A 172,237-nucleotide genomic window follows, 5' to 3' on the forward strand; every position below is an offset into this window, starting at 1 on the left:
AATTGCGGGAGCTGGCTCGCCCCGTGTCCACTCCTGTCGATAACAGCGAAGGAAGGTAGCGATACGGCCGTACGTCTCTTAGTATCCTAACTAGATAAGTTGATATCTTAAGGAGGCGAGATGCTGAAGCGGCTACCCGCGATGGTCCTATCCGAACGGGTCGAGCAGCAATCAGGGGCAGGTGCCGATCTGGTGGCCGTTCGTGGTGTGCCGACAGTTCCGATGCCACCTCACGTGGCAGCCGCTGCCTATCAGGCCGCGGGAAAGGTTTTCCCGCGACGCAGCCGGGGCGCACTGGATCTCCGGGCTGCGATCGCGGAGAAGCTGATGTCGACGTTCGGCTTGGCAGTAGAGCCAGAGACGGATCTGTTGGTCAGCCATGGGGCACAGCACGGTATGAGCATTGCGCTTCGAGCGCTTCTTCGCCCGGGCGACGAAGTCATCGTTCCTGCTCCGACGTATTTCTTCGATGGAATTATCCAGCTGGCCGGTGCTCGGCCGCGTTATGTGATGACTGCGGCTGAGGCTGGCTGGCGGATCGATGTCGAGCAGGTCGAGTCGGCTGTGACCGATCGGACGAGGGCGATCCTGGTCTGCAATCCGAATAATCCGACCGGCGATGTGCCCAGCGCCGAGTGCCTGGCCGGGCTCGCCGCTGTGGCGCGCCGCCACGGTCTATACGTGTTCGCGGACGAGTCTTATGAACGCTATGTGCACGATGGACCTGGCTACATTCCACTCATGTCGCTGGCGGAGCGGGGCGACAAGTTTGTCACGGTCACGAGTTTGAGCAAGAACTATGCGTTCACCGGCTGGCGTATCGGCTATATCCACTCCACACCAGGTCTCATCAATGAGATTCACACGGCGTTCGAATGGGAGGCGATCAACGTCGGTGACGTGCCGCAGGCGGCCGCGGTTGCGGCTATCACTGGTCCGCAGGCATGGCTGGAGAAGGAGTTTTCGACGATGCGGGCGCGCCGAGAGATCCTGCTCGAGGCTCTCGCCCGCGCGGGTGTACCTGCGGTGCGGCCGTCGGCCGGTGTCTTCGTCTTCGCGGACTTCACGGTGACCGGACGGCATGGTGCCGGACTCGAGGAATTCTTGCTCGAAGCGGGTATTCCGGCGCTTGCCGGTGACGGGTTCGCTGGTCCAGGCACTCATGCGCGATTGCTCTACGGTGCTGACATGGACGATGTCCGTGCTCTGGGTGAGCGCATCGGTTCGGTGCTGGCTGGGCTTTCGTCACATCGCTGAACTGGTGCTGGTGTCGGGCAGCGAGATCGGCGTCGAGGTGACCGAATGGCTGCGTGTGAGCGCTTCGATGATCTCGCGCCTGGCCGCCTCCGTGCGAACGTGCATCGCTGCGCGGGCTCCTTCCGGGTCCCGGGCGGCGATGGCATCGAGGATGGCTTTGCGCTGCTCGATTCGACCGGGCGGCATCGATGGTGACAACGTCACCGCGAGGCGAACTATGCGCTCGATCTCGTCGAAGACGCCGAGGACACTGGCTGCGAGGCGATCATTGCCGCTTCCGTTGGCGATGATGGTCTCGAACTCGTAGTTCAGGCGTAACCGTTCGCTCAGATGCGGTCCGGCTAGTTGACCGTATTCGGTGTCGACGCAGAGCTGGTGAAGTCGATCGAGGTCCGCTTGGGGCAGACCCCTGCGTGCGGTGAGGGCAGCGGCCTCACCTTGCAGCAGTGTGCGCATGTCGCACAGGTCCGCGGCGTCTCCGAGCGTGATCGGTGAAACGACATAGCCCGCTCTCGGGAGCGGCTTGACCAGTCCGTCGCGATGCAATCGTGCGAGAGCCTCTCGAACAGGAGTTTTGCTCAAGCCGAGGACTCGTGCGACGTCTTGTTCGGTGAAGTGCTGCCCCGGCGGCCGAGTGAGTTCGATGATTTCGCGCTTCAGCGCCCGGTAGGCGCGTTCCATCATCGTCCCGTCGCCCTCTGCGTCCTGCAGGATCGCTGGCTTGTGGCGCACGCAGCCCCCATTCCTTTTAGTCATCCGATACTAGCAACGACACGTTACAGTCCGGATGCAGACGTAAAATATCTCAACTATCCATTGTTGATATCTCTATAGCCCGCTACAGTTCGGGTGATGCAGGCCACGCCAGTGCTGAGAGCCGACGGCGGTTCCGTAGCCGGGCGCCCTGCATTTGGAGCCGCAACAGCAACCAGGGAGATAGATGACTTCCGCAACGACGGCCAGTCGCACAACCGACAGCCCCAGTAGTTCGCAGTGGCGTATCAGCGCTGACATCGGAGGCACTTTCACCGATGTCATCGCGCTCGGACCCGACGCGCAGGTCGTTCCGATGAAGGTGTTGTCCACACCACCGGACTTCGAGAGCGGTGTCATCGGCGGGGTGACCGGAGCGATGACCGATGCCGGGATCGCCGCTGGTGATGTAGCAACGCTGCTGCATGCAACGACAGTGGCGACGAACGCCATCCTAGAGATGGATGGTGCGCGGACGGCGCTGGTCACGACCAAGGGGTTCCGGGATGTGCTCGAGTTGGGTCGGCTGCGGCGCCCGCTGCTGTACGACCTGTCGTGGAAAAAGCCGACTGCGCTGACTCGTCGACGTTTTCGCTTCGAACTCGATCAGCGCATTCTCGCTGATGGCACTGTTGCCGTCGTCGTAGACGACGATGAGCTCATGGCGCTGGCCGGACGTCTGGAGCGCGCGGGCATCGAGGCGGTGGCGGTGTGCCTGATCAATTCCCATGTGCGTCCCGACGTGGAAAGGGCGGTTGCGGAGAGACTGCGGACACTGATTCCGGGTCTGTATGTGACCGCTTCGGTGGACATCTCGCCCGAGCCCGGAGAGTTCGAGCGCACCAGCACAGCCGTAGTCAACTCCTACGTCGGTCCCGTGGTGTGCGACTACGTCACCGCGCTCGGGCTCGGTCTCGACGAACGTGGAATCCACGCTCCGTTTGCGATCATGCAGTCCTCCGGAGGCCTGCTGGACGCGCAATCGGTGACGGAGCGGCCGGTCAACATCATCGAGTCCGGGCCTGCCGCAGGCGTGATCGCCGTCCAGAAGCTCGCCCAGCTGCTGGGTTTGGACAACGTGGTCGCCTTCGATATGGGCGGGACGACAGCCAAGGCATCGCTGATCGAGAAGGGCCGTCCGTTCGTCGCCGGCGACTACGAGGTCGGTGGCGGCATGAATATTTCGCGCAGCATGAGCAAAGGTGCCGGCTATACCGTGCGGGTTCCCTCGATCGATATCGCCGAGGTTGGAGCGGGAGGCGGCAGCGTCATCGGTGTCGATGCCGCCGGGGCGCTGCATGTCGGCCCGACCAGTGCGGGATCGCGCCCTGGGCCGGCCTGCTACGGGCAGGGGGGAGATCGTCCGACGTTGACCGACGCGAATGTCGTCCTCGGCTACCTGAGTCCGGACGCGATTGCCGGCGGCCGGGTCGAGATCCACGCCGAACTCGCGGACAAGGTCCTGCGGATTGTCGCCGAAGCCATCGACACCGATCCCGCGACCGCCGCTCTGGGTGCTTACCAGGTAGCCGTGTCGAACATGACGAAAGCAGTCAAGGCGGTCACGAGTGAGCGGGGACGCGATCCGCGGGAGGCGGTACTAGTGGCCTTCGGCGGTGCCGGTCCGCTTTACGGGGCGGCTCTCGCCCATGAACTCGGCATCGCCAAGGTGATCGTGCCGGTCCACACCGGCCTGTTCAGCAGCCTTGGCCTCTTGGTTGCCGATAGCGAATACCAGCTTGTGACCCCCTACCGGCCTGAACTGTCTACCGCCGCAGGCATCGGAGCGGAATTCGAATGCCTAACCGCCGCGGTACTGGATCATCTGCATCATTCCGACCAGGTACAGGTCGAGAGGTTTTTCGACATGCGCTACCGCGGTCAGCGCTTCGACCTGCGGATCGCGTTGGCGCCGGGACGGGTCGACGACACGTTGATCGCACAGGCATACAGCGACTTCCACATCGAGCACACCAAAACCTACGGACGTGCCGGCACCGACGATCTGGTGGAGATCGTGAACCTACGAGTGCGCGGATTCGTACCGAACCCGATCGGCATAGATCAGGTCCTGAAACTGCCCGAGCAGCCGATGGCGAAAAGTCGCAGCAGGGTGTGCCGATTCGATTCGACAATGCAAACCCGCGTACTTTCACGCGCCGAACTGACCGCGGCCGAGCAACCCGGCCCGATGGTCATCGAGGACATGGACTCCACCACCTTGGTCCCGCCGGGCGCCACCGCGCGTCTGGATGCGCACAACAACATCGTCATCGAGTGGAATTCCAAGGACTTCGCATGAGCACCAACATCATTCAGGACGCCGCCACGTTCGAGGTGTTCCGCAACGCCGTCTCCGGCCTCGCCGACGAAATGGCCATCACCATCCTGCGCACCGCCCACTCGCAGATCGTCGCCTCGAGCATGGACTTCTCTGCTGCACTGTGCGACGCGAGCGGCCGCATCATCGCTCAAGCCAACACCTGCCCGGTACACCTCGGCTCCATCCCCGACGCGATGGGGGCAGTGTTGGAGGCATTCGGGGACTCGATCGCCGAGGGCGATGTCTACATGCTCAACGACCCGGACTTCGGTGGTATGCACTTGCCGGACATCTTCGTGGTCGCACCAACTTTCACCGGGGGCCGCCTGCTGGGTTTTTCGGTGACCGTGGTCAACCACACCGATGTCGGGGGATGGGCAGCTGGGTCGATGGCAGTGCAATCCACCTCCATCTTCGCCGAAGGCATACAGATTCCCCCCTCTCGGCTCATCGACGCCGGGATCACGAATACGACGTTCTTGGATCTGATCCTGCGCAATGTCCGCGAACCCGAGCTGCTGCGCGGCGACCTCGAATCGCAGCTGGCTGCCTGCTACGCGGGAAACACCGGTTTACGGGCGCTGGCCCACAAACACGACAGGAGCGACTTCGACCGGCTGTGCAACGAGCTTCTGGACTACTCCGAGGCTCTCGTGCGGGACGCGCTGACTCGCGCACCGGACGGCGTCTACAACTTCGTCGACCAGATCGATGACGACGGCCTCGGCTCCGGACCGATCCCTTTCCGGGTGGCAGCCACCGTGTCGGGCAGCGACATCCGGTTCGATTTCACCGGCTCCTCGCCTCAAGTGCCGTCGGCGCTCAACGCCACCGCGTCGTTCACCCGCTCGGCGTGTTACGCCTCCGTGCAAGGCGTCCTCGGCACGGACATCCCTGCCAACAGCGGCTTCTACCGCCCGTTCAGTTTCGACATCCCGGCGGGGTCGGTCCTCAACGGTCAACGCCCGTGCGCCCGCGGTGCCCGGGGCTTGGTGGCCTATCGGATCATCGATACGGTCTTGGGTGCATTGGCGCCGGCGTTTCCCGATCGCGTGCCCGCTGCCGGTGACGGCGGACCCAACTCGGTCGCGGTGGGGGTTACCGAGGCGGATGGCACGTCGACGGTGCTGTGGGACATTCTGTGCGGGTCCTGGGGGGCGACACCGACCGGCGACGGCAACGACGGCATCAGCCCACTCGGCGCGAACCTCGCGAACACCCCGGTCGAAGAGCTCGAACAGTCTGGTCACTTACGCATCGACGGCTACGGCTATCTCCCCGATACCGGCGGCCCCGGAACCTATCGCGGAGGGCTGTCCACTTTCCGCGACATGACCGTGCTGCACGACAACACCACAGTTCAGATCCGCTCGGATCGCCGAACCTCACGTGCCTATGGCCTGCGGGGCGGTGCCCCCGGCGCTGCCTCGGCGAACCTGCTCGACCCGGGCTCCAGCACCGAAGAGTTGCTGCCGTCCAAACCGCACATGATCCTGCACGCAGGCAGGCGGCACCGGCAGGTGACCGCAGGTGGCGGTGGCTACGGTGACCCGCTGCTACGGGACCCACAGCTCGTCCTCGACGACGTTCTCGACGGCAAGGTGACTGTCGAAGCGGCGCTGCGCGACTACGGGGTCGTTCTCGACTCGACCGGCGCACGAATTCTCGAAGCCGAGACTCGCGTCTCCCGCACCGACCGGCACTAACCGGGCACAACGGCCGAAGAAAGCATTACCATGACCGATCACACTCCCGGGGGACCTTCACTCGATCAGGCCCAGCTGTGGCGCAAAGTAGCCGTTCGAATAATTCCCCTCGTCGGCATCGCCTATATCATCAGCTATATCGATCGTGCCAACCTCGGCTACATCGGCAAACCGATGTCAGCCGATCTCGGAATGACCTCGGCGCAGCTCGGCCTCGCCGCCGGGTTGTTCTTCCTCGGCTACATCCTCGTAGAAGTGCCCAGCAACATGATGCTGCGGAAAGTCGGCGCACGCTTGTGGATTAGCAGGATAGTGGTCACCTGGGGGATCGTGACCGCCTTGACCGGAACAGTGCACTCGACCGCGCAGCTTTACCTGGCGCGCGTCGCTCTTGGCTTCGCGGAGGCCGGGCTGGCTGCCGGGATCCTGCTCTACCTGACGCTGTGGTTTCCGAAGAAGCAGCGATCCTGGGCGATGTCGGCGTTCTTTTTGACAATTCCACTATCGGGAATCATCGGCGCACCGATCGCGGCAGCCCTTCTGCAATATGGCACCCGCTTGCTCGGGATCGCCGGCTGGCGTTCGTTATTCGTCGTCGAAGGTGGGCTGACCGTCCTGATCGGGATAGTTATCCTGCTGTTGTTGCCGAATCGGCCCGCCGATGCCAAATGGTTGACCTCCGAGGAAAAAGCTCATATCGAAACGATGCTGGTTGCCGAGGCTGCCGAGAATGAACAACACGGTGCGTTGACCGGCATGCGTCAAGCACTCACCAATTCCCGGGTGTGGGCGTTGGCCGTATCGTTCTTCGCTATTGTCTTCGGGCTCTATCCGCTCGCGTTCTTCCTGCCGACCATGATCGCCGGCCTCTCCCGTGCCGTTGGATCCGGAGTCTCCAGCGTGCTGCTTGCTGCCATTCCGTCGGCTACGGCGATGGTTGCGATGATTGTCTGGGCGCGGATTGCCGGCCGGCACAGTGCGGTACTTTCCACCGCTGTGCCGATGGTGATCGGTGCGATCGGTCTGCTGGCCGCGACTGCCACCACCAACGGGCCGCTGTTCATCCTGGCAGTCTGCGTGAGCGTTTCGGGCATCTACTGCGCGATGCCGCAGTTCTGGAGGATCCCCGCGACCAGCCTGACCGGTGCTGCTGCGGCAGCGGGAATCGCGTTGATCAACTCCGTCAGCAATCTCAGCGGGTTCGTAGGCCCCTACGTCACCGGCGCTATCGAAACAGCTACCGGCAGCTACACGTACGCCCTGTTCACCATCGTCGCGGTGATGATCGCCGGATTCTGCATTCTGCTCACCGTGGGCCGCCGGGTCGAAGCGCTCGCCCACGCCGAGGCCGCCACCGCGCTTGTCCAGGATCCGCAATGAGCACCGACAATGTCACCACCGCGCTGATCGTGTGTGATGTGCAGACCGGCATCATTGACAATTTTGCTTTCGCACGCCCGGTGGTGCCCATACTGGCGGCGGCGATCCCAGCGGCTCGCAGCCTCGGTGTTCGCATCATCTACCTGCGCGCGGCGCTACGTGCCAATGGCAGCGACGTACACCCGAACAACACTCTGTTCCAACAATTCCACGAAATGGGAACAGTCTTCCACGAAAACTCCGACGAAACGCACATCAACGAGCAGTTCGAGATCTACGACACCGACATCATCGTGCTCAAACGGCGCACCAGCGGATTCGCCGCCACCGATCTCGATCTGATCCTGCGCAGCAACGACATCGACCACCTGGTGCTGTGCGGGGTCGCTACCTCAGCCGTGGTCGCGGCCACCGTCTATGCCGCCAGCGATCTCGACTACCGGATCAGCGTGCTGTCGGACGCTTGCGCCGATCAGGACCCCGACGTGCACGAATTCCTCACGCGTGGAGTGTTTCCCGGGCGTGGCGTGCAGGTCCTGACCACAGACGACTGGCTCGCAGCCCTGGCCGGCAACGTCTGAGTTCCGAGTCCGGGTCCACTGCGTCGACGTCAGCTCGAAGCATCGACCCGAATCCATAACCACTTCGGTAGCGGGTTTCACGAATTGCCCTGCGTCGCAGCGAGACCCCAGCACGGACTGACCACATCGATCGGTAAACGAGCGCTCGGTGGCGCGTGCGTTCGGCCGCCGCGTGAACTCCCACGCGGAAAACAAGAAAGAAGAAGGAAAATGATGAGGAAGATAGCGCTCACGACCGCCTTGACGACCCTGTCTCTCGGTCTCACCACCGGTATGGCGACAGCGGCTCCATCAGCAGCGGACCAATCGGTGAATTATTCCGCGAGGACCACGGAACACTCCACGATCATCTCCACCGATGGGGGATCGCTGGCAGTGGAAGACGGGGTGCTCGAGATCAAATCCGCGGATGCCAGTGTCCTGGCGGGTGCCGAATTGGCTTTCCGTGTCGATGATTTCGTCTTTCCCATTGCCGCAGAGATCTCCGGCCGCACCGCGACATTGACACCGCAGTTCGATATCGCCCACGCGCGCTACGCGCCGGTCGCATTGCCGTTCGAAGACAAAGCTCCCTGGAAGAACAATTACGACCGGGAGCAAGCCGCGTGGAATCGGATGACCTCCACCATCTCGACGGGCGCGACGCTCGGCACCCTCGTCGGCGGGCTCGGCGGTGCCGCGGTAGGTTGCGTGCTCGGAGGCATTGTGGGTGCGACGGTTGCTGCGGCATCAATCGTCGGCCTATTCGGTCCCTTCGTCCCTGCCGCGGCAATCGGCTGTATCGGCGGAATAATCGCGATCGGCGCCCTCGGTACTGTCGCGGGTCAACTGCTGATCACTGCGCCGTTCGCCATCATGGCCGCCGTGCAGTACTTCACGACGATCAACGCTCCGGCTCCGGTGAACTGAACCATGTGCGCTGTACACCCCGACACAACAGGCGTGTTCGATCGACTCGACTTCGCCGACGACGCCCCTCACGAACAAGTCGTTTTCTGCCAGGACCTGCGAACCGGCCTCAAAGCGATCATTGCGATCCACTCCACCGCGCTCGGACCGGCTCTCGGCGGAACCAGGTTCTATCCCTATGTCGATGAGCGAGCGGCACTGACCGATGTGCTGCGACTGTCCCGGGGGATGACCTACAAAGCGGCCATCGCGGGCCTGAAACTCGGCGGCGGCAAAGCCGTAATCATCGGCGAACCCGCCAGGCTGAAGACTCCAGCCCTGCTGGAAGCCTACGGACGATTCGTCGAAACCCTCAACGGCCGATACATCACCGCAGGCGATGTCAACACCACCTCCGAAGACATGGACATCGTCGGGCGCACTACAGCACACGTCGTCGCCCGCACTCCACGAAATGGCGGTTCGGGCGACAGTGCACCACTCACAGCTCTCGGTGTATTCCACGCTATGGCCGCCGCCGCCGAAACATACTGGGGAACAGCTGATCTCACCGGCCGCAAGATCGGAGTAGAGGGAGTCGGCAAGGTCGGATACAACCTTGTTGGACTACTCGTCGACGCGGGCGCGATCGTCTCGGCCACCGACACCAACACCGCCGCACTCGGACGCCTTGCCGCAGCACACCCCTCAGTGAGCATCGTCGACAGCGTCATCGACGCGGACATCGACCTCTACGCACCGTGCGCCATGGGTGCCACGCTGACGGACGTCTCCGCAGCCGGCCTCATCGCCAGCGTGGTCTGCGGGGCTGCCAACAATCAACTGGCACATCCTGACGTCGAGCTGGCACTCCACCAGAGAGGAATTCTCTGGGTACCGGACTTCGTCGCCAATAGCGGCGGGCTGATCCAAGTTGCCGGCGAACTCGACAAACGCAGTCGAGAGGAGACAACCGCACAGGTCGAAAAGGTGGGCGACACCGTTGGGCGCATCCTTCAACGGCAACGCGAGCATCAGATCCTGGTCGGCGAAGCTGCCCGGGACATTGTGATCGAACGCCTGCGGAGTGCTCGAACTCCGGGACCGTTATCGCCCGTCTTGCCTCCGAGGAGTGACTCATTCTGAGGACTGGCGTTGCTTTGTTCCGGCACCACACTGTCGCTGACATCGGCTCGACGCATCCAGTTCGGTACGCGACCGGATGGTCACCGCGATCGGTCGCGATCTGATCCAACGTGAACTCGTTTGTGGTTCCGTGCAACCGGGACTACGTCCACGAGGCTATGAACCTGCGTTCGGCGCGTACCCTACCTATTGGGATCGCTCAGCTGGAGCTCATCGGTGCGGCGATGCCATGGCAGGATCAGTGCTTTCGGCGATCGAGGATGAAGGTGTGACGCCGCTCGGTGCGGGTACGACCGAGGTGGTGATGGCGGCGCGAGTGGTTGAGTGATTATGAAGACGAGATCGCCGGAGACGGTGAAATGCCGGGGATGTCGGTGCTGGTGGCCACTGAGCGCGCACAGTGTCTGCCATTGTTCCCAGTGCCATCAGACGTTCACTGGTGACAAGGCTGCGACTCGGCACTTGGTTGTGGATTATCGCCGCAAACCGCACGTCATCTGTCGAACACCGCAGAGCGTCGGCCTTGTTGATGTCGGCCGCGCTTACCCCTGCTGGGGCTTGCCGCACAATTAGGGACCATCCGGCTGGGGACCTTGCTACCGGGGGAGTTCGCTCGCAGCCGGGCACTGCGGATCGTTGACGAGGCTCCCGGCATCGGGCAGGTGATGGGTTGGCCTGCAAGCCAACCCATTTCAGCAAAGATCCGGTGACCGGACAGGCGCGCGCCATCGTTGATGATCGATACCGCAATCATCGAGCCTGCTTGTCGGTGCTGGCGTCCCGCGTGTTTGTGGGGGTGCGGCCCCGACGCGCCAACTGGTCGGCATGCGGTCCATGCGAAACGCTCGGCTGGGATATCCAGCCGAGCGTCTGGCAAGGCTCGTGTCCACCATCGACTGGCGGCGGTGTTGCGCCGACCCCGGAAATCCTCTCGCGGGGACCTATGCGGCGACGGTCGCGAGGCGGAGGTGATCCTCGATATCGGCGGGTGAGCCGGTGTAGTGGAGAGTGTGCAGGCCGAGGCGAGCGGCGGCTTCGCAGTTGTCGGCGCGGTCGTCGACGAACAGGACGCGGCCGGGATCGCGAACTCCGGTCGCGGCGAGTGCTTTTCGGTAGGTGTCGGGGTGGGGTTTGTTCATGCCGAGCCGGGCCGAGTAGAGGGCGTCGGTCATCACAGTGCGCCAGTCGGAGGCGTCGAGGGCATCGCTGACCGGATGGGGTGCGTTGGAGAGCAACACGATCGGGAGATCTGCCCGCCGGGCATGGTGGAGGAGTGCGACGACGCGCTCGTCGGTCCGGGTCCACAGCGCGGTGTCGACGGCACGTAACTGCGTGAGCAGTTCCGGCTCCGGGCGATGGCCGAGCACAGCGGTCCAGAATTCCGCGTCGTCGAATTCACCGGAATCGTAGGGTTCGCGGGCGCTCCAGAAAGCATTAATGAAGAGTCCGAGCTGGTCTGCGTGCCATCCGGCGAGTTCGGCGAGCCTGCTCCACATGGGAACGGTGGGCTGCAGGCCAATGACGCCGTTGTAGTCGAAGATGACCGCGTCGAGTTCCGCGGGCTGGTGAGGTAGTGCGGTTACCACCGGTTCTCCAAGGCTTTGATGGGACAGGGCGGCCACGCCTGCGGCGAGCAGGCGGGCAGGGTGCCGCCGGCGACTTCGCCGTCGAGAATTACCGCGAAATCGGCTGCGTGGGTATGACGATTCCCGCCTTCTTCCATGACGAAAGAGGCGCACAAACTGTGGATCGAAGGAAGGTTCCGCGAGTCAAAGGCTGAAGGTGATGCGCGACGCTGCGCGAACAATCCGAAACCTACCAAGTGGTATGGCGAGCTACCACTCGGAACGGGTCTTGGTGATCCGCCCCACAAAGCGCCGCCCGAAGGTCTCATCGGCGTGGTAGCCGAGATCACCCTCCGGCAGGGGGGTGCCGATCATGCTGGATACGCGTTTCCAGGTCATCGAGGCGATCCCGAACGTCCACCCGGTTCGAGTAAGTTCCCGTTGGCTCCACGGTAGGTATGCGGGCAACTACATCTTGCGCGGGACGCTCGCACCCGGCGGTCTGTTCATCAACAGGGGCCATCGCTGCGAGGGGCGACGGGCCCGCGACTCGACGCATTGGGCAAAGCCATGACCGCCCGCCGGGCTCAATGGATGGGAACCGCGGGGGAGGATCGGGAGGTGTGGTGGGACGCGATCGACCGCGCTCCCGGTCTCGCCGACCTTGTGGGTCTGCGGGACGGGGGATCGGCCCACAATGTTCACGACCGGCCCACTGTCCACGTTTACATCGCTTTCGCAGTGGTCCATCCATTGAATCATGTTGCTGCCCAGGGCTTCCCGGCCGAGGCCCGCTGCCATCGTCGATGTGCCGACGGCGGCTTACCAGCGGCTCGGTCGAGATTTTTCCACTTTCGGACCCGACGACCACCCGCTGCCATGGCTGCTTCCTTATGTTCGCAGCGGCTGACGCCCGCGTGCTCCGGCGGCGAATACGCTCGGCGCGTATCTCTCGAGCGGCTCGCCTCACAGTGAGGGGGCGGGAAGCTGACAATGATCCTGCTGCGCCGCTACATGGGCTGTCGGCGCTCTGTTGTCGGTCACGGCGATATGCCTCTATTTAACGGTACGATATCTAGTGGGATGTTAGGAGGCTCATGCGGTTCAGGGTGGGTGGTTACCACGGTGTTCGTGGTCGTGGTGCTGATGTTCGGTGTGGGCGAGGTGACGCCGAACAACCGAGCAAGTCGGACGAAAGCGCCACCAGCGCGGTGGCGCCGTGGGTGCGGCGGCCGGTGAGGGTGCGTGCGCGGGTGTGGCGGGCCGTTGGCGAGGTTGTGTCGGTGGCGATGGCGTTGATGGTGGTGGCCGGGGCGGCTGCCGCCGCGCCGCCGACGTCTGGTCCGGATCTCGGCCCGCCGGGCGGATACCACGCTCCCGCCGAGGACGCCGGTTTTGCGGTCCGGCCGGTCGTCACTCGGATCGAGCCGATCACCGACCGTTGGCTGCGGGTCTTCGTGCAGTCACCGGCGATGAACCGGGCTGTGCAGGTGCAGGTGCTGGTACCGGCCGACCGCAGCCGGCTGCGACCTACCCTGTACATGCTCGACGGGCGCGGTGCTCCCGAAGACGCCAGCAGTTGGACCGAGCACGGTCGTGCCGTGGAGTTCTTCGCCGACAAGAACATCAACGTCGTGCTGACGACCGGAGGGCCGGCCAACCTCTACACCGACTGGCAACAACAGGACCCTGTCCTGGGCACCAACAAGTGGGAGACCTTCCTCACCCGCGAACTGCCTCCGCTGATCGACGCACAGTTCGAGGGCAACGGACGCAACGCGATCGAGGGTGTCTCCATGGGAGCCGAGGCCGCGATGATGCTCACCGTCCGCAATCCGGGCCTGTTTCGGGCGGTGGCCGCGCACAGCGGCTGCTACACCGTCGCCTCCAACGCAGGCCAGGCCCAAGCCCGCGGGATTGTGAAAACCTATGGCGGCAACCCGGACAACATGTTCGGGCCCCCGGATGATCCGGACTGGCTCGCTCATGACGTCATGGCCCACGCGGCAGCCTTGCGTGGCAGCGCGGTCTATCTGTCGAGCGGCAGCGGGATCCCCGGCGAACACGACACCCCCGACCAGGCCGATCTCGCCGACACTCTCACCATCGGTGGATCACTGGAAGCCGGCGCCTACGCTTGCGCCCTGGCCCTCGCCGACCGGCTCACACGACTGCAGATTCCCGCGACAGTCAACCTGCGGCCCACCGGCACCCATTCTTGGCCGTATTGGGCCGACGAACTGGCCCGGTCCTGGCCGACCATCGCCCACGCACTCGACGTCAACAACTGACTTTCGATCGTCGGCAACGGCAACCCGGTTCCGGTAGAGGGCCGACGAGCCTGACCGCCCGGCGCGGCGGCGGTGAAGCCGCGCCGCACGAGATCCGGTAGTTCGGCGGTGCCCACCGGCGATCGTGGTGATCGGTCGCCACGGGCGCGGCTGGCACCGCACCGGGCCCAACTCACGCATGATCGTGCGGACCGTGCTGGGGTGAAAGGTGTTGGGGCGTGAGCCGAGTCGTCTGTTGAGTGCAGTGTGTGGTGGTGCCGGTCGCCGCAGGTTGCCAGAATATTGATCCAACACTGCGATGATTCTCTTCAACAGTTACCTCGCTCCCAGGAGCGGGATCCACCCTGAGTATCTCCCCTTCCCCAGCGGCAACCTGCTTTAAATGTTCTGCAATCTCGGAACAATCTTCACCCGGATGAATGCCCTCTCGCAGCATTCTTGCCATCTCGACCCGTCGCCGTCCCAACCTTTCGCGTCCCAACACGGTTGATCCCACTGTCAGCACTTTCCCGAGTCGGACGGAGTAGGGACAGCCATGGGAGACATCGGACCGGTTCGTCGGCGCATCGAGGTGATTCCGGAAACCCAACCGGTACTGCCGGTTCCGCACGAACCGGAGACTCCGGAGCGACCTACGGTGCCGGAGCCCGCCGCGTCCCCGCGTGAACCTGCCCACGCGCGGTGAACCCGCGTGATACCCAGTCTTTTTGCGTGCAGAGGTGATTCGTGAACACGGCACAGGACTCGCGGAACCGCGCCGCGGTGGCGCGGATATTGGACTCGTCCGATCGGCCGGTGGGGACCGGGTTTCTCGTCGGTCCACGGACGGTAGCCACGTGCGCGCACAGTGTCACGGCGGCAGTCGGTGGCGATCCACACAGTCTGCGGCGACCCAATGTCCCCGTCGGGGTGGATTTCCCGTGGTGCGCTGATGGCAGTCGGGTAATCGCTCGAGTGCGCGGCTGGGTGCCGGAGTATGCCGATGGCTGTGGCGATATCGCTGTGCTGGAACTCGATGCCGCACCACCGGCAGCAGCGAGTCCACCCTTGATGCGAGGGACCGACGGTATGACGGCCACCAGATTTCGGATGCTGGGAGTAAGGAACAGCGGATTCGGTATCGTTGCCGTGCGCGGCGACTTCCGGACCCCGGCATTGGGTAAGAGTGTGGTAGCGCTGGAAGTCGCGCACCATATGCCACCGATCTCCGACTGTTGCAGTGGTGCCCCCGTTTGGGACGGCGGGGCGAACACAGTGATCGGTATGGCGACGGTCCCGGACCGGCGATCGGTCACCCGCACCGCCTACATGATCCCGATCCAGGATGTGCTTCGCGTTGTCGGATCCCTGCAAGCCCCCGACGGAATCTTTGTCTTGCTGGCCGGTTCAGTGGCAACTGTGCTCGTGGATTGAGGCCTTCCCTACGCGCCGAGGGCCGTTCGGTCCGCGGGGAATTCCGGTCTCCGGTCTCCCGCCCCGTGCTCGGCAACGGTTCCCTTCACACCATCGGCGGATTTGCTACGCTTGCCGAACTTCCCTGGGAGGGTTCGACGTGTGCAAGGGATTGCGGAAACCGGTCGGCTCGGCTGGGCATCAGCGCGGATTCTAACGCCCACCGGCGATGTGGTCGGCGCGGGATTTCTGGTGCGTCCCACTCTGATTGCGACGTGCGCGCACGTCGTATCGGCGGCGCTGGGGCGGGAACCGACGGACGACAAAGTGCCCGAAGAGCCTGTGGCCGTGGACTTTCCGTCGGCGGATGCCGCGGTTCCGATACTCGCCCGGATCCGGCACTGGTCCCGCATCCGCGAGGACGGCCGCGGCGATATCGCCATCCTGGAGCTCCTCGCTCCGCCCCCGGATTCCATTGCGCCGCTGCCGTTCTGGCCCGCCGGCCAGCCCTGGGGTGGGGAGTTCCGGATGTTCGGATTTCCGGCCGAGATGCCCGGCGGCGTCTGGGTGTCCGGCGAGTTTCGGGCCCCGCAGAGCCAGGGCTGGGTACAGCTGCAGGCAGCGACCGGCGGGCAGCCGATCACCGAGGGGTTCAGCGGAGCCGCCGTTTGGGATACCGAGGCGCATGCCGTGACCGGAATGGCGGTCGCCGCCGACCGCCGCCGCTACACCCGCACCGCGTTCATGCTTCCCATCGACGAGGTGCTGCGGCTGAATCCGGCGCTGCTGTCGAGCCCGTATCGCGGTATGGCGCCGTTCGACGAGGAGCACGCAGAGTTCTTCTACGGTAGGGACGACGATATCGCTCGGGTGCAGGAGACCCTGCGGCAGAGCGGTTTCGCCGCGGTGGTCGGACGTTCCGGTACCGGGAAGTCCTCGTTGATCCGAGCCGGGGTGATACCGCGATTGCGGCAGAAGGGGCGGCAGGTCGTCGTATTCCGGCTCAGCGGTGACGCCGCGACGGAATCCGGTGTGCGCGCGATCGGCTCCGGTATCGCCGCGGACGAGCCACTGTCGACCTGGTTGATCGAGCAGGCCGGGCCCGCGCCCGACGACGATGACGCGGCCGAACTGCTGCAACAGCTTCCACCGAGCGGCACGGTGTTGTTCGTCGACCAGTTCGAAGATCTGGCCGTGGCGGCCCCGCGGCAGGCCCGTGCGCTACTGCAGGCGTTGCTCGAGCTCACCCGTGCCGACACCGAGGGCCGCCTGGCGATCGTGCTGACGTTGCGCTGGGACGCGCTGGACGACCTACTCGACGCCGAACTCGCCGAATTCCTCGGCGGCACAACGGTTGCGGTGGCCCCGCTGGGCCGTGCCCAACTGCGCGACGTGATCAGCCGCCCCGCCGCCCGTGCTGGAGTGGTGCTGGACGATGCGGTGGTGCAGCGGCTGATCGACGGTGTTTTCGACCAGCCTGGCGGGTTGCCGTTGCTGGCGTCGGTGCTTTCGGACCTGTGGGCCCGGCACACCGGCGGCCGGATCACCCTCGCCGATTACGAAAACGTCGGTAGCGTGGAGGTTTCCATCGCCCGGCGGGCCGAGCAGGTCATGGCGCAGTTCACCGATCCCGGCGAGCGGGCCGACGCGGAACGGCTACTGAAGCTGCTCGCGGTGCCGACCTCGAGCGGCGCCGGATTCCTCCGAGCGGTGCTGCCGATGCGGGAGTACCCCGAACTCCGCGGTGTGGCCGGGCGGCTGGCGCTCGACCGCCTGGTCGTCGTCGGCCGCGACAAGAACGGCGCGGACACCGTCGAGCTCGCACACCAAGCGCTGATCGACAACTGGGAACGGCTGCACGACCTGCTGCAGTCCGACCGCGACTTCCGCGCGTGGCAGCAACACCTCGCGCAGGACCTGGACAACTGGGAGCGGCGCGGTCGCGAGCACGACGCGCTGCTGCGCGGTACTGCTCTAGAGACCGCGAAGGACCAGCTCGAGGCTCGGAAATCCGATGTGCCGCAAGCACATCGGGAATTCATCACGGCCAGCCGTCGGCTGCGTGGGCGGGAGGTGCGGCGCCTGCGGGTGGTGGCCGCAGCGCTCACCGTTCTGGTGGTCGTGGCCACGTCGATGGCGGTGGTCGCCTACCGGAGCAGTGTGGCTCGCGCGGCGCAGTTGCGGTTGCAGGCGGGGCGCAGCCTCGCGGCGGAATCCATGCGGGTGGCCGACTCCGACCTGGACAAGGCGCTGCAATTCGCGCAGGCCGCAGCGCGGTATGCGCCGGACGACGAGATGGTGCGGACGGCACTGCTGTATCAGCAAGTGCGGTTGTCGTCCGTCACGGATTACCGGACTGGCCTGTGGCGCGATGCGACATTCGGGGCGGCAAGTGGCGACGGGTCCGAGGTCGCGGTCGCCGAGGGCCGCGACGTCACAGTCTGGGTCGGTCTGCTCGGCGATGCGCCGATGCCGTGGCGACTTCCACCGACCGCCGGGAAGGTCGCCTCGCTGAACCTGAGCCGGAACGGCTCCGCACTGGCCGTGGTGACCGACGATGGTGCGGTCGCCGTCTGGGATGTTCGAAACCGCACCGGTCCTGCGTTGGTCCGTCCGCCGGAGCCTGCGCTGCTGCTGCCCAATGGCGTGTCGACCGGCTGGGATCAGACCGGGCGCTGGCTCGCGGTGCGACTCAACCGAGCGCAGGTCCAACGGGCAGAGTTGCAGCAGGCCCAGCACACCGACCTGCTGGAGGTGTATGACATGGCGGGTGCCGGGCCTGTTCTGGTCTCTTCACCGCCTCCGCTGGGAGATTTCGCCCAGTTTCCGGACTATGTCGACCCGACCGGCACCATGATCGTGATGCGCGAGTCGCAAATCGGGATGACGCGCAACGTCGTGCGCGACGCCAGGACTGGACAGCCGATTCGGGAATTACCGGCCGGTAAGATCACCTCGACCGGCCTGGTCGTCGGATGTTCCGACGACCAACTGGTCGTCTCGGACGCGCTGACGGGGGCCGAACGTCTACGGACGCCGCGCGGCTCGGGCTCGACGACCGAGGATTGCAAGTGGGCCGTCGATAGCAGTGGACGGTACGCGTGGTCGACGAATATCCTCGCCGGCGATACGCTCGGTCAGACTCACCTCATCGAACTAGGGACCGGCCAGGCATTCGTTATCCAAACAGCCAGCCCTCGGGATATGTCGGCCACTGTACTGGTCGCCCATGCCGACGGCGGCCCGAGGCTGGCACTGTTCACGCCGAGTGGCCTGCTCCGCTTCGCGCCTGCCGTGGCGATCTCGGACATGAACGTGTTCGCCGGGCCGGTCACCGAACAGCGGATTGTCAAGTGGAGTCCCGACGGCTCGTTCGTTGTGGAAGTCGCATGCGGCCCAGAAGATGTGAACGCAACGGTGCGTGTCATCGAAATGACCCCCGCCATAAGGGAAGTCGCGCGTATCTCGGTGGCTGTTGCCGTGCGTGGTTCGATTCCGCCCGAATCTGCCTACCGGATCACTGGCGACGGGAAGCATTTCGTCGTGGCCGGTGCGACGGGTGGCATCACCATCTACGCGCTGCCCGGACTCGGTGTCGAGCAACGTATTTCGTTACCTGTGCCGCCCGAACTCGGACCTGGACTGCGGCGACCGACATCCATCATGCAGCCCGGCGACGACGAGTTGGCCGTCTTCCATGCGGGCTCGGTCACCCGGTGGCGGATCAGCGATGGGAAACAGCTCGGCCAGACCGTGCGGACTTGGCGCGACACCGACGAACTGGTGTGGATGGTACGGGCTGGCGCGCAGGCGGCCCTCGTCCCGACGCACAACGACCAGTTCTTCACCGAGAACATCGACGGCGACACCGTCCGGGCCCTGGATGACGGACGAGTGCTCCGCACGGTACCCGTCAAACCGATCGATCGCGGCAAGAGGCAGGATGCCTTCGTCAGCCCTACCGCTCCACACATATACATCAGGTACGACTCCGGGGAAGACACCGTGGAGAACTTCGACAGCGGTGTGGAATCTCCTTCCGCACAACCGTTTCCGTCGGGCAATGGGGTTGGCATGACCGACGATGGTCTGCTGGTGGTCGACCACCTCGGGACACTCGAGATCTGGGATTTCGATCGCAGCGCAAAGATCTTCGATGTGACGATCTCGGGTCAGCAGTATGGGGATCTCTCCGGAGATGCCCTGTATGCGCTGAATCCCGGCAGGTACTCCGGCAGCGGAGGTGTCGGACGGTACACGATCAATCTCGACCGCGATGACGTACTGGGACGGCTCTGCGCGATCAGTGACCGCGACTACACCCAGGCGGAACGTGACCAGCTGCCGGTGGGTGCCGACAACACCCCACCCTGCCGAGGGATCTGACGATCAAGCGACCTGCTCTTCGAGGTATTTGCGGACCCGCAACAGCCCATCGTGGACGTATCCCTTGACGGTACCCTCCGCCACGCCCATGACCCGAGCGGTCTCCTTGTAGGTGTTTCCCTCGTAGGTGTAGATGATGACCGCCTGGCGTTCCCGCGGCGGCAGTGCGTCCAAGAGCCGGATCAGCATGTCCCGCAAGGCGATCATGTCGTCGAAGGGCAGGCCGGCATGGTCGGCGAGGACCGAGAGGCGTTCGTGCCCATTGGAATCCAGCCGTTCCCGGTCCTTCGCAGTCCGGACCATGGCATCCTTCACCAGGTTTTCCGCCGTGGTCCACAGGTACTTCCGGAGCCCTTCAACGTCGGTGATGTGATCCGGCCAGCGCGCGTACACCCGCATGAACGCGGTCTGGACTATGTCGTCGGCATCGGCACGGGTGCGCGTCAACTTGGTGATGCGGGCCAGCAGCATCTCGCTCGCCGACTCGTATGCCTCCACCAGCATTTCGGCGAATGCCTGCTCCCGCTGCTCACCACCGCGGGCGATCCGGATGACGGCCGGTTCGGTATCGGCGGTGAGCAGCGTGAGCGGAGCCTGCGCACATTCGTGCAACACCACACGCAGCAGGGCGGCAAAGGAAATATCACGGGCCTGGGCGGGATCGAGTGGCGCGCTCATGTGGTCTGGCTCCCTGTCGTCTCTCGGTATCCTATGCCCGATACTCGAGCCACCGCGTGGTCGATGTCGCCGAGGTCAGGATGATCGTGGCGATCGGGAACATGGCCACGAATATGGCGAACAGCGGGCTGCCGATCACACCGTAGTCATCGGAGGCTCCGGCAACGGCAAGCACGACCACTGCTTCGATGATGCTGTAGGCGATGTCGACCGCACAGCCGATGACGATCAGCCGACGGGCCGAGGCATGCTTGCGAAACATCTGGATGCCGCCGGCCAGCAACAGCGAACCGACGAGCAAGAAGACCGGGATCGAGATCGCGAAAAGCGCTTGCGCCCCATTGGTTTCGCCCTCCGCGTCGAGGTCGCTCAACATCGCTATCCCGACGATGAGCACAAGAATACTCAGCAGCCGGTGCGTACCGCCGAGGCAGGCGAGCACCCCGGCCGTGATGGCGGTCCCGCCGCTGGGCGGCGGCACCGGGTGTGAATGGGCAAAGTCGCCAGGGGCGGCGGGGTTCTGCATCATGGCGGATTCCTCCTTATCGAACTGGGTGTTCGTAGGGATCAACCGCCGTGGGTCACGAAACGTTGGGTCCGCGGGAGCGCAGATTCGGATCCGTTGCCGCGGCGCCGTGGGCGTGGGCGCGAGCAGGGCCGGCCGGCGGCACCACACGCCGCTCCGCCCGCACAGAATCGGCCGACGAGCTGCTGGTCAACAACCGCATCGGATACCGCGTAAACGTTCTCGATGAATACAGGCCCCAAACCGGCCGGGTCAATGTGGCGAACCCGGTGCGCGTTGATGACGGCGACGGCGTAGGGCAGGTCGGTGATGCTCGCCTTCGGGGATGGACGCCGGTTTCGGCGGGCCCGGCAGCGGACCGCGGATCAGCTGTTCCAGTGGTAGGAGCAAACCAGAGGTCAAATAGTGTTGACCGGCTTGCTTTTCTGTAATTGGTTGGTGGTACGCGTGATTCGGCTCGACTGAATTGCGTTTGTAGTCCGCTGTGTTTGGTGTCCGATGGTGTGCAGTACGCGGTGGCCGTGTTCCTCGCCGAGATCGCTCACATCGCAGCGGCAGGCCTCGCTGATCCGCAGACCGAGTATGGCCAGGACCGCGAAGTCCGGCGGGTTGTCCGAATCGCGGGCCGCGCACAGCAACGACTCGAACTGCAGGTGCGAAAGTCCCAGTGTCGGTGATCGTTCGACCGCGCCTCAGGAAGTTCGAGACTCGCCGCGAGCTCCGATGACCCCGTATAACAGCAGATCCTCGAGTGATGCGGCGAAACTGTCGACATCATCGATGTCACGGATGCACATCGCGAACAAGGCCGCACCGGCGATGGTATCGAGCAGGGTGTTCGCGTCGAGGCCGGGACGTGCCGATGCACTGTCGCCGGATAGGTAGTCGCCGAGTTCGACGCGGGTGGGGGTGTCCAGACGGGCAGCGAGTTTCTCGTAGAGTCCGGAGTCCTCGCGCATCTCGGCCATGAGCCCGGGCATGGCGACGCGGGTTTCGGCGGAGCTGAACAGTTGGACGGTCCCGCGGATCACCTTACGAATCTCGCTGATCAGGTCGGGCGCCACCTGGTCGGAGCCGACGTCGGGAAAGACCGCCTTGGCGATGAGGTGAGCCTTGGACGGCCAGCGACGGTAGATGGCCGGGCGGCTGACCCCGGCCCGGGCCGCGATGGCGTCGATGGACGCCGCGGCATAACCCTTTTCGACCAGCAGGGCGCGTGCGGCGTCGAGCACCGCGCGGTCGACCGCGGGATCACGGCGTGGGCCCAGCCGGTGACGTTCGGTCATGAAATTCGTCCCTTGTCCGCGCGAGGTGGAGTCGTTACAGTCTGTCACAGCATTAGTCGTTACATTCTGTAACCGCTGGGGACTCGAGGAGTAAACCGTGTCAGCTGCCCCGCACATCACCGCACTCGCCGAGACATATCGACCGGTTCCACTGCTACAGGACAAAGTCCTGGTGATATCGGGCGTCGGTCCCGGCCTGGGACACTCGCTGAGCATCGAAGCCGCCCGCATGGGCGCGAACTTGGTCCTGGCGAGCCGCACGGAGCGCAAGCTCGACAAGATCGCCGCGCAGGTGCGCGACCACGGCGGCACCGCCCTGGTCGCACCGACCGACATCACCGTCGAAGAGCAGCGACAGTCCCTGGTGGATCGCGCACTCGCCGAGTACGGACGTATCGATTGCCTGATCAACAATGCCTTCGCGATCCCCCCGATGAACCCGATCACCCAGATCGAGATCGACTACCTGCGCACCGCGAACGAGACCAACGTGTTCGCGCCACTGCGCCTTTCGGCATTGTTCGCCGACGCACTGGCGGCCTCGCGCGGTTCGATCATCATGCTCAACTCATGCGTGTCCTACAGCTCGCAACCCGAGTACTCCGGCTACAAGTTGTCCAAAGGCGCACTGCAGCATCTGGCTTCATCCCTGGCCACCGAACTCGGCCCACGCGGCATCCGCGTGAACAGCGTCGCACCGTCTTACGTCTACGAGGACATCAACAAGGCCTACTTCGACTGGCTGGCCAGCCAAGCCGGAGTCACACACGCCGACATCTACCGGGACAAGGCCGCACCAACCGATCTGCAGCGCCTGGCCGAGCCCGAGGAAGTCGCCCGCGCCACGCTGTTCCTGGCCAGTGACCTGGCCACCGCCGTCACCGGGCAGATGCTGACCGTCGACTGTGGCGAGTTCCACCGATGAGCACGGGAGCAATCATGACAAAACGAATCGTCCTGTGGGGCACTGGCGTCGTCGGCTCGATGGTGCTGGCGGAAATCCTGCGCCACCCACGTTTCGAACTGGTCGGCGTCGGCGTCAGTAACCCCGACAAGGTCGGCAGGGATGCCGGAGACCTCTGCGGTGTGCAGGAAACCGGTGTCCTGGCTACGGATTCGGTCGACGACCTGATCGCTCTGCGTCCCGATGCGGTCGTGCACTACGGCCCCACCGCCCAGTTCGCCGACGAGAACATCAGGGTCATCAGCGCATTCCTGCGCGCTGGCATCGATGTGTGCTCGACGGCCATGACACCGTGGGTGTGGCCCGCCATGGACCGGACTCCTGACGTATGGCGTGATCCCATCACCGACGCGTGCACCGAGGGCGGCGCATCGTGCTTCACCACCGGCATCGACCCCGGCTTCGCCAACGACCTGTTCCCCATGACCCTTATGGGCCTGTGCGGTGCGGTGGATTCGGTGCGGGCCTGCGAACTGCTCGACTACACCGACTATGAAGGCGACTACGAATTCGAGATGGGCATCGGCCATCCGCCGGAATTCCAAGCGCTGCTGGAATATCCGGACCTGCTCATCATGGCCTGGGGGCCGACGGTACCCATGATCGCCAGCGCCGCGAGCATCGAACTCGACGCCATCACCACCACCTGGGACAAGTGGGTGACCCCTGAGGATCGCCCGTCGGCCAAGGGCATCGTGAAAGCGGGCACCGTCGCCGCCATCCGATTCACCATCAACGGCGTCTACCAGGGCCGCGAGGTCATCACCCTCGAACACGTCAACCGCATCGGCCGTGACGCCGCCCCGCACTGGCCCGCCGGAACCCGCGACGACGTCTACCGCGTCGATATCATCGGCTCCCCCTCGATATCTCAGGAGACCCAATTCCGGTTCACCGACGGTTCCGGCCGCACACCGGCCGTGGCGGGCTGTCTGGCCACAGGCATGCGTGCGCTCAACGCCGTACCCGCGGTCAACGAACTACCGCCCGGCTGGGTAACCGCACTGGACCTGCCACTGATTCCGGGCGCAGGCACGATCCGCTGAGTGGCTGCCGCGACTGGAAAGCGCGGTTTCTAGACCGAGCCGCCTTTCACAACCGTCCACTGGGACCGGACTCCCTCGCTTTCCCGAATCGCGTCGAATTGGTGATGGTCACTGGTTGGCCTCGAAGCTTTGGAGCTCACCGAACTCCTCGTCCTCGGCCAAGGCCGCGATGTACTTCTCCGTGTAGCCGCCGATTCTGCAACCTGGCGCCACCGCCGAGCAGATCGCGCATCTGGAAGCTGTCCAGGGTTTCGCGCTGCACCCCGACGTCCAGGCACTGCTCGAACATCACAACGGCACCGTGTATGCCGCCGAAGGCGCCGAATTCCTGCCGATGGCATACATGCTCGACCCGATCGACCAGATCCTCGCCGGTCACGAATGGCGAACCACCTTCAGCGCCGAGAATCGAGAATCGAGAATCGAGAATCGAGAATCGAGAATTGGGCGAGGAGACCCTCTACGGCCATGCCCACCAATGGGTTCCGATCGCTCAATCCATCGACGCCGGTATCTTGTTCGTTGAGCACCGCCCCGGACCGACCTACGGTCACGTCATCGAATTGGGTATCGGCTCGGGCGCTTTCGAAGGCACTCTGTGGGCCGACACGCTGCTCGAATTCTTCGACGCCCTCACACACTCCCTCGACACCCGCACCCCCTTTGACGACTGGATCCCCGGAGTGCGGGAGTCGAACCTCACCGGGAAGATCTATATGCACTGGGAGCTGCCAGAGCACACCCTCCCCGAAAACCCTTCGTGCGAGCCTGGGTAAACCCGGATCAAGCCCTACCGCCAGTATTGAGTAGCCGATGGGCGCGCTTGCACTCGGCGCATCCGGAAGCAGGGTGCAATCGATCTTGCCGCCGGTGTAATACACGAGACGAGTGCGGAGACGGCATCGCCGTATCCGGGCCGGTGATCTTCACACGAGTGGTTCACCCGAACAGACCGGATCCCTACCACCCGTGCCCCAGCGCGACCAGGCACGCCGCACCTCTTCTGCCGTCCCGCACACGATCTCGGTCGAACCGCCGCGCGCTCAGCCCAGCGTGAACGTCGCGTGGCCCGCGATGTGCTCCAGATCCACATTCTGCGGATAGACCTGGGAGTACGTGTCGATAGACGCCTCCACCTTCCCGGCGCCCGGCGCCATGCCCATGCCGGTGATCACGTTGTCCGGCATGCCGACCACCGTGGTGCCTTCGATGCGTTGTGACTGTCCGCTGGTCAGGCCGGTGTTGACGTTCCGCCAATGTACGGTGACGTAATAGGCCCCGCAGGAGTCCCCGCTCTGCGTGATCTTCACCCGAACACCGAACACACCGGACTGAGGCTGCGGCACGGTCTCGGCATTGATGATCGCGGCACAGTTGGGACCCGGAACCCGTGTGAGGGTGGGGGTGAACTGGGCAACCGGATCGGTAGAGTTGGCACCGGCAGTCCCGGCGAACCCGCTCCACGCGGCCACCATCGCCGCCGCGACCACACCCGCACGGAACGTGAACTGTTGTAAGGAAACGTTTTTCAGGCTCATGCTAGTCTGTCGTCCTGCGTACGGATGGCGTTATGGCCTCCCGAGCCCCCAATCTCAGGGGCTGGCCAACGCCCGGCGCAAGGTGAGGCCTTGGCGGCTGTGCGACACCACATGCGAACTCCCGGCCCCGCAATCGAGACCTTCGCCATCGAAACAGTCCTGGTGCCGGTCAGGGCGGTCGAGCGGATGGTGTGTGCCATGGCATCGAGCTCAGGTTTGGTGACGTGGTCCAATCTGCGGTCGCCCCATTGCTGTTCGAGGTGGTTGAGATGGGTGCCGTAGGTGCCTCGCGTACCGGCTTCGAGGGTCGCTCGGACCGCCGGGACGATCTCAGCGAATGTCGGCACGGCTGCGGTGGGGGCGACGAGGTCTGCGGGTGACAGGCCCATCTGCGTGAGTAGCAGGCGTGCCGCGGCGATGGTTTCACTCGTAGCGACTGCCGGATTCGGAACGACCACAGGTCACCGGTCCAGCAATGTCAGGCGGGCGGCCAGGAGCCTGCCCAGCGCGGAGGGCGGATGGACCAGGAACTGTTCGCGGCTGCGGCGGCCGGTCAACAGGACGCGCTGGCCGATGAGGAGGCTGACTCGGCGTCGTTGCCGGAACGGGATGCGGAAATAGCCGTCGCCGGTGACGCGTACTGGACCGTCGGGAGACGGGCCGACAAGTAGAACGTCGTCGATAGGCTGGATCTGCAGCTGCGTTCCCGGCGACCAGTCGAGTGCTGCCATGACATACCGGTCGAGGACTCTGCCGGCCTCGCCGAGCGTTGATATGCCGCACAGGATGTCGTCGTCGGGGATGGACGCCGGTTCCGGCGGGCCCGGCAGCGGACCGCGGATCAGCTGTTCCAGTGGTGCCTGCGGGAGAACGAGCGGGGGAATCATCGGCGGCCCCGATCGTTTCCCGTGTCCGGCCCGGCAGGGTCATCGATGGTCGATCCTGGCGGATCTGTCAGAAGTTGTCGCAGGTGGGTGCGCATTTTCCCTGGTCACCTCCGTGTGTTCGAGTGCGCTCGAACACACGGCACGCAAATCCGGCAAATCTGCCGGGAATCTGTGCGCGAGAGGGGACTTGAACCCCTACGTCCGTGGACACCAGAACCTAAATCTGGCGCGTCTGCCAATTTCGCCACTCGCGCTTGATGGTACGACCGTCCAAACTCTACCGGGCTTGACCGCCATCGCGAAGCGCGGCCCGGGCGTGTCGTACTCACCGGTAACCCCACCTGGGATTATAACGATTTCATAACGTCCAACATGAGGAGTACTCATGTTTCGTACGCGTTGGTAACCCGGTAGACCAGCGGCTTTGAACATGAGGGAGAGTCATGTTTCCGAGAATTCTGGTACGTGGGTACTGGAATACTCGGCGGTAAGGCGGGCGCGAGGGGGCAAACGTGAGGATTTCCTCATGATTTTCTGGAATCCTGACAATCATCAGGGCTCATTGGTGAGGAACACCTGCGCACCGAGGGAGCGGCGTGTCTCGACGGCATGTCGCCAGGAGAAGGAAGTCGAAGCGTCTTGACGATCAATGAGAGCACTGCGGCCGGAACCGGACAGAGCCCGAAAGTGGTTGGGGCGCCACAGCAGGGGGGATCTAGGGCCCCGCTGCTGGATCGGCTGTTGGGCGCAACGCCCTATGCGCTTGCCTTCGGCGGGCAGGGTGCCCGCTGGCTCGGTGAGCTGGAGGAAATCGGGCGTGATGCCGCGCTGGAGCCCGAGCTGACCGCATTGGTCAATGAGGCGGCCGCGCTGCTGGAACCCGTTGCGGCACAACTGCTCGTGGTGCGTCCGATGGGCTTCGATCCGATCGGCTGGATGCTCGAGAACGAGCTCGCCGAGGGGGATGAGGCCGAGGTTTCTGGTGCACCATCGGAACAGGTGCTGCGGTCGGCCGCGGTATCGATGCCGGGCGTATTCCTGACCCAGGTGGCCGCCGTGCGCGCGCTGCGACTGCAAGGTCTGGATGCGAACGAGCACGCGCCGGTCGCCATCATCGGGCATTCCCAGGGACGGCTGGCCGCGACCTCGGTGGAGGCCGGCGGGCAGCGCGATGCCGAACTCCTCGCAATTGCCCAAATGATCGGTGCGGCAGCGGGTTTGGTGGCGCGTCGGCGCGGTCTGATGCCGGTGGGCGAGCGCTCGTCGATGGTTGCGGTATCGAATGTCGATCCCGAACACCTGAGCACGGTGGTGGCCGAGGTATCCGCGGGTGTGGATCCGGCCGCGGCCGCGGTGGTTTCGATTCGCAACGGTCGTCGGCGCGTTGTGCTGTCCGGTACGCCGACCCAGCTGGAGCGCGTGCGTCAGCGGTGCGCTCAGATCCATGACGAGCAGACCCGTGAGCGGGATGCGAAGACGCGCGGTGGCGCGGTGTTCGCACCGGTCTTCGAGGATCTGGCTGTCGATGTGGCATTCCATCACCCCGCGCTCGCCGACACCGTCGAGATCGTGACCGGCTGGGCGGACAAGTGCGGTGTGGACGCCGCCCTGGCGGGCACACTGGCCCGGGAGATCCTGGTCGATCCGATCGACTGGGTCGAGACGGTCGATGGCGTCGTCGCCGCGGGCGCGCAGTGGATTCTCGATCTGGGTCCCGGCGATCTGCTCAGCAGACTCACCAGCGGCTCGCTGAAGGGCACCGGCGTCGGCATTGTCGCGGCCGCGACCCGCGCGGGCCAGCGCAGCCTGCTGACCCCCGGCGCCGCGCCCCAGGTGGCCCAGCCGTGGTCGGCCTTCGCGCCGCGCCCGGTGCGCCTGCCCAATGGACGCGTCGTGGTGGAGACCGCGTTCACCAAGCTGACGGGTCGCTCGCCGATCCTGCTCGCGGGCATGACCCCGACCACCGTCGATGCGAAAATCGTTGCGGCGGCGGCGAATGCGGGCCACTGGGCGGAGCTGGCCGGTGGCGGCCAGGTGACCGAGCAGATCTTCGCCGACCGGGTGGCGGAGCTGAAGACGCTGCTGCACCCGGGGCGCGCGGTCCAGTTCAACTCGCTGTTCCTCGACCCGTACCTGTGGAAGCTGCAGCTGGGCGGTAAGCGCCTGGTGCAGAAGGCCCGCGCGGCGGGTGCGCCGTTCGATGGCGTCATCGTCACCGCGGGCATTCCGGAACTGGAAGAGGCTGTCGCGCTGATCGAGGAGCTGACCGAGGTCGGCATTCCCCACGTGGCGTTCAAGCCGGGCACCGTGGCCCAGATCCGCGCGGTGCTGCGCATCGCCGACCAACTGCCGGACTACCCGGTGATCATGCACATCGAGGGCGGCCGGGCCGGTGGCCACCACTCCTGGGAGGACCTCGACGACCTGCTGCTGGAGACCTACGCCGAACTGCGCAACCGCGCCAATGTGGTGGTCTGCGTCGGCGGCGGCATCGGCACCCCGGAACGTGCCACCGAATACCTGACCGGTGAATGGGCGGTGCCGCACGGCTATCCGGTGATGCCGCTGGACGGCGTGCTGGTCGGCACCGCCGCCATGGCCACGCTAGAGGCCACCACCGCACCCGAGGTCAAGCAACTGCTCGTCGCTACCCCCGGCACCCAGGACTGGGTCGGTGCGGGCACCGCGACCGGCGGAATGGCTTCCGGCCGTAGCCAATTGGGTGCCGATATCCATGAGATCGACAATGCCGCCTCGCGCACCGGCCGCCTGCTCGACGAGGTCGCCGGTGACGCCGACGCGGTCGCCGAGCGTCGCGCGGAGATCATCGCCGCGCTGAACGTCACGGCAAAGCCGTATTTCGGCGATGTGGCCAGCATGACCTACCTCGAGTGGCTGGAGCGCTACGTCGAGCTGGCCGTCGGCCTGGATCGCCGCAAGGACTTCGACTGCGGCAGCGATCTCGGTGACGCCTTCCTCGACGCCACCCGCTCGGTGTGGCTCGACATCACCTGGCGCGAGCGGTTCGCGGAAATGATGCGCCGCACCGAATCCCGGCTGCATCCGGCCGACCGCGGCGAGATCCCCACGCTGTTCGAATCCGACGAGGCCTTCGAGAATCCGGTCGACGCGCTGTGCACGCTGAAGCAGCAGTACCCGGCCGCGGAACAGACGCTGCTGCATCCGGCGGATGTGCCGTTCTTCGTCAGCCTGTGCAAGACCCCGGGTAAGCCGGTCAATTTTGTCCCTGTCGTCGACGGCGATGTGCGCCGCTGGTGGCGCTCGGATTCGCTGTGGCAGGCCCATGATCCGCGCTACACGGCGGATCAGGTGTGCGTCATCCCCGGCACGGTGTCGGTCGCTGGCATCACCCGGGTGGACGAGCCGGTTGGCGAACTGCTGGACCGCTTCGAGCAGGACACGGCGTTCTCGCTGGTCCGTGCGGGTGTGACGCCGGTCGCGGTCGATGCGCGGCGCAGCGCGGGCGTTATCTCCGGTCCGATCGACGCGGTGCTGGCCGCGCCGGATGTCGAATGGTCCGGCCGCACCACCATCAACCCGATCCACCGCCTCGGCGATCTGGCCGAGTGGAAGGTCGACGGCGAGGGCGCGATCCATCCGCCGACCGGTGCGACGCTCACCGAAACCACCGGGCCGGACGTCGACCACTCCTATGTCGAGTTCGCCGTTCCGCTGTCCGGCCGCGACGCCGTGCGCATCCGAATTCGCATCACCGTTCCGTCCTCGCTCTACAACGGCGGCGCTCCGGTCATTACCGAAGCCGATGCCGACACCGCGATGTCCGCGCTGCTCGCGGTCGCCGCGGGCCAGTCGCTGCCGGAGGTGAAGGGCAGGGTCGCGCACATCAATCTGGCGTGGACCCCGGATCTCATCGCCGATCATGCGGGCGTCACCAGTTCGGGCCTGCCTGCATCGCTGAGCACGCTCGGCCGTACCGCGCCCGATGTCCTGGTCGGCGCGTGCTGGCCCACCGTCTTCGCGGTGCTCGGTGCCTCGCGCACCGAGAGCGCGGATTCGGTTATCGAGGGCATGCTGGATCTGGTGCATCTCGATCACCAGATCGAGCTGCTGCGCGAATTGCCGAGCAGCACAAGCATTCTCGTTGTCCGCGCGGAGTCGAAGTCGGTGCTCGACACCGATCTGGGCCGCGTGGTCGAGGTCGAGGTCACCGTTGGCGAGATGCGCGATCAGGGCTTGGACGTGGTGCCGCTGGCCCGCCTCACCGAACGCTTCGCCATCCGCGGCCGCAATGGTGCGGGCGAGCTGACCGATCCGCCGCGCGCGGCCGGTGCGGTTTCCGATGCGGCCACCGATACCCCGCGGCGTCGGCGCCGTGACGTCACCATGGTCGCGCCGCGTGCCATGAACGCCTTCGCCGAGGTCTCCGGTGACCACAACCCGATCCACACCAGCGATTCCGCTGCCAAACTGGCCGGGCTCGGCAGCCCGATCGTGCACGGCATGTGGCTCTCGGCCGCCGCGCAGCACGCGGTCTGCGCCGTCGATCCCGAAAGCTCCACTCCGGCACGGACGCTGACCGCGTGGACCACCCGATTCCTGGGAATGGTCCGCCCCGGCGCCGAGATCGACGTGCGGGTCGAGCGGATCGCGGTCGACGCCGGCAGCGAAATCGTCGAGGTCTCCTGCCGGACCGACGGCGAGCTGGTGATGACCGCGACCGGTCGCACCGCCGCGCCGAAGACGGTCTACGCCTTCCCCGGTCAGGGCATTCAGCGCAAGGGCATGGGTCTGGACGCGCGCGCCCGCTCGAAGGCCGCCAAGGAGATCTGGGAGCGCGCCGATAAGCACACCCGCGCCGCGCTCGGCTTCTCCATCCTGGCCGTGGTCCGGGACAACCCGACCTACCTCAAGGCACGCGGTGTCGAGCACCGGCACCCGGACGGCGTACTGCACCTGACCCAGTTCACCCAGGTCGCCATGGCGGTGCTCGGTGTCGCCCAGGTCGCCGAACTGCGTGAGGCCGGTGCCTTCGTCGAGGGCGCCATGCTGGCCGGCCATTCGGTCGGTGAGTACAACGCGCTCGCCGCCGTCGCCGGTGTGCTGCCGCTGGAGGCGGTGCTGGAGGTGGTATTCCAGCGCGGTTCCGCCATGCACGAGCTGGTGCCCCGGGATGCGCAGGGCCGCAGCGACTATCGGATGGCCGCCATCCGGCCGTCGCAGATCGGGCTGCCCGATGACGAGGTCGTCGCCTTCGTCTCCGGTGTCGGCGCGAGCGTCGGGGAATTCCTCCAGGTCGTCAACCTGAACCTGCGCGGTTCGCAGTACGCGATCGCGGGCACGGTCAAGGGTCTCGACGCGCTGGAGGCCGAAATCGACCGCCGCCGTGCCGAATTCGGCGGCAAGCGGGCGTTCATCCTGGTCCCCGGCATCGATGTGCCGTTCCACTCCACCGTGCTGCGCGAGGGTGTTCCGGAGTTCCGGCAGAAGCTCGAACAGCTGCTGCCCGCGGACCTGCACCCGGAAATCCTGGTCGGACGCTACATCCCGAACCTGGTGCCCAAGCCCTTCTCGCTGGAGCGCGCCTTCATCCAGGAGATCGCCGATCTGGTGCCCTCGGAGCCGCTGGCCGCCGTGCTCGCCGACTTCGACAGCTGGGCCGCGCGTCCGACCGACCTGTGCCGGGTGGTGCTGGTCGAACTGCTCGCCTGGCAGTTCGCCAGCCCGGTCCGCTGGATCGAGACCCAGGACCTGCTGTTCACCGCTGCCGCGCACGGTGGACTCGGGGTGGAGCGGTTCGTCGAAATCGGTTTGGGCGCAACCCCGACCGTGGCGAACCTGGCCAGCCAGACACTGAAGCTGCCCGCCTTCGGCACGGTCACCGTCGAGGTGCTGAATATCGAGCGCGAGGCCGCGGTTGTCTACTCGACCGATACCGATCCCGCGTCGGTCGACGAGCCCGTCGACGAGCCGGTCGAAACCGCCGCGGCCGCAGCGCCGGTCGCCGCGGCACCGGTTGCCGCCCCGGTGGCGAGCTCGGGTGGTCCGCGCCCGGACGACATCGCGTTCACCGCCGCCGACGCCACCCGCGTGCTCATCGCGCTGTGGACCAAGCTGCGGCTGGATCAGATCGGCCCGGTCGACACCATCGAAGGGCTCTGCGACGGCGTTTCGTCCCGGCGCAACCAGCTGCTCGTCGACCTCGGCTCCGAGCTGTCGCTCGGCGCCATCGACGGTGCGGCCGACGCCGATATGGGCGCGCTCTCCGCCACGGTCGAGCGACTCGCCCGTACCTACAAGCCCTTCGGTTCGGTGCTCTCCGATGCCATCGGTGACCACCTGCGCAAGATCTTCGGCCCGTCCGGCAAGCGGCCCGCCGCGATCGCTGAGCGCGTCACGAAGGTCTGGGAGCTCGGCGACGGCTGGGCCAACCATGTCACCGCCGAGGTATCCCTCGGCACCCGCGAGGGTGTCAGCGTGCGCGGCGGTGATCTCGGCGGACTTGTCGCGGGTGTGAGCGACGCCGCCTCGGTCGACGCGGCCATCGACGCTGCGGTACAGGCGGTCGCGGCCCGGCGCGGTATCGCGGTGTCGATGCCGAGCGCGGGCGGCGGTGGCGGTGCCACCGTGGACGCGGCGGCACTCGGCGAGTTCACCGAGCAGATCACCGGTCGCGACGGTGTACTCGCCACGGCCGCCCGTGTCGTGCTCGAACAGCTCGGCCTGGCCGAGCAGGCATCCGCGCCGGAGGCCACCGAGGACACCCTGGTCGATCTGGTCTCGGCCGAGTTGGGTTCGGACTGGCCGCGTTTGGTCGCGCCCGCCTTCGACGCCCGCAAGGCGGTGCTGATCGACGACCGCTGGGCGACCGCGCGCGAAGATCTGGCCAAGCTGTGGCTGCTCGACGACATCGGCTCCGGCGAAGATTCGGTGGACGGTTTCCTCGGTGCGGGCGAAGCCGTTGCGGCGCAGGCCAACTGGTGGCGCGAGAAGGCCAAGCACGAGGCCCGCTCGGTGCTCGCCGGACTGTACGAGCGCATTGCCGAGGCCGCGCTCAGCACCGAAGAACCCGGCATGTGGTCCTCGGATATCGCCGTGATCACCGGTGCCAGTAAGGGTTCCATCGCCGCGGCGGCCGCCGGTCGACTGCTCGGTGGCGGCGCCACCGTCGTGGTCACCACCTCGAGCCTGAATGACGAGCGGCTCGGCTACTACCGCAAGCTCTACCGCGAGAATGCACGCCACGGTGCGGCGCTCTGGGTCGTCCCCGCAAATATGGCCTCCTACCAGGATGTCGACGCGCTGATCGACTGGGTCGGCACCGAACAGGTCGACAATGCGGGCGGCGCGAAGGTCAAGACCAAGGACGCGATGACCCCGACCCTGCTGCTGCCGTTCGCGGCGCCGCGGGTCGCGGGTGATCTCGCCGATGCGGGCGCCCGCGCCGAAATGGAGATGCGGGTTCTGCTCTGGTCGGTCGAGCGGCTCATCGGTGGGCTGTCCAAGATCGGCGCCGACCACGACGTCGACGCCAAACTGCATGTGGTGCTTCCGGGTTCGCCCAACCGCGGCATGTTCGGCGGCGACGGCGCCTACGGTGAGTCCAAGGCCGCGCTCGATGCCGTGGTCGCCAAGTGGCGGGCCGAGAAGTCGTGGTCGACTCGAGTCACCCTGGTACACGCCCTGATCGGCTGGGTGCGCGGCACCGGGCTGATGGGCCACAACGATCCGATCGTGGCCGCGGTCGAAAAGGCCGGTGTGCACACCTGGTCCACCGCCGAGATGGCCGATGAACTGCTCAAGTGGTGCACCTCGCGGGCCCGCCAGGTGACCGTCGCCGGACCGCAGCAGATCGACCTCACCGGCGGACTGGCCCGGGTCAAGCTGGACCTGCCCGCGCTGGCCAAGCAGGCCCAGGAGACGGCCGCGGCCGAGACCGAGGAAGCCGCTGCGGCGGCGACGATTTCGGCGCTGCCCGCACCGCCGACCATGAGCTCGGTGCTGCCGGTGCCCGAATGGGGTACGGTCACCGCCGATCTCGCCGATATGGTCGTGATCGTCGGTGCCGGTGAGCTCGGCCCGTACGGATCGGCGCGCACCCGGTTCGAGATGGAGGTCGAAGACCGGCTCTCGGCCGCCGGCGTACTGGAACTCGCCTGGAGCACCGGCCTGGTGACCTGGGAGAACGACCCCAAGCCCGGTTGGTACGACGCCGAATCCGGTGACTTCGTCCCCGAACACGAGCTGGCCGAGAAGTACCACGACGAGGTGGTCGCCCGCTGCGGTGTGCGCCGCTACGAGGACGACGGCGCCATGATCGACAATGCCGCGCCGCTGATGACCTCGGTCTTCCTCGACCAGGATCTGACCTTCACGGTCGGCGGCGAGGCCGAGGCGCGCGCCTTCTACGCCTCGGATCCGGAGCACACGGTGATCACCCCGGTCGCGGATTCGAGCGACTGGCAGGTGATCCGCAAGGCGGGCACCGAGATTCGGGTACCGCGCAAAGCCAAGCTGTCGCGCACCGTCGGCGGTCAGATCCCGACCGGCTGGGATCCCACCATCTGGGGCATCTCCGCCGATATGGCCGCCTCGGTGGACCGGGTGGCGCTGTGGAACATCGTCTGCACCGTGGACGCGTTCATCAGCTCCGGCTTCAGCCCGGCCGAGCTGATGAGCTGGGTACACCCGAGCCTGGTCGCCAACACCCAGGGCACCGGTATGGGCGGCATGTCCTCGATGCGCTCGCTCTACATCGACAACCTGCTCGGTGAGTCGCGCCCGAACGACATCCTGCAGGAGGCACTGCCGAACGTCGCGCTCGCGCATGTGGTGCAGTCCTACGTCGGCAGCTACGGCGCGATGGTGCATCCGGTGGCGGCCTGTGCGACCGCCGCGGTGTCGGTGGAAGAGGGCGTCGACAAGATCCGTTTGGGCAAGGCCGATTTGGTGGTCGCCGGTGGTTTCGACGATCTCGGTATCGAGGGCATCGTCGGCTTCGGTGACATGTCCGCCACGGCGGATTCGGCGGCCATGAGTGCCAAGGGCATCAGCGACCGCTACTTCTCCCGCGCCAACGACCGCCGCCGCGGCGGATTCGTGGAATCGCAGGGTGGTGGCACCGTGCTGCTCGCCCGTGGCGATGTGGCGGTGGAGATGGGCCTGCCGGTGCTCGGTGTGGTCGCCTTCGCGCAGTCGTTCGCCGACGGCGTGCACACCTCCATCCCGGCGCCCGGACTCGGCGCGCTCGGTGCGGGGCGGGGCGGCCGCGAATCCAAGTTCGCCGCCGAACTGCGCAAACTCGGTGTGGCACCGGACGATATCGCGGTCATCTCCAAGCACGACACCTCGACCGCGGCCAACGATCCGAACGAATCCGAACTGCACGAGCGGTTGGCCACGGCCGTCGGACGTTCGGAAGGCGCACCGCTGTTCGTGGTTTCGCAGAAGAGCCTGACCGGACACGCCAAGGGCGGTGCGGCCGCGTTCCAGCTGATCGGCCTGTGCCAGGTGCTGGAAAACGGTGTCGTACCACCGAATCGGAGCCTGGACTGCGTCGATGACAAGATGCGTGGCTACCCGCATCTGGTGTGGGCGCGTGAACCGTTGCGCTTCGGTGAGCGGTTCCCGCTCAAGGCCGGTCTGCTCACCTCACTCGGCTTCGGGCACGTCTCGGGTCTGCTCGCGGTGGTGCATCCGGAGGCGTTCGTCCAGGCGATCGAGCCGGGGCGGCGCGAGGAGTACCAGCGCCGTGCGCAGGAGCGTCAGCTCGCCGGACGGCAGCGGTTCACCGAGGCCATGTGCGGCGGCGCCCCGCTGTACGAGCGGCCAGCCGATCGCCGCCTCGGTGGTGATGGCGCGCCGTCCGCGCAAAAGCGGCAGCTGGAGGCCGACGTATTGCTCTCGCCCGAGGCACGGCTGTCCGGCAACGGCATCTACCGGGCCGACGGCGCCGGTTGCGGCACCGGGGCAGTGATTCTGGGGCAACTGGACGCCAGTGGGTCTATGGGATAGCGGCTGCGGCCACTACCGTGCAGAGTGCGGTCGCTTCGGCGGCCGCACTCTGACTTTCATTGAGCTAGCGGGCTGAGGAGCGGCGACGCATTGACCATCCTGGGGATCGGCTTGGACTTGGTGACCATCTCCGAGTTCGCCGAACAGTTGCAAAGATCCGGAACCACCATGCTCCGGGAGAGTTTCACGGCCGGTGAGCGGCGCTACTGTCAGAGCAAGGGCACCGATCCGGCACGCAGTTATGCTGCGCGCTGGGCGGCGAAGGAAGCGGTGCTGAAGGCTTGGGCGTCATCGCGTTTCGCGCGCCGCCCGCAGATCGGCGACAACCCGTACCCGCTGATCGAGGTCGTCAATGACGCCTGGGGTCGGCCGAGTATCAAACTGCACGGCCTTGCGGCCGAATTCCTGCCGCGCGCAAGGGTTCATCTCTCGCTGACCCACGACGGGGACACAGCTGCCGCCATGGTCGTATTGGAAGACCCAGGCGAACTCGCCGATCTCATCGAGGGCCGCGAAGCGAGCGGCTGATCCTGGCCCGATATCGGTGACTCTCTGCCGTCTCGGCGAAGGCCGGGACGGCAGAGACTAGAACGCCATTTCGGAGCAAGGGATATTGATCAAGAACGGATGGGCGGTCTAGATCGCCTCGTGTGTCTCTGGCCTCCACTCATTGGCGATGATGTAGTGGCGGCGCGGAGTGGGGTGACGCCTTCGGGCAAGTTGACCTCGCTGGTGGTGAGGCCGTACGCGCGCACGGCAGAAATTCTGGCAGGCTCAGCAGGTCCACGGGGTCCACGGGTGAGGGCACCTGTCGTGTCCTTAGTTGCTGATCGAGCTGTGCGTGCCATCCGTGCGCCGGTACCCTGCACCTGTGGTTGTCGTATCCCGTCAAGCTCTCGAACATGCTGTTCAGGCGGTCTGGTCTGCGGTGACGAGCAGTGCGTCGGATTGGACTGAGCGCAATCCGGCCAAGGGACAGTGCGCCGTGACCGCTTGCGTCGTTCAGGACTATTTCGGCGGGAACATCCTCAATTCCATCGCCACTCTGCCGAGCGGAGAAACCGTTTCTCACTATTTCAACATCATCGACAGCGAAACGGTCGATCTCACTCGAGCGCAGTTTCCTCCAGGAACATCCTTTTCCGCCCCAGAGCCGAAGACGAAGGGCTTCCCTTCGACACGAGATTACTGCCTGTCATATGACAGGACTCGGCAGCGCTACGACGTGTTGAGTACTCGCGTTTTCGCATACCTTCAGGCGAAGGAATAGCAGGGTTATCGCTCCGCCCACAGTGCGAAGAATTCCCGCACCTCGGCCATCGACACATATCGCCGCAACTCCTCGGCGATGTCAGTCAGCGCAGTCCGCAGCCTGGTTGACGCAACGGTGCCGATGTAGTCGAAATTGTCGATCAACGCCCCGCAGCTGTCCGCAATCGCCCCGGCTTTCACGAAGTTCTGAGCCAGGCGGATCTGCCAGGCCGCCTGCTCGCGCGGATACTGTGCCGTACCTGCGATGGCAGTCCGCAAGTACACGGCCGCCTCCGGATAGTCGCCCAGACGCATGAAAGCCAAGCCTGTCAGTCCGCTCAGCTGCGCTTCGGGCAAATGGTCAAGGTATGCCGGATCACGGCCCCGGGTTGACTCGTAGGCGCGGTGCGCTCGGTTGATCGCCGCAACCGTCGCGGACCGATCGCCGATGACGCTGTAAGCCTCGGCTTCACGGATAGCGGCCAAAGCCCGCAGTTTCGAGCCGCCAGCTCGCCGGGCCGCGAGCTGCGCGGCTTCGGCCAGTTGAACCCCTCCCGTGGCCGCGAACCTTCCCGGTACGACAGCAAGCAGGCATTGATCCAAGCATGAGCTGCGGCAACACCATCTCCGCAAATCGTGGCAGCCTGGGCCGCGTCCGCGTAGTAGCGTCGTGCCTCCTTCCACTGTCCGGCGTCGTAGTGGACCCAACCTGCCGCCGTCATCATCTCGGCTGCGGCGCCGGTCAGGGCGTTGCCTACCTTGTCGGTGTAGCTGCCGTGGTCCAGCAAGTGCTCGACATACCGTGCTTCGTTGGCTGCCACTTCGCAAAGTCGATCGCCGCCAGCAACCAGCTGCAATTGATGAATCTGGTTGACACTGTGGACAATTCGGTCGACGTCCGTCCGGCCCACATTGACGCGAGCAGATGCTGCCGCGTTGGAGGGGGGTTGCCTTCCATGCAGGACGGCCGCACCAACGCCAACCGCGCCTGCTCTGAAGAATTGGCGACGTTGCACGTCTGCCTCCTCGTCCGACTCCACCACCAGCACAGCAAGCGGCACTTGCAGCGCCTTCGCCACGCGGCGTAGAACGCGGACATCGCAAACAGCCGGGCCGTCGTGCTCCAGTTGTGATACCGCTGGCTGGGTGAGATGGAGGAGCGCACCCAATTCCGCCTGAGTCATGCCGATGGACTTGCGAATCCGCCGGATGGTCTGGCCGGTCGTCATATGCACCTCGGATGCCACCGCCACATCGCTGAGCCGTCATAGGTACTGCCGGATAGTCCGATGCCTGACAGCGGCCTCGCACTCAACCGCACCCTATACCGATTTCCATATCTTTCAGAAGGATTGGCGTATCCGCGGGCGAAACAGAGCGCTTTGCGAGCCTACTGTCGCCGCAGCCCCGCCGCCGGGTCGATGCCGTGCCCCTCATCGGCTCCCCGGCGGCGGGTGCCCACCAACCGAAGGGAAGGGGACCGGCGATGGATCTGCCCGCGCGAATCGATGATGAGAACGAACGAGGCGTGGATGATACTGCCGACGACGAGGGCTATCGCTACCTCCAGCGCACAGACGGATCGTGGTCGCTGGTCGGCGAAGACGGCTGGGAGATCGAGTTCGCCGACCTCGACGCCGATGTGATGGCCACGATCGTCGGCGCGTTGGCGCTCATGTCGATCGATGTGGACCCGATCTCGGTCGTGGACAACGAGATCGGGTGAGTGTCGTGTCGGGGTGGATGGTCGGAATGGTTGCCGCGCTGGCGGTGCCGACAGCGGTGTTCGCAGCGGCGTGGATGTGGCCGATCCGGGTGCCAGAAGGCAGGAGTGTGGCCGAGATTCAGCGGCGAGTACGACAGGAGTGCAGCGAGATGGATGCGAAGGTTTGGCCGGACGGGTACCCGCATGAGGCACCGGACCGGCCGATGGCGGTGCTCGAGGCGCAGCTGACGATGCAGCGGCATCGGGGATGCCGGGTCGGTGAGTGCCCACGCAAGACGGCCGCCTGGCGCGTGTTGGTGGAGGCCGGGAAGATCACTCCGGATGCGGGTCGCCAGTACTGAAATGGGTACTGCCAGTGTCGAATTCGAGACTAGGAGCGCCCGTTTGTGCCCACATTTTGCGCACAATCACTCATGATCCGCTGTCATCGCAGTGAACTGAATGCGACCCCAAACCCGGGATGGTGCAAAGTGACCGCCTCATGCATGCTCTCGGCGGCTGCACGAGGATCCGCGTCAGCGCTGGCTGGCGGTGCGGGATTCCTTCTCGGCGACCATCAGGTAGGCCACCATGAGGCGTTTGAGCTCGGAGACGGCCTCGGTATTGGTCTGATCGTCCTGGACGGAGAAGTTCAGCATCGAATAGACGACGTGGACCAGGACCTCGGCCATCATGGTGCGGCGCGCGCGGGGGGTGCGCGGGGTCAGCGGACGCAGCATCTGCGAGACGACCTCGGCGAACTCCTTTTCGTGGATCGCGCCGGTGGCCCGGGTGGACGGGGTCGACTGCATCGCCAGCCAGACTTCGCGCCGGGACGGGTCGGTCATCCACAGATTCGCCAGATGGTCGACGAACTGATTCATATGCCGCAACCAGTCCAATGACGGGATCTCACCGTGGAAATCGGCGAGTTCCTGCGAAACGGCAACGAGGTCTTGGCGATTCAGCTCACAGACGATGACGTACTTATTGGCGAAGAACTGGTACAGCGTGCCGATCGGCACCTCGGCCCTGGCCGCGACCTCTTCACAGGTGAACGATTCGAACCCGACCTCGACGAGCAATTCCCGGGATGCCTGCAACAGGGCATCGAACTTGCGTTTGCTGCGTTCCTGAGTGGGCCTGCGCCGGGGCATGAGCTCCTGGGGGTCGTCCTGCAGGTCCAACGCAGGGTCCAGACGTCGCTGCTTCGACCTGGCCTCCGTGCGTACATCCACGTATCAAGGCTAGCGGTATCGACACGCGTGCGACACGCGCACAGTGTCTGCGTGTTAAGAACTGTCACATTTCAACACCCATCCAAGTCGGATACGGCCCCGAACACATAACCGAGCGTGCGTGCATCACAAAGCGCGTTCAAGCCGGGGAATCCAAGGGGCTCAGGGGTTTCGGCAAGCTCGTGGGCTCGCAATATGCACTGGGAAGGCGTGATCAGTGGGAGCTCGATCTGTGGTAACACTTGGCGTTTCCACCGAACGCGGCGCCGTTCACGCGGTAGCCCTCGCCGACGGCGGCGAGCAGCTACCCGAGCGTGTGCTGCATCAACGGGTGGTGAAGACTCGGAGCGAATCCAAGGCGGACCTGGCGGTCGCGGTCGAGACGGCGATGAACTCCCTCGCCGCCGAGTTCGGGCCGGATCAGGCGATCAGCGGCACGGCGGTCGCTTACCGCGATGCCGCCGAACGCCGCGCGATCGTCACCAGGTTGGCGTCCGGGCCGTGGCATGCCGCCTCGCTGGTTTCGGCGAAGGCCGCACATCTGAGCGTGGCCGGAGTCATGACCTGGCTCGATGAATTCAACGACCTACTCATCTGCGAAGTCGTCCCGGGGTATCAGGCCTTCACTCTGGTCGACCGTCGGCGCAGCCGGGTGCTGGCCGCGACGAGCCAGTCGGGCCGCACCACCGCCACGGCGCTCGACGCCGCGGTGGCAGTGGCGTGGGATGAGTTCGAGGCGGCCGCTGTTCGTCCGTCCGCGGTCGTGCTGATCGGCTCGGGTGCGGGTGTGGCGATGGTGGCGACGGCGATGGACGGATTCGGTGCGCCGGTTATTCCGTGCAAGATCGCGACATCCGCCACCGCGGTCGGTGCGGCGCTGTTCGCCATGTCCGATGTGGAAGGTCCGGTCGAACCGGTCGAGCCGGTCAGGAGTACGCGAGGCACCGGTGTGCTGGTCGCCGCGGCCGGTGTACTGGCGGGCGGTATGGTCGCGGGCGGGCTGTACGTGGCGAACACCTCGTCGCACGGCGCCGCATCGGCCACCGCGCAAGCACGGGTCGCCGCGGACGCGCGCGTGGTCGACGGCACCGGATCGGCCAGCGGCTCCACTGCGGGCTCGTCGGTTCAGCCGAACCCTTACCCCTTCGACCGACCGGATGCCCGGCAACCCACCGCGGCCGGACCCACCTCCGATGCGACGGCGGCCCAATACGACCTGGGCGGATCCCCGCTGTACTCCGCGCAGCACTGGGGCGGACAATCGCCGCTCGCCCTGGCCCCCTTCGATGTGCACGAGCACGAAAACGAGGCGGCGGTATTGCCGCAGCAGGTCCCCGGGGCGGGCATACCCGGACCGACCATCAAGGTCGGTGCCCCCAACGGTGCCATGCTGTTCCCCGGTGAATCCCCGCCTCCGCCGGACTTCACCCCCGAGTCCTACCGCTGGTGGGACAACCACCTCCGCTTGGTCCTGCAATGGGCGGCCCAGCAGATAATGCCCACCTAGCGGATAACGCAGAAAGGTCCGGTGCCCAAGCGGCACCGGACTTTTCGCTATTGGGGCTCAATTCGCCGCCCAACGCCGGAACAGCGCGCCCGCCGCGATATGCCCGAGCACCGCGATCCCCGCACACCACGCCGCGGCCAGCAGCGCACTATCGCCGATCGGTGTGCCCATCAACAACCCGCGCATGGTCTCGGTCACCGGGGTGATTCTCGGCGAACCAGTGCAGCCAACTCGGCATGGACTGCGGATGGCAAGGGAGATGGCGGCAAGCGCCGAGTACGACGGGTACTCGGCAGCGTGATCGACCCGCGGCGCTACCCGGCATTGGCCCTTGCCATCTCGTAGCAGGCCTTCGACCTGGACGAAACGAACTGGGCCGAGGGCGATCTGCGGTTCGGTTCGGATCGGCTGCTGGATGGCTACGAGCAGTTCGCGCGCTCGTTCGAGACCTAGGTCTACACCGACAGGTCGCGGCGGAGTTTGGCGACGTGGCCGGTGGCGCGGACGTTGTATTGGGCGACCTCGATCTTGCCCTCGTCATCGACCAGGAAGGTGGAGCGGATCACGCCGGTGACGGTTTTGCCGTACATGGTCTTCTCGCCGAATGCGCCCCATGCGGTGAGTACGGACTTATCCGGATCCGACAGCAGTGGGAAGGTGAGCTTCTCGGTATCGCGGAATTTGGCCAGCTTGGCGGGCTTATCCGGGGAGATGCCGATGACCTCGATGCCCGCGCCCTCGAGGTCGGCGAGGTTGTCGCGGAAATCGCAGGCCTGCTTGGTGCAGCCGGGGGTGCTCGCGGCCGGGTAGAAGTAGACGATCACCTTGCGGCCGCGGTAATCGGACAGCGACACGTTCTTGCCGTCGGCGTCGGGCAGGGTGAAATCGGGGGCGGGATCGCCGGGGGAGAGTCGTTGGTTGTCGGTCACGCCTTGCACGGTAATCGAACGTCCCGACAATGGAGCCCGCACCGACTCGGTGCGGCTGGCTAGACTCGTCGGCGAGCGCGTTCGCGGCACATCTGACACAGGAGGACACACGTGGCTAGGGATACCGAGCGGATCGAGCGGGATATCGAGGCCGCGCGGACACGACTCGCGAGCACGCTCGACGAAATTGCCGTGCGGGCCGATCCGCAGCGCATTGCCGATGACACCAAGCACATGGTGGTGGCGAAGCTGAACGAGCCGAAGGTGAAGTACAGCCTGATCGGTGCGGCCGCGGTGGTCGTCGGGTTGGTGCTGCTCAAGATTTTCCGCTGAGCCGAAAACGACAACACCCGGTGTGGCCAGCCACACCGGGTGTTCTGCGTTTTCTGGGCTATCAGACCGTCGGGCAGGCGAAACCGTCGCCGTCCGGATCCAAATGCGGGCCGTAGCCCGGTTCCCCGCGGAACAGCGGCGCCCGACCGGCCGCGCGGGCCTCATCGCAGTTGGCGAATGCGCCACCGGCCGAGCCGGTCTGAGACATGCCTGCCGAGCCGGTCGCGGCCGAACCGGTATCGATTGCGGATGAACCCGTTCCTGCGGAACCGGAGGGGACGTCGGCCAGGGCTGCGGGCGCCGCTAAAAAGGTCAGTCCCGCGGCGGCAACGCTGACGGTGAGCCGGCGAACGTTCATATATTCCTCTGTTTGTTTGCTGCGGTGGATGTGCGTCCAGGGGGAGACGCCGCATCCACTGTTGTGACGGGCCGCTCCGTTGTCAACCGCGCAGCTTGACAATAGGGGGATTAGGGGAAGATCACCGCTACCGCCGTCACTCGCCCATACGCTTGCCCGCCGAGTGTTCGGCCGGAATATTTCCCATTCGCCCGGCCTGGTAGTCCGCCATTGCCTGGATGACTTCGGCGCGGGTGTTCATGACGAACGGACCGTATTGCACGACAGGCTCTTTGATCGGCTGGCCGCCGAGCAGTAGCACCTCCAGGTCGTCGGTTCGGTTGTGCTGCACCGCATCCGCGGTAAGGGTGAGCGAGTCGCCCGGGCCGAAGACGGCGAGTTGTCCTTCGCCGACCGGTCGGCGTTCGGCGCCCACCGTTCCGCTGCCGGACAACACATATGCCATCGCGGTAAACCGTTGCGGCCATGGGGTTTCCAGTTGTCCGCCCGGTGTGATGGAGGCGTGCGCGTAGGCGATGGGGGTGTAGGTCGAGCCGGGGCCTTCGAAACCGCCGATCTCGCCCGCGATGATGCGCACCAGTGCGCCACCATCGTGCGAGCTGACCATCGTCAGTTCGGAGCCGCGCAGATCCTGATAGCGCGGTGTAGCCATCTTCTGCGCGCGCGGCAGATTGACCCACAGCTGGATGCCGTGGAACCAGCCACCCGCGACGACCAGATCCTCGGCGGGCAGTTCGTCGTGCAGGATGCCGGATCCGGCCGTCATCCACTGGGTGTCGCCCTCGCTGATGACGCCACCGCCGCCGTTCGAGTCGTGGTGCACCATGGTGCCGTCCATGACATAGGTGACGGTCTCGAATCCGCGGTGTGGATGCCACGGCGCGCCCTTGGCCTCGTACGGCTCGTAGGCGACCGGGCCCATCTGGTCGAGCAGGATGAATGGATCGGCCGAGCGTAGATCCATGCTCGGGAATGGGCGGCGCACTTCGAAGCCCGCACCTTCGCGCTGCTTATGGGCGGTGGTGATAGTGCCGACCTTGCGCTCGCGCGTGGCATCGATCGGGCGAGGCAGTCGCGGCAGCACCATGATGTCGGGGACGGTAATAGCCGGCATGGGCACCTCCTGATCGGGTTAGTGTCCATGTCAACCAAAGGCTGGCTAGGATCATTCCCGTGGTCCGATGGCTGAACGATGACGAGCAGGAGACCTGGCAGGCCTTTATCCGGCTGCGCCAGCGGCTGGACGCGGCGCTTTCGGCCGGGCTGGCCCAGGACGGCCTGTCCACCGCCGACTATGAACTCCTAGTGCCGCTGTCGGCCGCCCCCAGCGGCTGCCTGCGCGCCAAGGAGTTGGCCGCCGAGGTCTGCTGGGAGAAGAGCAGGCTCTCGAAACACCTGGCGCGCATGGCTTCTCGCGGACTCGTCAACCGCCGCCCGGCCGCCGACGATGCCAGGGGGATTCTGGTCGAACTCACACCGGCCGGGCGCAAGGTGCTCGAAAAGGCGGCGCCGAACCATGTCGAACTGGTGCGCCGGATCTTCGTCGACCCCATGACGCCCGCGGAGGCGCGGGCATTGCGGTCGCTGGCCGATAAGGTGGTCGCCGAGGCGCAGAGCGGTACCGAACTCGGTTACTGAATTACCACGGTGTGATCGGCGGTTTCACCCACAGCAGCTTCTCATCGGTGTGATTGCGTTGTGCCGCAGGATGATCCGGATATCGAGCGGCCCAGGTGTCCTTCTCGTCGAGCAGGTCGGCCACATTCGTCCAGGTTTCGCCGGTGCTCGGCGGATTCGTCTCGGCGGCGCGCGCCAGTTTTCGCAGGATCGCCGCGGGCATGTCCAGCAGTTCGGCCCCGGTGATGCCACGATCCCAGATATAGGCCGCGAGGCGGCGCGCCTTCTCGGCGCGGCTTTTCGACGCGTGGTCGGAATGGGCGTAATCGGTCATGGCGCAGTCCACATCGATGGTGGTTGGTCTGCGTCGACCCTACGACAACGCCTCCCCGCCGTCGGGCGGGGAGGCGTTGTCGAGGCAGTCGCGGATCAGTACGCCGAGTTGACGTTATCCATCGAGCCGTAGCGGTGCGCCGCGTAGTTGCAGGCGGCGGTGATGTTGGCCACCGGGTCCCAGATGTCCCAGGCGGTGCCTTCGACGTGGTAGGCGTTGAAGGTGGGGTCGATCACCTGGAGCAGGCCCTTGGAGGGGATGCCGGCGGCGGCGTTGGAGTCCCAGAGGTTGATGGCCTGGGGGTTGCCACCGGATTCGCGCATGATGTTGCGGTAGATGCCGTTGTAGCTGCCCGGGATGCCCTGTGCGGCCATGACGTCGAGGGCGTGGTGGATCCAGCCGTCGAGGTTGTCCTCGTAGACCGGGGCCGGGGGCGGCGGCGGGGTCAGGCCGGGGACCGGCGGCAGTTCGGGCAGCGGCGGCAGCTCGGGCAGCGCGGGCAGGCCGGCAACGGCCTGGGCGTCGATCGGCTCGGCCGCGGGAGTCACGGCGGGGGCGGCGGGCTGCTGCTCGGCGACCATGGCGATGCGCGACGGAACGCTGTCGTCGGCCAGCGCGACTACGGAGGAGGTGCCGACGGCGATGATGCCGGCTGCGGCGACAGCGAGGGTGACGCTGTCACGGAGCGACATGCGGCGGAAAGCAGAGAGGCGTTTGTCGAGCATTTCGAAATCAGTTCCTTGTCGTGTCCAGAGAGGCGATCCGGCCCGGTAGAGGCAGCGCGGATCTCCGACGGGGCACCCGGTTGGAAGGCCCGCCTGAATCGGTTCGTATGCTGTTTTCGGGTTTTGTTGTGAAGGCCAGGCGAAGCCCTGGCGCCCGACGCGGTAAGAGCCACCCGGGGTCGGTTCCCGGCGGGTGCCGCTGTCGTGCGGGGAGAATGCGATCAGTGCCGCTGATTCTCCGGCGACCGCGGCGGGGAAAACCCATCTGCCGTTGCGGTCGTTTTCCGACTGTGTGTGGATTGCTCCACGGTGTAACCGAACTGTTGGCCTGTTCGTGACCTGATCTCAGCTTGGTCACGATGGGTTAATGCAGGGTGAACGAGCGGTGAACGGTCAGGGTTGCCGATCTTGGAAAGCCCTGGTCGGGCTTCTGAAAACCCTATCTACGCGGGGAGTTTGCTCCTAAACGCGCTGTGGCGCAGGTCACATTTTTTTATCTGTAACGCGGGCCACTTTGTCTCAATTTGGTCACCATGAGGCCGGACGGACCCGTCCGGGGGGCACCACGCGGGTCAAATTGTTACGCAATTCGGCGACTGCGGAATCGCCCAAAACGGACGCCCACTGGTCGGCGAAGTTCGCCGCCGCGGCATCCGCCGCGCGTGTGCAGGCCCATCCCTTTTCGGTGAGGGTGATCAGTCGCGCGCGGGCGTCGTCGGGATGTGCGTTGCGTTCGGCGTAGCCCTTGCGCACGAGTTCGTCCACCAACTGACTGGCGGCCTGTTTGGTCACCCCCAGATGCTCGGCCAACTCGCCGACCGTCGCACCGCTCGGGGCCAGCCGGACGAAGGCGAACCCGTGAGTCGGCCGTATGTCGGCGAATCCGGCGGCGACCACTCCCGCATGAATGGCGTCGGTCGCGGCCGCGCCCGCGGCCAGCAGGAGCAGGGCGAGATCCTGTCCGGGGCGCAGCGTCGAGGCGGGTTTCAGATCCGACATGACTGACATCTTGACACAGATGGGCAAGTTGCTTGACTATATAGTCAAGTTGCTTGACCAAATGAAGGAGTAAGACATGCCTGTGACCCGTGCCGCCGAGGCCGAAACCCACGAAATGCACGGCACCCGATTCACCTCCTATATCCGCCCCGGTATGGGTAGTGCCGAACTGTGCGTCTGGCAGACCCAGGTGCCCGCGGGCTTGAAGGGCATGCCGCACAAGGTTTTACGAGAGGAGGCATTCGTCATCATCGCGGGTGTGGTGACCCTGACCATCGACGGTCAGCCGGAGGAATTGCGAGCGGGCGATGCCGCCCTCGCCCCGGCGGGCTCGACCATCAACATGGAAAACAACGGAACCGAAACCGCCACCCTCGTGGTGACCGTTCCAGTCGGCTTTCAAGGTGAGCTGCTCGACGGAACGGTCATCAATCCGCCATGGGCCAGCTGATCGGGGCCGACGGGCCGCGTGTCCAACGACACACCCGGCGTTATCGCCCCGATGGCGGTGTGTTATCGCACTGATCGAACAAAAATCCCCCCGTCGGCATGTGGCCGACGGGGGGATTTTGCTGATGCCGGTTACGTATCCGTTTGGTTGAGAAGGCCGTTGGCGATGAGCGTGAGGACCTGGTCGACGGCGAAGGCGACGGCCGGCGGGGTATCGGGAAGCGGTCCATCGACGAGTAGGACGGCGAGTCCGTGCACGGCGGACCAGGCGGCGATCTCCGCGCCGGGGCGGCGCTGCGACCTCATGAGACCCGCGTGCACCGCCTCGTCCAGGACCTGGCCGAGAATCGTGAACGGCTCCGGCGCGGCGTCGTCGGTCGAGGGTGCTGCGGGTGGATCGCCGGCAGCCACGGGGTGCGAGACGAACGCGCAACGGAACAGGCCGGGTTCCGACAGCGCGAAGTCGATATAGGCGGCGCCGACCGCGCCCAGACGCAGGAGCACGTCGTCGGTCTGGTCGATGCGGCGTCGCATCTCGGCCCCGAGCTGAGCCCTGGCGTACCGGGACACCTCTGCCAGCAGCGCCTCGCGGTCGGCGAAGTGACGATAGGCGGCCGAATGGGACACGCCCGCCGCCCGGGCGACCTCCCGTAGGACGACCCGGTCCGGCCCGCCCGCGCGGGCGAGCGCGACGCTCGTCTCGATCAGCGTGGACCGCAGCGCACCGTGGTGGTACGACTTGCGCCGGTCGGGCCGGGTGTCACTAGCGGTCATATCCCCAGGATGGTACGCCGAGCCACATGTTGACAACGGTCACATAGAGGCGCACGCTCATATCCGGAAGTGACCGTTGGTCACATTGGTCGATCTCACGGAAGGACATGTGATGAAGCAAACGCGAGTGCTGGTAACCGGAGCGACGGGCAAGGTCGGCTCCGCAGTGGCCACCCAACTGCTGGAACGCGGGGTACCGACCAGGGTTCTGGTGCATCGCGAGGATGTTCGCAGCGCGCGGCTGCGGGCCCTGGGCGCGGAGATCGTGGTCGCGGACATGCTCGACATACCGCAGGTGCAGGCCGCACTGGAGGGTGTCGACCGGCTCTACTTCAATCCGCCCTACCACCCGCACGTGCTCTACAGTGCGGTCGCGTTCGCCGTGGCCGCGCGGCGGGCGGGAGTGGAGGCGGTGGTGGTGCTTGGCCAATGGCTCGCCAGCCCCGAGCATCCGTCGCTGATGACCCGCCACGCCTGGTTGACGGACAAGCTGTTCGAAATGCTGCCCGACACCGCCCACGTGGCCGTAGACCCGGGATTCTTCGCCGATAACTACTTCAACCTGCTACCGACGGCCGCGCAGATGGGAATAATGCCGTTCCCGACCGGGGCGGGGCTGAACGCGCCGCCGTCCAATGAGGACATCGCGAGGGTCGCGGTGGGCGCGCTGCTCGACCCCCATCGGCACGACGGCCGGTCCTATCGCCCGACCGGTCCGACACTGATGTCCGGGGCAGACCTCGCGAATGCGATGGGTGAGGCGCTGGGCCGGCGGGTGCGTCACGTCGACGTCTCTCCGCGCATGTTCATGAAAGCGGTGCGGGTGGGTGCCAAGCGGATGGGCTTCGACGTGTTCCTCGAGTCGAGCCTGCACCACTACATGCCCGAATACGCGCTGGGGACATGGCAGTTCGGCGGACCGACGACGCACGTGCGTGACGTCGCGGGCGTGGAACCTGAAGACTTCGTGACCATCGCCCGCCGATACGCGACCGCGCCGGAATGTCGCCGTACCACCGGGAACTTCCTGCGCGAGACCTGGGACTCATTGCTGATGGCTGTCACACCGATGCGCGATGTGGATCGGTTCGAACGCGCACAGCAGCAGCCCAGACCCGCAATTCCGCGCTTCTCTGGCGAGTCCGACATCTGGCGGAGCGAACACACCCTCACCGCTGACGACGCCGTCCCGGTCAACGCCGCATCCAACTGACTGCATTCACCTCTGGAAAGGAGATTCGTAGATCTGGCGGTCATCGCAGTGGAAGCGGGAATGTCTGCGCTGGCGCTCGTGGCACCCGAGTCCGGTAACTGTGAATCACCCGCAGTTCCGCGGGTATTGCAGTGTTGACATACGCTGCCGAACTGCAATGGGACCGCCGGCTTTTGCCGGTAGCAGGAATACCGGTCCGGGGGAGAGAATAGATGCTTGATGTTATGTGCACCATCAGTAGCGGAGTATGTCCCTGACATGCGCCGTGTCCGTTCAGCGGGGCGCCCGAAGCGGGCAGTGCCGTTGTGAACGAAGCTTTTGCGCCCTTTTTGTTGGAATAACGGGCAGCCTCCCAAAATCTCTGCCTCGATTTCCGATTCGTGACCAGGCGGACTCGATGAAACCCACGGTAACGACCAGCCCGGAATCTGTGGAGCGAGCCGACCTCGGGCCGCCGTCGCGTACTGGAGTGTCCATGACCGATTCCACCGCTTCGGTCACCGAAAAGCCGAGCCAGGCTGAGCCGCATCGCTGGGGCTTCGGCATCGACGTGGGCGGTACCGGCGTGAAGGGCGGCGTCGTCGATCTCGGCACCGGGCAGCTGATCGGCGACCGCTTCAGACTCCCGACCCCGCAGCCAGCTACTCCGGAGGCTCTCGCCGACACGATCCGCGAGGTGGTGCAGCACTTCCAGTGGGACGCGCCGCTCGGCGTCACCTATCCGGGTGTGGTCAGTGGCGGCGTAGCCCGTACCGCCGCGCACCTCGACAAGTCTTGGATCGGAGTGAACGCCCAGGAGGTGATCAGCGCCGAACTCGGCGGACAGCCGGTGACCCTGCTCAATGACGCCGACGCGGCGGGACTGGCCGAAGTCGAGTTCGGCGCCGGCAAGGACAACGACGGCGTCATTGTGCTGCTGACGTTCGGCACCGGCATCGGTTCGGCGGTGATCCATAACGGGGTTTTGTTGCCCAACACTGAATTCGGTCACATCGAGGTCGGCGGAATGGAGGCCGAGCGTCGGGGCGCCGCGTCGGTCAAGGAAAGGCACGCCTGGAGCTACAAGCGTTGGGCCCCGGAGGTGACGAAGGTGCTGGTCGCCATCGAAAACGCGATCTCGCCCGACCTGTTCATCGCCGGTGGCGGGGTCAGCCGCAAAGGCGACAAATGGATTCCGTTGCTGAAGAATCGCACGCCGGTGGTGGCCGCCGTCTTGCAGAACACCGCGGGGATCGTCGGGGCAGCGGTGGCTGCGCGTGCCGATCCAACGCGCGCAACCAGCCCGCCCGGCGGTAGCGGTCGTCTTCACTGGGTTTGATCAGCGGGACCCAGCCGTGGTCCCGGCGGATGTTGAACCCGAGAAAGTCACATCCCTGATTCCCAATGGTGGAGAACCCGATCTACTGACGGAAGAGGTCGCCGGTGGTATCGCCGATTCGGCGCTTGCGGTGGAAGTAGTCGTTGATGATGACCCGGTAGAGGTCTGCGTCGGAGCGGGCCCAGTTGCGCATTAGTTCGCAGCCGAGGGCCAACGAGGTGATGGGGTGGGCGCCGGCCTGGACCATGCGGGTGATTGCGGTCTGGTGCGTGACGGGGGAGACCCCTCCGACGGCGTCGACGACGGGGTAAACCTCGTAGCCTTCATTCAGCATGTCAAGGGCGGGGAATGCCAAGCAGACCTCGGTCCAGAGGCCGGCCATGATCATCTTCTTACGGCCGGTGGCCTCGACGGCGGCGCGGAAGTCGGCGTCCTCCCAGGAATTCACGCCGGTCCGATCGATTTCGATTACGCCCGGCAGCTCGTTCATCAACTCGGGCACAGTGGGCTGGTTGACACCCATCCCGACCGCCACCGTGGATACCACAGTCGGTACCCGGTAGGCGTGGGCCAGCTTGGCCAGTGTGATGGCGCCGAGGTCGATCTCGGCACGGGTAGCGGACCCGACGGTGGCGTATTGGCCGGGTTGGAAATCTATCAACACGATGGCACAGTTCTGCGGTGTCAGAAGGTGATCGGTTTGCGGGTCACGGATCGGCTCAGGATTGAGCTTGGCCATCGTCTTCTCTCTCGAGATCGCCAGGCGGACGATGCCGAGGCGCCCTGGAGTAGGCACTGGTCGGCTGAGTCTCACTGGTTCGGGAGTGCTGTGTCTCGGTGTGCGTACTCGGGCTGCGTTGCGGTGGCGGCCAGGCAGGATGTGGTACCGACGAATGCCTTGCGGGTTACCTGCCATGGTCGTTCCTGCCGTTCGTCGCGGCGGCGTGCGAGCAGCGGCGAGCACGCATTCCAGTCTGTACGGCGCGGGCAGGTGATCACCCCGCTTCACGGGCCGTGAATCCCTGAAAACGGGACACCGTGAATTGGTCAGCGGGGGACTCGAACAGCCGCCGCCCGACTGCGCCGGACACCTGGCCGAGACTGCGCCACTTCGACATGACCTGACGTCGCGGTGCGTGCGCAGCATCACTTGTTCCGAGGTAGATCGGAGTCACGACTTGGCGGTCCAGCTTCGGGTGGAGCGGGCGGCGAAGCGTCCGAAGACGACGATCGTGGCCAGAAGGAACACCGCGACTGCGAGCGTGGCCGGACCGTGGCCGTGGACGACAAGTGCGGAGCCGATCGCCGCGCCGGCGAACATGGCGCCGATCGGAATCAGACGTCGGCCGAGCTTGCTGTTGGTACCGCCCGCAGCGACGCTGTCGGCCGCGATGCCGGTGAGCGTGAGCGTGAGGACCGTGGTGGTCAGGTCGGGGACGGCCAGGGCGCGGGCGGTCGCATTCTGCAGACCCAAACCCGCGCCCAGGAATGCGATGAGTACAGCCAGCGACCAGCCGTGGTAGGGCTGACCGACCATCAACGTCGTGATCCACGCCGCGGTGATCAGCACCAGCTCGGTCACTGCGGCACCGTAGAGGTGGCGGCCCCGGTGGACACCGAGGCGGCTGTGCAGGCGCCCGCCGGTCAGCGCGCCGATCAGGAAGGTCGCCACCGCCAGCAGCAGGGCCCACCAGACGAAGCCGGGCGCGGCTGCAGCGGCGAAGCCGGCGAAGACGACGTTTCCGGTCATGTTCGCGACCAGGACGTGCCCCAGTTCGAGGTAGCTGAACGCATCGACCAGACCGGTGACCACGGTTAGTGCGAGCAGCATTGGCGGCAGTGGGCCGTGCGTATGCCCAGGTCCGGGCACGATCAGCCGGCCGGCGTCGATCAAATGCTGTCTCATGCATGCCCCCTGGGCGGGCTGATGACCGCTCCGGCATCGAATCGGGGCCAGTGTCCGGCCGGGGTCGTGATCATGGTGAGCAGGGCCGACGCACAGTGCGCGACTGTGTCGTGCGCGTAGCCGAAGTTGTGGGCGAACGGCTCGGGCGCCCCACAGGGCCCGCATCGGCGTGATGCCGTTCGCCGGCAACAGGTTCCGAATTCACAGGTCAGCCTCCACTCGGCCGGAAGCGTTCGGTTCTGATCGCTGCCGGCGCCTCGCCCATTTTCGGCTGCAGACCGCGAATGCCGCCCCTCCTCGCGGGCCGGAAAGGCCTCCGATCAGGACATGCGCGGACGGCGGAGCAAGCAGAGCCAGTTCGCGGGTCCTCCACCGACGGGCCGCTCTGGCGCCATGGGGCCTATACGGGTGTCGTGGGTGTCGGCGCTGCGGGCGCGCCGTACCGCATTGCCCAATTGGATTCCCCGCAGCCCGGCTGCCGGTCGATATAGTTGCACGGGTCATAGGTCACACATCGTGGGCGCGCGTCGGCGAGCCGGCTCGCTGCCGGATTCCACGGGAGGCGCGGCATGACGTCGACATATATGGGGAAGCCGTACTATCCAGCGTGGCTGGACAACCTGGCCGACGATGTAACCGGGGAGGGCGCGGCGTGGGACGGCGCCATCCAGGGCGCGCAGGCCGTCCATGAAGTCGTGGTCGCCGCCCGCGAAATATACGAGTTCCAAGACTTCCACTACGTAGGCCCCTGCGGCGAGAACAGCTTCCTCGAGGACTACACCTCATCAGTCCGCGGCGTGCCGATTCATGTCATCGTCCTGGTTACCTTCAACGCCGCCGGAAAGGCTCAGCGCCTCGTGGTGAACCACCGGCCACGCAGCTCCCTGCTGCTGTTGTCCCGCTTGATGCTCGAGCGGTTCGCCGGCACACCCCTTGCCAAGCATTGGGAAAGCACACCTTGAGGAGCGCGCATTAGTGCGCCCTTGTGCCTGATCGCCGGGGCGGGTGGTGGCACTGGACTGCGGCTGTTCGACGCCAGGGTTCCGCTCACAACGGAGATTCGCGCACGGATTTCACCGAAACTGCTGGGCCTGTGAACCACCGTTCTCGGCCCGGAGAAACGTTTCGTCGGCCTGGCCCCGTGCAACGAGCAGTCGCCCCGAGACAACGAACGTGCCGCCAGTTTCGCGCGGTGTCACGCAGATCGGCGGGGTCGGCGCGGTCGAGGAGGACCGGTCGCGCTGGACTCGCATGGCCGGGACGGTGTGGATGCATCGTCCCGGCGTGCGGGCGTCAGATGCGCGGTAGCGAACTGTCGCGGTCGAGGGCCGCAACCCCGTCGATCTCGACGCGCACTCCCTCGCGTACCAGCTGCGCGACGACCGTCGTCCGGGCCGGCATCGCGGAGCAGTCGGCGAAGAACTCTCGATACACGCGGTTGAAGGTCGCGAAGTCCTGCTTGTCAGCGAGATAGCAGGTGCACTTGATAATCAGGTCTTTTCTGCTGCCCGAAGCGACAGCGACTGCGACGAGATTGTGCAGGACCTGCCGCACCTGGGCACCGAAGTCGTCAGGTATCTCGTAGGTGACAGGGTCGAGCGGACCTTGGCCGGAGGTGAAGACCAGATCGCCGACTCTGATGGCCTGCGACAGCGGTGGCTCTGTGCCGTCGGGGAATCGCACGAACGGGGCGTCGTCGGTATGGATGCTCTCGATCATGTCAGGCATTGTTCTACGCTGCCGTGCGCTGGTCACTCCACCGAATCATGTTGGCGCCGAACCTGCCTCATCCAAGCGCGCCATCAGGGAGTTGGTAGCTTGCTGTCGGCTGCGCCCACCCATTGGCTGAGTGCGGCGGTCAGAGTGTGGTGGTCGATGGGTTGGGTGGCGGGGTTGACCCAGGCGACGTAACCGTCGGGGCGGACGAGGGCCGCGTCGATGGCGGGGACGTCGCCGAAGACGGGCAGGTGCCACGGGCTGCTGGACCGGGTGGGCGCGAGCCGTGCGTCGACACGGTCCACGTGGTCGGTCCACGGGGTGGGAATGCCCGTCGATCCGTTGGCACGGAGATCGATCAGCACCGGACGGGCTCGGTGGAGCAGGCTGAACACGTCTGTGCGGCCCTGGTCGGTCGTCAGAGGCAGATTTGGCATGCGCCGCCCGAGCAGGGGGTGGGTGTCGCCGAGTGGGTAGCGCAGATCGAGTCCGCTCAGGATTCCGCTCAGACGCAGGCAAACCTCGGGCACGGTGAGGATGTCGGCGACGACCTCGCGCAGAGCGTCGTTCTGCCGTCCGGGTTTGATCAACGCGGTTTGGGCCTTGGTCAGCTGCAGCACGGTGGCCGCGATCGGGTGCCGCTCCTGGTGGTAGGTGTCCAGCAGGGCGTCGGCCGCAGTGCCGTCGAGTACGGCGGCGAGTTTCCAGCCCAGGTTCACCGCGTCCTGAATGCCGAGGTTCAATCCCTGTCCGCCGATGGGCGAGTGGGTGTGGGCTGCGTCCCCGGCGAGGAAGACCCGGCCCTGGCGATAGTGGGTGACGTGGCGGAAGCCGTCGGAGAAGCGCGACATCCAGCGCGCGTCCCGTAGACCGTAATCGGTGCCCAGGCCGTCGCGCATGACCTCGCGCAATTCGTCAAGGGTGACCGGTGCGGTGCGGTCGGCCGGGGGCGTGGCCCGCATCAGGCTCAGGCGGAACAGCCCCGATTCGGCCCGGGAGATCTGGTAGGTGCCGATGCGTTCGTTGCGGCCGAATACACCGTTGCCGTCGGGCGGGGAGTCCAGGTACACGTCGCCGACCACCCAGAACGCGACCGGCTCGTCGCCAGGGAAGGGAAAGCCGCTGATCTTCCGCACAGAGCTGTGGCCGCCGTCGCAGCCGATGAGATAGTCGGCGCGGATCGAGGCCGGGCCTTGCGGCCTTTCGAGAAACACCTCGATGCCGGTGTCGTCCTGGTGCAGGTTCACCACGGTCGTGGACCATAGGAAACGGACGCCGAGGTCGGCGGCGCGGGCGGCCAGGATCCGCTCGGTTTCGTGCTGCGGCAGGATCAGCGCGGAGGGCCAGGCCGGATCGAGTCGGTGCGGGGCCATCGGTAGACCGGAGAACAGGACCCCGGGCAGGACCTTGCCGCTGCTGAGGAACTTCTCGGCCAATCCGCGCTGGGTGAATATCTCCATGCTGCGGGCATTGATGCCCGGTGCGCGCGACTCGCCGACCGTGCCGACCGGGCGGCGCTCCAGCACGACGACGTCGATGCCGCCGAGCCGCAGCTCGCAAGCCAGCATGAGGCCGGTCGGGCCCGCGCCCGCGATGACTACTTGGGCTGCTGGTACGGAAACGCTATTGTTCATAGGATCCTATGTAACTCTAAATAGGATCCTATGTAAAGGAGGGATGTGGAAACCACATCGATGCCAAGCTTGGCCCAGCTGATCAATCGCGCCGCACGCGCGCTGGCGCGCGACGGAGACGCCGCGCTCAAACCGCTCGGGCTGCGTTACGCCCAGGTCCCCGTGCTCGCGCTGCTGCGCGACGGCGCCGAGCTGACGCAGAAGGAGCTGGCCGACGCCACCGGCATCGAGCAGCCCTCCATGGCCCAGCTGCTCACCCGGATGGAACGCGACGGGCTGATCCGCCGCACGCCCAACCCCCGCGATGCGCGCAGTCAGACGATCACGCTGGCCACCGAGACCGCACCGCACCTGAACGCCGCGCGCCGGCAGCTGGCCGACCTCAACGCGCGGGCCGTCGCCGGATTCACGTCCGCGGAGATCCGAACCCTCGAGGAGCTGCTGATCCGGCTCAACGACAACCTCGACAGGGGCAGCGCCGAATCGGCCTGAGGTGGTGCGAAGGAATTCGAGCTTGCCGCCGATCTCGATCAGCTGGCAGGCGTGCCCGAGCCGGGTCACGGTGAGAGAGGTGCGCCTAGTCGTGGTCCTCACTTCAGGAGGTCGAGGTCGAGGATGGCGCCGAGGAGTTCCTCGGGCGTCTCGACCTGGGGCAGATGACCGGTGCGGGGCAGCAGCGTGAAGGCCGCGCCGGGGATCGCGGCGGCGTACGCCTTGCCGTATTCGGGGTCGACCATGCGGTCGCCCTCACCCCACAGCACATGGACCGGCAGATCGATGGCGGCCAAGCGCGTGGCCAGTGTCGGGTCGGTCATGGTCGGGCCGGTGTAGCCGATCAGCGCCCGCACATCCGGGCTCGGACCGGTGCCGCCACCGGGCGCGGTCGGCGCCTTGCTCGGGTCATGCCAGGAAAACGAGCGGATCTCCTCGATCGACTTGCCGCGCACATCGGTCATTGGGTGGCCTTCGACCTCGATGCCGATCGCGTCGATGATCACCGCGCCGCTGACCCGCGGGCTGGCCTGCATGGCGATCTCGGCGGCCAGCCAGCCGCCGAAGGAGTTGCCGATCACGGTCACGTCGCTGAGGTCGAGTTGGTCGAGCAGCGCGACGTACGCCCGGGCCAAGGCGGTGACATCGGTCAGCCCGTCGGCCTTCGGTGTGCCGGAGAAGCCGGGGTGGGTGGGCAGCAGCACTCGCGAGTGCGTGCGCTCGGCCAGCAGGTCGGCAAAGTCGGCCATGGTCTGCACCCCGCCGCCGCCGTGCAGGAGCAGGAATGGCCGCGTGCGGTCACGCTCGTCGACGGCGATCTCGACGGTGTCGACCGAATCGGTTGCGAGAGTGTGGATGTCGGTGCGGGTAGGTCGCAGGCTGCCGGCCGGAACGGAAGTGCTCATTGTCGTGATCCTTTGCGCTATCAGTTATGTAAGGAACCTTATATCAGCAACCTTATGTAAGCAACCTTTATTTGAGCAGTTAGGATGAGTGCCATGAGCTATCGCCCGGCCGAGGTGGGCCTGTCCGTCAAACGGCTGCAGTACCGCCACCACCGCGCGCTGAACCGCGCCCTGACGCCGCTGGGAATCTCCCTCGTGCAGTGGGACACACTCCGTCACCTGCACCGCAATCCGGACGCCTCACTGCACGATCTGGCCGTGCTGACTTTCCAGACCGACCAATCGTTCGGCTCACTGGCCACCCGAATGGCCGACCGCGGACTGATCGAACGCCTCTCCGGCCCGGGACGCGCCGTCCGCCACCGGCTCACCGAGGTGGGCGAACGGCTGCGCGCCGAGGGGCAAGCGATCATGGATGCCATCGCCGAGGAATCCTTCCAGGGGCTCTCCCAGGCCGAACTCGACGAACTCGGAGCACTCCTGGACAAAGCCCTCGCCTCCGAACCGGCCTAGCAGGACGCCAACTCGCCGACGGGCAGGCCGAAGAAGGCGGCGATGGCCGCGACGGTGTCGAAGGTCAGGCCGGTGGGGCCCATGCAGCCCCCGACACGCGAGCACCTCCAGGCGGTGCTGCGCCGAGTGTCCGGCAGCGATGTGACGGTACGCTATGCGGCCGAGCCCGCGAGAAACGCGCTCGGACTGAGTGCCGTGCTGGTCCGGCCTGACGGCATCGTCGCTTGGGCGAGCGATCGGGACGACCCAGATCCTGGAGCGTTCGAGCAGGCCGCCGACCGGTGGTTCGGCAGGCCGGCATGAGCGACGGTGGTCGGCGGGCCTTGGACCGGCGCAACCCGCCGCCAGATCGAGCACACCCTCGCTGCGAGATCGCTGAGGCGTCGGATTCGAAAACGGCCGCGAAGCAGTTGGGGCATTCTTGTGAGGGCGTCACGGAGCGGCGCTATATCGTCTCGCCGGAGCAGGCGCCGGACTCATCGGCCGTCCTGGAGCCGGGGTTGGGCACGGCCAGCTGCTGAACCAATGGTGGTGACTTTTTGGTGTTCTTTTGGTGACGGTCCGGTAGAGCGGAACAAGCCCAACCGTAGTGTCGGGCCTGACTTGCTAATTTAAGTGCGCCATCAGGGACTCGAACCCCGAACCCGCTGATTAAGAGTCAGCTGCTCTGCCAATTGAGCTAATGGCGCGGATCTTGCTGTGCTCCGTGTTCCGGTGCGGGACAAAGATTAACAGGCGGAGTGCCCATAAGTGAAATCGGTTTCTGACCGGGGCAGATGGGGAGCCCGCGGCCGGTGTTAACACGGCGCGGGATGGAAGTGATCTAACCGGTGAACCTGCCAGCGGCGGAGTGGTTTCACGTTGGATCATGCCTTCCGACCTGACAGAATGGCGGGGGCGTGATCTTGACCGGACTCCATCGGCGTTGCGGGAGGAGCTGTGTCGGTTGGATCCGAAGCCATCGGTGCGCTGACGCGGCATCGAGACTTGAAACGGGGTTGAAGTTGAATATGAGCGTTGGTCGGGGTCGGCATCGGTTGATGCGAAAGATCACCGGACCTGCAGTCGTTTTCGCGGTGTTCGCGCTGGCCTTGACGGCATGCTCGTCATCCAACGCCGCGGAAACCGCATCGGTCGCCATCGACCGCAATCCGATCACCGAACTGATGAAGCCCAAGCTGTTGTCCCCGGTCAAGGACGGTGAGATTGGGGTTTCTCCCGGCATGCCGATGACGTTCAAGGTCGATGACGGCAAGTTCACCACGGTGACATTGATCAATCCGCAGGGGGCTCCGGTCGGCGGCAAGCTGGCCGCCGACGGGCGGAGCTGGGAGACCACCGAGGTGCTCGGCTACGGCAAGACCTACAAGCTGAAGGCCGACGCGATCGGTCTCGGTGGCGCGAACTCCACCATGTTGAGTTTCACCACCAGCTCGCCGAACAGTCAGACCAAGCCGTTTCTGCTGCCCGGCGAGGGCGAGGTGGTCGGCATCGGCCAGCCGGTCGCCGTGCAGTTCGACGAGAACATCCCGGACCGCAAGGCCGCGCAGAATGCGATCAAGGTCACCACTGAGCCACCGGTAGAGGGCGCCTTCTACTGGGTGAACAACCGTGAGGTCCGGTGGCGGCCGGAGCACTTCTGGGCGCCGGGTACCAAGGTCACCATTGATGTGAACGTCTACGGCCGCAATCTCGGCAATGGGCTGTTCGGCCAGGACAACATCCACTCCTTCTTTACCATCGGCGATCCGACGATCTTCACCGCCGACGACAACACCAAGCAGGTGACGGTGGAGATGAACGGTCAGGTGGTGCGGACCATGCCGACCTCGATGGGCAAGGACAGCACGCCCACCGATAACGGCATCTACATCGTCGGCGACCGTTTCGATCGCATCATCATGGACTCCTCGACCTACGGCGTCGCGGTGAGTTCGCCGAACGGCTACAAGACGCCGGTCGACTATGCGACCCGGCTGTCCTACTCGGGCATCTTCTTCCACTCCGCGCCGTGGTCGGTTGGCGCGCAGGGCTATTCGAACACCAGCCATGGCTGCCTGAACCTCAGTCCGGCGAATGCGCAGTGGGTGCTGCAGAACGCCAAGCGTGGTGACATCACCATCGTCAAGAACACGGTGGGCGGCACTTTGTCGGGCGTGGACGGTCTCGGTGACTGGAACATTCCGTGGCCGGAATGGAAAGCGGGTAACGCCGACAATCGCTGACCTCCTCGGATAGTGAAAAGGCCCCCGGCGACAGCTTGGGTTCACGCTGTTGCCGGGGGCCTTTTCGCAGGTCGGATTAGGGAATGACCGGGCCCGCTGTGCCCGCGCAACTGAGCGTCCCGCCGACCGCGCTGCCGAGGGCGGCGCACAATAGCGGCCCGCCGAAGAGCAGGCTCTCGAAGCCTTTCATGGCGGCCCCGGCCGATCCGGTCCCCGAGGAGCCGGTGGTGGTGGCTCCGCCCGCCGATCCGGTGGTGAGTGTGCCCGAGCCGGAACTGGATCCGGTGCCCGGCTCGACCGCGATATCCGCGGTTGCGGTACCGGTGGCGCCTGCGAGCAGGGTTGCGCCGACGAAAGCTGCGATTACCGCGGAACGCATCACGAACTTGGTGTCTTTCTGATCAACCGGAGTGGCGTCCTTGCGACACCTCCCTCGTGCCCGCAGTCTACGGAGTGAAAAGGAGATCTGTCACATAATCCGCCGAGTTGGTCGGAGCCCGGGATGCAGGGGCTTGACACCCGCGAAATCGGCTGCGCGGCACTCGTTTCCGGTCAGGCAACCTTGACGTTGGCGGTTGCACGGAATTCTTCGCCTTCGACGATCTCCGAGATGTATCCGGTGGGGCCGACCGGCCGGTCACCGATCAGGGTCACCCGGTGCAGCACTCGCTCGACATCGAGGTGGCCGAGGTCCTGCGGACCCAGGTGGGCGGTGGCACGGTTGTCCCAGAACGCCACACTGCCCGGCTCCCACTTGAATCGGACGGTGTATTCCGGACGGGTGAGGTGCTCGTACAGCAGTTCCAGCAGTTTGCGGCTCTCGACCGCGGACAGATCGAGGATCCGGGTCGTGAAACCGGGATTGACGAACAGCGCCCTCTCGCCCGTTTCGGGATGCACCCGCACGACCGGGTGGTGGGAGACGAGCAGGTTCGCCTTGATCCGGCGCGACAGTTCATCGTTCTCGTCGCCGCGCTCCTGACCGGCCAGGAACCGGTGCTCGGCGCGCAGCCCGTCGACCAGGTTGCGCAGCGGTTCGGAAAGTCCCGCGTAGGCGGCGACCTGGTTGGTCCAGGTCGTGTCGCCCCCGAAGTCCGGCACCGTCTCCGCGCGCAGCAGCGAGGCGGCGGGCGGGTTCACCGCGGCGGTGACATCGGTGTGCCAGCCCGCGTAATAGGTGTACTGACGCTTCGCGTACTCGTCGCGGAACTTCTTGCCGTACTTCTGCTCGTAGCGTTTCGGATCGATCGTCAGGATCTCCGGAAATTCCGCTGGCGGCGCGTCCTCGTGCGGGTGCGCGTGGGTCAGCTCGCCGAACCGTCGCGCGAAGGCGATCTGCTCGGCGTGGCCGATCTGTTGGTCGCGGAAGAACACGACCTTGTGCTTCAGCAGCTTTCGGCGGATCTTGGCGACGACGGCGTCATCGAGTGGTTGCGACAGGTCGACACCACGGATTTCCGCGCCGATATGCCCGGCGAGGGGTCGTACGGAGATTTCCGGCGTGCTCGACTCCGCGTCGGCCGCATTCTCCTGAACGGAATCGCTGATGACGTTGGTCATGATCCGACCTTTCTTTTGATGATTCGCCGGCATATTTCGGGCACGGCGAATGAAGATGTTCGAACCGGAACGGATTTCAGGTTCTGGGCAGTGCGGTGGGTATGTGCGATGCCGCCCCGCAAATAGGCAGTTCGCGGGCCCGATGGCGCTTCGAACTGCGCCGGAGCCGGATCAGCGGTGACAGATTCCGTGCGGCGAGCGCATCAGGTCGACCGTGCGCCGCCGAGTGAAGAGCTTCATGGTTGACATCTCCGTATGCCTTTGCCGTGCGCAAAGGCGTCGTCCCGATGGTGTGTCAATAATGTGGCGGCGGAACCGCTTGGCGCAATACGGATTTCACGATATGGAAATCAGCGTGAATGCAATTCATCAAACGGCGCACCCGATGCGCCGAAGCTCTGGGCGCCCCCAACGCCTGAAGCTCAGCCGGGAAGTGTCCGGGCGCTTCGTTCGGTCGGGGGCTCAGCTCAGCCGTCGAGTTCCAACAGTTCCCACTGCAGCAGGTCTTTCAGCGCGGGGTCTTCGGCTCGCCAGGCGCGAAATACCTTGTGCACGAGATCCATTCCGGTGAAGCCGTACATTCCGGTGATCCTGGCGCGGTAGTGCTTGTCCGGGCCGCCGTCGCGGAACTCGACGTCGTAATCGACGTCGACTTCCGCGTCGGCGTCGGGATCCTGGTCACCGACGTGGTCGAGGTGGATCTGGAAGTAGAACTGGTTCGTCGGCTCGCGATCGAGTCTTTCGACGATCGCGAACATCCAGCGTGCGTTCAGGCTCGCGAATAGATCGTGCACCTCGGTGTCGGTTGGATCGTCCAGCGTGCGTCCGCTCGCATCCATTGCTCGAAGTTTCGGTGCAGTCACGCCGACGATCGTAGCCTCACCGCCAATTCGGTTGCGTCACAGACGGGCACGCCATGATAGGTCGTAGGGCGATGCCCAATATGGAGTAGCACAAGGCGTGCGCCCCCGTTATCCGGTGATGATCGGCACCAGATATTTTCGCGCGAAGGTCTCGAGGTCTTCCTCGGATTCGAGTGTGATCGTTCCGTGTGGCTGCAGGATGAACGAGTGCACGATGCGGCAGACGATTTCGGCGCGGGTATCCAGGTCGGCGGCATCGGGTAGGAGCCCGTTTTCGACAGCACTGCGAAGTGTGGTGGCCGTTGCCGCCACCGACATCGTGAAGATGGGTCCGCCATCGGTGGTGAGTTGGGGCAGGACGCGTTCCGGTTCCAGTGCCAGCATCCGGTTGACGAGCGGATGCGTGCGCCACCGGGTGATCACCGTGACGAAGATGTCGGCGACGAGGGTGTCGACATTGTCGTTGCGCGCGGATATCGCGTCGAGTTCGGCGAGCAACGACTCCACTTCGCGGGTCATCACCGCCCGCACCACATCGTCGCGGGAGCCGATCCGTCGATAGACGGTGACCCGATCGACGTCGGCCTGTCGTGCGATGTCCTCGATCGTCGTCTTCTTGACGCCCACCTTTTCGAACTGGATGAGGGCGGCATCCAAGATGCGAGCCGCCACCGAATCGTCGATCTCGGGCTTGTTCGTCGAGGTCGCAGTCGGGGGGCTCACGTCAATGAGGGTAGCAACAAATGGACGTTGTGCAACATTCTCAAACTATTTGTTGCTGTTACATTGCCATAGAAAATGTTGCAATGTACTGTCGATGCATGGCCGAGACCGCCGGTGTAGCGAAGCACCACTACCGCGATGAAGCGCACGCGATCAATGCTCGGGACGTCCACTTCGACTTCGAATCCGTTCCGATGCACTACATCCCGGGCGAGGTGCTGGCCACGCACATCGTCAATGTCATGCACCTTGTGCTGCCCGAGGGTGAGCGTGCGATGGCCAACTGTCTGGCCGAGGCATTGCCGCTGATCCGGGACGAGCGGCTGCGGGAAGAGGTTGCCGGGTTCATCGGCCAGGAGTCGATGCATGCCAGCAGTCATGAAGGTGCCCGCCGCCATCTGCAATCGATCGGACTCGACGTCGAGTCGTATGTGCGAAAGATCGCGTGGCTGGTCGACCGGATCCTCGGCGATCACGGTTTGACCGGACGCGCGAAGCGGGAGTGGCTCGAGGAGCGTCTCGGCCTGTTCGCCGGTATGGAGCACTACACCGCCGTCCTGGGTGAATGGCTGCTCGAGGCCGAGGTCCTCGAGCAGAAGGGCATGCATCCGACGATGTTGGATCTGGTCCGCTGGCATGGCGCCGAAGAGGTCGAGCACCGCAGCGTCGTCTATGACGCCTACATGTACGTGGACGGTGGCTATGCCCGGAAGGCGCGCACCGCGGTCCTCGCCAGTGCGACGCTGTTGCCGCTGTTCATCATTTCGACGGCGTATCTGTACCGGAAGGACCCCGAGCCGAACAAGGGGCGGCTGTGGCCGCTGCAGTTCGTGAAAGCCACGGTCCGCGGTGTGATCCCGAGCTTCACGGTGTTCTTCACCGAACTGCCGCGCTATCTGCGTCCGGGCTTCCATCCGTCGCAGCTCGGCCCGATGGACACCGCGCTGCGCTACCTCGCACAATCTCCCGCGGCGCGCGCCGCGGGCCACTGATGGGAACCGATACGGTGGCACCGGAATTCACGCCGCCCGCGAGCCTGCGTGTCCTCGGCGCGATGATGGATGCCTATCTGCGGGTCTTCGTCGCCGGTTCCGCCGCATCCGTGCTGTCGCGTCCGAATCCCGTGCGCCGCAGCGGATTCGAACTGGATCTCGTCGTCGAACGGGTGTACATCGAGGCCGAGGATGTCGTGAGTCTGACGTTCGAGGCAGCGGATGGCGGGCCGCTGCCTGCTTGGAAGCCGGGATCGCACCTCGATGTGTTCCTGCCCTCGGGCCGTCAGCGGCAGTACTCGCTCTGCGGCAACCCGAGCGATCGCTTCCGCTATCGGATCGCCGTCCGGCGCATTGCCAACGGTGGCGGCGGATCCCGCGAGGTGCATGATGTGTTGCGTCCTGGCGACGCGGTGCGGGTGCGCGGACCGCGAAATGCATTCACGTTCATCGACGCGCCGTCCTATTTCTTTGTGGCGGGCGGTATCGGGATCACGCCGATCCTGCCGATGGTCAAGGCGGCCGATGCCGCCGGAGCCCACTGGAAGATGGTGTACCTCGGTCGATCGCGGGCGACGATGCCATTCCTCGGCGAGTTGGCGCGGCTGCGGCGCGGCGAGCTCGACGTCAGGCCCGACAGCGAATTCGGCATCCCCGATGTCGCCGAACTGATCACTCGGGCGCAGGCCGGTGCGGCGGTGTACGTGTGCGGTCCGCCGCCGGTGCTGGCCGTCGCGCAGCAGACGATGTTCACCGTCAATCCGACGGGTTCGCTGCACACGGAACGTTTCTCGGCGATCCCGGTCATGGACGGCAGGGAATTCGATATCGAGTTGGCACGCACCGGCACAACCATTCGGGTGCGAGCCGAGGAGACCGCACTCGCCGCGATCCGGCGCGAGCTTCCCGGCGCCGTCTACTCCTGCCAGCAAGGTTTCTGCGGCACCTGCAAGGTCGCGGTGCTCGCGGGCGACGTGGACCACCGCGACCGAACGCTGACCGCGGGTGAGCGCGACAACCACATGCTCAGCTGCGTATCACGCGCCGCGGGCGATCGACTCGTCCTCGACCTCTGATCGTGGCGCGAAAAGGAGACCCGCTGAGCATGGCCACCGATACTGAACACCGGCATATCGTGATCGTCGGGGCCGGTTTCGCCGGAATCGGTCTGGCGATAAAGCTGCGCGAAGCCGGATTCGACGATTTCACAGTTCTGGAACGTGCCGATGACCTCGGCGGCACGTGGCGCGCGAACACCTATCCGGGCTGTGCGTGCGACGTGCCATCGCACTTGTACAGCTACTCCTTCGCCCCGAATCCGAACTGGTCGCGCACCTATGGTCGACAGGAAGAGATCCTGGCGTACCTCCGTTCGGTGGCGCAACGACACGACGTGGTGCGCCACATCCGCTACAACGCGGAGATGCTCGATGCCCGGTGGGACGATGCCGAATCGCTGTGGCGCGTCAGCACCGTAAGCGGAGACTTCACCGCGGACTTCGTGATCTCCGCGACCGGGGTTTTCAGTGAGGCGAAATACCCGTCGCTGCCGGGGTTGGAGACGTTCCAGGGCAAGGCATTTCATTCATTGCACTGGGATCATGCGCACGATCTGACGGGGGAGCGGGTCGCGGTGATCGGCACGGGTGCCTCGGCCGTGCAGTTCGTGCCGGAGATCCAGCCCGAGGTCGGTGCGCTCACCCTGTTCCAGCGCTCGGCGCCGTGGATCGTGCCGCGCATGGACCGCAGGACGCTCGGCTTGGAACGGCAGCTGCTGCGCCGACTGCCCCTGGCGGGCAAGGCGATTAGAGGCGGTTTTTATACGTTGATCGAGGGCTTCGGGCTGATCGGGTTCGTGGACAATCGATTCCGGCACCCGTACGAACTACTCGGCAAGTGGCAGCTGCGCCGTCAGGTCCGCGACCCGCGGCTGCGCAAGGTGCTGACCCCGGACTACATGATCGGCTGTAAGCGGGCGATCTTCTCCGACGCGTACCTGCCCGCACTCGATCGCGACAATGTCGAGGTCGTCACCGACGGCATTGCCGAAGTGCGCGCGCACTCGATCGTGACGCGGGGCGGTGTCGAGATTCCGGTCGACACCATCATCTATGGCACCGGATTCGAGCCCGTCTCCGCGGCTTTCGGACGATTCACCGGACGCGATGGCCTTACCATCGCCGAACTGTACGAGGAGCGCCCGCAAAGCTATCTCGGCAGTGCCCTGTCGGGCTTCCCGAACTTCTTCTTCACGCTCGGGCCCTTCGGAGCGGCCGGGAACCAATCGGCGATCTACATGATCGAGTCGCAGATCGCCTACATCGTGGACGCTTTGCAGACAATGCGGGCCGCAGGTGCTCGCCGCGTCGAGGTGCGGCCGCAGGCGCAGGAGGCGTTCCTCGACGAGATGGCAGAACGAAGTCACTCGACGGTGTGGCTCACCGGCGGATGTCGCAGCTACTACCAGACACCGGACGGCCGCAATGCGGGCCTCTACCCGAACTGGAGTTTCGAATACCGCAGCCGCACAAGCCGATTCGACGCCGATGCCTATGAGGTGAGTGCCTGATGGATATCGGACAGCTCAACCCGCTGCGCTGGATCGGCGGCCCAGCATATGACGTGCGCGGCAAGGCGGTGCTGATCACGGGTGCCGGACAGGGCATCGGCCTGGAACTGGCGAAGAACCTGTACGCCCGCGGGGCCTCGGTCGCGTTGGTGGACATCGATGCGAGGGCCGCCCGCGCCGCGGTGCAAGCACTCGGTGCTCGGGCGTATGCGATCGCCGCCGATGTCGCGAATCGCGAGTCGATGGACGAGGCCATCGCGGCGACGGTGGCCAGTTTCGGCCGCCTCGACGTGGTGGTCGCGAATGCGGGTGTGGTCCCGCGTCCGGCGACATTGCGGACCATCGACGGCAGCGATTTCGACCGTGTCATCGGTATCAATCTCACCGGTGTGTTCAATACGGTGCATCCGGCTCTCGACCATGTCATCGCCGCGAAAGGTCATGTGGTGGTGGTTTCGTCGGCGGCCGCCTTCGCGCCCGGTATGGGCGGTGCGCCGTACATGATCAGCAAGGCGGGCGTCGAGCAACTCGGGCGTGCACTGCGGGTCGAACTGGCCGCGGTCGGTGCCACGGCGGGTGTGGCCTACTTCGGCGTTGTGCAGACGGCCATGACGCATGACACCCTCGACGAAGACGAGTTGGGGCGCGCACTCGGGGACATGCTGCCGTGGCCGCTCAATGTGCGGATCACCGCTGCCGAGGCCGCCGAGACCATTGCCGACGGCATCGGTCGGCGGGCCGCGCGGACCATCGCCCCCACCGGCTGGGAGCCGTACGCCCTGCTGCGCGGCGCGGTGAATGTGGTGCTGGACAACCGACTTGCCCGCGATGCCGGGGTGCAGGCGCTGGTCCGGGCGGTCGAAGCGCGCAACGGTCGGGCTGTATGAGCGTGTCCACTGACATGAAGGCCCCTCACCCACCCGGGTGAGGGGCCTTCATTGTTGCTGGATCAGGTGAATGTGGGGTGAGCCGACCACAGGATGACGAACGCGAGCATGCAGGTCGCGCTGGTGATGTGGTCGCGAAGGATGAGGCGGGCCAGGCGGGACTGCTCGGGGAGTGGGTCTATGCGAGAGCCGAGTCGGACCGCGTTGGGGACGGTGCGGAGGGCAGCCGGGGCAATTGCCGCGAGGGCCAGTACGAGTGCGAGAAGGGGGAGCCAGAGGGGATGGTGGCCGCGGAGTAGTTCGAATACCAAGCCAGCCAAGAGGATCAGCATGACCAGGGCGATCAGGGTGCTCATCGGGCGGGACGTGGTGGTGGCCCGGTGGTAGTAGGCGGTGATGGAATCCAGTACTTCGGTGGGTAATTCGGGCTCCGCGCGGTGGCGCAGGACTTGGGTGTCGAAGATCAAATCCATCCAGAGGATGGCCAGGAGGAATCCTCCGCACGTGGTGAGCATGGGGGGATGCTAGTGGCGGTAGGTTGCGGCCCGCTGGTGTCCAATACCGACGAGTTGGTTGTCCTCGTCGGCACCGGCGAGATCGTCTACGCCTGACCCCAAGAAACGAATCGAATTGCCCGCCGCTGGGAGAACAGTGCCCGACGATCCTGGTACCGCAAGGCGAGCATATCGACCAGGTCCTGGTACATGTCCGGTGTGACCAGGGTGCCGTGTAGAACCACGAGTGGCGGCCCGTACCCCCCCCGGGCCCGCGTCAGGTTCGCGCGGCTGACACTGCGAGCTGCGCCGCCAGTGCGGCGGCGGTTGCGGGGAACCGGTCGAGCAAGCCGGTTGCCTCGCTGTTTCCGGCCGGTCCGACCTCCTGCCAGCCGGCCTCGAGGCCGAGCAGTCCGGCGAGCGCGTCGCAGGCGGCGGGGTGGGCGGCCAGTAGTTCGGTGACCGGCCCGCGCGGTGCCGCCGCCACCGGCTTTGCGGCCGTGGTGAATTCGACCGACCAGGGCGGAACGAAGGCGTCCACGGCGGGGAGTGCGCCGGGGAAGGTGCGGCCCGCTTCGCGGACCAGTCCCGGGATCAGGCCGGCTGCCTGATCCTTCAGGGTGGTGATGAGCTTCGGCAGCCACGGCAGCAGAACCGTGTCCGGCAGCGTGCCGAAGGCTTTCGACAATAGCTCCACTACAAAGGGTTTCAATGCCGGAGCCGGGTCGATGGCCTGCACGAAACCGCTCACGTACTGCGGAACCGTCGGCAGTACCAGGGGATTGGCCAGCATCCCGTCGCACCGCTCGCGCAGCTCGGCCATGGTCAGCAGGCCGAGTTGGAACCGCGCCGCCCACAGCAGGGCCACCTTGGCCGGCGCCTCCGGATGCGATTGCAACACCGCCAATTCCAGCTGGGTGTGATCGCAGCCCAGCGACAGCGCAAGGTTCTCCATCCCGAACAGGAAGCCCAGCATGGCCGCCACCTGCGCCGGTCCGGTCTCCTCGGCGGCGAAGGCGGTGGGCAGCAGGGTGCAGTAGTGCGCGTACCCGGCCGTCACGAACCGTTCGCACCACGCCGGCAGGCCGGCTTCGGTGGAGCGGAAGTAGTTGAGCAGCAACCGGATACGCCGAAGCACGACGGGCGCATCGTCGACCGTTCGCTCGGCGGCGAGGAGGTCGACCGCGCGATTGCCCAGCTCGTCGGCGAGCCGGACCGATCCCAGATACACCAGCGCGTCCTCGACCGCGCCCAGCGCCACCGCCGCTGTCGCGTCCGGTGCGGCGACCGCACGCCGCAGGCGCTGCTCCAGCACCTGCTCCACCGACACGCCCTCGTAGCCGAGCTCCACCAGCGAGCGCTGGTATTTGCCGAGCCCGATATCCCAGCTCTCCTGGATCGAGATCGCACCCAGTCCGCGTGAACCCATGATGGGCCGCAGCGCGTCCTGTGGCAGCAATCTGCGCAGCAGCCACAGCAGATCCGAGCACGGCCGCAGGTCCGGATTCGCCTTCAGGTCCAGCAGCGCGCGTTGCAGTGTCCGCTTGGACAGATCCAGTCCCAGTGGTTCCAGCCGGTCGAGCACATCGCGCGCCAGCGGTGGCAGCGCGGCGTATCCGACCTGGCCGATGCGGTCGCCGCCGAGCAGGATTTCGCACAGCCGCCGCACATCACGCCGTCCCGGCACCCGGTCCTTCTCGACGCAGGTGACGGCCGCGTCCTGGAAGTCGTACGGCGTCGGACGGGCGCGATTGCGCAAGCCCGCCAGCAGGATCGAGGTCTCGAAGATGGCGATGGCGTCGGCGGTGCTGGCCAGGTACCCGTTGCGCCGGGCCAGCCGGACGATATCCACCGACCATTCCAGCAGTTCGGCCTCATCGAGTGGGTCCAGCACCGGCGGCCGGGACAGAAAACCCGAAAGCTGGTCCGTCACCTTGGCTTCCGGTTCCGCCGGCAGCAGCGACGGTTTCTTGGCGCGCTTCTTCGTGCCCTGTTGGCCCTCCAGCTGGAACGACTGCAATCTGCCGCGCCGCAATCCCTTTGCCCAGGTGGCCGCCGCGATCGACACCGCGCCGCCGGCCAGCCCGAACTGCGCCTCGATGGCGGAATGGCTGGACGGGATCAGCCCGTAGTGCCACTTGGTGGCCGAGCGCGACGAGATCTCGAACGCCGCGTCCGACTCCAGCCCGAACTGTTCGACCGGGCTGGCCGCATGGGCCGCGCCGCACACATACAACACCTGTGCCGGATCGATGTCAGTGGCGGCCAAGTGTTCCCGCATGCGGGTCCACATGTACCTCTCACGGTCCTCGTCCTCGACGGTGCTGCCGCGCCGCAGCCGCCGGAACAGGCTGCCGATCATCACCATGACCTGGCGGTAGGTGTCGTAATCGGCGTCCACGAGGGGCTGCTCCACGTACTGGTCCCACCATTCCGACCAGTGCCGGACCTTGCCGTGGTGCAGCAGGTGTTCTTCCAGTTCGGCGAAACGCGGTCGCAGATCACCGATTTCGATGCCGACCGCGGCGCCGTGCAGGCCCTCGTCCTCGGGCGGCTCGTCGTCGGCAGGTGTTTCCGACTCCGCCTTTTGGGGAGCCCACTGGAAGATGTGATCGGTGGACCGATCCACCAGCACCAGTTCGACACCCGGCGTATCGAGCGCATAGGCGATGGCCTGGTACTCGGCCGACGATTCGGTGATCGGCGCGACCACCGACAGCGGTGCCCATTCCGCCGGGAAACCCTCGACATCGGTGGCGAAGGCCTGCAAGGCGACCGGCAACCGGCAGTTGCGCAGTTCGTCCAGCAGCGGCCGCATGTCTTCGCACAGTTCCAGGTAGATGACGCTCGGCTGCTTTTCGCGCAGCCGCCGCACCATCGCCAGACCGGAGGCGGGTGAGTGGTGACAGACCGGGAAGATCTCCAGCCGCTCCGATAGCGCCCGGTCGACATCGTCGACCATGCCCGTCAGGATGTCGCCCGCCGCCCCCATTCCGGCGAACGCGACGGCGGCGTCCGCCAATTGATCCCGCAGCGCGGCAAAGGTATTCGGCGTGGACCGGGTATCGGAGACGATCACGACAGCCTCGCGATGGCCGCCCGGCCGCCCTCCAGGAATTCACCCCAGGCGGCATTGCCCTTCTTGTCCTTGTTGCGTGGCTCGACCACGCCGTGCAGGTACTTGTTGAGAATGGCCAGGTCCTCGGGCGTGCGCCGGGCCAGGGACCCGACCAGCGAACCGGCGAGGGTCTCGGCGCGCAATTCCTTCGCACCGAAGAACTGGCTGTGCAGGATGGCGTCCTCGAGCACACCGATCTGCTCGGCGGTGGACAGCGCCGACTCCAGCTTATCGTCGTCGCTGGTGGCGGCGGCCGCGGCGGCGCGCAGATCGGCGAAGCTCTCCAGCAGGATGTCCAGCAGCGTGGGTGGCAGTTCCAGTTCGAGGGAATGGCGGCGCAGCAGTTCCGCGGTGCGGAAACGCACGATCTCCGCCTCGCTCTTCTTGTTGGACACCACCGGAATGCGCACGAAGTTGAAGCGCCGCTTGAGCGCCGAGGACAGGTCGTTCACACCCCGGTCGCGGCTGTTGGCGGTGGCGATGATGGAGAAGCCCGGCTGCGCGAACACCACATTGTCGTCGTCGAGCTCGGGGATGGAGACGTACTTCTCCGACAGGATGGAGATCAGCGCGTCCTGCACGTCGCTGGTGGAGCGGGTGAGCTCCTCGAAGCGGCCGATCACGCCCTGCTCCATGGCGGTCATGATCGGGGACGGGATCATCGACTCCCTCGACTGCCCCTTGGCGATGACCATGGAGATGTTCCACGAGTACTTGATGTGGTCCTCGGTGGTGCCGGCGGTGCCCTGCACCACCAGTGTGGAATTGCGGCTGATGGCCGCGGCAAGCAGCTCGGCCAGCCAGCTCTTGCCGGTACCCGGATCACCGATGAGCAGCAGACCCCGGTCCGAGGCCAGGGTGACAATGCTGCGCTCGACGAAGCTGCGGTCGCCGAACCACTTCTGTTCCACCTCGCGGTCCAGTCCGTCCGCGCGTTCGGAGCCGAGAATGAACAGCCGCACCATCTTCGGGCTCAGCCGCCACGCGAACGGCTTGGGGCCGTCGTCGATGGACTCCAGCCAATCCAGTTCTTCGGCGTACTTGACCTCGGCGGGGGCGCGCAAAACGTCGTTCATGATGGCTGTCTCCTAGTCGAGAAAGTTCTTGAGTTCGTGCACGAGCTTCTGGATGCGTCCGGAAATCACCGGGGTGCCAAGGTTTTTGAACCGTTCACGGAACCACGGGTTGACGCTCTGGTGGCCGGAGCTGTTCACCGAGCCGACCGGGATGAGCTTCACCCCGGAGCGGTGCACCGCCTCCATGGCCTCGAACAGCGGCTGGGAGCGGTCGAACTCGTAGAAGTCTGAAATCCACACCAGCACAGTGTTTTTCGGGTCGGTTATCTTGGGCTGGGCCATGGCCATGGCGACCGGGCCGTCGTTGCCGCCGCCGAGATTGGTGCGCAACAGCACCTCGAACGGGTCGTGCACCCACGGGGTGAGATCCAGGGCGCGGGTGTCGTAGGCGATGAGATGTACATCCACCTTGGGCAGGCCCGCGAAGATCGACGCCAGAATGGTGCAGTTCACCATGGAGTCGACCATGGAACCGGACTGGTCCACCACCACGATCATGCGGGCGGGGACGGTGCGCTTGGCGGTCTGGCGGTAGTAGAGCCGGTCGACGTACAGGCGCTCGTCCTGGGGGTTCCAGTTGGGCAGGTTCTTCCAGATGGTCCGGTCCACGTCCAGGTTGCGCAGGATCCGCTTGGGTGGGACCGAGCGGTCGACGGTGCCGACGCTGGTCTGCTGCACCTGGGTGCGCAGGACTTCGGCGACCTCGTCGATGTAGCGGCGGATGAGGCGTTTGGCATTGACCAGGGCCACGCCGGACAGATTGTGTTTGTCGCGCAGCAGTTGTTCGATGAGCGACATGCTCGGGGTGAGCTGGGCGGCCAGGTGCGGATCGGCCAGCACTTCGCGCAGCCGCATGCGGGACACCAGTTCGCCTTCCAGACCGGTGAGCACGCCTTGTACGGCGCCGGCCTGCTCCTCACCCAGGCAGCGGCGCAGCCAAGTGGCATCGGACTGCCAGCCCGCCAGCTGGGTGGCGCTGACCTGACCGGAGCCGGTGGCGAAGACGTTCAGCAGCAGCTTGGAAACCAGTGCGGCGGTGCGGATATCGGCCGCGCCGACGGGCCGGGGCGAAGCGGCTTCCGCCTCGTCCTCGGCTGTGGAGTCCACGGTCTCGGCTGTGGAGTCAACTGTCTCGGAGAAGTCGAGGCCTTCGAACTCCGCCTTCATCTCCGGATAGCGTTGCACCACATTGTCGATGGAAATGCCCGGATCGAGCACGGCCAGCGGCAACCCCAGATCGTCGACGATGCCCGCGCTCGCCTGTTCCAGCGTCGGTTGCTGATCCGCATTGAAGACGCCGGCCAGTAGACGCCAGTACAGGATCTGGCGTCGCGTCTCATGATTCGGCCCACCCGTCACCCGACCGCCACCTCCCATGGAATCGCTTCGCGATGCTGTAGTCATTTCCGCAGCAACCGTCCCGCACGTTCACGCAACACCGCCACGGCATCGCCCGACTTGGCCTGTGCCTTGGCGACTTTCGGATCGGTCGGGCCGAGCGCCCAATCACCGTTGTGGAAGGCGGTGAGTGCGCTCTTGACCTTGCGCCGCACGGCCAGCGGTCGCACCGACCAGCCGCCGGCATCCCAGCGCAGCAATCCGATCATGGTGCTGGAGCCGGTCACCCCGGCCGGAGTGAGCGGACCGGCGGACGGCAGCGCGTCCAGTTCCACCCGAATCCGCTGCTCACCCAACTCCAGCGCACCGTCGCGGAACCGATACCCCTCGAGCAGAACCGGTTCGGCGATGTGCACCGGATCGCGATTCAGCGGCGCGACGGCCGGGGCCTGCGCCTGCGGCAGCTGCACAGTGGCGGTGACGAACGGATCGGCGGCATCTCCGGCCTTGGCCTGATCGTCATTCCACAGCAGGTCACCGGTCGCGGTCAGCGGCATCTCGGTGAGCTCCAGCGCGCGCTGCTCGGCCAGCGCGGTGAGCAACTGTCGATGCGCGCCCAGCAACTGCCAAACCGCGGGGCCCACAATGGTATCCACCTTGGCCGCCGTCACCGACACCACTACCCGGCGGGCCGGTGTGCCCGCGACCTCCAGCACGCCGTGCACCTGTACCTGCACCGCGGTCCCGTGTTCGTGCACGTCCACGCCCAGTGGCAGCAGGCGACCCGAAACCGGCTCGCTCGTCGCGGATTCCGCGCCGCGCCAGGACAGCAGCAGGGCGCGCGTCCAGAGATCGGCCCAGCGTCGCGCGGGCACCCGGTCCATGGTGGCGATCGGCGCGCAAGCGCCCAGTTCGGCGGTGAAGCCGTCCAGCAGCATCGCCAGCCGTCGCAGCGCGGGTTCGGCCAGCAGCGACTCTACGGTTTGATCCGCGGCTGCCACCAGGTCGTGGTCCACGCCGCGCCATCCGGCGATGGCCAGTTCGCCCAGCCAGGCGCGGGAACCCGTCACGAGTGGGCTCGGGGTGGCTTGATCCGGTTCAATTGACCACTCGGATCGATTGCGGCCCATGGCCGTATCGGCTTGGTCGACCAGTGCGTCGTGCACCGCGCCCAGCAGGGCGGCCCGGGCGGCGGCCAGCGCTGACAGCTCGTCCGTGCCGATTGCCCCCGTGCTCACCTTCGACACCGCCGCCGTAACCGCCTCGGCCAGTGGCGAACCCGCCACGGCCGCGGCCAGCGCCGCCAGTGCCGCGCTCTGCGGTTCGGAAACCCGGGCGAAGCCGTTGACCAACGCGGTATCGAAGCCGCCCACCGCGTCCAGGGCCGCCGCGACGCCGTCGGGCGTAGCCGCCAGCGCGGCCAGTTGTACAGCCTGCATCAGCGACCCACCCCCGCCGGGAACCAGTGCAGTTCCGGGATCGGCGTCGCGCTACCCGGCAGTTCCAGGTAGGTCAGATGCCGCAGGAACCGGCTGAACACCGCGGCGGCCGGAGCGGGGTCGCGAGTTCCATTGAGGCAGTGCGCGAGTCGGGTGCCCTCGGGGACCTCGACACGCAGGAACCGCGCCACCCGGTCCTCCCCGTACTGGAGCACAGCTTCTTCGATGAGTGCGTCCAGATGCTTGCAGACCCACCCCTGGTTCAACCCGCCGCACGGCCGGTTGTTATTGGTGCTACAGCTCAGCCCATGCGTCCCCGCGGTCACCGACGCCACGTACACGCGTGAAATATCGGAGCCACTCGACACCACGCCCTGGAGGCGTCCGTCGGCCAGCTCCACGAACGGCACCTTGTTCAGTTTGCGCGGCGCGACGGCGGGCAAAACCCGCACGACAGAAGCGCTTTCCCAAGCCGGTTCATCCGGCGTGGCACTCGGATTCGAGGCCATCGTTCTCCCTCCCGGTCGATCACGATGCGCCCAAGATAGGTGACGGCACCGACAAGTGCCGTCCCATCCTCGAATCGGCTGGTGAAGAACACTTCCGCGTCGGCTTCCAGGCCCACCCGGCGGCGATGGCGACCGTCATTAACTGAGCGCGCGCCGCACACGAGGCGGTCCTATTCCGGTTCCCTGCAACGCAATTGCGATGCGAGTGCATCAGCGACCGCGCCGACCGGCTAGAGGCGATGATGGCGATCGCGAACGAGATCAGCCGGGCCGGGTGATCACGATCAGTGTCGTTCGAACGAGCCGCCGATGCCGCGGTCGATACCGCGTGCCGCCTGCTGTGGCTTCCGACCGTGCGCAAGCGGGCTTTCTGCCGACTCAGGCTGATCGTTTTGTCGATTGCCGGGGGGTGTGCAGCGGACAGGTCGTCCGACGGTTGACCCTGACGCAGGGTCAACCTCTCAGCATGGTTGGCATGACTACGGAAACCATTGCGATGCGGCACTTCACGGTTCACCACGACGGTGTCACGATCCCGGTGTCGCGCGGCGGCGAGGGACGACCGCTGGTCCTGTGCCCTGGGCTTACTTCGACACAGGCCGAACTGCACGAACTCATCGAGCTGCTACGGCACGACCACGACGTGGTGACCTTCGATCTCCGCGGCCATGGTCTTTCCTCGGCCGCCGACCGGTACTCCTTCCAGGCGTTCCTCGGTGATCTCGCCGCCGTGATGGCGGAGATTCGACGCCTCGACCTGCCCTCGGCGCCCGTGCTCGTGGGCCACTCACTGGGCGCGGACCTGATCGTGCACTATGCCGCCGAATGTCCTGACATCGTCGCCGAGCTCGTTCTCATCGACGGGGCGAACCCGGTGCCCGAACCCTTCGTCACCGAGGCCGACCTGCCGGAGTTCCGCGCAATGCGGGAGAACCTGGCGACGCAACTCGAGGCCGACCGGGGCACCGCGCGTCAGGTGTTGCTTACCGCACAGGCATTCCTCGACCTGGATGTCGAGATCGAAGTGGTTCGGTCCGGAATCCTCGACCGGTACCGGCGGATCGACTGTCCGGTCACCATGATCATGTCGAGCTCGATGGCCGGCGACAGCGGCGAAGGGCGGGCACCGTGGCGCAACCAGAACTGGCGCGCTGGTATCGAGCGGCTCGTCCGCGAGCGGCCGCATATCTCCACCTGCTGGATCGACGCCGGTCACGGGCTCGTTATTACCCACGCCCCGGAAATCGCCCGGATCATCCGAAGCGCACAAGGCCCGGCGGGCCAAGCGGCCTCGTAAACAGCTCTCAGGCCCAGGAGACTGATCCGATGCTGACGATCGGCGAGTTGGCGTCCTACGCCGGAGTGACGGTGCGGGCGGTGCGGCACTATCACGCCAAGGGGCTGCTGCCGGAGCCAGAGCGGGACCACTCCGGTTATCGGCGGTACGACGCCGGCGCCGTGGTCGAATTGATCAAGATTCGGATCCTCGCCCAGGCCGGAGTCCCGCTGGCGCGCGTGCGGGAGCTGCTGCAGGCCGACCCGGAGGGGTTCGCAGCGGCGGTCGCAAACATCGACGACCGGCTACAGGCGGAGATCCGAGAGCGGCAGCGGCACCGCGAGCGGATCGCCCGTCTCGCCGCCGGCGACAACCTAGCGCTGCCACCAGAAGTCGTCGAGTTTCTCGACCGACTGCGGGCACTCGGGGTCGACGAGCGGATCGTCCAGGTCGAACGCGACGGCTGGATCCCGCTGGCCGCACACTCACCCGAACAAGTCCCGGAGCTGATGGCACGCAAGGGCAAGCAGATCGCCGACCCGCGGTTCATCGACTTCTATCTCACCCTCGGCCAGGCTCTCGACTGCACCGACGACGACCCGAGGCTGGTCGAGCTGGCCGACAGGACGGCCGCCTACATCACGCAGATGGTCGACGAGCAGGGCGAAGACTATGTCGGCGGCGGCATCGACCCACCGCTCGCCAAGCTGCTGGACACACTGGCGCTCGATACCACGCCGCAGGTAGGTCGGCTGATCGAACTGTTGACGAAGCGAGGCTGGACCGGCTGGACCAAGCTCGAGCGCGTGGACCCAACATAAGCCGCGGCCCAACCCAACGCTCTGCCACCTAGGTGACACAGCCGTCCTCGCTACCCACGACCTGCGTCACCTGGCGCGCCCTCACGTCGCTACCGCCTCTGTCGTCACAGCGAGCTGTGTCCCAGTGGAATTTACGTCGGCTGCGGTGTCCGACGACGGGCTGCCGGTTTGTCCCCAACGGGTTCCTACGCCCCGTTCGAGGGCGCTCGTGTCCCGCTGTGCGAACCGGGCGGTCCTGCCGTTCTACCTGCGGAAATGAAGAAGGTGTGAACCGCCTCCATCGGGAATCGGTTCACACCTTCTTATAGGGGTGAGTGACGGGACTCGAACCCGCGACAGCCAGGATCACAACCTGGTGCTCTACCAACTGAACTACACTCACCATCGCCGGTGAATTACCAGCGCGCTCGATATTAGCGTGTCAACCCCTCGAGTCCCTAATCGGTTTCTGACGTGCCGTTTTGTCCGCCCTGCTCGGCGTCCTTCGCGGTTCCGCTCAGTTCGTTCGCAATGGCGGCGATCTCTGCTGTCGACGGGCCGGGGGTGGGGACGAAGGCGGTGCGTCGGTAGTACTCCAACTCGCGGATGGACTCCTTGATATCGCTGAGGGCGCGGTGGGTGAGCCCCTTCTCCGGCTGGCCGAAGTAGATGCGCGGGTACCAGCGGCGGCACAGCTCTTTGATCGAGCTCACATCGATCATCCGGTAGTGCAGATGCGAATCGAGCGCGGGCATATCGCGGGCAATAAAGCCACGGTCGGTCGCGATCGAATTGCCCGCCAGCGGGACCGTGCCCGCGGTCGGGGCGTATTCGCGGATGTAGTCGAGCACCTGCTTCTCGGCGTCGGCGAGGGTCACGGTGGAGCGGCGCACCTCGTCGGTGAGGCCGGAGCGCGCATGCATATCGGCGACCACCTGCGGCATGGCGGCCAGGGCCTCGTCATCGGCGTGAATGACGATATCCACGCCCTCACCGAGAATATTGAGGTCGCTGTCGGTCACGAGCGCGGCCACCTCGATCAGCTTGTCGCTGTCCAGGCGCAGGCCGGTCATCTCGCAATCCATCCACACCACGTATTTATCGGACACCAGAGCAACCTTAGCTGTGTTTATCGGCGATGCCTTCGGCATCGGCGGATGCTCGCCCTCGCATTGCTCGAAACCGGCGGCTATGCCGGTGCTTTCTGCGTAATAAGTGCACGTCACCAGCGGGTTGGGCCGGCTCGACCGCGGGGGCGGCGATAGAGTTTGTATGAGATCGGCGTAGGCGTTTTCGGCATGACAGCTAACACTGCGGAAGCAGTGCGGAGTCAGACCAGACGGAGGACGCGCGATGAATACAGGATCGCGGAGCGATTCGATCGGGGGTGGTCGGGAGCCGGGTGGGCCGACCCCTCAGGAGAAGGCGGCCGCGGCCAGGAAGGCAGCCGAGGAGGCGGCGCGCATCGCAGCGGAGGCGGCCGCGGCGGCCGAAGCCGCTGAGCGCGAGTTGGCAGAGCAGGAGGCGTCGACCGCGACCACCGATCCGAATGCGGCGCAGGCCGGTGCCGCGCAGTCGAGAGCCGCCGCGACGGCCGAGACGGCGGCCGCCAGTGCCGCGGCGGCCGAAACCGCGAAGGCGGCGGCAGACGAAACCGCCAGGGCCGCAGAGCAATCCGTGGCTCAGCAGATCGCCGCCGGGTACGCGTTCGACGGAGTCGCGCTGGAGCTGGGCACCATTGTCGTCGACGGCGCCGTCGATTCGACTGCGCGCGTACGGATTCCGATGCGCACCATGAACCGACACGGTCTGGTTGCCGGTGCGACGGGTACCGGTAAGACGAAGACGTTGCAGGGCATTGCCGAACAGCTCTCCCGGGCCGGTGTGCCCGTGGTGCTCGCCGATATCAAGGGTGATCTTTCGGGGCTCGCGCAGGCGGGTAAGGCGAATGACAAGCTCAGCGCCAGAGCGACCGAAACCGGCGCGGCGGGCTGGGCGCCGTCCGCATTTCCGACCGAATTCGTCTCGCTCGGGACCGGCGGAGTCGGGGTGCCGATCCGCGCGACCATCACCGCATTCGGACCGGTGTTGCTCAGTAAGGTGCTCGGCCTCAACGAGACTCAGGAATCCACGCTCGGGCTGATCTTCCACTGGGCGGACAAGGCGGGGCTCGGCCTGCTGGATCTGAAGGATCTGCGTGCGGTCATCACCCATCTCACCAGCCCGGAGGGTAAGGAAGATCTCAAGGGCATCGGCGGCGTTTCGGTGGCGACCGCGGGTGTCATCCTGCGTGCGCTGGTGAATCTGGAGGCCGACGGCGGCGATACATTCTTCGGTGAGCCCGAACTGGATCCGACGGATCTGCTGCGCACCGCGGGCGGCCAGGGTGTGATCACGCTGTTCGAACTCGGCGCCCAGGCGGCCCGGCCGGTAATGTTCTCCACCTTCCTGATGTGGGTGCTCGCCGATCTGTTCCAGACCCTGCCGGAGGTCGGCGATGTCGAAAAGCCCAAGCTGGTCTTCATTTTCGATGAGGCACACCTGTTGTTCGCCGATGCCTCGAAGGCATTCCTGGAGCAGGTGGAGCAGACGGTCAAGCTGATCCGATCCAAGGGGGTGGGCGTTTTCTTCTGCACTCAACTGCCTACCGATATCCCGAATCCGGTGCTCTCCCAATTGGGCGCGCGCATTCAGCACGCACTGCGCGCCTTCACCCCGGACGATCAGAAGGCGCTGTCAAAGACGGTGCGCACGTATCCGAAGACCGGGGCCTACGACCTGGAGAAGGCGCTCACCTCGCTGGGCACCGGTGAGGCGATCGTGACGGTGCTCTCGGAGCAGGGCGCCCCAACTCCCGTGGCGTGGACCAGGATTGCGCCACCGCGCTCGCTCATGGACACCATCGGCGATGAGCAGATCAAGTCGCGAGCGCTGTCCAGTGCGCTATCCGCCAAGTACGGCCAGACCATCGATCGAGAGTCGGCCTACGAGATACTCGCCGCAAAAGTCGCTGCGGCACAACAGGAAACGGAGCCAGTTCCGGCACCCGGCCGTGCCCCGAAAGAGGAGGAGTCGGCGGCCGAGCGAATCATGCGGAATCCGGCGGTGAAGAGCTTCCTGCGTTCGGCGGCCACCGCCGCCGGGCGCGAGATCAGCCGCAGCATTTTCGGCACCCGTAAGCGCTGAGGGGCGCCACCCGGGTGGAAATCCGGACTCGTTGTTTGCCGTCGGCGGGTCCAGTCATTTTCGAGTAGCCGGTACTCGATACATCGTCGCTGGTCAGCGCTATTTTCGCGGTGGTGTTCGGGGCGGAGACAGTTAAGGAGTCGTCATGCCTACCGCAAACTTCGGGACCAAAAACGATCCCGGTTTCCCATTGCAAGAAAGTCCGGACCTGATCGCGGTCCGAACCCAGAACAAGCGCCCGATTCCTCGCTCCATCGGATCGGTCCGCACACCGCTGAGCGGTGAACTCGATGACGCGGCACTGGTGGTGTCCTATCCCGAGGCGGGCGTGCAGGTCTATCGGGTGCCGCCCGATTCGCGGTCGATCGCCGCGCGCAAATCGGTGCTGGCCGCCGCGCCGGAGGTGCGTTTCGCCGGTCACGTGCTCGTGGATCCGGTGAGCAAGGAGCCGGTGCTCTACACCGAGAACATCTTCGTGAAGTTCACCGACGACGCGAAGCCCGAGCAGTGTCGCAGGGTGCTCGACGAGGCGGGTCTGCGGATCAAGGAAACGGTGACCTATGCGACCAACGCGTATTTCACCAGCGCGGCCGAGGGGACCGGGCAGCAGGTGTTCGATATCGCGAACGGGCTGCTGAGCCGTGACGATGTCGTCTACTGCCATCCCGAGCTGATCCGGCGTCGCTCCCGCAAGACGATCTTTCCGCAGCAATGGCATCTGAAGCCGACCACCATCGGCGGCGTGGCGGTGAACGCGCACGCGAATGTGGAAGCGGCCCATGCGATTACGCGCGGCAATGGCATCACGATCGCGCTCATCGACGACGGTGTCGATATCGACCACCCGGAATTCGGTGGGGCGGGCAAGGTGGTCGCACCGCGCGACGCGACCCTGCAGACCAGCAATCCGCGCCCGCGCGATTCGAACGGGACCGGACCTCGGGACGGCGATAATCACGGCACCGCCTGCGCGGGTGTCGCCTGCGCCGATGGCACGATCGGTGCCTCCGGCGTGGCACCCGCCGCCCGGCTGATGCCGATTCGGCTCGCCTCCGAACTCGGATCCCAGGCGGAGGCGCGCGCCTTCGTGTGGGCGGCCGACCACGGCGCCGATGTCATCTCGTGCAGTTGGGGCCCCGCCGACGGCGTCTGGTTCCGACCGAACGACCCGGCCCACAATCAGGTGGTGCCGCTACCGGCCAGCACGCGATTGGCGATCGAGCATGCGGTGACCAATGGCCGCAATGGCAAGGGATGCGTCGTGCTGTTCGCCGCGGGCAATGGCAACGAGTCCGTCGACAATGACGGTTACGCGAGTTTCCCGAAGGTGATCGCCGTCGCGGCCTGCAACGACACCGGAAAACGCAGTGTCTACAGCGATTTCGGCAAGGCGGTCTGGTGCGCGTTCCCGAGCAGCGACTTCGGGCATCCGCCGTTCCATCATCCCGACGCTTTGACACCCGGTATCTGGACCGTCGACCGGCACGGTGCCGCCGGGTACAACGTCGGCACCACCGATGACGGCGATGCCGCCGGAAACTTCACCAATAGCTTCGGTGGTACGTCGAGCGCATGCCCCGGGGCGGCCGGTGTCGTGGCGTTGGTGCTGTCGATGCACCCGGATCTCGCGTCACAGGAGGTCAAGGACCTGTTGAAGCAGTCATGCGACATGATCGATCCGCAGCACGGCGGGTACGGCGCGGACGGGCACAGCGCCAAGTACGGCTTCGGTCGTCTCAATGCGCTCACCGCGGTGCAGACGGCGAAGAAGCTGCGTGGGCCGAACTGAGCGTCAGGTCACGCTGCGCAGGGAGCGTTCCACCATGTCGAAACCGTAATCGAGATGGGCTCGTGAACTCGTGGCGCGGTCCAGCTCGCGCGCCGCATCGCCGGGCCGCGCTGCCGCGGTGCGCGAGGCCGGATTGCGTCGCCGTCCCGCTGACTGCCGCGTCCCTGCCTGGTGCGGTTCGTTTTCTGATTGGACCGGCGGCGCGGTCAGTTGCCGATATCGCGGAGGAGTAGATCGGCAATGGTTTCGCGGCGGACCAGTTGGCGGGCGCGCCCTTTGTGCACCGCGATGATCGGTGGACGGCCGACGCTGTTGTAGGACGAGGCGAGGCTGTGGTGGTATGCGCCGGTACACGGCACTGCCAGCACCTCGCCGGGACGTAGGTCGGCGGGCAGACGGATATCGGTGGCCAGCACATCGCCCGCCTCGCAGTAGCGACCGGCCACCGTCGCGGTCATCTGTGGACCGCAGGTATGCCGATTGGCAACGACCACTTCGTAATTCGCGCCATAGAGCGCCACGCGGGCGTTATCGCCCATGCCGCCGTCGACGGTGACGTAGGTCCGTCCGCCGTCGATGTGCTTGACCGACAGCACCCGATACAGCGTGACCCCGGCGCGCGCCACGATGGCGCGGCCCGGTTCCATGGCGATATTCGGGCGCGGGAAGTGGTGTCGCGCGCAGCCTGCGTCGAGGGCGTCGTCGATGATGTCGGCGAGTTCGGCCAGATTCATCTCGGCGTCGCCGCTGCGGTAGGCGACCGCATGTCCGCCGCCCAGGTCGAGGTCGGTGAGGATGCGACCGTAATCCTGGCGGACCCTTGCCATTTCGCCGATCATCCGCCGCACCGCCTCGCCGTAGTGGTCCGGATCGTAGATCTGGGAGCCGAGGTGGCAGTGGAAACCGATCAGCTCGAGGTTCGGCATGCGCATAACGCGTTCGATCGCTTCGGTAGCCATCTCGCCGCCGATCGGGAAACCGAATTTCTGATCCAGCACACCGGTTTTCACCGCCGGATGCCCGTGCACATCGATGCCGGGAGATAGTCGGAGCAGTACCTGCTGTGGCCGGGTGGCCAGCGCGGAGAGCAGGGTGATCTCGGTCAGCGAGTCGACCACGATCCGGCCGACGCCGCTGCGAACGGCGGCATCCAGCTCATCATAGGATTTTCCATTGCCGTGCAGGACGATCCGCTTCGGATCGACACCGGCCGCGAGAGCGATGGCCAGCTCGCCCGCCGAGCATACATCCACCGAAAGTCCTTCTTGGGTAACCCATTCCGCGACCGCCCGAATCATCAACGCCTTGCCCGCATAGATGATCTCGGCCTCCGGGAAGGCCTTCTTGTAGGCGCGGCAGCGGGCACGCACCTCCTGCTCGTCGAGTACGTAGGTGGCGGTGCCGTACTGGTCGGCGATGTCGGCGAGGGCGACCCCGCCGAGGGTGATTCTGCCGTCGCCGTCGTAGTGGGTATCCCGCGGCCAGACCGCGGAGTCGAGGCGCGAAGGCATTCCCGACCGTAGCGACGGGAAGATTTCGAGCAGCGTCACGTGGATTCTCTCCTCGGTGTGCCCCCGCTTTCTCTCCATGCGGGGCCGACTTCAGGACTACGCCGCTTCCTATTGACCATGGGAAATGCTGACAGTTCCTTGACGCACCCGAGTTGGTTCCTGACGGGTTGCTGACCGATGCGGCAGTGCGCTGTTGCCTGGCCCGCGCTCGCGCTGGGCCGGGCCTGATCCGACGTTACCGCCGGTGCATGGCTCGGCTTCCTGCCGCCCGACAGTGCTGCTGGACATCCTGCGCGCGGAACTGATCGCGGAACCGGCCACAGTGGACCTGACCTCGTGGTGGCTCGGCGCGAGGGTGTCAACCGGCGGCGTCTGTCACCACTTCGGGTCAAAAGTGAGTTTGCTGGCTGCCGCCTACAGCGCGTTCTACGGGACGCGGCGCATCTCGTCGCAACGACGCTGGAACTCGGACCGCGGGGCGTGCGGTCCGGGTCGGGAGTGGTTCTGGTCGGTCAGGGCACGCGGTTACGTCCGCTGACCCTGTCGGCACCCAAGCCGATGCTGCCCACGGCCGGGCTGCCGTTCCCGTCACGGTTGACGCGTGCGGTCGGCGGGTCAGGACAACCAAGACGCACCGGCTGTGGTCGGCGCAGCACAGGAACAGTGGGTGCGCGACGTCTCCGCCGACCGGATCTTCGAACTTGGGCCGTGTGCGAGGTCATGCCTGCGGCCTCATCGGGTGGTGACCGCCAAGCGTTCGCAGCGGCTCGGGGTCTTCAGCCGCCGAGCTTCTTGTAGAACGCACCGGCGATCGGGGCGGTGAGGGAGCGGGGGCCGTATTGGCCTGCGACGCTCATGCCCTTGCTGATCAGGCCCGGGACCACACGCATCTTGTTGCGGGCCAGGGCGTCGATGGAAATCTTGGCGGTGTATTCCGAGGTGACCCACATGAAGTCGGGGACCATTTTGTCGACGATGGAGGCCTCGGTCGGATCCGGGGTTTCGGTGCGGACCGGGCCGGGGGCGAGCAGGGTGACGTGTACGCCCGAGCCCTTCAATTCGCCGCGCAGCGATTCGGAGAAGGTATTGGCGAAGGCCTTGCTTGCCGCATAGGTCGCATTGTTCGGAATCGGCATATTGCCCGCCGCCGACCCACTGATCAGGATCCCGCCACCACCCCTTGCGATCATCCCGGGCAGCACGGCCAAGGTGAGATCGTGCACCGCGACGGCGTTGAGCTCCATCTGGTCGCGCTCATAGGCCGGATCGAGTTCGGCAACCGCGCCGAATGTGGCAATACCGGCGTTATTGCAGAGGATCGAGATATTGCGAGCGGCCAACTCCTCGACCAGCGGCGCCCGTGCGCTGCGGTCGGATAAATCAATCGCGCGCACCTCAGCGGTAATGCCGTGCGCCAGCGTCAGCCGCTGTGCCAGCTCGTTCAATACCTCCCCACGCCGCGCAACCAGGATCAACGAATACCCGCGAGCAGCAAGTTCAGCGGCCAGCGCCGTACCGATGCCGGACGAGGCGCCGGTAACGACCGCGCGATTCTCAGAGGTAGGAGAGGGCAAGCTCACGAGTGGAGCCTAGGGGATAGGACCAGAAGATGATCTCAGCGCCCATCCCTGCCCCGGATCGGCAAGCCCCACAGGATTCAGAACCCGGCAGTCAGCCCGAGAGCACCGGGCAGGTTCGACTACCGACACAGTGGTGAGGATCGCCCGGGATTCGAACGAAGCCTCACCACTGTCCATGACCAGGGGGCCAGGATCTCAGTCGAGCACGGCGAACGCCTCGACCTCGACGAGCACATCGGGCTCGAACAGGTAGTCGACGCCGATCGCCGACAGGGGCGGCAACGGCTGCGGTATTCCGAGTTCGTCTGCGACGCACTCGATTCCTGCGACGAAGTCGTGGTACTTGTCCGGGCTCCAGTGCGTGACGAAGAACCGCAGACGCACCACGTCGGCGAAGCTTGCCCCGGCCCCGGCGAGGCCCCGTGCGGTGTTGCGCAGTGCGTGCGCGACCTGACCGGTGAGGTCACCTGTCGCGACAGGGTTGCCGACGGCGTCGCGCGCGATCTGGCCGGCCACGTGCACGTGGCGAGTACCCGTGCTGATCGAAACATGGTGGTACGGAACAGGAGTGAACATGCCCTTCGGGGTCAGCAGCTGTACTGCCATGGGTGTCCCTTTCGCTATCGGAGTAGGTATCCGATGTCTACCTGGTACTCCAAGGGAACTTCAACGAGACTAGGTGTCATGCCGGAAACCGCTCCACCACATTCGGACAGCCCTCAGCTCACCGAGCAACACCGCGAGCTGCTCGACCACGTGCTCGACAAGTGGTCACTCCAGATCCTCGACGCACTGTGCGAACGAGGCCCGCTGCGCTTCAACGAGCTCCGTCGAACGATCCCCGCCGTGACGCAGAAGTCACTCACCGCCGCACTCCGGCGCCTGGAGCGCAACGGGATGGTCGAGCGCGTCATCACAAGTACGCGACCGGTCGCCGTCGAGTACCGCCTCACGTCCCTCGGACGGTCGTTGCAAGACCTCATCGACGCACTGCTGCACTGGGCCACAACCACACTGCCCGACGTCGAGCGCGCCCGCACGCGCTTCGACGACCGGGCTCGAGCTGAAGAAATGCCATCCCGGCTGCCCGGACAGGGGCGGCTCTGAAATCGCCTCGCCCGAGTTCGCCTCGTCCGGTACGATCGCGGGACTGTTTTCACTGCGGGGAGCCCATGGGGTTCACCTGGTCTCCCGGCAGTTCCCCAGGCTGAGAGCAGGTTTCGCTAATGGCATGTCGTATCAGTGAGCTCGTGCTCGGTTGCCGCGACCCTGAGGTGCTGGCGCGGTTCTGGTGCGAGGTACTGGACTTCGTCGTGCTCGATCGGGAGGACGACGGCACGCTGGAGATCGGGCCGCGCGAAGGGTTCGGCGGTCCGCAGCCGACGATCATCCTCAGTCGCAGGGATGAGCCGGAGCCGGGGAAATCCCGGCTGCACATCGACGTCAACCCCACCGACCGCGATCAGGACGCCGAGCTCGAACGCCTGCTGAAGCTCGGTGCGCGCCCGGCCGACATCGGCCAGACCGGGCAGGAGCAGTGGCATGTCCTGGCCGACCCGGAAGGTAATGAGTTCTGCCTGCTCAAGGCCCGCCTCAACCCACTCTGATAGGTCGCGCCTCGACACCGGGTACCCGGCCGGTGAGCTGCTAGAGCCGGGCGGCCAGGCGCGTGCCCTGGTCGATTGCGCGCTTGGCGTCGAGTTCGGCTGCCAGGTCGGCGCCGCCGATGAGGTGGATAGTGGCTCCGGCTGCGCGCAGGGGTTCTTCGAGTTCGCGTACGGATTCCTGGCCTGCGCAGATGATGACGTTGTCGACCGGGATCAGTTGGGGGCGTTGGCGTTTTTCGCCGAAGCTGATGTGCAGGCCGTTGTCATCGATGCGCTCGTAGTTGACGCCGCCGACGTGTTCGACGCCCTTGGCTTTGAGTGCGGCGCGGTGCACCCAGCCGGAGGTTTTGCCGAGGTCCTTGCCGAAGGGGGTCGATTTGCGTTGCAGCAGTACGACTTCGCGGGCGGCGGGGGCGGGTTTGGGCTTGGTGAGCTGGCCGGGGACCTGCTCGTCGGTGGAGTCGACGCCCCATTCCTCCTTCCACTCGTCCAGCTTGAGCGCGGGATGTCCTTCGACAGTGAGGAATTCGCTCACGTCGTAGCCGATACCGCCCGCGCCGATGACCGCGACGCGCTTGCCGACGGGCCGCTCCGCGCGCACCAGTTCGGCATAGGACAGCACCATCGGGTGGTCGATGCCCGGAATATTCGGAATGCGCGGGCGCACACCGGTGGCCAGCACGATTTCGTCGTAGCGCGCCTCGATCAGTTCCGCCGCGGTGATCCGCTTGTTCAGGTGCACGTTCACGCCGGTGATCTCGAGCATCCTGGTGTAATAACGGATCGATTCGTTGAACTCTTCCTTGCCCGGAATGCGGCGCGCGATATCGAATTGCCCGCCGATCTTGTCGTCGGCTTCGAAAAGGTCTACGCGGTGCCCACGTTCGGCGAGATTGACCGCGGCCGAAAGTCCGGCCGGTCCGGCGCCGACGACCGCGACGCGCTTGCTGCGCCGGGTCGGCAGCAGCTTCAGTTCGGTCTCATGGCCTGCGCGCGGGTTCAGCAGGCAGGACACGGTTTTGTGCTGGAAGGCGTGGTCCAGGCAGGCCTGGTTGCAGGCGATACAGGTGTTGATCTCGTCGACCCGGTCGGCGGCGGCCTTATTGACCCACTCCGGATCGGTGAGGAACGGCCGCGCCAGCGAAACCAGTTGCGCATCACCGCGAGTGAGGATTTCCTCGGCGATCTCGGGCATATTGATCCGGTTCGAGGCGCAGACCGGAATATTCACCTGCTCGGTGATCTTCGCGGTGAATTCGACAAATGCCGCGCGCGGCACCGAGGTAACGATGGTCGGGACGCGCGCCTCGTGCCAGCCGATATCGGTATTCAGAATGCTCGCACCCGCGGCTTCGAGTTCCTTTGCCAGCGCTACGATTTCGTCGAAGGTCTGGCCCTTCTCGACCAACTCGGCCATGGACAGCCGGAATACGATGATGAAGTCGGTCCCCACCGCGGCCCGGGTGCGGCGCACGATCTCCACCGCGATCCGGCGCCGGTTCTCCGCCGATCCGCCCCATTTGTCGGTGCGCTTATTGGTGCGCGGCGCGAGGAACTGGTTGATGAAGTAGCCTTCACCGCCCATGATTTCGCAGCCGTCATAGCCGGCGAACTGGGCCAGTTTCGCACAGCGGACGTAGTCATCGATGGTCTGCTCGACGCCGCGCGCGGAGAGCTTGCGTGGGCGGAACGGGTTGATCGGGGCCTTGATCGAGGACGCCGAAACACTGCCCGGCATATAGGAATAGCGGCCCGCGTGCAGGATCTGGATGGCGATCTTGCCGCCCTCCTTGTGCACGGCCTTGGTGATCACCCGGTGCCGGTACGCCTCGGTCTTATTGGTGAGCTTGGCGCCGAACGGCAGCAGCCAGCCGGTGCGGTTCGGGGCGTAGCCGCCGGTAATGATGAGACCGACACCGCCGCGGGCACGTTCGGCGAAATAGGCGGCGAGCCGATTGGTATCCCAGGCGCGATCCTCCAGGCCGGTGTGCATCGATCCCATGATCACGCGATTGCGCAGGGTGGTGAAGCCGAGATCGAGGGGCTCGAAAAGATGGGGGAACGAACTCATCGCTGAGTCTCACCTTTCTTCGGGTCCGCGTGCGGGGCTGTTGCACGAGGTTGCAGGGCTTGCAGTACTTCGTCGCACCATTCGACGAATCCGGACTCCACGCGAATGCCCGCGCGCAGCACCAGGTACTGGTGCAGTGGGGTACCGGAGAGCTGATCCGGTGCCGGGAAGTCACGCTTTTCGATGAGCCGGAAGAGCTCCAGCCGCTGGTGGTGCTGATCGCGATGCCGGGCGACCTCGACGCAGAGCGCGTCGATATCGCCATATTCGGCGGCGCGGATCTTCACACCGAGTTCGTTGCGTGGGATAGCGGTATCGGTCGGCGCGGCGATCCAGCGCGCCAATTCGGCGCGGCCCGCCTCGTTCACCGAGTAGACCTTCTTATCGGGGCGCCCCTCCTGGGCCACCGCCTCGCTGCTCAGCCACCCGGATTCCGCCATGCGCTTGAGCACCCGATAGATCTGCTGATGGGTCGCGTTCCAGAAGAAGCCGATGGACTTGTCGAAGCGGCGCGCCAGTTCATAACCCGAACCGGCGCGCTCGGTCAGCGATACCAGCAGCGCATGTTCGAGGGCCATAGCGCAAGGTTATCGTTACACGCAGTACTATGCAACTGAGTGCATAGCGTGTCGGTATCGAGCGTTGACCCGCCTGTCGACGAAATCCGCATTAGGCTGCGCCCATGAGGGCGGCATCGCGCGGCGATTCGAATGGGTTGGTGGTCGCGTGACGGGCGAGCCCGAGGTGGACCCGCGAGCGGTAGTCGGGCAAGCTGCCGGGCGCGGGCACGTTGTGGCGTGGGGATTGTGGGATTGGGGGTCCTCGGCGTTCAACGCCGTGATCCTGACCTTCGTCTTCTCGGTGTATCTGACCGATAAGGTCGGTGACGATCTGCCGGGCGGGGTGTCACCGAGCGCCTGGCTCGGTTGGGCGCTGGGCCTCGCGGGTTTCGCGGTCGCACTCACCGCGCCGATCAGTGGGCAGCGCTTCGACGCGAGCGCGAAACGCAAAGGCTCTCTTGGGGCCTTGACCACGCTGACCATCCTGTCGATGGTGCTGATGTTCTTCGTGCACGACGACTACCGGTACTTCTGGCTCGGTCTGGTCCTGCTCGGCTTCGGCTCGGCATTCTTCGAATTGGCGGGTGTGCCCTACAACGCCATGCTGCGCCAGGTCTCCACTCCAGAAGATGTCGGACGGGTCTCCGGATTCGGCTGGGCCATGGGCTATTTCGGTGGCATCTTCATCCTGCTGATCAGCTATTTCGGCTTCATATCCGGCCACGGCGACAACCGTGGCTTGCTGGGCGTGCCCGTGGATGACGGGACGAATATCCGATTGGTGGCGATGCTGGCCGCCGTCTGGTTCGCGGCCTTCGCGCTGCCGGTATTGCTGGTCGTGCCCGAACTACCGCGCACCAATGCCGATCCGGGCGCGGCGAGGGCCGGATTCCTCGGCTCCTACCGGGTGCTGTGGCGGGATCTGCGCGAACTCTGGGCCGTCGATCGGCGCACCGTCGGCTTCCTGGTCGCCAGTGCGATCTTCCGGGACGGCCTGGCCGGGGTGTTCACCTTCGGTGCGATCCTGGCCGTGCGGGTCTATGGCATCGCCGATTCCGATGTGCTGCTCTTCGGCATCGCCGCGAATGTCGTCGCGGCCCTCGGTGCGGTCACCGCGGGGCGTTTCGATGACCGGGTCGGCCCGAAGATCGTGATCGTCATCTCGCTGGTCGCCATGGTGATCTGCGGCATTGCGCTGTTGATCGTGTCCGGCCCGACCATGTTCTGGGTATTCGGCCTGCTGCTCACGATCTTTGTCGGCCCCGCCCAATCCGCCGCCCGTTCCTTCCTTACCCGGCTGGCGCCGCCCGGCCGCGAAGGCCAGATGTTCGGCCTCTACACCACCACCGGCCGCGCCGTATCCTTCCTCGCCCCAGCCCTTTTCGGCTTCTTCGTCTGGGCCTTCGATGCCGATCGCGCGGGCATTGTCGGCATCCTGGCGGTCCTCGCCCTCGGTTTGGCGGCGCTGCTGCCGGTGCGCGGGCCGGAGCGGAACGCGGCCTAACGGTTCTTCGCGGGCCGCCAAGCAGCCATGCCGAGGGCGATGAGGCGGACCTGGCGGATGGTGCGGTCGATAATGGCGGGTTGGTCGCGGGGCGCAGCGGCCACGTAGTCGGCGATGCAGTCGGCGACCGTCGAGACGATCAGGTCTGCGGCCAGCTCGAGGTCTTCCGGGGACCAGGAGTCCAGGTCCGGAATGCGGGAGAGGTCGACGACCAACTCGCGGACGATCAATTGCAGTTCGAGTGCGATGGCGTGCTGCAGGGCGGCCGAACCGCCACGGCGTTCCCGGGTGATGAAGCCGAAGAGTTCGCGCTTGGTGGCGACCTGTTCGAAGACGAACCGCACGGTCTCCGAAAGCCGGGCGTCGGGCGTGCGACGCAATTGGCGCAGGGCCAGCCGCAGCGCGCGGATGCCCTCGTCGACCAGGGCCGCGCCGAGATCGTCGAGTGAGGCGAAATGGCGGTAGAAGGCGGTCGGCACAATGCCTGCGGATCGGGCGATTTCGCGCAGGCTCAGCGCACCGAAGCCGCGCTCGGCGGCCAGCGCGAGCGTGCCGTCGAGCAGGGCCTGCCTGGTGCGCTCCTTGCGTTCTATTCGGCTACCTGCGGGCTCGCTCATCACAGTGAGCATACATCCGTTCACTATTTGTCCATTCCGAGGATGTAGTTCGGGTCACATCAATTGCTGGTTGACACCGGACCCGGTCCATCAGTCACACTTGTTGAGTGTACAGGCGTGCACTGAAATCTTCGTCGAAGAAGTTCGGGAGCACGCCGCAGCCCGACAAGTAGAGGCACCCGCGGCATGAGCTCGGGGACAGCTTGGCAGCTGCTTGCGTGACCACGGAGGACCCAGCGTCCGCCGCACATTGAACGGAGAACCGCATGGTCGGACTTCTCGACCTGGTGCAAACCCTGACCACCCCGCACCCACTCGATCGCTACCTGGAGCTCGTCCATCCGACGCTGACAGTTCGCGAGCTGCGGGCGCAGATCACCCACGTCCGCCGCTCGGTGCCGGGTTCGGTGACGCTGACCCTGCGTCCCACCCGGCAGTGGCGCGGCCACGCCGCCGGACAATATGTGCAGATCGGCGTCGTGATCGACGGCATCCGGCACACCCGGTGCTACTCGCCGGTGAATCCGGAGGCCCGGCGCGACCGGCACATCGAACTGACCGTCAAGGCGCATCCGGGCGGCCTGGTTTCGCAATATCTGTACCGCAATGCGGTCCCGGGCATGGTTGTCAGCCTCGAACCCGCCGACGGCGTCTTCCGGCTACCCGAACCGCGCCCCGAACGGGTGCTGCTGATCAGCGGCGGCAGCGGCATCACGCCGGTGCTGTCCATGCTGCGCACCCTGGCGGATGAGGGCTACCCAGGTGAACTCGCCTTCCTGCACTATGCGAAATCGCCCGAAGTGGTGCCACATCGTGCGGAGCTGGAGGCGATCGCGCAGGCGTACCGGAACTTCCGCATCGAGGTGCGCCATCCCGGCGACGGGTCCGGCTACTTCGACTACGACCAGCTCGAACGCATCGCGCCGTGGTTCGCCGATGGCGAGACCTATGTCTGCGGACCGCAGGGCCTGATGGACGCGGTGCGCAAGATCTTCGAGGCCGAACGGTTGGACCACCGGCTGCACGCCGAGGAGTTCACCCTGTCCACCACCCCCGTCGCTGCGGACGAGGCGTTCGGCACGGTCAGCTTCACGGCCAGTGGCAGCACCGCCGAGAACAACGGCGCCGTCCTGCTGGAACAGGCTGAGGCCGCTGGCCTGACCCCGGAATACGGCTGCCGGATGGGTATCTGCTTTTCCTGTACCGCGGTGCGGCGCACCGGCTGCACCCGCAATGTGCGCACCGGCGAAACCGACAGCGATCCGGATCAGCCCATCCAGCTCTGCATCAACGCGCCCGTCGGCGACGTCGAGATCGATATCTGAAATAACAAGGGGACCAACGCCAATGACAATTTTGACCGAAACGAAAGACGGCCCGCTGGTACTGAGCCCGGAGCAGGTCGAGGAACTCGGCCAGGCCCTGGACGACCTGCGCGCCCGCATCGTCGCCGACCTCGGCGACCGTGACCGCGAATACATCTACTCGATCATCAAGGCGCAGCGCGGTTTCGAGATCGCCGGTCGCGGCCTGATGTATCTGGGCTTCCTGCCGCCGTTCTGGCTGGCCGCGGTTGCCGCGCTCAGTGTGTCGAAGATCCTGGACAATATGGAGATCGGCCACAATGTCATGCACGGCCAGTACGACTGGATGCGTGAACGCGGCCTGAATTCCCGTGAGTTCGAATGGGATAACGTCTGCCCGGCGGATCAGTGGAAGCATTCGCACAACTACATGCACCACACCTACACCAATATCCATGGTATGGACCGCGATATCGGCTACGGCATCCTGCGCATGGATGAGGCGCAGCAGTGGAATATCCTGCGACTCGGTCAGCCGCTGTACGCCTTCGCGCTGATGGTGGCATTCGAGTGGGGCGTAATGGGCCACGACCTCGAGGTGGAGAACATCCTGCGCGGCAAGAAGAGCTGGGCGGAGGTCAAGCGATTGCTCAAGGGCCAGTGGCGCAAGGCCGGTCGGCAGGTGCTCAAGGACTATGTCGTCTTCCCGGCGCTGACCGGTCCGCTGTTCCTCAGCACGCTCGCCGGGAACGCCGCCGCGAATCTGGTGCGCAACCTGTGGGCCTTCTCCATCATCTTCTGCGGCCACTTCCCAACGGGCGTACAGACGTTCACCGAAGCGGAGACCGCCGAGGAGACCCGCGGCGAGTGGTACGTCCGGCAGATGCTCGGCTCGGCCAACATCACCGGCGGCAAGCTGTTCCACATCATGTCCGGTAATTTGTCGCATCAAATCGAACACCATCTGTTCCCGGATCTGCCCGCGAACCGCTATCCGGAGATGGCGCCCGAAGTTCGGGAACTGTGCGCGAAGTATGGATTGCCGTACAACACCGGTGCGCTCGGAAAGCAAGTCGGATCGGTTTGGCTGAAGATTTTCGAGCTGGCGCTGCCGCCGTTCTTGGTCAGGAAGGAGTCCACGCCCGGTGTTATTGTGATGCGACAGCGAAACACAACCGAAGTGGGCGTGTGAATGATCGGAAAATTCGAAAGTAACAAGGATCTAATTCAGGAATTGACTTCCTCGGGCGCGCGACATGTCGGAAATATCGCCAACATCATCACCGGCACCGTCGCGGAGGTCACCAGGGAGATCGGTGAGTGGATCACCGACGCCATCGAGATGAACGAGGCCGCGGCCGCCGCGCGTAAAGACGCGGCGGCGCAACGGGGCGACGAACTCGTCGACGACGATTTCGCGGGTGCCGTGGTCCGGGACCGGGCCGATGTGTCCTATGACGCGGAGGTCGAGCCGACCACATCGTTCGTCGAGGCCGAGGTGGTTGAGCCCGACAACGACCGATAGGGGGCTCGAAGACCCCCGGTGATCACCACACCGGCAGCCTGCGCCGGTGTTCGGCCACGTCGGTGATCAGATCCTTGTATCCGTCGGCCAGTTCGGCCAACCGGCTCCACTGCAGCTGGGCGTCATCGTCCAACTGCAGTGGGTGCGGGCCGGCGGGTGTCGAAATAGCCAATGCATGTTGTGCCGCAACCCATTTCGCCGCCATCCGATCGATGACGGCGCCGAGGGTCTCGGTGTGCAGCGAGGCGCCGGTGCGGTGCTGGACATGGGTGGCGACCCAATTATCGATGCGGCCCACAAGTTCGGTTCGGTGCGCGTCGGTGTCGTCGACGAGTTGCAGGCTCTGCGCGACGCAGCCGCTCGGCGCGTCCGGAGCATGCGCCGCCAGCAGGGCGTTGTACCTGCATTCATGGCATTCGACCAATTCGTGTGCCACGGCGAGCACACGATGCCGGTGCCGCTTCGGATCGTCGGGTTCGCGAAATGCGCGCAGTAGCGCCACTGGCGATGGCAACTCGACGGCTCCGATTCGACCTGCGGCATATTCGGTAGGCATGATGCACGCCCCTGCGGTAACGATTGATGTGTCTGGATGCGCCAGGGCCGAGGAGGATTTCGGGGAGGGGCACCCCTCGGCTCCGGCGCAGCCCCGCAGCCCGGACGCCCCCTCACACAGTCCACCAGCACGGCAAAGAAACCGGGAAATCCGCGACGATGCGATGAGGAAGACGGCCCGAGAAAATCGGGACCTTTTCAGGAAAGCGCGATAGTCGAATCGGCGCAATAGTATGGTGTAAAAGCAGATGAGCTGCCTGGAAATCGTTATGATCCGTTACGGATCGGTCACATGCGTGCCAACATTCACGCCCTAACGGAATCACCGAGCGCATGGGCAGCAATCACTTCTGGGGAGCCATCCCCGCGACGTCGTTCGATAGACTAACCTCGACGTTTGTGCCCGCATATGTGTCTTCGCCCGAGCTGACATTCGGGTTCATGTTCGCGCTGGAAGACCCCGAGCGAATCGCCGAGGTCGTGCGCACGCTCATCCTCCGCAAGACCGTGTCGGTCTTTCGACTCGCGCGCCTGTCCGACGACGACGGACCGCCCGAACGCTATGTCGTGAACTGGGCGGTGATACCACAGATTTCGATCACCACCAGCGCTCCCGATCGGGACGAGCTGGAGGCGAGCCAGATCATGCTGGTGAACGCCTTCCTCGGCGAGGACGGCGAAGTGAGTCTGTACTCGGCCCAGGGCCAGGCACCCGGCTGACCCTCTTTTTGCGGAACGGCAACTCTGTCCAGTCCGCTGTCGTAGTCGCCGAGAATCCAACGAAGTTCGGGATGTTCACTGGTAGAGGGTGATTCGACGGTTCCTGGTTGTAGGTCGGTCTTCGGCCTGCTCGCCGTCGAGATGTACAGCTGTCAATCACGGTATGACGCACTCCTGTTCTGCGGGAATTGATTCCAGATCCGGCCGCCGAGCTCGCGGCCGGCCGCCGTCAGGGTGTGGCCGCCCCATTGCTTGAAGAATGGCACGTCCGCCTAGACACAACGAGTCCACCCTCTAGGCGTACAGGTCCCAGGTGCTCAGCGTTCGGCTGATGAATCTGTTGTTCAGATTGCTCAGGTCCGGTCGCCTGAGGTGATCTCACCCTCGGGCGACCCGGCCTGAGGCAACAACCGCTGCTACACCCCCGAACCGGCCGCCATCGCAGCCCGAGAACGGACGAATCCGAGCCGTGCAGAGCTTGACACCCCGATTAGGAATCGAGGGCCTGGTAGACCGTGGTCCAGAAGTCGTGGATGAGCCACGCCGGATCGGGGGTCGACAACCCGACCTGGGTCAACAGGATTCCGGTGAGCTGGTTGCTCGGGTCGGCGTAGGCGGATGTGCCGGTGCCGCCGTCCCAGCCGAACTGGCCGATGGGGGCGTAGTCGCCGCGGTAGGTGCGCACCGCCATCCCGAAGCCCCAGCCGCCGTGCTGTCCTTGGCCGAATGAGATATGGACGTTGTTCTTGGCCAGCGCATTTCGGGCGGCATTCTGTTCGGGCGTGAGGCGGTTGGTGGTCATCAGCTCGACGGCGGGCCGGGACAGGATCCGTTCGGTCCCGTGCATCCCGTGGTTGAGCAGCATCTGGAAGTAGGCGTGATAGTCGTCGGCGGTGGACACCAGCCCGCCGCCGCCATGCTGGAAGACCGGAGGTTCGCTGAACTTCCCGCCGACGGCCTCGTCCCACACGATGAACTCGCCGGTCTGCGGGTCGGGGGCGTAGCTGGGCGGCAGCCGGTCGATCTTGCCTGCCGGCACGTGGAAGCCGGTGTCCTGCATGCCCAGCGGTTCGAAGATGCGTTCGCGCAGAAAGCTTTCGAACGACTGGCCCGCGACCCGGGCGACGAGCACCGCGAGCACATCGTGGCTGAGTTCGTACTGCCACCGTTCGCCGGGCTGGTACGACAGCGGCAGCTCGCCCAGGAGGCGCATCCACTTGTCCGGCTCGGGCGCCGATGCGGCTTCCCCGCTGTAGTTGGACCGGTCGAGAACCGCGTCCATGATCGGGGAGCCCATCAGCGTGAGATCCACCCCGAGCCCGAACGTGGAGGTCAGCAGGTCCCGTATGGTGATCGGTCGCTGCGCCGGCACGGTGTCCTCCAGTGGTCCGTCGGCCCGCCTCAGCACCTGACGGTCGGCGAGTTCGGGCAGCCACGGGTCTACCGGGTCGTCGAGCCGCAACCGACATTCGTCGACCAGGATCATCGCCGCCGCCATCGTGACCGGCTTGGACGTGGACGCCATCCGGAAGATCGTGTCCCGGCGCATCGGAGCGTCCCCGTCGGCGCGCATCGTCCCGATCGCTTCGACGTGTGTCTGTCCGCCCCGGCTGACCAGGGCGACGACCCCGGGAATCTTTCCGGAATCGACATGCCGGGCCAGCACGTCGCGTACTCTGCGCAGCCCCGCTTCAGTAAAGCCGCTGGTGTTGTGTTCCATCAGAAATCTCCTTGTTTATAGCGTTCGATTTGCGGGACCCGTCCCGGCGTGGTGCCCATGGCCTCGACGGTGCTCCCCGAAGGTCGCGCGTTATCGGCGCGGTCATTCAGCCGACGGGTCTGCCTGGCGCCGGATGTACAGCCGACATCCCACACGGCGACGTTCAGCGATACCGCCGACGTTCAGCGATACCGCCGACGTTCAAAGGCACCAGCCTCTCCCGGCTCATCCCCTCACGCGGCGTACAGGGCTCCGGTGATCTTGCTGGTCATCGCGGCCACGGTGGGGCTGGGCCGGCCCTGGTGGGTCCGGGTCGCGGCGTCGATAGCGACCAGGATGGTGCTGCGGAAGTTCTCGGCCTCGGCCGGATCCTGCTGCCCGAGAAGGCTCATGGCTGCGGTGAGTGCCGGCAGCACCTGGTCGGCGAGTTCGGCGACGTTCTTGCCCTTCAGTTCGATGTCCTTGGACTTCGCGGCGAGCACGTGCCCGACCAGGCCGGTCGCGGCGTACAGCGCGTTGCTGCCGTTGGTGGCGGCCTTGTGCGGCTTGCCGGTGGCATCAGCGGCGGCGATCAGCGAGACGGCGCCGTACGCGGCGGTCCGCAGGGTGGCCTTGTCCTGGTCGGTGAGGGTGAGAGTGACGGACATGGTGGTTGCTCCCTTTGAATCTGTTCTGCCCGGGTCGGCGTATGTCGTACTCGCCGAACTGATTACGGAGGCAACAATCGCCCGCCGTCCTGACGCCGGACTGACATCGTGCTGACACGACCGCTGACACAGAGCTGATAGATCCCGCCAAGTCCATAACTTGCGCACGCGAAGCGTGCATCTTCACCGTGAACGAAAGTAGTCAGATGATCATGGTGTCGAGCGTATGTTGACGGGTCGAGATATCAAGGGACTCATGGGTCCTCGCTATCGTGAACATCGGTCGATTCGTCGGTGATTGCTTCGGCTTCGTCCAGGTCGTCGTACTCCATGGGCCAGCCGTCGGCACCGATCTCGCACAGTGAACCGTCTGCGCGCTCGCACAGTGGGCTGCTATCGACGGGGGCCAGTTCGAGTTTGCGCCGGGTGTCTTCGTGGAAGGTGGCGAGCAGTGCCCGGACGGATGGGGCGATGTTGTTTCGCTGGGGTCGGTTCTCAGTCATCTGCGTTACGTCCCAACGGGTTTGGGAGGTCGGTGGCGCGCAGCAGGGCGGTCCAGTAGTCGTTGCGGAGTGCGTTCCAGAGGTCGTTGTGCTCGGGGAGCAATCGGCGGGCGTCGACCAGGTCGGGGTAGGTGTCGAACAGAATCGTGCCGGGTTGTGCGTCGGGGACCAGCGTTCGCGACGGGACTCGATGGGCGGTGAACGCTTCGTGCGGGAACTGCACGCGCAGGATTCGTGCGGAACTGCGGACGAGTTGCCAGACGACGGTCTTGCGGCCGTCTCGAGTCTGTGTGGTGCGCAATGGATCTCGGCGCATTACGACACCTTCCCCTTGGTGCGCCCGATGCCGGGGGACTCGACACCCCGGCACCGGGACGGTTCTGCGGGTGCAGGCCGGTTTGCCCACTCCCGGACGGCGTCGGCGAACTGTTCGACTACCTCGGCGGAAGCGCCGGTGTAGATTGCGGGCGGCCCGATGAACGGGTCTCGCTGTGGAAGCTCTCGGCTCGGCATTTGCCGACCTCCCGGACCTCGACGAATGTTTGGCGCGCCCGGCCCAACAACTCCTGAATGTCGATGTGGGAGTGGACTGCTGGTGGGGCTAGCGGGTCGTTCTCCCCGTCGGGCGCGCATCGAGCACACACCGTGCAGTCGTGAAAGACACTCGAAATTGGATGATCCGTTGCAAGTCATCAGAATTCGCTGCGGAGGATCCGGCTGGTGCGGCACGATCGTTCGCGAAGTGGCACACCACCATCCAGCCAGGAGGTTCGCGTTGTCCATAAACGACTCAGCATCCGAACGGGCGCCGAAGGCGAGGTCCAGGCGACCCGCCAAGCCGGGTGCGGAAGTCGGCTCGACCGTCCCGCGGCGGCAACTCGGACGGCATCTACGGGAGCTGCGCCAACAGACCGGAATGTCTATCGCCGAGGTCGCCAAACTGATCGAACGCGGGGCGACCACGCTCCAGCGGCTCGAATCCGGTACCGCCGATCGAATCCGCTTGTGGGATATCGAGGCGCTGTGCCGGGTGCTGGGCGCGGACGAGACGACCACCGATGCGCTGAAGGGACTCGCGCAGCAGGGGAACACCGAGAGCTGGTGGCATGAATACGGGGATCTGATCCCGAAGGACTTCGATGTGTACATCGGCCTGGAATCGGCGGCGAGCACGCTCACGTCGTTCCAGGAACTCGTGCCCGGACTGTTTCAAACTCCTGGTTATGCGGAGACGCTGATCCGCGCGGTGTACCCGGAGGACCCATCGTCTGAGATCACTCGCAGGGTAGAGATGAAGATGCACCGCCAGAGACTCATCACGCGCAAAGGTCGCCCCGCTGCTGTCGATGTCATCTTGGATGAATCAGTCCTGCGCCGGATGGTCGGAAATCCGCGAATCATGGCCGAGCAGCTGCGCCATCTGGCTGATCTCAGTACTAAACCCAATATCACGGTAAGGGCCTTGGCCTATGTTGCTGGCGTTCCGCTGGGGGACCTGACCGGTCCGTTCACGATCGTAGACTTCGCCTCGGACGCGAAAGGCAAGCGCGAACCGTCTGTTGTCTACGTTGAGAACTTCACTGGTGCCATGTACCTCGAGCGGCAGGAAAGCGTCAGCCGATACAGGGCAGCGCACGAGACCATCGGTCGCGTAGCGTTGAGTCCAGAGTCGAGTAGGGACCTGCTTCGCAGGGCAGCAAGGGAGTACGAGCGTGAACGTTGACCTCTCCGGGGCTCGGTGGTTCAAGAGCACTCGCAGCGGAGGCAGCCAGGACTGTGTGGAAGTGGCCTTCCTCGATGACGGCCGGGTCGGCGTGCGGGACTCCAAGAACCCCGCTGGCCCGGCGCTCGTGTTTACGCCGAGCGAGTGGGACGTGTTCATTGCCGGTGCGAAGGAGCATATTGAGTGAGTGCCGGTATGTCGGAAGCGGATTGGTTCAAGAGCAGCCGGAGTTCGGCCAGTCAAGAGTGTGTAGAAGTCGCCTTCCTTGATGACGGTCAGATCGGCGTGCGGGACTCGAAGAACCCGACCGGTCCCGCCCTGGTCTTCACGCCTGGTGAATGGGATGCCTTCACTGCTGGCGTAGCCGACGGAGAGTTCAAGCGTCCGTAAAGGTTTCGCCCCGAAGACCCAAGTGGCCCCCAGCATCACTTGGGGGCCGGTTTTCGGGGTTAGCTCAGACGAGGGATTCTGCGACAGCTTTGACGATTTCCGCGGGGCCGGGAAAGCCCTGGCGCGATTTGGTGGCCACGATGGTGCCGTCGACGGTGACGCGGAAGACTCCGCCCTTGCCGGGCACCAACTCGGGGGTGACGCCGAGTTGCGTGCCGAGTGCGTCTGCGGCGGCCTGGGCGCGCCCGAGGTATCCGCAGGGCTTGCAGTAGGTGATGACGACAGAGGACATGAGTGACTCCTTGGGTTCAGGGGAAAGGTGGGGGTTATGAGTTCGCGTCGCCGGGCAGGGGCCAGGGCCGGGTGGTTGCGCCGATCCGGGTCCAGGTGTTGATGATGGCGATGTCCCACACCGGGTGTGGGAGCTCTTTCTTATCGAGCTGAGCGGCGGGCTGGTTCCAGATGTCTTGGCTCACTTCACTGTCGGCGATCCGCGTCATTGCCTCGGCCAAGGCGAAGGCGGCGCGCTCGCGGGGTGTGAAGAAGGCGACTCTCGCCAGGCCGGGAGCAGGCCGACCCGACGCCAGGAGTCGCCGCCTGCGACCGCATCGCGCTGGTGCATGTCGATGCAGTAGACGCAGCCGTTGATCTGGGCGACATGAGTACTCAGAGGTGGGTGTTCGTTGTCATGCTTCGACCGTAGCGACATAATGGCCCTATGTTTGGAGCCAATTAGATGCCTGATTATTGGTCCACTTTGGATATTGATCTGCATCTACCTGTCGATTCCGGCGCGGGTCGCCGCAACGGGTTGGAAGATGCTCTGCGCGAGGCGATTCGCGATGGGCGTTTGAGTGCCGGAACCCGACTGCCCTCCACGCGGACCCTGGCCGCCGAGCTCGGAGTGTCGCGTGGAACCGTCAGTGCCGCCTATGACCAATTGATCGCCGAGGGCCATCTGGTGGCACGGCAAGGATCCGGGACCCGCGTCGCGCACACCGCGGGTGCGATCGCCGCTTCGACCATTGCCGATCATGGCCGGATCCCGCCGGTGCCGGTGCGTCACGACTTGCGTTCGGGCAGTCCGGATTTGAGTCGATTTCCCACCGCTGCCTGGCTGCGGGCGTCGCGGTCCGCCCTCAATCGCGCGCCGCGAGATGCGTTCGGATACGGCGACCCACGTGGCCGGATCGAGCTGCGCTCGGCGCTGACCGAGTACTTGGGGCGCACCCGCGGGGTCCTGGCATCGCCGGATCGGATCATCATCACCACGGGCGTGCAGCAGGCGTTGGCGCTGCTCGGTAGCGTGCTGTCGGCCTCTGGCATATCGGCGATAGCCATGGAGGACCCCTACATACCGCTGTTTCGCGACGCCGTCCGAATGTCCGGGCCGACTGTCGTGCCCTTGCCCGTCGATGACTTTGGTGCCCAAGTGGATCGGTTGACCACCGACGCCTTCGATGGTGTCGGCGCGGCCGTAGTGACGCCGAGCCACCAGTTTCCGATCGGATCGACGCTGAGCCCGTCACGGCGCCAGGATCTGGCGCAGTGGGCGCAGGCCGGACATCTGGTCATCGAGGATGATTACGACGGCGAGTTCCGTTACGACCGGCAACCGGTCGGCGCGATTCAGGGAATCGCGCCCGAGGATGTCGTCTATCTCGGCAGTGCGTCCAAGACACTGGGTCCCGGCCTTCGCCTGGCGTGGATGGTGCTGCCATCACGGTGGGTCGGCGCGGTCACCGAGGCCAAGCAACTCGCCGACCATCATTCCGAAACCCTGGGCCAACTGACCCTCGCCGAACTGATCACCTCACACGCCTACGACCGGCATATCCGATCGAGCCGCCTGCGCTACCGCCGCCGCCGAGATCTGCTCGCGGACCGCCTCGAACCACGCGCAGGCCGCCCCCTCACGGGTTTTGCGTTGGCTGGCATCCCCGCCGGCCTTCATGCCCTGATCCGCCTCGAACCCGCCAGCCTGACCGAGGCCGAAGTACTCACCCGCGCTACCGAATACGGCCTGGCCATCGACGGCCTGTCGAACATGTGGCTCTCGCCCGACCAACGACACAACCGCCCACAAGCAATCGTCGTAGGCTTCGGGTCACCATCCGACGGTGCCTATCCGGCCGCCCTCGACGCCCTGGTACGCACGTTGTCATGGACGTGACCGGTGATCTGATCATTGAATAGTGGAGCGTCCCAGCGGTTCCTGTCGGCCGCTTGGTGTCCCCGGGACTTCGGGGCCTGCACTGTGGGGAACGCGATTCACCGCACCCACCGCGCACCTTTTCGTTGGCGTGTCGGTATCTGAACGTGGCGTGAGCGAATGTCCAGTACGGGACAATCAGGACATTCCTCACTCGTTGTCGAGGCATCGAAGCACCTGGAAGGAGCATCGATCATGGAGCCCGAGAACACCGCCAAAGCCGCGAGCCCGGTCGATCCGGTACGTGTCCGAGGAGATCTCGATCCCGCGCTATCGCGGTGGATGTGGCTGGTCAAGTGGATCCTGGCCATCCCACACGCCATCATTCTGATATTCCTATATATCGCGTACGTGATCGTTTCGGTCATTGCATTCTTCGCGATCCTGATCACCGGGCAGTATCCGCGCGCGCTATTCGACTTCAATGTCGGAGTCATGCGTTGGGGGTGGCGGGTCGGCTTCTACGCCTACTCGGTGCTCGGCACCGATAAGTACCCGCCGTTCAGTCTGCAATCGGATCCCGACTATCCGGCGGATCTGGAGATCGACTACCCGGAGCAGCTGAGTCGTGGTCTGGTGCTGGTGAAGTGGTGGCTGCTGGCCATTCCGCACTATCTGATCCTCGGCGCGGTCTTCAGTGCCGGTGTGGGCGGCGGCGACAACGGCTGGGGCGGATTCACCCTTGCCAATCTGCTGCTGCTGGTCGCTGTGGTGGCACTGCTTTTCACCGCGGTGTATCCCAAGGGCCTGTTCGACTTCCTGCTCGGCGTGCATCGCTGGTCCATCCGGGTCGGTGCCTATGCCTCGCTGATGCGTGACGAATACCCGCCGTTCCGGCTCGACCAGGGCCCGCGTGAACCCGAAAGTGACTGAATAGCAATAGAATCGGGAGCCGGACAGCGAGTCGCGGTCACCACGCGGATTCATAGATCCGCCGGACCACATCCTCGATGTCCGGCTCTTCTATGGACAGATCGCGCACCTCGGCGCGATCGGATACGGCGGCGAGAACCTGTGCGGCCGTGGTTGCTTCGGCATCGAAGGCCAAACGCTGCCGCATCCCGTTGCCCTCGCTGGTCAGCAGTTCGGTACTCGGCAGATCGTCGAGATTGCGGGTGGGTTCGACCAGATCGACGACCAGCACCCGCCGGGCGCCCACCCGCACCGCGAGCCCGGTCAGTGAACCGTCGTACACCAGGCTGCCGCGGTCGACGACGAGCACCCGATCACAGAGCCGTTCGATATCGCCCATATCGTGGGTGGTGAGCAGCAGCGTGGTGCCGCGCTCGGTGCGTTCGGCGCGGAGGAATTCGCGTAGTCGCTGTTTCGACAGCACATCCAGGCCGATGGTCGGCTCGTCGAGAATGACCAGTTCGGGCGAGTGCAGCAGCGCCGCGGCGACCTCGGCCCGCATGCGCTGACCCAGCGAGAGCTGGCGCACCGGGGTATCCAGCGTCTCGGCCATCTCCAACTGTTCGACCAGCTCGTAGGTGCGTTTTTGGGCGACATCGGGTTCCAGCCGATGGATGGCGGCCAGGATCGAAAACGATTCGCGCAGTGGCAGATCCCACCACAGCTGGGAGCGCTGGCCGAAGACCACCCCGATGCGGGCGGCGAGTTCGCGCCGCTGGCGTACCGGGTCGAGACCACAGGTGCGCACCGTGCCCGAGGTCGGGACCAGAATGCCGGTCAGCATTTTGATCGTGGTGGATTTGCCCGCCCCGTTCGCCCCGATATAGCCCACCGCCGAGCCGCGTTCGATTCGGAACGTCATCCGGTCGACCGCGGTGAGCGTCTCGCGGCTGCGTCGCCAGCGATGCCCGTTCTTGCGGTGCAGCGTGAATTCTCTTGTCAGATTCTCGATGTCGATGATCGAGTCCGGTAGCGCGCTCTCTACCACGCTTATCCGCCCCCTCCTTGATAGTGCCGAGTACCTAGTCGCCACAAGCCCAACGCGAGCAGCCACACCCACAGCGCCGCCAACGGTGTCAACCAGGCCAGCCAGGATGGCAGCAGCGGCGGGCCGGGTAGGTGCAGGAGTGCGATGGTCGGTAGGTACGCCGTGAACGCGACCGGAATGGCGAAGCCGAACACCAGCTTCAGCGATGTCGGGAACACCGAAGCGGGTTGCATGGCGGCGAACGAGCCCCCGTAGGTGAAGCTGTTGGTCAGTTCCGAACCGTCGATCAGGTAGAACTGTGCGCCCGCGGCGCAGACGAACAGGCCGCCGAAGACGGCGACGCCACTTATCAGGGTGGTCGTCAAGAGTACGAAAGTCCGGGGCCCCCAATCGATATCGTTGCGAATCAGTCCCGATCCGAGCACGATGATCGCCACCGAGGCGCGCGCCAACCGGCGCAGTGAAATATCGCTGGTGATCAGCTGCAGCAGTAGTGGTTGGGGGCGTAGGTGGTAGGCGTCGAGCGTACCGAGCCGGATGAGCGTCGGTAGCGAATCGAGGTGGCCGAACAGGACTTGGGCCAGTGCGAATCCGGTATTGCTGAGGCCGAACAGCAATAGTGCGCCGTTCAGGTCGAGCCCGCCGAGCACCCGGACGTTGTGGTAGATGACCCATACCTCGGCGAACTCGACAACGCCGATCAGGAAGGCGCTGAATACCTCACTGGCGAAGGACAATCGGTAGGTGCGTTGGGCCCGTATCCGGGATCGCAACACGGCCGCGTACGGGGTGAACCACGTTCCGGCCGGTAGGGGCGTATACGGAGGCTCAGCCACCCTGCACCTCCAGCCTGCGACGTCCGGCCGCCAACAGCACGCGGCCGATCGCACCGACCGCGAGCACCCAGAAGACCTGTGTGGCAACGACCGTCACGGCGGTCAGTCCGGTGACCCGACCCGACAGGATGTCGATCGGCGACTGCAGGATCGACGGGAACGGGGTGGCCTGCGCGACGGTGCGCAGCCATGCCGGGAACATGTGCACCGGAACAAATAGCCCGGCCAGGAACGTGCCGCAAATCTGGTATAGCACCCGGATTCCGCGTGTCTCCACCACCCAGAATCCGATCAATCCGACGGCGAAAAGGCATAGAAACGACAACGCAACGGCCAGAACCACACTGACCAGTCCGAGTAGGTAGGGGCCCGGTGTGCCGGGCATGGCGAGCCCGAAGGTGAACACGCCGACCAGCACACTCGGCGCGCCGCGCGGCAGGATGGTGCAGGCGGCGCGGCCGAGATCGATGGTGAGATAGCTGAATTGGACATCGACCGGACGTAGGAAGTCGATCGCGATATCGCCGTTCTTGACCCGGTCCACCAATTCCAGTGGTGGACCCATGAATTGGGTCGCGCCGAGCAGGGCCTGTGACAGCCAGACGTAGGCGCCGATCGATCCCGCGTCGTAACCATCGAACCCGCCGGAGGCGCGCACCGCGGCCATCATGACCGCGGCGCGGACGAACCCGAAGACGCAGTTGGTGAAGAGTCCGGCGAACATCGCGAGTTTGTACTGGGATTGGCGCCGGAATCCGGCCCGGGCGAGATAGAGATACAACCGTGCGGTTCGGAACGCGGGTGCTGCCAAGGGCAGCGATCTGTCGCTCTCCACACTGCCGCGCACAAACGGTTAACTCTACGGCGACCGGGCGGACGCGCGGTAGGTGTGCGCGCGATTTTTGGAAAAGTGCTACAAAGCCGGTGCGCCGATGTTAGAAACACAGTCACTTCAGATTTGCGCCGTCGCATCGAGTGGGCGGAGTCGCTCGCGCACGACAGGAAGGATCGTCGATGACTGTCGTCCCGATGACCGTTTTCGAGTCACTCGAGTCCAACGTGCGCGGGTACTGCCGAGCTTGGCCCGCCGTCTTCGATACCGGCAGCGGCGCCTGGCTGCGCGATGAGAACGGCAAGGACTACCTGGACTTCTTCGCGGGTGCCGGCGCACTCAACTATGGCCACAACAACCCCATCCTCAAGCGGGCGCTGATCGACTACATCGTCGGTGACGGGATCACCCACAGCCTCGATATGTCGACCGTCGCCAAGCGGGGACTGCTGGAGGCCCTGCGGGACCGGATCTTCGCGCCGCGCGGTCTGGACTACAAGGTGCAGTTTCCCGGCCCGACCGGCGCGAATGCCGTTGAGGCCGCGCTGAAGCTGGCCCGAAAAGTCACCGGCCGCCAGACCGTTGTCAGCTTCACCAACGCCTTCCACGGCATGTCGCTCGGCGCGTTGGCGGTGACGGGTAATGCCGCCAAACGCGCCGGAGCCGGTGTGCCGCTGCCGCATGTGACGCCCATGCCCTACGACGGATTCCTCGACGAGCACGACGATCTGCGGTGGCTGCGGCGCGCGCTAGACGATTCGTCCTCCGGCCTGGACAAGCCCGCCGCGGTGATAGTGGAGACGGTGCAGGGGGAGGGCGGGGTGAATGTCGCACGCGCGCAATGGCTGCGGCAGTTGGCCGAGTTGTGCTCGGCGCGTGGCATTTTGCTGATCGTCGACGATGTGCAGATGGGTTGCGGGCGGACCGGCGGGTTCTTCTCGTTCGAGCTGGCCGGTATCACGCCCGATATCGTGACGCTGTCCAAATCGATCGGCGGCTACGGATTGCCCATGGCGCTGGTGCTCTTCAAGCCCGAACTCGATCAGTGGGCGCCCGGTGAGCACAATGGCACCTTCCGCGGCAACAATGCGGCATTCGTCACCGCGCGGGTGGCGCTCGAGCACTACTGGTCCGATACCGCGCTGGAGTTCGCGACGCTGGCCAAGGGCGAGCTCGTGGCGGCCGCCCTCGCCGATATCGCGGCGGCGTTCCCGGGTGTGTCGACCCGTGGGCGTGGGCTGGTGCACGGACTCGTCTTCGAGGACGCCTCGCGTGCGGGCAAAGTATCTCAACTTGCCTTCGAACGCGGGCTGCTGGTCGAAACCTCGGGCTCCACCGACGAAGTGGTAAAGCTGTTGCCGCCGTTGACCATTACCGAGGATGAGCTGAACCGTGGACTGGCACTGCTCGCCGGTGCGGTCGAGGTCATCTGCGGATAGTCACCGGCGCGCCAGTCCGATATCGATCACCGGATGGGCGCTCGGATCCAGTCGCCGGGCGCTGGTGCACTCGGCGACTCCGGCCAGCAGCACGATGATCAGCGCTACCCGTATCGACAACTGATACCTCTCGAAATCGCGGCCCCAGGGGTGTCGACCCTACTGCGCGTTCAACCGTTGCCCAGCGCTGGCGATGGCGTGGCGTTTCGGCGGTCGATGCTCTCGGCAGACCTGGTCGGACCTGCGGGTTTGTCCCGTGCCGTCGGCTCGTTCATCGAGCGCGGGTCGGCGCAGGTGACCGCTCGTAAACGGGCCTGGTCACCGACCAGCGAAGCGAACTTCAGCCCGGCGAACACCGCCGACAACTGGCTGCACTTCGGTCTCGGTGCCGGCATGGTCGCGCTGGGCGTTGTTCGGATTTTCGGCCTACGGGGCTACCAGGCGCCGAATCCGTCTCGATAGGTGCGAGATACCTGATGAACCCCCGCATCGAGGGGAGTTCATCCAATTTCGCACCCGGTTTATCGGCTTTCGGGGGTGCATCAACTGGTGGTGTAGGGGAATGCTCGTAGTAGGGGTCGCGGTTGCGCGGGGGCCGTGGCTCCGCCGTAGGAGGTGATGAACGTGTCGGAGTCGCCAACGCTGCCGGTGCGCCTCTGGCGTGTGCAGCCCTGGAATCCCAGCCCACTGATGCGGATGTCGGATCGCTGCCAGGGGATCATGCGGATTCTGGCCGTCCTGATCGTGCTGATCGCAGTGCCGATCGCGGCGGCAGCAGGGACTGCCGCTTACGGCACGGCCTCGGCGCGGATCCGCGCCGAGAATGCATCGAAAGTCGCTGTGACTGCCACCATCACCGGCAATCCCGTGCGGGCCACGGCACCGGTCGCGGACCGAAACGGCTCGATGGTCGAGCACTACCAGGCGCAGGTGTCCTGGACCCGCGACGGAAAGTCCGCGACCGCGATAATCGGCGTCCCCGATAACGCAAAAGCGGGTCAGCCGACCCCGGTCTGGCTCGGCCCGGACGGACTCCCGACCAGCGCCCCGCTGCGATCCAGCCTCGCCGCCGTGCACGGCATCAGTGTCGGCGCGGCCGTGCTGCTCGAAATCTGGCTCGGCGCGGCGGCCTTCCTCTGCGCCACCGCCTGGGCCCTCGACCGCCAGCGCCACATCCACTGGGATCGCGAGTGGCGCCAGATCACCCACCCGACCGGCCAGGGCAGCCAATGAGTTGTCCGGACTCAGACCGTCAGGAAGGTATGGGTGACCTGGTTGAAATAGTCGGCGCGTTCCCACTGCACCCAGTGCCCGGCGTTCGCGGCGAGTAGCAGATCGCAGTTGGGCATGATGTCCGCCAACATCTTTCCCCCGCTGGGGCGGTTGACCTTGTCGGCGCTGCCCCAGATCACCAGGGTCGGAGTGGCCAACTCGGCCAGCCGGCTGTCGCGGGTGAAATCCATCCGCCACAGGGTGCGCAGGCCGGACGGGCGACGCAGTGGCGGATTCGCGATGACCTCGGGGTCGATGCTCGACTGGTAGCGGGTGTCGATGACCTCGGCAGGCACCGCACTGCCGTCGAAGACGAGGTCTTCGCGGATGAAGGTTTCCAGCTTCTCGCGGGAGGGGCCGGCGCCGCCGTAGTACGCGAGGAGATGTTGCAGCCCGGTGGTCGGTAGCGCGCGGGTGGTGCCGATTCCGCCGGGGCCCATCAGGACCATGCGGTCGACACGATCGGGGGTGTCCAGCGCCAGTCGCAGCGCACACGCGCCGCCGTAGGAGTTGCCGACCAAATGCGCCTTGCGAATGTCGAGTCGGTCGAGCAGGCCGCGAATGGAGTCGGCCAGATAGCCGAACGGGTCGTTCTGGTCGACACCCTTACTGGATCTTCCATAGCCCGGCAGATCCGGCACGATCACCCGGAAGCTCTTTGCCAATTCGGCGATATTGCGGGAGAAGTTGGAGACCCCGGAGGCGCCGGGGCCGCCCCCGTGCAGCAGCAATACGGCCGGGCCTGCGCCGGTCTCGGCGTAGAAGATCGTTTTGCCGCCTACATCGACGGTCTGCTCGATCATCGTCGGTGTGCTCATTTTCCTATCCCTTATCGGTGAATCGTTCTGTTGGGCTGGATATTTCGGCTGCCACCGTGAGTCCGTTCGGCGGAGACGGCAATGTCTCGTTCGCATCGGCGGCGGCGTAGACGAACCCATCGGGCCGCAGCGCCAGCACCGTCGCGTCGTGCCGGCGCATCCAGTCGATGAGGGTGTTGTCGATATCGACGGCAGCCCCTCGCGATATCGCCGTCCCCGCTGGTTGGAGCCGCATCAGGGGCACCCCGGCGGCCGTCCACTCGGGCCAGGCGCGTGCCGGTCCGAGATGGATCAGCCGCCACCCGGCCCCGATCACATCGTCGAGTCGCTCGCGGTCGCCGACCTCGTCGAGCACCCAGGGCTGTGGTGGTAGATGTCCCACCGCCGCGTGCTTCGACGGGGAAAGCAAACCCTTCGGATAGTGGGCCGCCGGAAACCATTTGGCGCTGCGCAGGTAATCGCCGACGAACGGAAGTCGCAGGGCTGTGCGGAAGGCGATATTTCGCGCGGCGGTCAGCGGCGGCCGCCGCTCGGTGATGACGCGACCGAAAAACACTGCCGCCTTGGTCACCTCGCGGACATGTGGTTGGCGTTCCACCTCGTAGCTGTCGAGCACGCTCTCGGGCAGCGATCCGGTGACCACCGCGGCGAGCTTCCAGCACAGATTCGCCACATCGCGGACCCCGGCGGCCATGCCCTGTCCGATCCACGGCGGCATGACATGTGCGGCATCACCGGCCAGAAAGATGCGGCCGACCCGCCACCGATCGGCGAACCGGACATGATGGCTGTAGACGACCGCACGAAGAATTTTGACCTCACTGTCGGTAATGCCCTGGGCATTGAGCAGACGCCACACGGCGGCATCGGTGACGAGTTCCTTTTCGTCTTCACCGGGCAGTACGGGGAACTCCCAGCGGTGATGACCGAGTGGGGTGGGGCAGTCCACGGCGGGTCGGGCCGGGTTGCAATGGAACCGCAGCCGATCGTGGGTCGGCCATTCATTGATGACCTCGGTATCGATGACTACCCAGCGGTCCTCGTAGGTTCGCCCCTCGAAACCCACCCCGAGCAGCCCGCGGGTCGGGCTGGAGCCGCCGTCGGCGGCGATCACATAGGACGCGCGTATGCGCTCGAAGGTGTCCGCGCGCAGATCGGCGACCAGCAATTCGACGCCGTCGTCGTCTTGACGGGTGCGCATACATTCGTGCTGCAGAAGGACTTTCACATTCGGATACCGGTCCACACCGTCGCGGAGCACCTGCTCTAGCGCGGGCTGGTAAATGAACACCTGCGTGGGATGGCCATTGCCGCGCGGTGCCGGAACGAAGTTCAGGAACGAGCGGCCCGCATCGTCGACGAACTCGAGCGGCTTATCCGCCAGCATGTCCTGTTCGAGTCGTTCGGCCAGGTCGAGCCGCTGCCAGATGCGGATGACCTCCTCGTCGGTCGCGATCGCCCTGGCCCGGCTGTAGATGGACTCGTCTCGTTCGATGACGACGACCTCGAGGCCGAGTCGGCCGAGGAAGTTCGCGGCAGTCACACCGGACGGGCCGTAGCCGACGATCGCGACATCGTAGGAGCGCTGGACGGTCACGTCGAGACCTCTCGTCATTGGGGGGCTTTCGACCCGAAGGACCACATCCGGGGATTGTTCCGGTAGTGGTCCTTACAGTATGATGATTTCATCAGAACGTCAATGGATCATCAGAAGTGTGGAGAGGGTCAGTAGCTGACCTGCCGAAACCCCGGCGTCGTCGCACGGTTTGATCCCGCGCGGTCGGCATGTTTCCGCACTTTCTGACAAAATCATCAGATTTACTTGACGGAGTGTTGCCTCGCAACTGATGATTCGATCATTAGAGGCTGTGGAGGTAGCTGTGACGAGCATCGACAAAGGTGTCGGCATCGGATGGACGGTGCGGTTTGGCGGACACGAAATCTACGGTGCGGCCGGATCCGGCCCGTCGGTGTCGAGTCGGGAGACGCGGTCATGAGCGGCTTTCTGCGCCCGAATATCGACGGTTCGGTTTTCGGTGCCGTCCATCTGGGTTATGTAGTCGTGCAATCGAATCGGCTGCCCGACTGGCGGCGGTTCGCTGCCGACGCGATCGGGATGCACGTGGACGAGACCGGCGCGGACGCGCTGCGCTTCCGTCTGGACGATCGCGCCTGCCGATTCCTGGTCCAGCGCGGCCCCGCCGAGGATGTCATGGCCTTGGGCTGGCAGGTCGATGATCACGAGACCTTCGACCGCATCGTCGCCCGGGTGGCCGATCGTGGTGTCCCGATCACCGAGGGCACATCGGCGGAGGCGGCCCTGCGCGGGGTGGAGCGACTGTGGCGCTTCGCTGGCCCGAAAGGTTTGGTGCAGGAGATCTTCACGGTTGCGGTGACCACCCCGGAACCGCTGCGGATGCTCAGCTCGGGCTGGGTGACGGGGGACGGGGGAATGGGGCACGTCGCGATCGTTTCCCGCGAACCGGAGTCGATGCGCGGCTACTACCACACCGTTTTCGACTCCCGACTGAGCGACTACATAGACGAGAACGTCTCCGGGCTGAAGATGAAGATCCGATTCCTGCGGGTCAACGAGCGCCACCACTCGATCGCGATCGCCAACCTGCGCGGGGTGAAGATCGATCCGATTCGAACTCGGGTGCAGCACATCAATATTCAGTCCGCGACCTTGGATGACATGCTCGCATCCTTCCAGCGCGTCAAGGATCTGGGTTTCCGCATGGCGTGGTCGGTCGGACAGCACACCAACGACCGCGAACTGTCGTACTACTGCGTGACGCCGTCCGGATTCGAGCTCGAGGTCGGCTGGAACCCGATCGTGATCGGTCCGGAACTCGAATCCACCTGGGAGCCAACAACCTATCGGGGCATCAGTATCTGGGGTCACTCAACGGTCGGCGAGACGGTGCTGGACAAGTTCGCTCAGTTCCGCCAGGCCCTGCGCACGGTGAGCACGCCGGAGATCACGGTTCCCGAAATGGTCAAAGGGAAACACTCCCTTCCCACTCTCAACATATAGCGCACCCGGGGGCTTGCGGCAAGACCCGGGGCATGCTGCAGAATCGCAGGCCGAGTTCAGAACCTGCGGAAATGGAGTACCGAATGCGTGTTGTCGACGAGCCGGGACGCGACGAGACAGTTCGAGAGGAACGGCGCGTGACCGACACCGACGTGATCATCGTGGGCGCCGGCCCGACCGGCCTGATGCTGGCCGCTGAGCTGTGCCTGGCCGGAGTGCGGCCGCTGATACTGGAGCGCCACCCACAGCTCCGGGACACCCCGAAGGCCCACGGTCTCGGCGGGCAGATCCTGCAACTGCTGCACTACCGGGGCCTCCTGGAACGGATCCGCGCGGCCGTGACCGACCCCACTCCGGCTCCGATATTCCCGTTCGGGGGAGTGCATCTGGACTTTACGCACCTGGCAGATCCCCCACTGGAAGGTTTGCCGCTCCCGCAGCGGCGACTCGAGCGCCTGCTCGACGAGCACGCTCGTGAACTGGGCGCCGACATCCGCCGCGGACACGAGGTAGTCGGGGTGAGCCAGGACGACGCCACGGTGACCGCGGATGTGCGCGGGCCGGACGGACCGTATCGGGTGACCGCCCGATATCTGGTGGGCTGCGACGGGGCGCGCAGCCGGGTCCGCGGCCTGGCGGGCATCCCGTTCCCCGGCACCACTTATCCAGAGGTCAACCGGCTCGCGCAGGTCAGCATGCCCGATTCGGTGACCATGCTCGACAACGGCGATCTCGATGTTCCCGAACTGGGCCGGATCCGTACGGGTTTCACCCGAACAGACCGCGGTGTGTTCGCGGTCGGGTCACTCACCCCCGGGGTTCTGTTCCTGCAAACCACGGAGGACGAGCTCACCGAAGTCGACGATGACGTGCCGATGACCATGACCGAGCTCCAGGGGAGCATCCGGCGCGTACTCGGCGGCAATCTCCCCCTGGGAGACCCGATTCGGCTGTCGCGCTACCAATTTCAAGCTCGTCAGGCCGAACGGTACCGTGACGGGCGGATCCTGCTCGCTGGCGATGCGGCCCACCTGCTGCCCGCCACCGGCTCGGCGATGAATGTCGGCATGCTCGACGCGGTCAACCTTGCCTGGAAGCTGGCCGCCGATATCAACGGCTGGGCGCCGACCGGCCTGCTGGACACATATCACGATGAACGCCACTTCGCCGGTGCCCGCGCACTGCTACAGACCCGAGCCCAGGTGGCACTGCGGCGCGGACACGACCCAGCCGCCGAAGCACTTCGGGCGGTTATCCAGGAATTGCTCGTCGACGAGCAGCCATTGCGCCGCATGGGAGCCCTTATCGCGGGCACCGACATCCGCTACCCACTACCGAACTCCGACCAGCACGCTCTGACCGGCACCTTCGCACCCGACCTCACCCTGCACACCGACCAGGGCACAACCAGCGTCGCGGAACTCGTGCGCACCGCACGGCCCGTCCTCCTCGACCTCGCCGACCGCCCGGACCTCCGTGAGATCGCCCGAGACTGGCAGCATCGGATAGATATCCACACCGCAAAAACCGAAGACCGGCCGGCCGATGCCCTGCTGATCCGCCCGGATGCCCAAATCGCCTGGGCCGCAACGATCGATGAACCCGCTGATGCCGCCGCGCTCGCGCTCCGCGAGGCACTGTCCTGCTGGTTCGGCACACCCCGGAAATCGGCAGTGCCGACCACGTCCGTCTGATCGGCCCACCGGACACCGCCCGATTCCACCTCGGGTAACAGACCGGCTGGATCTGCTCCGTGAAACCGACATCACCAATGCCATCGTCGATGAAGCGCAGCAGGTCGGCCGGGTCCATTCGTTGCCACCGGAATAGGGATTGCCGCACACAAATCGGAACCATCGAACGCGATAGATTCGGCGCAATCCGCTACACCTCGTGAATGCGAATATCAGTCGACCAAGATCGACGGGCGGACCGAACATGGAGCTGCCAGCGATACCCGTGCCGGTGTGAGCGGTGTGCATCAGATCGGCTTCTTGGAGCGGCGTTCATTCGTCGCTCTGAGAAGCCATCGATATATGAGGGCGGGCGTCAACACCTTTGTCGGCCCGGGCTCGGCGTCCTCGGTATCGACCAATGATGTTGAGTTTTCTACTTCTGTGCGCTGTGGTAGGCGGCGACCACGTCGGCGGAGATTCGGCCGCGGGCCGATACCTTGTGGCCGTTCTTGCGGGCCCATTCACGGATCACCAGCGATTGGTCCCGGTCGACCGTCGAACCGAAGCCTTTGCCGACGCCACGCGGCTTGGTCAGGCGACCGGTGCGACGAGCGCTTTCCGTCCACGGTTCGAGGGTCGCGCGCAACTTGCCCGCGTTCTTGGTCGACAGATCGATCTCGTAGATCACGTTGTCGAGGGAAAAGCGAATGGTCTCGTCCGCCTTCGATGTGCCGTCGTAATCGTCGACCACCGTGACGGTTACTTTCTTGGCCATGAGCCATCCTTAGGGTAGATGCGGATATTTCTTTCGAATGCCAATTCGGATAGTCTATGCCGCCGAATCCCATTCAAGCCAGTTCGCTATGGCTGAACACGTCGCAATGGTCGAGAGATTCTTTCGACTCGCGTATCGGCCCGGCTATTTGCTCGGCTGTGTGTGGCCGCTGAGCGGGCTCGGGGAATCGATGCGGTATTGGCGCAAAGGTTTCCGGTGCACGTCGGCCGACCCGGGAATTGCCCCCAGACCGGTGCGGAAAGTGCCGTGATCGCCACTCCGAACCATCGCATATTGGGATCACGCAAAGTGTGCGTCCGGGATCAGGTCGGAGTTGACGGCCCGCTGAACATACTGGCCGTTTTCGGGACCCGGTGGTGGCGGGCTCGAGGGTGGCGAGGAGCGCTTCGGCCGCGGAGCCGACCTGCTGTTCGCGTTCGGGCTTATTGATGTCCTGTAGGTGGAAGGCTCAGTGCGCTTCGATCAGGCACGCCAGGCCTGGGCGACGCGCTCCGGCGGTGCCGCCGAGTACTCGGCGCAGAGCTGGTGTTGCCGATCGGGTAGCCACCATTGAGTCCACAACTCGCGCAGGCGTTCTCGGGCCCGCGCGTCGCGGGCGGCGAGGGCGACGAGTTCGATACCACACGACGAGGTCCTGTCGGCTGCCATACGTGCCGAGGGCGAACATCGCGCCAATTCATTCGGCGGCAGGTCGGTCCGCCTCGGCGCTCAGCATCGCGGACCCGTAGGAGGCCACGGCTTCATTGACGCCGCGTTCTTCCGATTCGGCCCAGCGATCTTGGCCGCGGCCACGTGTTCCTCGGGATCGGAGCCTCGGAGGCTCATTTCGGTATGGCTGCCTCGCGGCGTCGGGCGAGCGCTTCGCCTGCGGATGACCCGTCGGCAAGCCCGCGCAATACGCGCAGGGCCGGTTCTATCGGCTGCCCGGCGGTCAGCTGATCCAGCTGCTCGTACAGCGCACTCTCGACGGCGGCGATCTGGCGTGCGACCCGGCGTCCATCCGGAGTCAGGGTCAGCGAGACGAATCTCCGGTCGCCGGGGCTCACCTCGCGCTCTACCAGTCCCTGGCCCGTCAGTCGATCGACGAGCCTGCTCGGGCTCGTCGTGGTTTCACATACGAGTAGCTCCCCGAGGCCGACCAGGGTCAGCGGTCCGAAGTCGTCGAGTACGCGCAGCACTTCCGCCTGAGACGGAGTCACCCCCAGCGGCCGCAACTGCGCTGCCAGCTGTCGGTTGCCTTCTCGCTGGATCGCCAGAATCAGGTACCGCAACTCTTCCGCGGTTCTCATCGCACTCGCCTCATCCGCACCATTGCTCCTGCTCCCACGTAGGACCGCCACATAAACATTACACGACACCTATTGCTCAACAGTAGATGTCGTGTAATCTAGTTACACGACATCTACTGAAGGAGTAACGCCATGAGCACTGCCTTGGACCCCATCTCGAGCGTGTCGGTCATCAGCACCGGCACGGTCGCCATCCGCCCCGAACATGTCGGGCCGACGCGGAAGAACACCTATGTTTGGCTGTTCACCTCGCGCCGATGGACCGACCCGAGGCCGATCAATGTCTTCGTCATCGAGCATCGAGACGGCCTGGTCCTGTTCGACACCGGCCAGGACCGAGCGTCGGTCACCGACCCCGATTACTTCCCCGGTGGGCTGAACGGGCTGGTCTACTCCCGGCTCGCCAAGTTCGACATCGAACCGGCGCAGACGCTTTCGGCCGGAATCCGCCGGCTCGGGCACACGCTCGGGGACGTCCATACCGCGGTGCTGTCGCATCTGCACCAGGACCACATCGGCGGGCTTCCCGAACTCGATCGCTCGGACATCGTCATCGACCGGATCGAATGGGACTCGCTGCACAAACCTCTTCCCGAGGCCCGAGGACTGATGCCGACCCACATCGACCTGCCCGGCCTGCGCTGGAAGCAGGTGGAACCGGAAGGTCTGGCCGATCCCGCCATCCGCCCCTTCGAGCGCGGACACGATCTGTTCGGTGACGGCAGCCTGGTGCTGCTGCGCACTCCCGGCCACACCCCGGGATCGCTGTCGATGCTGGTGCGCCGCCCCGGACAGCACCCGCTGCTGATGGTCGGTGACCTCACCTACGACGACCGCCTGCTCGCCGAGGGGCATCTGCCGGGTGTCGGCGATAAACGACAGATGCGAACTTCGGCACACCTGGTCAACGAACTCCGCGCGGCGCTGCCCGGACTCGTCATCCTGCCCGCCCATGATCCGGGTGCGAGCGCACGACTGGCGCGCGCTTTGTCGAACCCGCCAGCCTCCATCCGGACGCAGGCGACATCATGATCAGCGAACAATCCGCACGGATACGTGTCGCAGCGACACCGGAACAGGTGCGAGCCGTGCTCCTCGACCCGTTGTCACTGCCCGAATGGAACCCGGCTTTTCTTCGAATACACGGCCGACCGGAGGCAGTGATCGGGGAGCCCTATCGGTTGATCGTTCGCCCCGGACTGTCCGGAACCTTCGACTACGTGAGCATCGAACCCGGCCGAATCGATACCCGCTGGAGCGTGCCGGGATTCACCGAACTGGGCAGTTGGCGCATCCAACCCGCCGGTGCCGCAACAGAAGTCGAGCACGCATTCGGTCAGGAAGGTCCGCTCGCCGCAGTGCTTGCCCCGGCCTACCGCTCGGTCGCACGAATACGGCTCACCCGGCTCGCGGCAAGACTCGGCCACACCGAGCCGTCGTCATGGCAGTCCAACGGGCTGCATTGACTGCGCTGTCAGCGTGTGGATTCGGAGTCCGGTTTCCACCGCGCGGAATTCGGCCAGCATCGGTGCGCAGGCGGTCGCACGGTCCGGGCGCTGGCGGTGTACGCCAGCGAACCCGGGCGGCGCGATCGCGTACATCCTCTTCGCCCCGCAGCGCGGCGGTCGCAGTCGAGGCGACGCCTCGGTAGCCCGGTGCGGGGGTGGTGGTCTGCGGGCCTGAAACTCTGGGGAGCTGAGCGCTGTCGTCGGTTGGTGCGGCGGTGTGAATCGACGATCGCGACGGCCGGGGCAGAACTCTGGGCGGCACGGCAACATTCTGGGCAACTTCACACGTTGGCCCATCGGGCCCGAGAGACGAACCAGATCTCGAATCTGGCGTTTACGGAGCCAATCGTGTGGATACTCACACCACGGAACTGCGCCCCCGCTGGTCAGCGGGTCGCAGTACTGGGTGGTGCCCCCGGCAGGAATCGAACCTGCGACCTAGGGATTAGAAGGCCCTTGCTCTATCCAACTGAGCTACGGAGGCAGTGGGTTCCACGATGGCCGACATTGGCCGTGCTGTCCAGCAGGGCAAGTATAGCGACCGTCCAGATGGCTAGGTTCTTAGCGTTAGCAACATTTCAGCCACCTGCGGCGCATGGGCCGAGCGAGTCGCGGGATGATCGACATCGCACCTCCGATCCGTTAGCCACCATATCGGCCCAATCCCCACCGGGCCACGCATTAACGGCCGACTACGCTCAGTCCCATGTCGTCACCGCAGGACCCGTCCGTCGCACCCGATCTCGAAACGGGTAAATCGGGCTCCGCGGCGACCTTCGCGACCATCACGGTGCTGGCCGGTGCGATCGCGGCAGTGGTCGCTGCGATGATCGTCGGACTGTCGGCGGCGCAGGCGTTGACCTTGCTCGGCATTCCGGATCCCGGACCGCTGACCACCTATGGCCTGCCCGCGCTGCGGGCGCTCGCCGATCTGTCCGCCGCATTGACTGTCGGCTCGCTGCTGTTCGCCGCGTTCCTGATACCCCCGCAGGCGAACGGCCTGCTCGATGTCGGCGGGTATCGCGCGGTCCGGCGCGCCTCGAACTTCGCCGTGAGCTGGGCCTGCTGTGCGGCGCTGCTGATACCGCTGACGGTGTCGGATACCACCGGGCAGCCGGTGAGTCAGATCTGGCGGCCGGAGCAGTTGTGGCGCGCGATCGGTCAGGTGGATCTGGCCCAGGCGTGGCGCACGACGGTGGTTTTCGCGCTGATCGTCGCAGTGGGTTGCCGACTCGCGCTGCGCTGGGGGTGGACCCCGGTGCTGTTCGGCGGTGCGGTCGTCACGATGATGCCGCTGGCACTGACCGGGCATTCGTCCGCGGGCGGTGCGCACGACCTGGCGACCAACAGCCTGATCCTGCACCTGGTTTCCGCCGCGGTGTGGGTCGGTGGATTGTTCGCGGTGCTCGCGTACGCGATGCGCGGCGGCGGGCACACCGATATCGCGGCCCGGCGATTCTCGCTGACCGCCACCATCGCCTTCGTCGTGATCGGCGTCAGCGGTGTGATCAACTCCTGGGTGCGGGTGCCGTGGAGCGATCTGTTCACCACCACCTACGGCCGACTGGTGATCGCCAAGGCGTGCGCGCTCGCGGTGCTCGGCGGGGTCGGATATCTGCAGCGTCGCGCCAGTCTGCCCGCACTCGCCGCGAACCCGCGCGACCGCGCCGCGCTCATCCGATTCGGTGGTGTGGAAGCGCTGATCTTCGCGGCCACCATGGGTCTGGCCGTCGGGTTGGGTCGAACGCCGCCGCCACCGCCGACCAGCGTGCCGACCCCTACCGAGGTCGAACTCGGCTACAACCTGGACGGCCCGCCGTCGGCATCGCGACTGCTGTTCGACTGGCGCTTCGACTTGATCTTCGGCACGCTGTCCGTCGTGCTTGCGGTCCTGTACCTGATGGGGGTGCGGCGGTTGCGTGCGCGCGGGGACGCCTGGCCGGTCGGGCGGACCATTGCCTGGCTATCGGCCTGTGCGATCCTGCTTTTCGCCACCTCGTCGGGGGTCGGGCGGTATGCCCCTGCGGCGTTCAGCGTGCACATGGGACAGCACATGGCGCTGTCGATGCTGGCACCGATCCTGTTCGCGCTCGGTGGTGCGGTCACCTTGGCGCTGCGGGCCTTGCCAGCGGCCGGGCGCAATGGCGTGCCCGGGCCTCGGGAATGGATTCTGGCGGCGGTGCACAACCCGGTCTCGCGCTTTCTGACCCATCCGATCGTCGCGTCGGTGATCTTCGTCGGCGGGTTCTACGCGCTTTACATGGGCGGTATCTACGATTCGTTCGTCGATTCCCATGCGGCGCATCTGATGATGAACCTGCACTTCCTGCTCAGCGGCTATCTGTTCTATTGGGTGGTGATCGGCATCGACCCGAAGCCGCGTCAGGTGCAGCCGCTGACCAAGCTCGGCATGGTATTCGGCTCGCTGCCCTTCCATGCTTTCTTCGGTATCGCGCTGATGAGCATGACCACGGTGATGGGTGGGTGGTTCTTCCGCAGCCTCGCCCTGGGCTGGAACAACGACCTGCTCGGCGACCAGCGCACCGGCGGTAGCCTCGCGTGGGCGAGCGGGGAGGTGCCGTTGGTGGTGGTGATGCTGGCACTGCTCATCCAGTGGTCGCGCAGCGATGCCAAACTCGCGAAGCGGACCGATCGGGCAGCCGACCGGGACCATGACGCGGAGTTGGCCGCCCACAATGCCATGTTCGCCGAATTGGCCAAGCGGGACCGAGGAATGCGTCATTGAGTTCCATCGAGGTACAAGCAGTGAGTGAGCGGGGTGCCACGATGGTGGAGAACAGGCATGCCCGACGGGTGTATCGATCCGATGTCCGTGCCGCGCGCAGACGACTGGCCGGACAGGTGCGCAAGACGCCGGTATTCCATACGTCGATCGCGGGACCGAACGGGCCCGTCCCGGTCACGCTGAAGCTCGAATACCTGCAGCACGGTGGGACATTCAAGGTACGCGGCAGCTTCAACGCGCTGCTGGAGTCGGCCGGACCGGTCGATCAGGTGGTCATCGCCTCGGGTGGCAACGCCGGGATCGCGGCCGCGTTGGCCTCCGCTCGCCTCGGCAAGCTGTGCACCGTAGTGGTCCCGGAATCGGCGCCGCATACCAAGGTAGCCGCGATGTGGTCCTACGGTGCCGAAGTGCTTTGGCACGGAACGACTTACGCCGAGGCCTACCGTTACGCGACCGAGCTCGCGAACGAGCGGGGCGCCCTGCAATTGCACGCCTACGACCTGCCCTCAGTGGTTGCCGGTGCGGGGGTGGTCGGGCTGGAGCTGGAGGAGCAGGTGCGCGGGCGACCACCGGTGCTGGTCGCGGTCGGTGGCGGCGGGCTGGTGGCCGGGATCGCGGCGGCGCTCGGGCGGCGGCAGCAGGTGGTCGGGGTCGAACCGGAGGGCATTGCCACGCTCAACGCCGCATTGCACGCACAGCGGCCCGTGGAGGTGAATGTCGCCCGCATCGCAACGGAGTCATTGGGCGCCAATCGGATCGGGGATATCGCGTTGGATATCGCGCGTCGCTATGACGTGCGGTCACTATTGGTGACCGATGACGCGATTGCGACGGCCCGCGAATATCTGTGGCGGGAGTTTCGGATCGTCGTGGAATTGACGGGGGCGACGGCGCTGGCCGCCGTGCAGAGCGGCGCATATGTGCCCGCCGAAGGAGAGCGGCCCGTGATCGTGCTGTGTGGTGCCAATACCGACTTGGCGGTCTTCTAACTCGCGCGGGTTTCGACGCCATCGCTCGTCGATATCGCCATCGGGTGGTCAGGGCCCGGTCGAGTCCGCCGGTCTGCTGTCGATCGAGATGTATGAAGTGGCGACTGTCCACATGTTTCGAAGTTGTCCACATTCGGGAATCGGGGCGGCCGGATGGGGTAACGAGCCGTCAGGCTGAAGGGGTCTTCGATGTCGAGGACGGAACACCTGAAGCGATCCGTGACGGATCGAAACGTAAAGGGGCGCAACGATGTACGAAGCGATGGTGACTGTGATCGGCACGGTCGTGACCCATCCGATCAAGCGCGATCTGACCAATGGGGAGCAGGTGGTGACCTTTCGGATGGCGAGCAATTCCCGGCGGTTCAATCCCGAGACCGGGGAGTGGGTGGACAACGGAACGCTCTATCTCACGGTCAGCTGCTGGCGCAGACTGGTGCTCGGCGTCGATGCGTCCCTGCGCCGCGGCGATCCGATCATCGCGCACGGCCAACTGCGTTCACACGAATACCGGGGCAGGGACGGCGCGGAACGCCGCGATGTCGAAATGCGTGCCACCGCGATCGGCCCTGACCTGTCCCGCTGCACCGCGCAGGTGGTCCGGCGCGCGGTTTCGGGCGTAGCGTCCGGACCCAGTACCCTGGCACGGAATAGTTGTGACCGATCCAGCGCTGATGATCGTGCACGCGTCGACGGCCAGGAGCTGGGGGAGGGCGCGACGTCCCTGTCTTCCGCACCGCCCCAGCTCGCTGATCCCGAGCCCGTCGACGCTTGACCGCACGGCCGGATATTCCCGGCGACAGTGGTGGCTCTGTTGCATTCCATCGATACCCACACCGATAGGCTTTCCCGTATGGCTGAGTTCATCTACCAAATGAAGAAGGTTCGCAAGGCGCACGGCGATAAGGTCGTGCTCGACGATGTCACCTTGAACTTCCTTCCCGGCGCGAAAATCGGCGTCGTCGGCCCCAACGGCGCGGGTAAATCCAGCGTGCTGAAGATCATGGCCGCACTGGACCAGCCGAATAACGGCGAGGCGTTCCTCGCCCCGGGTGCCACCGTCGGCATCCTGCAGCAGGAGCCGCCGCTGAACGAGGAGAAGACGGTTCGCGGCAATGTCGAGGAGGGCCTCGGCGAGGTCAAGGTGAAGCTGGATCGCTTCAACGAGATCGCCGAACTCATGGCCACCGACTACTCCGACGAGCTCATGGACGAAATGGGCAAACTGCAGGAGTACCTGGACCACGCCGATGCCTGGGATATCGATTCCCAGCTCGAGCAGGCCATGGACGCGTTGCGCTGCCCGCCGCCGGACGAGTCGGTCACCAACCTCTCCGGTGGTGAGCGCCGTCGCGTCGCACTGTGCAAGCTGCTGCTGAGCAAGCCCGATCTGCTGCTGCTCGACGAACCGACCAACCACCTCGATGCCGAGAGCGTGCTCTGGCTCGAGCAGCACCTGGCCTCGTACGCCGGTGCCGTGCTGGCCGTCACCCACGACCGGTACTTCCTCGACAATGTCGCCGAGTGGATTCTCGAACTCGACCGCGGCCGCGCCTACCCCTACGAGGGCAACTACTCCACCTACCTGGAGAAGAAGGCCCAGCGTCTCGAGGTCCAGGGCAAGAAGGACCAGAAGCTGCAGAAGCGCCTCAAGGAGGAGTTGGCCTGGGTGCGGTCCGGCGCCAAGGCTCGCCAGGCCAAGAACAAGGCCCGCCTGGGGCGGTACGAGGAGATGGCGGCCGAGGCCGAGCGGCACCGGAAGTTGGACTTCGAGGAGATCCAGATCCCGGCGGGTCCGCGCCTGGGCAGTGTGGTCGTCGAGGTCGAACATCTGGACAAGGGTTTCGGCGACCGTCAGCTCATCAAGGATCTGTCGTTCACCCTGCCGCGCAACGGCATTGTCGGCGTCATCGGCCCGAATGGTGTCGGTAAGACCACGCTGTTCAAGACGATCGTCGGGCTCGAGTCGCCCGATAGCGGTGAGGTGAAGGTCGGCGAGACGGTCAAGCTGAGCTACGTCGACCAGAATCGCGCGGGTATCGACCCGAAGAAGAACGTCTGGCAGGTCGTCTCCGACGGTCTGGACTTCATCGAGGTCGGCAACCAGGAGATGCCATCGCGCGCTTATGTCAGCGCCTTCGGCTTCAAGGGCCCGGACCAGCAGAAGCCCGCCGGGGTGCTCTCCGGTGGTGAGCGCAACCGGTTGAATCTCGCGCTCACCCTCAAGCAGGGTGGCAACCTGATCCTGCTCGACGAGCCGACCAACGACCTCGACGTGGAGACGCTGAGTTCGCTGGAGAATGCGCTCGAACAGTTCCCGGGCTGCGCCGTCGTCATCTCCCACGACCGCTGGTTCCTCGACCGGACCTGCACCCACATCCTGGCGTGGGAGGGCGATAGCGATAACGACGCCAAGTGGTTCTGGTTCGAGGGCAACTTCGAGGCATATGAGGCCAATAAGATCGAGCGTCTCGGCATCGAAGCTGCCCGGCCGCACCGGGTGACGCACCGCAAGCTCACCCGCGACTGAGTTCCGCACTCGGCGGGGCGGTCGGTGTACCGCCTCGCCGGGTGGCCTTTCGCCGCTGCGCGATCTGGAGGACGAAATCGCCGAGGCCGCTTCGTGGTCCGATGAAGCCCGCGCGACGCGCCGACAACTCGAACGCGACGCACTCCTGGAACAACTCGCCGCCGCAACCGGTCGGCTCGGCCGCAACCGGTCGGCTCGGCCGCAACCGGTCGGATATAGGTATCGCGGGCGGTGCACAACCAGTCCGGGGGGTCGACCGTCCCCGTGCCGCTCCGCGGCCCGGTACCGCACATCGGTGACCACACCGTGGAAGGTCACGGCGCCTGCATTGACGATGCCGCGGCCGGAATACGGTGCCAGCAGCTCGATTCCGTCGCGCGCACCGTCGCGCCGGTCGCTCGCCAGCGCGACGTGCCGTAGCGACGTGGTCGTCAACAAGAAGTCGACATCACGTGATGTGCCCGACTCGCGTACATATTGCTCCCGCACGGCCGTCACTTGCCGCAACTGCGCCCGTTGGGCTGAACTCCACGATCTCGGTGCTGGAGGTGACGATCGGTGGGTGTCCGGGCGGCGCGAAATAGGCGGCACTGGCGATCTGGACCGGCGCCTCTCGTTCGCTGATGTGTGGCATCGCGTTCACTGCCTCTCGATATGCCGGTGGATCCCGTCATGAACGAAGCGTGAGGTCCGGCGTCACGATGTGGCGTGCGCATGAATCACAGCGGAACCCGAGCTCGACAGGGGTGACGGCGTGCACCAGTGGGCGCAGTCCGAGCAATCCACGGTGGGCACCGCCGAACGGCATTCGGAATCGATCCGGTTCGGCGGCTGGTCGCAGGCCGCCGAGCGGTAGCATCCGCGCATGACGCCATCGAACGGTCGTTCTGCCGAAGGAATTGCGGAGAACACGCACCCGGCGGCGTCTGCATCGAAGGAAATACGGTCGATGCACATCCGGCCACAGATCTGACTATGGTTGGAAACGTGCATGCGCAGGCGCAGTCCGGGCTTTGGGTCGCTACCACCGCGATCGCGTCTACCTGACGTTGCCGGTCCGATCGGGTGCTGTGCCGGGATCATCGACCTCGGCAACCAAGCGGCGAACGCTGTGGTATCGGTGAACACCCTGCATTTAGAAGGGAATTCACCCCCGCGTCTGCAAGGCACAGCTACTCTCGGACCGGCGTCACTTTGTTGCGGAACCGAATCCGAGGAGTTGGCGAAAAAAATGACTGTCTCGTCCGAATTGTCCAGCGCGGCGTGGGCCGCGGGATTGCCGCAGTCGCTGCGCGGCGAACTCGCGACGCTCGAGGAGGCGTATTTCCGCCACGTCGACGCGGGCGATGTGGACTGCGCGATCACCGGGATCACCCAGATCTTCCGGCGGCATATGGAGCTCGCGATGACCCGCACGGCCGGGCGGGCGCTAGTCCGGGTGTACCACCCGGACGACGCCTCCGGGCTCGGCGCCGCGGTGCAGCTGGTCACCGACGATATGGCGCTGCTAGTGGAGTCGATCACCTCGTCGCTGAGCAGGATGGGCGTCAGCGTGAGCGAGGTGATCCACCCGATCTTCGAGGTGACGCGCGATGCGGACGGACGGCTGACCAGCGCCGCGCCGCACGAGGTCGATAGCAACGGCAGCACCGGTCTGCGCGAATCCTGGATGCACCTGCAATTGCATCCCTCGACCAGTCGCGCCCTACTGGACCGGATCGAACAGTCGATGCCGGATGTGGTCGCCGACGTGCGTCAGGTCATCGGCGATACCGAGGCCATCAAACAGGTGCAGAGCAATCTGGCCGATGAGCTCGAGCTGGCCGCCAAATCCGGCCACGCGCCGTTCTCCGATACCGATCTGGTCGATACCGCGAATCTGTTGCGCTGGTTGGACAGTGGCAATTTCACCGTGCTCGGCTACGCCCGCTACCGATTCGGCGGCGAGGAGAGGCAGACGATCTCGAATCCGTTGCCCGGCACCTGCCTCGGCGTGCTGCGCCCGGATGTCGGCACCGATTTCCGAGTGCCGGTCAACGCGGGCGACCGCCCGCTGCTGATGCTCACCCAAGGCCTGGTGCCCGCAACCGTGCACCGCTCGGTGTACCCCTATTTCATCGGTGTCGCGGACTTCGACGAGTCCGGCACGATCGTCGGCGAGCACCTGTTCATCGGTGTATTCACCGTGACGGCGGTGCACGAGAACGTCCTCGACATTCCGGTCATCGAGCGCCGGGTGCGCGCGGTGATCGAGCAGAGCGGCTTCGACCTGGATTCGTTCTCCGGTCAGGCCATGCTCGAGGTCATCCAGTCGTTCCCGCGCACCGAACTGTTCTCCTCTGATGCCGAGACCATGCGCCGCACGGCCACCGCGGTCCTGAATGTCGGTCTGCGCAGGCAGGTTCGGCTGTTCCTGCGTTCGGACGGTTTCGGCCGATTCGTCGCATGCCTGGTCTATCTGCCTCGCGATCGCTACACCACCCGGGTGCGGCTGGAGATGCAGGAAATCCTGGTCCGCGAACTGGGTGGCGTCTCCATCGACTATTCGGCGCGGGTCAGCGAAAGCGAACTGGCCAGTGTGTATTTCACGGTGCGCATGCCGGAGACGGGGTTGGGGGCGCCGCGCGAGGCAGTTGCTGGTGCCGATACCTCCGATGCCAACCGGCTGCGCATCCAGAATCTGCTCGCCGAGGCGACGCACACCTGGGATGACCGTCTCAACGATGCGGTGAGCACCTCTACCGTGCTGGATCCCGGGGTTGTGCAGCGCTACGCCGAGGCGTTTCCAGAGGCGTACAAACAGGATTTCGCCTCCGACCGTGCACTGGCCGACGTCGTCCGGTTGGAGCGGCTGACCGAGGGTTCGATCGACCAATACCTGTACCGCCATGCGGATTCGGTTCCGGGCTCGTGGCGGTTCACCCTCTACATCGGCGGCACCGGCATCTCACTGAGCCAGGTGCTGCCGGTGCTGCAGAGTCTCGGTGTCGAAGTGGTCGACGAACGGCCGTACCAGATCCTGTTGGATCCGGTGCCCGGCGATGAGGGCGGGGAACGCTGGATCTACGACTTCGGTCTGCTGGCCCGGCCGGAATTGCTGCGCAGTTCGCTGGATAAGGATCTGGACGCCGAACTGCTGGAGTCCTCGGCCCGAGCCGATGCGCTGGCCTCGGCGGAGCAAGGGCTGCACGATCGGTTCACCGCGGCCTTCGAGGCGATGTGGTACGACCGAGCCGAGGCGGATGCGCTCAATGAACTCGTGCTGCGCGCCCGGCTGCCGTGGCGTGCGGTGTCGATCCTGCGGATGTACGCGAAGTACCTGCAGCAGGCCGATTTTCCGTACAGCCAGGCGAATATCGCCAGGGTCCTGCTCGCGTATCCGGATATCGCGAAGCTGTTCGCTGATCTGTTCACGGCGCGGTTCGATCCGGATACCGAATCCGCCGAGCACGCCGCCGAGTTGGAGACCCGGGTGCGCGGCCGCATCGACGACGTCGTCAGCCTGGATGCCGACCGCATCCTGCGCGCGATCCTGTCGCTGATCAAGGCGACATTGCGGACCAACTACTATGTGACCGACGCCGAGGGCAATTCGCGCGGGTACGTCTCGGTGAAGGTCGAGCCGCGCGAGATCGCCGAATTGCCCAAGCCGAGGCCGCAATTCGAGATCTTTGTGTACTCGCCGCGGGTCGAGGGCGTACATCTGCGCTTCGGTCCGGTGGCGCGCGGCGGATTGCGCTGGTCGGACCGGCTGGAGGATTTCCGGACCGAGATCCTGGGTCTGGTGAAGGCGCAGGCGGTGAAGAACGCGGTCATCGTCCCGGTCGGCGCCAAGGGCGGGTTCGTGGTCAAACAGCCGCCAGCGGCCACCGGTGATCCGACCGCGGATCGGCAGGCGCTCGGCGCAGAGGGCGTCGAGTGCTACCGGACCTTCATCTCCGGTCTGCTCGATGTCACCGATAATGTGGACCGGGCAACCGGTGCCGTGCTGCCGCCCGCGCGGGTGATCCGCCGCGACGGCGATGACACCTACCTGGTCGTTGCCGCCGATAAGGGCACCGCGACCTTCTCCGATATCGCCAACGATGTGGCGCAGCGCTATGGATTCTGGCTCGGTGACGCATTCGCCTCGGGTGGTTCGGCGGGTTACGACCACAAGGCGATGGGCATTACCGCCAAGGGTGCCTGGGAGAGCGTGAAGCGCCACTTCCAGGAGATGAACATCGATACCCAGACCGAGGATTTCACTGTGGTCGGGGTCGGCGATATGAGCGGTGACGTCTTCGGCAACGGCATGCTGCTCTCCGAGCACATCCGGTTGGTCGCGGCATTCGACCACCGGCATATCTTCCTGGATCCCGATCCCGATGCGGCCACCTCGTTCCAGGAGCGGCAGCGGATGTTCGCGCTGCCGCGCTCGTCCTGGGCGGACTATGACACCTCGCTGATCAGTACCGGCGGTGGCGTCTGGGATCGCACCGTGAAGTCGGTGCCGATCAGCCCGCAGGCGCGAAGGGCGTTGGGGCTGGCCGATGATGTGGTCGCGCTCTCGCCGCCGGAACTGGTGCGCGCGATCCTGCTCTCACCGGTGCAGCTGCTGTGGAACGGTGGTATCGGCACCTACATCAAGGCGAGCACCGAGACCAATGCCGAGGTCGGCGACAAGTCCAATGATGCGGTGCGGGTCAATGGAAAACAGTTGCGGGTCAAGGTGATCGGCGAGGGCGGCAATCTGGGCGCGACCGCGCTCGGCCGCATCGAGTTCTGCCGCAACGGCGGCAAGATGAATACCGACGCGCTGGACAACTCGGCCGGTGTGGACTGCTCCGACCACGAGGTCAATATCAAGGTGCTGCTCGACGGTGTGGTCAGCGCGGGCGGACTGCCCGAGGCCGAACGCAATCCGCTGCTCGCCTCGATGACCGATGAGGTCACCCAGCTGGTGTTGCAGGACAACGTCTCTCAGAATTTCCTGATGGGCATCTCGCGGGCCGAGGCGCCCCGGATGCTGAATGTGCACGAGCGGCTCATCGAGGATCTGGAGGCGCGTCGCGGGGTGGACCGCGAGCTTGAGGCGCTGCCATCGCAGGTGGAGATCAAGCGCAGACTCGAGGAGGGCACCGGTCTGGCCTCGCCCGAGCTGTCCAATCTCATGGCGCACGTGAAGCTTTCGCTCAAGGCCGATCTGCTCGAGACCGATCTGCCGGATATCTCGTACTTCGCCAGCAGGCTGCCGCAGTACTTCCCGACACCTTTGCGGGCTCGGTTCGGCACCGCCATCAAGCGGCACCGGCTGCGTCGGGAGATCACCACCACGATGGTGGTCAACGAAATGGTCGACTACGGCGGCATCACCTACGCCCATCGGCTGAACGAGGAAATCGGAGCCAGCACGACGGATGCGGTGCGCGCGTTCGCGGCGGCCAGCGAGATCTTCGACCTGCACGATATGTGGGTGCGGATCCGGGCCACCGACGCATCGGTGTCGGTGCGCGACGAACTGGAGCTGGAGACCAAGCGGACGCTGGACCGCGCCTCGCGCTGGTTGCTGAGCAACCGTCCACAGCCGATCGCGGTCGGCGCGGAGATCAACCGGTACAGCAGGGGCGTGCGGGAGCTGGCGCCGCAGGTGCCCGGCTGGCTGCGCGGACATCACGTCTCGATACTGACCGATCAGTCCGCCGAATTGATCGCGCGCGGCGCGCCGACCGACCTCGCCACCGAGGTCTTCGGGCTGCTGAATCTGTTCCCGCTGCTCGATGTGTTGGATATCGCAGATATCACCGATCGCGACGGCGATGAGGTCGGCTCGCTGTACTACGCGCTCAACGATCACCTCAAGATCGATTGGCTGTTGCAGGCGGTCAGCCACCTGGAACGCGGCGATCGCTGGCACGCGCTGGCCCGGCTCGCACTGCGCGACGATATGTACGGTTCGCTGCGCTCGCTGACCCTCGACGTGCTCTCCGGCGGTGACCCGGAGGAGACAGCGGACGAAAAGATTGCATACTGGGAGTCGAAAAACCAGTCCCGGCTCGGACGCGCTCGGGCAGCGCTGTCGGAGTTGTTCGAGTCCGGAACCCACGATCTCGCCACGCTGTCGGTTGCGGCGCGGCAAGTGCGAAGCATGGTGAGCGGGGTGGGCGCCCAATCGGAGGTACCACGTTGACGAGTCCGTTGAGCAGCAGCGGAAAGTCGCAGGGCGGCAGCCTATTACTGCCCAAGCGCTTCCACGCCAAGGTAGACGTCAGGTGGTCGGATATGGACGTGTTCCAGCACGTCAACCATGCCCGCATGGTGACGTTGCTGGAGGAGGCGCGGATTCCGTGGCTGTTCGAGGACGGGCGTCCGACCGCCTCGCTGCGTACCGGCTGTGTGCTGGCGGACCTTCGGGTCCGCTACCGCGGTCAGCTGCGGCACGAGGACACCCCGCTGGATATCGCGATGTGGATCGAGCAGCTGCGGGCGGTTGATTTCACCATCGGTTACGAGGTCCGCGCCAACGGCGCGGCCCCGGACTCGCCGCCCGCGGTGCTCGCCTCCACCCAGATCGCGGCCTTCGATATGCGGACGCAGCGCCTGCGTCGGCTCACCGATACCGAACGTGACTACCTCGCCGAGTGGAAAGAATGAGCGATTGCCCGCCGCGTTCGGGCGGCGGAATCGTTGGGCAGTAATGGCTGGTTTCGGCCGTCGGGCAGTGGTCGTCGGTATCGGCGGCCGTACGGTGGCGGCTGAATCCGCTGGCATAGCGGTGGTGGCGGACTGTGGTCGTCGTACGGTGGCGGCCGCGATGTGGTGATGTGGGAGCACTGATGTCGGGACAGCGCGTCCTGGAGGTTTCCGATCCGGCCGAGCGGGAGAATCTGGCGACATTTCTGAGCCGGGCCGTTCGGCTGGATCCCGCGGTGGTGGTGCGTATGCGCCGTCGTGGCGAACGATACGTATCCGCGTGGGTGGCAACGGGTTTCGAAGCGCTCGCGGTCCGCACCGTGGTCGCCGAGCTCGGTACCGACGATGTCACCGTCGGTGCCGATCTGGTGCTGGCCGGTTTGTCGTCCGGAATTCCGATCGATCTCGGCTATTCGATGGATTCGGCCTGGCGTGGTGCGCTCCCGCCGGATGTCGGCTTCGAACATGTCGACGATGTGCCCGCCCGCACCCTCGTCGAACTCGCCGAACAGGGTGCGGCACTGGCAAAAGAACACGGCAGCAGCCATGGCCCGCCCGCCTCCCTGCTCGACCAGACCGTGCTCACCGTCTCCGCGGCGCTCGACCAGGTCCAGGTCCCGATGCGCGTCGTATTCGCGCTCACTGCAATGGATTTCATCCCCCACTCCGGTGACAGGGCCGACCCCCGCCGCATCCCGGCCGCCGAAATCGTCCGGGTCCGTGCCACCAGAACCTGGCTCCGCCTCGATGCCCGCTACGGCTCCGTCGCCCGCCGTCGAGGCGGCGGCATTCCGCTGACCCCCAGCTGATCCGAACTCCCTGCCGCCGGTGCCTGTCGCGCGAACTCCCGCACCTCCGGTCGGGATTCGCATCCGTCGCGCAGCACGGATCCCGAGAGCGGGTGCGGCTGAATGGATTTGGTGATGCGGAACCGGCGGGTCAGGAGAGGCCGAGCAGGCGCAGGAGGGCGGTGGTTGCGGCCGCCGCGAGGATGACGACGAGCATGGGTTGGCTACGCCAGGCCAGCAGGCCACCGACCAAAACCCCTGCGGGCAAGGCGAATCCGAGGTGGCCGGAGCCGGTGGGCACTGTGGTGATGGCGACCATCGCCGCGAGCAGGACGACCGCGCCGATCTCCAGCAGTTTCGTTGCTCGCTCCGGGAAGCGGATGCGGTTGCGCAGCGCGGGGCCCGATGAGCGGAAGGCATAGGTTCCGGCGGAGAGTGCGGACATGGCCATCAGCAAGATCGGGGTACTCACGCCTGTGCCTCCACGGTCCTCTGCTCGGCCGGAGCTCCGCCGATGAATCGCTCGCTCATGCCGCCTGCGCCTCTCCGGACTCGGCCTTGCCGTCGCCGTTCCGCGAGATCGCGAAGAACAACCCCGAAAGCGCAACCAGCACAGGCATTCCGGCGGGCAGGAACGGCGCGCTCGCCACGGCCGCGATCGCTCCGATCAGCGCCGCCCGCAAGGTGTCCCGCGCCCGCAGCGCGGGCATGATCAGCGATAACAGCACCGCGGGGAACACTGCGTCCAACCCGATCGCACCGGTGTCGGGCACTATCGTGCCGATCAGCGCGCCGATCGCCGCACCGCCGGGCCAGGCGATGAGCACACCCAACCCGCTCACCCAGTACGCGGCCCGCCTACGCGCAATATCCGGCTGGGCCAGGGCCAGCGCGACGGATTCGTCGTTCATCACGTGGACGCCGATCCGCCGCCGCCATCCGGTGCCGACCACATCGGGTACCGAAAGCCCATACGGCAGATGCCGGGCGTTGACCAACAGCCCGGCCAATACGGCCGCGATCGGGCTGCCGCCCGCCGCCATGATCCCGATGAAGAGGAACTCCGCACCGCCCGCGAGCACGACGACCCCGAGCACAATCGGAACCCACATTGGAAAACCCGAGGTGACGGCGGTAGCGCCATAGGAAACAGCGATCAGACCGACCGCCAGCAGTACCGCCGCGATGCCGGCGAGTGTGTCCCGATCGAGTGTTCGCCATATCGAACGCATGTAGCTTATAGTGAACATGGCGGGGCGATTCGTCAATATGATTCTCTGTTGGGCGGTCGACTGTATCGACCCACCCCGGCCGGCTTCGCCGGCTTGCCATCCCCCTAGTCGACGGGAGCGCGCATGGACCAGGATCAGACGACGCCGCAGGCAGTGATCGCCGCTGCGCTGCGCCGGGAGCGCGCACGCGCCGGGCTGTCGCTCACCGAGGTCGCCAACCGTGCAGGCGTCGCGAAATCCACACTGTCCCAACTGGAATCGGGTACCGGAAATCCGAGCCTGGAGACCATGTGGGCACTGTGCGTTGCCCTGGATATGCCCCTATCGCGGCTGCTCGACCCGCCACGCCCGACCGTTCAGGTGATTCGCGCGGGGGAGGGGCCGGTATTGGTCGCCGCGGAATCCGACTACCGCGCCACCCTGCTGGCGGCCGGACCGGCCAATACCCGCCGTGACTTCTTCCGGATCACCGCCGAACCCGGCCACGCCCGCAGATCCGACCCGCACAGTCCAGGTGTAATCGAGCACGTACTGCTGGCCAGCGGCCGCGCCCGCACCGGCCCGATCGACGCACCCGTCGAACTCGGACCCGGCGACTACATCTCCTACCCGGGCGATGCCCCCCACGTCTTCGAAGCCCTGGCTCCCAACACCTCGGCTGCTTTCGTCATCGAGTACACCTAGTCGGAAATCGTCGGCCGCGGATGCAGCCGGGTGACGTGCACCGATCGACCCCGTGGATGCGTACGTGGTGACCGTGAACGCGTGCGGCGAATGAATGCAGATCCCGGCCCGACGGAACCGATCCGGTCGGGAGCTAGGCGGCACCCTCGCCGAGATACTGCAACCACACCGGATCCAACTCCGCGGTGGTCGACAACAGCCGCCAGTGCGGTCCCTTCGGCGAGACCAGTGGCGAACGCAACGTCCAGCCCAACTCGCTGAGCAGCTTGTCCGCCTTGCGGTGATTACATGGGGCACAACTCGCGACGCAGTTCTCCCAGGAATGCTCGCCGCCGCGACTGCGCGGGATGACGTGATCGATGGTCTCTGCCTTACCACCGCAATACCCACAGCGGTAGCGGTCGCGATGCATGAGGGCGGCGCGGGTCATCGGGACGCGCGCCCGATAGGGCACATGAACGTAGCTGCGCAGCCGGATGACCGACGGAATCGTGACGGCGGATTCGGCGGAATGCACCACCGATCCCTCCGGATCATGGTGGACGGTATCGGCTTTATCGCAGATCAGGAGCACCACGGCGCGGCGTGCGGACAGCGCGGTGAGCGGCTCGTAGGTGGCATTGAGAAGCAACACCCGGCGCTTCAACCAATTGGCGGTCTCGTTCTGGACCGGCGTGAGGTGCGGATTGTGGTGAGCAGGCTCACCGGTGCGATGTGCACCCGGATAGTGATCGGACAAGATGTGCAGCGGAGTAGCCCCCGACCCACGATTGTGGACGTCGGCGGGCTGGAGTTGTCGGTGCGTCCTGGCCTCGTGTGATCGGCCGTGCCGCTGCTTCATGGGGACCCCGGTTTCATAGTTATCAAGATCATGTGGTATCTCGGCAGAGACTGCCACCCAGTTGACCATGGAATGCGCACTATTGCACGGTGATTTCGCACAATGTCGGATGAACTGTGGTTGAAGGGCTGCCCGTTCGTGACGCGGGCACAATGGAGTGCGGCCCGTAGCGATCGCTTACGGGTCGCTCGAAACGGCCCGTAGCGATCGCTTGCGGGTCGCTCGAAACGATCAGTGCGGACCGATCGAGAGGACCTGATGACTTCCGGCGAGCAGACAGCGACGTCGTTCTACGACGCGATCGGCGGGGCGGCGACGTTCCACCGGATCATCGCGGCGTTCTATCGAGAGGTGGCGGCCGACGAGGTATTGCGCCCGCTGTACCCGGAGCAGGACCTCGGACCCGCGGAGCGGCGGCTGCGCATGTTCCTGGAGCAGTACTGGGGTGGGCCGCGCACCTACTCCGATGAGCGCGGACATCCGCGGCTGCGAATGCGGCATATGCCGTTCAAGATCGGTCCGGTGGAGCGCGACGCGTGGCTGCGCTGTATGCGGATCGGCGTGGCAGAGATCGAACCGGAAATTCTGGATGATGAGCATCGCAAGGCATTGCTCGATTACCTCGAGATGGCGGCAAATTCGCTGGTGAACGCTGCCTGGTGAGATCGTTTTGGTCGAGCTCCCGCATAGTCCCAAGGTTTTCGACTCGCATATCGAATGCTGAATATTTGCCAGATATCATCGAACATGGCTGAGCCTGAGCGAATTTGCCGAAAATCTTTGGCACTATTACGGATGTGACTGATACACCTGCCATCCCGGCGCCGGTGGATCGCACCGCCCAACCTTGGTGGCGGTCGGCCATGTTCTACCAGATCTATCCGAGATCCTTCGCGGACTCCGACGGTGACGGGATCGGCGATCTCCGCGGGATTCGCGACAAGCTCGGCTACCTGGAACTACTCGGGGTCGACGCACTCTGGATCTGTCCGGTGATGCGCTCTCCCATGGCCGACGGCGGCTACGACGTCGCCGACCCGCGCGATATCGACCCGCTCTTCGGCGGTATGGCGGCAATGGACGAGCTGATCGCCGAGGCGCACGACCGCCGTCTCAAGGTGACCATGGATCTGGTGCCGAACCACACCAGCGATCAGCATCCGTGGTTCGCGGCGGCGCTGGCTGCGGCACCGGGCAGTCGGGAACGCGAGCGCTACATCTTCCGCGACGGCCGCGGACCCGACGGCGCGACGCCGCCGAACAACTGGCCGAGCATCTTCGGCGGGCCCGCCTGGACCCGCGTTATCGAGCCCGACGGCCGGCCCGGCCAGTGGTACCTGCACATATTCGCGCCGGAACAACCGGATCTGAACTGGGCAAATCCCGAGATCGCCGCCGATTTCGAGCAGACGCTGCGCTTCTGGCTGGATCGGGGCGTCGACGGGTTCCGCCTCGATGTCGCGCACGGTATGGCCAAACCGGACGGCCTGCCCGATATGGCACGCGTCGAAACCAAGATGCTGGTGCACGACGACGACGATCCGCGTTTCAACAATCCCGCCGTACACGAGATCCACCGCCGCATCCGCAAGGTGCTCGACGAATATCCGGACGCGGTCTCGATCGGCGAGGTCTGGGTGGACGACAACACCCGCTTCGGCGAGTACGTCCGGCCGGACGAACTGCACCTGGCCTTCAACTTCCGCCTCGCCGAGACCCCGTTCGATGCCGACGCGGTGCGCGCGGCCATCGACAATTCGCTCGCGGCCGTCGCGCCGGTGGGCGCGGTCCCCACCTGGACGCTGTCCAATCACGACATCGCGCGGGAGGTCACCCGGTACGGCGGCGGTCCCGTCGGCGTGGCGCGGGCCCGCGCCATGATGATGGTGGAGCTGGCACTGCCCGGCGCGGTGTTCATCTACAACGGCGCCGAACTCGGGCTGCCCAATGTCGACGATCTGCCCGAGGCGGCGCTACGGGATCCGGTCTGGGAACGTTCCGGACATACCGAGCGCGGACGCGACGGCTGCCGGGTGCCGATTCCATGGGAGGGGGCAGCGCCGCCGTTCGGATTCACCACGGGCGAGTCCTGGTTGCCGATGCCGCCGGAGTGGGCGGCGTCGACGGTCGAGGCGCAGCTGGAGGCGTTGGGCTCCACCCTGTCGCTGTATCGGTTGGCGATCGAATTGCGTGGTGTCCGACCGGAATTCGCGGGCCCCCGGGTCGAGTGGTACGGCAGCCCGGCCGGTTGCCTCGCCTTCCGTCGGCCCGGTGGACTGGTCTGTGTGCTGAACGCCTCGCCCGTGCCGATCGCCTTGCCGCCCGGTGACGTACTGCTCGCCAGCGCCCCGTCGGAGAACGGTCAGCTGGCCGCCAATGCCGCCGCCTGGCTGGTCTGACCGGACAACACGAGCTCGACCAGAACGCGAACTACTACACGGCATCGTCTACCGTTAGGCCTGTGAGTGAGCGAAGCGAGCGAACCATGTGCCAGCGCGCCATGCGGACGACGAAGGCGAGCGCCAGCGAGGTGCAGTCGTGAGCATTCTCGAGACAGTGCTGATCTTCCTCGGCATCCCGCTGGTGATCTACGGCGCGATCGCCGGATTGTCGTTTCTCGGCAAGCCACTGCCCGGCGAGAAGCCGGTCCACTACGACCTCGGTCAGAAGTGGACCCAGCCTCCCGTGCTGTGGAGTGCCACCGACGAGGTGACCGGATCGGGTCACCACACTGCTGAGTCGTCGCATGGACATGCGGCAATCGAGTCCACCCCGGTGGAGCTGATCGGAGGCCGGGCAAGTGGCAAATTCTAATTGGCCCGCGGTAGTCGAATCCGAACTGCCGCACGGTTCGGTGGTCACCAGCAGCGGCCGCGTCTCCGGTGTGCACGAGGCCGGCGCGGTGTTCAAGGAAGCCCCGTTCAGCGATGACGAGCGGCTGGCCATGGACAACGTGCTCACCGAGGCGACCCGCGCGACCAAGGTGCGCTTCAACATCTTCATCGGCGATCTGGGTGCGGATCCGGCCGCCGGTGCGGACGCGGTCTTCCCGGCGACCCCCGAGGCGGCGCGTTCGGTGCTCATTGCCGTCTCGCCCAACGACAAGGCCGTAGAGGTCCGTTCCGGCAGCGAGATCGCCGACCGGGCCAATGATCGCGTCTGCCAGCTCGGCGTCACCGCAGCCCTGAGCTCCTTTCGCCAGGGCCAGCTCATCGACGGTCTGATCTCCGCGGTCCGCGTCATGGCCGCCGCCATCGGTCGCTGATCCACCGGTTCCACCCCGGCGCGTTCACCTGCGAAGGTGGACGCGCCGTTTGCGTTGTGCCGCACGGAACATCGAGCGGAGTGTCTCGGGAGAGATGCGAACGGGGCGTGCTCATCGCAATGATCTGCACGCCCCGTTTCGATCCGGCTGAGGTGCCGTCGGCCCGTTCAGCCCCGGGCGTCGAAGGTGCGGGCGCGCAGTGAGCGTTCGATGCCCGCCTTGCCCTCGATCACTAGGCGGCGCAGGGCGGGCGGGTGATCACCGGCGAGGAACTTGTCCGCCGTTGCCACGGCGTCCTCGCTGATCGCCCAGACAGGGTAGAGGCCGATGACGACGGTTTGCGCAACCTCGCTGGAGCGGCGCTCCCAGACCCCGGGCACCTCGGCGAAATAGCGGTCGACATAGGGAGCGAGCAGCTCGCCCTGGCCCGCCGGCGCGAACCCGCCGACGATCGAGCGGGCGGTGATATTCGGCACCGAATCGTCGGTCATCACCGTGTTCCAGGCCTGCTCCTTCACTTCGGCGATCGGCCGCGCCGTCGCCGCCGCGGCGGCTTGGCGCTTACCGGCGGCGGTGGGGTCGTTGGCCAATTCCTGGTCGATGATCGGAGTGCCGAGGCCCTCGGCATCGATCTCGCCCGCCGCCGCCAGCGCGGTGATCAGCCGCCAGCGCAGATCGGTGTCCACCACCAGACCGGGCAGACCGACGGTGGCCGGATCGCCGTCGAGCAGTTCGCGCAGCACCTCGGTGTGCCAGGCCTGCAGCCGCGCGCCGGTGAGCGCATTGACAAAGGCGAGCTGATGATCCGAGCCCGCCGCGGCCTCGCGGGCCAGTTCCAGCAGCCGGTTGGCGTATTCGGTCCAGCCGGTGGCATTCGCCCACTCCGGATCGGCGTAGCTGCCGATCGCGGTATTGGCCTGCATCAGAAGTCGCTGCACCACACCGATTTCGCTCTCGGTGCCGATTCCGCGCTGCACCAGGGCGACGAAGTCGCGTGCGCGCATCTCGGCCTGCCTGGTCATCTCCCATGCGGCCGACCAGCACAGCGTGCGCGGCAGTGGCTCGACGATTTCGTGGATGCGGTGCAGCACCACATCGAGCGAATCGGGATCGAGGCGCACCGAGCAGTAGGTGAGATCGTCATCGTTGATCAGCACCAGCTGGCCGCGTTCCACGCCGACGAGTTCGGGCACCTCGGTGCGCTCGGCCGCGTCGAGGTCGAGTTCGATGCGGTTGGTGCGGACCAGCTTTCCGTCCCGTTCGCCGTACACACCGATCGCAAGGCGATGCACGCGCCGCTCACCCGCGCCCGGTTCTGCCCCCTCCTGGACGACCGCGAATCTGGTGAAACGGCCGCCGGGATCGACCTCGAAATCCGGACGCAGGATATTCAGTCCGGTGGTCTTGAGCCACTGTGTGCCCCAGTCGGACAGATCGCGGCCGGAGGACTTCTCCAGTGCCGACAGCAGATCGTCGAAAGTGGCGTTGCTGTAGGCGTGTTCGGTGAAGTAGGCGCGCAGTCCGGCGAGGAACGGTTCCAGCCCGACATAGGCCACCAGCTGCTTGAGCACGGAAGCGCCCTTGGCGTAGGTGATTCCGTCGAAGTTGACCTCGACCGCGTGCAGATCCGGAATATCGGCGGCGATCGGATGTGTGGACGGCAGCTGATCCTGCCGGTATGCCCAGGACTTCTCCACATTCGCGAAAGTGGTCCAGGCACTGGTGTACTCGGTCGCCTCGGACTGGCACAGCACCGAGGCGAAGGTCGCGAACGACTCGTTCAACCACAGGTCGTCCCACCACTTCATGGTGACCAGATCGCCGAACCACATATGCGCCATCTCGTGCAGCACCGTCTCGGCGCGTCGCTCATAGGACGCGCGGGTCACCTTGGACCGGAAGACGTAGTCCTCCAGGAAGGTGACGGCACCGGCGTTCTCCATCGCGCCCGCGTTGAATTCCGGGACGAACAGCTGGTCGTACTTGCCGAACGCGTAGGGCACACCGAAGTTCTTGTGGTAGAAGCCGAAGCCCTGTTTGGTCTCGGTGAACAGCCGGTCGGCATCCATGTGCTCGGCGAGCGAGGCGCGGCAGTAGATGCCGAGCGGGATGGTGCCATGGTCGTCGGTGTAGGCGTCGGTCCATTCCGCGTACGGGCCCGCGATGAGCGCGACCAGGTAGGTGCTCATCTTCGGGGTGGTGCGGAACAGGTGCTTACCGGGATCGGCGAGCAGCGTATCGACCGCGGCCCCGTTGGAGATGACCTTCCAGTTCGGCGCGGCGGTCACGCTGATATCGAAGGTGGCCTTGAGGTCCGGCTGGTCGAAGCAGGCGAACATGCGCTTGGCGTCGGCGGTTTCGAACTGCGAGTACAGGTAGACCGCGTCATCGGTGGGATCGACGAAGCGGTGCAGGCCCTCACCGGTATTGGAGTATTCGCAGTCGGCCTCGACGACGAGTTCGTTGCGCTCGGCCAGACCGGTGAGTGTGATGCCCGTTGACTCGTCGTAGTCGGCGATATCGATCGCGGTGCCGTTGAGCACGGCCGAGCGGACCCCGCGGGCGACGATATCGATGAAGGTGCTCGCGCCCGCAGTCGCGGTGAAGGTGACCGTGCTGCGGGAGAAGAAGGTCTGCTCGCCCGGCTTCGCCGCCCCGTCGGTCAGGTCGAGGTCGATGCGATAGTTCTCGACCTGCACTGTCGAGGCGCGTTCGATTGCCTGGTCGCGAGTCAGGTTCGGTGCGGACATGGGACTCCTTCGTTGGTCGAAGAACATGTGCGGGCGGGCCGCCCGACGGGCACAGCACTCACCACAATGCCACCTCGGTAAGGTTGCCCGCGCGGAAGTTTTTCCCATAAACCCTATCGACCAGGATCGGAGCGCGACGTGAAGCACATCCACGCCGGAAAGGTGCGCGACCTCTACGAGGACGGCGAAACGCTGCTGCTGGTGGCGTCGGATCGGGTGTCGGTCTATGACGTGGTGCTGCCGACGCCGATCCCGGATAAGGGCGCGCTGCTGACCCAGCTGTCGAACTGGTGGTTCGAGTACTTCACCGACGTGCCCAACCATGTGGTCTCGGCGACCGATGTGCCCGCGGAATTCGCCGGTCGCGGCATTCGGGTCAAGCCGCTGAAGATGCTGCAGGTCGAGTGCATCGCGCGCGGCTACCTGACCGGATCAGGGCTCAAGGAGTACGAGCAAACCGGCACGGTCTCCGGTGTCGCACTGCCGCCGGGGCTGCGCGATGGCGACAAACTGCCCGAACCGATTTTCACCCCGTCCAGTAAGGCATCCGAGGGCCACGACGAGCCCATCACCTTCGCGGACGTGGTGAACCAGGAGGGCCGCGAGGTCGCCGAGCAATTGCGCGATCTGACATTGCGGATCTACACCCGAGGCGCCGCGCACGCCGCGCAGCGCGGTGTCATCGTCGCCGACACCAAGGTCGAATTCGGTTGGGAAGGTGACACTCTCACCCTCGGCGATGAGGTGCTGACCTCGGACTCCTCGCGCTTCTGGCCCGCCGCCGAATGGGAGCCCGGCCGCCCCCAGCGCTCCTTCGACAAGCAGTTCGTCCGCGACTGGTCCACCTCCACCGGCTGGAACAAGGAATATCCCGGCCCGGAGATCCCCGCCGATATCGTCGAAGCCACCCGCCAGAAGTACATGGAAGCCTACGAACTCATCACCGGGCAGGCCTGGGGCGGCGCAACCCGCTGACTCCTGAGCAGGGTCTCGGATGGTGCACCGGCCAGGCACGTCCAGTGCGGCGTACAGCGGTCGCTTGGGAGAACTGGGGCGGCACGTCCTGGCGGTGCGGAGCGGTCAGCTGAGGTGTTGAGCGAGGCGGTCCAGGTAGGGGCGTTGGCCGTTGCCGAGCTTTTCGTGGGCGGTGCGGAGGTCGAACCAGGCGGCGCGGTCGATTTCCGGGAAAGTGGCGGTTCGGCCGGATTTGGGCGGCCATTCCATATCGAAGGTGCCGGGCACCACTTCGGCCGGGTCCAGGTCGGCCTCGACGGCCCAGACGGTGAGGTTCTTGGTGGATTTGCCACTGCCGTAACGAACCTCGCCGAGCGGCACCCGCTCGCCCTCGGGCACCGGTAGGCCGAGTTCCTCGGTGAACTCACGGGCCGCAGCGTCCTCGGGGCTCTCGTCCTCCGGCTCGTATTCGCCCTTCGGAATCGACCAGGCGCCCGCATCCTTGTGTGCCCAGAACGGTCCACCCATATGCCCGATCAGGACCTCGACATCACCGGAACTCCGGCGGAACAACAGAATCCCAGCACTGAATTTCCCAACCACACCTAGCAGTCTGCCGCCTACCGCAACTACACGCGCACGCGACACGTCCCCACCGCAGCGAACCCGCCGCCGCTATCAGATCTGGCAGGGCCTCCGTACGCGCCGGGCTCGCCCGACGTGCGACTCCGGCAGCCTGTCACACGCTTCAACCACCACTCGACCCCGATCGAGGCGACGGGGAGGGCGGGTGTGGTGGGGTCAGCGGCGGTGGTGGAGGTGGGCGGCGCGCAGGGTTAGGTAGTTGCGTTCGGGGGAGCTGGTGGTGTGGTGGGCGGCGGCGGTGTAGTGGGTGATGGCGGCGCCGAAATCGCCCGCCATTTCGTGTAGGTGGCCGCGGACCGCGTCGAGGCGGTGGTTGCCCGCCAGTTGATCGTCGAGGGTGGCGGCGAGTTCGAGGCCAGCGACGGGGCCGTTGACCATGGCGGTGGCGACGGCGCGGTTGAGGGTTACCATCGGGTTCTTCGAGATGCGCTCGATCATGTTGTACAGCGCCAGGATTCGCGTCCAATCGGTGTCCTCGGCACGCCGGGCCTGCGCGTGCAGCACCGCGATCGCGGCCTGGATCTGGTAGGGGCCGGTGAGGCCCGATGTAAGGGTGCCGGTCGTCAGCGTGGTGCCCTCGGTGATCAGCGCGCGATCCCACAGAGCGCGGTTCTGCTCGGCGAGCGGAATCAACTCACCATGGGGTCCGGTGCGCGCGGCCCGGCGGGAGTCGGTGAGCAGCATGAGCGCGAGCAGTCCGGTCACCTCGGTGTCGTCGGGGAGCAGCAGGTGCATGGATCTGGTCAGGCGGATGGCCTCGGCGGCGAGATCCGTTCGCTGCAGGTCGGGCCCGGAGGTGCTGGTATGCCCCTCGTTGAAGATCAGATACAGCACGTGCAGTACGGCACCCAGCCGCTCCTGCCATTGCGCGCCACCGGGTCGGGCGAACGGCCGATCGAGGGTGGCCAGCTTCTTCTTGGCACGCGTAATCCGTTGCGCCATGGTCGCTTCGGGTAGCAGGAAGGCGTTGGCGATCTCCGCTGTGCCGAGTCCGCCGACCGCGCGCAATGTCAGCGCGATGGCACTCGCGGACGACAGTGCCGGATGGCAGCACAGGAAGAACATGGCGAGCGTGTCATCCCGATCGATGGCCTCGGCATCGGGCACATTGCGTTCGAAGACCGTCGTCTCCCTGCGCCGCCGAGCCACTTCGGCACGCACCGCATCGGCCATCCGCCGGTGCGCGACCTGGATCAGCCACCCGCTCGGATTGTCCGGCAGACCGTCGGCGGCCCATTGCGTCGCCGCCGCGAGCATGGCCTCCTGCAGCGCATCCTCGGCGCTGTCGAAATCACCGAACCGGCGCACCAAGGTGCCGAGGACCTGTGGCGCGAGTTCGCGCAACAGATCCTCGATGCCCACGGGCAATGTCGTGCTCATCGCGGACTATTGGTCGGTTGCCGGAACACCCATCACCGCGCGCACCTCGATCCGCTCACCGATCGGCTGTCCGCCCGGTCCCGGTGCCGCCGACGCCTGCGCGGCGATCTGCAGCGCGCGCTCCGGGCTCTCCACATCGACGATCCAATATCCGGCGAGGAATTCCTTGGTCTCCGGAAACGGCCCGTCGGTGATCACCGGTGCCGAGCGCCCGTCCGAACTGACCACCCGCGCATCCTCCGGTCCGGCCAGTCCCTGGGCGTCGACCAGTTCACCGTTCTTGGCCAGCTCCGCACCCAGCGCCCGCTGGAAATCCAGATGCGCCTGGATCTCTTCCGGCGTCCACTCGGTGATCGGGATGTCGCAGTTGGCGGCGGGTGCGTAGGTCTTGAGCAGCATGTACTTCATATCCGGTCTCCCTGGCCTTCGGTGCGCCCGTCCGGCGCGCTCGCGATGCGGTCGGAGCGCGTCGCGCCGATTCGACACATTCTCGAATAGTCGACCGTGATCCGCATCACAGGGGTGTCGCGGGATCGGCGAGCCGGTCCGGGTCGACCTGCTGGCCGATCAACTCCCTGATCCGGTCGGTGACATCCCAGATGTTCACGTTCATTCCCGCCAGTACCCGGTTGTCGGCGTCGAGCCAGAACGCGACGAATTCGCGCTTGGCCTCATCGCCGCGCACCACCACCCGCGCGTATTCGCCGGGCGCGGCATAGCCGGTGTACTCCATGCCCAGGTCGTATTGGTCGGTGAAGAAGTAGGGCAGCCGCTCATAGGACGCGGACTTGCCCAGCATGGTCCGGGCCGCAACGGCGGGCTGGTTGAGCGCATTGGCCCAGTGCTCCACCCGAATCGGGCGGCCGAGCACCGGATGCTGCTCCTCGGCGATGTCGCCGACAGCGACGATATCCGGGTCGCTGGTGGCCAGGCCGGCATCGACGAGCACGCCGCCATCGGTCGCGAGCCCGGCGTCCGCGGCCAGCTCGATATTCGGACGCGCACCGATCGCGACCAGCACCGCATCGCCTTCGATGACGGTGCCATCGGCGAGCCGGACGCCGGACGCCAGCTCCGTCTCCACGGTATGCGTGGTGATCTCGCTGACCTGCGCGCCGAATCGGAAGTCGACGCCGTGGTCGCGATGCAGCTGCGCGAAGACCCGGGCCATTTCCGGTCCGAGCGCCGCCAGCAGCGGCAATTCGGCGGATTCGACAATGGTGACCTCGACCTGGGCGGCGCGCGCGGCCGAAGCGACCTCGAGCCCGATCCAGCCCGCCCCGATGATGACGAGGCGGCGTGCGGTGCCGAACAGTTCGATCAGGGTGTCGGAATCGCCAATGGTGCGCAGGGTGTACACGCCGCGGGCGTCCATACCGGGAATCGGCAGCCGGCGCGGTGTCGAACCGGTCGCGAGCGCGAGCTTGTCGTAGCCCAGCGTCGAACCATCCGGCAGCGTCACGGTTTTCGCGCTCCGATCGATCGCACCGACCTCGGTGCCGAGTCGCACGTCGATATGGTGATCGCGGTACCACTGGCCCGGATCCACGGTGAATTCCTCGAGCGATTTCTTGCCCGCCAGATGTTCCTTCGACAGCGGTGGGCGCTCGTAGGGCAGATAGTCCTCGGCGCTGATCAGCGTCACGGCTCCGGCGAAATCATTGTCGCGCAGTGCCTCCGCCAGTTTGGCCGCAGCCAGACCGCCACCGACGATGACGAAACGCTGATCAGAGGTCATTGCGGACTCCTTTTCGGGAGGGAACCGGATGCCTGCGTGTCAACCCTACTGGGACCCGATGCCGCCTTTCGGGAAATCGGCGACCGGCTCGGGAACGAATCGCACGGTTTCGTGGTTGGCCACGGATAGCGGTGTGCCGAGCCCACCGCGCCAACTGCATGCGACGGAGAGGAACAGGTCATGAGCGAGACGACCACCAAGAATGTCGCCGATTTCTGGTTCGACCCGCTGTGCCCGTGGTGCTGGATCACCTCCCGCTGGATTCTGGAGGTCGAGCAGGTCCGCGATATCGAGACCCGCTTCCACGTGATGAGCCTGTCGGTGCTCAATGAGGGCAAGGAGGGGCTGCCGCCGCAGTACGAGGAGCTGCTCGCCACCGGCTGGGGGCCGGTCCGGGTCGCCATTGCCGCCGCGCAGGAGCACGGTGACAAGGTGCTTTCCCCGCTGTACACGGCCATGGGCACCCGCATCCACAACCGGCGCGAGGAGTACGCGCGCGATTCCCGCAAGGAGACCCTCGACGCGGTGATCGCGGATTCGCTCGCCGAGGTCGGCCTGCCCGCCGAACTCGCCGCGGCCGCCGAGAGCACGGAATTCGACGAGGCGCTGCGCAAGAGCCATCACGAGGGCATGGACAAGGTCGGACCCGATGTCGGCACGCCGACCATCCACATCAATGGCAAGGCGTTCTTCGGTCCGGTGCTGTCGCGGATCCCGCGCGGCGAGGAGGCCGGGAAGCTGTGGGACGCCGCGGTCACCCTGGCCGACTACCCGCATTTCTTCGAGCTGAAGCGGACCAGGACCGAGGATCCCGCCTTCGACTGAGTGCGGTGCGCTACGGCACGGGTTTCGGCGGCAGCGCCGGAATCTCGCCGTAGCTGCTCGGGTACGGACCGGCCGGAGGTGCACCGGCCGGTCGGCTCGGACGCCAGAACAGACGGCCGTGCCTGCTCCGGTCGCGCAGCGCCCACATCCGCCAGGTCAGCACCGGATGCGAGGCCATGGCATTGATGACCCAGACGAAGAAGCCCTTCTCGACCGCGGCCCGGTCGGCCATCTCGTCGAAGCCGACCAGTTTGTTCAGGTACTTGCCCGCGGCCAGGGTGCCCATGGCGGCCGGTGCACCCACGTGTCGGTTGCAGTAGCCGTGGTTGTCGGCGGTGTACTCCTGGGACCGGATCAGTGAGCTGCCGATGATCGGCAGCGACGGCGCGACGAACATGCCGAGCTGGCGCCAGTACGAGGTATGCCCGGCCGCGATATGCCCGACCTCGTGCCCGATGATGAAGGCGAGTGCATCGGGTTCGCGTGCGGCTCCGCCGATTTCGAACAGATCGCTGTAGACCGCGACATAGCGCCGGAACCCGTGCCCGGAGGCGAAGGCATTGATCTGACCATTGCCGAGTACCACGTAGGCGTCGGGAACCTTGGCCAACCCGAATCGTGCCGCCGCCTCGACCACCAGCTGATAGCCCTCGGGGAACTGCGTCGGTGACATCTTGACGGCGTTGACCCGCTGGGCCGCGTAACCCATACCGCGCAGGAACCAGACCACGATCGGCGCGAAGACCAGGATCGCCACGTACAGACTCGGCAGCTTCCCGCCCAGGATGAGGTCGACGAACACCAGCAATGCCAGCAGCAACGCGAGCGTGGTGATCACACATACGACCACGAGCAGCGGAATCTCCCACGGATGCCGCGCGGGCATACCGTACGGCGACAGACCGCGCGGCTGACGCTGCGGCGGTGTCCCGGGCGGCACCGGGACCACATTGTGGGGACCTGGGGTGTACGGCGCCGGACCGTAGTGGGGCGTTGGGTATGGCAACCCGGGGTAGGGCGGGGGTGTCGAGGGGTATTGCGGCATCGAGGGGTACTGGGGCGAATCCTGCTGGTCGGAAACATGCCCGCTCGATGTGGCGGTCGCGTCCTGAGCCTGCGCCCATCCGCTCAAAGCGGGATAGGGGTCGGCGGGATGGCCCGCCTGCTGGGGCGGCTTGGATTCGGGCGGCTGCATACGGAGAACTCTATTCATTTGCCGGAGACGACGTTCGAAATCGTTGTCGCGCGGTCGGTACCGGTGGCCGCGAACACGGGTGGCATACCTGTCGATTCGCCGCGGCCGCTACCGGTGTTGATCCCGCTGGCGCGGTGACGCATGTCCCCCTCGCGGCCCCCCCGAACACGCCTGACACAATCGCAGCCATGCGCGTATACCTGGGTGCCGACCATGCCGGTTTCGAACTGAAGAATCACGTCAAGGCCCATCTGGAGCAGGCGGGCCACGAGGTCGTCGACTGCGGCGCCCTCGAGTACGACGCGCTCGACGACTACCCCGCCTTCTGCATCGAAGCGGCCCGCCGCACCGTCGCCGACCCGGGCAGTCTCGGCCTGGTCTTCGGCGGCAGCGGCAATGGCGAGCAGATCGCCGCGAACAAGGTGCCCGGCGCCCGCTGCGCCCTGGCCTGGAGCGTGGAGACCGCCCAGCTTGCCCGTGAGCACAACAACGCGCAGCTGATCGGCATCGGCGGCCGCATGCACTCCACCGAGGAGGCGCTGGCGATCGTGGACGCGTTCATCTCGACCAAGTGGTCCGAGGAGCCGCGCCACCAGCGCCGCATCGACATCCTGGCCGAGTACGAGAAGACCGGTGTGCCCCCGGCTGTTCCGGCCTACTGAGCGCGTAATACGCCGTCCCGCAAGGCGACCCGGTGTCCCGGGTCGTCTCTGCGGCGGAGCAGAGAGGATGCCGGGCTCGGATGCCTGAGGGCCATACGCTGCACCGACTGGCGCGACTGCATCAACGGCGCTTTGCCGGGGGAGTGGTGCGGGTGTCCAGTCCGCAGGGCAAGTTCGCCGCCGGTGCCGCCCGGGTCGACGGGCAGGTGCTCACACGGGCCGAGGCGTACGGCAAACATCTACTGCACCACTACGAGTCGGGTCTCATCGTGCACGTGCACCTCGGCCTGTACGGGGTGTTCACCGAGGTGGCGTTGCCGATGGGGGAGCCGGTCGGGCAGGTGCGGATGCGGATCGTCGGCGACGCATCGGCCGATGATCGCCTGTACGGTACCGATCTACGCGGCCCAACCGCCTGTGAGGTGTACACCCGCGCGGAGCTGACGGCGCTGACCGATCGGCTCGGCCCGGACCCGCTGCGGCGCGGCGCCGATCCCGAACGGGCCTGGCGGCGCATGCACCGCTCGCGCAGGCCGATCGGTGCACTGCTGATGGACCAGCAGGTGCTTGCCGGTGTCGGCAATGTTTACCGCGCGGAACTGCTCTTCCGGCACGGCATTTCGCCGCAGCGTCCGGGCACGTCGCTGAGCGCCGAGGAGTGGGACGCGATGTGGACCGATCTGGTTGCGCTGATGCGGGTCGGGGTGCGGGTCGGCAAGATGGTCGTCGTCCGCCCCGAGCACGACCACGGTGAACCGTCTTATGCGGCCGACCGCCCGCGCACCTACGTCTACCGCCGCCCCGGCGCCCCATGCCGCATCTGCGGCACCCCCATCGCGCACAGCGTGCTGGAGGGCCGAAACCTGTTCTGGTGCCCCAGCTGTCAAGCCAGCTGAACGATTACCGGGCCCGCTGATGACCTCATCGGTGATCAGCGGGCCTCGGTGGTTGCCGAACCGCGTGGTGGCGGATCAGCCCGCAACGGCTTTGATGTCGGGTTTATCGGTTTCGGCAAGGGCGAAGCGGCGACCGCCAGCGGTCTTCGCCGAGTACATCGCGCGATCGGCGCGGCGCAGCAGATCGGTGAAATCGCAGGATTCGCCCGGCGATGAGTAGGCGGTGCCGACACTCGCCGAGACCGGTACCGGACCGGCCGTCGACCACACCGGATCACGCAGTGCCGCCACGATGCGGTGCGCGATATCGCCGAGGGTGTTGTGGTGTGGGTTGGTGGCGAGCACGAATTCGTCACCGCCGTAACGGCAGATGACGGTTTCCGGCGGACAGATCTCGCGCAGCCTGCGGGCCAGTTCGACGAGCACCTCGTCGCCGACGGCATGGCCGTAGTTGTCGTTGATCTGCTTGAACCGGTCCAGATCGATCAGCAGCAGGCCGACGCCCCGGTTCGGGTCGGCCGCCATCAGCCGCACCTTGTCCTGTAGCAGCGTACGGTTGGCGAGGTCGGTGAGCGCGTCGTGGGTGGCCTCGTGCCGCAGCCGATGCTGCAACGCGGCGATCTCCTGTACCCGCAATGACACCGCCGCCGAAAGGTTCTGTTCCTGTTGGGCCAGTGCCCGTTCCTGCAGCGCCTGGGCATAGCTGTCGATGGCCTGGCTGGCAACCAGCGGCCAGCGCGTGGCGACCAGCGACCCGGGCGCCCCCGCCGGGAAGCCGAGCAGCCAGCGGGTGGCCTGGGCCAGCATTCTGGTCCGTTCGAACGGCGCCTCGACCAGCCGTGCCCCCAACATCCGCGCCTCGAGCACCGGAAAGGGCTCGGACCTGGCCAGTTTCAGTAGCTGCTCGATGATCTCGGCCAGCACCGGTTGTAGCTGTTCTGGTGACGCGTGTGATCCCGGTTCCGCGCAGACCGCACTCGCCCACGCGCCAGCCTTCTGCGCTACGGGTGGTTCGATATCCGCAGACATCGCACTCACCCGCCACGGGTGATGTCGGTACCCGGGTGCCCTGTTCCCACGCAGGTGCCGGTGTCACCCCGACCGTTCCCACTGCTACGCGGTTGTGTCCACCTCGCTCGGTGCACGCTCACCGCCCCCTTTCCAGATACCCCCGTCCGGCAAAAAGGATCCTAGCAAGCCACTCGGCACCGAAAAACGCTGTTTTACAACGAGTTCTCGATCCTTGGCGAATGGCGATCGGGTATGTGATCGCTGCCGGGCCTCCGGCGTTACACATGAATTTTGTTCGCCGGAAAGTCGCGGACCGACACGCCGACGGCGCGCCGAAAGGGGTGAAATCGGATGGCTACCGGCCGGTTCATGTCTCGGCGAGAACGGCCAAGTGGCCCGAAGCGAATAGCGATAGCTATGAGCTATTATTGTCGACTGGGTCGTGGCCTCGCGCCCGGCAACTGTTCACAGTCGTTCGGCGGGGGCGGATTAGCGTTTCCGGCGCTGCATTCGGTACAGTCGGTGCGCACACGACATCGTGGCGATCCCATCGGTGTCGTATGCCTGCGGGTGTAGTTCAATGGTAGAACCTCAGCCTTCCAAGCTGATGGTGCGGGTTCGATTCCCGTCACCCGCTCCATGCAGGATTCATCCTCGTCGGCGCTCTCTTTCGCCGCGAGGCCACGGGGTGTAGCGCAGCTTGGTAGCGCATCCGCTTTGGGAGCGGAGGGTCGCAGGTTCAAATCCTGTCACCCCGACTGAAACAGCAGGGAGGGACGGGGCGGGATAGGGTGGGCCTGAATTCGCCCGGTTGAGCATCGTCGCCGGTTCGAAGTTGTTCGAGAGGGGATCTTGTATGCCAGCGCCGTTGGAGGACCGGGTTACCAACCTCGAGACGCTCATGGCTACGTTGACGATGCAGCAGGCGGAAGCGAAGGCGAAAGCTGGTTCGCCGACCGACCTTGCCGCGTTGGGCGCGAAGGTTGCGCGCAACCATGACGCGGTTATCGAGGAGATCGGCAGTCTCAGGGCTGAAATCAATGACCGGTTCTCCGGCGTTGACGATCGGCTCTCTACCGTTGACGATCGGCTCTCTACCGTTGACGATCGGCTCTCTACCGTTGACGATCGGCTCTCTACTGTTGACGATCGGCTCTCGGCAATCGATGGCCGGCTCTCTGTAATGGATGACCGGTTCTCTGGCGTTGACGATCGGCTCTCGGCGATCGATGGCCGGCTCTCTGTAATGGATGACCGGTTCTCTGGCGTTGACGATCGGCTCTCGGCGATCGATGGCCGGCTCTCTGTAATGGATGGCCGGTTCTCTGATGTCGGTTCGAAGTTGGACCGCATCCTGGCGGCCCTGGGCGTCGATCAGGACGGTGCGTAACCGGGCACATCCGCACGATCTGCCCGGCAGCATCGAAGCGTTGGTCGGTGGCCGCCGAAGTGTTGCCGGATAGTCTGCTGTGGCGATGCGGAGCTGTAGCTGAGGTCCGAGGGATCGGGCGGGAGATTCGAATCGATGCTCAGCTGTGGTGAATCTGTCGGCTTGCTGTGAGTCATCGGTCCTTGCCGATTCTGGGCGGCAGCGGGGCATGCGGTGCGGCATATTGTGTAGCCGTGCCCGACCGTGACGCGTCACCGGCTGCGAGCGTGCTGGTCGTCGACGATGAGCCGAATATTCTCGACCTGCTCTCCGCCGCGCTGCGGATGAGCGGATTCGATGTGTACACCGCGGCCAGTGGGCTCGAGGCATTGGCCGCGGCGGCGCAGCGGCCGCCGGACATCGTGGTGCTGGATGTGATGCTGCCGGATCTGGACGGCTATGCGGTGGCACGGCGGCTGCGGGAGTCCGGCAACCAGGTGCCGGTGCTGTTCTTGACGTCGCGGGATGCGGTCGAGGATCGGATCGCCGGACTGGCCGCCGGTGGCGACGACTATGTGAGCAAACCGTTCAGTCTCGAAGAGGTAGTGCTGCGGTTGCGCGCGATTCTGCGTCGCACCCAGGGTGCGGAGTCCGACGACAGGGTGCTGAGGTACGCGGATCTGGAGCTGGATGTCGATGCGCATACCGCACACCGCGCTGGCCAAGAGATCTGGTTGTCGGCCACCGAATTCAGCCTGCTGCAGTATCTCGTTGTCAATGCGGAAAAGGTGGTCAGCAAACAGCAGATCATCGATCGGGTGTGGAGTGCGGAGACCGGGCGCGACGCCCGGGTCGTCGAGACCTTCATCAGTCAGCTCCGGCGCAAGGTGGATGCCCGGAATCCACCGTTGATCCATACGATTCGCGGTGTCGGCTACACCATCCGGCAGGGCGGCGCGCGCTCGTGACGGCCGGTCGGATCTGGGATCGGCGGCGCCGGTTGACATTGCGCACCCGGCTACTGCTGGTCCTGGTCGCGATCGCCGGGATCGGGATGGTGGCATTCGGGCTGCTCAGCATCGCGATGTTGGATCGTGCGCTGCTCGATCGGGTGGACGAGCAGCTGAATCATGTTGCCAGCGATATGACCTCGACCAAGCGACCGCCGCCGCCGCCACCGTCGGGTGCGCCGGAGTTCGAGCAGTTGCCCTCGGACTTTCGGCTCATGTTCTTCGATGTCGCGGGTCGGCCGATCGGCAGGCTCGGTGCGCCGGTCGAGTTGAGCACGGTACCGGCTTTGCCGTCGATGGACGCGGACTCGGTGCAGGCCAGGGCGAATACCGCTTTCACGGTCGGCGACCAGAAGAGCGATATCCGGTGGCGGGTGCGCACGGTCGTACAGCCAGCGACCGAATGGCAGCCCAATGGCGGCACCGTCGCGATCGCGATGTCGCTGGCCACCACCGAGGCGACCACCGGCAAACTCCGCACCATCGAGCTCGCGGCGGGCGCAACGCTGTTGATCGCCATTTCGGTGATCGCGGCGGTGCTGGTCCGGCTCGGCCTGCGACCGCTGACCCGGATCGAGCACACGGCCGAGGCGATCGCCGCCGGAGATCTGGATCGCCGTGTCGCACCGACCGATCCGCATACCGAAGTGGGGAGACTCGGCGCCGCATTCAATGTGATGGTCACCCGGTTGTCCTCGGCGCTGCGTCAACTCGCCGATTCCGAACGGCGGATGCGGGCCTTCGTCGCGGATGCCTCCCATGAACTGCGCACCCCGCTGACTTCGGTGCGCGGGTACGCCGAGCTGTATCGGCACGGCGGCGCGCAGGACGAGGCGGGTGTGCGGGAGATGATGCGCCGGATCGAGGGCGAGGCGATCCGGATGGGCCTGCTGGTCGACGATCTGCTGCTGCTCGCCAAGTTCGACCAGGAACGTGCGCTGGATCTGGCGGAGGTCGACTTGGTGGCGCTCGCGGCGGATGTGGTGCGCGATGCGGTAACCCGGGCGCCGGACCGGGATATCGGACTCGATGGTCCGAACGCGCCGGTCCGGGTGGTCGGTGACGAGCACCGATTGCGGCAGGTCGTGACGAATCTGGTCAATAATGCGTTGGTCCACACGCCAGCCGAGGCGTCGGTCACCGTTGCGGTCGGGATCCGAGCCGCGAATACGCTGGTCGATCCGGTGGCCGCCGAGGCGGGCGCGGCACCGCCCGAGGCATCCGAATTCGCCGTGCTCGATGTCTGCGACGACGGACCCGGCATTGCGTCGGAGAACGCACCGCGCATCTTCGACCGCTTCTACCGGGCGGCCGAATCGCGTTCGCGCACCGGTGGTTCGGGGCTCGGACTCGCCATTGCCGATGCGATCCTCGGTGCACACGGTGCCCGGATCCAGCTGCTGCGCACGCCCGACGCGGGCACCACGTTCCGAATCCTCTTCGCCGCCATCTGAATCTTCGTCGTGGACATGCCCATCCGTGCCCTGCGACAGTGCGGCCCGGGGCTCGATTGCCCGAGGAAAGAGGCTCGGGGCGGCGCGGATCTCGTGGACACCGCGCTCGCCGTCGGCCGGGCGTTGGACATGCTGCAGAAGGTGTTGCTGCTGATCATTCTGGGCAGATAGGGCTCGTCGGCGGGCTCGCGCAGGTAGGTTAAGTTAATGACTGTTCTGGAGCTGTGTCCCGGAGGAGACTCGTGTCCTTGACCCTCGCCCAGCGCGCGACGCTCGGCCTCATCTGCGATACCTTCGCGCCGGGGGACGGGGCTGAATTGCCGTCCGCGTCGCGCCTGGGCGCCGTCGACGCGGTTGAGCAGTTGCTGGCCCGCAATCCGAGTGCGGCGCAGCGCCGCGCCTTCGAAACCCTGCTGCGCATGTGGAATTCCCGGACGTTCGGGGTATTGATCGGGGCCGGGCCGCGCAGATTCGGCGATCTCGCGCAGGCCGACCGGGAGCAGGCACTGCGACGACTCGGGAATTCTCGGCTGGCTCGCAAGCGCGCGGTCTTCCAGGCGCTCAAGGGTGCTGCGTTGACTGCCTATTACGCGACGCCCGGGGCGACGGGTACCAATCCGGCCTGGCAGCAGATGGGATTTCCGGGTCCGTTCGGCGCGCTGCCCGATGCGCCACGGCCCGCATTGACTCCGCTGCGCCCGACCGGCGAGACGTCGCTGCACTGTGATGTGGTGGTCGTCGGGTCCGGCGCGGGCGGCGGCACCGCGGCAGCGGTGCTCGCGGCGGCCGGACTGGACGTCGTGGTCGTCGAACGTGGCGGATACTACGATGACGCGGATTTCGGGACCGGCGAGCTCACCGGACTGCTGAATCTGTACTCCCCGGGGCCGGCGACCACACAGGAGGGGCAGCTCGGCCTCGTCGCGGGATCGTGTCTCGGCGGCGGCACAGTGGTCAACTGGACCACCTCATTCCGCACACCGGACGATGTGCGCGAGGAATGGGCCAGCTTGGGCGCCAAGCAATTCGCGGCCGATGAATACACCGAGGCGCTGGATGCGGTGCACGCGCGACTCGGGGTCAACGGCGAGCACTCCGATGCCTCCGGCCGCGATACCGTCCTGGAACGTGGTCTGCGCGAACTGGATTGGCACGTCGATGCGGTGCCGCGCAATGTACGCGGCTGCGATGCCGGAATCGAATGCGGCCGCTGCGGTTTCGGCTGCCGGATCGGCGCGAAGCAGTCGGTGACCAAGACCTGGCTCGCCGATGCCGCCGAGCACGGCGCGCGACTGCTGATCGATACCGAGGTCCGCACCATCACGCTGCGCGATGGCAGTGCCAGCGGCGTCGCGGCCGTGACGCCGGAGGGGGACGCGGTCACCATCCGGGCCCGCGCGGTGATCGTCGCTGCGGGTGCGATCCACACCCCGGCACTACTGCGCCGCTCCGGGATATCCGGCCCGAATATCGGCCGCTACCTGCGACTGCATCCCGCCACCGCGGTCTTCGGCACCTTCGACGAGGAGATCCGTCCCTGGTCGGGCGGCCTGCAGACGCGCTATTCCACCGAGCATCGTGACCTCGACGGCCACGGTTACGGCGTGATCTACGAGACCGGCCCGCTGACACCGGGCATGACGGTCGGCTTCCTCAACTGGACCGGTGCGGCCCAGCATCGCGCGATCATGCACAATCTCGCGCATACCGTCGCGGTTGGCGTCATCACCCGAGATCGCGACCACGGCGCGGTATCGATCGACCGTGCCGGTGACGCGGTGGTCCGCTATCGGCTGTCCGGATACGACCAGGCTCACATGCACGCCGGAATCGACGGCGCGGCAAGGATTCTGGAGGCAGCAGGGGCGCGCCGAATCTTCTCCGGACATCAGTCCGGCCCGGTTTACGAACCAGGTATCGCGGGCTCGCACGACACCTTCGTCGCGGAATGTCTGCGCGCCGGTTACGGTCCCGGCCGCTGTGCGATGGGTGCGCTGCACATCATGGGCTCGGCCCGCATGGGCGGCTCGCGCGCCGATTCGGCCACCGACCCCGACGGTGTGGTCTGGGACGTGCCGAATCTCGTTGTCGCAGACGGCTCCTGCTTCCCCACCGCCTCCGGCGTAAACCCGATGCTCAGCATCGAAGCCATAGCCCACATGAACGCCGCCAGATTGGCCGCCCGCCTCACCTGACCGGCCGTCGCGGTGTCGCCGGATCCCGAGCTGACGCATGCTGCGTAAGCGCCGCGGAGGTTCCAGCCTGTGCGAAGACGTCACGCGGCATGCGCCAGCTCCGGGTCAGTCGGCGATGAGGTGGTTCAGGGAGCGGCCGGTGGCCGGGGCGGTGCCGCGTCCGCGTTGGCGGCGGATGAAGTAGCGGCCGGGGGCGATTGCGCTGGCACCGTGTTCCGGGTGGATGAGGTAGGCCACGACGTGAGTGTCGAGCATGCCGAGGGCCAGGTTGGTGGTGTCGCGGACATCGGTGGTCCAGCGGCAGGTGCCCAGGTCGGCGACCAGGCTGTGCGGATTGCCGCCGGCGCCGCTGCGCAGCAGTTCCAGTCCGATGGTCGGAATTTCCCGCCAACGCGCCCGGTGATTGTGCTTGGATCGGCGCATGTCCTATCGGAAGGACCCGCGCGTCGACGACTATATCGACCCGCTACCCGAGTGGCAGCAGGCGATCTGTCACGAGGTTCGCGAGCTGGTGCACGCCGCCGATCCCGAGGTCGTCGAAACCATCAAACGCACCGTGCAGCCGTACTTCGTGCTGGACGGCAATATCTGCGCACTGCTCGCGGCGAAGACGCACGTGAATGTGTTCCTGTACGACGGCGGCATCGTGCCCGATCCCGAGGGCATCATCACCGGCGGTCACGAGAACAAGACCGGCCGCACCGTGGCTATCCATGACGGTGAAAAGCTCAATGCCCCAGCACTTCTCGCGATGTTCGAACAGATCATCGCGAACAATCGGGCGGGCGGCTGGCGCAAGTTGAAGCGCGAAAGCTGAAGCCGCGCACCGGCCGCCGTTCGGACCGCCGGTGCGCAGATGTGCTGCTAGTAGCCGATGGTGAAGCGGCGCTGGACGAATCGCGGCAGCTCGACTTCGTCGAGCAGGGCGACGGCGGTGTCCTCGATCGAGATGCGGCTGCGGCCGTCGGTATCGCGGACCGGCTGGTCGCCGCCGATCCGGTAGCGGCCGGTGCGTTCGCCGGGGGCGAAAACGGAATTCCCCGACCTCCCCCCACCCCCTAACCTCGCCCCCCACTCACCCGCTTGGACAAGCGATCACCATGCGCTCACGCAGGTAAACGTCGAGAGTGCACCTGCATCAGCGCATTCTCGGCGGATGACCGGTGTGTTTTGGGTGCGGATTGGTGGTTGGGCGGAGTGGCTGTTCGGTGCTATTTCGGCGATGCGGGGGGTGGGTTCCGGGACGCAGCAGACGGCGGTGGCTGATCAGGCCCGTCATTGGCGATGGCGCTGTAGGTCGCGGCCAGTGCGTGGGCGGTGGATGCGCCGTTCCGGCCGGGCGTCATCGCCTCGTAGGGGCGGATGCCGAGGGGCATATCGGCTCGGCCGTCATAGACCGCGCTGCGAGCAGAGTCGACACGAAGGCAATTTCTCGGCCAGATCCACGTGGTCCGCCATGCCTTCCGGCGGGATGTTGCACGCCGGTCATCCGACCGGCGCGCGTGCAATCGCTGCTTGTTAGAGGCGCGGGTCGACCGGCTCGGACTCGAGTGCGAGGACCGCGAACACGGCCTCGTGCACGCGCCAGAGTGGTTCACCCGTGACGAAACGGTCGAGTGCCTCCAGTCCCAATGCATACTCCCGCAGTGCCATTGAGCGTTTGCGGCCGAGGCTGCGGGTGCGCAGTCGGCGCAAGTTGTTGTCACGCAGGTACTCCGGGCCGTAGATAATCCTAAGATATTCGGGGCCACGGCATTTCATGCCCGGTTGCACCAGCCGATCGCCGTCGCCGCGGACCATCGCGTCGTACGGCTTCACCACCATGCCCTCGCCGCCTGCCGTGGTCATTTCGATCCACCAGGAAGTGGCGGTGGCCGCGCTGGCCGGATCGGTCAAATCGACGACCATCCGGCCGGTCGGGGTGAACAGCTCGGCGTCGGCGGCCACCAGGCGGTCGATCTGCGACAGGTGCCAATCATGGTCCCGCACTGCGTAATTGACGCCCGAACCGGCCAGAATCTGGAACGGTGCGATTCGGAGTCCGGCCAGGCCATCGACCGGCCAGCAGTAGCGGCCATAGGCGGCGGTGAAGGCTGCCGCGTCGGTTTTGCGTGCCATGGTGCGGTCCGCGAGATCGGCGACATCCAGGCCGCGAGCGGTGACCGCGGCCAGCAGATCGGTCGCCGTATCGAGTGCGGCGCGCGCCGCCGTGCCGACGGCGGCGTACTGATTGCGCAGCAGGCCAACGGCTTTGGCCGACCACGGCATCAGCTCGGCATCCAGCAGCAGCCAATCGGTGTGCAATTCCTCGAACAGGCCCGCGGATTCGGCTGCGGCACGCACCCGCGTGAGCAGTTCCTCGGTCTGCGCCGTGTCATCGAAGAACGGGCGTCCGGTGCGGGTGTAGAGCGCACCGGTGCTGCCGTCGTCGACGCCGAACCGGTCGGCCGCGGTCCGCGCCGAACGCGTCACCAGCACGATTGCGCGCGAACCCATGTGCTTCTCCTCGCACACCACGCGCCGCACGCCCTCGGACCGGTAGTAGTCGAAGGCCTCGGCAGGATGTTCGAGGTAGCCGTCCAGCTGGGTGGTCGCACACGGTGCCATGGTCGGGGGCAGGTACACCAGCCACCGCGGATCGATCGCGAAGCGGCTCATCACCTCCAATGCGGCCCCGGCGTTCTCCTCCTGTACACCGACACGGCCGTGCTGGCGGGTTTCCACCACCCGGCGACCCATGACATCGTCCAGGTCGAGTACGCCCGGATCGCGGTGCACGACACCGTCGGCCGTCGCGATGGTGGTGGCCGCCAGCGGCCGCACCGGCTCGTACCAAACCTGCTCGGCCGGAACCGAAACCGGTACGCGCTCCGGATAGCGCAGGGCCGAGAGCTTGCCGCCGAAGACGACGCCGGTATCCAGGCACAGGGTGTTGTTCACCCAGCGCAGGTCGGTCACCGGCGTGTGGCCGTACAACACAGTGGCACGGCCACGGTAGTCCTCGGCCCATGGATAACGCACCGGAAGGCCGTATTCATCGGTCTCCCCGGTGGATTCGCCGTACATGGCGAAGGCGCGAACCCGCCCGGACGCACGCCCGTGGTACTCCTCTTTGAGCCCGGCATGCGCGACCACCAACCGGCCGTCGTCGAGTACGTAGTGGCTGATCAGACCGCGGCAGAAGTCCAGCGCCGCCTTGCGGAAGTCCTCGTCCTCGGCCTCCAACTGGGCCAGCGATTCCGCGAGCCCATGTGCGATGCGCACCTTCTTGCCATCGAGCGCACGCACCAGCTTGTTCTCATGATTTCCGGTGACGCACAGCGCCGTTCCCGCGCGCACCATGCCCATGACGAGTCGCAACACGCCGGGGGTATCCGGCCCACGATCGACCAGATCGCCGACGAATACCGCGGTGCGTCCGGCCGGGTGACTTGCGCCGACCGCACGTCCCGCATCGTCGCGCGCCAGCTGATAGCCGAGTTCCCCGAGCAGCGTCTCCAATTCGGCGCGGCAGCCGTGCACATCGCCGATCACGTCGAACGGTCCGGTGCGGTCACGCCTGTCGTTCCAGGCCTTTTCGTCGACAATGGTGGCGGACTCGATCTCCTCGGCTCCGCGCAGTATGTAGACCTTCCGGAAGCCCTCGCGTTCCAGACCGCGCAGACCTCGGCGCAGTTCGCGCTGTTGTCTGGTGACCACGTGCCGGGCCAGGTGTGACCGGTCGGGGCGTAGCGCATTGCGTTCGAAGCACACGTCGTCGGCGACGTCGAGCACGATCGCCACCGGCAGCACATCGTGCGCCCGCGCCACCGCGATCAGCTCCTGACGCGCCTTGGGCTGCACATTGGTGGCATCGATAACGGTGCGCAGTCCGCGCCGCAGTCGGATACCGGCGATATGGTGCAGCAGTGCGAAGGCATCCGGCGTCGCGGACTGATCGTTCTCGTCATCGCTGACGATGCCGCGACAGGCGTCCGACGAAACGATTGCGGTGCGCCGAAAGTGCTTGTGCGCGAATGTCGATTTCCCGGATCCGGTGCTACCGATCAGCACGACGAGTGAGAGCTCCGGGACCGCCAGTTCGGTCATCACGCGGCTCCTCTCGTAGTGTCGTCGGACGTCGCGGCCCTTGTGAACAGCGCCAGCTGCGTGGGCGGGCCGAATTCGGGATGTTCGACACCGACGGGCTCGAATCGCACCGCGTACCCGTACCGTGCCGCCACGCGGGATGCCCAGTCCGCGAATTCCGCACGGGTCCATTCGAACCGGTGATCGGAATGCCGGAACTTGCCCGCCGGAAGTGTTTCGTACACCACGTTGTGCTCCGCGTTCGGCGTTGTCACGATTACGGAACCCGGGGTTGCCGAGCCGAATACGGCGTATTCGAGGGCGGCCAGCCGTGGCTCGTCGATATGTTCGACGACCTCCATCAGCACCGCCGCGTCATACCCGTGCAGTCGCGCATCGGTATACGTCAGCGCCCCCTGGAGCAATGTCAACCGCCGCGCCACCCGCTCCGGCATCCGATCCAGCCGCAGCCGCCGCTTGGTGATATTCAGTGCCCGCATCGATACGTCTACCCCGACAACGTCGGTAAAAGCCTTGTCCGCCAACAATTCCCGCAATAGCGCCCCCTCCCCGCAGCCGAGATCGAGCACCCGATGCGCCCCGACCTCCCGCAGCGCGGCCAATACCGCGGCCCGCCGCATAACCGCCAGCGATGGCGTACGCTCATCGCCCTCGGTCGCGGTGCCCGCTATCTCCACAGCCTCCGTCGATGTTGGCTGTTCCGCCGCGTCCTTGGTGGATGTGGGCTGTGGTGCCGTGTTCTCGGTGGATGTGGGCTGTGGTGCCGTGTTCTCGGTGGATGTGGGCTGTGGTGCCGTGTTCTCGGTGGATGTGGGCTGTGCTGCCGCGTTCTCGGTCGACGCGGAATGCACCACCGCGGCCTCGATCGACATGGACTTCGCCACCGCATCCTCGGTCGCCGGGAACACGTCGCGCCCAGCATTGTCGAACACATCCTCGGACTCGGCGCTCTTCCCCTCGGCAGACACCGCGAAAACCGCAGGCGCAGTGCCAGTTTCAACGGACCCACCCGATCGGTCCGTCGATGCTCGGCCAGGGTTCACATCGTCGGACACGATCGTGTCGTCGGCTGTCTCCAGCGCCTCGTCGAAGCCTTCCTCGACCGCATCGAGCTCCTCCGGTTCCACATCGTCGACCTCGGCGAGCCGGGCCAGCGCGGTGCGCACCAGCGACTGGCGTCGAGCCAGGTAGCGCCGGGTGATCCAGGCGCGTTCCGGATGGTCGGCGAGCCAGCCGGCACCCGCGCGGATGAGCTTGTCGACCTCGTCGGCGGCCAGCCAGTAATGCTTGGCACCATCGAGCACCGGCAGTAGGACGTACAGGTGCGCGAGTGCGTCGGCCAGGCGGATGGTGCCGGTGAGCTCCAGTCGCACGTAATGCGAATCGCCCCATTCCGGGAAGGCCGGATCGAGGGGGAGTGGTTCGGCGATCACGCTCCAGCCCAGCGGCGCGAAGACCCGCTCGGCCGCCTCCGGTCCGCCCTTGCACGGCACCGCGGGCAAGGCGATCCGCAGCGGCAGCGCGGTGCGCACCAATTCGGGTCGCTGGTCGCAGCGGCCGTGCAGGGCGGTGCGGAATACCGCGCCGAGTGCGACCGACAGCAGTGACGACGCCGCGTAGGGCCGGTCGTTGACATACTGGCCGAGGCTGAAATCCGGTGTGCTGCGGGAACGCCCGCGCACCAACCGAATCGGATCGATCTCCAACAGCAGCGCCGCCGTGCATCGGGCGGCGGTGGCCTCCGGATACACGATATGCGCGGTGCCGTAGGACTGCTCGAACGCCTGCACCCGGTCGGGATTCTTGTGCAGCAAGAAGCCCAGATCGGTCGCGGGCCAAGCCGCGCCCTCCGGCGGTGTGCAGGTGATCGTCAACAGCATCTTGCGATCGTCGCCGAGCCGCAGACCGCACGCAAGGAGGTTTCGGTTGGCTGATCAGAGACTGACGTCCGGCCAGGTCCAGTTGGCGACGGCCGGGATATCCTCGCCGTGTTCGCGAGTCCACGCGCGGGCGTTCCAGCGGGCGTCGACCATTTCCTGCCGCAGCCCGGCCGCCTGCTCCCGCAGCGTCGGCACCCGGTCGATGACGTCCGTCACCAAGTGGAACCGGTCCAGGTTGTTGAGCATGACCATATCGAAAGGTGTTGTGGTGGTGCCCTTTTCGATGTATCCGCGGACGTGCATGTCGCCGTGGTTGGTGCGGCGGTAGGTCAGGCGGTGGATCAGCCACGGATACCCGTGGAACGCGAAGATGACCGGACGGTCCCGCGTGAACAGTGCGTCGAACTCACTGTCGGACAGTCCATGTGGATGTTCGTCCGCGGGTTGCAGTCGCATCAGGTCGACCACATTCACCACCCGGATACGCAGTTGCGGCAGCCGTGCACGCAGAATCGCCGCCGCCGCAAGCGTTTCCAGCGTCGGTATATCGCCAGCACAGGCGAGTACGACATCGGGGGTGGTGCCAGGATCGTCGTGCTGTCCGGCCCACTCCCAGATTCCGGCACCGCGCGCACAGTGCACCGCGGCATCGGAAACCGAGAGCCAGTCGGCCTGTGGCTGCTTCCCCGCGACCACCACATTGACGTAATGCCGCGAGCGCAGACAGTGGTCGTAAGTCGACAGCAGCGTGTTCGCGTCCGGCGGCAGATACACCCGCACGATCGAGGGCTTCTTGTTCAGCACCACATCGAGGAATCCGGGATCTTGATGGGTGAAACCATTGTGGTCCTGGCGCCAAACATGTGACGACAGTAGATAATTCAGGCTCGCGATCGGCTGCCGCCATGGGACAGCCGCACTCGCGTCCAGCCATTTGGCGTGCTGGTTGAACATCGCGTCGACAATGTGGATGAATGCCTCGTAGCAGGTGAAGACCCCGTGTCTGCCGGTCAGCAGATAGCCCTCGAGCAGTCCCTGGCACATATGCTCGGAGAGCACCTCGATAACCCGCCCGCCCCGGTCCAGGGCCACATCGAATTCGCCGATTTCGGCCTGCCAGTCGCGCCCGGTTACCTCCAGAATGTCCTGCAGCCGATTGCTGGCCAGCTCGTCGGGGGCGAAGGTGAGGAAGTTATCGGTATTGCGTGCGGTGACATCGCGCAGCCAGCCACCGAGCACCCGGGTCGCCTCGTGCTGCGTCGCACCCGGCTCCTGTACCTCGACGCCATAGGAACGCCAATCCGGCAAGCGCAGGTCTCGAACGAGCCTGCCCCCGTTGGCAATTGGATTCGCGCTCAGCCGCCGATCACCATCGGGCACCAGATCGAGCAGTGCCGGAACCGGCCGGCCCGACTCATCGAACAGCTGCTCCGGCCGATAGGCCCGCAACCACTGCTCGAGCACCGCGCGGTGCCGGTCATCGGTGCGCGCGGCCGCCAACGGCACCTGATGCGCGCGGAATGTGCCCTCGACCTGATCGCCGTCGACCACCGGCGGACAGGTCCACCCCTTCGGCGTGCGCAGCACGATCATCGGCCAGATCGGACGCACCCCATCGGTTCCCGCGCGGGCGATGTGCTGAATCTCCGCGATGCGATCCAGACAGGCGTCAACGGCGATCGCCATCTCCTGGTGGACCCGCGCCGGGTCGCTGCCCGCGACGACGATCGGCTCGTAGCCGTATCCGCGCAGCAGGGTCAGCAATTCCGACTCCGGAATGCGCGCCAGGATGGTCGGATTGGCGATCTTGTACTGATTCAACGCGAGAATCGGCAGCACCGCCCCGTCGCGTACCGGATTGAGGAACTTGTTGGCATGCCAGCTCGTCGCGAGCGGCCCGGTCTCCGCCTCACCGTCGCCGACCACGCAGAACACCGTCAGATCCGGATTGTCGAGCGCCGCCCCAAATGCATGCAGCAGCGAATAGCCGAGCTCACCGCCCTCGTGGAAGGAACCAGGAGTTTCCGGCGCACAGTGACTCGGCACGCCACCGGGGAAGGAGAACTGTGCGAACAGCGCGCCCATCCCGGTTTCATCCTGCGGTACATGGCTGTAGAGCTCCGAATACGTCCCCTCCAGCCATGCACATGCATTCGGCCCCGGCCCGCCGTGCCCGGGACCGGCCACGAAGACGGCATTCAGATCGCGCTGGCGGATCGCCCGATTCGCATGCACCCAGACCAGGTTCAGGCCGGGCACGGTGCCGAAATGGCCGAGCAGCCGCGGCTTGATGTGTTCGGCGCGCAGCGGCTCGCGCAGCAGCGGATTGCGCATGAGATAGATCTGGCCGACCGCGAGATAGTTCGCGGCACGCCACCACGCGTCGATCGATTCCAGCTCCGTATGTCCAAGGGGGCCGGAAACCTCCCCGAGCCGATACGGCCGCGGTGCGACAGTGGCACCGCCACCGCTGTCGACATTGTCGGCCGAGGTATCGCCCCCGACACTGGCCATCTGCGTCATACGCCGACTCTCCTCACACTCGGGCATCGGAAGCGGCACCTCGATGGACCGCCTGTCACGGGTCCTGCACGGTTGCCGACGTCGATCGATAACGCCGGATGGAGAATTCACCGCCAGCCTACCCACGCGGGGCCCCGCGCCGATCGGTTCTCACCGTCCCGCGTCGGGGGGCAGCCCGTCTCGTGCCGGAGGTCACCCGATCCGGTGCCATCGGTCCTCGCCCTATCGAAAGGGCGGCTCGGGCGAGGGGATGCGGGGTGGATTATGGTCCGCCACATGCAAACACTGCGCAGGATCATCGGTATCGGCACCATCGCCGCCGCGACATTCGCGCTGGCCGCCTGTGGCTCGGACAACGACAAAGGCTCGACGGCCGCGTCGTCGGCGACAGCCTCATCGCCCGCCAAGGCGTCGGCGCAGGCCACCTTCGGCCAGCTGCCCGCGCAGCCCACCGGAGCCGAATGCACCGCCGATGACATCGTGGTGGTCGGCGGTTTCGGCGCCACTCCGAAGATCACCATCCCCGACACCTGCACCGCGCCGACCCAACTCGTCGTCAAGGATCTGGTCGCGGGCAGCGGTCCGGGTGCGGTCGCCGGTCAGCCCCTCACCATGAACTACACGCTGATCACCTGGTCGGATAAGAAGAAGCTGGACAGCTCGTTCGACCGCGGCAAGCCGTTCCAGCTCACGCTGGGCGCCGGACAGGTCATTCCGGGCTGGGAGCAGGGCCTGGTCGGTGTGCAGGCGGGCGCGCGGCGGCTGCTGATCATCCCGCCGAATCTCGGCTACGGCGCAGGTGGCAATGGCATCAAGCCCAACGAGACGCTGGTCTTCGTCACCGACGCGGTCGCCGTCGGCAAATGACGGCGGCGCGGGGTGCTCGGCGGTGGTGCTGCCTGCAGCCCGCCGCGACCGGTCAACTAACCTTGTCGAGATGCGCACGTTAACTCGTGCGGCGATTTCGCTCGTGATTACCCCTAGCAAGTCGGCCACAAGAACCAACGAACAAGGAGCATGTCCGTGAAGAGCACCGTCGAGCAGCTGAGCCCGACCCGGGTCCGGATCAACGTCGAGGTGCCTTTCGAGGAGCTGAAGCCGGACTTCGACAAGGCCTACAAGGCGCTGGCCAACCAGGTCCGCATCCCCGGCTTCCGTCCGGGCAAGGCCCCGGCCAAGCTCATCGAGGCCCGCCTGGGCCGCGGCGCGATCCTGGAGCAGGTCGTCAACGACGTACTGCCCGGCCGCTACAGCGAGGCCGTCACCACCTCCGAGGTCAAGGTCATCGGCCAGCCCGAGATCGAGATCACCAAGATCGAGGACGGCCAGGAGCTGGCGTTCACGGCCGAGGTCGACGTGCGCCCCGAGATCACCCTGCCCGCCTACGACGGCATCGAGGTGACCGTCGATTCGTTCACCATCGGTGACGAGGACATCGAGGAGCAGCTGCAGTCGCTGCGCCAGCGCTTCGGCACCCTGACCGGCGTCGAGCGTCCGGTCCAGAACGGCGACTTCGTCTCCATCGATCTCTCGGCCACCGTCGACGGCGAGGAAGTGCCCGAGGCGGCCACCACCGGCCTGTCCCACGAGGTCGGCTCCGGTCAGCTGATCGAGGGCCTGGACGAGGCGCTGATCGGCCTTTCGGTCGACGAGTCCAAGGAGTTCACCTCGACCCTGGTCGCCGGTGAGCATGCGGGCAAGGAGGCGGTCATCACCGTCACCGTGCGCTCGGTCAAGGAGCGCGAGCTGCCCGAGGCCGATGACGATTTCGCCCAGCTCGCCAGCGAATTCGACACCCTCGACGAGCTGAAGGAAGACCTGCGCAACCGGGTCGAGCGGGTCAAGAAGGTCGAGCAGGCCGGTCAGATCCGCGACAAGGTGCTCGAGACCCTGCTGGAGCAGGTCGAGGTGCCGCTGCCCGAGGCGGTCGTGCAGGCCGAGATCGACGCCGTGCTGCACGATGCGGTGCACGGCTTCGACCACGACGAGGCCAAGCTGGCCGAGGCGCTCGAGGCCCAGGGTTCCAGCCGCGAGGAGTTCGACAAGGACACCAAGGAGTCCGCCGAGAAGTCGGTGAAGACCCAGCTGCTGCTGGACGCCATCGCCGAGGCGGACAACACCCAGGTCGGCCAGGAGGAGCTCACCGAGCGGATCCTGTTCCAGGCGCAGCGCTACGGTCTGTCGCCCGAGCAGTTCATCCAGCAGGTGCAGCAGGCGGGTCAGCTCGGCGCGGTCTTCGCCGACGTCCGCCGCGGCAAGGCGCTGGCCGGTGTGGTCGGCAAGGTGAAGGTCACCGACTCCGAGGGCAACACCGTGGACACCGCCGAAATGTTCGGTGCCCCTGAGGGTTCCACCGATGCGGGGGAATCCGACGAGGCCGCCGCGGCGAGTGCCGAATAACTTCATGAAGTGCCAGCGTGATGACGCCCCGGATGGGTGCGTTATTGCGCTGTGAGCGAAGATGGGCGGTACCGGGAGTTCGGTGCCGCCCTGCTTCGTTAATGTTTGTGACAAGCGAACCAGAGATGGCTGTTCGGCCTCAGCAACGAGCCGGTGAGAGAAGGCAGGTATCCGTGACAATGAACAAGGCAGGGGTCGTCATGAGTTCCCCCACTGCTGGTCTCAACCTCAGTGATTCGGTATACGAGCGTCTGCTGCGTTCGCGCATCATCTTCCTCGGCACCCAGGTCGACGACGACATCGCCAACAAGGTGTGCGCGCAGATCCTGCTGCTGTCGGCGGAGGATCCGACCAAGGACATCGCGCTCTACATCAACTCGCCCGGTGGTTCGGTCACCGCGGGTATGGCCATCTACGACACGATGCAGTTCTCCGAGTGCGATATCGCCACCTACGGCATGGGCCTGGCCGCATCGATGGGTCAGTTCCTGCTCACCGCCGGCACCAAGGGCAAGCGGTTCGCCTTGCCGCATGCGCGCATCATGATGCACCAGCCCTCGGCGGGCATCGGCGGTTCCGCGGCCGATATCGCGATCATGGCCGAGCAGTTCGCGCACACCAAGCGCGAGCTCAATGAGTTGCAGGCGCTGCACACCGGCAAGTCGATCGAGCAGGTCACTGCCGACGCCGACCGCGACCGCTGGTTCACCGCGGCGCAGGCGCTGGAATACGGCTTCATCGACCGCGTGATCACCCACGCGGCGCAGGCGAACGGCGCGGGTAACTAACTAAACACGCAGATCCGTTCCCACTCAACGACTTTGGAGACGAAGATGGTCAATCAGTTCGACCCGCGCGCCGGTCTCGGCGGCACCGCTCCGGCGAGCCCGCAGTCGCGCTACATCCTGCCCTCGTTCATCGAGCACTCCAGCTTCGGTGTCAAGGAGTCCAACCCGTACAACAAGCTGTTCGAGGAGCGCATCATCTTCCTCGGCGTGCAGGTCGACGACGCCTCGGCCAACGACATCATGGCGCAGCTGCTGGTGCTGGAGTCGCTGGATCCCGATCGCGACATCACCATGTACATCAACTCGCCCGGTGGCTCGTTCACCTCGCTGATGGCGATCTACGACACCATGCAGTACGTGCGTGCCGATGTCGCCACCGTCTGCCTCGGTCAGGCCGCTTCGGCCGCCGCCGTGCTGCTCGCCGCCGGTACCCCCGGCAAGCGGGCCTGCCTTCCCAACGCCCGGGTCCTCATCCACCAGCCCTCGCTGGAGGGCGGTATCCAGGGGCAGGTTTCGGACCTGGAGATCCAGGCCGCCGAGATCGAGCGCATGCGTCGCCTGATGGAGACCACGCTGGCGCGCCACACCGGTAAGGACGCGGACACCATCCGCAAGGACACCGACCGCGACAAGATCCTGACGGCCGAGGAGGCCAAGGAATACGGGATCATCGATACGGTGTTCGACTACCGCAAGCTCAGCGCCCAGAAGTAAGCAGCCGCGCCGGATGGCGTGGTGCGCTGATCGCTCGTAAGTTGCTCAATATCAGGATATTCCGGCCGGGACAGGTGCCACTCGGCATGTGGCCCGGCCGGACTGCTTCAGGAAAGTCGATCGGCCGGAACGGTGTCCGGCAGAAGGCATTCCGGGGCGGGCGGCCAGGCGTGTCGAATGGCCGTCGATCGGGGTGAACGTGTTCCATAGTGGTAAGAACTCGTAGAACCCCGGCGAGAAACATGCTCGAGTTATCGACCTCCGTCGCGCACACCGGGTACGGTCGACCTAGGGACCTTTGCTCCCGGTTGACGGCAGTGCTCGAACGTCGGATTCGCTCGAGGTGTTCGTGATTACACCCGAGGGTGGCGGATTGCTGGCAACCTGGATAGACGGTTGCAGGCGGACAAGGAAGTAGGGACCCACGAGATGGCGCGCATCGGAGATGGCGGCGATCTGCTGAAATGCTCGTTCTGCGGAAAGAGCCAGAAGCAGGTCAAGAAGCTCATTGCGGGACCAGGGGTGTACATCTGCGACGAGTGCATCGATCTATGCAACGAGATCATCGAGGAAGAGCTGGCCGAGTCCAGCGAGGTCAAACTCGATGAGCTGCCCAAGCCCGCCGAGATCCGGGATTTCCTCGAGAACTACGTCATCGGGCAGGACACCGCCAAGCGCACGCTCGCCGTCGCCGTCTACAACCACTACAAGCGCATCCAGGCGGGCGATAAGGGTCGTGACAGCCGGGGCGAGACCGTCGAGCTGGCCAAGTCGAACATTCTCATGCTCGGCCCCACCGGCTGCGGTAAGACCTATCTGGCGCAGACGCTGGCCAAGATGCTCAATGTCCCGTTCGCCATTGCCGACGCCACGGCGCTGACCGAGGCCGGATACGTCGGTGAGGATGTCGAGAACATCCTGCTGAAGCTGATCCAGGCCGCGGACTATGACGTGAAGCGGGCCGAGACAGGCATCATCTACATCGATGAGGTCGACAAGATCGCGCGCAAGAGCGAGAACCCGTCGATCACCCGCGATGTCTCCGGTGAGGGTGTGCAGCAGGCGCTGCTGAAGATCCTCGAAGGCACGCAGGCCAGCGTGCCGCCGCAGGGCGGGCGCAAGCATCCGCATCAGGAATTCATCCAGATCGACACCACCAACGTGCTTTTCATCGTGGCTGGCGCGTTCGCCGGGCTGGAGAAGATCATCTCCGATCGCACCGGTCACCGCGGTATCGGCTTCGGCGCCGAGGTGCGTTCCAAGGCCGAGATCGATACCGATGACCACTTCGCCGAGGTGATGCCCGAGGATCTGATCAAGTTCGGTCTGATCCCGGAATTCATCGGGCGTCTGCCCGTCGTCGCCTCGGTGACGAACCTGGACAAGGACTCGCTGGTCAAGATTCTCTCCGAGCCGAAGAACGCGCTGGTGAAGCAGTACGTGCGGCTCTTCGAGATGGACGGCGTCGACCTCGAGTTCACCGATGACGCGCTCGAGGCGATCGCCGATCAGGCGATCCTGCGCGGCACCGGCGCCCGTGGCCTGCGCGCCATCATGGAGGAGGTCCTGCAGCTGGCGATGTTCGATATCCCCAGCCGCGATGACGTCGCCAAGGTGGTCGTCAACGCCGATACCGTCAACGACAACGTGCTGCCGACCATCGTGCCGCGCAAGGCGCAGCGTGCGGAGCGCCGGGAGAAGTCGGCGTAAACACGACGCGGACCGGGTCAGACGAATGCAACCGCAACCTCCGGTTGCTTCCGGCTGGCCCGGGTGCGCTGCTCGCCGCCGCCGCTGGTACTGCTACCACGCGATATGACGGCGGTCACACTCGGGCCAACTCGATGTGTACGGAGCTTTCGGTTTGGGTACTCATGGATCACGGTTGAGTAACCAGCCCAGTCTTGGTCCATAGCTGGATCGGGCGAAAAGATCCCGCCTGCAAGGTTTTTGGCGGCGGGTGCGACGGACCGAGGTCCCTCATGCCGATAGTTTCAGTTTCCTCGGATAACAGCACGGCCGCCGTGCGCGAATCCGGACAAACCGCCGAACGTCTGTCCATCGTGGTCTTACCGCCGATGGATTCGATCACACTGTGCGCGGTGGGCGGTGAAGTGGATTATCTGACGGCGGATACTCTTCGCCGGTCCCTGGTTGGGGCTCTGCCCACGGCGGGTGCGGTGGTGGTCATCGACCTGTCGCAGGTAACGTTCTTCGGCGTTGCCGGGCTCCGGGTTCTGATGGACGCCCGATCCAAGTGCGCCCGCAGCGGCCGACGACTTCAGTTGATCACCGGTCCGCGCTGCGTGGACCGGCTGCTCGAGGTTGCGGGTCATGCCGCGGTGTTCGATATCGTGCCGAGCCTCGCCGCGGTTGCGCGGGCGACGGCGTCCGAGGTGGCGCGCGTGAGCGCCTGATAGCGAAAACGCGGGCGAGCCTGTGAGCACGCGCATGGAGGAGAAGACGGCTCCGGCCGCGATGCAGCCGAAGACACCGGCGCTAAGCTTGAG

At 65.6% G+C, this 172,237-nt stretch carries 156 protein-coding genes, 6 tRNA genes and 3 pseudogenes; 88 read left to right on the top strand and 77 right to left on the bottom strand.

Translation table 11 applies throughout. The features are described 5' to 3' along the window. Positions 1–120: 120 nt before the first annotated feature. A complete protein-coding gene (locus ABZ293_RS15170) occupies positions 121–1,257 on the top strand; it encodes a pyridoxal phosphate-dependent aminotransferase (RefSeq protein WP_355180888.1) in 1,137 nt (378 codons plus the stop codon). Here the strand turns inward: ABZ293_RS15170 and ABZ293_RS15175 are convergent. Further along, the gene (locus ABZ293_RS15175; protein ID WP_355180890.1) at positions 1,246–1,989 is read right to left on the bottom strand and encodes a GntR family transcriptional regulator; all 744 of its coding nucleotides are present in this window, start codon (positions 1,987–1,989) and stop codon (positions 1,246–1,248) included. The two genes, ABZ293_RS15170 and ABZ293_RS15175, sit on opposite strands and share 12 nt — an antisense overlap. Positions 1,990–2,197: 208 nt before the next feature. On the opposite strand from ABZ293_RS15175, the gene ABZ293_RS15180 reads away from it, so the two are divergent. The 6 genes from ABZ293_RS15180 to ABZ293_RS15205 all read left to right on the top strand — a co-directional run bounded on the left by ABZ293_RS15180 (position 2,198) and on the right by ABZ293_RS15205 (position 10,034). Continuing rightward, on the top strand, positions 2,198–4,312 hold the full coding sequence (locus tag ABZ293_RS15180; RefSeq protein WP_355180892.1) for a hydantoinase/oxoprolinase family protein: 2,115 nt from the start codon (positions 2,198–2,200) through the stop codon (positions 4,310–4,312). After that, a complete protein-coding gene (locus ABZ293_RS15185) occupies positions 4,309–6,039 on the top strand; it encodes a hydantoinase B/oxoprolinase family protein (RefSeq protein WP_355180894.1) in 1,731 nt (576 codons plus the stop codon). The genes ABZ293_RS15180 and ABZ293_RS15185 overlap by 4 nt, the downstream gene beginning before the upstream one ends. A gap of 30 nt (positions 6,040–6,069) precedes the next feature. Beyond that, the gene (locus ABZ293_RS15190) at positions 6,070–7,419 is read left to right on the top strand and encodes an MFS transporter (RefSeq protein WP_355180895.1); all 1,350 of its coding nucleotides are present in this window, start codon (positions 6,070–6,072) and stop codon (positions 7,417–7,419) included. Then, positions 7,416–8,000: an isochorismatase family cysteine hydrolase gene (locus ABZ293_RS15195; protein WP_355180896.1), complete on the top strand. Its 585-nt coding sequence runs from the start codon at positions 7,416–7,418 to the stop codon at positions 7,998–8,000. Before ABZ293_RS15190 ends, ABZ293_RS15195 begins: the two co-directional genes overlap by 4 nt. A gap of 213 nt (positions 8,001–8,213) precedes the next feature. Further along, positions 8,214–8,909 carry a hypothetical protein gene (locus ABZ293_RS15200; protein WP_355180898.1) on the top strand — a complete coding sequence of 232 codons (696 nt, stop codon included), beginning with the start codon at positions 8,214–8,216 and terminating at the stop codon, positions 8,907–8,909. Between the two features lie 3 nt (positions 8,910–8,912). After that, positions 8,913–10,034 carry a Glu/Leu/Phe/Val dehydrogenase dimerization domain-containing protein gene (locus ABZ293_RS15205; RefSeq protein WP_355180900.1) on the top strand — a complete coding sequence of 374 codons (1,122 nt, stop codon included), beginning with the start codon at positions 8,913–8,915 and terminating at the stop codon, positions 10,032–10,034. A 941-nt stretch (positions 10,035–10,975) separates the two neighbouring features. On the opposite strand, the gene ABZ293_RS15210 is transcribed toward ABZ293_RS15205, so the two are convergent. After that, positions 10,976–11,620, bottom strand: coding sequence for an HAD family phosphatase (locus tag ABZ293_RS15210; protein ID WP_355180902.1), 645 nt, complete (start codon positions 11,618–11,620; stop codon positions 10,976–10,978). A 249-nt stretch (positions 11,621–11,869) separates the two neighbouring features. Beyond that, a complete protein-coding gene (locus ABZ293_RS15215; protein ID WP_355180904.1) occupies positions 11,870–11,998 on the bottom strand; it encodes a hypothetical protein in 129 nt (42 codons plus the stop codon). Between the two features lie 890 nt (positions 11,999–12,888). Here ABZ293_RS15215 and ABZ293_RS15220 point away from each other — a divergent pair. The 3 genes from ABZ293_RS15220 (at position 12,889) to ABZ293_RS15230 (ending at position 19,668) form a co-directional block, all read left to right on the top strand. Continuing rightward, positions 12,889–13,890 carry an alpha/beta hydrolase family protein gene (locus ABZ293_RS15220; RefSeq protein ID WP_355181160.1) on the top strand — a complete coding sequence of 334 codons (1,002 nt, stop codon included), beginning with the start codon at positions 12,889–12,891 and terminating at the stop codon, positions 13,888–13,890. Between the two features lie 1,068 nt (positions 13,891–14,958). Further along, positions 14,959–15,303, top strand: coding sequence for a hypothetical protein (locus ABZ293_RS15225; protein ID WP_355180906.1), 345 nt, complete (start codon positions 14,959–14,961; stop codon positions 15,301–15,303). Between the two features lie 210 nt (positions 15,304–15,513). Then, positions 15,514–19,668 carry a serine protease gene (locus ABZ293_RS15230; protein WP_355181162.1) on the top strand — a complete coding sequence of 1,385 codons (4,155 nt, stop codon included), beginning with the start codon at positions 15,514–15,516 and terminating at the stop codon, positions 19,666–19,668. Positions 19,669–19,671: 3 nt separating this feature from the next. Here the strand turns inward: ABZ293_RS15230 and ABZ293_RS15235 are convergent, their stop codons facing one another. The 3 genes from ABZ293_RS15235 to ABZ293_RS15245 all read right to left on the bottom strand — a co-directional run bounded on the left by ABZ293_RS15235 (position 19,672) and on the right by ABZ293_RS15245 (position 22,158). Next, positions 19,672–20,346 (bottom strand): RNA polymerase sigma factor, encoded by a 675-nt coding sequence (locus ABZ293_RS15235; protein WP_355180908.1) that lies wholly within the window; start codon positions 20,344–20,346, stop codon positions 19,672–19,674. 31 nt (positions 20,347–20,377) lie between these two features. Then, positions 20,378–20,875, bottom strand: a complete 498-nt coding sequence (locus tag ABZ293_RS15240; protein ID WP_355180910.1) for a hypothetical protein — start codon at positions 20,873–20,875, stop codon at positions 20,378–20,380. A 689-nt stretch (positions 20,876–21,564) separates the two neighbouring features. After that, positions 21,565–22,158 carry a TetR/AcrR family transcriptional regulator gene (locus ABZ293_RS15245; protein WP_355180912.1) on the bottom strand — a complete coding sequence of 198 codons (594 nt, stop codon included), beginning with the start codon at positions 22,156–22,158 and terminating at the stop codon, positions 21,565–21,567. 97 nt (positions 22,159–22,255) lie between these two features. On the opposite strand from ABZ293_RS15245, the gene ABZ293_RS15250 reads away from it, so the two are divergent. Both ABZ293_RS15250 and ABZ293_RS15255 read left to right on the top strand, forming a co-directional pair. Continuing rightward, positions 22,256–23,083, top strand: coding sequence for an SDR family oxidoreductase (locus ABZ293_RS15250; RefSeq protein WP_355180914.1), 828 nt, complete (start codon positions 22,256–22,258; stop codon positions 23,081–23,083). A 14-nt stretch (positions 23,084–23,097) separates the two neighbouring features. Next, on the top strand, positions 23,098–24,168 hold the full coding sequence (locus ABZ293_RS15255) for a dihydrodipicolinate reductase (RefSeq protein ID WP_355180916.1): 1,071 nt from the start codon (positions 23,098–23,100) through the stop codon (positions 24,166–24,168). Positions 24,169–24,304: 136 nt separating this feature from the next. Here the strand turns inward: ABZ293_RS15255 and ABZ293_RS15260 are convergent, their stop codons facing one another. Next, complete coding sequence (locus tag ABZ293_RS15260) at positions 24,305–24,547, bottom strand: hypothetical protein (RefSeq protein ID WP_355180918.1); 243 nt, start codon at positions 24,545–24,547, stop codon at positions 24,305–24,307. 64 nt (positions 24,548–24,611) lie between these two features. Between ABZ293_RS15260 and ABZ293_RS15265 the strand changes: the two genes are divergently transcribed. Further along, a complete protein-coding gene (locus ABZ293_RS15265) occupies positions 24,612–24,944 on the top strand; it encodes a hypothetical protein (protein WP_355180920.1) in 333 nt (110 codons plus the stop codon). Positions 24,945–25,211: 267 nt separating this feature from the next. Here ABZ293_RS15265 and ABZ293_RS15270 read toward each other — a convergent pair whose 3' ends face one another. The 3 genes from ABZ293_RS15270 to ABZ293_RS15280 form a co-directional block, all read right to left on the bottom strand. After that, positions 25,212–25,706 (bottom strand): hypothetical protein, encoded by a 495-nt coding sequence (locus ABZ293_RS15270; protein ID WP_355180922.1) that lies wholly within the window; start codon positions 25,704–25,706, stop codon positions 25,212–25,214. Between the two features lie 461 nt (positions 25,707–26,167). Further along, on the bottom strand, positions 26,168–26,593 hold the full coding sequence (locus ABZ293_RS15275) for a hypothetical protein (RefSeq protein WP_355180924.1): 426 nt from the start codon (positions 26,591–26,593) through the stop codon (positions 26,168–26,170). Between the two features lie 172 nt (positions 26,594–26,765). After that, positions 26,766–26,847 (bottom strand) — tRNA-Leu (locus ABZ293_RS15280). Between the two features lie 385 nt (positions 26,848–27,232). On the opposite strand from ABZ293_RS15280, the gene ABZ293_RS15285 reads away from it, so the two are divergent. The 3 genes from ABZ293_RS15285 to ABZ293_RS15295 all read left to right on the top strand — a co-directional run bounded on the left by ABZ293_RS15285 (position 27,233) and on the right by ABZ293_RS15295 (position 37,856). Further along, positions 27,233–36,586 (top strand): fatty acid synthase subunit beta domain-containing protein, encoded by a 9,354-nt coding sequence (locus tag ABZ293_RS15285; protein WP_355180925.1) that lies wholly within the window; start codon positions 27,233–27,235, stop codon positions 36,584–36,586. Positions 36,587–36,676: 90 nt separating this feature from the next. Further along, a complete protein-coding gene (locus tag ABZ293_RS15290) occupies positions 36,677–37,114 on the top strand; it encodes a holo-ACP synthase (protein ID WP_354960586.1) in 438 nt (145 codons plus the stop codon). Between the two features lie 343 nt (positions 37,115–37,457). Beyond that, the gene (locus ABZ293_RS15295) at positions 37,458–37,856 is read left to right on the top strand and encodes a hypothetical protein (protein WP_355180927.1); all 399 of its coding nucleotides are present in this window, start codon (positions 37,458–37,460) and stop codon (positions 37,854–37,856) included. 5 nt (positions 37,857–37,861) lie between these two features. Here ABZ293_RS15295 and ABZ293_RS15300 read toward each other — a convergent pair whose 3' ends face one another. Beyond that, positions 37,862–38,194: a hypothetical protein gene (locus ABZ293_RS15300; RefSeq protein ID WP_355180929.1), complete on the bottom strand. Its 333-nt coding sequence runs from the start codon at positions 38,192–38,194 to the stop codon at positions 37,862–37,864. Beyond that, positions 38,176–39,066: a helix-turn-helix transcriptional regulator gene (locus ABZ293_RS15305; RefSeq protein WP_355180931.1), complete on the bottom strand. Its 891-nt coding sequence runs from the start codon at positions 39,064–39,066 to the stop codon at positions 38,176–38,178. The genes ABZ293_RS15300 and ABZ293_RS15305 overlap by 19 nt, the downstream gene beginning before the upstream one ends. 299 nt (positions 39,067–39,365) lie before the next feature. Between ABZ293_RS15305 and ABZ293_RS15310 the strand changes: the two genes are divergently transcribed. Together ABZ293_RS15310 and ABZ293_RS15315 are read left to right on the top strand one after the other, a co-directional pair. Beyond that, positions 39,366–39,563 carry a hypothetical protein gene (locus tag ABZ293_RS15310; protein WP_355180933.1) on the top strand — a complete coding sequence of 66 codons (198 nt, stop codon included), beginning with the start codon at positions 39,366–39,368 and terminating at the stop codon, positions 39,561–39,563. A gap of 149 nt (positions 39,564–39,712) precedes the next feature. Then, positions 39,713–39,904, top strand: coding sequence for a hypothetical protein (locus tag ABZ293_RS15315; RefSeq protein WP_355180935.1), 192 nt, complete (start codon positions 39,713–39,715; stop codon positions 39,902–39,904). A gap of 174 nt (positions 39,905–40,078) precedes the next feature. Here the strand turns inward: ABZ293_RS15315 and ABZ293_RS15320 are convergent, their stop codons facing one another. Next, positions 40,079–40,699 carry a TetR/AcrR family transcriptional regulator gene (locus ABZ293_RS15320; protein WP_354960596.1) on the bottom strand — a complete coding sequence of 207 codons (621 nt, stop codon included), beginning with the start codon at positions 40,697–40,699 and terminating at the stop codon, positions 40,079–40,081. 313 nt (positions 40,700–41,012) lie between these two features. Here ABZ293_RS15320 and ABZ293_RS15325 point away from each other — a divergent pair, with 313 nt between their 5' ends. Further along, positions 41,013–42,287 carry a hypothetical protein gene (locus ABZ293_RS15325; protein ID WP_355180937.1) on the top strand — a complete coding sequence of 425 codons (1,275 nt, stop codon included), beginning with the start codon at positions 41,013–41,015 and terminating at the stop codon, positions 42,285–42,287. Positions 42,288–42,344: 57 nt separating this feature from the next. Here the strand turns inward: ABZ293_RS15325 and ABZ293_RS15330 are convergent, their stop codons facing one another. Next, entirely contained in the window at positions 42,345–42,485 is a 141-nt protein-coding gene (locus tag ABZ293_RS15330) for a hypothetical protein (RefSeq protein WP_355180939.1), read from the bottom strand. A 257-nt stretch (positions 42,486–42,742) separates the two neighbouring features. Next, complete coding sequence (gene bcp, locus ABZ293_RS15335) at positions 42,743–43,216, bottom strand: thioredoxin-dependent thiol peroxidase (RefSeq protein WP_355180941.1); 474 nt, start codon at positions 43,214–43,216, stop codon at positions 42,743–42,745. Between the two features lie 111 nt (positions 43,217–43,327). On the opposite strand from bcp, the gene ABZ293_RS15340 reads away from it, so the two are divergent. Continuing rightward, positions 43,328–43,549 (top strand): DUF3618 domain-containing protein, encoded by a 222-nt coding sequence (locus tag ABZ293_RS15340; RefSeq protein ID WP_354960595.1) that lies wholly within the window; start codon positions 43,328–43,330, stop codon positions 43,547–43,549. Between the two features lie 61 nt (positions 43,550–43,610). Here the strand turns inward: ABZ293_RS15340 and ABZ293_RS15345 are convergent, their stop codons facing one another. After that, a complete protein-coding gene (locus tag ABZ293_RS15345; RefSeq protein WP_354961387.1) occupies positions 43,611–43,907 on the bottom strand; it encodes an excalibur calcium-binding domain-containing protein in 297 nt (98 codons plus the stop codon). Between the two features lie 136 nt (positions 43,908–44,043). Further along, complete coding sequence (locus tag ABZ293_RS15350) at positions 44,044–45,021, bottom strand: pirin family protein (protein ID WP_355180943.1); 978 nt, start codon at positions 45,019–45,021, stop codon at positions 44,044–44,046. A gap of 59 nt (positions 45,022–45,080) precedes the next feature. Here ABZ293_RS15350 and ABZ293_RS15355 point away from each other — a divergent pair, with 59 nt between their 5' ends. Further along, a complete protein-coding gene (locus ABZ293_RS15355; RefSeq protein WP_354961389.1) occupies positions 45,081–45,545 on the top strand; it encodes a MarR family transcriptional regulator in 465 nt (154 codons plus the stop codon). Between the two features lies 1 nt (position 45,546). On the opposite strand, the gene ABZ293_RS15360 is transcribed toward ABZ293_RS15355, so the two are convergent. The 3 genes from ABZ293_RS15360 to ABZ293_RS15370 form a co-directional block, all read right to left on the bottom strand. Further along, positions 45,547–45,858: a hypothetical protein gene (locus ABZ293_RS15360; protein WP_355180945.1), complete on the bottom strand. Its 312-nt coding sequence runs from the start codon at positions 45,856–45,858 to the stop codon at positions 45,547–45,549. Between the two features lie 95 nt (positions 45,859–45,953). After that, complete coding sequence (locus tag ABZ293_RS15365; protein ID WP_355180947.1) at positions 45,954–46,583, bottom strand: transglycosylase SLT domain-containing protein; 630 nt, start codon at positions 46,581–46,583, stop codon at positions 45,954–45,956. Between the two features lie 528 nt (positions 46,584–47,111). Next, positions 47,112–47,582 (bottom strand): MarR family transcriptional regulator, encoded by a 471-nt coding sequence (locus ABZ293_RS15370; RefSeq protein ID WP_355180949.1) that lies wholly within the window; start codon positions 47,580–47,582, stop codon positions 47,112–47,114. Between the two features lie 76 nt (positions 47,583–47,658). Here ABZ293_RS15370 and ABZ293_RS15375 point away from each other — a divergent pair, with 76 nt between their 5' ends. Then, entirely contained in the window at positions 47,659–48,033 is a 375-nt protein-coding gene (locus ABZ293_RS15375; protein ID WP_355180951.1) for a cupin domain-containing protein, read from the top strand. A 131-nt stretch (positions 48,034–48,164) separates the two neighbouring features. Here the strand turns inward: ABZ293_RS15375 and ABZ293_RS15380 are convergent, their stop codons facing one another. Continuing rightward, positions 48,165–48,806, bottom strand: a complete 642-nt coding sequence (locus ABZ293_RS15380) for a TetR/AcrR family transcriptional regulator (protein ID WP_355180953.1) — start codon at positions 48,804–48,806, stop codon at positions 48,165–48,167. A gap of 112 nt (positions 48,807–48,918) precedes the next feature. Here ABZ293_RS15380 and ABZ293_RS15385 point away from each other — a divergent pair, with 112 nt between their 5' ends. Together ABZ293_RS15385 and ppgK are read left to right on the top strand one after the other, a co-directional pair. Then, positions 48,919–50,019, top strand: coding sequence for an NmrA family NAD(P)-binding protein (locus ABZ293_RS15385; RefSeq protein WP_355180955.1), 1,101 nt, complete (start codon positions 48,919–48,921; stop codon positions 50,017–50,019). 475 nt (positions 50,020–50,494) lie between these two features. Continuing rightward, a complete protein-coding gene (gene ppgK / locus ABZ293_RS15390) occupies positions 50,495–51,337 on the top strand; it encodes a polyphosphate--glucose phosphotransferase (protein ID WP_355180957.1) in 843 nt (280 codons plus the stop codon). Positions 51,338–51,419: 82 nt separating this feature from the next. Here the strand turns inward: ppgK and ABZ293_RS15395 are convergent, their stop codons facing one another. Together ABZ293_RS15395 and ABZ293_RS15400 are read right to left on the bottom strand one after the other, a co-directional pair. After that, positions 51,420–52,076 carry a hydrolase gene (locus tag ABZ293_RS15395; protein WP_355180959.1) on the bottom strand — a complete coding sequence of 219 codons (657 nt, stop codon included), beginning with the start codon at positions 52,074–52,076 and terminating at the stop codon, positions 51,420–51,422. Between the two features lie 432 nt (positions 52,077–52,508). Continuing rightward, a complete protein-coding gene (locus tag ABZ293_RS15400) occupies positions 52,509–53,243 on the bottom strand; it encodes a YoaK family protein (protein WP_355180961.1) in 735 nt (244 codons plus the stop codon). Between the two features lie 569 nt (positions 53,244–53,812). On the opposite strand from ABZ293_RS15400, the gene ABZ293_RS15405 reads away from it, so the two are divergent. Beyond that, positions 53,813–54,205 (top strand): hypothetical protein, encoded by a 393-nt coding sequence (locus tag ABZ293_RS15405; RefSeq protein ID WP_355180963.1) that lies wholly within the window; start codon positions 53,813–53,815, stop codon positions 54,203–54,205. A 331-nt stretch (positions 54,206–54,536) separates the two neighbouring features. Here ABZ293_RS15405 and ABZ293_RS15410 read toward each other — a convergent pair whose 3' ends face one another. After that, positions 54,537–54,962, bottom strand: a complete 426-nt coding sequence (locus ABZ293_RS15410; RefSeq protein WP_355180965.1) for a RidA family protein — start codon at positions 54,960–54,962, stop codon at positions 54,537–54,539. Between the two features lie 83 nt (positions 54,963–55,045). Next, complete coding sequence (locus ABZ293_RS15415; protein ID WP_355180967.1) at positions 55,046–56,593, bottom strand: FAD-dependent monooxygenase; 1,548 nt, start codon at positions 56,591–56,593, stop codon at positions 55,046–55,048. Positions 56,594–56,638: 45 nt separating this feature from the next. Between ABZ293_RS15415 and ABZ293_RS15420 the strand changes: the two genes are divergently transcribed. Then, positions 56,639–57,085: a MarR family transcriptional regulator gene (locus ABZ293_RS15420; protein ID WP_355180969.1), complete on the top strand. Its 447-nt coding sequence runs from the start codon at positions 56,639–56,641 to the stop codon at positions 57,083–57,085. Positions 57,086–57,183: 98 nt separating this feature from the next. Here the strand turns inward: ABZ293_RS15420 and ABZ293_RS15425 are convergent, their stop codons facing one another. Beyond that, a complete protein-coding gene (locus ABZ293_RS15425; RefSeq protein WP_355180971.1) occupies positions 57,184–57,990 on the bottom strand; it encodes an alpha/beta hydrolase in 807 nt (268 codons plus the stop codon). A gap of 93 nt (positions 57,991–58,083) precedes the next feature. Between ABZ293_RS15425 and ABZ293_RS15430 the strand changes: the two genes are divergently transcribed. Beyond that, the gene (locus ABZ293_RS15430; protein ID WP_355180973.1) at positions 58,084–58,503 is read left to right on the top strand and encodes a MarR family transcriptional regulator; all 420 of its coding nucleotides are present in this window, start codon (positions 58,084–58,086) and stop codon (positions 58,501–58,503) included. A 42-nt stretch (positions 58,504–58,545) separates the two neighbouring features. Next, positions 58,546–58,806 (top strand): hypothetical protein, encoded by a 261-nt coding sequence (locus ABZ293_RS15435; RefSeq protein WP_355180974.1) that lies wholly within the window; start codon positions 58,546–58,548, stop codon positions 58,804–58,806. A gap of 313 nt (positions 58,807–59,119) precedes the next feature. Here the strand turns inward: ABZ293_RS15435 and ABZ293_RS15440 are convergent. Continuing rightward, positions 59,120–59,192: transfer RNA gene (locus ABZ293_RS15440), tRNA-Lys, on the bottom strand. A gap of 351 nt (positions 59,193–59,543) precedes the next feature. Here ABZ293_RS15440 and ABZ293_RS15445 point away from each other — a divergent pair. Then, positions 59,544–60,728 carry an Ig-like domain-containing protein gene (locus ABZ293_RS15445; protein ID WP_355180976.1) on the top strand — a complete coding sequence of 395 codons (1,185 nt, stop codon included), beginning with the start codon at positions 59,544–59,546 and terminating at the stop codon, positions 60,726–60,728. 76 nt (positions 60,729–60,804) lie between these two features. Here ABZ293_RS15445 and ABZ293_RS15450 read toward each other — a convergent pair whose 3' ends face one another. The 4 genes from ABZ293_RS15450 to ABZ293_RS15465 form a co-directional block, all read right to left on the bottom strand. Further along, on the bottom strand, positions 60,805–61,107 hold the full coding sequence (locus ABZ293_RS15450) for a hypothetical protein (RefSeq protein WP_355180978.1): 303 nt from the start codon (positions 61,105–61,107) through the stop codon (positions 60,805–60,807). A gap of 173 nt (positions 61,108–61,280) precedes the next feature. After that, positions 61,281–62,288, bottom strand: a complete 1,008-nt coding sequence (locus ABZ293_RS15455; protein WP_355180980.1) for a TauD/TfdA family dioxygenase — start codon at positions 62,286–62,288, stop codon at positions 61,281–61,283. Between the two features lie 467 nt (positions 62,289–62,755). Continuing rightward, the gene (locus tag ABZ293_RS15460; RefSeq protein WP_355180982.1) at positions 62,756–63,151 is read right to left on the bottom strand and encodes a hypothetical protein; all 396 of its coding nucleotides are present in this window, start codon (positions 63,149–63,151) and stop codon (positions 62,756–62,758) included. Positions 63,152–63,259: 108 nt separating this feature from the next. Beyond that, positions 63,260–63,874, bottom strand: a complete 615-nt coding sequence (locus tag ABZ293_RS15465) for a TetR/AcrR family transcriptional regulator (protein WP_355180984.1) — start codon at positions 63,872–63,874, stop codon at positions 63,260–63,262. A 98-nt stretch (positions 63,875–63,972) separates the two neighbouring features. Here ABZ293_RS15465 and ABZ293_RS15470 point away from each other — a divergent pair, with 98 nt between their 5' ends. From ABZ293_RS15470 to ABZ293_RS15485, 4 genes are read left to right on the top strand one after another with little or no spacing between them, the layout of a single operon-like run. After that, positions 63,973–64,866, top strand: a complete 894-nt coding sequence (locus tag ABZ293_RS15470) for a metal-dependent hydrolase (RefSeq protein WP_355180986.1) — start codon at positions 63,973–63,975, stop codon at positions 64,864–64,866. Beyond that, positions 64,866–65,942 (top strand): PDR/VanB family oxidoreductase, encoded by a 1,077-nt coding sequence (locus tag ABZ293_RS15475; RefSeq protein WP_355180988.1) that lies wholly within the window; start codon positions 64,866–64,868, stop codon positions 65,940–65,942. Before ABZ293_RS15470 ends, ABZ293_RS15475 begins: the two co-directional genes overlap by 1 nt. A gap of 29 nt (positions 65,943–65,971) precedes the next feature. Then, entirely contained in the window at positions 65,972–67,435 is a 1,464-nt protein-coding gene (locus ABZ293_RS15480; RefSeq protein ID WP_355180990.1) for an NAD(P)/FAD-dependent oxidoreductase, read from the top strand. Beyond that, entirely contained in the window at positions 67,435–68,322 is an 888-nt protein-coding gene (locus ABZ293_RS15485; protein ID WP_355180992.1) for a short-chain dehydrogenase/reductase, read from the top strand. Before ABZ293_RS15480 ends, ABZ293_RS15485 begins: the two co-directional genes overlap by 1 nt. A gap of 62 nt (positions 68,323–68,384) precedes the next feature. Here ABZ293_RS15485 and ABZ293_RS15490 read toward each other — a convergent pair whose 3' ends face one another. From ABZ293_RS15490 to ABZ293_RS15515, 6 genes are all read right to left on the bottom strand, one after another. Further along, positions 68,385–68,837, bottom strand: a complete 453-nt coding sequence (locus ABZ293_RS15490; RefSeq protein WP_355180994.1) for a hypothetical protein — start codon at positions 68,835–68,837, stop codon at positions 68,385–68,387. A 256-nt stretch (positions 68,838–69,093) separates the two neighbouring features. After that, positions 69,094–71,895: a DUF5682 family protein gene (locus ABZ293_RS15495; protein WP_355180996.1), complete on the bottom strand. Its 2,802-nt coding sequence runs from the start codon at positions 71,893–71,895 to the stop codon at positions 69,094–69,096. Then, a complete protein-coding gene (locus ABZ293_RS15500; protein WP_355180998.1) occupies positions 71,892–73,010 on the bottom strand; it encodes an AAA family ATPase in 1,119 nt (372 codons plus the stop codon). Before ABZ293_RS15500 ends, ABZ293_RS15495 begins: the two co-directional genes overlap by 4 nt. Before the next feature lie 12 nt (positions 73,011–73,022). After that, positions 73,023–74,369: a VWA domain-containing protein gene (locus ABZ293_RS15505; RefSeq protein ID WP_355181000.1), complete on the bottom strand. Its 1,347-nt coding sequence runs from the start codon at positions 74,367–74,369 to the stop codon at positions 73,023–73,025. 41 nt (positions 74,370–74,410) lie between these two features. Beyond that, positions 74,411–75,787, bottom strand: a complete 1,377-nt coding sequence (locus ABZ293_RS15510; protein ID WP_355181002.1) for a hypothetical protein — start codon at positions 75,785–75,787, stop codon at positions 74,411–74,413. Continuing rightward, positions 75,787–76,296, bottom strand: coding sequence for a hypothetical protein (locus ABZ293_RS15515; RefSeq protein ID WP_355181004.1), 510 nt, complete (start codon positions 76,294–76,296; stop codon positions 75,787–75,789). The genes ABZ293_RS15510 and ABZ293_RS15515 overlap by 1 nt, the downstream gene beginning before the upstream one ends. Before the next feature lie 475 nt (positions 76,297–76,771). Here ABZ293_RS15515 and ABZ293_RS15520 point away from each other — a divergent pair, with 475 nt between their 5' ends. After that, positions 76,772–77,593 (top strand): alpha/beta fold hydrolase, encoded by an 822-nt coding sequence (locus tag ABZ293_RS15520; protein WP_355181006.1) that lies wholly within the window; start codon positions 76,772–76,774, stop codon positions 77,591–77,593. Between the two features lie 29 nt (positions 77,594–77,622). After that, on the top strand, positions 77,623–78,393 hold the full coding sequence (locus tag ABZ293_RS15525; protein ID WP_355181007.1) for a MerR family transcriptional regulator: 771 nt from the start codon (positions 77,623–77,625) through the stop codon (positions 78,391–78,393). Between the two features lie 309 nt (positions 78,394–78,702). On the opposite strand, the gene ABZ293_RS15530 is transcribed toward ABZ293_RS15525, so the two are convergent. Together ABZ293_RS15530 and orn are read right to left on the bottom strand one after the other, a co-directional pair. After that, a tRNA-His gene (locus tag ABZ293_RS15530) sits at positions 78,703–78,775 on the bottom strand. Positions 78,776–78,830: 55 nt separating this feature from the next. Continuing rightward, positions 78,831–79,481, bottom strand: coding sequence for an oligoribonuclease (orn, locus tag ABZ293_RS15535; protein WP_355181009.1), 651 nt, complete (start codon positions 79,479–79,481; stop codon positions 78,831–78,833). A 244-nt stretch (positions 79,482–79,725) separates the two neighbouring features. Here orn and ABZ293_RS15540 point away from each other — a divergent pair, with 244 nt between their 5' ends. Both ABZ293_RS15540 and ABZ293_RS15545 read left to right on the top strand, forming a co-directional pair. Next, a complete protein-coding gene (locus tag ABZ293_RS15540; protein ID WP_355181011.1) occupies positions 79,726–81,558 on the top strand; it encodes a helicase HerA-like domain-containing protein in 1,833 nt (610 codons plus the stop codon). Between the two features lie 145 nt (positions 81,559–81,703). Then, positions 81,704–83,347: a S8 family serine peptidase gene (locus ABZ293_RS15545; RefSeq protein WP_355181013.1), complete on the top strand. Its 1,644-nt coding sequence runs from the start codon at positions 81,704–81,706 to the stop codon at positions 83,345–83,347. Between the two features lie 206 nt (positions 83,348–83,553). Here the strand turns inward: ABZ293_RS15545 and lysA are convergent, their stop codons facing one another. Continuing rightward, complete coding sequence (lysA, locus tag ABZ293_RS15550; protein WP_355181015.1) at positions 83,554–84,897, bottom strand: diaminopimelate decarboxylase; 1,344 nt, start codon at positions 84,895–84,897, stop codon at positions 83,554–83,556. A 441-nt stretch (positions 84,898–85,338) separates the two neighbouring features. Between lysA and ABZ293_RS15555 the strand changes: the two are divergent. Then, positions 85,339–85,455, top strand: a pseudogene (locus ABZ293_RS15555) (sugar phosphate nucleotidyltransferase); the annotation flags it as partial. 179 nt (positions 85,456–85,634) lie between these two features. Here the strand turns inward: ABZ293_RS15555 and cmrA are convergent. Together cmrA and ABZ293_RS15565 are read right to left on the bottom strand one after the other, a co-directional pair. Further along, positions 85,635–86,438: a mycolate reductase gene (cmrA, locus tag ABZ293_RS15560; protein WP_354961451.1), complete on the bottom strand. Its 804-nt coding sequence runs from the start codon at positions 86,436–86,438 to the stop codon at positions 85,635–85,637. Between the two features lie 195 nt (positions 86,439–86,633). Further along, entirely contained in the window at positions 86,634–87,044 is a 411-nt protein-coding gene (locus ABZ293_RS15565) for a RidA family protein (RefSeq protein WP_355181017.1), read from the bottom strand. A gap of 78 nt (positions 87,045–87,122) precedes the next feature. Here ABZ293_RS15565 and ABZ293_RS15570 point away from each other — a divergent pair, with 78 nt between their 5' ends. Together ABZ293_RS15570 and ABZ293_RS15575 are read left to right on the top strand one after the other, a co-directional pair. Further along, positions 87,123–87,545 (top strand): helix-turn-helix domain-containing protein, encoded by a 423-nt coding sequence (locus ABZ293_RS15570; RefSeq protein WP_355181019.1) that lies wholly within the window; start codon positions 87,123–87,125, stop codon positions 87,543–87,545. 119 nt (positions 87,546–87,664) lie between these two features. Next, positions 87,665–88,045: a VOC family protein gene (locus ABZ293_RS15575; RefSeq protein ID WP_355181021.1), complete on the top strand. Its 381-nt coding sequence runs from the start codon at positions 87,665–87,667 to the stop codon at positions 88,043–88,045. Positions 88,046–88,085: 40 nt separating this feature from the next. Here ABZ293_RS15575 and ABZ293_RS15580 read toward each other — a convergent pair whose 3' ends face one another. Further along, a complete protein-coding gene (locus ABZ293_RS15580) occupies positions 88,086–90,116 on the bottom strand; it encodes an NADPH-dependent 2,4-dienoyl-CoA reductase (protein ID WP_355181023.1) in 2,031 nt (676 codons plus the stop codon). Continuing rightward, a complete protein-coding gene (locus tag ABZ293_RS15585; protein WP_355181025.1) occupies positions 90,113–90,694 on the bottom strand; it encodes a PadR family transcriptional regulator in 582 nt (193 codons plus the stop codon). The genes ABZ293_RS15580 and ABZ293_RS15585 overlap by 4 nt, the downstream gene beginning before the upstream one ends. Positions 90,695–90,842: 148 nt before the next feature. Between ABZ293_RS15585 and ABZ293_RS15590 the strand changes: the two genes are divergently transcribed. Next, a complete protein-coding gene (locus ABZ293_RS15590; RefSeq protein ID WP_355181027.1) occupies positions 90,843–92,180 on the top strand; it encodes an MFS transporter in 1,338 nt (445 codons plus the stop codon). On the opposite strand, the gene ABZ293_RS15595 is transcribed toward ABZ293_RS15590, so the two are convergent. Further along, positions 92,177–92,797 (bottom strand): TetR family transcriptional regulator, encoded by a 621-nt coding sequence (locus ABZ293_RS15595; RefSeq protein ID WP_355181029.1) that lies wholly within the window; start codon positions 92,795–92,797, stop codon positions 92,177–92,179. The two genes, ABZ293_RS15590 and ABZ293_RS15595, sit on opposite strands and share 4 nt — an antisense overlap. Positions 92,798–93,063: 266 nt before the next feature. On the opposite strand from ABZ293_RS15595, the gene ABZ293_RS15600 reads away from it, so the two are divergent. Genes ABZ293_RS15600 through ABZ293_RS15610 form a run of 3 tightly spaced genes read left to right on the top strand, consistent with a single transcriptional unit; the run spans position 93,064 to position 95,626 of the window. Beyond that, complete coding sequence (locus tag ABZ293_RS15600) at positions 93,064–94,122, top strand: FAD-binding oxidoreductase (protein ID WP_355181030.1); 1,059 nt, start codon at positions 93,064–93,066, stop codon at positions 94,120–94,122. A gap of 22 nt (positions 94,123–94,144) precedes the next feature. Further along, entirely contained in the window at positions 94,145–95,293 is a 1,149-nt protein-coding gene (locus ABZ293_RS15605; RefSeq protein ID WP_355181032.1) for an acyl-CoA desaturase, read from the top strand. Next, a complete protein-coding gene (locus ABZ293_RS15610; RefSeq protein WP_355181034.1) occupies positions 95,294–95,626 on the top strand; it encodes a hypothetical protein in 333 nt (110 codons plus the stop codon). It abuts the gene before it with no gap. 22 nt (positions 95,627–95,648) lie between these two features. Here the strand turns inward: ABZ293_RS15610 and ABZ293_RS15615 are convergent, their stop codons facing one another. Continuing rightward, complete coding sequence (locus ABZ293_RS15615; protein WP_355181036.1) at positions 95,649–96,182, bottom strand: DUF4254 domain-containing protein; 534 nt, start codon at positions 96,180–96,182, stop codon at positions 95,649–95,651. 440 nt (positions 96,183–96,622) lie between these two features. Between ABZ293_RS15615 and ABZ293_RS15620 the strand changes: the two genes are divergently transcribed. Then, complete coding sequence (locus ABZ293_RS15620; protein WP_355181038.1) at positions 96,623–96,901, top strand: hypothetical protein; 279 nt, start codon at positions 96,623–96,625, stop codon at positions 96,899–96,901. Positions 96,902–97,053: 152 nt separating this feature from the next. Here the strand turns inward: ABZ293_RS15620 and ABZ293_RS15625 are convergent. The 5 genes and pseudogenes from ABZ293_RS15625 to ABZ293_RS15645 form a co-directional block, all read right to left on the bottom strand. Beyond that, positions 97,054–97,173, bottom strand: a pseudogene (locus tag ABZ293_RS15625) (hypothetical protein); the annotation flags it as partial. A 218-nt stretch (positions 97,174–97,391) separates the two neighbouring features. Beyond that, positions 97,392–98,621: a serine hydrolase domain-containing protein gene (locus ABZ293_RS15630; RefSeq protein ID WP_355181040.1), complete on the bottom strand. Its 1,230-nt coding sequence runs from the start codon at positions 98,619–98,621 to the stop codon at positions 97,392–97,394. Positions 98,622–98,854: 233 nt separating this feature from the next. After that, positions 98,855–99,268, bottom strand: a complete 414-nt coding sequence (locus tag ABZ293_RS15635; protein WP_355181042.1) for a hypothetical protein — start codon at positions 99,266–99,268, stop codon at positions 98,855–98,857. A gap of 254 nt (positions 99,269–99,522) precedes the next feature. Further along, a complete protein-coding gene (locus tag ABZ293_RS15640) occupies positions 99,523–99,771 on the bottom strand; it encodes a hypothetical protein (RefSeq protein WP_355181044.1) in 249 nt (82 codons plus the stop codon). Next, positions 99,764–100,087 (bottom strand): hypothetical protein, encoded by a 324-nt coding sequence (locus ABZ293_RS15645; protein ID WP_354961296.1) that lies wholly within the window; start codon positions 100,085–100,087, stop codon positions 99,764–99,766. Before ABZ293_RS15645 ends, ABZ293_RS15640 begins: the two co-directional genes overlap by 8 nt. Before the next feature lie 465 nt (positions 100,088–100,552). On the opposite strand from ABZ293_RS15645, the gene ABZ293_RS15650 reads away from it, so the two are divergent. Genes ABZ293_RS15650 through ABZ293_RS15660 form a run of 3 tightly spaced genes read left to right on the top strand, consistent with a single transcriptional unit; the run spans position 100,553 to position 101,884 of the window. Continuing rightward, entirely contained in the window at positions 100,553–101,494 is a 942-nt protein-coding gene (locus ABZ293_RS15650) for a helix-turn-helix transcriptional regulator (RefSeq protein WP_355181164.1), read from the top strand. Next, on the top strand, positions 101,484–101,681 hold the full coding sequence (locus tag ABZ293_RS15655) for a DUF397 domain-containing protein (protein ID WP_355181046.1): 198 nt from the start codon (positions 101,484–101,486) through the stop codon (positions 101,679–101,681). The genes ABZ293_RS15650 and ABZ293_RS15655 overlap by 11 nt, the downstream gene beginning before the upstream one ends. Next, positions 101,678–101,884, top strand: coding sequence for a DUF397 domain-containing protein (locus tag ABZ293_RS15660; RefSeq protein ID WP_355181048.1), 207 nt, complete (start codon positions 101,678–101,680; stop codon positions 101,882–101,884). The genes ABZ293_RS15655 and ABZ293_RS15660 overlap by 4 nt, the downstream gene beginning before the upstream one ends. Before the next feature lie 64 nt (positions 101,885–101,948). On the opposite strand, the gene ABZ293_RS15665 is transcribed toward ABZ293_RS15660, so the two are convergent. The 3 genes from ABZ293_RS15665 to ABZ293_RS15675 are packed head-to-tail and all read right to left on the bottom strand — an operon-like array spanning position 101,949 to position 102,659. Then, positions 101,949–102,176 carry an Rdx family protein gene (locus tag ABZ293_RS15665; protein WP_355181050.1) on the bottom strand — a complete coding sequence of 76 codons (228 nt, stop codon included), beginning with the start codon at positions 102,174–102,176 and terminating at the stop codon, positions 101,949–101,951. Between the two features lie 34 nt (positions 102,177–102,210). Then, positions 102,211–102,384 carry a hypothetical protein gene (locus tag ABZ293_RS15670; protein WP_355181052.1) on the bottom strand — a complete coding sequence of 58 codons (174 nt, stop codon included), beginning with the start codon at positions 102,382–102,384 and terminating at the stop codon, positions 102,211–102,213. Beyond that, the gene (locus ABZ293_RS15675) at positions 102,381–102,659 is read right to left on the bottom strand and encodes a carboxymuconolactone decarboxylase family protein (RefSeq protein ID WP_355181054.1); all 279 of its coding nucleotides are present in this window, start codon (positions 102,657–102,659) and stop codon (positions 102,381–102,383) included. Before ABZ293_RS15675 ends, ABZ293_RS15670 begins: the two co-directional genes overlap by 4 nt. Here ABZ293_RS15675 and ABZ293_RS15680 point away from each other — a divergent pair. Both ABZ293_RS15680 and ABZ293_RS15685 read left to right on the top strand, forming a co-directional pair. Beyond that, positions 102,621–104,057 (top strand): PLP-dependent aminotransferase family protein, encoded by a 1,437-nt coding sequence (locus ABZ293_RS15680; protein WP_355181056.1) that lies wholly within the window; start codon positions 102,621–102,623, stop codon positions 104,055–104,057. The genes ABZ293_RS15675 and ABZ293_RS15680 overlap by 39 nt on opposite strands. A gap of 234 nt (positions 104,058–104,291) precedes the next feature. Beyond that, entirely contained in the window at positions 104,292–104,969 is a 678-nt protein-coding gene (locus ABZ293_RS15685; protein WP_355181058.1) for a DUF4389 domain-containing protein, read from the top strand. A 37-nt stretch (positions 104,970–105,006) separates the two neighbouring features. Here the strand turns inward: ABZ293_RS15685 and ABZ293_RS15690 are convergent, their stop codons facing one another. Genes ABZ293_RS15690 through ABZ293_RS15700 form a run of 3 tightly spaced genes read right to left on the bottom strand, consistent with a single transcriptional unit; the run spans position 105,007 to position 107,643 of the window. Continuing rightward, positions 105,007–105,996, bottom strand: coding sequence for an ATP-binding cassette domain-containing protein (locus tag ABZ293_RS15690; protein ID WP_355181060.1), 990 nt, complete (start codon positions 105,994–105,996; stop codon positions 105,007–105,009). A 2-nt stretch (positions 105,997–105,998) separates the two neighbouring features. Continuing rightward, on the bottom strand, positions 105,999–106,832 hold the full coding sequence (locus tag ABZ293_RS15695) for an ABC-2 family transporter protein (protein ID WP_355181062.1): 834 nt from the start codon (positions 106,830–106,832) through the stop codon (positions 105,999–106,001). Beyond that, a complete protein-coding gene (locus ABZ293_RS15700) occupies positions 106,825–107,643 on the bottom strand; it encodes an ABC-2 family transporter protein (RefSeq protein ID WP_355181066.1) in 819 nt (272 codons plus the stop codon). Before ABZ293_RS15700 ends, ABZ293_RS15695 begins: the two co-directional genes overlap by 8 nt. A 203-nt stretch (positions 107,644–107,846) precedes the next feature. Between ABZ293_RS15700 and ectB the strand changes: the two genes are divergently transcribed. The 3 genes and pseudogenes from ectB to ABZ293_RS15715 all read left to right on the top strand — a co-directional run bounded on the left by ectB (position 107,847) and on the right by ABZ293_RS15715 (position 110,336). Continuing rightward, on the top strand, positions 107,847–109,103 hold the full coding sequence (ectB, locus tag ABZ293_RS15705; protein WP_355181068.1) for a diaminobutyrate--2-oxoglutarate transaminase: 1,257 nt from the start codon (positions 107,847–107,849) through the stop codon (positions 109,101–109,103). 327 nt (positions 109,104–109,430) lie between these two features. Further along, positions 109,431–109,565 (top strand): annotated as a pseudogene (locus ABZ293_RS15710) (DUF4383 domain-containing protein); the annotation flags it as partial. A 162-nt stretch (positions 109,566–109,727) separates the two neighbouring features. Further along, positions 109,728–110,336: a hypothetical protein gene (locus tag ABZ293_RS15715; protein WP_355181070.1), complete on the top strand. Its 609-nt coding sequence runs from the start codon at positions 109,728–109,730 to the stop codon at positions 110,334–110,336. Between the two features lie 11 nt (positions 110,337–110,347). Here ABZ293_RS15715 and ABZ293_RS15720 read toward each other — a convergent pair whose 3' ends face one another. Both ABZ293_RS15720 and ABZ293_RS15725 read right to left on the bottom strand, forming a co-directional pair. After that, positions 110,348–111,193, bottom strand: a complete 846-nt coding sequence (locus ABZ293_RS15720; protein ID WP_355181072.1) for an alpha/beta hydrolase — start codon at positions 111,191–111,193, stop codon at positions 110,348–110,350. A gap of 4 nt (positions 111,194–111,197) precedes the next feature. Then, positions 111,198–112,808 carry a bifunctional 3-(3-hydroxy-phenyl)propionate/3-hydroxycinnamic acid hydroxylase gene (locus ABZ293_RS15725; protein ID WP_355181074.1) on the bottom strand — a complete coding sequence of 537 codons (1,611 nt, stop codon included), beginning with the start codon at positions 112,806–112,808 and terminating at the stop codon, positions 111,198–111,200. 378 nt (positions 112,809–113,186) lie between these two features. Between ABZ293_RS15725 and ABZ293_RS15730 the strand changes: the two genes are divergently transcribed. Together ABZ293_RS15730 and ABZ293_RS15735 are read left to right on the top strand one after the other, a co-directional pair. Next, the gene (locus ABZ293_RS15730; RefSeq protein ID WP_355181076.1) at positions 113,187–114,233 is read left to right on the top strand and encodes a VOC family protein; all 1,047 of its coding nucleotides are present in this window, start codon (positions 113,187–113,189) and stop codon (positions 114,231–114,233) included. A 137-nt stretch (positions 114,234–114,370) separates the two neighbouring features. Further along, positions 114,371–115,927 carry an FAD-dependent monooxygenase gene (locus tag ABZ293_RS15735; protein ID WP_355181078.1) on the top strand — a complete coding sequence of 519 codons (1,557 nt, stop codon included), beginning with the start codon at positions 114,371–114,373 and terminating at the stop codon, positions 115,925–115,927. A gap of 415 nt (positions 115,928–116,342) precedes the next feature. Here the strand turns inward: ABZ293_RS15735 and ABZ293_RS15740 are convergent, their stop codons facing one another. From ABZ293_RS15740 to ABZ293_RS15750, 3 genes are all read right to left on the bottom strand, one after another. Continuing rightward, positions 116,343–116,684: an Lsr2 family protein gene (locus ABZ293_RS15740; protein ID WP_355181080.1), complete on the bottom strand. Its 342-nt coding sequence runs from the start codon at positions 116,682–116,684 to the stop codon at positions 116,343–116,345. Between the two features lie 483 nt (positions 116,685–117,167). Beyond that, positions 117,168–117,353: a hypothetical protein gene (locus tag ABZ293_RS15745; protein ID WP_355181082.1), complete on the bottom strand. Its 186-nt coding sequence runs from the start codon at positions 117,351–117,353 to the stop codon at positions 117,168–117,170. A gap of 173 nt (positions 117,354–117,526) precedes the next feature. Next, positions 117,527–117,994: a MarR family transcriptional regulator gene (locus tag ABZ293_RS15750; RefSeq protein WP_355181084.1), complete on the bottom strand. Its 468-nt coding sequence runs from the start codon at positions 117,992–117,994 to the stop codon at positions 117,527–117,529. Between the two features lie 132 nt (positions 117,995–118,126). Between ABZ293_RS15750 and ABZ293_RS15755 the strand changes: the two genes are divergently transcribed. Together ABZ293_RS15755 and ABZ293_RS15760 are read left to right on the top strand one after the other, a co-directional pair. After that, entirely contained in the window at positions 118,127–119,026 is a 900-nt protein-coding gene (locus ABZ293_RS15755; protein WP_355181086.1) for an N-acyl homoserine lactonase family protein, read from the top strand. Continuing rightward, positions 119,023–119,460 (top strand): SRPBCC family protein, encoded by a 438-nt coding sequence (locus ABZ293_RS15760; protein ID WP_355181088.1) that lies wholly within the window; start codon positions 119,023–119,025, stop codon positions 119,458–119,460. The genes ABZ293_RS15755 and ABZ293_RS15760 overlap by 4 nt, the downstream gene beginning before the upstream one ends. Positions 119,461–119,909: 449 nt before the next feature. Here ABZ293_RS15760 and ABZ293_RS15765 read toward each other — a convergent pair. Continuing rightward, positions 119,910–119,986 (bottom strand) — tRNA-Arg (locus ABZ293_RS15765). A 222-nt stretch (positions 119,987–120,208) separates the two neighbouring features. Here ABZ293_RS15765 and ABZ293_RS15770 point away from each other — a divergent pair. The 7 genes from ABZ293_RS15770 (at position 120,209) to ABZ293_RS15800 (ending at position 133,248) form a co-directional block, all read left to right on the top strand. Next, on the top strand, positions 120,209–122,248 hold the full coding sequence (locus ABZ293_RS15770) for a cytochrome c oxidase assembly protein (protein WP_355181090.1): 2,040 nt from the start codon (positions 120,209–120,211) through the stop codon (positions 122,246–122,248). A 41-nt stretch (positions 122,249–122,289) separates the two neighbouring features. After that, complete coding sequence (locus tag ABZ293_RS15775) at positions 122,290–123,237, top strand: threonine/serine dehydratase (RefSeq protein WP_355181166.1); 948 nt, start codon at positions 122,290–122,292, stop codon at positions 123,235–123,237. Positions 123,238–123,487: 250 nt separating this feature from the next. Continuing rightward, entirely contained in the window at positions 123,488–124,012 is a 525-nt protein-coding gene (locus ABZ293_RS15780) for a single-stranded DNA-binding protein (RefSeq protein WP_355181092.1), read from the top strand. Positions 124,013–124,090: 78 nt separating this feature from the next. Further along, entirely contained in the window at positions 124,091–125,767 is a 1,677-nt protein-coding gene (ettA, locus tag ABZ293_RS15785) for an energy-dependent translational throttle protein EttA (RefSeq protein ID WP_354957583.1), read from the top strand. A 1,231-nt stretch (positions 125,768–126,998) separates the two neighbouring features. Continuing rightward, positions 126,999–131,936 (top strand): NAD-glutamate dehydrogenase, encoded by a 4,938-nt coding sequence (locus ABZ293_RS15790; RefSeq protein ID WP_355181094.1) that lies wholly within the window; start codon positions 126,999–127,001, stop codon positions 131,934–131,936. 47 nt (positions 131,937–131,983) lie between these two features. Next, a complete protein-coding gene (locus ABZ293_RS15795) occupies positions 131,984–132,400 on the top strand; it encodes a thioesterase family protein (protein WP_354957611.1) in 417 nt (138 codons plus the stop codon). Between the two features lie 182 nt (positions 132,401–132,582). Further along, positions 132,583–133,248 carry a hypothetical protein gene (locus ABZ293_RS15800; RefSeq protein ID WP_355181096.1) on the top strand — a complete coding sequence of 222 codons (666 nt, stop codon included), beginning with the start codon at positions 132,583–132,585 and terminating at the stop codon, positions 133,246–133,248. 130 nt (positions 133,249–133,378) lie between these two features. On the opposite strand, the gene ABZ293_RS15805 is transcribed toward ABZ293_RS15800, so the two are convergent. Both ABZ293_RS15805 and ABZ293_RS15810 read right to left on the bottom strand, forming a co-directional pair. Beyond that, positions 133,379–133,699, bottom strand: coding sequence for an AzlD domain-containing protein (locus ABZ293_RS15805; protein ID WP_355181097.1), 321 nt, complete (start codon positions 133,697–133,699; stop codon positions 133,379–133,381). A gap of 55 nt (positions 133,700–133,754) precedes the next feature. After that, on the bottom strand, positions 133,755–134,459 hold the full coding sequence (locus ABZ293_RS15810) for an AzlC family ABC transporter permease (protein WP_355181099.1): 705 nt from the start codon (positions 134,457–134,459) through the stop codon (positions 133,755–133,757). Positions 134,460–134,582: 123 nt separating this feature from the next. On the opposite strand from ABZ293_RS15810, the gene ABZ293_RS15815 reads away from it, so the two are divergent. Further along, positions 134,583–135,143, top strand: coding sequence for an XRE family transcriptional regulator (locus ABZ293_RS15815; protein WP_355181101.1), 561 nt, complete (start codon positions 134,583–134,585; stop codon positions 135,141–135,143). Between the two features lie 133 nt (positions 135,144–135,276). Here the strand turns inward: ABZ293_RS15815 and ABZ293_RS15820 are convergent, their stop codons facing one another. Next, positions 135,277–135,984: an HNH endonuclease gene (locus ABZ293_RS15820; protein ID WP_355181103.1), complete on the bottom strand. Its 708-nt coding sequence runs from the start codon at positions 135,982–135,984 to the stop codon at positions 135,277–135,279. A 258-nt stretch (positions 135,985–136,242) separates the two neighbouring features. On the opposite strand from ABZ293_RS15820, the gene ABZ293_RS15825 reads away from it, so the two are divergent. The 4 genes from ABZ293_RS15825 (at position 136,243) to ABZ293_RS15840 (ending at position 139,249) form a co-directional block, all read left to right on the top strand. Continuing rightward, positions 136,243–136,647 (top strand): globin, encoded by a 405-nt coding sequence (locus ABZ293_RS15825; protein ID WP_355181104.1) that lies wholly within the window; start codon positions 136,243–136,245, stop codon positions 136,645–136,647. Between the two features lie 200 nt (positions 136,648–136,847). Beyond that, entirely contained in the window at positions 136,848–138,383 is a 1,536-nt protein-coding gene (locus ABZ293_RS15830) for an alpha-amylase family glycosyl hydrolase (protein WP_355181168.1), read from the top strand. 139 nt (positions 138,384–138,522) lie between these two features. Next, positions 138,523–138,798 (top strand): hypothetical protein, encoded by a 276-nt coding sequence (locus ABZ293_RS15835; protein ID WP_355181106.1) that lies wholly within the window; start codon positions 138,523–138,525, stop codon positions 138,796–138,798. Then, on the top strand, positions 138,785–139,249 hold the full coding sequence (locus tag ABZ293_RS15840) for a DUF5130 domain-containing protein (protein WP_355181108.1): 465 nt from the start codon (positions 138,785–138,787) through the stop codon (positions 139,247–139,249). Before ABZ293_RS15835 ends, ABZ293_RS15840 begins: the two co-directional genes overlap by 14 nt. Positions 139,250–139,416: 167 nt before the next feature. Here the strand turns inward: ABZ293_RS15840 and pepN are convergent, their stop codons facing one another. After that, entirely contained in the window at positions 139,417–141,999 is a 2,583-nt protein-coding gene (pepN, locus tag ABZ293_RS15845) for an aminopeptidase N (RefSeq protein WP_355181110.1), read from the bottom strand. Between the two features lie 138 nt (positions 142,000–142,137). Here pepN and ABZ293_RS15850 point away from each other — a divergent pair, with 138 nt between their 5' ends. Beyond that, positions 142,138–142,974, top strand: a complete 837-nt coding sequence (locus ABZ293_RS15850) for a phosphoribosylaminoimidazolesuccinocarboxamide synthase (protein ID WP_355181112.1) — start codon at positions 142,138–142,140, stop codon at positions 142,972–142,974. 105 nt (positions 142,975–143,079) lie between these two features. On the opposite strand, the gene ABZ293_RS15855 is transcribed toward ABZ293_RS15850, so the two are convergent. The 4 genes from ABZ293_RS15855 to ABZ293_RS15870 form a co-directional block, all read right to left on the bottom strand. After that, positions 143,080–143,556: an NUDIX domain-containing protein gene (locus ABZ293_RS15855; RefSeq protein ID WP_355181114.1), complete on the bottom strand. Its 477-nt coding sequence runs from the start codon at positions 143,554–143,556 to the stop codon at positions 143,080–143,082. A gap of 198 nt (positions 143,557–143,754) precedes the next feature. Continuing rightward, on the bottom strand, positions 143,755–144,978 hold the full coding sequence (locus tag ABZ293_RS15860; RefSeq protein ID WP_355181116.1) for a DUF6596 domain-containing protein: 1,224 nt from the start codon (positions 144,976–144,978) through the stop codon (positions 143,755–143,757). A 6-nt stretch (positions 144,979–144,984) separates the two neighbouring features. Beyond that, positions 144,985–145,386 carry a YciI family protein gene (locus tag ABZ293_RS15865; RefSeq protein WP_355181118.1) on the bottom strand — a complete coding sequence of 134 codons (402 nt, stop codon included), beginning with the start codon at positions 145,384–145,386 and terminating at the stop codon, positions 144,985–144,987. Between the two features lie 106 nt (positions 145,387–145,492). Further along, positions 145,493–146,716, bottom strand: a complete 1,224-nt coding sequence (locus ABZ293_RS15870; protein ID WP_355181120.1) for an FAD-dependent oxidoreductase — start codon at positions 146,714–146,716, stop codon at positions 145,493–145,495. Between the two features lie 180 nt (positions 146,717–146,896). Here ABZ293_RS15870 and ABZ293_RS15875 point away from each other — a divergent pair, with 180 nt between their 5' ends. Next, positions 146,897–147,541 carry a DsbA family protein gene (locus ABZ293_RS15875; protein ID WP_355181122.1) on the top strand — a complete coding sequence of 215 codons (645 nt, stop codon included), beginning with the start codon at positions 146,897–146,899 and terminating at the stop codon, positions 147,539–147,541. 10 nt (positions 147,542–147,551) lie between these two features. Here the strand turns inward: ABZ293_RS15875 and ABZ293_RS15880 are convergent, their stop codons facing one another. Next, the gene (locus ABZ293_RS15880) at positions 147,552–148,736 is read right to left on the bottom strand and encodes a M48 family metallopeptidase (RefSeq protein WP_355181124.1); all 1,185 of its coding nucleotides are present in this window, start codon (positions 148,734–148,736) and stop codon (positions 147,552–147,554) included. Between the two features lie 188 nt (positions 148,737–148,924). Between ABZ293_RS15880 and ABZ293_RS15885 the strand changes: the two genes are divergently transcribed. Continuing rightward, on the top strand, positions 148,925–149,398 hold the full coding sequence (locus ABZ293_RS15885) for a ribose-5-phosphate isomerase (protein WP_354957565.1): 474 nt from the start codon (positions 148,925–148,927) through the stop codon (positions 149,396–149,398). Positions 149,399–149,478: 80 nt separating this feature from the next. Beyond that, positions 149,479–150,294, top strand: coding sequence for a DNA-formamidopyrimidine glycosylase family protein (locus ABZ293_RS15890; protein WP_354957564.1), 816 nt, complete (start codon positions 149,479–149,481; stop codon positions 150,292–150,294). A gap of 75 nt (positions 150,295–150,369) precedes the next feature. On the opposite strand, the gene ABZ293_RS15895 is transcribed toward ABZ293_RS15890, so the two are convergent. Further along, positions 150,370–151,323 carry a GGDEF domain-containing protein gene (locus ABZ293_RS15895; RefSeq protein WP_355181126.1) on the bottom strand — a complete coding sequence of 318 codons (954 nt, stop codon included), beginning with the start codon at positions 151,321–151,323 and terminating at the stop codon, positions 150,370–150,372. A gap of 548 nt (positions 151,324–151,871) precedes the next feature. Between ABZ293_RS15895 and ABZ293_RS15900 the strand changes: the two genes are divergently transcribed. The 7 genes from ABZ293_RS15900 to ABZ293_RS15930 all read left to right on the top strand — a co-directional run bounded on the left by ABZ293_RS15900 (position 151,872) and on the right by ABZ293_RS15930 (position 157,333). Further along, positions 151,872–151,945, top strand: a tRNA-Gly gene (locus tag ABZ293_RS15900). A 44-nt stretch (positions 151,946–151,989) separates the two neighbouring features. Then, positions 151,990–152,063 (top strand) — tRNA-Pro (locus ABZ293_RS15905). 98 nt (positions 152,064–152,161) lie between these two features. Next, the gene (locus tag ABZ293_RS15910; RefSeq protein WP_355181128.1) at positions 152,162–152,695 is read left to right on the top strand and encodes a hypothetical protein; all 534 of its coding nucleotides are present in this window, start codon (positions 152,162–152,164) and stop codon (positions 152,693–152,695) included. Between the two features lie 233 nt (positions 152,696–152,928). Beyond that, on the top strand, positions 152,929–153,642 hold the full coding sequence (locus ABZ293_RS15915; RefSeq protein ID WP_355181130.1) for a response regulator transcription factor: 714 nt from the start codon (positions 152,929–152,931) through the stop codon (positions 153,640–153,642). Further along, complete coding sequence (locus tag ABZ293_RS15920; RefSeq protein ID WP_355181132.1) at positions 153,639–155,138, top strand: HAMP domain-containing sensor histidine kinase; 1,500 nt, start codon at positions 153,639–153,641, stop codon at positions 155,136–155,138. Before ABZ293_RS15915 ends, ABZ293_RS15920 begins: the two co-directional genes overlap by 4 nt. Positions 155,139–155,147: 9 nt before the next feature. Then, positions 155,148–155,309: a hypothetical protein gene (locus ABZ293_RS15925; RefSeq protein WP_355181134.1), complete on the top strand. Its 162-nt coding sequence runs from the start codon at positions 155,148–155,150 to the stop codon at positions 155,307–155,309. A gap of 71 nt (positions 155,310–155,380) precedes the next feature. Further along, complete coding sequence (locus tag ABZ293_RS15930) at positions 155,381–157,333, top strand: FAD-dependent oxidoreductase (protein WP_355181136.1); 1,953 nt, start codon at positions 155,381–155,383, stop codon at positions 157,331–157,333. A 105-nt stretch (positions 157,334–157,438) separates the two neighbouring features. On the opposite strand, the gene ABZ293_RS15935 is transcribed toward ABZ293_RS15930, so the two are convergent. Continuing rightward, on the bottom strand, positions 157,439–157,756 hold the full coding sequence (locus ABZ293_RS15935) for a hypothetical protein (RefSeq protein WP_355181138.1): 318 nt from the start codon (positions 157,754–157,756) through the stop codon (positions 157,439–157,441). On the opposite strand from ABZ293_RS15935, the gene ABZ293_RS15940 reads away from it, so the two are divergent. Together ABZ293_RS15940 and ABZ293_RS15945 are read left to right on the top strand one after the other, a co-directional pair. Further along, positions 157,755–158,150: a DUF1801 domain-containing protein gene (locus tag ABZ293_RS15940; RefSeq protein ID WP_355181140.1), complete on the top strand. Its 396-nt coding sequence runs from the start codon at positions 157,755–157,757 to the stop codon at positions 158,148–158,150. The two genes, ABZ293_RS15935 and ABZ293_RS15940, sit on opposite strands and share 2 nt — an antisense overlap. A gap of 41 nt (positions 158,151–158,191) precedes the next feature. After that, positions 158,192–158,395 (top strand): hypothetical protein, encoded by a 204-nt coding sequence (locus ABZ293_RS15945; protein ID WP_355181142.1) that lies wholly within the window; start codon positions 158,192–158,194, stop codon positions 158,393–158,395. Between the two features lie 456 nt (positions 158,396–158,851). Here the strand turns inward: ABZ293_RS15945 and ABZ293_RS15950 are convergent, their stop codons facing one another. The 3 genes from ABZ293_RS15950 to ABZ293_RS15960 are packed head-to-tail and all read right to left on the bottom strand — an operon-like array spanning position 158,852 to position 165,825. After that, a complete protein-coding gene (locus ABZ293_RS15950; RefSeq protein WP_355181144.1) occupies positions 158,852–161,422 on the bottom strand; it encodes a polynucleotide kinase-phosphatase in 2,571 nt (856 codons plus the stop codon). Next, positions 161,422–163,302 (bottom strand): 3' terminal RNA ribose 2'-O-methyltransferase Hen1, encoded by a 1,881-nt coding sequence (locus ABZ293_RS15955; protein WP_355181146.1) that lies wholly within the window; start codon positions 163,300–163,302, stop codon positions 161,422–161,424. The genes ABZ293_RS15950 and ABZ293_RS15955 overlap by 1 nt, the downstream gene beginning before the upstream one ends. Positions 163,303–163,356: 54 nt before the next feature. After that, complete coding sequence (locus ABZ293_RS15960; protein WP_355181148.1) at positions 163,357–165,825, bottom strand: phosphoketolase family protein; 2,469 nt, start codon at positions 165,823–165,825, stop codon at positions 163,357–163,359. A gap of 276 nt (positions 165,826–166,101) precedes the next feature. On the opposite strand from ABZ293_RS15960, the gene ABZ293_RS15965 reads away from it, so the two are divergent. The 6 genes from ABZ293_RS15965 to ABZ293_RS15990 all read left to right on the top strand — a co-directional run bounded on the left by ABZ293_RS15965 (position 166,102) and on the right by ABZ293_RS15990 (position 172,144). Beyond that, entirely contained in the window at positions 166,102–166,692 is a 591-nt protein-coding gene (locus tag ABZ293_RS15965) for an FKBP-type peptidyl-prolyl cis-trans isomerase (protein WP_355181150.1), read from the top strand. A gap of 156 nt (positions 166,693–166,848) precedes the next feature. Continuing rightward, positions 166,849–168,225 (top strand): trigger factor, encoded by a 1,377-nt coding sequence (gene tig / locus ABZ293_RS15970; RefSeq protein ID WP_355181152.1) that lies wholly within the window; start codon positions 166,849–166,851, stop codon positions 168,223–168,225. A 200-nt stretch (positions 168,226–168,425) separates the two neighbouring features. Next, positions 168,426–169,013: an ATP-dependent Clp protease proteolytic subunit gene (locus ABZ293_RS15975; RefSeq protein ID WP_355181154.1), complete on the top strand. Its 588-nt coding sequence runs from the start codon at positions 168,426–168,428 to the stop codon at positions 169,011–169,013. 45 nt (positions 169,014–169,058) lie between these two features. Further along, the gene (locus ABZ293_RS15980) at positions 169,059–169,727 is read left to right on the top strand and encodes an ATP-dependent Clp protease proteolytic subunit (protein WP_354960993.1); all 669 of its coding nucleotides are present in this window, start codon (positions 169,059–169,061) and stop codon (positions 169,725–169,727) included. Positions 169,728–170,156: 429 nt separating this feature from the next. Continuing rightward, positions 170,157–171,437 carry an ATP-dependent Clp protease ATP-binding subunit ClpX gene (clpX, locus tag ABZ293_RS15985; protein WP_063044679.1) on the top strand — a complete coding sequence of 427 codons (1,281 nt, stop codon included), beginning with the start codon at positions 170,157–170,159 and terminating at the stop codon, positions 171,435–171,437. A 272-nt stretch (positions 171,438–171,709) separates the two neighbouring features. After that, on the top strand, positions 171,710–172,144 hold the full coding sequence (locus tag ABZ293_RS15990) for an STAS domain-containing protein (RefSeq protein WP_355181156.1): 435 nt from the start codon (positions 171,710–171,712) through the stop codon (positions 172,142–172,144). The last annotated feature ends 93 nt before the right edge of the window (positions 172,145–172,237 follow it).

Source organism: Nocardia sp. NPDC005998 (genome assembly GCF_040614395.1).
Classification (GTDB): domain Bacteria; phylum Actinomycetota; class Actinomycetes; order Mycobacteriales; family Mycobacteriaceae; genus Nocardia.

What these genes read in the sequence shown, in the direction of transcription:
- ABZ293_RS15620 (WP_355181038.1), top strand. Translation starts at nt 96,623, where the DNA reads ATGTTCGCGCTGGAAGACCCCGAGCGAATCGCCGAGGTCGTGCGCACG.
- ABZ293_RS15790 (WP_355181094.1), top strand. Translation starts at nt 126,999, where the DNA reads ATGACTGTCTCGTCCGAATTGTCCAGCGCGGCGTGGGCCGCGGGATTG.
- ABZ293_RS15425 (WP_355180971.1), bottom strand. Translation starts at nt 57,990, where the DNA reads ATGAGCACTTCCGTTCCGGCCGGCAGCCTGCGACCTACCCGCACCGAC.
- ABZ293_RS15935 (WP_355181138.1), bottom strand. Translation starts at nt 157,756, where the DNA reads ATGCGCCGATCCAAGCACAATCACCGGGCGCGTTGGCGGGAAATTCCG.
- ABZ293_RS15810 (WP_355181099.1), bottom strand. Translation starts at nt 134,459, where the DNA reads ATGCGTTCGATATGGCGAACACTCGATCGGGACACACTCGCCGGCATC.
- ppgK (WP_355180957.1), top strand. Translation starts at nt 50,495, where the DNA reads ATGACCGATTCCACCGCTTCGGTCACCGAAAAGCCGAGCCAGGCTGAG.
- ABZ293_RS15760 (WP_355181088.1), top strand. Translation starts at nt 119,023, where the DNA reads ATGATCAGCGAACAATCCGCACGGATACGTGTCGCAGCGACACCGGAA.
- ABZ293_RS15950 (WP_355181144.1), bottom strand. Translation starts at nt 161,422, where the DNA reads ATGACCGAACTGGCGGTCCCGGAGCTCTCACTCGTCGTGCTGATCGGT.
- ABZ293_RS15645 (WP_354961296.1), bottom strand. Translation starts at nt 100,087, where the DNA reads ATGCGCCGAGATCCATTGCGCACCACACAGACTCGAGACGGCCGCAAG.
- ABZ293_RS15680 (WP_355181056.1), top strand. Translation starts at nt 102,621, where the DNA reads ATGCCTGATTATTGGTCCACTTTGGATATTGATCTGCATCTACCTGTC.
- ABZ293_RS15635 (WP_355181042.1), bottom strand. Translation starts at nt 99,268, where the DNA reads ATGTCCGTCACTCTCACCCTCACCGACCAGGACAAGGCCACCCTGCGG.
- ABZ293_RS15615 (WP_355181036.1), bottom strand. Translation starts at nt 96,182, where the DNA reads ATGCCTACCGAATATGCCGCAGGTCGAATCGGAGCCGTCGAGTTGCCA.
- ABZ293_RS15965 (WP_355181150.1), top strand. Translation starts at nt 166,102, where the DNA reads ATGCAAACACTGCGCAGGATCATCGGTATCGGCACCATCGCCGCCGCG.
- ABZ293_RS15305 (WP_355180931.1), bottom strand. Translation starts at nt 39,066, where the DNA reads ATGACGACCGGCCAGACCATCCGGCGGATTCGCAAGTCCATCGGCATG.
- ABZ293_RS15470 (WP_355180986.1), top strand. Translation starts at nt 63,973, where the DNA reads ATGGCCGAGACCGCCGGTGTAGCGAAGCACCACTACCGCGATGAAGCG.
- ABZ293_RS15380 (WP_355180953.1), bottom strand. Translation starts at nt 48,806, where the DNA reads ATGACCGCTAGTGACACCCGGCCCGACCGGCGCAAGTCGTACCACCAC.
- ABZ293_RS15580 (WP_355181023.1), bottom strand. Translation starts at nt 90,116, where the DNA reads ATGAGTTCGTTCCCCCATCTTTTCGAGCCCCTCGATCTCGGCTTCACC.
- ABZ293_RS15395 (WP_355180959.1), bottom strand. Translation starts at nt 52,076, where the DNA reads ATGGCCAAGCTCAATCCTGAGCCGATCCGTGACCCGCAAACCGATCAC.
- ABZ293_RS15350 (WP_355180943.1), bottom strand. Translation starts at nt 45,021, where the DNA reads ATGCCGGCTATTACCGTCCCCGACATCATGGTGCTGCCGCGACTGCCT.
- ABZ293_RS15190 (WP_355180895.1), top strand. Translation starts at nt 6,070, where the DNA reads ATGACCGATCACACTCCCGGGGGACCTTCACTCGATCAGGCCCAGCTG.
- ABZ293_RS15545 (WP_355181013.1), top strand. Translation starts at nt 81,704, where the DNA reads ATGCCTACCGCAAACTTCGGGACCAAAAACGATCCCGGTTTCCCATTG.
- ABZ293_RS15975 (WP_355181154.1), top strand. Translation starts at nt 168,426, where the DNA reads ATGAGTTCCCCCACTGCTGGTCTCAACCTCAGTGATTCGGTATACGAG.
- ABZ293_RS15685 (WP_355181058.1), top strand. Translation starts at nt 104,292, where the DNA reads ATGGAGCCCGAGAACACCGCCAAAGCCGCGAGCCCGGTCGATCCGGTA.
- ABZ293_RS15235 (WP_355180908.1), bottom strand. Translation starts at nt 20,346, where the DNA reads ATGAGCGCGCCACTCGATCCCGCCCAGGCCCGTGATATTTCCTTTGCC.
- ABZ293_RS15870 (WP_355181120.1), bottom strand. Translation starts at nt 146,716, where the DNA reads ATGACCTCTGATCAGCGTTTCGTCATCGTCGGTGGCGGTCTGGCTGCG.
- ABZ293_RS15430 (WP_355180973.1), top strand. Translation starts at nt 58,084, where the DNA reads ATGAGCTATCGCCCGGCCGAGGTGGGCCTGTCCGTCAAACGGCTGCAG.
- ABZ293_RS15865 (WP_355181118.1), bottom strand. Translation starts at nt 145,386, where the DNA reads ATGAAGTACATGCTGCTCAAGACCTACGCACCCGCCGCCAACTGCGAC.
- ABZ293_RS15640 (WP_355181044.1), bottom strand. Translation starts at nt 99,771, where the DNA reads ATGACTGAGAACCGACCCCAGCGAAACAACATCGCCCCATCCGTCCGG.
- ABZ293_RS15665 (WP_355181050.1), bottom strand. Translation starts at nt 102,176, where the DNA reads ATGTCCTCTGTCGTCATCACCTACTGCAAGCCCTGCGGATACCTCGGG.
- ABZ293_RS15570 (WP_355181019.1), top strand. Translation starts at nt 87,123, where the DNA reads ATGCCGGAAACCGCTCCACCACATTCGGACAGCCCTCAGCTCACCGAG.
- ABZ293_RS15345 (WP_354961387.1), bottom strand. Translation starts at nt 43,907, where the DNA reads ATGAACGTTCGCCGGCTCACCGTCAGCGTTGCCGCCGCGGGACTGACC.
- ABZ293_RS15540 (WP_355181011.1), top strand. Translation starts at nt 79,726, where the DNA reads ATGAATACAGGATCGCGGAGCGATTCGATCGGGGGTGGTCGGGAGCCG.
- ABZ293_RS15725 (WP_355181074.1), bottom strand. Translation starts at nt 112,808, where the DNA reads ATGACGAGAGGTCTCGACGTGACCGTCCAGCGCTCCTACGATGTCGCG.
- ABZ293_RS15510 (WP_355181002.1), bottom strand. Translation starts at nt 75,787, where the DNA reads ATGCAGGCTGTACAACTGGCCGCGCTGGCGGCTACGCCCGACGGCGTC.
- ABZ293_RS15585 (WP_355181025.1), bottom strand. Translation starts at nt 90,694, where the DNA reads ATGGCCCTCGAACATGCGCTGCTGGTATCGCTGACCGAGCGCGCCGGT.
- ABZ293_RS15890 (WP_354957564.1), top strand. Translation starts at nt 149,479, where the DNA reads ATGCCTGAGGGCCATACGCTGCACCGACTGGCGCGACTGCATCAACGG.
- ABZ293_RS15400 (WP_355180961.1), bottom strand. Translation starts at nt 53,243, where the DNA reads ATGAGACAGCATTTGATCGACGCCGGCCGGCTGATCGTGCCCGGACCT.
- ABZ293_RS15755 (WP_355181086.1), top strand. Translation starts at nt 118,127, where the DNA reads ATGAGCACTGCCTTGGACCCCATCTCGAGCGTGTCGGTCATCAGCACC.
- ABZ293_RS15490 (WP_355180994.1), bottom strand. Translation starts at nt 68,837, where the DNA reads ATGCTCACCACGTGCGGAGGATTCCTCCTGGCCATCCTCTGGATGGAT.
- ABZ293_RS15200 (WP_355180898.1), top strand. Translation starts at nt 8,214, where the DNA reads ATGAGGAAGATAGCGCTCACGACCGCCTTGACGACCCTGTCTCTCGGT.
- ABZ293_RS15910 (WP_355181128.1), top strand. Translation starts at nt 152,162, where the DNA reads ATGCCAGCGCCGTTGGAGGACCGGGTTACCAACCTCGAGACGCTCATG.
- ABZ293_RS15185 (WP_355180894.1), top strand. Translation starts at nt 4,309, where the DNA reads ATGAGCACCAACATCATTCAGGACGCCGCCACGTTCGAGGTGTTCCGC.
- clpX (WP_063044679.1), top strand. Translation starts at nt 170,157, where the DNA reads ATGGCGCGCATCGGAGATGGCGGCGATCTGCTGAAATGCTCGTTCTGC.
- ABZ293_RS15215 (WP_355180904.1), bottom strand. Translation starts at nt 11,998, where the DNA reads ATGACCTGGAAACGCGTATCCAGCATGATCGGCACCCCCCTGCCGGAG.
- ABZ293_RS15225 (WP_355180906.1), top strand. Translation starts at nt 14,959, where the DNA reads ATGACGGCCACCAGATTTCGGATGCTGGGAGTAAGGAACAGCGGATTC.
- ABZ293_RS15740 (WP_355181080.1), bottom strand. Translation starts at nt 116,684, where the DNA reads ATGGCCAAGAAAGTAACCGTCACGGTGGTCGACGATTACGACGGCACA.
- ABZ293_RS15885 (WP_354957565.1), top strand. Translation starts at nt 148,925, where the DNA reads ATGCGCGTATACCTGGGTGCCGACCATGCCGGTTTCGAACTGAAGAAT.
- ABZ293_RS15360 (WP_355180945.1), bottom strand. Translation starts at nt 45,858, where the DNA reads ATGACCGATTACGCCCATTCCGACCACGCGTCGAAAAGCCGCGCCGAG.
- ABZ293_RS15750 (WP_355181084.1), bottom strand. Translation starts at nt 117,994, where the DNA reads ATGAGAACCGCGGAAGAGTTGCGGTACCTGATTCTGGCGATCCAGCGA.
- ABZ293_RS15170 (WP_355180888.1), top strand. Translation starts at nt 121, where the DNA reads ATGCTGAAGCGGCTACCCGCGATGGTCCTATCCGAACGGGTCGAGCAG.
- ABZ293_RS15500 (WP_355180998.1), bottom strand. Translation starts at nt 73,010, where the DNA reads ATGAACGACGTTTTGCGCGCCCCCGCCGAGGTCAAGTACGCCGAAGAA.
- ABZ293_RS15445 (WP_355180976.1), top strand. Translation starts at nt 59,544, where the DNA reads ATGCGAAAGATCACCGGACCTGCAGTCGTTTTCGCGGTGTTCGCGCTG.
- ABZ293_RS15610 (WP_355181034.1), top strand. Translation starts at nt 95,294, where the DNA reads ATGATCGGAAAATTCGAAAGTAACAAGGATCTAATTCAGGAATTGACT.
- ABZ293_RS15410 (WP_355180965.1), bottom strand. Translation starts at nt 54,962, where the DNA reads ATGATCGAGAGCATCCATACCGACGACGCCCCGTTCGTGCGATTCCCC.
- ABZ293_RS15815 (WP_355181101.1), top strand. Translation starts at nt 134,583, where the DNA reads ATGGACCAGGATCAGACGACGCCGCAGGCAGTGATCGCCGCTGCGCTG.
- ABZ293_RS15820 (WP_355181103.1), bottom strand. Translation starts at nt 135,984, where the DNA reads ATGAAGCAGCGGCACGGCCGATCACACGAGGCCAGGACGCACCGACAA.
- ABZ293_RS15365 (WP_355180947.1), bottom strand. Translation starts at nt 46,583, where the DNA reads ATGCTCGACAAACGCCTCTCTGCTTTCCGCCGCATGTCGCTCCGTGAC.
- ABZ293_RS15980 (WP_354960993.1), top strand. Translation starts at nt 169,059, where the DNA reads ATGGTCAATCAGTTCGACCCGCGCGCCGGTCTCGGCGGCACCGCTCCG.
- ABZ293_RS15605 (WP_355181032.1), top strand. Translation starts at nt 94,145, where the DNA reads ATGACAATTTTGACCGAAACGAAAGACGGCCCGCTGGTACTGAGCCCG.
- ABZ293_RS15270 (WP_355180922.1), bottom strand. Translation starts at nt 25,706, where the DNA reads ATGAGCCTGAAAAACGTTTCCTTACAACAGTTCACGTTCCGTGCGGGT.
- ABZ293_RS15240 (WP_355180910.1), bottom strand. Translation starts at nt 20,875, where the DNA reads ATGATGCAGAACCCCGCCGCCCCTGGCGACTTTGCCCATTCACACCCG.
- ABZ293_RS15745 (WP_355181082.1), bottom strand. Translation starts at nt 117,353, where the DNA reads ATGGCAGCCGACAGGACCTCGTCGTGTGGTATCGAACTCGTCGCCCTC.
- ABZ293_RS15220 (WP_355181160.1), top strand. Translation starts at nt 12,889, where the DNA reads ATGGCGTTGATGGTGGTGGCCGGGGCGGCTGCCGCCGCGCCGCCGACG.
- ettA (WP_354957583.1), top strand. Translation starts at nt 124,091, where the DNA reads ATGGCTGAGTTCATCTACCAAATGAAGAAGGTTCGCAAGGCGCACGGC.
- ABZ293_RS15435 (WP_355180974.1), top strand. Translation starts at nt 58,546, where the DNA reads ATGGCCGCGACGGTGTCGAAGGTCAGGCCGGTGGGGCCCATGCAGCCC.
- ABZ293_RS15955 (WP_355181146.1), bottom strand. Translation starts at nt 163,302, where the DNA reads ATGCTGTTGACGATCACCTGCACACCGCCGGAGGGCGCGGCTTGGCCC.
- ABZ293_RS15575 (WP_355181021.1), top strand. Translation starts at nt 87,665, where the DNA reads ATGGCATGTCGTATCAGTGAGCTCGTGCTCGGTTGCCGCGACCCTGAG.
- ABZ293_RS15415 (WP_355180967.1), bottom strand. Translation starts at nt 56,593, where the DNA reads ATGAACAATAGCGTTTCCGTACCAGCAGCCCAAGTAGTCATCGCGGGC.
- ABZ293_RS15480 (WP_355180990.1), top strand. Translation starts at nt 65,972, where the DNA reads ATGGCCACCGATACTGAACACCGGCATATCGTGATCGTCGGGGCCGGT.
- ABZ293_RS15565 (WP_355181017.1), bottom strand. Translation starts at nt 87,044, where the DNA reads ATGGCAGTACAGCTGCTGACCCCGAAGGGCATGTTCACTCCTGTTCCG.
- ABZ293_RS15315 (WP_355180935.1), top strand. Translation starts at nt 39,713, where the DNA reads ATGGATGCGAAGGTTTGGCCGGACGGGTACCCGCATGAGGCACCGGAC.
- ABZ293_RS15895 (WP_355181126.1), bottom strand. Translation starts at nt 151,323, where the DNA reads ATGTCTGCGGATATCGAACCACCCGTAGCGCAGAAGGCTGGCGCGTGG.
- ABZ293_RS15515 (WP_355181004.1), bottom strand. Translation starts at nt 76,296, where the DNA reads ATGGCCTCGAATCCGAGTGCCACGCCGGATGAACCGGCTTGGGAAAGC.
- ABZ293_RS15670 (WP_355181052.1), bottom strand. Translation starts at nt 102,384, where the DNA reads ATGACGCGGATCGCCGACAGTGAAGTGAGCCAAGACATCTGGAACCAG.
- ABZ293_RS15375 (WP_355180951.1), top strand. Translation starts at nt 47,659, where the DNA reads ATGCCTGTGACCCGTGCCGCCGAGGCCGAAACCCACGAAATGCACGGC.
- pepN (WP_355181110.1), bottom strand. Translation starts at nt 141,999, where the DNA reads ATGTCCGCACCGAACCTGACTCGCGACCAGGCAATCGAACGCGCCTCG.
- ABZ293_RS15875 (WP_355181122.1), top strand. Translation starts at nt 146,897, where the DNA reads ATGAGCGAGACGACCACCAAGAATGTCGCCGATTTCTGGTTCGACCCG.
- ABZ293_RS15780 (WP_355181092.1), top strand. Translation starts at nt 123,488, where the DNA reads ATGTACGAAGCGATGGTGACTGTGATCGGCACGGTCGTGACCCATCCG.
- ABZ293_RS15630 (WP_355181040.1), bottom strand. Translation starts at nt 98,621, where the DNA reads ATGGAACACAACACCAGCGGCTTTACTGAAGCGGGGCTGCGCAGAGTA.
- ABZ293_RS15960 (WP_355181148.1), bottom strand. Translation starts at nt 165,825, where the DNA reads ATGACGCAGATGGCCAGTGTCGGGGGCGATACCTCGGCCGACAATGTC.
- ABZ293_RS15255 (WP_355180916.1), top strand. Translation starts at nt 23,098, where the DNA reads ATGACAAAACGAATCGTCCTGTGGGGCACTGGCGTCGTCGGCTCGATG.
- ABZ293_RS15180 (WP_355180892.1), top strand. Translation starts at nt 2,198, where the DNA reads ATGACTTCCGCAACGACGGCCAGTCGCACAACCGACAGCCCCAGTAGT.
- ABZ293_RS15450 (WP_355180978.1), bottom strand. Translation starts at nt 61,107, where the DNA reads ATGCGTTCCGCGGTAATCGCAGCTTTCGTCGGCGCAACCCTGCTCGCA.
- ABZ293_RS15370 (WP_355180949.1), bottom strand. Translation starts at nt 47,582, where the DNA reads ATGTCGGATCTGAAACCCGCCTCGACGCTGCGCCCCGGACAGGATCTC.
- ABZ293_RS15770 (WP_355181090.1), top strand. Translation starts at nt 120,209, where the DNA reads ATGTCGTCACCGCAGGACCCGTCCGTCGCACCCGATCTCGAAACGGGT.
- ABZ293_RS15245 (WP_355180912.1), bottom strand. Translation starts at nt 22,158, where the DNA reads ATGACCGAACGTCACCGGCTGGGCCCACGCCGTGATCCCGCGGTCGAC.
- ABZ293_RS15990 (WP_355181156.1), top strand. Translation starts at nt 171,710, where the DNA reads ATGCCGATAGTTTCAGTTTCCTCGGATAACAGCACGGCCGCCGTGCGC.
- ABZ293_RS15475 (WP_355180988.1), top strand. Translation starts at nt 64,866, where the DNA reads ATGGGAACCGATACGGTGGCACCGGAATTCACGCCGCCCGCGAGCCTG.
- ectB (WP_355181068.1), top strand. Translation starts at nt 107,847, where the DNA reads ATGACTGTCGTCCCGATGACCGTTTTCGAGTCACTCGAGTCCAACGTG.
- ABZ293_RS15405 (WP_355180963.1), top strand. Translation starts at nt 53,813, where the DNA reads ATGACGTCGACATATATGGGGAAGCCGTACTATCCAGCGTGGCTGGAC.
- ABZ293_RS15485 (WP_355180992.1), top strand. Translation starts at nt 67,435, where the DNA reads ATGGATATCGGACAGCTCAACCCGCTGCGCTGGATCGGCGGCCCAGCA.
- ABZ293_RS15195 (WP_355180896.1), top strand. Translation starts at nt 7,416, where the DNA reads ATGAGCACCGACAATGTCACCACCGCGCTGATCGTGTGTGATGTGCAG.
- ABZ293_RS15830 (WP_355181168.1), top strand. Translation starts at nt 136,848, where the DNA reads ATGTTCTACCAGATCTATCCGAGATCCTTCGCGGACTCCGACGGTGAC.
- ABZ293_RS15320 (WP_354960596.1), bottom strand. Translation starts at nt 40,699, where the DNA reads ATGCCCCGGCGCAGGCCCACTCAGGAACGCAGCAAACGCAAGTTCGAT.
- ABZ293_RS15720 (WP_355181072.1), bottom strand. Translation starts at nt 111,193, where the DNA reads ATGAGCACACCGACGATGATCGAGCAGACCGTCGATGTAGGCGGCAAA.
- ABZ293_RS15385 (WP_355180955.1), top strand. Translation starts at nt 48,919, where the DNA reads ATGAAGCAAACGCGAGTGCTGGTAACCGGAGCGACGGGCAAGGTCGGC.
- ABZ293_RS15455 (WP_355180980.1), bottom strand. Translation starts at nt 62,288, where the DNA reads ATGACCAACGTCATCAGCGATTCCGTTCAGGAGAATGCGGCCGACGCG.
- ABZ293_RS15940 (WP_355181140.1), top strand. Translation starts at nt 157,755, where the DNA reads ATGTCCTATCGGAAGGACCCGCGCGTCGACGACTATATCGACCCGCTA.
- ABZ293_RS15775 (WP_355181166.1), top strand. Translation starts at nt 122,290, where the DNA reads ATGGTGGAGAACAGGCATGCCCGACGGGTGTATCGATCCGATGTCCGT.
- ABZ293_RS15730 (WP_355181076.1), top strand. Translation starts at nt 113,187, where the DNA reads ATGAGCGGCTTTCTGCGCCCGAATATCGACGGTTCGGTTTTCGGTGCC.
- ABZ293_RS15880 (WP_355181124.1), bottom strand. Translation starts at nt 148,736, where the DNA reads ATGCAGCCGCCCGAATCCAAGCCGCCCCAGCAGGCGGGCCATCCCGCC.
- ABZ293_RS15675 (WP_355181054.1), bottom strand. Translation starts at nt 102,659, where the DNA reads ATGCAGATCAATATCCAAAGTGGACCAATAATCAGGCATCTAATTGGC.
- ABZ293_RS15205 (WP_355180900.1), top strand. Translation starts at nt 8,913, where the DNA reads ATGTGCGCTGTACACCCCGACACAACAGGCGTGTTCGATCGACTCGAC.
- ABZ293_RS15520 (WP_355181006.1), top strand. Translation starts at nt 76,772, where the DNA reads ATGACTACGGAAACCATTGCGATGCGGCACTTCACGGTTCACCACGAC.
- ABZ293_RS15800 (WP_355181096.1), top strand. Translation starts at nt 132,583, where the DNA reads ATGTCGGGACAGCGCGTCCTGGAGGTTTCCGATCCGGCCGAGCGGGAG.
- ABZ293_RS15600 (WP_355181030.1), top strand. Translation starts at nt 93,064, where the DNA reads ATGGTCGGACTTCTCGACCTGGTGCAAACCCTGACCACCCCGCACCCA.
- ABZ293_RS15595 (WP_355181029.1), bottom strand. Translation starts at nt 92,797, where the DNA reads ATGAGCGAGCCCGCAGGTAGCCGAATAGAACGCAAGGAGCGCACCAGG.
- ABZ293_RS15860 (WP_355181116.1), bottom strand. Translation starts at nt 144,978, where the DNA reads ATGAGCACGACATTGCCCGTGGGCATCGAGGATCTGTTGCGCGAACTC.
- ABZ293_RS15825 (WP_355181104.1), top strand. Translation starts at nt 136,243, where the DNA reads ATGACTTCCGGCGAGCAGACAGCGACGTCGTTCTACGACGCGATCGGC.
- ABZ293_RS15275 (WP_355180924.1), bottom strand. Translation starts at nt 26,593, where the DNA reads ATGATTCCCCCGCTCGTTCTCCCGCAGGCACCACTGGAACAGCTGATC.
- ABZ293_RS15525 (WP_355181007.1), top strand. Translation starts at nt 77,623, where the DNA reads ATGCTGACGATCGGCGAGTTGGCGTCCTACGCCGGAGTGACGGTGCGG.